At 69.8% G+C, this 229,389-nt stretch carries 198 protein-coding genes, 4 tRNA genes, 3 pseudogenes and 1 riboswitch (2 of these 206 only partly in view); of the genes and pseudogenes, 99 read left to right on the top strand and 106 right to left on the bottom strand.

Features of this window, described 5'->3' with window-relative positions; all coding sequences use genetic code 11:
* The 5 genes from dnaJ to ACP4E5_RS24120 all read right to left on the bottom strand — a co-directional run.
* A protein-coding gene (gene dnaJ, locus ACP4E5_RS24140; RefSeq protein ID WP_425831979.1) for a molecular chaperone DnaJ crosses the window boundary here: on the bottom strand, positions 1–158 show its 5' end (the start). The gene continues 1,030 nt to the left of window position 1, outside the view; 158 of the gene's 1,188 nt are visible here — the first part of the coding sequence; the start codon lies at positions 156–158; its stop codon lies beyond the left edge, outside the window.
* Positions 159–194: 36 nt separating this feature from the next.
* Positions 195–851, bottom strand: a complete 657-nt coding sequence (grpE, locus tag ACP4E5_RS24135; protein WP_425831977.1) for a nucleotide exchange factor GrpE — start codon at positions 849–851, stop codon at positions 195–197.
* Positions 848–2,704, bottom strand: coding sequence for a molecular chaperone DnaK (dnaK, locus tag ACP4E5_RS24130; protein WP_425831975.1), 1,857 nt, complete (start codon positions 2,702–2,704; stop codon positions 848–850). Before dnaK ends, grpE begins: the two co-directional genes overlap by 4 nt.
* Before the next feature lie 181 nt (positions 2,705–2,885).
* A complete protein-coding gene (locus ACP4E5_RS24125; RefSeq protein WP_425831973.1) occupies positions 2,886–3,881 on the bottom strand; it encodes a glycosyltransferase in 996 nt (331 codons plus the stop codon).
* A 2-nt stretch (positions 3,882–3,883) separates the two neighbouring features.
* On the bottom strand, positions 3,884–4,753 hold the full coding sequence (locus tag ACP4E5_RS24120) for an NAD-dependent epimerase/dehydratase family protein (protein WP_425831971.1): 870 nt from the start codon (positions 4,751–4,753) through the stop codon (positions 3,884–3,886).
* 197 nt (positions 4,754–4,950) lie between these two features.
* Here ACP4E5_RS24120 and ACP4E5_RS24115 point away from each other — a divergent pair, with 197 nt between their 5' ends.
* From ACP4E5_RS24115 to ACP4E5_RS24100, 4 genes are all read left to right on the top strand, one after another.
* The gene (locus ACP4E5_RS24115) at positions 4,951–7,242 is read left to right on the top strand and encodes a (Fe-S)-binding protein (protein WP_425831969.1); all 2,292 of its coding nucleotides are present in this window, start codon (positions 4,951–4,953) and stop codon (positions 7,240–7,242) included.
* Positions 7,243–7,447: 205 nt separating this feature from the next.
* On the top strand, positions 7,448–8,728 hold the full coding sequence (locus ACP4E5_RS24110; protein ID WP_425831967.1) for an FG-GAP repeat domain-containing protein: 1,281 nt from the start codon (positions 7,448–7,450) through the stop codon (positions 8,726–8,728).
* A 174-nt stretch (positions 8,729–8,902) separates the two neighbouring features.
* Positions 8,903–10,414, top strand: coding sequence for an FG-GAP-like repeat-containing protein (locus ACP4E5_RS24105; RefSeq protein ID WP_425831965.1), 1,512 nt, complete (start codon positions 8,903–8,905; stop codon positions 10,412–10,414).
* Positions 10,415–10,449: 35 nt separating this feature from the next.
* Positions 10,450–11,373 carry a Yip1 family protein gene (locus ACP4E5_RS24100; protein ID WP_425831963.1) on the top strand — a complete coding sequence of 308 codons (924 nt, stop codon included), beginning with the start codon at positions 10,450–10,452 and terminating at the stop codon, positions 11,371–11,373.
* 80 nt (positions 11,374–11,453) lie between these two features.
* On the opposite strand, the gene ACP4E5_RS24095 is transcribed toward ACP4E5_RS24100, so the two are convergent.
* Together ACP4E5_RS24095 and dcd are read right to left on the bottom strand one after the other, a co-directional pair.
* Positions 11,454–11,960 carry a phosphoribosyltransferase gene (locus tag ACP4E5_RS24095; protein WP_425831961.1) on the bottom strand — a complete coding sequence of 169 codons (507 nt, stop codon included), beginning with the start codon at positions 11,958–11,960 and terminating at the stop codon, positions 11,454–11,456.
* Between the two features lie 11 nt (positions 11,961–11,971).
* Positions 11,972–12,547, bottom strand: coding sequence for a dCTP deaminase (gene dcd, locus ACP4E5_RS24090; RefSeq protein WP_267069955.1), 576 nt, complete (start codon positions 12,545–12,547; stop codon positions 11,972–11,974).
* Positions 12,548–13,057: 510 nt separating this feature from the next.
* Here dcd and ACP4E5_RS24085 point away from each other — a divergent pair.
* Positions 13,058–13,131: transfer RNA gene (locus tag ACP4E5_RS24085), tRNA-Gly, on the top strand.
* A 146-nt stretch (positions 13,132–13,277) separates the two neighbouring features.
* On the opposite strand, the gene ACP4E5_RS24080 is transcribed toward ACP4E5_RS24085, so the two are convergent.
* Complete coding sequence (locus tag ACP4E5_RS24080; protein WP_425831959.1) at positions 13,278–18,386, bottom strand: DUF5979 domain-containing protein; 5,109 nt, start codon at positions 18,384–18,386, stop codon at positions 13,278–13,280.
* A gap of 98 nt (positions 18,387–18,484) precedes the next feature.
* The gene (locus ACP4E5_RS24075) at positions 18,485–18,736 is read right to left on the bottom strand and encodes a winged helix-turn-helix domain-containing protein (protein ID WP_425831957.1); all 252 of its coding nucleotides are present in this window, start codon (positions 18,734–18,736) and stop codon (positions 18,485–18,487) included.
* A 163-nt stretch (positions 18,737–18,899) separates the two neighbouring features.
* Here ACP4E5_RS24075 and ACP4E5_RS24070 point away from each other — a divergent pair, with 163 nt between their 5' ends.
* From ACP4E5_RS24070 to ACP4E5_RS24055, 4 genes are all read left to right on the top strand, one after another.
* Positions 18,900–19,091, top strand: coding sequence for a hypothetical protein (locus ACP4E5_RS24070; protein WP_425831955.1), 192 nt, complete (start codon positions 18,900–18,902; stop codon positions 19,089–19,091).
* The gene (locus ACP4E5_RS24065; RefSeq protein WP_425831953.1) at positions 19,088–19,357 is read left to right on the top strand and encodes a hypothetical protein; all 270 of its coding nucleotides are present in this window, start codon (positions 19,088–19,090) and stop codon (positions 19,355–19,357) included. Before ACP4E5_RS24070 ends, ACP4E5_RS24065 begins: the two co-directional genes overlap by 4 nt.
* Positions 19,358–19,422: 65 nt before the next feature.
* A complete protein-coding gene (locus ACP4E5_RS24060; RefSeq protein WP_425831951.1) occupies positions 19,423–20,085 on the top strand; it encodes a Uma2 family endonuclease in 663 nt (220 codons plus the stop codon).
* 106 nt (positions 20,086–20,191) lie between these two features.
* On the top strand, positions 20,192–22,684 hold the full coding sequence (locus ACP4E5_RS24055) for a polysaccharide lyase family 8 super-sandwich domain-containing protein (RefSeq protein WP_425831949.1): 2,493 nt from the start codon (positions 20,192–20,194) through the stop codon (positions 22,682–22,684).
* Between the two features lie 23 nt (positions 22,685–22,707).
* Here ACP4E5_RS24055 and cobN read toward each other — a convergent pair whose 3' ends face one another.
* On the bottom strand, positions 22,708–26,505 hold the full coding sequence (gene cobN, locus ACP4E5_RS24050; protein WP_425831947.1) for a cobaltochelatase subunit CobN: 3,798 nt from the start codon (positions 26,503–26,505) through the stop codon (positions 22,708–22,710).
* Positions 26,506–26,559: 54 nt separating this feature from the next.
* A riboswitch (cobalamin riboswitch) is annotated at positions 26,560–26,653 on the bottom strand.
* Positions 26,654–26,843: 190 nt separating this feature from the next.
* Here cobN and ACP4E5_RS24045 point away from each other — a divergent pair.
* The 3 genes from ACP4E5_RS24045 to ACP4E5_RS24035 are packed head-to-tail and all read left to right on the top strand — an operon-like array spanning position 26,844 to position 30,393.
* Positions 26,844–28,178 carry a cobalamin biosynthesis protein CobG gene (locus ACP4E5_RS24045; protein WP_425831945.1) on the top strand — a complete coding sequence of 445 codons (1,335 nt, stop codon included), beginning with the start codon at positions 26,844–26,846 and terminating at the stop codon, positions 28,176–28,178.
* Between the two features lie 8 nt (positions 28,179–28,186).
* A complete protein-coding gene (locus tag ACP4E5_RS24040; RefSeq protein ID WP_425831943.1) occupies positions 28,187–28,837 on the top strand; it encodes a precorrin-8X methylmutase in 651 nt (216 codons plus the stop codon).
* Positions 28,834–30,393, top strand: a complete 1,560-nt coding sequence (locus ACP4E5_RS24035; RefSeq protein WP_425831941.1) for a precorrin-2 C(20)-methyltransferase — start codon at positions 28,834–28,836, stop codon at positions 30,391–30,393. Before ACP4E5_RS24040 ends, ACP4E5_RS24035 begins: the two co-directional genes overlap by 4 nt.
* Positions 30,394–30,572: 179 nt before the next feature.
* Here ACP4E5_RS24035 and ACP4E5_RS24030 read toward each other — a convergent pair whose 3' ends face one another.
* The gene (locus tag ACP4E5_RS24030; protein WP_425831939.1) at positions 30,573–31,307 is read right to left on the bottom strand and encodes a cobalt-precorrin-6A reductase; all 735 of its coding nucleotides are present in this window, start codon (positions 31,305–31,307) and stop codon (positions 30,573–30,575) included.
* Between the two features lie 11 nt (positions 31,308–31,318).
* Between ACP4E5_RS24030 and ACP4E5_RS24025 the strand changes: the two genes are divergently transcribed.
* Positions 31,319–32,479, top strand: a complete 1,161-nt coding sequence (locus tag ACP4E5_RS24025; RefSeq protein ID WP_425831937.1) for a cobalt-precorrin-5B (C(1))-methyltransferase — start codon at positions 31,319–31,321, stop codon at positions 32,477–32,479.
* Here ACP4E5_RS24025 and ACP4E5_RS24020 read toward each other — a convergent pair.
* The 9 genes from ACP4E5_RS24020 to cbiE all read right to left on the bottom strand — a co-directional run bounded on the left by ACP4E5_RS24020 (position 32,464) and on the right by cbiE (position 41,545).
* Positions 32,464–33,498 carry a hypothetical protein gene (locus tag ACP4E5_RS24020; RefSeq protein ID WP_425831935.1) on the bottom strand — a complete coding sequence of 345 codons (1,035 nt, stop codon included), beginning with the start codon at positions 33,496–33,498 and terminating at the stop codon, positions 32,464–32,466. The genes ACP4E5_RS24025 and ACP4E5_RS24020 overlap by 16 nt on opposite strands.
* A 20-nt stretch (positions 33,499–33,518) precedes the next feature.
* A complete protein-coding gene (locus ACP4E5_RS24015) occupies positions 33,519–34,028 on the bottom strand; it encodes a SigE family RNA polymerase sigma factor (RefSeq protein WP_425831933.1) in 510 nt (169 codons plus the stop codon).
* A gap of 94 nt (positions 34,029–34,122) precedes the next feature.
* A complete protein-coding gene (locus tag ACP4E5_RS24010; protein WP_425841617.1) occupies positions 34,123–35,283 on the bottom strand; it encodes an ABC transporter permease in 1,161 nt (386 codons plus the stop codon).
* Positions 35,284–35,411: 128 nt separating this feature from the next.
* On the bottom strand, positions 35,412–36,116 hold the full coding sequence (locus ACP4E5_RS24005; RefSeq protein ID WP_425831931.1) for an ABC transporter ATP-binding protein: 705 nt from the start codon (positions 36,114–36,116) through the stop codon (positions 35,412–35,414).
* On the bottom strand, positions 36,113–37,591 hold the full coding sequence (locus tag ACP4E5_RS24000) for an efflux RND transporter periplasmic adaptor subunit (protein WP_425831926.1): 1,479 nt from the start codon (positions 37,589–37,591) through the stop codon (positions 36,113–36,115). The genes ACP4E5_RS24005 and ACP4E5_RS24000 overlap by 4 nt, the downstream gene beginning before the upstream one ends.
* 96 nt (positions 37,592–37,687) lie before the next feature.
* On the bottom strand, positions 37,688–38,644 hold the full coding sequence (locus ACP4E5_RS23995; RefSeq protein WP_425831924.1) for a hypothetical protein: 957 nt from the start codon (positions 38,642–38,644) through the stop codon (positions 37,688–37,690).
* A 151-nt stretch (positions 38,645–38,795) separates the two neighbouring features.
* Entirely contained in the window at positions 38,796–39,194 is a 399-nt protein-coding gene (locus ACP4E5_RS23990; protein WP_425831922.1) for a hypothetical protein, read from the bottom strand.
* A gap of 354 nt (positions 39,195–39,548) precedes the next feature.
* Positions 39,549–40,304: a precorrin-4 C(11)-methyltransferase gene (gene cobM / locus ACP4E5_RS23985; protein ID WP_425831920.1), complete on the bottom strand. Its 756-nt coding sequence runs from the start codon at positions 40,302–40,304 to the stop codon at positions 39,549–39,551.
* Positions 40,301–41,545, bottom strand: a complete 1,245-nt coding sequence (gene cbiE / locus ACP4E5_RS23980; RefSeq protein ID WP_425831918.1) for a precorrin-6y C5,15-methyltransferase (decarboxylating) subunit CbiE — start codon at positions 41,543–41,545, stop codon at positions 40,301–40,303. Before cbiE ends, cobM begins: the two co-directional genes overlap by 4 nt.
* Before the next feature lie 220 nt (positions 41,546–41,765).
* Between cbiE and ACP4E5_RS23975 the strand changes: the two genes are divergently transcribed.
* The gene (locus ACP4E5_RS23975) at positions 41,766–43,565 is read left to right on the top strand and encodes a DUF6049 family protein (protein WP_425831916.1); all 1,800 of its coding nucleotides are present in this window, start codon (positions 41,766–41,768) and stop codon (positions 43,563–43,565) included.
* Here ACP4E5_RS23975 and ACP4E5_RS23970 read toward each other — a convergent pair whose 3' ends face one another.
* Together ACP4E5_RS23970 and ACP4E5_RS23965 are read right to left on the bottom strand one after the other, a co-directional pair.
* Positions 43,566–44,528, bottom strand: coding sequence for a S8 family peptidase (locus ACP4E5_RS23970; RefSeq protein ID WP_425831914.1), 963 nt, complete (start codon positions 44,526–44,528; stop codon positions 43,566–43,568).
* A 77-nt stretch (positions 44,529–44,605) separates the two neighbouring features.
* Positions 44,606–45,553, bottom strand: a complete 948-nt coding sequence (locus tag ACP4E5_RS23965; protein ID WP_425831912.1) for a LysR family transcriptional regulator — start codon at positions 45,551–45,553, stop codon at positions 44,606–44,608.
* 100 nt (positions 45,554–45,653) lie between these two features.
* Between ACP4E5_RS23965 and ACP4E5_RS23960 the strand changes: the two genes are divergently transcribed.
* From ACP4E5_RS23960 to ACP4E5_RS23940, 5 genes are all read left to right on the top strand, one after another.
* Positions 45,654–46,892 carry an MFS transporter gene (locus tag ACP4E5_RS23960; protein WP_425831910.1) on the top strand — a complete coding sequence of 413 codons (1,239 nt, stop codon included), beginning with the start codon at positions 45,654–45,656 and terminating at the stop codon, positions 46,890–46,892.
* Positions 46,893–46,951: 59 nt separating this feature from the next.
* Positions 46,952–47,743 carry a nucleotide-binding protein gene (locus tag ACP4E5_RS23955; protein ID WP_425831908.1) on the top strand — a complete coding sequence of 264 codons (792 nt, stop codon included), beginning with the start codon at positions 46,952–46,954 and terminating at the stop codon, positions 47,741–47,743.
* Positions 47,743–48,567: a ParB/RepB/Spo0J family partition protein gene (locus ACP4E5_RS23950; RefSeq protein WP_425831906.1), complete on the top strand. Its 825-nt coding sequence runs from the start codon at positions 47,743–47,745 to the stop codon at positions 48,565–48,567. Before ACP4E5_RS23955 ends, ACP4E5_RS23950 begins: the two co-directional genes overlap by 1 nt.
* Before the next feature lie 39 nt (positions 48,568–48,606).
* The gene (locus ACP4E5_RS23945) at positions 48,607–50,004 is read left to right on the top strand and encodes an IclR family transcriptional regulator domain-containing protein (protein ID WP_425831904.1); all 1,398 of its coding nucleotides are present in this window, start codon (positions 48,607–48,609) and stop codon (positions 50,002–50,004) included.
* Between the two features lie 72 nt (positions 50,005–50,076).
* Positions 50,077–51,411: a PP2C family protein-serine/threonine phosphatase gene (locus tag ACP4E5_RS23940; protein ID WP_425831902.1), complete on the top strand. Its 1,335-nt coding sequence runs from the start codon at positions 50,077–50,079 to the stop codon at positions 51,409–51,411.
* On the opposite strand, the gene ACP4E5_RS23935 is transcribed toward ACP4E5_RS23940, so the two are convergent.
* Positions 51,339–51,974: an NAD(P)-dependent oxidoreductase gene (locus tag ACP4E5_RS23935; RefSeq protein WP_425831900.1), complete on the bottom strand. Its 636-nt coding sequence runs from the start codon at positions 51,972–51,974 to the stop codon at positions 51,339–51,341. The genes ACP4E5_RS23940 and ACP4E5_RS23935 overlap by 73 nt on opposite strands.
* A 125-nt stretch (positions 51,975–52,099) precedes the next feature.
* Between ACP4E5_RS23935 and ACP4E5_RS23930 the strand changes: the two genes are divergently transcribed.
* A complete protein-coding gene (locus tag ACP4E5_RS23930) occupies positions 52,100–52,522 on the top strand; it encodes a hypothetical protein (RefSeq protein WP_425831898.1) in 423 nt (140 codons plus the stop codon).
* 18 nt (positions 52,523–52,540) lie between these two features.
* Here ACP4E5_RS23930 and ACP4E5_RS23925 read toward each other — a convergent pair whose 3' ends face one another.
* Positions 52,541–52,966, bottom strand: a complete 426-nt coding sequence (locus ACP4E5_RS23925; RefSeq protein ID WP_425831896.1) for an SH3 domain-containing protein — start codon at positions 52,964–52,966, stop codon at positions 52,541–52,543.
* 129 nt (positions 52,967–53,095) lie between these two features.
* Between ACP4E5_RS23925 and ACP4E5_RS23920 the strand changes: the two genes are divergently transcribed.
* The 3 genes from ACP4E5_RS23920 to ACP4E5_RS23910 all read left to right on the top strand — a co-directional run bounded on the left by ACP4E5_RS23920 (position 53,096) and on the right by ACP4E5_RS23910 (position 55,605).
* Positions 53,096–54,076, top strand: a complete 981-nt coding sequence (locus ACP4E5_RS23920) for a hypothetical protein (protein WP_425831894.1) — start codon at positions 53,096–53,098, stop codon at positions 54,074–54,076.
* On the top strand, positions 54,009–54,509 hold the full coding sequence (locus tag ACP4E5_RS23915) for a DUF7144 family membrane protein (protein ID WP_425831892.1): 501 nt from the start codon (positions 54,009–54,011) through the stop codon (positions 54,507–54,509). Before ACP4E5_RS23920 ends, ACP4E5_RS23915 begins: the two co-directional genes overlap by 68 nt.
* A 91-nt stretch (positions 54,510–54,600) precedes the next feature.
* A complete protein-coding gene (locus ACP4E5_RS23910; protein WP_425841614.1) occupies positions 54,601–55,605 on the top strand; it encodes an endonuclease/exonuclease/phosphatase family protein in 1,005 nt (334 codons plus the stop codon).
* A gap of 124 nt (positions 55,606–55,729) precedes the next feature.
* Here the strand turns inward: ACP4E5_RS23910 and snpA are convergent, their stop codons facing one another.
* Entirely contained in the window at positions 55,730–56,407 is a 678-nt protein-coding gene (gene snpA / locus ACP4E5_RS23905) for a snapalysin (RefSeq protein WP_425841611.1), read from the bottom strand.
* A 125-nt stretch (positions 56,408–56,532) separates the two neighbouring features.
* Here snpA and ACP4E5_RS23900 point away from each other — a divergent pair, with 125 nt between their 5' ends.
* From ACP4E5_RS23900 to metG, 3 genes are all read left to right on the top strand, one after another.
* Entirely contained in the window at positions 56,533–57,465 is a 933-nt protein-coding gene (locus tag ACP4E5_RS23900; RefSeq protein WP_425831890.1) for a LysR family transcriptional regulator, read from the top strand.
* A gap of 151 nt (positions 57,466–57,616) precedes the next feature.
* The gene (locus ACP4E5_RS23895) at positions 57,617–59,113 is read left to right on the top strand and encodes a VWA domain-containing protein (protein WP_425831888.1); all 1,497 of its coding nucleotides are present in this window, start codon (positions 57,617–57,619) and stop codon (positions 59,111–59,113) included.
* A gap of 95 nt (positions 59,114–59,208) precedes the next feature.
* Positions 59,209–60,816 carry a methionine--tRNA ligase gene (gene metG, locus ACP4E5_RS23890; protein WP_425831886.1) on the top strand — a complete coding sequence of 536 codons (1,608 nt, stop codon included), beginning with the start codon at positions 59,209–59,211 and terminating at the stop codon, positions 60,814–60,816.
* Positions 60,817–60,873: 57 nt separating this feature from the next.
* Here the strand turns inward: metG and ACP4E5_RS23885 are convergent, their stop codons facing one another.
* From ACP4E5_RS23885 to ACP4E5_RS23870, 4 genes are all read right to left on the bottom strand, one after another.
* On the bottom strand, positions 60,874–61,464 hold the full coding sequence (locus ACP4E5_RS23885) for a Uma2 family endonuclease (RefSeq protein ID WP_425831884.1): 591 nt from the start codon (positions 61,462–61,464) through the stop codon (positions 60,874–60,876).
* A gap of 93 nt (positions 61,465–61,557) precedes the next feature.
* On the bottom strand, positions 61,558–62,238 hold the full coding sequence (locus ACP4E5_RS23880; protein WP_425831882.1) for a hypothetical protein: 681 nt from the start codon (positions 62,236–62,238) through the stop codon (positions 61,558–61,560).
* Positions 62,239–62,321: 83 nt separating this feature from the next.
* On the bottom strand, positions 62,322–63,755 hold the full coding sequence (locus tag ACP4E5_RS23875; protein ID WP_425831880.1) for an ABC transporter permease subunit: 1,434 nt from the start codon (positions 63,753–63,755) through the stop codon (positions 62,322–62,324).
* A complete protein-coding gene (locus ACP4E5_RS23870; RefSeq protein WP_425831878.1) occupies positions 63,752–64,693 on the bottom strand; it encodes an ABC transporter ATP-binding protein in 942 nt (313 codons plus the stop codon). The genes ACP4E5_RS23875 and ACP4E5_RS23870 overlap by 4 nt, the downstream gene beginning before the upstream one ends.
* A 121-nt stretch (positions 64,694–64,814) precedes the next feature.
* On the opposite strand from ACP4E5_RS23870, the gene ACP4E5_RS23865 reads away from it, so the two are divergent.
* The 3 genes from ACP4E5_RS23865 to ACP4E5_RS23855 all read left to right on the top strand — a co-directional run bounded on the left by ACP4E5_RS23865 (position 64,815) and on the right by ACP4E5_RS23855 (position 67,976).
* Entirely contained in the window at positions 64,815–65,975 is a 1,161-nt protein-coding gene (locus ACP4E5_RS23865) for a sensor histidine kinase (protein ID WP_425831876.1), read from the top strand.
* Positions 65,972–66,643 carry a response regulator gene (locus ACP4E5_RS23860; protein ID WP_425831874.1) on the top strand — a complete coding sequence of 224 codons (672 nt, stop codon included), beginning with the start codon at positions 65,972–65,974 and terminating at the stop codon, positions 66,641–66,643. The genes ACP4E5_RS23865 and ACP4E5_RS23860 overlap by 4 nt, the downstream gene beginning before the upstream one ends.
* 82 nt (positions 66,644–66,725) lie before the next feature.
* Positions 66,726–67,976, top strand: coding sequence for an IS30 family transposase (locus tag ACP4E5_RS23855; RefSeq protein WP_425831872.1), 1,251 nt, complete (start codon positions 66,726–66,728; stop codon positions 67,974–67,976).
* Between the two features lie 72 nt (positions 67,977–68,048).
* Here the strand turns inward: ACP4E5_RS23855 and aspS are convergent, their stop codons facing one another.
* Positions 68,049–69,815 carry an aspartate--tRNA ligase gene (gene aspS, locus ACP4E5_RS23850; protein WP_425831870.1) on the bottom strand — a complete coding sequence of 589 codons (1,767 nt, stop codon included), beginning with the start codon at positions 69,813–69,815 and terminating at the stop codon, positions 68,049–68,051.
* Positions 69,816–70,099: 284 nt separating this feature from the next.
* On the opposite strand from aspS, the pseudogene ACP4E5_RS23845 reads away from it, so the two are divergent.
* Positions 70,100–72,211, top strand: a pseudogene (locus ACP4E5_RS23845) (ATP-binding SpoIIE family protein phosphatase); the annotation flags it as partial.
* On the opposite strand, the gene ACP4E5_RS23840 reads toward ACP4E5_RS23845, so the two are convergent.
* From ACP4E5_RS23840 to ACP4E5_RS23825, 4 genes are all read right to left on the bottom strand, one after another.
* Positions 72,190–73,341, bottom strand: coding sequence for an AI-2E family transporter (locus tag ACP4E5_RS23840; protein WP_425831868.1), 1,152 nt, complete (start codon positions 73,339–73,341; stop codon positions 72,190–72,192). The pseudogene ACP4E5_RS23845 and the gene ACP4E5_RS23840 sit on opposite strands and share 22 nt — an antisense overlap.
* Positions 73,342–73,423: 82 nt before the next feature.
* Entirely contained in the window at positions 73,424–74,392 is a 969-nt protein-coding gene (locus tag ACP4E5_RS23835) for a pirin family protein (RefSeq protein WP_425831866.1), read from the bottom strand.
* A 167-nt stretch (positions 74,393–74,559) separates the two neighbouring features.
* Positions 74,560–76,689 carry a lectin-like domain-containing protein gene (locus tag ACP4E5_RS23830; protein ID WP_425831864.1) on the bottom strand — a complete coding sequence of 710 codons (2,130 nt, stop codon included), beginning with the start codon at positions 76,687–76,689 and terminating at the stop codon, positions 74,560–74,562.
* Between the two features lie 157 nt (positions 76,690–76,846).
* Positions 76,847–77,305: an SseB family protein gene (locus ACP4E5_RS23825; RefSeq protein WP_266711827.1), complete on the bottom strand. Its 459-nt coding sequence runs from the start codon at positions 77,303–77,305 to the stop codon at positions 76,847–76,849.
* 195 nt (positions 77,306–77,500) lie between these two features.
* Between ACP4E5_RS23825 and ACP4E5_RS23820 the strand changes: the two genes are divergently transcribed.
* The 4 genes from ACP4E5_RS23820 to ACP4E5_RS23805 all read left to right on the top strand — a co-directional run bounded on the left by ACP4E5_RS23820 (position 77,501) and on the right by ACP4E5_RS23805 (position 82,211).
* Positions 77,501–79,339, top strand: a complete 1,839-nt coding sequence (locus ACP4E5_RS23820; protein ID WP_425831862.1) for an acyl-CoA dehydrogenase — start codon at positions 77,501–77,503, stop codon at positions 79,337–79,339.
* A gap of 299 nt (positions 79,340–79,638) precedes the next feature.
* Positions 79,639–80,946: a M18 family aminopeptidase gene (locus ACP4E5_RS23815; protein ID WP_425831860.1), complete on the top strand. Its 1,308-nt coding sequence runs from the start codon at positions 79,639–79,641 to the stop codon at positions 80,944–80,946.
* A 97-nt stretch (positions 80,947–81,043) separates the two neighbouring features.
* Positions 81,044–81,268, top strand: a complete 225-nt coding sequence (locus ACP4E5_RS23810) for a DUF6458 family protein (protein ID WP_425831858.1) — start codon at positions 81,044–81,046, stop codon at positions 81,266–81,268.
* 76 nt (positions 81,269–81,344) lie between these two features.
* On the top strand, positions 81,345–82,211 hold the full coding sequence (locus ACP4E5_RS23805; RefSeq protein ID WP_425831856.1) for a YhjD/YihY/BrkB family envelope integrity protein: 867 nt from the start codon (positions 81,345–81,347) through the stop codon (positions 82,209–82,211).
* A 67-nt stretch (positions 82,212–82,278) separates the two neighbouring features.
* On the opposite strand, the gene ACP4E5_RS23800 is transcribed toward ACP4E5_RS23805, so the two are convergent.
* Positions 82,279–83,820: an FG-GAP repeat domain-containing protein gene (locus ACP4E5_RS23800; RefSeq protein ID WP_425831854.1), complete on the bottom strand. Its 1,542-nt coding sequence runs from the start codon at positions 83,818–83,820 to the stop codon at positions 82,279–82,281.
* A 192-nt stretch (positions 83,821–84,012) separates the two neighbouring features.
* Between ACP4E5_RS23800 and ACP4E5_RS23795 the strand changes: the two genes are divergently transcribed.
* Entirely contained in the window at positions 84,013–84,513 is a 501-nt protein-coding gene (locus tag ACP4E5_RS23795) for an LURP-one-related/scramblase family protein (protein WP_425831852.1), read from the top strand.
* Positions 84,514–84,580: 67 nt separating this feature from the next.
* Here ACP4E5_RS23795 and ACP4E5_RS23790 read toward each other — a convergent pair whose 3' ends face one another.
* Complete coding sequence (locus tag ACP4E5_RS23790) at positions 84,581–85,387, bottom strand: carbon-nitrogen family hydrolase (RefSeq protein WP_425831850.1); 807 nt, start codon at positions 85,385–85,387, stop codon at positions 84,581–84,583.
* Between the two features lie 180 nt (positions 85,388–85,567).
* On the opposite strand from ACP4E5_RS23790, the gene ACP4E5_RS23785 reads away from it, so the two are divergent.
* The gene (locus ACP4E5_RS23785) at positions 85,568–86,392 is read left to right on the top strand and encodes a maleylpyruvate isomerase family mycothiol-dependent enzyme (protein WP_425831848.1); all 825 of its coding nucleotides are present in this window, start codon (positions 85,568–85,570) and stop codon (positions 86,390–86,392) included.
* A 79-nt stretch (positions 86,393–86,471) separates the two neighbouring features.
* Here ACP4E5_RS23785 and ACP4E5_RS23780 read toward each other — a convergent pair whose 3' ends face one another.
* Together ACP4E5_RS23780 and ACP4E5_RS23775 are read right to left on the bottom strand one after the other, a co-directional pair.
* The gene (locus tag ACP4E5_RS23780) at positions 86,472–87,794 is read right to left on the bottom strand and encodes an MFS transporter (protein ID WP_425831846.1); all 1,323 of its coding nucleotides are present in this window, start codon (positions 87,792–87,794) and stop codon (positions 86,472–86,474) included.
* Positions 87,791–88,477, bottom strand: a complete 687-nt coding sequence (locus ACP4E5_RS23775; protein ID WP_425831844.1) for a GntR family transcriptional regulator — start codon at positions 88,475–88,477, stop codon at positions 87,791–87,793. The genes ACP4E5_RS23780 and ACP4E5_RS23775 overlap by 4 nt, the downstream gene beginning before the upstream one ends.
* A 168-nt stretch (positions 88,478–88,645) precedes the next feature.
* On the opposite strand from ACP4E5_RS23775, the gene ACP4E5_RS23770 reads away from it, so the two are divergent.
* Entirely contained in the window at positions 88,646–89,524 is an 879-nt protein-coding gene (locus ACP4E5_RS23770; RefSeq protein WP_425831842.1) for a D-alanyl-D-alanine carboxypeptidase family protein, read from the top strand.
* A 99-nt stretch (positions 89,525–89,623) separates the two neighbouring features.
* Here ACP4E5_RS23770 and ACP4E5_RS23765 read toward each other — a convergent pair whose 3' ends face one another.
* The 3 genes from ACP4E5_RS23765 to pdhA (ACP4E5_RS23755) are packed head-to-tail and all read right to left on the bottom strand — an operon-like array spanning position 89,624 to position 93,230.
* On the bottom strand, positions 89,624–90,961 hold the full coding sequence (locus tag ACP4E5_RS23765; protein WP_425831840.1) for a dihydrolipoamide acetyltransferase family protein: 1,338 nt from the start codon (positions 90,959–90,961) through the stop codon (positions 89,624–89,626).
* Positions 90,962–90,975: 14 nt separating this feature from the next.
* Positions 90,976–91,956 carry an alpha-ketoacid dehydrogenase subunit beta gene (locus tag ACP4E5_RS23760; protein WP_425831838.1) on the bottom strand — a complete coding sequence of 327 codons (981 nt, stop codon included), beginning with the start codon at positions 91,954–91,956 and terminating at the stop codon, positions 90,976–90,978.
* A gap of 5 nt (positions 91,957–91,961) precedes the next feature.
* Positions 91,962–93,230, bottom strand: a complete 1,269-nt coding sequence (gene pdhA, locus ACP4E5_RS23755; protein WP_425841609.1) for a pyruvate dehydrogenase (acetyl-transferring) E1 component subunit alpha — start codon at positions 93,228–93,230, stop codon at positions 91,962–91,964.
* Positions 93,231–93,572: 342 nt separating this feature from the next.
* On the opposite strand from pdhA (ACP4E5_RS23755), the gene ACP4E5_RS23750 reads away from it, so the two are divergent.
* Both ACP4E5_RS23750 and ACP4E5_RS23745 read left to right on the top strand, forming a co-directional pair.
* Positions 93,573–94,229, top strand: a complete 657-nt coding sequence (locus ACP4E5_RS23750) for a response regulator (RefSeq protein ID WP_425831836.1) — start codon at positions 93,573–93,575, stop codon at positions 94,227–94,229.
* A gap of 111 nt (positions 94,230–94,340) precedes the next feature.
* Positions 94,341–94,778 (top strand): pyridoxamine 5'-phosphate oxidase family protein, encoded by a 438-nt coding sequence (locus tag ACP4E5_RS23745; RefSeq protein WP_425831834.1) that lies wholly within the window; start codon positions 94,341–94,343, stop codon positions 94,776–94,778.
* 32 nt (positions 94,779–94,810) lie between these two features.
* Here ACP4E5_RS23745 and ACP4E5_RS23740 read toward each other — a convergent pair whose 3' ends face one another.
* Positions 94,811–96,406, bottom strand: coding sequence for a protein kinase domain-containing protein (locus tag ACP4E5_RS23740; RefSeq protein WP_425831832.1), 1,596 nt, complete (start codon positions 96,404–96,406; stop codon positions 94,811–94,813).
* A 356-nt stretch (positions 96,407–96,762) separates the two neighbouring features.
* A complete protein-coding gene (locus ACP4E5_RS23735) occupies positions 96,763–97,308 on the bottom strand; it encodes a bacterial proteasome activator family protein (RefSeq protein WP_425831830.1) in 546 nt (181 codons plus the stop codon).
* 160 nt (positions 97,309–97,468) lie between these two features.
* Here ACP4E5_RS23735 and ACP4E5_RS23730 point away from each other — a divergent pair, with 160 nt between their 5' ends.
* Entirely contained in the window at positions 97,469–97,888 is a 420-nt protein-coding gene (locus ACP4E5_RS23730) for a hypothetical protein (protein WP_425831828.1), read from the top strand.
* A gap of 21 nt (positions 97,889–97,909) precedes the next feature.
* On the opposite strand, the gene ACP4E5_RS23725 is transcribed toward ACP4E5_RS23730, so the two are convergent.
* From ACP4E5_RS23725 to pdhA (ACP4E5_RS23695), 7 genes and pseudogenes are all read right to left on the bottom strand, one after another.
* Positions 97,910–98,890, bottom strand: coding sequence for an NAD(P)H-quinone oxidoreductase (locus ACP4E5_RS23725; RefSeq protein WP_425831826.1), 981 nt, complete (start codon positions 98,888–98,890; stop codon positions 97,910–97,912).
* 41 nt (positions 98,891–98,931) lie between these two features.
* Positions 98,932–100,029 (bottom strand): potassium channel family protein, encoded by a 1,098-nt coding sequence (locus ACP4E5_RS23720; protein ID WP_425831824.1) that lies wholly within the window; start codon positions 100,027–100,029, stop codon positions 98,932–98,934.
* Positions 100,026–101,612 (bottom strand): molybdopterin molybdotransferase MoeA, encoded by a 1,587-nt coding sequence (locus ACP4E5_RS23715; protein ID WP_425831822.1) that lies wholly within the window; start codon positions 101,610–101,612, stop codon positions 100,026–100,028. The genes ACP4E5_RS23720 and ACP4E5_RS23715 overlap by 4 nt, the downstream gene beginning before the upstream one ends.
* Positions 101,609–102,667 (bottom strand): DUF6457 domain-containing protein, encoded by a 1,059-nt coding sequence (locus ACP4E5_RS23710; protein ID WP_425831820.1) that lies wholly within the window; start codon positions 102,665–102,667, stop codon positions 101,609–101,611. Before ACP4E5_RS23710 ends, ACP4E5_RS23715 begins: the two co-directional genes overlap by 4 nt.
* Before the next feature lie 72 nt (positions 102,668–102,739).
* On the bottom strand, positions 102,740–104,164 hold the full coding sequence (locus tag ACP4E5_RS23705) for a dihydrolipoamide acetyltransferase family protein (protein ID WP_425831818.1): 1,425 nt from the start codon (positions 104,162–104,164) through the stop codon (positions 102,740–102,742).
* Positions 104,165–104,178: 14 nt separating this feature from the next.
* Positions 104,179–105,200, bottom strand: a pseudogene (locus tag ACP4E5_RS23700) (alpha-ketoacid dehydrogenase subunit beta).
* Positions 105,197–106,339 carry a pyruvate dehydrogenase (acetyl-transferring) E1 component subunit alpha gene (gene pdhA, locus ACP4E5_RS23695; RefSeq protein WP_425831816.1) on the bottom strand — a complete coding sequence of 381 codons (1,143 nt, stop codon included), beginning with the start codon at positions 106,337–106,339 and terminating at the stop codon, positions 105,197–105,199. The pseudogene ACP4E5_RS23700 and the gene pdhA (ACP4E5_RS23695) overlap by 4 nt, the downstream one beginning before the upstream one ends.
* Before the next feature lie 173 nt (positions 106,340–106,512).
* On the opposite strand from pdhA (ACP4E5_RS23695), the gene ACP4E5_RS23690 reads away from it, so the two are divergent.
* Positions 106,513–107,013, top strand: coding sequence for an Lrp/AsnC family transcriptional regulator (locus ACP4E5_RS23690; RefSeq protein WP_425831814.1), 501 nt, complete (start codon positions 106,513–106,515; stop codon positions 107,011–107,013).
* A 31-nt stretch (positions 107,014–107,044) separates the two neighbouring features.
* Here ACP4E5_RS23690 and ACP4E5_RS23685 read toward each other — a convergent pair whose 3' ends face one another.
* Positions 107,045–107,653, bottom strand: coding sequence for a TetR/AcrR family transcriptional regulator (locus ACP4E5_RS23685; RefSeq protein WP_425831812.1), 609 nt, complete (start codon positions 107,651–107,653; stop codon positions 107,045–107,047).
* A gap of 251 nt (positions 107,654–107,904) precedes the next feature.
* Here ACP4E5_RS23685 and paaN point away from each other — a divergent pair, with 251 nt between their 5' ends.
* Complete coding sequence (gene paaN / locus ACP4E5_RS23680; protein WP_425831810.1) at positions 107,905–109,614, top strand: phenylacetic acid degradation protein PaaN; 1,710 nt, start codon at positions 107,905–107,907, stop codon at positions 109,612–109,614.
* Between the two features lie 5 nt (positions 109,615–109,619).
* On the opposite strand, the gene ACP4E5_RS23675 is transcribed toward paaN, so the two are convergent.
* Genes ACP4E5_RS23675 through ACP4E5_RS23665 form a run of 3 tightly spaced genes read right to left on the bottom strand, consistent with a single transcriptional unit; the run spans position 109,620 to position 112,535 of the window.
* A complete protein-coding gene (locus tag ACP4E5_RS23675; RefSeq protein WP_425841606.1) occupies positions 109,620–110,411 on the bottom strand; it encodes a TrmH family RNA methyltransferase in 792 nt (263 codons plus the stop codon).
* A gap of 46 nt (positions 110,412–110,457) precedes the next feature.
* On the bottom strand, positions 110,458–111,645 hold the full coding sequence (locus ACP4E5_RS23670; protein ID WP_425831808.1) for an HTTM domain-containing protein: 1,188 nt from the start codon (positions 111,643–111,645) through the stop codon (positions 110,458–110,460).
* Between the two features lie 23 nt (positions 111,646–111,668).
* Positions 111,669–112,535 (bottom strand): DUF5819 family protein, encoded by an 867-nt coding sequence (locus ACP4E5_RS23665; protein WP_425831806.1) that lies wholly within the window; start codon positions 112,533–112,535, stop codon positions 111,669–111,671.
* Between the two features lie 291 nt (positions 112,536–112,826).
* Here ACP4E5_RS23665 and paaA point away from each other — a divergent pair, with 291 nt between their 5' ends.
* The 6 genes from paaA to ACP4E5_RS23635 all read left to right on the top strand — a co-directional run bounded on the left by paaA (position 112,827) and on the right by ACP4E5_RS23635 (position 118,253).
* The gene (gene paaA, locus ACP4E5_RS23660) at positions 112,827–113,879 is read left to right on the top strand and encodes a 1,2-phenylacetyl-CoA epoxidase subunit PaaA (protein WP_425831804.1); all 1,053 of its coding nucleotides are present in this window, start codon (positions 112,827–112,829) and stop codon (positions 113,877–113,879) included.
* The gene (paaB, locus tag ACP4E5_RS23655) at positions 113,876–114,184 is read left to right on the top strand and encodes a 1,2-phenylacetyl-CoA epoxidase subunit PaaB (RefSeq protein WP_425831802.1); all 309 of its coding nucleotides are present in this window, start codon (positions 113,876–113,878) and stop codon (positions 114,182–114,184) included. Before paaA ends, paaB begins: the two co-directional genes overlap by 4 nt.
* Positions 114,181–114,933: a 1,2-phenylacetyl-CoA epoxidase subunit PaaC gene (gene paaC, locus ACP4E5_RS23650; RefSeq protein ID WP_425831800.1), complete on the top strand. Its 753-nt coding sequence runs from the start codon at positions 114,181–114,183 to the stop codon at positions 114,931–114,933. The genes paaB and paaC overlap by 4 nt, the downstream gene beginning before the upstream one ends.
* Positions 114,927–115,526 carry a 1,2-phenylacetyl-CoA epoxidase subunit PaaD gene (paaD, locus tag ACP4E5_RS23645; RefSeq protein ID WP_425831798.1) on the top strand — a complete coding sequence of 200 codons (600 nt, stop codon included), beginning with the start codon at positions 114,927–114,929 and terminating at the stop codon, positions 115,524–115,526. The genes paaC and paaD overlap by 7 nt, the downstream gene beginning before the upstream one ends.
* Positions 115,526–116,617: a 1,2-phenylacetyl-CoA epoxidase subunit PaaE gene (gene paaE, locus ACP4E5_RS23640; protein ID WP_425831796.1), complete on the top strand. Its 1,092-nt coding sequence runs from the start codon at positions 115,526–115,528 to the stop codon at positions 116,615–116,617. Before paaD ends, paaE begins: the two co-directional genes overlap by 1 nt.
* A gap of 481 nt (positions 116,618–117,098) precedes the next feature.
* Positions 117,099–118,253, top strand: a complete 1,155-nt coding sequence (locus tag ACP4E5_RS23635) for an acyl-CoA dehydrogenase family protein (protein WP_425831794.1) — start codon at positions 117,099–117,101, stop codon at positions 118,251–118,253.
* 19 nt (positions 118,254–118,272) lie between these two features.
* Here ACP4E5_RS23635 and ACP4E5_RS23630 read toward each other — a convergent pair whose 3' ends face one another.
* The 4 genes from ACP4E5_RS23630 to ACP4E5_RS23615 all read right to left on the bottom strand — a co-directional run bounded on the left by ACP4E5_RS23630 (position 118,273) and on the right by ACP4E5_RS23615 (position 121,648).
* A complete protein-coding gene (locus ACP4E5_RS23630; protein ID WP_425841603.1) occupies positions 118,273–118,602 on the bottom strand; it encodes a rhodanese-like domain-containing protein in 330 nt (109 codons plus the stop codon).
* Between the two features lie 50 nt (positions 118,603–118,652).
* Positions 118,653–119,543 carry a hypothetical protein gene (locus tag ACP4E5_RS23625; protein ID WP_425831792.1) on the bottom strand — a complete coding sequence of 297 codons (891 nt, stop codon included), beginning with the start codon at positions 119,541–119,543 and terminating at the stop codon, positions 118,653–118,655.
* A gap of 57 nt (positions 119,544–119,600) precedes the next feature.
* Positions 119,601–121,076 carry a DUF2252 domain-containing protein gene (locus tag ACP4E5_RS23620; protein ID WP_425831790.1) on the bottom strand — a complete coding sequence of 492 codons (1,476 nt, stop codon included), beginning with the start codon at positions 121,074–121,076 and terminating at the stop codon, positions 119,601–119,603.
* 182 nt (positions 121,077–121,258) lie between these two features.
* The gene (locus tag ACP4E5_RS23615) at positions 121,259–121,648 is read right to left on the bottom strand and encodes a winged helix-turn-helix transcriptional regulator (protein WP_389283133.1); all 390 of its coding nucleotides are present in this window, start codon (positions 121,646–121,648) and stop codon (positions 121,259–121,261) included.
* Positions 121,649–121,803: 155 nt separating this feature from the next.
* On the opposite strand from ACP4E5_RS23615, the gene ACP4E5_RS23610 reads away from it, so the two are divergent.
* Positions 121,804–122,457, top strand: a complete 654-nt coding sequence (locus ACP4E5_RS23610) for an FMN-dependent NADH-azoreductase (RefSeq protein WP_425831788.1) — start codon at positions 121,804–121,806, stop codon at positions 122,455–122,457.
* 158 nt (positions 122,458–122,615) lie between these two features.
* On the opposite strand, the gene ACP4E5_RS23605 is transcribed toward ACP4E5_RS23610, so the two are convergent.
* A tRNA-Leu gene (locus ACP4E5_RS23605) sits at positions 122,616–122,698 on the bottom strand.
* 334 nt (positions 122,699–123,032) lie between these two features.
* Here ACP4E5_RS23605 and ACP4E5_RS23600 point away from each other — a divergent pair.
* From ACP4E5_RS23600 to ACP4E5_RS23570, 7 genes are all read left to right on the top strand, one after another.
* Entirely contained in the window at positions 123,033–123,887 is an 855-nt protein-coding gene (locus ACP4E5_RS23600; protein WP_425831786.1) for an FhaA domain-containing protein, read from the top strand.
* A 10-nt stretch (positions 123,888–123,897) separates the two neighbouring features.
* Positions 123,898–124,422, top strand: coding sequence for an FHA domain-containing protein FhaB/FipA (locus tag ACP4E5_RS23595; RefSeq protein ID WP_425831784.1), 525 nt, complete (start codon positions 123,898–123,900; stop codon positions 124,420–124,422).
* A 158-nt stretch (positions 124,423–124,580) separates the two neighbouring features.
* The gene (locus tag ACP4E5_RS23590; RefSeq protein WP_425831782.1) at positions 124,581–126,110 is read left to right on the top strand and encodes a Stp1/IreP family PP2C-type Ser/Thr phosphatase; all 1,530 of its coding nucleotides are present in this window, start codon (positions 124,581–124,583) and stop codon (positions 126,108–126,110) included.
* Positions 126,111–126,135: 25 nt separating this feature from the next.
* The gene (locus tag ACP4E5_RS23585; RefSeq protein WP_425831780.1) at positions 126,136–127,563 is read left to right on the top strand and encodes an FtsW/RodA/SpoVE family cell cycle protein; all 1,428 of its coding nucleotides are present in this window, start codon (positions 126,136–126,138) and stop codon (positions 127,561–127,563) included.
* Positions 127,560–129,026, top strand: a complete 1,467-nt coding sequence (locus tag ACP4E5_RS23580; protein WP_425831778.1) for a peptidoglycan D,D-transpeptidase FtsI family protein — start codon at positions 127,560–127,562, stop codon at positions 129,024–129,026. The genes ACP4E5_RS23585 and ACP4E5_RS23580 overlap by 4 nt, the downstream gene beginning before the upstream one ends.
* A gap of 199 nt (positions 129,027–129,225) precedes the next feature.
* Positions 129,226–131,223: a Stk1 family PASTA domain-containing Ser/Thr kinase gene (gene pknB / locus ACP4E5_RS23575; RefSeq protein ID WP_425831776.1), complete on the top strand. Its 1,998-nt coding sequence runs from the start codon at positions 129,226–129,228 to the stop codon at positions 131,221–131,223.
* 198 nt (positions 131,224–131,421) lie between these two features.
* Positions 131,422–132,471 (top strand): restriction endonuclease, encoded by a 1,050-nt coding sequence (locus ACP4E5_RS23570; RefSeq protein ID WP_425831774.1) that lies wholly within the window; start codon positions 131,422–131,424, stop codon positions 132,469–132,471.
* Positions 132,472–132,587: 116 nt separating this feature from the next.
* On the opposite strand, the gene ACP4E5_RS23565 is transcribed toward ACP4E5_RS23570, so the two are convergent.
* From ACP4E5_RS23565 to ACP4E5_RS23540, 6 genes are all read right to left on the bottom strand, one after another.
* Positions 132,588–133,328: a class E sortase gene (locus ACP4E5_RS23565; protein ID WP_425831772.1), complete on the bottom strand. Its 741-nt coding sequence runs from the start codon at positions 133,326–133,328 to the stop codon at positions 132,588–132,590.
* 61 nt (positions 133,329–133,389) lie between these two features.
* The gene (locus ACP4E5_RS23560) at positions 133,390–134,628 is read right to left on the bottom strand and encodes a class E sortase (RefSeq protein ID WP_425831770.1); all 1,239 of its coding nucleotides are present in this window, start codon (positions 134,626–134,628) and stop codon (positions 133,390–133,392) included.
* Positions 134,625–135,272, bottom strand: a complete 648-nt coding sequence (locus ACP4E5_RS23555) for an aminodeoxychorismate/anthranilate synthase component II (protein ID WP_425831768.1) — start codon at positions 135,270–135,272, stop codon at positions 134,625–134,627. The genes ACP4E5_RS23560 and ACP4E5_RS23555 overlap by 4 nt, the downstream gene beginning before the upstream one ends.
* Positions 135,269–135,430, bottom strand: coding sequence for a hypothetical protein (locus ACP4E5_RS23550; protein WP_425831766.1), 162 nt, complete (start codon positions 135,428–135,430; stop codon positions 135,269–135,271). The genes ACP4E5_RS23555 and ACP4E5_RS23550 overlap by 4 nt, the downstream gene beginning before the upstream one ends.
* Before the next feature lie 41 nt (positions 135,431–135,471).
* Positions 135,472–136,185 (bottom strand): class E sortase, encoded by a 714-nt coding sequence (locus tag ACP4E5_RS23545; RefSeq protein ID WP_425831764.1) that lies wholly within the window; start codon positions 136,183–136,185, stop codon positions 135,472–135,474.
* A gap of 30 nt (positions 136,186–136,215) precedes the next feature.
* Entirely contained in the window at positions 136,216–136,983 is a 768-nt protein-coding gene (locus ACP4E5_RS23540) for a DUF881 domain-containing protein (protein WP_425831762.1), read from the bottom strand.
* A gap of 153 nt (positions 136,984–137,136) precedes the next feature.
* Between ACP4E5_RS23540 and crgA the strand changes: the two genes are divergently transcribed.
* On the top strand, positions 137,137–137,394 hold the full coding sequence (crgA, locus tag ACP4E5_RS23535) for a cell division protein CrgA (protein ID WP_385759110.1): 258 nt from the start codon (positions 137,137–137,139) through the stop codon (positions 137,392–137,394).
* A 298-nt stretch (positions 137,395–137,692) separates the two neighbouring features.
* On the opposite strand, the gene ACP4E5_RS23530 is transcribed toward crgA, so the two are convergent.
* Positions 137,693–138,592: a rhomboid family intramembrane serine protease gene (locus ACP4E5_RS23530; protein WP_425831760.1), complete on the bottom strand. Its 900-nt coding sequence runs from the start codon at positions 138,590–138,592 to the stop codon at positions 137,693–137,695.
* Between the two features lie 145 nt (positions 138,593–138,737).
* Positions 138,738–139,265: a peptidylprolyl isomerase gene (locus tag ACP4E5_RS23525; protein ID WP_425831758.1), complete on the bottom strand. Its 528-nt coding sequence runs from the start codon at positions 139,263–139,265 to the stop codon at positions 138,738–138,740.
* 281 nt (positions 139,266–139,546) lie between these two features.
* Here ACP4E5_RS23525 and ACP4E5_RS23520 point away from each other — a divergent pair, with 281 nt between their 5' ends.
* The gene (locus tag ACP4E5_RS23520) at positions 139,547–140,245 is read left to right on the top strand and encodes a DUF5324 family protein (protein ID WP_425841601.1); all 699 of its coding nucleotides are present in this window, start codon (positions 139,547–139,549) and stop codon (positions 140,243–140,245) included.
* Between the two features lie 61 nt (positions 140,246–140,306).
* Here the strand turns inward: ACP4E5_RS23520 and ACP4E5_RS23515 are convergent.
* Positions 140,307–140,379 (bottom strand) — tRNA-Ala (locus ACP4E5_RS23515).
* Between the two features lie 184 nt (positions 140,380–140,563).
* Between ACP4E5_RS23515 and ACP4E5_RS23510 the strand changes: the two genes are divergently transcribed.
* Together ACP4E5_RS23510 and ACP4E5_RS23505 are read left to right on the top strand one after the other, a co-directional pair.
* Positions 140,564–141,112: a helix-turn-helix domain-containing protein gene (locus ACP4E5_RS23510; protein WP_425831756.1), complete on the top strand. Its 549-nt coding sequence runs from the start codon at positions 140,564–140,566 to the stop codon at positions 141,110–141,112.
* Between the two features lie 54 nt (positions 141,113–141,166).
* Positions 141,167–143,260, top strand: coding sequence for a serine/threonine-protein kinase (locus tag ACP4E5_RS23505; protein WP_425831754.1), 2,094 nt, complete (start codon positions 141,167–141,169; stop codon positions 143,258–143,260).
* 40 nt (positions 143,261–143,300) lie between these two features.
* On the opposite strand, the gene ACP4E5_RS23500 is transcribed toward ACP4E5_RS23505, so the two are convergent.
* On the bottom strand, positions 143,301–144,788 hold the full coding sequence (locus ACP4E5_RS23500; protein ID WP_425831752.1) for a hypothetical protein: 1,488 nt from the start codon (positions 144,786–144,788) through the stop codon (positions 143,301–143,303).
* Positions 144,789–144,936: 148 nt separating this feature from the next.
* Entirely contained in the window at positions 144,937–145,065 is a 129-nt protein-coding gene (locus ACP4E5_RS23495) for a DLW-39 family protein (RefSeq protein ID WP_003999697.1), read from the bottom strand.
* A 251-nt stretch (positions 145,066–145,316) separates the two neighbouring features.
* Between ACP4E5_RS23495 and ACP4E5_RS23490 the strand changes: the two genes are divergently transcribed.
* The gene (locus ACP4E5_RS23490) at positions 145,317–145,649 is read left to right on the top strand and encodes a DUF6344 domain-containing protein (protein ID WP_425831750.1); all 333 of its coding nucleotides are present in this window, start codon (positions 145,317–145,319) and stop codon (positions 145,647–145,649) included.
* A gap of 1,395 nt (positions 145,650–147,044) precedes the next feature.
* On the opposite strand, the gene ACP4E5_RS23485 is transcribed toward ACP4E5_RS23490, so the two are convergent.
* Together ACP4E5_RS23485 and ACP4E5_RS23480 are read right to left on the bottom strand one after the other, a co-directional pair.
* Positions 147,045–147,548: a nucleoside deaminase gene (locus ACP4E5_RS23485; RefSeq protein ID WP_425831748.1), complete on the bottom strand. Its 504-nt coding sequence runs from the start codon at positions 147,546–147,548 to the stop codon at positions 147,045–147,047.
* Between the two features lie 11 nt (positions 147,549–147,559).
* Positions 147,560–148,399: a GntR family transcriptional regulator gene (locus tag ACP4E5_RS23480; RefSeq protein ID WP_425831746.1), complete on the bottom strand. Its 840-nt coding sequence runs from the start codon at positions 148,397–148,399 to the stop codon at positions 147,560–147,562.
* A 272-nt stretch (positions 148,400–148,671) separates the two neighbouring features.
* Between ACP4E5_RS23480 and ACP4E5_RS23475 the strand changes: the two genes are divergently transcribed.
* From ACP4E5_RS23475 to ACP4E5_RS23455, 5 genes are read left to right on the top strand one after another with little or no spacing between them, the layout of a single operon-like run.
* On the top strand, positions 148,672–149,142 hold the full coding sequence (locus tag ACP4E5_RS23475) for a hypothetical protein (protein WP_425831744.1): 471 nt from the start codon (positions 148,672–148,674) through the stop codon (positions 149,140–149,142).
* A complete protein-coding gene (locus ACP4E5_RS23470) occupies positions 149,139–149,894 on the top strand; it encodes a hypothetical protein (RefSeq protein WP_425831742.1) in 756 nt (251 codons plus the stop codon). Before ACP4E5_RS23475 ends, ACP4E5_RS23470 begins: the two co-directional genes overlap by 4 nt.
* Positions 149,895–149,929: 35 nt before the next feature.
* Positions 149,930–151,324, top strand: coding sequence for a replication initiator protein RepSA (gene repSA, locus ACP4E5_RS23465; RefSeq protein WP_425841598.1), 1,395 nt, complete (start codon positions 149,930–149,932; stop codon positions 151,322–151,324).
* The gene (locus ACP4E5_RS23460; protein ID WP_425831740.1) at positions 151,321–151,506 is read left to right on the top strand and encodes a helix-turn-helix domain-containing protein; all 186 of its coding nucleotides are present in this window, start codon (positions 151,321–151,323) and stop codon (positions 151,504–151,506) included. The genes repSA and ACP4E5_RS23460 overlap by 4 nt, the downstream gene beginning before the upstream one ends.
* Positions 151,506–152,663 carry a tyrosine-type recombinase/integrase gene (locus ACP4E5_RS23455; RefSeq protein ID WP_483030247.1) on the top strand — a complete coding sequence of 386 codons (1,158 nt, stop codon included), beginning with the start codon at positions 151,506–151,508 and terminating at the stop codon, positions 152,661–152,663. The genes ACP4E5_RS23460 and ACP4E5_RS23455 overlap by 1 nt, the downstream gene beginning before the upstream one ends.
* A 55-nt stretch (positions 152,664–152,718) precedes the next feature.
* Here ACP4E5_RS23455 and ACP4E5_RS23450 read toward each other — a convergent pair.
* The 9 genes and pseudogenes from ACP4E5_RS23450 to dnaA all read right to left on the bottom strand — a co-directional run bounded on the left by ACP4E5_RS23450 (position 152,719) and on the right by dnaA (position 165,573).
* Positions 152,719–152,795, bottom strand: a tRNA-Ile gene (locus tag ACP4E5_RS23450).
* Between the two features lie 132 nt (positions 152,796–152,927).
* A pseudogene (locus tag ACP4E5_RS23445) lies at positions 152,928–153,616 on the bottom strand (DUF3566 domain-containing protein).
* A gap of 18 nt (positions 153,617–153,634) precedes the next feature.
* Positions 153,635–156,262 carry a DNA gyrase subunit A gene (gene gyrA / locus ACP4E5_RS23440; RefSeq protein WP_425831736.1) on the bottom strand — a complete coding sequence of 876 codons (2,628 nt, stop codon included), beginning with the start codon at positions 156,260–156,262 and terminating at the stop codon, positions 153,635–153,637.
* A gap of 41 nt (positions 156,263–156,303) precedes the next feature.
* Positions 156,304–158,352: a DNA topoisomerase (ATP-hydrolyzing) subunit B gene (gyrB, locus tag ACP4E5_RS23435; protein WP_425831734.1), complete on the bottom strand. Its 2,049-nt coding sequence runs from the start codon at positions 158,350–158,352 to the stop codon at positions 156,304–156,306.
* A gap of 299 nt (positions 158,353–158,651) precedes the next feature.
* A complete protein-coding gene (locus ACP4E5_RS23430) occupies positions 158,652–159,212 on the bottom strand; it encodes a DciA family protein (RefSeq protein WP_425831732.1) in 561 nt (186 codons plus the stop codon).
* Positions 159,209–160,333, bottom strand: a complete 1,125-nt coding sequence (gene recF, locus ACP4E5_RS23425) for a DNA replication/repair protein RecF (RefSeq protein ID WP_425831730.1) — start codon at positions 160,331–160,333, stop codon at positions 159,209–159,211. Before recF ends, ACP4E5_RS23430 begins: the two co-directional genes overlap by 4 nt.
* A gap of 76 nt (positions 160,334–160,409) precedes the next feature.
* Positions 160,410–161,285, bottom strand: coding sequence for a phosphogluconate dehydrogenase (NAD(+)-dependent, decarboxylating) (gene gnd / locus ACP4E5_RS23420; RefSeq protein WP_425831728.1), 876 nt, complete (start codon positions 161,283–161,285; stop codon positions 160,410–160,412).
* A gap of 165 nt (positions 161,286–161,450) precedes the next feature.
* The gene (gene dnaN / locus ACP4E5_RS23415) at positions 161,451–162,581 is read right to left on the bottom strand and encodes a DNA polymerase III subunit beta (RefSeq protein ID WP_425831726.1); all 1,131 of its coding nucleotides are present in this window, start codon (positions 162,579–162,581) and stop codon (positions 161,451–161,453) included.
* Between the two features lie 919 nt (positions 162,582–163,500).
* Positions 163,501–165,573, bottom strand: a complete 2,073-nt coding sequence (dnaA, locus tag ACP4E5_RS23410; protein WP_425831724.1) for a chromosomal replication initiator protein DnaA — start codon at positions 165,571–165,573, stop codon at positions 163,501–163,503.
* 412 nt (positions 165,574–165,985) lie between these two features.
* Here dnaA and rpmH point away from each other — a divergent pair, with 412 nt between their 5' ends.
* The 9 genes from rpmH (at position 165,986) to ACP4E5_RS23365 (ending at position 172,941) form a co-directional block, all read left to right on the top strand.
* Positions 165,986–166,123, top strand: coding sequence for a 50S ribosomal protein L34 (gene rpmH / locus ACP4E5_RS23405; protein ID WP_006381191.1), 138 nt, complete (start codon positions 165,986–165,988; stop codon positions 166,121–166,123).
* Positions 166,124–166,144: 21 nt separating this feature from the next.
* Positions 166,145–166,516 carry a ribonuclease P protein component gene (rnpA, locus tag ACP4E5_RS23400; RefSeq protein WP_385759066.1) on the top strand — a complete coding sequence of 124 codons (372 nt, stop codon included), beginning with the start codon at positions 166,145–166,147 and terminating at the stop codon, positions 166,514–166,516.
* Positions 166,513–166,863, top strand: a complete 351-nt coding sequence (gene yidD, locus ACP4E5_RS23395; RefSeq protein ID WP_425831719.1) for a membrane protein insertion efficiency factor YidD — start codon at positions 166,513–166,515, stop codon at positions 166,861–166,863. The genes rnpA and yidD overlap by 4 nt, the downstream gene beginning before the upstream one ends.
* Before the next feature lie 8 nt (positions 166,864–166,871).
* Positions 166,872–168,188 carry a membrane protein insertase YidC gene (gene yidC, locus ACP4E5_RS23390; protein WP_425831717.1) on the top strand — a complete coding sequence of 439 codons (1,317 nt, stop codon included), beginning with the start codon at positions 166,872–166,874 and terminating at the stop codon, positions 168,186–168,188.
* A gap of 62 nt (positions 168,189–168,250) precedes the next feature.
* Positions 168,251–168,760 carry a Jag family protein gene (locus ACP4E5_RS23385; RefSeq protein WP_425831715.1) on the top strand — a complete coding sequence of 170 codons (510 nt, stop codon included), beginning with the start codon at positions 168,251–168,253 and terminating at the stop codon, positions 168,758–168,760.
* Between the two features lie 110 nt (positions 168,761–168,870).
* Positions 168,871–169,587: a 16S rRNA (guanine(527)-N(7))-methyltransferase RsmG gene (gene rsmG / locus ACP4E5_RS23380; protein ID WP_425831713.1), complete on the top strand. Its 717-nt coding sequence runs from the start codon at positions 168,871–168,873 to the stop codon at positions 169,585–169,587.
* Positions 169,588–169,842: 255 nt separating this feature from the next.
* Complete coding sequence (locus tag ACP4E5_RS23375; RefSeq protein ID WP_425841595.1) at positions 169,843–170,919, top strand: ParA family protein; 1,077 nt, start codon at positions 169,843–169,845, stop codon at positions 170,917–170,919.
* Positions 170,916–172,019, top strand: coding sequence for a ParB/RepB/Spo0J family partition protein (locus ACP4E5_RS23370; protein WP_425831711.1), 1,104 nt, complete (start codon positions 170,916–170,918; stop codon positions 172,017–172,019). Before ACP4E5_RS23375 ends, ACP4E5_RS23370 begins: the two co-directional genes overlap by 4 nt.
* Before the next feature lie 304 nt (positions 172,020–172,323).
* Positions 172,324–172,941 carry a GNAT family N-acetyltransferase gene (locus tag ACP4E5_RS23365; RefSeq protein WP_425831709.1) on the top strand — a complete coding sequence of 206 codons (618 nt, stop codon included), beginning with the start codon at positions 172,324–172,326 and terminating at the stop codon, positions 172,939–172,941.
* Between the two features lie 104 nt (positions 172,942–173,045).
* Here ACP4E5_RS23365 and trxA read toward each other — a convergent pair whose 3' ends face one another.
* From trxA to ACP4E5_RS23330, 7 genes are all read right to left on the bottom strand, one after another.
* Positions 173,046–173,378: a thioredoxin gene (gene trxA, locus ACP4E5_RS23360; protein ID WP_389282929.1), complete on the bottom strand. Its 333-nt coding sequence runs from the start codon at positions 173,376–173,378 to the stop codon at positions 173,046–173,048.
* Positions 173,379–173,425: 47 nt separating this feature from the next.
* Positions 173,426–174,403, bottom strand: a complete 978-nt coding sequence (gene trxB, locus ACP4E5_RS23355) for a thioredoxin-disulfide reductase (protein WP_425831707.1) — start codon at positions 174,401–174,403, stop codon at positions 173,426–173,428.
* A gap of 118 nt (positions 174,404–174,521) precedes the next feature.
* A complete protein-coding gene (locus ACP4E5_RS23350; protein ID WP_425831705.1) occupies positions 174,522–175,364 on the bottom strand; it encodes an anti-sigma factor family protein in 843 nt (280 codons plus the stop codon).
* A complete protein-coding gene (gene sigM, locus ACP4E5_RS23345) occupies positions 175,361–176,074 on the bottom strand; it encodes an RNA polymerase sigma factor SigM (protein WP_425831703.1) in 714 nt (237 codons plus the stop codon). Before sigM ends, ACP4E5_RS23350 begins: the two co-directional genes overlap by 4 nt.
* A gap of 36 nt (positions 176,075–176,110) precedes the next feature.
* Complete coding sequence (locus ACP4E5_RS23340; protein WP_425831701.1) at positions 176,111–177,832, bottom strand: protein kinase family protein; 1,722 nt, start codon at positions 177,830–177,832, stop codon at positions 176,111–176,113.
* Between the two features lie 120 nt (positions 177,833–177,952).
* The gene (gene murJ / locus ACP4E5_RS23335; RefSeq protein ID WP_425831699.1) at positions 177,953–180,199 is read right to left on the bottom strand and encodes a murein biosynthesis integral membrane protein MurJ; all 2,247 of its coding nucleotides are present in this window, start codon (positions 180,197–180,199) and stop codon (positions 177,953–177,955) included.
* Between the two features lie 45 nt (positions 180,200–180,244).
* Entirely contained in the window at positions 180,245–182,596 is a 2,352-nt protein-coding gene (locus tag ACP4E5_RS23330) for a DUF6049 family protein (RefSeq protein WP_425831697.1), read from the bottom strand.
* Positions 182,597–182,791: 195 nt separating this feature from the next.
* Between ACP4E5_RS23330 and ACP4E5_RS23325 the strand changes: the two genes are divergently transcribed.
* A complete protein-coding gene (locus tag ACP4E5_RS23325) occupies positions 182,792–184,264 on the top strand; it encodes a CCA tRNA nucleotidyltransferase (protein ID WP_425831695.1) in 1,473 nt (490 codons plus the stop codon).
* Positions 184,265–184,335: 71 nt separating this feature from the next.
* Here ACP4E5_RS23325 and ACP4E5_RS23320 read toward each other — a convergent pair whose 3' ends face one another.
* The 3 genes from ACP4E5_RS23320 to ACP4E5_RS23310 form a co-directional block, all read right to left on the bottom strand.
* Positions 184,336–185,595 carry an MFS transporter gene (locus tag ACP4E5_RS23320; protein ID WP_425831693.1) on the bottom strand — a complete coding sequence of 420 codons (1,260 nt, stop codon included), beginning with the start codon at positions 185,593–185,595 and terminating at the stop codon, positions 184,336–184,338.
* 124 nt (positions 185,596–185,719) lie between these two features.
* Positions 185,720–186,802, bottom strand: a complete 1,083-nt coding sequence (locus ACP4E5_RS23315) for an inositol-3-phosphate synthase (RefSeq protein WP_425831690.1) — start codon at positions 186,800–186,802, stop codon at positions 185,720–185,722.
* Between the two features lie 44 nt (positions 186,803–186,846).
* Positions 186,847–187,527, bottom strand: coding sequence for a PadR family transcriptional regulator (locus ACP4E5_RS23310; RefSeq protein WP_425831688.1), 681 nt, complete (start codon positions 187,525–187,527; stop codon positions 186,847–186,849).
* Between the two features lie 374 nt (positions 187,528–187,901).
* Between ACP4E5_RS23310 and ACP4E5_RS23305 the strand changes: the two genes are divergently transcribed.
* On the top strand, positions 187,902–190,628 hold the full coding sequence (locus tag ACP4E5_RS23305; RefSeq protein WP_425831686.1) for a transglycosylase domain-containing protein: 2,727 nt from the start codon (positions 187,902–187,904) through the stop codon (positions 190,626–190,628).
* A gap of 129 nt (positions 190,629–190,757) precedes the next feature.
* The gene (locus ACP4E5_RS23300; RefSeq protein WP_425831684.1) at positions 190,758–192,287 is read left to right on the top strand and encodes a glycosyltransferase family 87 protein; all 1,530 of its coding nucleotides are present in this window, start codon (positions 190,758–190,760) and stop codon (positions 192,285–192,287) included.
* A gap of 116 nt (positions 192,288–192,403) precedes the next feature.
* On the opposite strand, the gene ACP4E5_RS23295 is transcribed toward ACP4E5_RS23300, so the two are convergent.
* From ACP4E5_RS23295 to ACP4E5_RS23285, 3 genes are all read right to left on the bottom strand, one after another.
* Positions 192,404–193,435: an alanine racemase gene (locus ACP4E5_RS23295; protein ID WP_385759010.1), complete on the bottom strand. Its 1,032-nt coding sequence runs from the start codon at positions 193,433–193,435 to the stop codon at positions 192,404–192,406.
* A 58-nt stretch (positions 193,436–193,493) separates the two neighbouring features.
* A complete protein-coding gene (gene femX, locus ACP4E5_RS23290; protein ID WP_422408373.1) occupies positions 193,494–194,615 on the bottom strand; it encodes a peptidoglycan bridge formation glycyltransferase FemX in 1,122 nt (373 codons plus the stop codon).
* Between the two features lie 150 nt (positions 194,616–194,765).
* Positions 194,766–195,086, bottom strand: a complete 321-nt coding sequence (locus tag ACP4E5_RS23285; RefSeq protein ID WP_425831681.1) for a hypothetical protein — start codon at positions 195,084–195,086, stop codon at positions 194,766–194,768.
* A 285-nt stretch (positions 195,087–195,371) separates the two neighbouring features.
* Here ACP4E5_RS23285 and rpsF point away from each other — a divergent pair, with 285 nt between their 5' ends.
* From rpsF to rplI, 4 genes are all read left to right on the top strand, one after another.
* Positions 195,372–195,662 carry a 30S ribosomal protein S6 gene (rpsF, locus tag ACP4E5_RS23280; protein ID WP_164559357.1) on the top strand — a complete coding sequence of 97 codons (291 nt, stop codon included), beginning with the start codon at positions 195,372–195,374 and terminating at the stop codon, positions 195,660–195,662.
* Between the two features lie 83 nt (positions 195,663–195,745).
* Complete coding sequence (locus ACP4E5_RS23275) at positions 195,746–196,357, top strand: single-stranded DNA-binding protein (protein WP_266712018.1); 612 nt, start codon at positions 195,746–195,748, stop codon at positions 196,355–196,357.
* Positions 196,358–196,420: 63 nt separating this feature from the next.
* Positions 196,421–196,657 (top strand): 30S ribosomal protein S18, encoded by a 237-nt coding sequence (rpsR, locus tag ACP4E5_RS23270; protein WP_003949403.1) that lies wholly within the window; start codon positions 196,421–196,423, stop codon positions 196,655–196,657.
* An 18-nt stretch (positions 196,658–196,675) separates the two neighbouring features.
* Complete coding sequence (rplI, locus tag ACP4E5_RS23265; protein WP_425831678.1) at positions 196,676–197,122, top strand: 50S ribosomal protein L9; 447 nt, start codon at positions 196,676–196,678, stop codon at positions 197,120–197,122.
* Positions 197,123–197,318: 196 nt separating this feature from the next.
* Here rplI and ACP4E5_RS23260 read toward each other — a convergent pair whose 3' ends face one another.
* Positions 197,319–198,656, bottom strand: coding sequence for an MATE family efflux transporter (locus ACP4E5_RS23260; RefSeq protein WP_425831676.1), 1,338 nt, complete (start codon positions 198,654–198,656; stop codon positions 197,319–197,321).
* A 459-nt stretch (positions 198,657–199,115) separates the two neighbouring features.
* Between ACP4E5_RS23260 and dnaB the strand changes: the two genes are divergently transcribed.
* The 7 genes from dnaB to ACP4E5_RS23225 all read left to right on the top strand — a co-directional run bounded on the left by dnaB (position 199,116) and on the right by ACP4E5_RS23225 (position 209,719).
* Positions 199,116–200,594 (top strand): replicative DNA helicase, encoded by a 1,479-nt coding sequence (gene dnaB, locus ACP4E5_RS23255; protein ID WP_425831674.1) that lies wholly within the window; start codon positions 199,116–199,118, stop codon positions 200,592–200,594.
* Positions 200,595–200,796: 202 nt separating this feature from the next.
* Positions 200,797–201,516 carry a TnsA-like heteromeric transposase endonuclease subunit gene (locus ACP4E5_RS23250; protein WP_425831672.1) on the top strand — a complete coding sequence of 240 codons (720 nt, stop codon included), beginning with the start codon at positions 200,797–200,799 and terminating at the stop codon, positions 201,514–201,516.
* Complete coding sequence (locus tag ACP4E5_RS23245; RefSeq protein ID WP_425831670.1) at positions 201,513–203,642, top strand: transposase; 2,130 nt, start codon at positions 201,513–201,515, stop codon at positions 203,640–203,642. Before ACP4E5_RS23250 ends, ACP4E5_RS23245 begins: the two co-directional genes overlap by 4 nt.
* Positions 203,639–204,757, top strand: a complete 1,119-nt coding sequence (locus ACP4E5_RS23240; protein ID WP_425831668.1) for an AAA family ATPase — start codon at positions 203,639–203,641, stop codon at positions 204,755–204,757. The genes ACP4E5_RS23245 and ACP4E5_RS23240 overlap by 4 nt, the downstream gene beginning before the upstream one ends.
* Positions 204,754–207,420, top strand: a complete 2,667-nt coding sequence (locus ACP4E5_RS23235) for a TniQ family protein (RefSeq protein WP_425831666.1) — start codon at positions 204,754–204,756, stop codon at positions 207,418–207,420. Before ACP4E5_RS23240 ends, ACP4E5_RS23235 begins: the two co-directional genes overlap by 4 nt.
* Positions 207,421–207,427: 7 nt before the next feature.
* Positions 207,428–208,114, top strand: coding sequence for a M15 family metallopeptidase (locus tag ACP4E5_RS23230; protein ID WP_425831664.1), 687 nt, complete (start codon positions 207,428–207,430; stop codon positions 208,112–208,114).
* Between the two features lie 222 nt (positions 208,115–208,336).
* Positions 208,337–209,719: a serine hydrolase domain-containing protein gene (locus ACP4E5_RS23225; RefSeq protein WP_425831662.1), complete on the top strand. Its 1,383-nt coding sequence runs from the start codon at positions 208,337–208,339 to the stop codon at positions 209,717–209,719.
* An 85-nt stretch (positions 209,720–209,804) separates the two neighbouring features.
* Here the strand turns inward: ACP4E5_RS23225 and ACP4E5_RS23220 are convergent, their stop codons facing one another.
* Positions 209,805–210,257 (bottom strand): GNAT family N-acetyltransferase, encoded by a 453-nt coding sequence (locus ACP4E5_RS23220; protein WP_425831660.1) that lies wholly within the window; start codon positions 210,255–210,257, stop codon positions 209,805–209,807.
* A gap of 45 nt (positions 210,258–210,302) precedes the next feature.
* Positions 210,303–210,758 (bottom strand): MarR family winged helix-turn-helix transcriptional regulator, encoded by a 456-nt coding sequence (locus ACP4E5_RS23215; protein ID WP_425831658.1) that lies wholly within the window; start codon positions 210,756–210,758, stop codon positions 210,303–210,305.
* A gap of 142 nt (positions 210,759–210,900) precedes the next feature.
* Here ACP4E5_RS23215 and ACP4E5_RS23210 point away from each other — a divergent pair, with 142 nt between their 5' ends.
* Both ACP4E5_RS23210 and ACP4E5_RS23205 read left to right on the top strand, forming a co-directional pair.
* Positions 210,901–212,106, top strand: coding sequence for an MFS transporter (locus ACP4E5_RS23210; RefSeq protein ID WP_425831656.1), 1,206 nt, complete (start codon positions 210,901–210,903; stop codon positions 212,104–212,106).
* Between the two features lie 80 nt (positions 212,107–212,186).
* Positions 212,187–212,606, top strand: coding sequence for a GlcG/HbpS family heme-binding protein (locus ACP4E5_RS23205; protein WP_425831654.1), 420 nt, complete (start codon positions 212,187–212,189; stop codon positions 212,604–212,606).
* Positions 212,607–212,674: 68 nt separating this feature from the next.
* On the opposite strand, the gene ACP4E5_RS23200 is transcribed toward ACP4E5_RS23205, so the two are convergent.
* The gene (locus ACP4E5_RS23200; protein ID WP_425831652.1) at positions 212,675–213,550 is read right to left on the bottom strand and encodes a GNAT family N-acetyltransferase; all 876 of its coding nucleotides are present in this window, start codon (positions 213,548–213,550) and stop codon (positions 212,675–212,677) included.
* Between the two features lie 561 nt (positions 213,551–214,111).
* Between ACP4E5_RS23200 and ACP4E5_RS23195 the strand changes: the two genes are divergently transcribed.
* Positions 214,112–215,500, top strand: coding sequence for a globin domain-containing protein (locus tag ACP4E5_RS23195; protein ID WP_425841593.1), 1,389 nt, complete (start codon positions 214,112–214,114; stop codon positions 215,498–215,500).
* Positions 215,501–215,545: 45 nt separating this feature from the next.
* Here ACP4E5_RS23195 and ACP4E5_RS23190 read toward each other — a convergent pair whose 3' ends face one another.
* From ACP4E5_RS23190 to ACP4E5_RS23175, 4 genes are all read right to left on the bottom strand, one after another.
* Positions 215,546–216,028 (bottom strand): NUDIX domain-containing protein, encoded by a 483-nt coding sequence (locus tag ACP4E5_RS23190; protein ID WP_425831650.1) that lies wholly within the window; start codon positions 216,026–216,028, stop codon positions 215,546–215,548.
* Between the two features lie 59 nt (positions 216,029–216,087).
* Positions 216,088–216,993: a LysR family transcriptional regulator gene (locus ACP4E5_RS23185; RefSeq protein ID WP_425831648.1), complete on the bottom strand. Its 906-nt coding sequence runs from the start codon at positions 216,991–216,993 to the stop codon at positions 216,088–216,090.
* Positions 216,994–217,283: 290 nt separating this feature from the next.
* Positions 217,284–217,778, bottom strand: a complete 495-nt coding sequence (locus ACP4E5_RS23180; RefSeq protein WP_425831646.1) for a low molecular weight protein-tyrosine-phosphatase — start codon at positions 217,776–217,778, stop codon at positions 217,284–217,286.
* A 12-nt stretch (positions 217,779–217,790) separates the two neighbouring features.
* On the bottom strand, positions 217,791–218,171 hold the full coding sequence (locus tag ACP4E5_RS23175) for a phage holin family protein (RefSeq protein WP_425831644.1): 381 nt from the start codon (positions 218,169–218,171) through the stop codon (positions 217,791–217,793).
* Positions 218,172–218,216: 45 nt separating this feature from the next.
* Here ACP4E5_RS23175 and ACP4E5_RS23170 point away from each other — a divergent pair, with 45 nt between their 5' ends.
* The 4 genes from ACP4E5_RS23170 to ACP4E5_RS23155 all read left to right on the top strand — a co-directional run bounded on the left by ACP4E5_RS23170 (position 218,217) and on the right by ACP4E5_RS23155 (position 220,478).
* Positions 218,217–218,534 carry a cupin domain-containing protein gene (locus ACP4E5_RS23170; RefSeq protein ID WP_326018612.1) on the top strand — a complete coding sequence of 106 codons (318 nt, stop codon included), beginning with the start codon at positions 218,217–218,219 and terminating at the stop codon, positions 218,532–218,534.
* Between the two features lie 199 nt (positions 218,535–218,733).
* The gene (locus ACP4E5_RS23165; RefSeq protein WP_425841591.1) at positions 218,734–218,949 is read left to right on the top strand and encodes a DUF5326 family protein; all 216 of its coding nucleotides are present in this window, start codon (positions 218,734–218,736) and stop codon (positions 218,947–218,949) included.
* A gap of 187 nt (positions 218,950–219,136) precedes the next feature.
* On the top strand, positions 219,137–219,913 hold the full coding sequence (locus ACP4E5_RS23160; RefSeq protein WP_425831641.1) for an IclR family transcriptional regulator: 777 nt from the start codon (positions 219,137–219,139) through the stop codon (positions 219,911–219,913).
* Between the two features lie 100 nt (positions 219,914–220,013).
* Positions 220,014–220,478 (top strand): SsgA family sporulation/cell division regulator, encoded by a 465-nt coding sequence (locus ACP4E5_RS23155; protein ID WP_425831639.1) that lies wholly within the window; start codon positions 220,014–220,016, stop codon positions 220,476–220,478.
* 58 nt (positions 220,479–220,536) lie between these two features.
* Here ACP4E5_RS23155 and ACP4E5_RS23150 read toward each other — a convergent pair whose 3' ends face one another.
* Positions 220,537–221,874: a YibE/F family protein gene (locus ACP4E5_RS23150; RefSeq protein ID WP_425831637.1), complete on the bottom strand. Its 1,338-nt coding sequence runs from the start codon at positions 221,872–221,874 to the stop codon at positions 220,537–220,539.
* 234 nt (positions 221,875–222,108) lie between these two features.
* On the opposite strand from ACP4E5_RS23150, the gene thiC reads away from it, so the two are divergent.
* Complete coding sequence (thiC, locus tag ACP4E5_RS23145) at positions 222,109–223,884, top strand: phosphomethylpyrimidine synthase ThiC (protein ID WP_425831635.1); 1,776 nt, start codon at positions 222,109–222,111, stop codon at positions 223,882–223,884.
* 113 nt (positions 223,885–223,997) lie between these two features.
* On the opposite strand, the gene ACP4E5_RS23140 is transcribed toward thiC, so the two are convergent.
* From ACP4E5_RS23140 to ACP4E5_RS23130, 3 genes are all read right to left on the bottom strand, one after another.
* Positions 223,998–224,828, bottom strand: coding sequence for a hypothetical protein (locus tag ACP4E5_RS23140; RefSeq protein WP_425831633.1), 831 nt, complete (start codon positions 224,826–224,828; stop codon positions 223,998–224,000).
* Between the two features lie 182 nt (positions 224,829–225,010).
* Positions 225,011–226,087, bottom strand: a complete 1,077-nt coding sequence (locus ACP4E5_RS23135; protein WP_425831631.1) for a metallophosphoesterase — start codon at positions 226,085–226,087, stop codon at positions 225,011–225,013.
* Between the two features lie 219 nt (positions 226,088–226,306).
* Positions 226,307–227,419, bottom strand: coding sequence for a LacI family DNA-binding transcriptional regulator (locus ACP4E5_RS23130; protein ID WP_425831629.1), 1,113 nt, complete (start codon positions 227,417–227,419; stop codon positions 226,307–226,309).
* A 367-nt stretch (positions 227,420–227,786) separates the two neighbouring features.
* Here ACP4E5_RS23130 and hisC point away from each other — a divergent pair, with 367 nt between their 5' ends.
* Both hisC and ACP4E5_RS23120 read left to right on the top strand, forming a co-directional pair.
* Positions 227,787–228,866: a histidinol-phosphate transaminase gene (gene hisC, locus ACP4E5_RS23125; RefSeq protein WP_425831627.1), complete on the top strand. Its 1,080-nt coding sequence runs from the start codon at positions 227,787–227,789 to the stop codon at positions 228,864–228,866.
* A 203-nt stretch (positions 228,867–229,069) separates the two neighbouring features.
* Positions 229,070–229,389, top strand: partial view of a cytochrome ubiquinol oxidase subunit I gene (locus ACP4E5_RS23120; RefSeq protein WP_425831625.1) — the start only. The gene runs 1,255 nt beyond the window's last position; 320 of the gene's 1,575 nt are visible here — the first part of the coding sequence; the start codon lies at positions 229,070–229,072; the stop codon falls past the right edge of the window.

The raw sequence follows: 229,389 nt of genomic DNA, 5'->3' as shown, positions 1-229,389 counted from the left end.
TTGAAGCGCTCCTCCGCCTTGTCGTTGCCCTTGTTGGCGTCGGGGTGGTTCTCGCGGGCGAGCTTGCGGTACGCCTTCTTGATCTCGGCGTCCGTGGCGTCCTTGGGGACGCCGAGGACCTTGTAGTAGTCCTTCTCGATGAAGTCCTTGGTGCTCATCGGCCTCGACGTCCCTCCTTACCCGTGTGTATGACGTCAGCCCTCTTCCGGGCCACCGTTCTCCTTCTCGGCATCCTTGTCGGCTGCCTCGTCCGCCTTCGCGCCCGGCTGCGGCTCGGCCACGGCCACCCGCGCGGGGCGGATGGTGCGCTCGCCGATCCGGTAACCCGGCTGCAGGATCGCCACGCAGGTCGTCTCCGTGACGTCCGGCGCGTAGGAGTGCATCAGGGCCTCGTGCACGGTCGGGTCGAAGGGCTCGCCCTCCTTGCCGAACTGCTGAAGGCCCATCTTCGCGGCGACCGTCTCCAGGGATTCGGCCACCGACTTGAAGCCGCCGACGAGCTCGCCGTGCTCGCGGGCACGGCCGATGTCGTCGAGAACGGGAAGCAGCTCGGTCAGGAGGCTCGCGACGGCGATCTCCTTGACCGTGACGCGGTCCCGCTCCACACGGCGCCGGTAGTTCTGGTACTCGGCCTGCAGGCGCTGGAGGTCCGCGGTCCGCTCGTTGAGCGCCGTGCGCACCTGGTCCAGCTGTGCCGTCAGAGCAACGTCCTGGACGGAAGCTGAGTCCCCGGCCGGGGCCGCCCCCTCCTTGTCGGAGGGAGCGGCCTGCGGCTCGGCGTCGTCGGGGGTGGCGCCGGAGGGGACGTCAGGCTTCTCGTTCTCCTCGAAGCCCGGGGTCTCCTCCGTCACGCGGCACCGTCCTTGCGGTCCTTGTCCTCGTCGACGATCTCGGCGTCGACGACATCGTCGTCGGCCTTGGCGTCACCCTGCGGGGCGTCGGCCCCCGGGGCCTCGGCGCCACCGGCGGCCTGGGCGTCGGCGTACATGGCCTGGCCCAGCTTCTGCGAGACGGCGGCGACCTTCTCGGTGGCGGTGCGGATCTCGGCCGAGTCCTCGCCCTTGAGCTTCTCCTTCAGCTCGGTGACGGCCTCCTCGACCTCGGTCTTCACCTCGGCGGGAACCTTCTCCTCGTTGTCCTTGAGGAACTTCTCCGTCTGGTAGACGAGCTGCTCGCCCTGGTTGCGGGACTCGGCGGCCTCGCGGCGGGCGTGGTCCTCGTCCGCGTACTTCTCGGCCTCTTCGCGCATCCGGTTGACCTCGTCCTTCGGCAGCGAGGAGCCACCGGTGACGGTCATCTTCTGCTCCTTGCCCGTGCCGAGGTCCTTGGCCGTGACGTGCATGATGCCGTTGGCGTCGATGTCGAAGGCGACCTCGACCTGCGGGACACCACGCGGGGCCGGCGGCAGACCGGTCAGCTCGAACATTCCGAGCTTCTTGTTGTACGCCGCGATCTCGCGCTCGCCCTGGTAGACCTGGATCTGCACCGACGGCTGGTTGTCCTCGGCCGTCGTGAAGATCTCCGAACGCTTCGTCGGGATCGTCGTGTTGCGCTCGATCAGCTTGGTCATGATGCCGCCCTTGGTCTCGATACCGAGGGACAGCGGGGTGACGTCGAGGAGCAGGACGTCCTTGACCTCGCCCTTGAGGACACCGGCCTGGAGGGCGGCGCCGATGGCGACGACCTCGTCCGGGTTGACGCCCTTGTTGGCCTCGTTGCCCGCGGTCAGTTCCTTGACCAGCTCGGCGACGGCCGGCATACGGGTCGAACCACCGACGAGAACGACGTGGTCGATCTCGGACAGGTTGATGCCCGCGTCCTTGATGACGTTGTGGAACGGCGTCTTGCAGCGCTCCAGAAGGTCGGACGTGAGCTGCTGGAACTGGGCGCGCGTGAGCTTCTCGTCCAGGTGCAGCGGGCCCTCGGCGGACGCCGTGATGTACGGCAGGTTGATCGTGGTCTCCGTGGAGGAGGACAGCTCGATCTTCGCCTTCTCGGCGGCCTCGCGCAGGCGCTGGAGCGCCATCTTGTCCTTGCCCAGGTCCACGCCGTGGCCGTTGTTGAACTGCTTGACCAGGTAGTCGACGACGCGCTGGTCCCAGTCGTCACCGCCGAGCTGGTTGTCGCCGTTCGTGGCCTTCACCTCGACGACGCCGTCGCCGATCTCCAGGAGCGAGACGTCGAAGGTGCCGCCACCGAGGTCGAAGACCAGGATGGTCTGGTCGTCCTTGTCCAGGCCGTAGGCCAGGGCCGCGGACGTCGGCTCGTTGACGATGCGCAGGACGTTCATGCCCGCGATCTCGCCGGCTTCCTTCGTCGCCTGCCGCTCGGAGTCGTTGAAGTAGGCCGGGACGGTGATGACCGCGTCCGTGACCTTCTCGCCGAGGTAGGACTCCGCGTCGCGCTTCAGCTTCTGCAGGATGAACGCGGAGATCTGCTGCGGGTTGAAGTCCTTCCCGTCCAGGTCGATCTTCCAGTCGGTGCCCATGTGGCGCTTCACCGAGCGGATGGTCCGGTCCACGTTCGTGACCGCCTGGCGCTTCGCAACCTCGCCGACCAGCACTTCGCCGTTCTTCGCGAAAGCGACGACGGACGGCGTGGTCCTGGCGCCCTCGGCGTTCGCGATGACGGTGGGCTCACCGCCCTCCAGAACGCTGACGACGGAGTTAGTCGTGCCCAGGTCGATGCCGACCGCACGTGCCATTTCGATTCCTCCAGCTACCTACTTGAGTGGAACTGACTCAAGACTGCAACACCCTCCCCCTCGGCGTCAACAGACCTGAGTCCCACCCACTCAAGTTTTATCCTGCCCTTATCGGCAGACCGCTGGAGACATGCGTCTGACCTGGGCTTTTATCGAGGACCGCACGATCGTACGGAGGTGATTACGCTACGAGCGAGGCGTAGAGGCACTCGGTGCGCTCGGTCCACACGGCTTCCCCGTACCGCTTCGCGTACACCGCGCGGCAGTGCTCCCGCAGCGTCGGGAAGATCTTGGCGGCCACGTCGAGCGCGTCGGGGAGGTGCGCGTCCAGGGTGGTGACCGTACCCGTGCCCTCGGACCGTACGGCACGCGGCACCGCGGACGCCCCGGCCCCCTCGAAGGCCAGCACCGGCAGCCCCGCCGCGAGCGCCTCCGCGTACACGAGCGGCACCGCCCCGCGCGCTCCCCGCCCCGGCAGCGCGATCCCCCGGTACCCCGGAAGCGCCCGCCTCAGCTCCCCCCGCCCCACGGCCCCGCACAACCGCACCGACGCGGGCGCCGTCGCCCGGCACCACCCCTCCAGCGGCCCGGCCCCGACCATGTCGAGGCGCTCACCGGCAGGCCAGCGACGCAGCAGGTCCAGCGCGCCCCGCCCGGGCGCGAGCGGCTCTACGCACACCCAGGCGTCACCGGCCCCGGCGGCCTCGGCGGCCCCCGCAGCATCGGGTTCCGCGACGGTGGGCACGAAGTCGGGCACCACGTCGAGGCGTTCGCGGGGCAGACCGGCGCGCGCGCACGCGTCCCGGCTCGCCTCCGAGAGGACCACGAGGCGGTCGGCCCGCCGCAGCAGCGGATCCTGCCGCGGGCCGCCGCGCGCCGCCCACGGGAATTGCAGCGCGGCGAACCGGGAGCCGCGGTGGGGGGCGTGCCGCAGGGTGGCGACCACCGGGCCCGTCCACTCGGTGACCCAGGCGCGGCCGAAGGCGGGGTACACGTTGTGGACGTGCACGACGTCCGGGCCGAACGCGCGCAGGGCGGCGAGGGGGCCGCGGCCACGCCCGTTCACCGAGACGAGGCGCACCTCGTGTCCGGCGCGGGTGAGCGCGGCGACCTGGTCGAGGACGGCCTCGTCCTCGCCGCCCGGGGCGCCGAAACCGTGGACGACGGCGATCCTCATGGTCAGACCCTGGCCGCGGGGGTGGCGACCACGCCGTACGCGCCGCCCGCGTCGACGAGGGCCGCGTCCACGATGTCGTCGAGCCCCAACACGGGCTCCCATCCGGTGAGTTCCCGCAGGGGCCCGGCATCCGGCTCGTACGCCTCCTCGCCCACCTCCTCGTACGCGTCCACCTCCTCATACGGGACGGACTCGTACGGGACGAAGCGGAGCGCGGAGGGGGAGCCGGAGCGTTCCAGGATGACGCCCGCCAGGTCGGCGACGGCCGTCTCCCGCGTGCCGCAGACGTCGAAGGCGCGGCCGGCCGCGGCGGGCTCGGCGAGCAGCCGCAGCAGCGCGTCGACGGTGTCGGCGACGTGTGTGAAGCGGAGCCGCCTGGTGCCGTCGCCGGGGACGGTGAGCGGCAGGCCCGCGACCGCGCGTTCGGCGAGGCGCGGGACGACGGCGCCGCGCGCGGGCGACTGGCGCGGCCCGACGGTGCCGTGCAGACGGACCACGGTCACGTCCCCGTCGTGGGCCTCCCCCGAGGCCGAGGAGGCGATGAGCAGGCGGCGGCCGTGCTGCCGGGCGGCCTCGACGACGGGGCGCTCGCCCGCCGCGGCCAGGTGGACCACCGCGTCGCAGCGGCCCGCGAGTTCCGTGACGAGCCGGGCGTCGAGGGCCGAGCCGCGCACGAAGCGGAGCCGGGGGCTGGGCCAGGCGGCGGCGAGGTTGGCGCGATCGCCGGTGGACAGGTCGTCGAGGACGACGACGGTGTGACCCTGAGCGAGCAGCGCGTCGGTGAGGTGCGAGCCGACGAAGCCCGCGCCACCGGTGACCAGGTATGTCAGAGGTGCGGTCAGGGAGGGTGCGGTCGTCAACGGTGCGCTCATCCCCATAAGTTATTCCGTTATGTCCAAATATGGGGTGAATAACACGATCCGCTTTGGGCCCCCGGAAGGGTCCACACAGGGGTACCTGCGCGACACAGATCACCAGCCTGGCGACTACATTGCGCACAGGTAAGTGGGTAGTCTCAGACGGACAACCTAAGTTACCGCTTAGTAACGCAGGCCCGAGGAGCCCCCAAATGCAACTCGCCGCGATCATCGTGTCGCTGGCCCTGATCGTCGTCGGCGTGGCTCTGTTCGTCCGAGCCATCGCGCAGATCTACCGCTACGTGCGGCTCGGCCAGAACGTCCCAGCGGGGACGCGTACCGACGAACCCGTGCAGCGCACCGTCACCGTGGCCAAGGAGTTCCTCGGCCACACCCGCATGAACAAGTGGGGGATCGTCGGCTTCGCGCACTGGTTCGTCGCCGTCGGCTTCTTCTCGCTCGTGCTGACGATCGTGAACGCCATCGGCCAGTTGTTCAAGGCCGACTGGCTGCTGCCGATCATCGGCGAGTGGGCGCCGTACAACATCTTCGTCGAGTTCATCGGCCTGATGACGACGCTCGGCATCCTCACGCTCATCGTGATCCGCCAGCTGTCGAAGCCGAACAAGGCGGGCCGCAAGTCCCGCTTCGCCGGCTCGAACTTCGGCCAGGCGTACTTCGTCGAGGCCGTCATCCTGATCATCGGCCTCTGCATCATGGCGCTGCACGCCCTTGAGGCCACGATGCACGGGCTCGACCACTACGAGGCCTCGTTCTTCGCCTCGTACCCGCTGGTCCTCGCCTTCAAGGGGCTGAGCCTCGGCGCCCTGCAGAACCTCGTGTACTTCATCGCGATGGTGAAGATCGCGACCTCGTTCATCTGGATGATCACGGTCGCCCTGAAGACCGACATGGGTGTCGCCTGGCACCGCTTCCTGGCCTTCCCCAACATCTGGTTCAAGCGCGAGGCCGACGGCGACGTCGCGCTCGGCGCGCTCCAGCCGATGACCTCCAAGGGCGAGCCGATCGACTTCGAGGACCCGGGCGAGGACGACGTCTACGGCGTCTCCCAGGTCGAGCACTTCTCCTGGAAGGGCCTGCTCGACTTCTCCACCTGCACGGAGTGCGGTCGCTGCCAGTCGCAGTGCCCCGCGTGGAACACCGGCAAGCCGCTCTCCCCGAAGCTGCTCATCATGTCGCTGCGCGACCACGCGCACGCCAAGGCCCCGTACCTGCTCGCCGGTGGCGGCAAGGACATGGAGGGCAACGAGAAGGCCACCGAGGAGCAGCTCGCCTCGGTTCCGGCGGCGGCTCTGGCCGAGGCCGAGCGCCCGCTGATCGGCACGCACGAAGAGAACGGCGTCATCGACCCGGACGTCCTGTGGTCCTGCACCACCTGCGGCGCCTGCGTCGAGCAGTGCCCGGTCGACATCGAGCACGTCGACCACATCGTCGACATGCGCCGCTACCAGGTGATGATCGAGTCCGCGTTCCCGTCCGAGGCGGGCACGATGCTCAAGAACCTGGAGAAGAAGGGCAACCCCTGGGGCCTGGCGAAGAAGCAGCGCCTGGAGTGGCTCAAGGAGCTCGACTTCGAGGTGCCGGTCGTCGGCAAGGACATCGAGGACCTCACCGAGGTCGAGTACCTCTACTGGGTCGGCTGCGCCGGCGCGCTGGAGGACCGGGCGAAGAAGACGACGAAGGCCTTCGCCGAGCTGCTCAACATCGCGGGCGTCAAGTTCGCGATCATGGGCGGCGACGAGAAGTGCACCGGCGACTCCGCCCGCCGCCTCGGCAACGAGCCGCTGTTCCAGCAGCTCGGCCAGGAGAACGTCATGTCGCTGAACATGGCCTTCGGCGAGGAGTACGACGAGGACGGCAAGGTCACCGAGGAGTCCAAGAAGCCCCGGACCGCCAAGAAGATCGTCGCGACCTGCCCGCACTGCCTCAACACGATCGGCAAGGAGTACCCGCAGATCGGTGGGGATTACGAGGTAATCCACCACACGCAGCTGCTCCAGCACCTGGTCGACGAGGGCAAGCTGACGCCGGTCACGCCGGTCGAGGGCATCATCACGTACCACGACCCGTGCTACCTGGGCCGCCACAACAAGATCTACTCCCCGCCGCGCGAGATCATCGCCAGCGTCCCGGGCGTCCGCAACGAGGAGATGCACCGCCACAAGGAGCGCGGCTTCTGCTGCGGCGCCGGTGGTGCGCGGATGTGGATGGAGGAGCGGATCGGCAAGCGCATCAACAACGAGCGCGTCGACGAGGCCCTGAGCCTGAACCCGGACATCGTGTCGACGGCCTGCCCGTTCTGCCTGGTCATGCTGACCGACTCGGTCAACGGCAAGAAGAACGACGGCAAGGCCAAGGAGTCCGTCACGGTCGTCGACGTCGCCCAGCTGCTGCTCGACTCCGTCAAGACGCCTTCCGACAACCCGCCGCCGGCGGGCGAGGCGGAGACCGAGGACGCGCCGGAGCCCGAGCCGGTGAAGTAGTCCGGCCGCAGTAGTACGTCCCGGTGGGCGCCCCGTTCCTGGAACGGGGCGCCCACTTCTTTGCGCCGCCGCTTCTCCGTGCCGCCGCCGTACGGTCGTCGGGCGGAGACGTCCGGTTGCTGCCCTGCCATCATGTGGGCGTGGTCAACTCATGGGACGGGCGGGGGCGTTGTTGATGCCGGGTCACATACGAAGAGGCGGCGGGGTGCTGTGCGCCGTACTGCTCGCCGCCGTGCTCACGGCATGCGGTGGCGACGACGGGAGCGGTGGCGGCGGCGCCCACCGCCCGGTGGCCGTGGCGGGCAAGCAGCAGCACCGGACCGCGCCGCTGCCGGTCCCGCGCGGCAAGGGCAGCAAGCTCCCCGGCGACTTCAACGGCGACGGCGCCCCCGACCTCGTCCTCGACGACCTCGCGCACGACGGCCTGGGCGACGACCCGGGCATCGGCATCGTGTACGGCAGGAAGAACCACGGACTCGTCGCCGGGACCCGGCAGTTGCTCACCCCGGCGAAGTACGCGGCGCGGACCGAGGGGCGGGCCCCGGCGACGTTCGCCTCGGAGGCGAGCTGCGACCTCGACCGGGACGGGTACGCCGACCTCGTGGTGTCGACGGACCCGCCGTACGACGGCAAGGGCATGCCGCCGGTCCCGCTCCAGATCCTCTTCGGCTCGCCCACCGGGATCTCCGGCAAGGGCGTCACGCTGAAGATCCCGGCGCGGGCCCGGTTCGGCAACGAGTGGCCCGACCAGCCGGTGTGCGGGGACTTCGACGGCGACGGCAGGAACGACCTGGTGGTGCACGCGAGCGGGGGACGGCTCAGCGTGCTGCCGGGCCCGTTCACCCGCGCCGGCGCACCGCGTGGCACCGCCCGTATCGCACCGGCCGCCGGGAACCTGCCGACCGGCCCCGCCGCCGACCTGAACGGCGACGGCGCCGACGACCTCCTCGTCCGCGCCCACGCGGGCACGGCCCGCTCCTCCGTCGCCCTCGGCGGCCCGAACGGCTTCACCAAGGGCGCCGCATACCCGGCGGGAACGGACGCGGCGTTCGGCCGCTCCGGGGTGGCGGTCCTCGGCACGGACGGCCTCAAGGTCTACGGGACCGGGGGCGCGGCCACCCGCACGGTCCGCGTCACCGGCGACCGCCTCGCCGCGGCGGACCTGAACGGCGACGGCCGCATGGACTTGGCCGTGTCGGACGCCACCTCGGACGGCGTCCAGCTCATCGGCCCCGGCAAGCCCCTCCGGGCCCCGGCGAAGGGCCACGTCATCGCGGTAGCGGACTACGACGGGGACGGCCGCGACGACCTCGTCCTGCAACACACCAAGGGCACGACGGACACGGTGACCGTCCTGACGGGAACAGGAACAGGAACAGGGACAGGAACCGGCACCGGCACCGGCACCGGCACCGAGAAGAGCGCGGCCTCGCTGGTCTCGAACACTCCCCAGCTGACGTTCACCACGGGCGAGTTCAGCAACTAGGTCTGCTGCCCAGCAAATTCCCCGCCGCCACGTACAACCCTCCCGCCCCACCAACGGTCTTCTGTTAGCCGACCACAGGGTCACGGACGAGGTAACTCCCGGCCAACACCCCGCGAACGGCACCCCGTTGACGGGACACCCGCCAGGCGTCCCCTTCCCGCAGGAGCCAACCGAATGGCCACACACAGACGTACCCCCGCCCCTTCCCGGGCCCGCCTCCGCCTCGCGACCGCGACCGCGACGGCCGTCGCGATCACCGGCGGCCTGTTCGCCGTGTCCGCGGGAACCGCTGGGGCGGCGGACTCCGTGCACCACCCGCAGGCCGACTTCAACGGCGACGGCTACGGCGACGTCGCGTTCTCCGCCGGCGACGCCACCGTCTCCGGAAAGAAGCAGGCCGGCGACATCGTCGCCCTGTACGGCTCGGCGAGCGGCGTCACCTCGGCCAAGCGCAGCACCATCAGCCAGAACACCAGCGGCGTCCCGGGCACCTCGGAGACGGGCGACGGCTTCGGCTGGGCCAGCGCGTACGGCGACTTCAACCACGACGGCTTCGACGACCTCGCCGTATCCGCCGCGCACGAGAAGGTCGACGCCGACACCGACGGCGGTACCGTGGCGATTCTTTGGGGCTCGGCGAGCGGTCTGTCGGGCGGCACCACCATCACCGACCCGGCCGTCTCCTCGCACGACGAGTGGGGCCGGTCCCTGGCCGCGGGCGACTTCGACGGCGACGGCAAGGACGACCTCGCCATCGGCTCGTCCGCCGCCACGATCTACGTCTACAAGGGCGGCACCGCCAAGTCGGCCTCCCTGGGCGGCCGTTACACCGTCCGCCCGGCCATCGTCAGCGGCGGCGACGCGGGCCCGCTCGACCTGTTCGCCGGCGACGTCAACGGCGACAAGAGGTCCGACCTCGTCGTCAACGGCTACGAGGCCGGCACCGACATGGGCTACAACACGAACTACTACGTGCCCGGCTCCGGATCCGGCCTGGCCACGAGCGGCGCGCAGCAGCTCAAGCGCGGCATGATCACCGGCATCGGTGACGTCAACGGCGACGGCTTCGGCGACATCGTCACCGGCCAGGAGTGGGACCCGGACATGAGCACCGGCTCCGGGACCGTCACGGTCCCCGGCTCCGTCACCGGCGGCCAGATCCACGTCACGTACGGCTCGCAGGCCGGTCCGGCCGGCTCTACGGACATCTCGCAGGACAGCGGTAACGTGCCCGGCGGCTCGGAGCGCGGCGACTGGTTCGGCAGCGAGCTCTCCGTCGGCGACATCAACGGCGACGGCTACGCGGACGTGGCCGCCAGTGCGCCCGGCGAGAACCTCAACGGGGTCGTCAACACCGGCTCCGTGACCGTCCTCTACGGCTCCGCCGACGGCCTGAACACCACGTCGGGCACCCAGTTCTTCGCGCAGTCCACGGCCGGCGTCCCCGGCGACGACGAGAAGAACGACTACTTCGGCGGCGAGGTGAAGCTCACCGACGCCAACAAGGACGGCAAGGCGGACCTGGTCGTCGGCGCCCTCGGCGAGAACGGCGGCAACGGCGCCCTGACCTACCTCCCGTCCAACGGCACCAAGATCACCACCACCGGCTCCCGCGGCATCTCCACGTCGGCGGCCGGGGTGAGCACGGACGGCTCCCCCCTGTTCGGCGCGAACGCCGCCAACTGACCCCTAGGGGCAGCGCACGCCCACCCCCGTAGGGGATGTCACAGCTCAGCCGCAATGCCGGGCCCGGACCCCCGGGCCCGGCATTGCGTTCCCGGAAACCAGGTACGTTCGAGTACGTGGCTGGATTCAGGAACGGACGCGGCCGGGACAACCGCGAAGCGCCCCAGGGACACCCTCCGTACGGGCCCCCTCAGCAGCAGCACGGGTACGGGCAGCAGCAGTGGCCGCAGCCGAACCGTGGGCACGGCGAGCCGGAGTACTTCGGCGATCCGAACGCGCCCCGGGCCCACGACCCGTACGCAGCGAACAACCCCGGTCACACCCAGGCGTTCTCGGTGAACCCCGGTGACGATCCGTACGCGTACGGCCAGGGCTCCACCTACCAGGCGGGCGCGGCCGCCCCGGCCGGACCGGTCGGCCCCCGACTGCACTGGAAGCCGCTGCTCTCCGGCGTCGTCTTCCGCCCCTCGGCGACGTATCTCCAGATGCGCGACTACGCGATGTGGGGCCCGGCCCTGATCGTCACGTTCCTCTACGGACTCCTGGCGATCTTCGGCTTCGACGGCGCCCGCGAGGACGTCATCAACGCCACGATGTCCTCGGCGATCCCCTACGTCCTGACGACCGGCATCGCGATCACGATCAGCTTCTTCGTGCTCGGCGTGGTCACCCACACCCTGGCCCGCCAGCTCGGCGGCGACGGCGCCTGGCAGCCCACGGTCGGCCTGTCCATGCTGATCGCCTCCCTCACCGACACCCCGCGCCTGGTCTTCGGCATGTTCCTCGGCGGCGACGAGATGTTCGTCCAGCTCCTCGGCTGGGCGACGTGGATCGCGGCGGGTGCCCTGCTGACCACGATGGTCTCCAAGTCCCACGACCTGCCCTGGCCGAAGGCGCTCGCGGCGTCGGCGATCCAGCTGATCGCCCTGCTCTCGATCATCAAGCTGGGCACGTTCTAGGACTTCCCGGCTCACGCCTTCCGGCACACGAAATGAGGGGCCCCGCGGGGCCCCTCATTTCATTCGTCTCCGCACACCACTCAGGCGTCGAGAACCTGCCCGTCCCGCTTCACGACCGGCGGTTCAACACTCCACGGGAAGTTGATCCACTCATCGGTCCGCTTCCACACGTACTCGCACTTCACGAGCGAGTGGGACTTCTCATAGACCACGGCCGAGCGGACCTCCGCCACCGTGTCGAGGCAGAAGTCGTGGACGAGCTTCAGCGTCTTGCCGGTGTCCGCGACGTCGTCCGTGATCAGGACCTTCTTGTCGCTGAAGTCGATCGCGTTCGGCACGGGCGCGAGCATGACCGGCATCTCGAGCGTGGTGCCCACACCCGTGTAGAACTCGACGTTCACGAGGTGGATGTTCTTCACGTCCAGCGCGTACCCGAGCCCGCCGGCGACGAAGACGCCGCCGCGCGCGATGCTCAGGATGATGTCGGGCCGGTACCCGTCGTCGGCGATGGTCTGCGCGAGCTCGCGCATGGCGACCCCGAACCGCTCGTACGTAAGGTTCTCGCGCTCGGGGCTGACGTCACTCATGTCGCTGCTGCTCACACCTGGGTCCGATGGAAGTTGAGGAAGGAACGGGAGGCCGTCGGCCCGCGCTGTCCCTGGTAACGCGAACCGTAGCGCTCGCTGCCGTACGGGAACTCGGCGGGTGAGGACAGCCGGAACATGCACAGCTGCCCGATCTTCATGCCCGGCCACAGCTTGATGGGGAGCGTCGCGAGGTTCGAGAGCTCCAGCGTCACGTGGCCGCTGAAGCCGGGGTCGATGAACCCGGCGGTGGAGTGCGTGACGAGGCCGAGGCGGCCCAGCGAGCTCTTCCCCTCAAGCCGCGAGGCGAGGTCCTCGGGCAGCGAGATGACCTCGTACGTCGAGGCCAGCACGAACTCACCGGGGTGCAGGATGAACGGCTCGTCGCCCTCCGGCACCACCATCCGCGTCAGCTCGGCCTGCTCGACGCTCGGGTCGATGTGCGGGTACTTGTGGTTCTCGAACACCCGGAAGTAGCGGTCGAGCCGCACATCGATGCTCGACGGCTGCACCATGGATTCGTCGTAAGGATCGATCCGGACCCGTCCGGCGTCGATCTCGGCCCGGATGTCCTTGTCTGAGAGAAGCACGTAGCGAGGATACGCAGTGGGCGCGGGCCCGCCACAATCGGCGGGGCCCGCGCCCACTGTCACTGGTGCCGCTTACCGCTCGTCCGGTCCCACAGGAACGGCGTGCCGAAGTCGCGCGCACCGCGGACACCGAATCAGCCGGCTCGGACCGAGACGGTCCGCCTGCTGCATCGGGAACGAAGCGGTGCTGAACACGTGCCCTTCGGCACATCGGACGACGGTGCGATCCATCGAGTCCATCAAGTCCCGGAGTCCCTTCCCCACGGAGCCATTGGGCCAGTTTCCTGACCGACGACGAAAAGCAACATTACGGGATGAAAGGGACGCCAATCCAGGCGGCACCCCGAGGTGAATCGTCCTCGGTCGGACTCCCCACCGTACGCCCCAACTCCCTTCACCCGCAGTCACTTCCACCCCCCACAACGCAGCCGGGCCCCGGGGGCTTCAGCGCCCGGGGCCCGGCATGAGGTACAGTGTCGCCAGTACGGATCGCTTCAACGGCCGTACCGCGCGGGTGTAGTTTAATGGTAGAACATAAGCTTCCCAAGCTTAGAGCGCGAGTTCGATTCTCGTCACCCGCTCCACGAAGAAGCTCCAGGCCAGCGGCCCGGGGCTTTTTGCTGTGCTGTTTCGCTCAGGCGTCGGAGCGCCGGAGCGCCGCAATAGGACGAGAGCCCCCGGCGATGTGAATCGCCGGGGGCTCTCGTCCTATTGCGGGTGACGCTGAGGGTCAGGCGCGGCCCCTGCGGGACATCGCGCGGACCGTGAAGCCGGTCGCGAGGGCGAGCACCGTGAGGAGGGCGCCCAGGAGCGTCCAGTCGCGGAAGCCGGTGTCGGCGAGGTGGCCGCCGCCGTCGTGGCCGCCGGTGCCGCCGCCGCCGGTGCCGCCGCCGTCGGTGCCGCCCGAGCCGCCGGACTCCGGGAAGGTGTTGGTGACGTCGACCGAGGCCGCGCCGTCCACCTGGACCTTGCCGTCCGTGCCGTCGTCGGAGGCCGCGTACGTCACCGTGTCACCGGTGGGCACGTTCGTCTCCTTGACGGTGCAGGTCGAGCCTTCCGGGACGCTGATCGTGCGGTCCTCGCCGTCCTTCAGCTCGAAGGAGCTGTCGTCGCCGGAGAGCGCCACGTCGCCCTGGTCGGTGGTGCAGGCGAGCGAGAAGTCGTACGGGCCCGCGTCGCCGTTCACCACGTGCTTGCTGACGGTCAGGTCGGCCGCCGGGAAGGTGTTGGTCACGTTGATCGCCGCCTGCTCGTCGGAGTCGGACGCCGTGACCACCGCCGGGTTGTCGGCGGACCCGTGGTCGACGGTCGCCTTCGCCGCGCCCCCGGTGTCCACCTCCTCCGCCCAGCAGCGGGAGTTCACCGGCAGCGGCTTGATGGTGACCGGTTCGCCGGCCTTCACCTCGTACGTCTTGTGCACGATGCGGTCGCTCGGGGCGCCGGAGGCGTCGGGGAGGGTGCAGGACACGTCGACGCCGTAGGTGCGGCCGTCGTCCGCGTAACCCGCCGCGTCACCGTCCAGCGACTTGGTGAGCTGCAGCGCGCCGAACTCGTAGGAGTTGGTGATCCGGGCGAACTGCGGGGTCTCCGTGCCGATGTTCGGCTTGATGGTGACCTCGACGGGGTTGTCCTTGGTGTGGTCGGTCTGGCCGCCTCTGGCGGAGGTCTCCCAGATCTCGCACTTGGCGCCCGCCGGGATGCCCTTGACGTTCACCGGTTTGTCCACGGACACCCGGTAGTCCTCGTCGAGGACCGTGCGGGGCAGTCTGCCCTGCGGGTGGATGGTGCAGGTGACGTGGTACGAGTACGGCACCTTGCGGAGCATGTCGGTCGCCGCTTCCGGGTGCTTGCCGAGCCGCTTCACGAGCCTCAACTCACCGTAGGCGAGGGCGACTCCGACGCGGATCGGCTCGTTGGCCTGGAGTACCCGCGGGGTGCCCGCGCGGTCGGTGGTCTCGTTGTGGGCGTAGGAGTTCCAGGCGATGGTCGGGTCACCGTTGTGGGTGACGTCGAGCGGGGCGTCCATCGCGTAGGTGATGTCGACGGTGCCGCCAGGGGCCAGCTGCGTCGGGAACGCGATGTCCATCTTGGCGCCGACGGCCTTGTCGCTGTACGCGTCGTCCCAGGTGCCGGATCCGCACTGGGCGGCGCTCGAACCGGCGCCACCCATGTCGAGGTCGTCGGTGCACAGCGGCTCGTCGTTCTCGTAGCTGACGTCCATCGTGCCGGGGGCGCCGCCGTCGAACTTGGGCGGGGAGGCGAGCGTGGGCCGCTTGTCCCAGGCCGTCTCGCGGTCCTGGTCGAGGATGACGCCCTTGTCGCCCTGGACCGGGAACCGGTCGACGATCCGCATGTTCGTGCCGGACTCGGTTCCGGCGTTCTGAATGTGCATCAAGTAGTGGTACTGGTCACCGGGGTTGACCAGGGCGATGCACGGGTTGGCGGTGTACTTGCGGCCGGTGGAGTCGGTCAGCACACGGCACGAGGAGTCGTTGAGGCCGACGGTCTTCTTGTCCTGCGTGTTGTACCAGCCGAGGTCCGGGTTGCCCGCCACCCACTTACGGGCGTTGAACGCGGCGCCGGTCTTGGCCTTCAGCGTCGCCGTGTCCGTGCAGTACAGGCCCGAACCGAACATCGTGCCGTTCTTGTCCGACTTGCCGTCACAGGCCATGTCGGGGTCGGACGAGGTGGCGCCCATGGTGTTGGTGACGACGTCGTCGGCGTTGATGCCGGCTTCGAGCGTCACGTGGATCTCGATGGTGAAGCTGGCGCCCGGCGCGAAGTTCCAGGCCTTGCCGTCGTCGGCCTTGGAGAAGTCCCAGGTGAGTCCGGAGACCCGGTCACCGTCGGCGGTCTCCGAGAACTTCGGGGTGGGGATGGCGACGGTGCCGTCCGGTTCCTTCTTGTCGATGATCTTGTACGGCTCGCCGTTGTCGCCCTCGAAGGTGTCGAGGAACGCGATGCCCTTGGGCAGATCGTCCTTGACGACGAGGTTCGGGACATTGGCGGTGCCGGTGTTGGTGACCTGCAGATAGAAGGGGGCGTCCTCGCCGGGAGAGAGGTCGGTGTCCTTGGTCTTGTCGACGCCGATCACCGGGTCACCCTTGACCAGGTCGAGGGTGGCGTTGACGGGGTCGATGGCCCTGGGCTTGTCCGGGTCCTCGACCTTGGTGAGGAACTGGCCGCTGGCCGTGTCCTCCAGGTGGTCCGGGATCGGCTCGCCGGTGCTGCGCGAGGCGGGCCGGGGGCTGACGTCGAGAACGAGGAGCCCGGAGCAGCTGTTGTTGGTGCACTCCGGCTTGATCACGTAGCCGTTGTTGTCGGTGCTCGTCGACGTGTAGGTGGCGCGGATGCCGGTGACGTCCGCGGCGTTCACGCCGGACGGCAGGGCGGCCGAGGAGGCCGGGGTTCCGTTGACCCACTTCCCGTCCACGTACGCGTCGATCTGCACCTGGTTCGCGCCGGCCGGCATCTGGTTCGACTTGATGGACACGAGGTCCACGGCGTCGAAGAAGTCGTCGTCCTGGTCGGTGATCTTCAGGTACTTGGCCGACATGTTGCCGGTGTTGCGCACCGTGAGCGTCATGTCCGCGTGCTGCCGGGGCAGACCCGGCACGTACTCGGGCAGCTGGCCGGGGGCGATCGTCTTGTCCAGCGAGGCGCCATCGTTCGCGGGCCCGGTCTCCATGGACCTGCAGTCACCGCCCTTGAAGTCACCGCCCTGGCTGTCCTTCGCCGTGACCGAGAAGCAGTTCTGGAACGTCTCGCCGTTCTCGACGCCGTCGCGGCGTTCGGCGGTGACGTTGATGGTGACGGTGTCGTCCGGCGCCATCGTGCCGTTGTGGACCCCGCGCACGCCGGTGGCCCGCGCGAGCACGTCGGCGTCCACGCCCTCGTAGTCGACCCAGGCATCCGTGTCCGGGTCATACACCTGGAGGGTCACCGGCGCATTGGACGGCGACACGGAGACGGACGTGATCTCCAGCTTGTCGAAGGGGCTGGCCGTGCTGGGCTTCCCGTCCGCGTCGGCGGCCGGGTCGGTGATGACCACGTCGCTCAGCGGCAGGTTGCCGGTGTTCGTGAACTTCAGCTGCATGTCGATGGGCTGGCCCGGCGGCACGTCGGTCTGGCTGACGGTCTTGACGCCGCTGCCGTCGCCCTTCGGGTCCTCGACGATGAGGTCCTGGCAGGCGACGCCGGAAGCGGTGCCGCTGCCGTCGGAGCGACCCGCGTCGCCCTTCGTGCCGGCGCAGTTGCGCACGCCGTCGGCCACGTCCGCCTCGTCGACGGCATCGGTGAGGGTGCCGTGCAGGTCGAGACCCGCGGTGGCGCCCTCGGCGATGCTCGGGTTTCCGTCGGCGTCAGTGCCGGTGTACACCACCTCGACCTTGGTGACCTGCTTGCAGGCCGCGGGAACGTCGTAGGTCGCGTTCTCCGTGTAGGTCTTCTCCTCGGTGGATCCGTCCTCGCAGGTGACGGTCAGCTTCGCCTCCGTCGCGCCCTCGGGGAAGCGCAGTCGCACCTTGTCGACGTCGAGCTTGTCGAACTCGTTGCCCGCCGCGTTCTCGTCCGGCTCGGTGATCGTCAGCGACTTCACCTTGAACGGCGACTTGTTCGTGAGGTCGACCCCGGTGCTGACCGGCGAGTTCTCGCCGATCACCGCGTGCTCGTTGCCTGCGTGCGAGAAGTCGCCGTTGGTGTCGGCGTAGTACTTCTTCGTCGAGTCCAGCACCAGGATGTCCGGCAGGATGTCGTACGTGTCGCAGGCCTGGGCCCCGTCGACGCTCCCGTCGGTCTTCTCCTCCACCGACGGGGTCGCGCAGTTGTCGACCGTGATCTTGTCGGTGGGCTCCAGCTTCGAGCCGTCCGAGCGCTTGGTGTCGCGCAGCTTCAGGCCGATGTCGACGGTGCCGCCGTTCTCGTCGTACGGCAGCGGATCGCCGGCGCTGTTGGTGAAGACGACCTCGACGCCGGTCACGTCACCCGGGTCCACGCCAGTGGGCAGCGGGAGTTCGCCGGGCGAGGTGATGGTGTCGCCGGTGTGCTTCTGGCCGTCCGACGTGGTGACCACCATGTGCGCCTCGTCGGCGCCCTTGGGGAAGGCGGTCACCGTGGCCTTGGTGAAGTCGAAGTACTCGAACGTATCGGCCGTGTTGTCCGACACCGACAGCTCGGTGACCTCGGTCGACGAGGAGGAGCTGTTGCGGACGTTCAGCTTGACCGTGGACTCCTCACCGGAGAGCGCGACCGCCGAACCGTCCTCCCAGTCCTTGGTCGCCACCGGCTTCACCACGCGCGGGATGGAGATGGTGATGTCCGAGTCGGAGGTCTTCGGGTCCGCGTTGTCAGCCTCGACCTTCGCCGTATTGGTGACGGTGTCGCCGTCCTCGTACGTCGTGTCGGTCGGGACCCGCATCCCGATCTCGACCGCGCCCGACTGCCCGGCCCGCAGACCGGTCTTGCCGACCGGGTTCTGCAGCGGCACCTTGTAGACCACCGTGAGCTGGCGGGTCGCCTCGTCGTACGTCACGTCACGCGTGGTGTCCGACTTCGGCAGGCTGGTCACCTCCAGGCCCGCCGGCAGGGTGTCGGTGACCGTGAAGTTCACGCAGTCCACGGTCAGGCCCGAGCACTGGCCGTTCAGGGTGTAGACGAACTCGTCGCCCGGCTTCTGCGGTGTACCCCCGGTGTCATTGGTCTTGGTGATGCCGACTTCACTCATGGGGTCGTCGGCAGCGGCGAACGATGCCGCGAGGGCCTGGGAACCGAACAGCAGGCTGAGCACGGCCGCCATCACGACCCACAGGCGCAAGCGCGAGAGTCTTCCAACCTTGGACATGAGCGCGACGGTAGGGCTTTGCGCCTTATACGTCCGTCATGGCACACCGGTCGGTTGACGGTCTATCAGACATTTCGCCCGATTGGCCTGATAGGGCGTCAGGCGTCAGGCAGCTCTCGGACGACGAAGGTGCCGCGGGCGGGAACGGTCACCGCGAGGCCGCGGTCGCGCAGTATGGCCATCGCGCGGCGCACGGTCTGCGTCCCCGCGGTGTACTCCTCGGAGAGCGCCATGACACCGGGGAGCCGCCTGCCCGGCTCGAACTCGCCGCTCCTGATGCGGCGTTCAAGGATGTCGGCCAGCTGCTCGTAGTGGTACTCGGCGGCCAGCGGGTCGATCTTTTCTGCCATACCCGTGAACATATCGAGCCCGACAGCGTTCGCGCATTATCGATTTCGGTCGGTAACGGTCGACCGAGGTCCACCGTGACTGACCGTGGTTAGTCTCACGGAAAAGCCCCCGCGACGCGGGAACGTCCGGGGGCACGGCCAACGCCCTACCGGAGCGCTGACAATGACCGACCTTATCCGCCGTGCCCTGACCTGGGTGCTGCTTCTCGTACTTCCCGGCACGGGCCGCCACCGCGCCGGTGACCCCATCCCCGCGCAACGCCGTAGGCACAGGCGCAGGCGGCTCGCGCTCGTCCTCGCCGCCGATTACGGGATCGATCTCGACCAGCACGTACGAGGAGCAGCAGCCGCATGAACGACGAGCCCACCACTGTTCACCGCCCCGTCCGCATGTGCGTGTGGTGCGAAGTGATCACGAACGAACCCGTGCTCGTGGCCGAGGTGCACCAGGGCACCGGACCGGGCTTCAACGTGTACGCCTGCCCAGAGTGTGCCTCTGCTGCGGAGATGCGCCATGTCGGTGACACAGCCGCGCGGACAAGCCGCCACTTCGATCGTGCGCACGACTGGACCGCACCCGACGACGCGGAACGGCGTCACCGCGAGGAGAAGGCCCGGTGATCTACGTCCACGACGTCACCTGAGACGACTACTGTGAACGGCGGAACGCGATCCGTGGAGGCGGCATGTCAGCGAGCGCACACGAGGCATCCGGATTCAACCTGCCCGAGACCATGACCTGGGACGAGTTGGACGAACTCCCCGGCGACATCGCCAAGGACATCGAGCTGTGGCAGGGCAGGGTCGTGTGGAACAAGCGCCCCCCGATGGAGCACCAGCGGGCCGCCAGGCGTCTGTGCAACGCGATCGAGGCCAACGCACGCCGCGCCATGCGGGACGAGACCGGCGGCAAGGAGGAGCGCTGTTGGCAGGCCGAAACAGAAACCAACGTCTTCTTCACACCCGGCAAGTCCACCTTCCTCACCCCCGACTTCCTGGTCCGCCGCTGCCTGCCCCGCGGAGCCGACACCTTCGTCGGTGACACCGTGCTGGTGGGTGAGGTGCTCTCCGGCTCCGACACCCCCAAGCGCAGGCAGTGGAAGATGAACCGGTACGCGGAGGGCGGTATCCCCTGGTACTGGGAGATCGAGCTCGACTCCGGCGGGACCTGGGACGTCACAGCGGTGCGGGCGTACGGGCTCGCGGCCCTCGACCACGCCGGGCTCGCCGTCAAGCCGCTGCGCCCCGCGCTGTACGTGCCCGTCGGCGAATGGGAACCGGCCGGCCTCGGTATCGAGTTCCCCGAGCCCTTCGCCATGGGCATCGGCTGGGAGGACCTGGCGTTCTGAGCCCGACACCGTGCCCCGCCGGTAACCCTTGTCGCGGATCATCCCGTCTGCTTGACTCCGCCCGCGCGTGCCGATCGTGGGCGAACGACGGAGGGACGGACGACCGATGGACATCACCCGTAGACGTCTGTTGAGTGTTCTCGCCGCGAGCGGGGTGCTCGCCGCGATACCCACCGAGTGGGCGAGTGCGGCTCAACTCGCGGACGGGGCAGCGAAGTTGCTCGCCAACGCGGCCGACATGTTCGCGGGCACCGCCGAGTCCAACGCCCGTAAGGAGACCGCCGACAAGCTCGCCGCGATCGAGAAGACGGCGCGGGCGAACCTCTCGGCGATGGACGCGGCCTCGGGTGACGGGGAGCTGTTCAAGGGCGTGCCGCTCGGCAGCAGCGACCCGAACCTCAACACCACGTATCAGCGGGTGTACGAGATCGCGCTCGCCACCCGTACACCCGGTATCTCCGGTGATCTGTACGGGAGTTCGGCGGTGCGCGGGCGGGTCGTCGACGCGTTGACGTGGCTGCACAAGAACTACTACGGCGACCAGTCCACGGGCTATTACGGCAACTGGTTCACCTGGGAGATAGGCGTCTCGCAGCACGTCAGCCGGACGCTCGTGCTGCTCGGGGACGCGGCGTCCGCCGAGCTGACCGCCACGTACATCGCCTCCATGGACGCCTATCTGCGCAACGGCAAGGACGGCGACGTCGACCTCGACTCACGGTTCCACACGGGCGCCAACCTCGCCGACATCACCACCAACCGCATCCTCCAGGGCGCCCTCACCGGCGACGAGGCCCGCATCCGCAAGGCGCTCACCGACCAGCTGACCGTCTTCGCGACCATCGACCCGTACCAGCTCCAGCACGGGGTGACCGACGGCCACTACGCCGACGGCTCCTTCATCCAGCACTCCTCCGTCGCGTACACCGGTTCGTACGGAAAGGGCCTGCTCACGCGGGTCGTCCAGACGCTGAAGCTGCTCGACGGGACCGGGTTCGCGTACGGCGACGAGCTGATCCCGACGGTCCAGCGGTGGGTGCGCGACGGGTTCGCGCCGCTGATCTTCGAGGGCTGGATGATGGAGGCGGTGAAGGGGCGCGCCGTGTCCCGGACGGGCAGCGGCTACGCCGATTCCGCGACGGTCGTCGAGGCCGTCGTCGACCTCGCGTCGCTGTCGAGCGGGGACGAGGCTCTCGCGCTGAAGAAGTACGTGAAGCACATCCGCGCCACGTCGAAGGCGGGCCTCGACCCGACGGCCTTCGTCTCGCCGCTGAGCATCGTCCGGTACGCCGACATCCTCGCCGACGACTCCGTGTCCCCCGCCGATCTCAACCCTCCGGCCCGCTCCGTCGCCTTCAACGCCATGGACCGCACGGTGCACCGCCGCCCCGGCTACGCCTTCGCCCTGTCCCGCAGTTCGCGGCGCATCAGCAAGTACGAGTACATGAGCGGCGAGAACCTGATGCCGTGGTTCCAGGGGGACGGGGCCCACTACCTGCACCTGGCGGGTCAGGACCAGACCCGGTCGTTCGGCGTCGACTACTTCACCACCGTCTCCCCGTACGGCCTCGCGGGCGTGACGGCGCCGGTCGAACACCGGGGAACCGTACCGGAGTTGTACGACGGCAAGCTCTTCTACGACAACCCGGACCACCCGCTGAACTTCACCGCGTCGTCCGAGTCGCAGAACAAGTACGTGTACTTCCCGACGGCCACGCAGGCGTACTCGGGCGGCGCGGTCCTCGACGGTGCGTACGGGGCGGTGGGGTGGGTCGCCTCCGACGACGTGCCCTGGCGGGACAAGCGGGCGGGGCTCCTGCCGGACGACTTCGTGGCGTATCGCGGGGCGCGGTGCACGAAGTCGTGGTTCCTGCTCGACGAGGAGATCGTCGCCCTCGCGGCCGGCGTCGGCGACGCCCCGGGCGGCGGGCGCGCGGTGACGACGACCGTCGACGCGCGGGTGGCGGCCGCCGGTGACGCGGTGACCGTGGCCGAGGGCGACGGCTGGGTGCGGTGGGCGGACGGGACGCAGGGCGCGGCGGTCGGCTACGTACGGCTCGCCGGGCCGGAGGCGAAGGCGCGGCTCGACACGGTGACGCGCAGCCGACGCGTCGTACGCACCTCGAACCCGGACACGGCGGTGACCCGGCAGGTGTTCTCCCTGACGGTGGAGCAGCCGGCCGGGGCCCAACTCGCCTCATTCGCCTACGCGTTGCTGCCGAACGCGTCGGAGGCAGCGGTGCGGGCGTACGACGCGGTGCGGGTGCTGTCGAACACGACGCGGTTGCAGGCGGTGCGCCACGAGGGGCTCGGGCTCACGGCCGCGAACACCTTCGCCGCCGGTGAGCACCACGTCGCGGGCCTGAGCGTCGAAGGACCGGCCTCCGTCCTCGTACGGCGGGGCGCGAAGGACGTGACGGTGGCGGTGTCCGATCCGACGACCGAGCGCGACACCGTGACGGTCGTGCTGCGCGGCCGTGCGCTGCGCAGGGCCGGGGGCGACGACGCGGTGCGCGTCACCGCCGTGCCGGGCGGAACCCGGCTCGACGTCGACACGCACCACGCGTACGGGCGGAGCTTCGGCGTGACGCTGAAGTAGCCCGCAGGGCCGGACGGTGCGGCCTACTCGTCCGCCTCCAGGTCGCCCTCCGTCTCCAGGTACACCTGGCGGAGGGCCTCCAGCGTCTGCGGGTCGGGCTTCTCCCACATGCCGCGCGACTCGGCCTCCAGGAGCCGTTCGGCGATTCCGTGCAGGGCCCACGGGTTGTTCTCCGTGAGGAACTGGCGGTTCGTCTCGTCGAGGACGTACGTCTCGGTCAACTTGTCGTACATCCAGTCGGCGATGACGCCGGTCGTGGCGTCGTAGCCGAACAAGTAGTCCACCGTGGCGGCGAGTTCGAAGGCGCCCTTGTAGCCGTGGCGGCGCATCGCCTCGATCCACTTGGGGTTGACGACGCGGGCCCGGAAGACGCGGGACGTCTCCTCGACGAGCGTGCGGGTCTTGACCGTCTCCGGGCGGGTGGAGTCGCCGATGTACGCCTCCGGGGCCGAGCTCCGCAGCGCGCGCACGGTCGCGACCATGCCTCCGTGGTACTGGAAGTAGTCGTCGGAGTCGGCGATGTCGTGCTCGCGGGTGTCGGTGTTCTTGGCGGCGACCGCGATGCGCTTGTAGGCCGTCTCCATCTCCGCTCGGGCCGCCTTGCCCTCCAGGCCGCGGCCGTACGCGTAGCCGCCCCACACCGTGTAGACCTCGGCGAGGTCGGCGTCCGTGCGCCAGTCCTTGGAGTCGATCAGCTGGAGCAGGCCGGCGCCGTACGTGCCCGGGCGCGAACCGAAGATGCGGGTCGTCGCGCGGCGCTCGTCGCCGTGCTCGGCCAGGTCGGCCTGGGTGTGCGCCCGCACGTGGTTGATCTCGGCCGGTTCGTCGAGCGACGCGGCGAGGCGGACCGCGTCGTCGAGGAGGCCGATGGTGTGCGGGAACGCGTCGCGGAAGAACCCGGAGATCCGCAGGGTGACGTCGACGCGGGGGCGGTTCAGCTCCTCGTACGGGATCGGCTCCAGGCCGGTGACGCGGCGCGAGGCGTCGTCCCAGACCGGGCGGATGCCGAGGAGGGCGAGGGCCTCCGCGATGTCGTCGCCGGCGGTGCGCATGGCGCTCGTGCCCCACAGGGACAGGCCCACGGAGGTGGGGTATTCGCCGTTGTCGTCCTTGTAGCGGGTGAGGAGGCTCTCCGCGAGGGCCTGGCCGGTCTCCCACGCGAGGCGGCTCGGGACGGCCTTCGGGTCGACGGAGTAGAAGTTCCGCCCGGTCGGGAGGACGTTCACGAGTCCGCGCAGCGGTGAGCCGGACGGGCCGGCGGGCACGAATCGGCCCTCCAGCGCGCGGACGGCGTTGGTGAGTTCGTCGGTCGTCGCGCTCAGCCGGGGGACGACTTCGCGCGCGGCGAAGTCGAGGATCGCGGCGACGGGGTCGAGGCCGTCGTCATCGGTGCCCGGCACCGTGCGCCGCCTTGCCCACCCTGCCGCCCCAGGCGGCAGATTGCCCAAGGCGGGAGCGGCACCATCACGCCCTTCCATGGGCAAATCCAGCCCCGCCGGCGTTTGAGGCGCGGGGTCCGGGGCGGAGCCCCGTGGCGTGAGGGCGGACAGGGCGGAACCGACCGCGGCCGGGTCCCAGTCCGCCGCTTCCATCGCCTCGACGAGGGCCCGCGCCACGGACTCCGCCTCATCCGCCGCGACGCGGGTCGCAGCCGATTCGTCGAGGCCGAGCGCCTCCCGCAACCCCGGCAGGGCCTGGTTGCCACCCCAGATCTGACGCGCACGCAGAATCGCCAGGACCAGGTTGACCCGATCCGCCCCGGCGGGCGCCGAGCCGAGAACATGCAGACCGTCACGGATCTGGACGTCCTTGATCTCGCAGAGCCAGCCGTCGAGATGCATGATGAAGTCGTCGAAGCCCTCGTCCTCGGGCCGGTCCTCGATCCCCAGGTCGTGGTCGAGCTTCGCGGCCTGGATGAGGGTCCAGATCTGGGCCCGGATCGCCGGCAGCTTCGCCGGGTCCATGGACGCGATCTGGGCGTGCTCATCGAGGAGTTGCTCCAGGCGCGCGATGTCACCGTAGGAGTCCGCGCGGGCCATCGGCGGCACCAGATGGTCGATGAGCGTCGCGTGTACGCGCCGCTTCGCCTGCGTGCCCTCGCCCGGGTCGTTGACCAGGAACGGGTAGATCAGGGGCAGGTCGCCGAGCGCCGCGTCCGGCCCGCACGCGGCGGACAGGCCCGCGTTCTTGCCGGGCAGCCACTCCAGGTTGCCGTGCTTGCCGAGGTGGATCATCGCGTCCGCGCCGAAACCACCGTCGGACGCGGAGGCCGCGATCCAGCGGTACGCCGCCAAGTAGTGGTGCGACGGCGGGAGATCGGGGTCGTGGTAGATCGCGATCGGGTTCTCGCCGAAGCCGCGCGGCGGCTGGATGAGGATGAGCAGGTTCCCGCGCCGCAGCGCCGCGAGGACGATGTCGCCCTCGGGATTGCGGGAGCGGTCCACGAACATCTCGCCGGGCGGCGGGCCCCAGTGCCGCTCGACCGACTCCCGGAGCTCGGCCGGGAGCGTCGCGTACCAGCGCTTGTAGTCGGCGGCCGGGATGCGGACGGGGTTCTTGGCGAGCTGCTCCTCGGTGAGCCACTCCTGGTCGTGGCCGCCCGCGTCGATGAGCGCGCGGATCAGCTCGTCGCCGTCGCCGGAGGCCAGGCCGGGGATCTCGGCGCGGTCACCGAAGTCGTAGCCCTCGTCGAGGAGCCGGCGCAGCAGCGACACCGCGGACGCCGGGGTGTCGAGGCCCACCGCGTTGCCGATGCGGGAGTGCTTCGTCGGGTACGCGGACAGGACGAGCGCGAGCTTCTTGTCCTGGGCCGGGATGTGCTTCAGGCGGGCGTGCCGCACCGCGATCCCGGCGACGCGTGCCGCCCGCTCGGGGTCGGCGACGTACGCCGGGAGCCCGTCCTCGTCGATCTCCTTGAAGGAGAACGGGACGGTGATGAGGCGGCCGTCGAACTCCGGCACCGCGATCTGGCTCGCGGCGTCGAGCGGCGAGACGCCCTCGTCGTTCGCCTCCCAGTCGGCGCGCGACGAGGTCAGGCACAGCGCCTGGAGGATCGGCACGTCGAGCTGCGTGAGCGCGCCCGCGTCCCACGACTCGTCGTCGCCACCGGCGCTCGCCTCGGCGGGGCGGGTGCCGCCCGCCGCGAGGACCGTCGTGACGATCGCGTCGACGGGGCGCAGCGCGTCGATCAGCTCCGGTTCGGGGGCGCGCAGCGAGGCGACGTACAGCGGGAGCGGGCGGGCGCCGGCGCGCTCGATCTCGTCGCAGAGGCCGTGCACGAACGCCGTGTTGCCGCTCATGTGGTGGGCGCGGTAGTAGAGCACGGCGACCGTGGGGGCGTCGCCGTGCCGCGTGGATGCCGCGCGCTCCAGGGGGCCCCAGGTCGGGGCGGCCGCCGGCGGCTCGAAGCCGTGGCCGGTCAGGAGCACGGTGTCGGAGAGGAAGCGGGCCAGGTGGTCCAGGTTCGCGGGGCCGCCGTGCGCCAGGTACTTGTGGGCCTCGGCCGCGATGCCGATCGGCACCGTGGACGTCGCCATCAGCTGGGCGTCGGGGGCCTGTTCACCGGTGAGGACGACCAGCGGGACGCCGGCGGCGAGCAGCCGGTCGATGCCGTCCTGCCAGGCGCGGACGCCACCGAGGAGGCGTACGACGACCAGGGCCACGCCGTCGAGGAGGCCCGGCAGGTCCGTCTCCACGTCGATGCGGGAGGGGTTCTCGAAGCGGTAGGCGACCGGGGCGTCGGCGGCGTTGGCCGCACGGGCGCTGAGCAGGTCGGTGTCCGACGTCGACAGGAGCAGGAGCTGCGAAGGCTGCTGGGGCATGCGTCGTCTGGCCTTCCTCGGGGTGTCCGCGCCCCGGGTGGTCGTGTGTACAGGGAGTTCCTGGCTCGCTCTCCGTGTGGAGAGTTCACAGTGGCGGGACCGCGCCGGAATCGCACCGGGCTTCCTCCCCTGTCGCCGTCGCCGGCGATGGCCGACCGGGTCCGGGCAGCCACCGAGCATCGTACGGTGCCGGGCGACGACCTGGTACGGGGTGGTGGAAAGAGCCCATAGGTATGCTCCCCGGCATGTCCCCCTCCCCCATATCCGTCCCGCCCCCTGAGCCGGGTGCAGCCGCCACGGGCTCCGGTGACGCCTGCCCCGGTGCTTTGCGCCTGCACATGGCGGACGACGGGTTTCTCGCGCGAGTCCGGATCCCCGGCGGACTGCTGAGCGTGGAGCAGGCGCGGGCGCTCGCCGGGGTGGCGGGGCGGCTCGGGGACGGGATGCTGCATCTCACCTCGCGGGGGAATGTGCAACTGCGAGGGCTTCGGGACGGGTGCGGGGGTGAGCTGGCGGAGGTGCTCGGGGCGGCCGGGCTGCTGCCGTCGGCGGCGCACGAGCGGGTCCGCAACGTGGTGGCTTCGCCGATGTCCGGGCTCGATGGGCGCGGGTTCGTGGACGTGCGGGAGTGGTTGACCGGGCTCGATGCGGCGTTGTGTGCGAGTTCCGTCACGCCGGAGTTGTCCGGGCGGTTTCTGTTCGCCTTGGATGACGGGCGGGGGGATGTCGCGGGGCTCGGGGCGGATGTGTTGGTGCGGGGGTTGCCGTCGGGGGACGCGGAGGTGTCTGTCGGCGAGGTTCGGTTCCGGGTTCCTTTTGGTGGTGCGGCGGTTGCGGCGGTCGCGGTGGCGGAGGTGTTCGTGGCGGCGGCGCGGGGGGTTGCGGGGCGGGTGTGGCGGGTTGCGGAACTTGGGCTGTCCAGCGGGGAGTTGGAGCGGCTTCTTGCCGGCCACCCGTGGTTGACGTCACGGGGCGCTGCCCCGGACCCCGCGCCTCAATCGCCGGCGGGGCTTGATTTTGGCCACCCGCCGCAGGGGCCTGATGACGCTCACCCGGCGCAGGGGCTTGATGACACCCACCCGGCGTTGCGGTCTCGGGGCGCTGCCCCGGACCCCGCTGCTCAATCGCCGCAGGGGCTTGAATTTGCCCACCCGCCCGCGGGGCTTGATGGTGCCCGCCCGGCAGCGGGGCTTGATTTTGCCCGCCCGGCGGCGGGGCTTGAATTTGCGCGGCCGGTGGCGGGGCTTGAAGTTGCGCGGTCGGTGGTTGGTGTGCCGTTTGGGGCGATTGGGGGCGGGCAGTGGCGTGCGCTGGTCGACCTTGCCGATCGGCTTCCCGCCCGGGAGCTGCGGCTGACGCCCTGGCGCGGCGTCGTCGTGCCCGGTGCCACCCCGGAGCAGATCGACCGGCTCGCCGACACCGGACTCGTGAGCGATCCCACCTCACCCTGGAACCGCGTAGCGGCCTGTATCGGGCGCCCCGGATGTGCCAAGTCGCACGCCGACGTGCGGGGCGAGGCCGCCGCCCGCATCGATGAGGCGCACCCGGACCTGCCCACCTACTGGTCCGGCTGCGAACGCCGCTGCGGCCACCCCGTGGGCCCATACGTAGACGTCGTGGCGCAGCCCGGCGGCGGATACACCACCACCGTCCCCCACCACACCGAGAGCTGAGAGCAACCGTGTTCGACTACGAGAAGGACGGCGCGGCGATCTACCGCGAGTCCTTTGCCACGATCCGCGCGGAAGCCGCGGACGGACTCGCGGCGCTGCCCGCCGACGTCGCCCAGGTGGCGGTCCGCATGATCCACGCCTGCGGCCAGGTGGATCTCGTACGGGACATCGGCCACTCGACCGGCGTCGTGGCCGACGCGCGGGCCGCGCTGCGCGCCGGGGCGCCCATCCTGTGCGACGCCCACATGGTCGCCAGCGGCGTCACCCGCAAGCGGCTGCCCGCCGACAACGAGGTCATCTGTACGCTTCGTGATCCTCAAGTACCGGACCTCGCCGCCGAGTTGGGGACTACGCGCAGTGCCGCCGCGCTCGAACTGTGGCGGGACCGGCTCGACGGCGCGGTCGTCGCGATCGGCAACGCGCCCACCGCCCTGTTCCACCTCCTGGAGATGATCGCGAAGGGCGCGCCGAGGCCCGCCGCGATCCTCGGCATACCCGTCGGCTTCGTGGGCGCGGCCGAGTCGAAGGACGCGCTCGCCGCGAACGAACTCGGCCTGGAACACCTCGTCGTACGAGGGCGGCGCGGCGGCAGCGCCATCACCGCCGCCGCACTGAACGCGATCGCGACCGAGGCGGAGATCATGGAGGACCGGGCATGAGCAACTCACCTTCCCAGCACGGCAGTTCCCAGCAAGACAGTTCCCAGAAGGGCAAGCTGTACGGCGTCGGGCTCGGGCCCGGCGACCCGGAGCTGATGACCGTCGCGGCCGTGAAGGCGATCGCCTCCGCCGACGTCATCGCGTACCACTGCGCGCGCCACGGCCGTTCCATCGCCCGCTCGATCGCCGCGGAGCACATCCGTAAGGAGCAGATCGAGGAGCGGCTGATGTACCCGCTCACCGTCGAGACGACGGATCACCCCGGCGGCTACCGGGGCGCCCTCGACGACTTCTACGAGGAGGCGGCCGCCACGCTCGCCGCGCACCTCGACGCCGGGCGCACGGTGGCCGTGCTCGCCGAGGGCGACCCGATGTTCTACGGCTCGTACCAGCACATGCACAAGCGGCTCGCCGACCGGTACGAGGCGACCGTCATCCCGGGTGTCACGTCCATCAGCGCCGCCGCCGCGCGGCTCGGGCAGCCGCTGTGCGAGGACAAGGAGACGCTGACCGTCATCCCCGGCACGCTCCCGGAGGACGAGTTGACCGCGCGGATCGCCGCCGCGGACTCCGCCGTCGTCATGAAGCTGGGGCGTACGTTCACCAAGGTGCGGGCCGCGCTGGAGAGTTCGGGGCGGCTCGACGACGCGCGGTATGTCGAGCGGGCGTTCATGGAGGGGGAGCGGACGGGAGCGCTGGCCGACATCGATCCGGCGTCCGTGCCGTACTTCTCCGTCGCCGTGCTGCCGTCCCGGGTCGACGCGGAGCCGGTGGCGGACCTGGATTCGGACCCGGACCCGGCTCGCGGCGAGGTCGTGGTCGTCGGGACCGGGCCCGCGGGTGCGCCCTGGCTGACGCCGGAGTCGCGCGGTGCGCTGGTCAACGCGGACCACCTGGTCGGCTACACGACGTACCTCGCGCGCGTGCCCGGGCGTCCAGGGCAGGTGCGGCACGGGTCGGACAACAAGGTCGAGTCCGAGCGCGCCGAGTTCGCCCTCGACCTGGCCCGGCGCGGACATCGCGTCGCGGTCGTCTCCGGCGGCGACCCCGGCGTCTTCGCGATGGCGACGGCGGTGCTCGAAGTCTCCTCGGAGGACCGGTACTCGGGGATTCCGGTCCGCGTCCTGCCGGGGGTGACCGCGGCCAACGCCGCCGCGGCGAAGGCGGGGGCGCCGCTCGGCCACGACTACGCGACGATCTCGCTGTCCGACCGGCTCAAGCCGTGGGAGGTCATCGCGGAGCGCCTGCGGACCGCTGCCGCGGCGGATCTGGTCCTCGCGCTCTACAACCCCGGGTCGCGCAGCCGTACCTGGCAGGTGGGCAAGGCGCGGGAGCTGCTGCTCGAACTGCGGCTGCCGGACACGCCCGTGGTGCTTGCGCGGGATGTGGGCGGGCCGGAGGAGTCGGTCCGGGTCGTCCGGCTCGCCGACCTCGACCCGGAGGTCGTCGACATGCGTACGTTGCTGATCGTCGGGTCGTCGCAGACCCAGGCGGATGTCCGGCCGGACGGGACCACGATCGCCTGGACACCCCGCCGCTACCCCGACCCCGTCTGACACCCACCCGGCGTTGCGGTCTCGGGGCGCTGCCCCGGACCCCGCTGCTCAATCGCCGCAGGGGCTTGATTTGGGGCTCAATTTTGCTCACCTTCGCGCCTCGGCGGCGAGTGGGTATTTCAAGCCCCTGCGGCGATTGAGCAGCGGGGTATGGGGCAGAGCCCCGGCCTTTAAGTCCTTTAAGTCACCGTGGCTTGGAGCCACTGTGTTGCCGACTCCACCGTGGTGGCCACCGGGACCCCGTCCGGGACCGGCGGTCGGCGGACGACGACCACCGGGACCCCCACCTCACGCGCGGCGATCAGTTTCGGGGAGGTCGCGGTGCCGCCGCTGTCCTTGGTCACGAGGACGTCGATGGCGTGGTCCGCGAGGACCGCGCGCTCGCCGTCGAGCGTGAACGGCCCCCGGTCGAGCAGCACCTCCATCCGCGGCGGGAACGGCGGCTCGGGCGCGTCCACGGACCGTACGAGGAAGTGCGCGTCGTCGACGCCGGCGAACGCGGCGAGGCCCATCCGGCCGGTGGTGAGGAAGACCCGGCCCGCCCCGGAGACCACTCGCGCCGCCTCCTCCAGCGAAGCGACCTCACGCCAGTCGTCACCCGGACCCGGCACCCAGCCGGGCCTGCGCAGCGCGAGCAGGGGAACATGGGCGGTGGCGGCGGCCCGCGCCGCGTTGAAACTGATCGTCTCGGCGAAGGGATGGGTGGCATCGATGACCGCGTCGACCGCGTGCTCGCGCACCCACCGCGCCAGCCCATCGGCGCCGCCGAACCCGCCGATCCGCACCTCGCCGACCGGCAGCCGTGGCGCCGCGACGCGGCCCGCGAGCGAGCTGGTCACGCGGACGTACGGGTGCAGGGCCTCGGCCAGGCGCCGGGCCTCGGTCGTCCCGCCGAGAATCAGCACGTGCGGCATCGAGGAACTCCATGAACGAATCGACTGAGGCGAAGGGCGGTCGCGGGGCCCAACTCAAGCACACCGGTCTGCGGCCCGGCTGGACGACCGGCGCCTGCGCGACCGCCGCGACCACGGCCGCGTACACGGCGCTGCTGACCGGCGACTTCCCCGACCCGGTGACGATCACGCTGCCGAAGGGGCAGACGCCGTCCTTCGCCCTGGCCGTCGAGTCCCACGACGGGGAGTCCGCGACGGCTGGGGTGGTCAAGGACGCCGGCGACGACCCGGACGTCACGCACGGCGCGCTCGTACGGTCCACGGTGCGGCGCCTCCCGCCCGGCTCCGGAGTGGTGTTCAAGGCGGGCCCCGGCGTCGGCACGATCACCCGGCCCGGGCTTCCGCTGCCCGTGGGCGAGCCCGCCATCAACCCGGTGCCGCGCGAGATGATCCGTACGCACATCGACCGGGTGGCGGCGGCGGAGGGCGTCCCCGGCGACGTAGAGGTCACGGTCTCCATCGATCACGGCGAGGAGATCGCCCGCTCGACGTGGAACCCGCGGCTCGGGATCCTCGGCGGTCTGTCGGTGCTCGGCACGACGGGGATCGTCGTGCCCTACTCGTGCTCCGCGTGGATCGACTCGATCCGGCGGGGCGTCGACGTGGCGCGCGCCGCGGGCCGTACGCACGTCGCGGGCTGCACCGGCTCGACGTCGGAGAAGACGGTCGTACGTGAACACGCCCTGCCCGAGGACGCGTTGCTCGACATGGGCGATTTCGCGGGCGCGGTCCTGAAGTACATCCGCCGCCACCCGGTGGACCGGCTGACCATCTGCGGCGGCTTCGCCAAGCTGTCCAAGCTGGCGGCCGGACACCTGGATCTGCACTCGGGACGGTCACAGGTCGACAAGGGGTTCCTCGCGGACCTGGCGCGCGGGGGCGGGGCCTCGGAGGCGCTCGCCCAGGAGATCGCCGAGGCCAACACGGGCCTCGCCGCGCTCCAGTTGTGCACGGCGGCGGGCGTGCCGCTGGGCGATCTGGTGGCGGAGACGGCCCGCGACGAGGCCCTCGCCGTGCTGCGCGGCGCCCCTGTCGCGGTGGACGTCATCTGCATCGACCGGGCGGGGAACGTGGTGGGGCGCAGCGAACCCGCTGACCCCGCCCGGGCCGCCGCCGGTCACGACAGTCCCTGAGCGTCCTCGATCACGGACGGGTCCACCCACGGCTGCCACTTCGTGCTCGCGGCGACGGCCGCCACCTGCGCCGTGCTCAACGGCGGGGCGGCCACGACTGCCGGGCCGTGCTTGCCGTCCGTGCTGTTGGAGACGGTGACGACGACCCTTGTGCCGTCCTTGCGCAGTACGTCGCTGGTACGCCGCACCAGCTTCCCGATCTGCTCCTCGTAGCTGATCCGTATCGAACCGTCCGCGAGGTTGTGGGCGTCGCAGGAGGTCTGCCGCACCCCGCTCTCCTTGCGGGCCGCGCAGGAGTAGAAGTCCTGGAGCTGCGCCCTGGTGACCGGCCGGAGCGACTTGCCCTTCCCCGCGGCGCCCTCTTTCGCCCCTGCCCCGGACGCCTCTTTCGCCGCGTCCTTCGCCGTCGACCTGTCCGGGGCGGTGGCGCCGCCGCTCTTGTCCTGCTTCCCGCCTTCCGCGGTCTTCCGCGCGGCGTCCTTGCTCAGTGCGTCGACCGTGGCGAGCTGGAAGTTCCCCTCCACGCTCACCGTGGCCTCGGTCCGGGCTCCGTCAGCGGTGACGAGCAGCCGCCCGCCCGCGTTCGCGGCCCGCTCCTTGCCCGCCGGGCCGTCCCACCACTGGTAGCCGCCGGTGGCCGGTGCGCCGGGAAGCAGCGACTTGAGAACGGCCACGGACGCCTTCCCGGTGAGGGCCTTCTTTCCCGCGGGCGGGGAGATCCGCGCGGCGGCCGGCGAGAAGTCGGGGAGGGTGACGGCCGTGCCGGGGCCCCGGGCCACGGACGCCCCGCCGCCGGGCAGAATCCCGCCCGCCAGTGCCCCCGCGGTGAGTCCCGCCGCGAGGGTGAACCCCGCGGAGCCCCACAGAACCCTCCTGCGGCGCCTCATCCGTCGCCCCCTGGCCAGGCCGCCGGCCACCAAGTCGACGGTGGGGGCGGGGAGTTCACGGCCGTATGCCTCCAGGAGCTGCCCCACGCGAGGCGCGAACTCCTGCTCTTCGCCCTTCATCGGCGAGTTCATGACTGATCGGTCCCTTCCTCTCAGTGACTGACGAGAGCGCCGTACTCGCCGCCCAGCGACGTGCGGAGCTGCGCCAGTGCGCGCATGCTGCGGATCCGTACGCTGCCCGCGCTCATGCCCAGGTCCGCGGCCGCCTGCGCGACGCTGCGGTCCTCCCAGTAGCGGAGTACGACCACGGCCCGGTCCTTCGGCGACAGCTGCGCCAGGGCCCCGGCCAGAGCGACCCGCAGGGCCGGATCGTGGGACACCGACGGGTTGTCCGGCAGACGGTCCACGGGCTTCTCGTACGTCCGATGCAGCCGGACATGCGAGAGGTAGGTGCGCATCAGCATGGTGCGCACGTACGCCTGTGGACTGTCCGCCTTGCGGACTCTCCCCCAGGACACGAAGACCTTGCCCAGAGTGGTCTGCACCAGATCCTCGGCCAGATGCCAGTCGCCGCAGACCAGCAAGGCGGCGCGGAAGAGGCGCGGGCTGACGGCTTGCATGAAGGACTCGATCTCCGCCTGCCTGCGAGCTGATCCACCCATGGGTCTCCCTCTCCCGACAGCGCGTCACATCGCGTCCGCCCTCACATCAGTCATGACGCCGCGGGACCGCCGTCGCGTTACACGCCGACCCGAACTAACGGCGCAGTGCCTCCGCCGGCTGGATGCGGGATGCCCGCCACGCCGGATAGAGCCCGGCCACGAGGCCGGTGACCAGGCCGATGACGGGGGCCGCCGCGACCGTCGTCGGATGGACCACGGGCGTCCAGTCGCGCGCGACGGCGACGCCCACCACCGTCAGGGTGCCGAGGCTGGTGCCGATCAGTCCGCCGAGCGCTCCCAACGCCCCCGATTCTGCGAGGAATTGGAGCGTGATGTGGCCGCCCCGCGCGCCGAGCGCACGCCGCAGCCCGATCTCGCCGGTCCGTTCGAGGACGGCGACCAGGGTGGTGTTGGCGATGCCGACCGCCCCGATGACCAGACAGATCGCGGCGAGGAGAAGGAACAGCTGCTGAAGGTCCGAGGTCACGTGGGAGCGCAGCGTCCTGGGGTCGGGCGGCGGCTCGGCCTTGAAGTACTCGGGATGGTCGGGGCGCAGCGCCGTCGGCACCACCTTCGCCACCTGCCGCGCCGCACCGATCTTCGTGGCGATGAGCATCTTCGCGCCGCCCGCGCCGGGTTCGCCCCACAGTTTCACCGCGGTGGAGCGGGGGACCACGACCGACAGCAGCAGATCGGCCTTGCGCTTCACGTCGTCGATGATCCCCACGACGGTGAACGGCTGGTCCCCGATGAAGATCGCGGGGTGCGTCTCCAGCGTCGTGATGCCGAGCCGCGAGGCCATCCCGGCGCCGATCATCACGACGGGCTGCGCCGTGCGCTCCGCGTAGGCGTCGTACACCCGGCCCTGCGCCACGTGCGGGACCGCCGCCTCGATGACGCCGGGCGACGCGGCGACGATGTCCGCGCGTTCCCCCGACGAGGCGTCGCCGACCGGCGAGGCGCGGACCGTCGCGTCGGAGCCGCGGGTGTCGACCGTCCAGTAGACACCGGCGTGTTCGACGCCGGGCAGCCGCTCGACGCGGGCGTCGGAATCGTGCGGGAACGCGAGGTGGACGAACTCGTTCTGCTCGATGCCGATGTCCTCGACGTCGACCTCGGTGGCGGTGAGGATGTTGAAACGCGCGTCGATCTGCGAGGACGTGGTGGCGGTCAGCCCGAGGATCGCCACGAAGGTGCCGACGCCGAGGACCGTGCCGAGCGCGGTGAGTGCCGAGCGCGCGGGCCGCTGGAGCATGCCGGCCACGGACTCGCCCAGCAGGTCGCGCGGGGCGAGGACGGAGGGGGCGACGGGGCCCGCGCCGCGGCGCCCGCCGGAGCGGCGCCACGGCCATCGGGCTGGGAGCCCGCGTGGTCTGCGGTGGTTCACGTGGCGGCCACCTGCTCGTGGAGGACCCCGTCGCGGATGGCGACCGTGCGCGCGCCCCGGGCGGCGACGGTGGGGTCATGGGTGATGACCAGGACGGTCATGCCCGCTCCGTGCAGCTCTTCGAGGAGGCCGAGGACCGAGTCCGCGTTCTTGCTGTCCAGGTTGCCGGTCGGCTCGTCGCAAAGGAGCAGCGAGGGGCGGGAGACCAGCGCGCGGGCGATCGCGACGCGCTGGCGTTCCCCGCCGGACAGCCGGGTGGGCAGGGAGTCGACGCGGTGCCCGAGGCCGACCCGCCCCAGTGCCTCGCGGGCGCGGTCCGCGCGCTCGGCGCGCGGTGTGCCGTTGTAGACCATGGCGAGCAGGACGTTCTCGGCCGCGCTGCGGTGCGGCAGCAGATGGAAGGACTGGAAGACGAACCCGATGCGGCGGCCGCGCAGCGCGGTGCGGTCGCCGTCCCTGAGCGTGCCGATGTCGATGCCGTCCAGCAGGTACGTCCCCTCGGTGGGGGCGTCGAGCAGTCCCACGATGTTCAGGAACGTCGACTTCCCGGAGCCGGACGGGCCGATCACGGTGACGAACTCGCCCTGCCCGATGCGGATGTCGCAGGGCCGGAAGGCCGGTACCGGCGGCGGGCCCGGGTAGGTGAGACCCACCTGGCGGAACTCGATGACGGGGGCGTCCGCCCGCCCGGCGGGCGTCATCGCCCGGCCCCGGTGGCGGCCGACTTCACTCCCGTGACCACCTCGTCGCCCTTGGCGAGCCGTTCACCGGCGGCCGGGGTCACGGCCACGAATCCGTCGCCCGACGTGCCGGTTCGTACCTCCACCCGGCGCTGTGCGCCACCTTTTGAACGGACCGTCACCACCGTGCTGCCGTCGCCGGCCGAGGAGATCGCCGTCACCGGCACCACCAGCGCCTCGCCCTTCGTGGACGCCGCCTCGACGGTGAGCCTGACGTCCTGCCCCACCGTGTCGCCGGGCAGCGCCTTGTCCGGGGTGACCACCATCAGATAGCCCTGCGCCGCGCCGTCCCCGCCGGAACCAGAACCGGATCCTGAGCCGCCGCCATCGCCGGAACCGGCATCGCCACCTGAGGCCCCCTGCGCCGCCGCACCGTCCTGCGCGGCGGCCATGGTGTCCGCCACCGAGCGGACCGAGGCGGTGGTCGTGAACCCCGTCGCCTCCGAGCGGATCTCCACCTTCTGACCGGCCCTGACCAGCCCCTTCTGGGACTCCTGAAGGTAGCCGTCGACGGCGAGCCGGCCCGCGGAGACCGTCATCACCTTGCCGGTGGCCGTCGAGCCGAGCACCGCGTTCACGCTGTCGACCCGCGCGGGGAAGCCGGACAAATACACGACCTCCGACGCGGGCAGCATCGGCCCCGCCGCCACCTGCGCGCGCTCCAGCCTGCCGCGCGCCCGCTCGAGATCCTCCGCGGCGCGGTCCACGGCCTTGCGCGTCTCGTCATCGGCATGCTTGTCGCGGGCGTCCTTGGCGTCCTCCCAGGCGCGGTCGGCCGCGGTGACGGCGTCCTGGGCGGACTGCACCGTCGCGGCGCCGTCGCTCTGCGCGGACACCGGGCTGTAGCCGATCGAGGCGTAGAACGCGGCGAGGGCGCTCTTGGTCCCCGAGCCGAACGTCCCCGAGGCGTCCCGGCCGGTCGCGTGCCCCAACCCTGAGAGTGCCGACTGGAGTTGGGCCACGTCCGCGCCCGTGGAGCCCGGCTTCAGATCGCGGTAGACCGGCACCTTGCCCTTGAGCGCGAACACCGGACGGCCCGAGATCTCGGTCAGCACCTGCCCGGCTTGGACCCGGGTACCCACCGGCTTGGGCGCCTTGGTGACCACGGAGCCGGTCGTGCCCTCGGTGCCGCCGCCCGCCGGCGCCACGTCGACGGTCTGCCCTGCCACCACCGTGCCCCGCAGGATCACGGAGTCCTTGAGCACCCGCTTCTCCACCGGGGCGGTCAGTACGGCCTCGGCCGGCGCCTTCGCGTCCGCCGCGGCCTGCGCGGGGGACTTCACGACGAACGAGGCCGCGATCCCGGCCCCGGTCAGCAGCACCGCCGCCGCGGCCACGACCGCCACCCACTTCCGCTTCCGCGACAGGCCCCTGTCGGCGGCGGCGAGGGGTTCATCGGACACCAACTGGCGTGCGTGTTGTGCTGGTTGGGACACGGCACCTCTCCAGGCCGAGCGAGCTCTTCGACTGCTTGACGCTTCGGGAGCGCCCCGGCGTTACGAGACCGACGGGGCCGACGAGACCTACGAGGCCTACGAGACCTCGGCCATCAGCTTGAGCTGCTTCTCCTTGGCCTTCTTCGCCTCGGCGAGGGCCTGCGCGTCCTGCTCGATCATCTGGTTCTGGTAGGCGACCTCGACGGTGTACCAGGTCCCGACGACGTTGTTCTTGACCTTGCACGCGACGTCCGCGGACGCGACCCGGCGCTCCTTGGCGGTGGCGACGGCGGCCTTCTGCCACTGGGGGTCGTCCCCGGCCTTCATCGGGTCGGCGTAGCTGTAGCCCTGCTTCTTCATGCAGGCCGACCACTTCGCGAAGGCGGCACGGACGCGTGCGTCGTCGTAGGACTTCGCCCAGCTGTCCGTGTTGACCTTGGTGGCGGTCGCGTCGCCGCCGTAGGACTGCGCCCCGGAGGCACCGAGCTTCGCCCGCGCCTCCCCGATGCAGCCACCGGCCGGGACCTTCTGTCCCTGGTAGTCCTGACCGCCCTTCGCGGCGGCGGACCCGGGCTTCACGTTCGGGTCGTCGGTGCCGGTCAGCACCATGGTGGCCGCCCGGCTCAGCTCCTGCGGCTTGGTCCTGCGGGCCGTCTTCTCCGAACCGGCCGGCTTGTACCCGTGGGTGGCGACGGCGTCGGCGTCCGTCACGCCGTACCGGAACTGCGTACGGCTCTTCGGGTGGAACGCCTGCTCCGCCGCGGGCACCCGGTACGCGATGTCGAAACGCTCCATGCACCTCTCGCGCAGCGTGAACTCGGCCTGCTGCATCTTCTCCAGCTGGTCGTCGCTCATCAGGTACGCGTCGATGGGCAGCGACTTGTCCGTGACCGACGTCAGTTTCGGCACGGAGGCGACCTTCGGGGTGCCCGTGCCGCCCCCGGACGACGCGTTCGCGGCCCCGTCCGCGTCGGCACTGCATCCGGCCAGCACCGCGACGGCGGCCGTCGCTCCGAGTAAGGCCAGGGGGAGGCGGAAGTTGCTGGTGCGCATGATGGTGAACGTCCTTGACCTGATTGGTGTTCGGCGAAGAGGGGACTCGCTAGAATTCCGGCCGCGGAGGTGCGCTGCCCAGCTGCATTGGGCAGCGCACCTCTTGCTCATTGCGGTCGGCCGAGGTCAGGGACCCGGCCGTCGGGTCGGCCTAGTAGAACTTGCCCGACGCGTTCTCGTTCTTCAGCGAACTGTTCAGGTTCGCCGCACCACCAGCCGCTATCGACTGCGACGTGCCCGCGTAGTTGCTGTTGTAGTACATGCGGAACCCGTTGTAGAAGTCCCAGTTGTCGACGGAGGCGGTGTTGTTCTTGACCGCGAGTCCGGCGCCGGCGCTGCCCGAGGAACTCGCGCTGAAGTAGTAGCCCGAGTAGTTGGGGATGTTGAAGTACTGCCGGTAGAAGGCGCCGGAGTAGTTGCTGTTGTAGTACAGGCAGGCGTAGCCGCTGGTGCAGGACTCCGCCGCCATGGCCGTGCCGGACGTACTGAGGGCCGTACCGACGCCGGCCAGGGCGACCGCCGAGGCGACGGCCAGATTTCTGAGGCGCATGGACTTCCTTTCAGGGTGTCTGGAAAGCAGGAAACAAGCAGCCGTCAGCGGTCGCCCGCCGCGGCTCGGCCCGAAACCTAACTCCCCCGACACCCCCGTGGTAGATCCACTTCCCGCGTGGCCAGAAACCGGCTGTCCGCCTCTCGGCGATCACCCCCGCGGGGCCGCGGCGCACACGAAAGGGCACGTCAACGGCCTCGGTCCAGACCAATTTCGGGAGAGCGCCGCATTCACGCCCTCTTCACGAAACGGACCAATGATCATGTTTCCCACAGCGGAGGGAATTCCTCCACCAAACGGCCCCTTGGCAATCTTGACCGGTTTTGAACGGCAGCCGGGGACCTACTGAGAGCCCTAGACCTGCGAACAGTCGCGGTCCCGCTCCGTGGAGTACAGGTGGCTGTCCCGGAATTGGGAGGCGCCCAGGGTGCGGCCCACGATGATCACGGCCGTCCGCAGCACGCCCGACGCCTTCACCTGGTCCGCGATGTCGGCGAGGGTGCCGCGCAGGACCAGTTCATTCTCGCGGCTGGCGTACGCGACGACCGCGGCGGGGCAGTCCGCGCCGTAGTGCGGGAGCAGGTCGGAGACGATCCGGTCCACGTAGCGCGCGCCCAGGTGCAGGACGAGAAGCGCTCCGCTCGCGCCGAGCGTCGCCAGGTCCTCGCCGGCGGGCATCGGCGTTGCCTGCTGGGCGATACGGGTGAGGATCACCGTCTGGCCGACCGTGGGAACCGTCAGCTCGCGCTTCAGCGCCGCTGCCGCCGCCGCGAACGCCGGGACCCCGGGGACCATCTCGTACGGGATGCCGCGCGCGTCCAGGCGGCGCATCTGCTCGGCCACCGCGGAGAACACCGACGGGTCGCCCGAGTGCAGTCGGGCCACGTCGTGCCCGGCCTCGTGCGCCGCGGCGAACTCCCGCTCGATGGCGTCGAGGTCGAGGTTCGCCGTGTCGATCAGCTTCGCGTCCGGCGGGCACTCGGCGAGGAGTTCGGCCGGGACCAGCGACCCCGCGTACAGGCACACCTGGCAGCCCGCGAGCGTGCGCGCGCCGCGGACCGTGATCAGGTCGGCGGCGCCGGGGCCCGCCCCGATGAAATAGACCGTCATGCCTGTCCAACCCCTGCCTTCGTTACGGACCATTGCGTGACCGGCATCGCCTGCCGCCACCCCGTGAAGCCACCGACCGGCACGGCGTGCGCGACGGACAGCTTCACCAGTTCGCCGCCGTGGCGCCGGTACCAGGTGGCGAGCAGCGCCTCGGATTCGAGGGTGACCGTGTTGGCCACCAGGCGGCCGCCCGGCGCGAGCGCGCCCCAGCAGGCGTCGAGCAGGCCGGGGGCCGTGAGACCGCCGCCGATGAACACGGCGTCGGGCGGCGGGAGTTCGGCCAGCGCCCGAGGTGCCGGGCCTGTGACGACGGCCAGGCCCGGTACCCCGAGCCGCGCCGCGTTCCGTTCGATGCGGGCCGCGCGCTCCGCGTCCCGCTCCACGGCGTACGCGCGGCAGGACGGGTGCGTGCGCATCCACTCGACGCCGATCGAGCCCGAGCCGCCGCCGATGTCCCAGAGCAACTCCCCGGGAGCGGGCGCGAGCGCGGCGAGGGTCGCGGCGCGCACATGGCGCTTGGTGAGCTGCCCGTCGTTCTCGTACGCGGCGTCGGGCAGGCCGGGCGCCGCGCCGAGGCGGAGGGCGTCGGGGGCGCGGCGGCAGTCGACCGCGATCACGTTCAACGGGTCGCCGGGCGCGTGCGTCCAGTCCTCGGCCACCCCCTCGTACGACGTCTCGTCCTCGGCGCCGAGGCACTCCAGGACCGTCAGCCGGCTCGGCCCGAAGCCCCGTTCGACCAGCAGCTTCGCGACCTGGGCCGGGGTGTCGGCGCCCGCCGAGAGGACGAGTACGCGGCGGCCGTCGTGCAGCGCTGCGGCGAGCCGGTCGGCCGGGCGGCCCACCAGCGTGACCACCTCGGTCTCCTCGACGGGCAGGCCGAGCCGCGCGCAGGCGTAGGACACGGAGGACGGGTGCGGCAGGACGTGCAGCGCGCCGGCGCCGACGGTTTCGACGAGCGTGCGGCCGATCCCGTAGAACATCGGGTCGCCGCTCGCCAGCACGGCGACGCGGCGCCCTTCGTGGCGGGCGAGGAGACTGGGCACGGCGGGCCTGAGCGGCGACGGCCAGGGGACGCGCTCGCCCGCGCACTGGGCCGGGAGCAGGTCGAGTTGGCGGGGGCCGCCGATGACGACGTCCGCGGCGCGAAGGGCTTCACGGGACGCTTCCGGCAGCCCCGGCCAACCGTCCGCGCCGATTCCGACGACGGTGACGACGGGTGTGGCGGGGTCGGTGGGGGTCACTGCCGGTTACCTCGTAGGCCGTCAAGAACGTCAACGTCGAACCGGCACTCTATCGGGGGACACCGGCGGGCCATTTCAAGCCCCTGCGGCAATTGAGCAGCGGGGGCCGGGGCAGAGCCCCGAGGCCTCGGCGACGCGCCGCACACACGCTCGGTCCCCCGTACCACCTCAGCCACCGTGTTACCTCAGAGCGATCGGCATCTCCGGGAGGCAGGACGACATGGCGGGACACGGAGCGGCACGGGCCTGGGCCGTGACCGCCATGGTGCTCGGGGCCACAGCCCTGCCCGGCACAACGCCGGAGGCCTCCGCGAAGGACGACCCCGCACCGACCGCCGTCGTCTGGCCGGTCACCGCGACCCCGCACATGACGGCCGCCGCCCTCGGCTCCGGGGCGAACGCGAAGCCCGTCTTCGACGACGACTCGCTCGCCGGACTGTTCGCGCCCGGCGGCCGGCTGCGCGAGGTCGTCGACGCGGGCAAGGGGCGCGACGTCAGCTGGGTGCTCGACCCGGACGTGGTGATCGCCGCGCAGGCGATGTCCAACGGCTACCGCGTCGCGAAGAACGCCGACTCCGCCAGCCCGCAGGACACCACCGAGGGCACCGGCCAGAGCGCGGCCCGCGCCTGGCTCGGCGCGCTGCGGGAGGCCGTCGACGGCCGCGAGGTCTGGCTCCTCCCGTACGCCGACACGGACCTCGCCTCGCTGGCGCACCACCCCGGCACCGACACCGACGACCTCACGGAGGTCGTGTCCGGGCTCGCGGCCGACACGAAGAAGCGGGTCGACCGGGTCCTCGGCACCAGCACCCGCTCCGGGCTCGGCTGGCCCGCCGACGGCACGCTCGACTCCGACGTGACCGCGCTCGGCGCCAAGCTGGGCGTGACACGGGTCCTCGCCTCGGGCTCGGGACTCACGCCCGCGGGCGCCGACCCGGTGACCGTGGGCAGCGGCGACGACGCGATGACGGCGCTGCCCTACGAGGCCGACCTCACGACCGCGCTCGGCCGCGTCAAGGATCAGACGACGCCCACTCCGTCGGCGTCACCCTCGCCCGACGACTCCGCGTCGTCCCCGAGTCCGAACGTCTCCGCGAGCCCCGACACCGCCGACAAGACCACCGTCGACCACATCACCGCCCTCCTGAAGGCGAACGCCCGGCCGGTCCTCGTGCCGCCCCGCAATCTGTCGGGCACGGCCGCGGACGCGCTCGGCGCCGCCATCGACTCCGGAAAGGACGACGGCTGGCTGGACCTCCAGGACCTCCGCGCGGCCGACGACGCCCCGGTGAAGGGCAGGGCCGGGTCCCCGTCCGCGTACCCGGCACGGCTGCGCGACAGCGAGCTCGGCAGGCAGGCGCTGACCGACGCCGCGGGCGACCTGGACCGGCTCGCGACCCTCAGCAAGGTGCTCGCCGACCCGAAGGACACCACGGCGTCCGTGCACGCGGCGATGGCCCGCGCCCTGGCGACCGCCTGGCGGGTCGAGGAGGATTCGGCGCAGCGGACGTTCCAGGACCGCACGACGGGCTTCCTGGCGACGTCGATGACGTCGCTGCGCCTCGTGCCGAAGACCTCCGTCACCCTCACGTCGGGCGACGCCTCGATCCCGGTCACGGTCGACAACGCGTTGCAGCAGGAGGTCTCCGGGCTCGAACTGCGCGTCACGTCCAGCGACTCCGAGCGCCTCAAGGTCAACGACGACAAGATCTCCGTGTCGGCCGAGGGCTCGGCGAGCCACACCTCGCAGATCGACGTCACCGCGAAGGCCAACGGCAAGGCGCATCTGACGGCCCAGCTCTACACGACGAGCGACGGCAAGCCGTGGGGCGACGAGATGACCTTCGAGGTCGACGTGACGTCGGTGTCGTCCGGGGCGATCGCCGTGGTGGCGACGGGCGTCGGACTCATCGTCCTGGCCGCCGTCTTCCGCATGCGCCGGGTCCGCAGACGCAACGCGAACGGAGACGGGAACGGGAACGGCCAGGACGAGAACACCCCACCGACTGACAGCGACTGATTACGAGTCCTTGTCCGCCTTCTTCACCGCCGCCTCCGCGTCCACGATGCCGAGGCCGAGCTTGGCGTCCTTCTTCGGGTTGACGGCCGTCTCCCGGATCGTGGACATGATCTCGTCGGGGTCGAGCCCCTGGTGGTGCAGGAGCGCCGCGAGCGCGGAGACGTAGGGCGCCGCCATCGACGTACCGGAGAGCTTCCCGTAGCCGGACGTGTCCTTCAGGGTCTCCTTCGTCGTGTACGTCGGGAGGGTGGAGAGGATGTCCTCCCCGGGGGCCGAAACGGCCTGCTCCGCACCGAAGTTGGAGAAGTCGGCCGCCGTGCCCTTCTCGGTGCTGGCGCCGACGACGAGGACCGGCGTCCGCACCTTGTACGGCTGGGTGTCGGCGCCGTCGTTGCCCGCCGCCGCGACGACGACCGCGCCCTTGTCGTGGGCGTGCTGGATGGCCTGGTTGAGGATGCCGCCCTGGAGCAGCTTCGTCATCAGGACGCCCTCGCCGAGCGAGAGGTTGATGACGTCGGCGCCGTGATCGGCGGCCCAGACGATGCCCCGGGTGATGTTGCCGTTGGACCCGCTGCCGTTGGCGCCGAGCACCCGCACCGGCATGATCTTGGCGCCGGGCGCGCCGCCCGCGACGCCGACGCCGTTGTCGGTGTGGGCGGCGGCGATGCCGGACACGTGCGTGCCGTGGCCGTTGAGGTCCTTGGGCTCGTCGTCGCCGTCGACGAAGTCGTGCCCGTCGACGAGCCGGCCCTTGAGGTCGGGGTGGTCGAGGTCGGCGCCGGAGTCGACGACGGCGATCACCGTGTCGTCGCCCTTCGACGTGTCCCAGGCGTCCGGCAGCTTCATGGCGTCGAGCGCCCACTGGTCCTTCCGCATGGGGTCCGGCTTGCTGTCGTCCCCGCACGCGGTGGCGAGGAGGAGGGTGGCGACGGTCGCGGCGACGAGCGGAGTACGGATGCGCATGGTCCGAGCCTGCGGGCCCCCGCCGCCTCACGCATGTGGTGGCCAGCCGTGTGGGCTACCGGCGTCTTCAAGAACCTTCAAGAGGCCCAGTGCGGCGTCCAGAAGTCCCCGGAGCCGTCCTCCTGACGCTCGTAGCGGTCCGTCAGATACGTCCGGAGCGCCGCGAGTCCGGGGTGCGCGTTGTCGGCCCGCCACAGCAGCGACAGCGGGTAGAGCGGCGTCGGACGGCGTACGGGGATGAACCGGAGCTCGATGTCCGCGGGGCGGGTGAGGGGGGTGCGGGTGCCCATGATGGTGGCCACGTCGTCCGCCGCCGCGACCGTCCGCAGCAGGTGGCCGCCGCCGAAGGTGGTGCCGCCGACGTCGATGGTGAGGCCGAAGGCGCGCTCCAACTCCTCGTAATACGTGGCCCATTCGCTGCCCTTGGCCATGCCGGGCATCCAGATCCGGTGCCCGGCCAGCTCGGTGGGCGTGACCTCGGCCCGGTCGGCGAGGGGGTGCGCCGCGCCGGTGACGAGGATGGCCGGCTCGTCGATGACGCGGGCGCTGCGCACCTCGCGCGGCAGCCGGTCCTCGGGCACGGCGCGCGTCCAGAACGCGGCGTCGACGCGCCCTTCCCGTACGGAGGCGAGCGCGGCGGGCCCGCCGTGGCCGAGGGCGACGACGTCGAGCGGGAGGTCCGGGTGGGCCTGGTGGAAGTCCTGCACGAACCCGTTGGTGATGACGTTGGCGCCGAGCACGTCGACGCGCAGCGGGCGCCGGCCGCCCCGCACGGAGTCGGCGGCCCGCTCGGCGACCGCGAGCAGCTCCCGCGCGTGCGGCAGGAAGGTCTCGCCGTCGAGGGTGAGCCGCGCCCCGCGCGGGGTGCGCGTGAACAGGCGCACCCCGAGCGCCCGCTCCAGGGCGGCGACGCGCTTGGAGGCGGCCTGCTGGGTGATGCCGAGCTCGGCGGCTGCGATCTGGATCTGCCCCTCGTCGGCGACGGCGACGAAGGTGCGTACGGTTTCCGGGTCCACGCCCTCCATACAACCATTGGTTGTGCAGATATGGGTGCCGGTTGTTTGCCGCGGCGCGCCGCCGACCGCTTGGATCGCCTGGTCAGAACGGGAAACGGGAGGGCGGGGCATGCGGCTCGGGCGGGATTTCGGGTGGCTGTGGGCCGCCTTCGCGGTGAGCACCGCCGGTTCGATGCTCGCGCTCGACGCGTTCCAGCTGGTCGCCGTCCTCGCGCTGCACAGCGACGCCGCCCAGGTGTCGTTCCTGGCGGCGGCCGGGCTCGCGGTCGGCGCGCTGCTCGCGGTGCCGCTCGGGCCGTGGATCGAGTTCCGGCACAAGCGGCCGGTGATGGTCCTCGCGGACCTGGTGCGCTGCGCGGCCCTGCTGACGCTGCCCCTCGCGTACGCCCTCGACGCGCTCACCTTCACCCAGCTCGTCCTGGTCTCCGTGGCCGTGACCGCCGCCGACATCGTGTTCCGCGCGGCGAGCGGCGCCCACCTCAAGGCGCTCGTCCCGGGCGAGGGGCTGCTGGCGGCCAATGCCCGGTTCGAGTCGACGCAGTGGACCGCCACGGCCGTCGGACCGCCGCTCGGCGGCGCGCTCATCGGCGCCTTCGGGCCGCTGACGACGGTGCTGCTCGACGCGGTGAGCTACGTCCTGTCGGCGGTGGGCGTGCGCGCCATCCGCGCACCCGAGCCGAAGCCCGCGAGCAGCACGCACGGCGGCCGGTTCAACACCGCCGACATCGCCGAGGGCTGGCGCCACTTGTGGCGGGAGCCGCGGCTGCGCGCCCTGTTCCTCAACAACGGCCTGGTGAACGCCCTCATCATGGTGGGCGCCCCGCTCATGGCGGTGCTGCTCCTCGACGACCTGGGCCTCGCCCCCTGGCAGTACGGCCTGGTCTTCGGGATCCCGTGCCTGGGCGGGCTCGCCGGCTCCCGGCTCACCGGGCCGCTGGTGAGGCGATACGGGGAGCGGCGGGTGCTCCTGGTGAGCGGGGCGGCCCGGGCGTGCTGGCCGATCGGGCTCGCGTTCGTGGGACCCGGTGTCGCGGGGATGCTCGTGGTGGTGTTCGTGGAGTTCGGCCTCATCACGTGCTGCGCCGTCTTCAGCCCCGTCATGGCGGCCGAGCGGCTGCGGCTCACGGACGACGACCGGGTGGCCCGCGTGCTGTCCGCCTGGACCGTCACCCAGCGGGCCCTCACCGCCACGCTGACGCTGCTGTGGGGCGCGCTCGCCGCACTGATCGGCACGCGCGAGGCGATCGCGCTCGCCGGAGTGCTGCTGCTCGCGACGCCCCTGCTGCTGCGCGGCCTGCGCTCACCGGCGTGTACACCCCGCCCCGCGGCGCCCACGCTGCCAGAGTGACCACGAACAATCGCCCCAAATGCGCCGGATGTTCCGGTTCATGGAGTTAGGGAGCTTTCGTGGCACACGTACACGTGATCCTCAATCAGAAAGGCGGCGTGGGTAAGTCCACGCTCGCCGTGAACCTCGCGGCCGTCACCGCCGACGTGCTCGGCGCGGGCGCCCCCGACGCCGAGCGGCCGCCCGTCGTCGCCGTCTCCATCGACCCGCAGGGCTCGGCGGTGTGGTGGTCGGAGCGGGTCGGCGAGGGCCTCCCCTTCGACTTCGTGCAGGCCCACGACGACCTCTCGGGGCTCGCCGCGCTCTCCCGGATCCCGTCCGCCGAGCACGTCTTCGTCGACACCCCGGGCTGGCTCGACCTCGCCGACACCGAGGGCGCCGACCCCCTCGGCAAGGGCGCGGCGGCGGACGCCCTGCGCGCGGTGCTCTCCAACGCCACCGACGTCATCGTCCCCATCGAGCCGGAGCCGCTCGGCTTCCAGCCCACGCAGCGCACGGTGGAGCGGGTCGTGAAGCCGCGCGGGCTTCCCTTCCGCGTGGTCATCAACAACTGGGACCCGCGCGACGGCAAGGCCGACCTGGCGCAGACCCGCGCGTTCGTCGAGGCGCAGGACTGGCCGCTCGCGCGCACCGTCGTGCGCCACTACAAGCTGCACACGCGGGCCAGCGCGGACGGCCTGGTCGTCACGCAGTACGGCGCCAACCGGGTCGCGCTCCAGGCCCGCGAGGACTTCTTCCGGCTCGCCCTGGAGGTCGGCCTCGCGGCGATCCCGGCCCCGACCCGCGCCGCCAAGAAGTCCTCCCGTACGAAGAAGTCCGCCGGCAAGTCCAGCAAGAAGGTGACCGTCTGATGGGGCGCCGTACCGACCTGTCCTCGCTCCTGTCCTCCGAGAAGGAGGCCGCCGAGGAGCAGGCCGCGGCGCCCGCCCAGCGCAGCCGCCCCGACACCAAGCCGCTCACCGTCCCGATCGGCGACCTCACCGAGAACCCGGACAACCCGCGGCACGAGCTGCGCGACCTCGACGGGCTCGCCGAGACCGTCCGCGAGCGCGGCGTCCTCCAGGCCCTCGGCGTCGTCTCCGCCGCCGTCTTCCTCGCCGCGCGCCCGCACCACAAGGAGGCCGTCGGCGACGCCCCGTACGTCGTCCTGCACGGCCACCGAAGGCTCGCGGCGGCCAGGATGGCGGGCCTGGACGAGGTTCCGGTGCTGGTCAGGGACGATGCGACGCGTTCCGACGAGGACGCGCTGATCGAGAACGTACAGCGCGACGACCTCACGGAACTGGAGCAGGCGCAGGCCATCCAGGGCCTGATCACCTCCTACGGATACTCGCAGCGCCAGGTCGCCGCCCGGATCGGCAAGACGCAGGGCTTCATCTCGCAGCGCCTGTCGCTGATGAAGCTGCGCGAGGACATCCAGGAGGCGCTCGCCGACGGCCGCGTCTCCATCGAGGACGCCCGCCGCATCGCCCGCCTCCCGAAGGACGAACAGGTGCTCCCCGGCGAGCCGGACGCCGCCGCGACCGTCCCGGCCGCCCGCAAGGAGAAGCGCGGCCGCGATTACGGCGTAATCAAGATCGACAGCCGGGGCACCCCCGACGATGTGGTCGAGGCACTGCGCCGGCATCTGGCCCCGGCCACCCTCGACAGGATCATCGAACTGCTGGGTCGCTGAGAGCCTGTGTCCGAGCGCCGGGTCGCTTACCGTGGCCCCGTGCTCGAAGTGCCGACCGTGCCGACCGTGGAGTCGCCGAACCCGCCCCCGCAGCCGCCCGCCGAGGCCGTGGCCCCGCTGATGCGCGGCCTCGACGTGCTGCGGCACCTCACGGAGGCGGACGGCACACTGGCCCTCGCCGAACTCGCCCGGGCCACCGGCCTCGCCCGCTCCACGGTCGACCGGATCTGCGCGACCCTCGCCCACCTGGGCTTCGTACGCCTCGACGGGCGTGACGCGTCGCTCGCCCCGCCGCTGATGGCCGTCGCCAACGCCTGCCTGGACGCGCTGCGGGTGCCGGGGTTGTTGGGCCCGCTCGCCGACCGGCTCGCGGAGGAGCTCGACGAATCCGTGTCGATCGCGGTCCCCGACGGCCCCGACATCCGCTTCGTCCACCAGGTGCTGCGCAGGCGGGCCCTGTCCATCAGCTTCCGGGTGGGCGATCGCCTGCCGGGCGACGGGTGCGCGCCGGGCCTGGTGTTCCGGGAGAACCTCCCCGTCGCGATCGACGACCAACTGGTCGAGCCGGGCCTGGTCGCGGTGGCGGTCCCCGTGCGGGGCCCGGACGGTTCGGTGGTGTGCGCGGTCAGCGTCGTGAGCCACACGAGCCGGCATACGGCGGGTTCCCTGCCGGGGGCGGTGCGGGGGGCTTTGGAGGCGTGTGTGCGGTCGATGGAAGCTGTGCTGGCCGGGAATCCGCCGCCCTCGGGGCTCCGCCCCGGACCCCGCGCCTCAAACGCCGTCGAGGCTGAATCGGGACGCGCCCCCATCGTGTCCCTCGCCCGAGGCCTGGACCTCCTCACGGCGACCCACTCCCACACGCTCACCGAAATCGCCGAGGCCACCGGCCTGCCCCGCGCCACGGCCCGCCGCGCCCTCATCACGTACGACCACCTCGGCTACGTCACCCGCGACGACCACACGTACCGCCTCACCCCCCGCGTCCTCGCCCTCGGCTGCGCGCCCCTCTCCCGCACCACGCTCCCCCGCATCGCCGCACCGCACCTGAACGCCCTGTCGAAGCGGCTCGGCGAATCCGTCGGCCTGTCCGTGCCGGACGGCGACCGCGTGCGGTGCACCGCGCGGGTGACGCCGCGCCGGGTCATGAGCGTCGACATCGGCGTCGGCTCCCGGCTGCCCGCGACGGACACGGCCGCCGGGCGGCTGCTGCGCGACGGCGGCGAGCGGGCCGTCGCCGACGGGCCCGAGGACGGGCTGCGGTCGCTCGCCGTGCCGGTGCGGGACCGGGCGGGCCGGGTGGTCTCCGCGCTCGACGTCACCGCCCACCAGGGGCGCGGGGACGACGACGCGTGGGCAGAGGCGCTGCGGGAGACCGCGGCGCTCATCGCGGCCGACCTGCACGTGACCTCACGCTTCGTGAGCGTCCCGCTGCACTGAGACCCGGATCTCACCGGCGTACGGACCTTCGTCCCTACTCCTCGCGACGAATGCCTCGCATTCTTTTATGTGATGACATCTCGTGGCTCGAGCGGCTTCTACTCCTCGATCCGTGGCGCGGTACCTTCCGACTCCCGCCCCACGGGCGGCTGGCGTGCCGTGGTGCTGCTCGTCGCGGTGATGGCGCTCATCATCGTCACCCTCGACGTGGCGACCCCCGCCGACTTCCGGGCGCGCGCCCTGCTCGGACTGGTGCCGATCGCCGTGGCGCTGCTCGCCCCCGTGTCCGTCACCGCCGTCGTCACCGGGCTGCTCGTCTGCGTCTACATCGGCCTCCAGGCCGTGGCGCCGCTGCCGACCGGCGGCTGGTCCGTGCTCGGGCCGCTGATGATCGGCACCGGCGGCCTGCTCGGGGTGCTCATCGCGCGCCGCAGGGAGGAACAGCGCAGCCGCGTCCAGGCCCTCACGGACATCGCCGAGGCCACGCAGCGCGCGGTGATGCGCGGACTGCCCGAGCGCTTCGAGGATCTGAACATCGCCGACTTCTACCAGCCCGCCGCCCGCGCGGCCCGGGTCGGCGGCGACTGGTACGACTTCCAGCCCTCGCCGCACGGGGTGCGCGCCGTGCTCGGCGACGTCAGCGGCAAGGGCCTGCCCGCGGTGTCCGCCTCTGCGTGGCTGCTCGGCGCGTTCCGGGAGGCGGCGTACCACGAGGAGCGGATCGAGGAGGTGGCCCGGCGCCTGGAGATCGCCATGCAGCGCTACAGCGCCTGGACCCGGATCACCCACGACGAGGGCCTCACGGACGCGTTCTCCACCGGGCTGCTGCTGCACTTCCCGCCCACGTCGAGCGAGTACGTCGACGTCGTCAACTTCGGGCACGAGCCGCCGCTGGTCGTCACCGCGGACGGCCGCGTGCACACCCCCGAGCTCCCGGCCGGGCTCCCCCTCGGCATGGGGACGCTGGGCGCCGCTGCTCCGGGCGTGGCCCGGCTGCCCTTCGGGGTCGGGGACACGCTGATCCTGTTCACCGACGGCGTGACCGAGTGCCGCGACGAGAACGGCACCTTCTACCCCGTACGCGAGCGGCTGCCGCACCTGGTGTCCCCGCGCGGCGCGCAGGAGCCGCCCGAGGCCCTGCTGAGCCGCCTCGCGGAGGACCTGCGCGCGCACCGGTACGGGCCGCCGAGCGACGACGCCGCGATCACCGTGGTCCGCAGGACCGCGGAGCGCGCGCCGTATCTGGACGAGGCGGACGCCGAACTGTACGAGTACCGGCCGAAGCCGAAGGAGACCGCGGAGACCGCCGACTCGGCCGTTCGGGCGGCGCAGGCTCAGTACGCGACCGACATGCGCTTCCTGGAGTGCGCGTCGCGCTCGATCTCGTCGACGAAGGCCAACGCGTAGTCCTCCGCGCTGATCCGGCTCTCGCCGTCCGCGTCCTTCATCAGCCGGTCGCCGCCGATCCGGAACTCCTCGGTGCGCTCCCCCGGGGCGATCTCCGCGGCAGGCGAGATGTACGTCCAGTCCACGTCGTCGACCGTGCGCAGGAACGCGAGCACGTCCCGGTGCGCTAGCGCCTCGCCGCGGTACGCGTCGGGGAAGCCCGGCTGGTCCACGAGCGCCTCGCCGGGCGCGACCTCCAGGCTGCCCGCCCCGCCGACCACCACGAGCCGCGCGACCCCGGCCCCGCGCACCCCGGCGACCAGCGCCTGGTTGAGCGCGAGGAACGGCTTGACCGGGTCGGAACCGTCGCGGGGCGGCGCGAGGGCGGAGGCCACGGCGTCGTGCCCGCCCGCGAGTTCCGACAGCCTCTGCACGTCACAGACGTCCGCCGCGGCGGGCGTGACACCGGCGACGGGCGCGTCGCCGGAGCGGCTGACGGCGGTCACGCTGTGGCCGCGGCCCACGGCCTCGGCGGCGATGCGGCTGCCGACCATGCCGGTGGCGCCCAGGAGCAGGATGTTCATGCGCTCAGCGAAGCACGGTGCGCCACCGCGCGCATGTTGCGAAGGGCGTGCCACGAGAGGTCAATGGAAGACGAAGGAAGCGAATCTCGGGGCATCCGAGGGGGCCTGGCAGAAAGGAGCCCGTCATGGCTCAGCACGCGGCACCCGCACCCGGACGGCAGCCCGGAGGCGCCGTGCTCTCCCCGACGAGCGCGGCCGTCGTCATCCCCGTCGTGACCGGCATCGCGTACGGCTTCTGGGCGGCGAGCGTCGACCGCTTCGGCGGCGAGGTCACCGGAGGCAACATCGCGCTCGGCTTCGTCACCGGCATCATCGTGGCGGCGCTCTGCTTCGGCATCCACCACTGGTCGAAGCAGCAGGCGGGCCGGCACTTCCTCGCGCGGGCCTCGGCCTGGGGCGCGTTCGCCGGCATCGCGGTCGGCTTCCTGCACAGCCTCTCGGACCCCGCGATCCTGTGGTCGGTCATGCTCGGCCTGATCGTCGGGGCGTCCACGTTCGTGGGCACGTACTACCGGTACTACTCGGCGAGCGAGTACGCGCCCGTATAGTCGAATAGAACGTACGTTCTAGTACCAGACGCCGAACTCCCGGGTCTCGGTCTCCCGGTACCACCAGCCGCTCGGGCCGTGGTCATGCCGCGGCCCGTCGGACGGTGGCCCGGAGGACGTGCAGCTCGGCACGCCGCGGCCACCGGTGTCCACGTACGCGGCGCTGGCCCAGCCGCGGGCGCCCGTGAACCAGTACCAGGTCGAGGTGCCGTGCACGGAGGAGCCGTCGGTGGCGCACTCGATACGGTCCTGGCTGCCCGGCGAGAGCCGGTACACGACGGACGCGGAGGTGCTCGGCCCCGAGCGCAGATTGAGATCGGACTGCGAGACGACCGTCCCCCAGACGACGTCGCCGTTCGCACTGGCCGGTGCCGCGGCGGTCACGGCGAGCAGACCGCCCGCCAGGAGCCCGGCGGCGGCCAGGGCGGGAGTGGTTCGGCGCATGATCGGCCTCCTAGGTGAACCCCAGGGTCCTTGTAGATCTTCACGCCCCCACGTCCAGGAAACACCCGTTCGGCCCAGTGCTCCACCGGAGCGCTCGCGCCCCGCGCGGCCTGGGCCTTGCCTGGCAAGGTGACCCGAAAAGCCCCCGTCCCCGGCTCCTTCACCGCCGTGCTCTCCTCGGTGCTGCTCGTCGTCGCCTGCCTGCTCGTCCCGCTCGGCACGCTCTCCACGTGGGCGAAGTACGAGATCGGCGACAGCGACCGGTACGTGTCCGCGATGGCGCCACTGGCCGGCGACCCGGACGTGCGGAACGCGGTCGCCGACGCGGTGACCACCGGAGTCATGAAGAACCTCGACGTGGGCGCGCTCGAGTCGGCCATCGAGCGGTATCTGCACGACGCGGTCGTCTCGTTCACGGACACCGACGCCTTCCACGACGCCTGGAACACCGCGAACCGCGCCGCCCACGACGCCGTGCAGCAGGCCCTCGACGAGGGCGCCACGGGACCCGTCACGCTCGACCTGGCCCCCGTGACCCGGCAGGTCAAGCAGCAACTGGAGGCGAACGGCGTGCCGTTCGCCGAGCGCATCCCGGTCACCCACACCGAGGTCACCCTGCTGTCCGCCGGCGACCTGGCCACCCTGCGCAAGGGCTTCCACACGCTCCAACTCGCGGGCTTGTGGCTGCCGTTGGCCGCCGTGGTGTGCGCCGCCGCGGGCCTGGCGCTCGCCGCGCGCCGCCGCCGCGCGCTCGCCGCGACGGCCCTCGGTGTCGCCCTGGGCGCCGCCGCGCTGCTCATCGCGCTGCCGCTCGCCCGCGCGCTGACGCTCTCCGACATCTCCGACGCCGCGAACAAGGCGGCGACCGCCTCGGTCTACGACGCCCTGACGTCGCCCCTGCGCTCCGCGTCGTGGGCGCTGGTTGCGGCGGGCGCGGTGGTGGCGCTCGCGGTGTGGCTCGGCAGACACCCGTTCAGCCGCGCACGGAATGCCGCCGCCCTCCTCCGGCGCGAGCATTCCGGTGACACGAGGAGGCGCCCGCATGACCCAGACACCACCGGAAACCGAGACGACAGCCTGGTCCCAGGACCACCGCACGCCCGCCCCTGACCTCCCCCGCGACCCGAGCACGCGCGGCAACTGGGCAGCCGGCGGCACCCTGTTCGCCGGCGTCCTGATGCTGGTCAGCGGGTGCCTCGGCGCCCTCAACGGGATCGCCGCCATCGCCAAGGACGACGTCTACAGCCGGATCGGCGACTACGTCTACGCGTTCGACCTCACCACATGGGGCTGGATCCACCTGGTCATCGGCGCGCTCGTCGCGGTCACCGGCTGGGGCGTGCTCAAGGACAAGGACTGGGCACGCGGCGCGGGCATCGGCCTCGCCGCGCTGTACGTCGTCGAGTACTTCCTGTTCCTGCCGTACGCGCCCGTGTGGTCGGTCATCTCCATCGGCGTCGGCGTCTTCGTCATCTGGGCGCTCGCCACGGAACCCGGCAGGGCCACCCCCACCCCCAACTCGCCCACCACCGAACCGGCCTGACTGTCGGCACCCCCGGCTAACCTGGACAACTCCGAACAGACGGTACGGGGGACGGGGACGGGGGCGGGCCTTGAGCCAGCGGCAGCAGCACATCGAAGAAGCGGACGAGGCGCCCGGTGCCCCGCGGTACGAGCCGCGGGGCACCGGGCGCCGCCGTGTGAACAGGGCGGGAGCGTGGGCGGCGGCGCTGCTGCTCGCGGTGGTCAGCGCGGTCGTCGCCTGCCGGGCCACGGACCGCGACGCGGTGACACCCGTGCCCCAACTCCTCGCGTTCCTCCCCTGGCTGATCGCGCCCACGGCCGCCGCCCTGCTCCTCGCGCTGCTGTCGCGCTGGCGTACGGGGCTCGTCTGGGGCGTCGCCGCCCTCGGCGCGCTCGCCTGGTACATGGAGCCGTACGGGAAGGACGTCGAGCCGGACGGCGCCCTCGTCTCCGGCGTCCGGGTCCTCGCGTCCAACGTCCAGTTCAGCCGCGGCACCAACGCACTGATCGACACGGTCACGCGGCACCACCCCGACATCGTGTTCGTCGAGGAGTGCGGGCGGCCCTGCCGGGACGCGCTGGACCGCGAGTCGCTGCGCACCCGCTACCCGCACCGGCGGGCCGTGGCCGCGGACGGCTCGGAGGGCTCGGTGATCCTGAGTACGTTCCCGCTGAAGGCGGCACCGAAGGTGACCGCAACGATGGGCATGCCGGCCGCCACCGCGGACGTACGGGGGCACGCGGTGCGCCTCCAACTCGCGCATCCCATGCCGCCGTTGCCCGACCAGGTGGGCGTGTGGAAGACGGAACTCGGCCGCCTCGCGGACGTCGCCCGGGCGAGCGGGGGACCCACGATCATGGCGGGGGACTTCAACGCGACGCAGGACCACGCGGCGTTCCGCCGGATCCTCGACGCGGGGGCGCTGCACGACGCGGCCCGCCTCACCGGCCACGCCCGCAGACCGAGCTGGCCGTCGACGGCGCCGGGCCCGCTGGGCACACAGATCGACCACGTCCTGGTGACCGACGACTTCTCGGCGGACAAGTCCCGCTTCATCCACCTCGCGGACACGGACCACCGGGCGCTCCTGGTGGACCTGACGCTGCACGGCTGAGCCGGGCGCGCCGCCCGTGGGGAGACGGGCGGCGGCCCGGTGCGGGGGACCGGATCGGTCAGGTGGGGGGAGACCGGTCCGATCCGGTGGGGGAGACCGGTCCGATCCGATCCGGTCGGTCCGGCTAGCGCAGCCGGAGCTCCGCCTTGTGCAGGGCCTTGGCGAACCCGTTGGCCCAGAGGGATTCCACCTGCGCCTTCTCGTTCGCGTCCGGGTTCGGGTTGGTGCACGAGGGGCCGGGGCCGCCGCCCGACATCAGCTCGCTGCACGGCCCCTCGTAGTGATCGGGGAGGCCGAGCACGTGACCGGTCTCGTGCGTGGTCACGCGCGTGGAGTCGTACTCCTGGTTCTGCGCGTAGTCCAGGAAGACGTAGCCGCTGCCGTGCCCGTCCGTCGACGCGTACGAACCGCGCGAGTCGTTCCCCTCGCGGTACGAGAAGTCGCCGCCGCCGGAGGAGGCCTGGAGCTTCACGTTCGACACCGACGAGTTCCAGATCGACGCGCTGTTCGCTATCTGCTGCTGGAAGGTCGGCGCGCCCGAGGCGTCGTACAAGACGGTGACGGACTCGGCGCCGGGGTTGGCGGCCCGCTTCTCGGCGACGGACTTCAGGACGGCCTCGAAGAAGGCCTTGTTGCCTGCGGCCTCCTCGGCGGACCCGGCGTAGCGCGCGTACGACGGCGTGGCCGCCTGCCGGTCGGTCGTCTGATGGGCGGCCGCCGGGCTCGCGGCGAGGGCGGTGACGGTGAGGCCGGCGCCGAAGGCACAGGCGAGAAGACGGATGACTGTGGGGGGTGGTGTCATGTCCATGCGTGAGAGTGTGGGGCGGGCGGGACGCACGGGAAAGATGCCACTGTGCGATAACTCCGCGCTATCACCACACAGTTGACTCTGGTGCGACGTACGGGAGCGGCCTACGCTCAACGCCCATGGAGCTGGAAGTGCGGCACCTGCGCGTCCTGTGCGCGATCGAGGACACCGGCAGCCTGCACAAGGCGGCCCGCCACCTGGGCATGACCCAGCCCGCCCTCAGCACCCAGCTGCGCCGCATCGAGGACCACCTCGGCGGCCGCCTGTTCACCCGCGAACGCACCGGCTGCCGCCCGACCCCGCTCGGCCGCACGCTCCTCACGCGCGCCCGCCCGCTCGTGGACGACCTGCGCGCGCTGGTCGACGAGACGCGGGCGATGGCGCGGGACGCGGCCGGCGACCGCCTGCGCATCGGCTCCACCGCCAGCCGCGCGATACCGGGCTGGCTGCGCCGCCTGCGCGCGCGTTCACCGCACGAGCCGTCGCTGCGCATGGACGTCTCGGCGCACGCGCTGCTCCGCCTGGTCGCCGAGGGCGGCCTCGACGTGGCGTTCGTCCACGAGGTGGAGGGCAGTCCGCTGCGCATCCCGCAGGACCTGACGTGCAAGGTGCTGCTCGCGCGCGAACCCCAGTACGTCTCCCTGTCGGCGGACCACCCGGCGGCGGGCAGTCCCGTCGTACGCCTGACGGACCTGGCGGAGGACCGCTGGATGATCGACCCGACGGTGGACGGCGAATGGGACGGCCTGCTCAGGGCGTTCCGCTCGGCGGGCCTCAACCCCCGCGTGCTGCACGGCGATTACCTGACCGCGTCCAACCTCGTCGCGACCGGCGAAGTGGTGACGCTCTGCCAGCCGACGTCCCTCGCCCGCCCCGACATGGCGATCCGCCCCTTGGAGGGCGACCCGGTGGCCGTACGCCTCCTCCTCGCGGCCCGCACCGCGACCGTCCTGGACGCGGTGCTTCCGGCCCTGCGAGAGGCCTATTGGGAGGCAGCACACCAGTCACCGGCGTATCGGACACGTCTCACGGAGTCGGGCGTGATCGACTGAACCCACACAGAAAGGGCGGCAGTTGTCCGCCCGGGCGAAGGGGCCCGACCCTGCCCAAGATCACGGCCAGTGGCGGCTAACCTTACGTGTCCGCCCTGGCCAGGGGTTCCAGGGCCGACGTCGGGGACAACTCATGCGGAAGGTTGCGCACATGGGCATTCTGGATCTGCTGCGGAACGCGTTCGGGCGATCGCGCAAAAAAGACGGGACCGCTGCCGCTCCGGACCCGGCGCCCGCCACCACGGACCGGCCAACGGTCCCCGCCCCCTCCAAGGGCGAGGCCGACGATCTGGTCTCGGCCGCCTTCGACAACATCACCGTCCCAAAGCCGTCACCTCCGGTGGGCGGGGAACGGGTGAGCGGGGAGACGCCGGAGTCCTCGGAGGAGCCGGCTTCGGCTGAGCTCAAGGCGGAGGCTGCGGCCGAAGAGGCGACCGATTCCGAGGCTGAGGGTTCGGCTCCGGCCGAGGAGACGCCCGAGGAGGAGGCTCCGGCTCCGGTCCCGGCCGAGGTGACCAAGGACGAGGCAGAGGCTGCGCCCCCGGCCGAGGCCGCGGAAAAGCCGGAGCCCAAGCCCACCGCTCCGGCCGCCGAGCCGATCACGGCCGACACCGAGAGCCCGGCCCCGGCTGAGGCCAAGGACGACGCCGAACGTCAGGTCGCCGCCGAGGCCGAGGCCACCGCTGTGGGCACGGCGAAGGACGACGCCGAGCGTCCGGCCCCCGCCCCCGCTGTGGGCAAGCGTCCCGCAGGGCGGGACGGGTGGGCACAGCCCCCGGTGCAGGCCGAAGAGGACAAGGGGGCCGACCCCGTCGCAGCGGAAGAGCCCGCTCCGGCGCAGGCCGACAAGACCGAGGACGTCGACCCCGTCGCGGCGAGCACCCCGGACCAGGCCGAAGAGACCGAGAAGGCCGACCCCGTCGCGGCAAAGACCCCGGCGCAGGCCGACAAGACCGAGGACGTCGAGCCCGGTCCGGTGAAGAAGCCCGCCCACACCTCCGCCAAGGTAAAGACCCGCGCCCCCGGCCTCGCGGCGGCGCACACCGCCGCCGGCGCCGCGCTCAAGAAGCGCGGCCTCACCGGCACCCGCGCCACGGTCTACCTCGTCCTGGACCGCTCCGGCTCCATGCGCTCGTACTACAAGAACGGCTCGACCGCCGCCCTCGCGGAGCAGACCGTCGCGCTCGCCGCCCACCTCGACCCCCGCGAGACCCCCACCGTCCACACGGTGATCTTCTCGACGGACATCGACGCCGCCGGCGACCTCACCCTGGACGCGTACGAGGGCAAGGTCGACGCGTGGCACGCGGAGGCGGGCCGGATGGGCCGCACCAGCTACCACCGCGCGATCGAGGAGATCGTGGCGCACCACGAGAAGTCGGACGATCCGAGCGCCCCCGCCCTGGTGATCTTCCAGACGGACGGCCCCCCGGACGTCCAGCGGCCGGCGAACGAGGCCCTCGCGGCAGCGTCCAAGCACCCGCTCTTCTTCCAGTTCGTGACGTTCGGCGACCCGGAGAGCAAGGGCTTCGACTACCTCCGCAAGCTGAAGGCGGACAACACCGCCGTCTTCCACGCGGGCGAGACCCCGCTGGAGCTCACGGACGCGGAGCTCTACAAGGGCCTCCTGGAGTCCTGGCGCCCGTAACCCCGCAGAACAAACCCCGCAGGTGGCGGACGGCTTCCGTCCGCCACCCGAAACACGTGTGAACCAGCCCCGATCGGGCCAGTAGGATTTCGACCATGGCGGCCACTGGAACCGAGAAGCAGGGTGCGAAGACGTACTACGTCTCCACCCCGATCTATTACGTAAACGACGCTCCTCACCTGGGCCACGCCTACACGACCGTTGCAGGGGACGTGCTCACGCGCTGGCACCGTCAGCGCGGCGAGAAGGTGTGGTACCTCACCGGCACGGACGAGCACGGTCAGAAGATCATGCGCACTGCCGAGGCGAACAACGTCACGCCCCAGGAGTGGTGCGACAAGCTCGTCGAGGAGGCCTGGAAGCCCCTCTGGGAGCACCTGAACATCGCGAACGACGACTTCATCCGTACGACGGAGAAGCGTCACACGGACCGCGTGCAGGAGTTCGTCCAGGATCTCTACGACAAGGGCGAGATCTACAAGGGCGGCTATGAGGGCCCGTACTGCGTCGGATGCGAAGAGTACAAGCTCCCCGGCGACCTCATCGAGGACGAGGACGGCACGAAGCTGTGCCCGATCCACAAGAAGCCGGTGGAGATCCTCAAGGAGGAGAACTACTTCTTCAAGCTGAGCGAGTACACCGACAAGCTCCTCGCGCACTACGAGGCGAACCCTGGCTTCATCCAGCCGGAGTCGGCGCGCAACGAGGTCGTGAACTTCGTCAAGCAGGGGCTTCAGGACCTCTCCATCTCCCGCTCGACCTTCGACTGGGGTGTCCCGGTCCCCTGGGACGACAAGCACGTGATCTACGTGTGGGTCGACGCGCTGCTCAACTACGCGACGGCGGTCGGCTACGGCGCGAACCAGGAGAAGTTCGAGGAGACGTTCCCCGCGAACGTGCACCTCGTCGGCAAGGACATTCTCCGCTTCCACGCGGTGATCTGGCCCGCGATGCTGCTCGCGCAGGGCCTGCCGGTGCCGGGCAAGGTCGCGGCCAACGGCTGGCTGATGGTCGGCGGCGAGAAGATGTCGAAGTCGAACCTGACCGGCATCAAGCCGCAGGACCTGACCTCGCACTTCGGCGTCGACGCCTACCGCTGGTACTTCCTGCGCGCGATCTCCTTCGGCAGCGACGGCTCGTTCTCGTGGGAGGACTTCTCCGCCCGCTACACCAGTGAACTGGCCAACGACTACGGCAACCTCGCCTCGCGCGTGGCCGCCATGGTCGGCAAGTACTTCGGCGGCGCACTGCCCGAGGCCACGGCCGCGGGCGAGGCCGAGCGGGCCATCCAGGAGGGCCTGGCCAAGGCGGTCGCCGAGGCCGACCAGAAGATCGGCGACGAGCTGGACTTCCAGAGCGGCATCCTGTCGATCTTCGACTTCGTGAAGCAGGTCAACGGCTACATCACGGAACAGGAGCCCTGGAAGGTCGCCAAGGACGACTCTCCCGAGGGCAAGGCCCGCCTCGCGACCATCCTCTACACGGCGGCCGAATCGCTGCGCGCGGTCGCGGTGCTGCTCAACGCGGTGATGCCGGAGACGTCCGCCAAGCTGTGGGACTCCCTGGGCGCCGAGCCCTCCCTGGGCGCGCTTGCGGACCAGAAGGTCCAGGACGCCGGCACCTGGGGCCAGCTGCCTGCTGGTGCCACGGTGACCAAGGGCGCGGTGCTCTTCCCGCGCCTGGAGGAGAAGTCGGCGGCGTAACGAGACGCTGTACGAAGGGCCCGGAACCGACCCCCGGTTCCGGGCCCTTCGCGCTGCTCAGCCCGCCCACTCCTTGAGCGGCTCGGTGTCCAGCTCGATGCCGACGGGGTCGGGAAGCGTCACGGTCTTACCGAACGGCACGGTCGCAAGCTGCTCGTACCGCACCCCGTCCGGCTGCGAGTGCACCTTGACCTCGCAGCTGTCCCGGTCGATCAGCAGATACACGGGGATCTCGGACTCGGCGTAGGCGCGGGGCTTCTCGACCCGGTCCCGCTGGTTGGTGTCACGGTCGGCGGAGGTCACCTCGACAACCATCAGGACGCCGTCGGTGGAGGCCCACTCGCCCTGGCCGACGAACCCGTCGATCGGGACGAGCGCCCCGTCCGGGCGGGCATTGCCGTTGCGATACGTCTCCACGCGCAGGCCCTGCTCCGGATAGAGCCACCAGCCGCTGTCGGACTGGATGCACAGCCGCGTCAACCACGCGATGATCCGCCCGTGATCCCCGTCCGGCATGCCCTTGACCCCCAGTTTTCCGCCAATGAACTCCAGCCTCAGCGCCTCGTTCGTCCGTATGGCGTGGCGGGCCATCTCCTCGAAGTCCTCCTGGCTCAGCACCACAGCGGACCGCTCCTCTACGAGACTCATGACGGCCTCCCCAACCTCGTCAGCGTGGATCAGGTACGCGTTCCACAGTACGGGCCGCCACTGACAGTGACACTCGGATCACGCGTCCCGCGATCACGCATCCCGCCATCTCAGCGCTCCCCACCCCACCACCAGCGCCCCGCCCGCGTACGCGGCGAGGACGGCGATGCCGGTCCACGGCGCGAGCGGCGCCGTGCCCTGGCCGCCCGCCGTCGTCTGCACCGCCAGGCCCGCCGTCATCGGGGAGAACTTCTGGACCCGGTGCAGCACGTGCTCCGGCATCGTGATGATCAGCGTGGCCAGGTAGGGCCCGTACAGCAGCGCCATCACCGCCCCAACGGCCGCCGCCGCGTGCCGCATCACCAGCGCCACCCCGACGCTCAGCAGCGCGACGAGCAGCAGGTAGACGACCGTGCCGAGCGTCGCCCGCCACAACTGGCCGGACGAGAACGGGAGTTGAGGGACGTCCGCGAGCACCGCGCGGCCCGCCACCACCGAGCCGAGGACCGCGGGGAGCGACGCAGCCAGGACCGCCCCCGCGACCACCGCCGTCTTCGCCCCGAACACCGTCGTGCGCCGCGGGTTCGCCGCCAGGGTCGTACGGATCATGCGCGGGTACTCGGACGAGACCACGGCGACCGCGACGAGCGCGGCCGCCGTCTGCGCCAGGTACACCCCGGACAGGGACAGCGCGGTCGGCGCGAGCACCCCCGACTGGCCCCTGCCCGCGCTCGCCGCCATCAGCGCGGTGAACGCGACCATCACCCCGGTCACGGACACCACCGTCCACAACTGCCCGGGAACGGTACGGAGTTTGGTCCATTCCCCGTGCACAGCGCGCGCCGCCCCCGCCGCCGTCATACGTCCCGCCCGGTCAGCCGCCACCGCGCCGCGCCGAGCACCACGGCCACGTACAGGCAGAGCACCCCGAAGCCCGCCCACGGTGTGATGACGGTGTCGAGGAGCCGGCGGGTCTGCTGGATCGCGAGGCCGGCCGTCGGGGTGGCGCGGCCGACGAAGTCGCTGAAGCCGATGGACGTGCTCTGCGCGACGATCGGCAGCACGAGGAACGTCACGATCATCAGGACGACGGCCGGCACCGCGCGCCGCAGCACCGCCCCGACGCCCAGGCTCAGCACGGCGGCCAGCGCGAGGAACGCCGCGCTGCCGACGATCGCCCGCATCGTCGCCGGGTCGGTGAGGGAGAGCTCGGGGAAGAGCGGCGGGGCGAAGCCGTTGTCGCGCAGGGCGGGGCGGGCGACGAGGAACTCCGCCACGCTCGCGACCAGGCCCACGACGAACACCGTCGCGCCGAGGACCAGCGCCTTCGCGGCGAGCACCCGTCCGCGCCGCGGGCTCGCGGTGAACGTGGTGCGTACGGTCCCCGTCTTGTACTCGGACGTGATGAACAGGACGCCGAGCGCGATCACCGCGATGGTCGCGATCTGGATGCCGTCGTCGAGCGCCATCTTGACCAGGTCGGGCTGTCCGCCGAGCTGTCCGACGCCACCCATGCCGAGGCCGCCCAGATCACCGCTGCCGGTGAGCGTGAAGGTGCCGGCGTGCTCGCGGTAGGGCTTCGGGGCGGCGACGGGGTCGGCCATCTCGCCCTTCTTCACGGCCTGTTGGATGTCCGTCTGCCGCCAGCCCGCGTCGGCCCGCGCGGGGAAGGCGACGTGGTCGAAGACGGCCCTGCCGAGCGTGGCCACGGGGTGCATGCGCACATCGCCGGGGCCGGTGCGCTCCTCCTTGCCGTCGATCGGCGACGTGACGAAGAGGCCCGCCTCGGCGGTAGCGGGCAGGTGGGCGACGGTGAGCGTGCCGACCTTGTGCCAGGCCCGGCCGTCGGCAGACTCGTAGCCGGTGACCCGGTCCCCGGCCCGGACGAGCCGCAGCCAGCGCGGGGCGTCCGCGCTCCCGGAGCCGGTCAGTTCGTGCGTGCCGTCGGCCATCATCCGCACGCCGTGCTCCGGCGTCACCATCAGGGCGGTGTACGAGGATCCGCTCGCGGTGCCTTCCTTCAGGAGCAGGCCCGCCTTCGCCCAGTCCGCGCTGTTCTTCTGCGCGGCGACACGCACGGTGAAGGTGCCGTCGCCCGCGGCGGGCCGGTGCACGAAGGTCGAGCTGTCGGACTTCTTCGGGCCGCCGTAGCCGAACTGGCTGCCGTTCGCCGACGCGACGGTCAGCAGCACGCTCAGCACGAGGAGGGCCAGCAGGGCGAGAGGCGTGCTGCGGACGCTGCGCAGCTTGGTCCACTCGGCGCGCACGGCACGGACCATCGGCGACCTCATGACGACGCCTCCTGCGCGCTCGGTCCGGTAGCGGTGAACTCCGAGGCCCCGCCGGTGAGTTCCATGTACGCCTCTTCCAACGTGGCCCGGTGCCGGGACAGTTCGGAGAACGGGATGCCGTGCGCGCCGAGCCGGGCGACGACCTCCTCGGCGGTCAGACCGGTGACGGTGAGCGCGTCGGGCCCGGTCACGGCGACGGTGGCGTCGGCGCCCGCGAGCACCGCCATGGCTTCGGCGCGGTGGCCGGTGTGCAGGGCGACGCGTTCGCCGGACGCCTCGTCGAGCAGCGCGGCGACGTCGGTGTCGGCGAGCAGCCGCCCCCGGCCGATCACGATGACGTGGTCCGCGGTGTCCTGCAACTCGCTCATCAGGTGCGACGAGACGAGGACCGTACGTCCTTCTGCCGCAAGGGACTTGAGGAAGCGCCTGATCCACTGGATGCCCTCGGGGTCGAGTCCGTTGACCGGCTCGTCGAGGATCAGCACGGGCGGATCGCCCAGCAGCGCGGCCGCGATGCCGAGCCGCTGGCGCATCCCGAGGGAGAAGCCGCCCGCGCGCTTCTTCGCGGCGGAGGCGAGGCCGACCTGGTCGAGGACGAGGTCGACGCGGCGGCTCGACAGCCCGTTGTAGTGGGCGAGCCACAGCAGATGGTCGCGGGCCCGGCGGCCCGGGTGCAGCGCCTCGCAGTCGAGCAGGGCGCCGACCGTGGACAGCGGGTCGGCGAGCCGGGTGTAGTCCTGCCCGCCGATGAGCGCGGCGCCGCTGTCGGGCCGGTCGAGCCCGAGCATCATGCGCAGCGTCGTCGACTTCCCGGCCCCGTTGGGTCCGACGAAGCCGGTCACCCGCCCCGCCTCGACGGTGAAGCTGAGGTCGTCCACGGCCATGGTGGCCCCGTACCGCTTGCACAGCCCGCGGGCCTCGATCGTCATATCCGTCATGCCCGTTGACGTTAGGGACCGGGCGGCGCGGCGGCGTCCCGCCCGGGCGTGGTCTCCCGGCCGGGACGCTCCCCCCGCAGGGGGACGCCGCCCGCGCGGGCAGGCGCCGATAATGACCGCCATGACCTGGACCTGGACCGCGGCGCGGGCGGGGGTGCGGCGCGCGGCGACCGCACGCGACCTGCCGCTGCTCGCCGCCACGGCCCTGGCGCTCGTCGCGCTCGGCGAGGTCACCGGGCAGGGCCGCGACCCGGTCCCCGAACTCCCCGGCCTGCTCGCACTGGCGCTAGGCGCGACCGTCCCCCTCGCCTTCGTCCGCCCCCAACTCCTCCTCACCGCCACGGCCCTCACCGCGGCCGCGCTGCTCGCCCCCCTCACGTACGGCCAGACGCTGTACGCGGGCCTGCCCGCGCTCGCCGCCGCCCTGTACCTGGTGGGGCTGCGGCAGCCGGGCCGCACCGCCGTCCTGTTCGCCGTGCCCTTCACCGCGTACGCGCTCACGGACGACGCCGGGCCCTACGGCGTCGTCCTCCTCGCGGGCGCGGCGGCCGCGCTCACCGCGGGCGGCGCCCGGCGCGCGCAGGCCGAGGCGGCCCGCCGTTCCGCCGCCGACTGGGCGTACGCGGACACGGCCCTCGCCCATGCCGCGCTCGGCGAACGGGCGCGTATCGCAAGGGAGTTGCACGACATCGTGGCCCACCACATCTCGACCATCTCGGTGCAGGCGGAGACGGCCCGCTACACGACGCCCGGACTGTCGGACGAGGGCGCCGAGAAGTTCCTGGCGATCGGCGACACCGCCCGGCTCGCCCTCACCGAGATGCGCCGGCTGCTGGGCGTGCTGCGTGAGGACGCCCCCGCCGAGGCCGCGCGGGCCGCGCCCCGCTCGCCCCAGCCGGGCCTCGACCAGCTCGTCGCCCTCGTCGACGAGGCCCGCGCCGCGAGTAGCACCGCCGTCCGTCTCATCGTCCGCGGCCACGTCACCGCCCTCGCCCCGGGTCTGGAACTCACCGCGTACCGCATCGTCCAGGAAGCCCTGACCAACGCCCGCAGGCACGCGCCTGGCGTCGCCGTGGACGTCGAACTGCACTACAGGGAGAGCGAGTTGGCGATACGCGTACGGGACTGCGGCCCCGGCACGGGACCCGGCGAGCCGGGCCACGGGCTGCTCGGCATGCGCGAACGCATCGCGATGGCGGGCGGCACCCTGCACGCGGGCCCGGCCCCGGCCGGCGGCTTCCTGGTCGACGCGGTCCTGCCCGTACGGGCCCCCGCCTCATGAGCGACGCCATCCGCATCGTCGTCGCCGACGACCAGGACGTCGTACGGGCGGGATTCGGCGCGCTCCTCGACAGCCAGCAGGACTTCACGGTGGTCGGCAGCGCGCCCGGCGGCGCCGAAGCGGTCCGCGTCTGCCGCGAGGTCCGCCCCGACCTCGTCCTGATGGACGTCCGCATGCCCGGCGTGGACGGCATCGAGGCCACCCGCCGCATCGGCCGCGAGCTGCCGGACACCCGCATCGTGATGCTGACGACCTTCGACCTCGACGAGTACGTGTACGACGCCCTCGCCGCCGGGGCCAGCGGCTTCCTGCTCAAGGACATGCAGGCCGAGCGGCTCTTCGAGGCGGTGCGGGTGGTGGCCGCGGGCGAGGCGCTGCTCGCGCCGACGGTCACCCGGCGGCTGATCGCGGAGTTCGCCCGCCTGCGCCCGCGGGCCGTGCCCCAACAGGCCTGCGCCGTCGACGCGTTGACCCCGCGCGAGCGCGAGGTGCTGCGGCTGATCGCGGAGGGCCTGTCCAATCAGGAGATCGCCGGGCGGCTGGTCGTCGGCGGGGAGACCGTGAAGACGCATGTCAGCCGGGTGCTCGCCAAGCTGGGCGTGCGCGACCGGGCGCAGGCCGTGGTGGCGGCGTACGAGTCGGGGCTCGTGGTGCCGCGGTCCGGCTGAGCACTCGGCGCGGGAACGCGTGAGGGCCCGGGGTCGACCTTGAGTTCTAGTGGTCGTCGCAACATCCCACTTCAGGGGTGCGATGGACTTCAAGATCCGGAAGGACCGGAAACCGCAAGGCCCGAGGAAGTTGGCTCGGGAGCGGGAGCAATACCTTCTGCTTGTGGATCAAGGAATTCCCTACGAGGACGCCTGCCGGATCGTCGGCATCAACTCGAAGACCGGCAGGCGATGGCGTAACGGCCGCAGCGCCGACCGCCACCACAAAGCGGCACCACCCATCAGTGGGGTGGTGCCGCCTCACCTCGTTCCCCTAGCCGAGGGGCCGGCCGGTCCCTCGCGCTACCTGCGCGAGGCAGACCGCATCCACATAGCCGACCGGCTGCGCGAGAAGGCGGCCGTCCGGACGATCGCGGCCGAGCTGGGCCGCAGCCCGTCAACCATCAGCCGGGAGATCCGCCGAAACCGGACCGTCCTGGCCGACGGCCGCTGGTACTACCGGCCGCACGCTGCCCAGCGCCGGGCGGATAAGCGCCGGTCAAGGCCCAAGGCCACCAGGATCGCGATGAACCCCGAGCTGCGGGACTTCATCCAGGAACACCTGGCCCTGCGCTGGAGCCCGGAGCAGATCTGCCACGCTCTGCGCAGACGGTTCCCCGACCGGCCGGAGATGCACGTGGTCCACGAAACGGTCTACCAAGCCCTCTACGTCCAAGGCCGCGGCGAACTCCGCCGCGAGCTGACCCGCGCACTGCGGACCGGACGCGCCGTCCGTAAGCCCCATCGCCACTCCGCCCGCCGCAGACAGCGATTCCCGCACCCCATGGTGATGATCAGCGAACGGCCCGCCGAAGTGACCGACCGAGCCGTCCCTGGCCACTGGGAGGGTGATCTCATCGTCGGCAGCAACTCCCGCTCCGCCATCGCCACGCTCGTCGAACGCAGCACCCGCTACCTCATGCTCGTCCACCTGCCGAACGGCTACGCGGCATCGGCCGTCCGCCAGGCGCTGGCCGATACCGTCCAAACTCTGCCGCCCCACCTGAAGCGATCCCTGACCTGGGACCAAGGCACCGAGATGGCCGCCCACCACGCCTTCAGCCTCGCCACCGACATCCCGGTCTACTTCTGTGATCCGGGCAGCCCCTGGCAACGCGGATCGAACGAAAACACCAACGGCCTGCTGCGGCAGTACTTCCCCAAAGGAACCGACCTGTCCCGGCACAGCCGGGACGACCTCGCCGCCGTGGCCGCCGAACTCAACAGCCGACCACGCAAAACGCTCGACTGGGAAACCCCAGCCGAGCGCCTGCATAACCTACTCACAACCTGATCAACACGACCGAGTGTTGCAACGACCCCTGGAAACCGCCGACGACCCCGGGCCCTCACGTCGTGCGGTGAGCTACTTCTTCTCGACCGGCTTGCGCAGCTGGATGTTGAGCTCGCGCAGGCGCGACTCGTCCAGCTCGGTGGGCGCGCCCATCATCAGGTCCTGCGCGTTGCCGTTCAGCGGGAACGCGATGGTCTCCCGGATGTTCGGCTCGTCGGCGAGGAGCATGACGATGCGGTCGACGCCCGGGGCGATCCCGCCGTGCGGCGGGGCGCCGAAGCGGAACGCGCGGAGCATGCCCGCGAACTCGTGCTCGACGGTGTCACGGTCGTAGCCCGCGATCTCGAAGGCCTTGAGCATGATCTCGGGCTCGTGGTTCCGGATCGCGCCGGAGGACAGCTCCGTGCCGTTGCAGACGATGTCGTACTGCCACGCCAGGATGTCCAGCGGGTCCTTCTCCTCCAGGTCCTTCATGCCGCCCTGCGGCATGGAGAACGGGTTGTGGGAGAAGTCGATCTTGCCGGTCTCCTCGTCCTTCTCGTACATCGGGAAGTCGACGATCCAGCAGAAGCGGAAGACGCCCTCCTCGAAGTGGCCCGCGCGCTTGGCGGCCTCGACGCGGACCGCGCCCATGATCTTCGAGACCTCGTCGAACTCGCCCGCGCCGAAGAACACGGCGTGGCCGGCCTTGAGGCCGAGGCGCTCGGTGAGGACCTTGACGTTCTCCTCGGTGAGGAACTTCGCGATCGGGCCCGCGAACGTGCCGTCCTCGCCCACGCGGATCCAGGCCAGGCCCTTCGCGCCCTGCTCGACCGCGTAGTCACCGAGGCCGTCGAAGAACTTGCGGGACTGCGAGGCGGTGTCCGGGACGGGCAGCGCGCGCACGTGCCTGCCGGCGAACGCCTTGAACTCGGAGCCCTCGAACACGTCGGTGATGTCGACGAGTTCGAGCTTGGCGCGCAGGTCCGGCTTGTCGTTGCCGTACTTCAGCATCGACTCGCGGAACGGGATCCGCGGGAACGGGGACGTGACCTCGCGGCCGCCGCCGAACTCGGTGAAGATCTCCGTCATGAGCTTCTCGATCGGGCGGAAGACGTCTTCCTGCTCGACGAAGCTCATCTCGATGTCGAGCTGGTAGAACTCGCCGGGCGAGCGGTCCGCGCGCGCGTCCTCGTCGCGGAAGCACGGCGCGATCTGGAAGTAGCGGTCGAAGCCCGAGATCATCAGCAGCTGCTTGAACTGCTGCGGCGCCTGGGGGAGGGCGTAGAACTTGCCCGGGTTCAGGCGGGACGGGACGACGAAGTCACGCGCGCCCTCGGGGGAGGTGGCGGTGAGGATCGGCGTCGCCATCTCGTTGAAGCCGAGGTTGACCATCTTCGAGCGGATCGAGGCGATGACCTCGCTGCGCAGCATGATGTTGCGGTGCATGCGCTCGCGGCGCAGGTCCAGGAAGCGGTACTCCAGGCGGCGCTCCTCGCCCACGCCGTCGTCCTGGTTGATCTGGAACGGCAGCTGCTGGGCGCCGCCGAGCACCTCTACGGTGGCGGCCTCGATCTCGACGTCGCCGGTGGGCAGCTCCGGGTTGACGTTGTCGGCGCCGCGGGAGACGACCTTGCCGTCGACGCGGACGACCGTTTCCTTCGTCAGCTTGTCGAGGACCTCGGCGGCCTCGGTGCCGGGGCGGGCGACGAGCTGCGTGATGCCGTAGTGGTCGCGCAGATCGATGAAGAGGATGCCGCCCAGGTCTCGGCGATTGTGCAGCCAGCCGCTCAGCCGGACGTCGGAGCCGACGTCAGAGGCGCGGAGCTCGCCGCAGGTGTGGGACCTGTACCGATGCATCGTCGTTCATCCAGCCTTTGCGCTTGGGGTTCCCCGGGAGACAACCGGGATCCCCCCAAGCCTACCGGCCCCGCCTTGAGCACCCTGCCGCCCGCCGCCGCCTTGGGCAATCTGCCGCCAAGGGCGGCAGGGTGGGCAAGGCGGCACCCCGGCGCGGGCAGCGCCTTCGGACGGCCCCCACCCCGTCGCGGCCCGCCGTCAGCCCCGCCCCACCGCAACACCCCCACCCGCCCCGGCGAAGCCTCTGGTGGCCGCAATCGATCACCTCTTCCTAGAGTGGGGCAATGCGCACCGGTGACCTCCCTCCCGTGGGGGACGTCCTCGCCGCACTCGCGACCGGGCTGTGGCGATGGGACAACCGGGCGGGGCTCGTCACCTTCGACGCCGAGGCCGCCCGGCTGATCGGGCTGCCCACCGCCACCCCGGGCGAGCCGGTCACCATGACGGAGTCCGCCGTCCGCGCACGTTTCCACCCGGTCGACTGGAACGAGATAGACGGCATCGTGCAGCTCGCCGTCGCCGAGGGCACCCTCGCCGAGGCCCGGCTGCGCGTCATGGACGGGCAGGGCCATGTGCTGCGCACCGTACGCAGCCGCTCGAAGCCGATCGCGCACGGCGACGCACCGGACTCGTTCGAGCTGATCGGGACGCTCCAGGAGGTCACCGAGCCGCCGCCGGAGGCCGCCTCCCGCACCCCGGTGACCGGCGACTGGCGGCGCTCGCGCGAGGCGTTCCTGCTGGACGCGGGGCGGGCGCTCGCGGAGGCCGGGTCCACGGAGGAGGTGCTGCGGGTCGCCGCGGGGCTCTCCATGCCGGGGTTCTCTCCGGACGGCCTCGCGGTGTTCGGCCTGGCGGGCGACCGGCTCAACGTCATCGGGCACCACGGCCAGGAGGACGGCGACGAGGCCCCCTTCACCGATATGGACCTCGCCACGGACTATCCGGCCGCCGAGGTCGTCCGCACCGGGCGCGCGGTCTATCTGTCGTCGCCGGAGGAGTACCGCGCCCGCTACCCCGCGGCCTGGCCGCTGGCCGCCCGCTTCCAGCGCAAGTCGTGGGCGTTCCTGCCGCTGGTCGTCGCGGGCCGCACCATCGGCGCGTGGATGGCGGGCTTCACCTATCCGGTGTCGTTCACGCCCGACGAGCGCTCGGTGCTCACCACGGTCGCGCGGATGCTGGCGCAGGCCCTCTCCAGGGCCGGTGTCGCCGAGTCGGAGCGGGAGCTCACCGACGGCCTGCAGAAGACGATGCTGCCCTCGCTCGGCCCGGAGATCCCCGGCATGAGCATCGCTGCCCGCTACGTGCCGACCGGCGGCGGCCTCCAGGTCGGCGGCGACTGGTACGACATGATCCCGCTGCCGGGTGGGGGTATCGCGCTCGTCATCGGCGACGTCCAGGGGCATGACGTGCGCGCGGCAGGGCTGATGGGGCAGCTCCGGGTCGCCCTGCGCGCGTACGCCTCGGAGGGGCACCGGCCGGACGCCGTGCTCTCCCGCGCCTCCCGCTTCCTGCACGGCATCGGCGACACCGACGAATCGGGCGCCGACCCGCGCTTCGCGACCTGTCTGTACGTCCAGGTCGACCCCGCCACCGGCGTCCTGGAGATCGCCCGCGCCGGGCACCCGGACCCCGCGATCCGGATGGCCGACGGCACCGTCCTCGTCCGCCCCACCGCGGGCGGGCTGCCGCTCGGGGTCGACCCGGACGCGGACTATCCGACGACCCGGCTCGCCCTCGAACCCGGCGAGACGCTGCTCATCTGCACGGACGGCCTGATCGAGACGGGCGGGCACGACCTGGACACCGGCTGGTCGCGGATCCGCGCGGCCCTGGAGGCCGGCCCGGACGACCGCCTGGAGGAGCTGGCCGACGCCCTGGTGCGGGCGGTGCACGGCCCCTCCTCGCACCACACGACGGGGCCGCTGGCGGACCGCCGCGAGGACGACATCGCGCTGTTGCTGCTGCGCCGCAGCATCCAGTCCGCCGCCGCCACCGTGACCCGGCGCACCGCGATGACCATCGCCCAGGCCGAGCCCGAGCGGATCGCGACGGCCCGCCAGCAGTTGCGCGAGCTGCTGCACGACTGGGCCGACACCGATCAGGTCGACTCGGCGGTGCTGCTCGTCTCCGAGATGGTCACCAACGTCCTGGTGCACACCGACGGGGACGCGCTCCTGGTCGCCGAGATGACCCGGCACGGCGCCGAACCGCGCCGGCTGCGCGTGGAGGTCGCGGACGCCTCCGACGACCTGCCCCACAGGCGGCGCCCCGGCGAACTGGCGTCATCGGGGCGGGGGTTGGTGCTCATGGAGCTGCTCGCCGACCGCTGGGGCGTGGACCCGCGGGGCGAGGGCAAGAGCATCTGGTTCGAGCTCTACGAACCTTCGGCGGCCGGGGAGGACCCGGTGGACCCGTCGGGCCCGGAGGACCCATTGGAACCGTCACCCGTTTCACGTGAAACGGGCGGGTCGTCGCCGCCGATGTCCACGGGCGCGTAACGCCTCCTCAGCTCCCCGAGGATGCCGAACGCGGCGGCCACCAGCGGCACCGCGAGCAGCATTCCGAGGATGCCGGCGACCGCCGCGCCCGCCGTGATCGCCAGCATCACCATCGCGGGGTGCATCTGGACGGTGCGCGACTGGATCATCGGCTGCAGGATGTGCCCCTCCAACTGCTGCACGGCGAGGATCACCCCGAGCGTCCACAGGGCGATGACCAGCCCCCGGTCGGCGAGCGCGACCAGCACGGCGACGGCCCCGGACAGCGTCGCGCCGAGGTAGGGGATGTACGCGCCGACGAAGACCAGCGCGCCGAGCCCGACCGCCCCCGGCACCTGAAGGATCAGCAGCCCGATGGTGATGCAGATGCCGTCGATGAGCGCGATGAACGTCGTGCCGCGCATGAAGCCGGAGATCGCCTCGAAGGCCCGCCGCCCCATGGCCTCGACGACCTCGGCGTGCTGCGGGGCGATCGCGCGCGCGAGCCCCGTGGCCCGGTCGGAGTCCTTGAGGAAGAAGAAGGTGAGCAGCAGCGCGAGCACGCTGGTGGCGAGCAGCGAGCCGAGTACGGAGAGCCCGGCGAGCACCCCGTTGGCCAGGTTGGAGCCCCACTTGCCGACCTGGTCCTTGGCCTTGTCGGCGACGTCTCCGATGTCGTCGGCGCCGACGATGCCGACGTGGTCCCTGAGCCAGTCCCCGGCCTGACGCAGCGAGTCGACGATCTGCTCGCCGGTGTCGATCAGCGCGGTGACGACGATGTACCCGGCGCCGCCGACCACGGCGACGAGCGCGACGCAGGTGAGGATCGCGGCCAGCGCCCGCGGCAGCTTCAGCTTGGTGAGCCACTCGAAGACCGGTCCGAGCAGCGCGGTGCCGAGCAGCGCGAGCAGCACGGGCGTGACGGCCGACTGGAAGATGATGACCAGCGCGACCCCGACGGCGGCGACCCCCACGACGAGCAGGACGACGACGCACCAGGCGGCGAGGCGGCGGGCGGGATCGGGGAGGAGTGGCTTACCGGTCTGCACCCCGCCAGTTGATCATGCACGCGAACGCCCCGCCTCCCGGCCGGGTCCGGCCGAGTGACGGGGCGTCACTTCTGCTGGTGCATCAGCCGGTGTGCGGCAGACGCTCCTTGCTGGGGATGACGCCCAGGCGACCGGCCTGGAAGTCGTCGAAGGCCTGCTGGAGTTCGGCCTTGTTGTTCATCACGAACGGGCCGTAGTGCGCCATGGGCTCACGGATCGGCTGCCCGCCGAGGATGACCACTTCGAGGTCGGGGGTGTTCCCGTCCTGGGTCTCGTCGGCGCGCACGGTCAGGGACGAGCCCGCGCCGAAGACGGCGGTCTGTCCCGTGTGCACGGGGCGCCGGTCGGGGCCGACCGTGCCCTGGCCCGCGAGCACGTACACGAGGCCGTTGTAGTCCTCGCGCCAGGGCAGCGTCGCCTCTGCGCCCGGACGGACGGTGGCGTGCACCATCGTGATCGGGGTGTGCGTGATGCCGGGGCCCTCGTTGCCGTCCAGCTCACCGGCGATGACGCGGAGCAGCGCGCCGCCGTCGGCGGTCGTGAGCAGCTTGACCTGGCCACCACGGATGTCCTGGTAGCGCGGGTTCTTCATCTTGTCCTTGGCGGGCAGGTTGACCCACAGCTGGAGGCCGTGGAACAGCCCGCCGCTCATGACGAGCGACTCGGGCGGCGTCTCGATGTGCAGGAGGCCGCTGCCCGCCGTCATCCACTGGGTGTCGCCGTTGGTGATGGTGCCGCCACCGCCGTGCGAGTCCTGGTGGATGAAGGTGCCGTCGATGATGTACGTGACGGTCTCGAAGCCGCGGTGCGGGTGCCAAGGGGTGCCCTTGGGCTCGCCGGCCTCGTACTCCACCTCACCCATCTGGTCCATCATGATGAACGGGTCGAGGTGCTTGTAGTTGATCCCGGCGAACGCGCGGCGCACCGGGAAGCCCTCCCCTTCGAAACCGCTCGGCGCGGTCGTCACGGCGAGCACGGGGCGCGCCACGGCGTCCGCCGGCGCGGCCACACGGGGCAGGGTCAGCGGGTTCTCGACGGTCACAGCGGGCATGGCGGCCTCCTCGGGGTCTGCCATCAATTTAGTTGAACGGTGAACATCCTGCAAGTCGACGGATATTCCCGGTGGGGTTCCGGACATGCCACGGGCCCGGACGCTGGTGTCTTCGCGTCCGGGCCCGTGTGGGGTGCGGCGCCGTCAGAGCGCCACTGCGGCTCCGATCACGGCAGGTCCGCCGTGTCCTTCACCGAACAGCTCTTCTGGCAGTTGGCGTCGACGCCGTCGAGCGGCGGGTCGACGGTCACCTCGCTGACCAGCTCGTCCCGCTTCAGCGGACCCGACATCGTGTAGACGACCTCGCCGCCCGCGACGATGTCGGCGGTCGTCGACACCGGCACCTTCCCCTTCAGATCGCCGCACACGCTGGGCTTCCGGGCCTTGCAGGTCCAGGGCGTGCCCTTGACCAGCTCGGGTGCGGCCTGCTGGATCCGCACCCCCTTCGCGTCCGACGGGCCCTCGTTGCGCACGACGATCTCGTACGTCACGTCCTCGCCGGACTGGAGCACCTTCGGCGTGTGCCGGTGCTCCACGCTCAGGGCCGTGCGCCGCGAACCGGACACCTCCGCGCGGTCGGTGCAGCCGTTGCCGCACTTGTCGTCCGGGACGCCCGGCGCCGGCATCAGCCTGGCGTTCCCGGGGAGCGGCCCCGTCTCGTCGGAGGGCACGTCACCGGTGGCCTTGAACACCAGCTTCGCGTCGGCCGGCAGGGTGACCGGGGTGTCGAGCCCGGGCCCCTCCGGAGTGGCGGGGCACTCGGCGCCGCCGCTCGCCTCGCAGGTCCACTTGGGATCCTCCAGCACGTCCGGAACCTTCGCGGTCAGCGGGGCGTCCGTCGCCTTGCTGGGGCCGTGGTTGCCGACGGCGACGGTGTACGTGAGCGGCTTGCCCGCCACGTACGGGTCGGGGTTCGCCGACTCCTTCAGCCACAGGCCGCTCTTACGGCCGACGACGAGCTCGGGCTTCTCCACGTTGTTCGCCCGCAGCTCCTCGCCCGGCGTGTCCACGCGGACCTCCGCCGGGGCCGACGGCCCGGCGTCCTCGCCCGCGTCGACCGGCACCACGACGGGCGGGAACGCGTCTCCGGGCGGCAGCGCGTCGTCCTGCGAACCCGGCCGCGTACAGGTCAGTTCACGGTCCTCGACCTGGCAGTCCCAGCCGTCGCCTTTCGCCGACTTCGGGGTCAGGCCCGGCGGCAGCTTGGTCTTCAGGGTGACCGGCTGCTCGCTGCGGCCCGCGCCCGGCCTGTTCGCCACCGTCAGTTCGAGCTTGCCGGTGCCGCCCGCGACGAACTTCCCGGTGACCTTCGGGGTGACGTACAGGTCCGGCGGCAGCTTCTGGAAGCGGATGTCGCTGACCTCGTGGACGGCGGTGTGCGCTCCGGTGGCCGCGGCGAAGCCGAACTTCAGCGTCTTCGGCACATCGGGCTGCCCCGGGATCCGGTGCAGGTCGACCGGGCCGACCAGGCGCTGGTAGCCGGTGCCGTCATGGAAGTCCATCGTGACGGTGAGGACTCCGTCGGGGGTCAGCTCGACCCGCGCGCTGCGGCGCGCGGCGTCGCGCTTCTTGACCTTCTGCGTCGCCAGCTGCCTGACCCGCTTCGAGCCGGAGATGTACGGCGAGCCGATGTCCGTCGCGCCGCGCAGCGCAACGGTGTTGGGCCGGTTGCCCGGGCCGCCGACACCCCCGTACTTCGGGTTCGAGAAGTTGCCGTACTGGTCGAGGCCGAGGCCCAGGTAGCCGCCGGGGAGGTCCTTGTAGCCGAGGGCGCCGCCGAAGACGCCCCGCTTGCCCACCTTGGCCGCACCGTCGAGCAGGAAGAAGCTGATGCCGTCGGCGCCGAGCGCCGTGGCGGTGTCGTACTGGTACGAGTCGAAGGTGGCCGTGATGCCCGCGTCGGACGGGACCGCCTCGTCGTAGATCAGGTATCCGGCCTGGTACTTCTTCTTGTCGGTCAGCCGCAGCACCCCCTGCCCCTCCGCGTCACGGGTGCCCGAGGGGCAGGCGGCCAGCGGGCCCGGCCGGCCGCGCGCCGCGGTCAGACAGGAGTAGCCGTCGGCACCGTCGTGGACACCGGGCACGGCGGTCCAGGGGCCGGCGCCGAGGCTGTCGCGGCCGAAGTCCTCCGCCACGAGCGTGTTGACGGCCTCGCCGGCGGCCGGTGCCGGACGGTTCGCCGCGCCCGCGGGGGCCGGGGTCAGGAGCGGGGACGCGAGCGCCGTGGCGCCCGCCGCGAGCACGCAGACGCCCATCGCGACGCGCGCTCTCAGGCGGGCTGGAAGTGCGGGGACCATGAGTTCCTCTCGGAGGCAGAGCGGTGCACACTTTCTTGATCACTGGACGTAATCAAAAACTCACTAAATGTGACGCTATGCAACCAGAGAGCATCCAAGCGGGAAGATATTGCGCCGGTAGGAGTCAGAAGCCCCGGGCAACCAGCTGGTCAGCTGGTCAGCCGTACATGCGGCGCATCGCGAAGTCGACCATCTCCTCGACCGCCTTCGCGTCGAAGACCATCCGGTGCTCGCCCTCCATGTCGAGGACGAAGCCGTACCCGGTGGGCAGCAGGTCGATGACCTCGGCGCCGGTGATGACGAAGTACTTGGACTCCTTGCCCGCGTACCTGCGCAGCTCCTTGAGTGTGCTGAACATCGGGATCACCGGCTGCTGCGTGTTGTGCAGCGCGAGGAAGCCCGGGTTGTCCCCGCGCGGGCAGTAGACCTTCGACGAGGCGAAGATCTGCTGGAAGTCCTCGGCGGACATCGAGCCCGTGGTGAACGCGCGGACCGCGTCCGTGAGCGAGGGCGGCGACGGCTCCGGGTACAGCGGCGGAGCCTGCTGCCCGTACCCGCCCTGCGGCGGCGCGTACTGCTGCTGCCCGGCACCCGGGCTCTGGTCGTAGCCGTACATGAGGGAAAGACTACCGACGCCCGAGGGGGTGGCGGGACGAGAGCGCCGAGGCGCCTTGTTCGTCACAGATGCCCACTGGGGGTTGATTCTTATTACCCACGGGTAGCATTGTGGTGGTTACTAGTTGGTATGCGTACGAGGACGGTCCGGGTGACCCGGACGACCCGCCTCCCCGATCTTTACGGAGCCGTCGCCATGGGGCATTACAAGTCGAATCTCCGCGACATCGAGTTCAACCTCTTCGAGGTACTCGACCGCGACAAGCTGTACGGCACCGGACCGTTCGCGGAGATGGACGTCGACACCGCCAGGAGCATCCTCGAAGAGGTCACCCGCCTCTCCGAGAACGACCTGGCGGAGTCCTTCGCGGACGCCGACCGCAACCCGCCGGTCTTCGACCCGGAGACCAACACGGCGCCGGTCCCCGACTCCTTCAAGAAGTCCTACAAGGCCTTCATGGACGCCGAGTACTGGCGTCTCGGCCTCCCCGAGGAGATCGGCGGCACCACCGCCCCGCGCTCGCTCATCTGGGCCCACGCGGAGCTGATCCTGGGCGCCAACCCGGCGGTCTGGATGTACTCCTCCGGTCCCGCGTTCGCCGGCATCCTCTTCGAGGAGGGCAACGAGGCGCAGAAGAAGGTCGCCGAGATCGCCGTCGAGAAGCAGTGGGGCTCGACGATGGTGCTGACCGAGCCGGACGCCGGTTCGGACGTCGGCGCCGGCCGCACCAAGGCCGTCGAGCAGGCGGACGGCTCCTGGCACATCGAGGGCGTGAAGCGGTTCATCACGTCCGGTGAGCACGACATGTCGGAGAACATCCTCCACTACGTCCTCGCCCGCCCCGAGGGCCACGGCCCCGGCACCAAGGGTCTTTCGCTCTTCCTCGTCCCGAAGTTCGAGTTCGACTGGGAGACCGGCGAGCTGGGCGAGCGCAACGGCGTCTACGCCACCAACGTCGAGCACAAGATGGGCCTCAAGGCCTCCAACACGTGCGAGATGACCTTCGGCGACCAGCACCCCGCCAAGGGCTGGCTGATCGGCGACAAGCACGACGGCATCCGCCAGATGTTCCGCATCATCGAGTTCGCCCGCATGATGGTCGGCACGAAGGCGATCTCCACGCTGTCGACGGGCTACCTCAACGCCCTCGAGTACGCCAAGGAGCGCGTCCAGGGCTCCGACCTGGCCCGCAGCACGGACAAGACGGCGCCGAAGGTCACCATCACGCACCACCCCGACGTCCGCCGCTCCCTGATGACGCAGAAGGCGTACGCGGAGGGCATGCGCACGCTCGTCCTCTACACGGCCTCCGTGCAGGACGCGATCCAGGTCAAGGAGGCCGCGGGCGAGGACGCGACCGCCGAACACGCGCTCAACGACCTGCTCCTCCCGATCGTCAAGGGCTACGGCTCCGAGAAGGGCTACGAGCAGCTGGCCCAGTCGCTCCAGACGTTCGGCGGCTCCGGCTTCCTGCAGGAGTACCCGATCGAGCAGTACATCCGTGACTCGAAGATCGACACGCTCTACGAGGGCACGACCGCGATCCAGGGCCAGGACTTCTTCTTCCGGAAGATCGTCCGCAACCAGGGCGCCGCGCTGAACGCGCTCTCCGAGGAGATCAAGAAGTTCCTCGCCGTGGAGACCGGCGGCGAGGAGCTGACCGCGGCGCGCGAGACGCTCGCCAAGGCGGCCGGTGAGCTGGAGGCCATCGTCGGCCTCATGATCAACGACCTGGTCGCCACCGAGCAGGACGTGAAGTCGATCTACAAGGTCGGCCTCAACACGACCCGCCTCCTGATGGCCTCCGGCGACGTGGTCGTCGGCTACCTGCTCCTCAAGGGCGCGGCCGTCGCCGCGGAGAAGCTCGCGGCGGGCGCGGCCGGCAAGGACGTGCCGTTCTACCAGGGCAAGATCGCCGCGGCGAAGTTCTTCGCGGCGAACGTCCTGCCGGGCGTGACGGGTGCGCGCAAGCTCGCCCAGACCACGAGCGAGTCCGGCGTCGACCTCATGGACCTCGACGAGGCGTCCTTCTAGACCCTGTCGTGGTGAGGCCCGTCGTCCCTGTTGCGGGGCGGCGGGCCTTCGCCTGTGGCCACAGTGCACGACCTCGTCCGCGGACACGCCCACTCACGGTTGCGCGCGCGGTTCCCCGCGCCCCTTCAGGGGCGCGGGGCTGTGTCGATATGCGGCTCCGCCGCGTGGGCGCAAACCGGACCACGCGGAAACCGCAGGACGCCGAACGCGACGCACCCCGCAGGGGAAGGCGCGGGGGCCGCCGAAGGCAGGCCCACAGGGCCACGCCCCACCCGGAGGGACTGGCTACCCTTGGCCGCATGAACACCTCCTCCCGCCCCTTCGATCGCGGGCACACCGACGACCTGATGTCCTTCCTCGCGGCGAGCCCCACGCCGTACCACGCCGTGGCCAACGTGGCCGCACGCCTGGAGAAGGCGGGCTTCCAGCAGGTCGCGGAGACCGACGCCTGGGACGGGACAAGCGGAGGAAAGTTCGTGACCCGCGGCGGCGCCGTGATCGCCTGGTACGTCCCGGAGGGGGCGTCGGCCCACACGCCGTTCCGGATCGTCGGCGCCCACACCGACTCCCCGAACCTGCGCGTGAAGCCGCAGCCCGACATGGCGAGCAACGGCTGGCGGCAGATCGCCGTGGAGATCTACGGCGGACCCCTGCTCAACTCGTGGCTCGACCGCGACCTCGGCCTCGCCGGTCGCGTATCCCTGCGCGACGGCAGCGAGCGCCTGGTGAACGTCGACCGGGCCCTGCTGCGCGTCCCGCAGCTCGCCATCCACCTGGACCGATCGGTCACGTCGGACGGCCTGAAGCTGGACAAGCAGCGCCACATGCAGCCCATCTGGGGCCTCGGCGGCGACGGCGGCGATGTCTGCGAAGCCGACCTGCTGTCCTTCCTGGAGGACGAGAACGGGCTCGGCCGCGGCGACATCACCGGCTGGGACCTCATGACGTACGCGATCGAGGCCCCGTCCTACCTGGGTCGCGACAAGGAACTCCTCGCGGGACCCCGCATGGACAACCTGCTGTCCGTGCACGCCTGCACGGCCGCGCTCGCCGAGGTCAGCAAGCAGGACGACCTCCCGTACATCCCCGTGCTCGCCGCCTTCGACCACGAGGAGAACGGCTCGCAGTCCGACACCGGCGCCGACGGCCCGCTGCTGGGCACCGTCCTGGAGCGTTCGGTGTTCGCGCGCGGAGGCTCGTACGAGGACAGGGCGCGCGCCTTCGCGGGCACGATCTGCCTCTCCTCCGACACCGGCCACGCCGTGCACCCCAACTACGGCGAGCGCCACGACCCCACGCACCACCCGCGCGCCAACGGCGGCCCGATCCTCAAGGTGAACGTCAACAACCGCTATGCGACCGACGGTTCGGGCCGCGCCGTGTTCGCGGCGGCGTGCGACAAGGCGGGCGTCCCGTTCCAGTCGTTCGTGTCCAACAACGCGATGCCGTGCGGCACGACGATCGGCCCGATCACCGCGGCCCGGCACGGCATCAAGACCGTCGACATCGGCGCGGCGATCCTCTCCATGCACAGCGTGCGCGAACTGTGCGGCGCCGACGACCCGTACCTGCTGGCGAACGCGCTCACCGCGTTCCTGGAGGGCTGAGCGGGTCCGCCCGCGCCAACAGCGGTGTGAGGACGAGGGGTTCGGGGGTACTCGGGCCCCTCACGCATTTCCGTACACACCACAGGAGGCGGACCTGATGAGCCTTGGGGGTTCCATCATCCTGATCGCCGTCGGCGCGATCCTCGCGTTCGCGACCGACTGGCACATGCAGAGCGTCAACCTCGACCTGGTCGGCTGGATCCTGATGATCGTGGGCCTGATCGGTGTCTTCGCGTTCCGCAGCATCGGCAAACGCCGGGGCCTGGTCCCGCCGGCCAACCACACGACCGTGATCGAGGAAGAGCGGAACCGCCACATCTAGAGGCGTAGCCCAAGGCGCCCCGGCCCCGGCGCGGCAGCCGTGCGCCCGGTGGGTGTGTGGTTGACGCTGGGCAGTTATGAGTGAGAGCAGCGGGCGTGTCACCCGTACCGTCCAGTGGGCCACCGGGCAGGTCGAGACCGTGCGGGAGCGGGTTCCGTTCGTCACGCGCACGGTGCGGCAGGTGGGTGCCGTGCGGCTGCTGGACTCGTCGACGCGGCTTGCCGCGCAGGCGTTCCTCACGGCGATCCCGGTGCTGTTCGTCGTGGCCGCGTTCGCGCCGTCGGCCGTGCGCCAGCAGCTTCTCGACTCGTCGCGTACCGCGATGGGGCTCAACGGCGACTCGCTCGACCAGGTCAAGCAGGTCTACGGGGCGGGGGACTCCGGTACGCGTGACACCTCGGGGGCCGTCGGCGTGCTCGTCACGCTGCTGTCGGCGACCGCGTGCAGCCGGGCGCTGCAGCGGTTGTGCGAGCGGTCCTGGGAGTTGCCGCCGGCCGGGCTGCGGCTCGTCGCCTGGCGGTGGCTCGCGTGGCTCGGCGTGTGGCTGACGGCGATCCTCGCGCAGGGCCTGCTGCGCGACGGGTTCGGGGCGGGCGCGTGGCTGGGGATTCCGCTGTCGTACGCGACGAGTGTGCTGCTGTGGTGGTGGACGCAGCATCTGCTGCTCGGGAGCCGGGTGGCGTGGCTGCCGCTGCTGCCGGGAGCGCTGCTCACCGGGGCGGGCGTGGTCACACTGTCGTGGGCCTCGCATCTGTACATGCCGCGTGTGCTGAACCGGTCGCTCGCCCAATTCGGCCCGTTCGGGCTCGTGTTCACGCTGTTGTCGTGGCTGATCGTGCTGTTCACGGTGGTGTGCGTGGGGATCTCGGTGGGTCAGGTCGTCGCCCGGGAGCGGCCGGTGGCGCGGCTGCTGCGGACGCCTTCGGCGGAGCCGGCGGGGTAGGTCCGCGCAGGGCTGCCTAGGGACGCGTAAGGCCGCACCCCTGTGTGAGGGGTGCGGCCCGTACGGGTCAGCGCAGCGGGTTGCCGAACAGCGCCTTGGTGTCCGGGGCCGCGAGGTCCTTCGGGTTGAAGGCCTTCGAGCCGGTCGCGGTGATGCCGGTGGCGGTTCCGGGGAACGACCAGACGGCGCCTGCCGACGCGTTCTCCGCGGTCGAGGAGACCGCGAGGTCACGGTGGCCGTCACCGTTGGTGTCGAGGAGCTGGCAGCCCGCGCCGAACGCGTCGCCCGACTCGGCGACACCGGGCACGCCCGCCGTGTTCTGGTTGAACACCTGGGAGCCCTCGCCGGTCACGCCGTCCGCGCTGCCGTGCAGCAGGGCGAAGGAGCCGGCGTCGGTGAGGCCGCTGAAGTCCTCGCCCGCGATGCCGAGGGCGACCTCGGCCTTGCCGTCGCCGTCCACGTCGGCCACGGAGACGCAGGAGCCGAGCTTGTCGCCGTCCTCCTGGGCGCCGTAGAAGCCGGGCAGGGACTGGTCGAAGGTCTGCGTGGCGTTGCCCGTGAGGCCGTCCTTCGAGCCGAACGCGACGGTGACCTTCTGGTTCGTCTCGCCGATGTCGGACTCCTCGGGGTCGGAGCCGACGACCAGGTCGTCGATCCCGTCGCCGTTGACGTCACCGGAGGCCAGTTCCCCCTGGGTCTCCGGTGCCCAACCGCGCTTGAAGCCCGAACCGCTGCCGTACAGCACGGTGTTGTTCCACATGCCGTCGCCGTTGTACGAGCGCAGGGCCAGGTCGTCGCGGCCGTCGCCGTTGATGTCGCCGACCGCCTTGAAGATCACGGGTCCTGTGGTCGAATCGGGCCCGTCCACGCAGCCGTACTGGTCGTCGACGCAGGTGGCGTCGTCCTTGCCGTAGCCCCACCACTCGGACTTGTCCATGAAGTTCAGTTTCTGGGCGGGGGCGCCGGCGCGGGAGACCGGGCCCTTCCACAGGGCGGCGGGCTGGTGATCGGGGTCGTCGCCGTAGCTGCCCATGTCGCCGAGCAGGGCCAGGTCGGCCTTGCCGTCGCCGTCGAAGTCGCCGATCTGCGGCGACCTTCCGTACGTGGCGATCTTCGTGCCGCCCGTCAGCCCGGAGGCCGAGCCCCAGACGATGACGCTGCCGGCGTCCTTGCTCCTGGAGCCGATCACGAGGTCGCTGTAGCCGTCACCGTCCAGGTCGCCCTTGGTGACGTACTGGCCGAACGCTTCCTTGGCGGTCGCGGAGCCCGGGATCCCGCTGGTGGAACGGGAGATCAGCTTCTTGTTCGCGGGGTCGAGCCCGTTCGCCGAGCCGTACGTCACCGCGACGTAGCCGGCCTGCGCGTGGCCGGAGATCGTGCCTCCGGTCGCGGCGGTGACGAGGTCGGCGTACCCGTCGCCGTTGAAGTCCTCCGCGGGGTCGGCCTTCCCGGCGGCCGCCTTGCCCGCGGTGGTGGTTCCGGTGGAGATCGCCCCCGGGGCCGCCTGGGCCGGGGTCAGTGACACGGCGGTCAGGCCGCCCGCGACGAGGGCCGCGGACAGCAGGCCGATCCGTGCTCTGCGGACACTGTGGGGTCGTGCGCGCAACATGCGGTTCCTTTGGTCGTAAGGTCACGTCCACCTCATACGACCCAAAAATCCCTCGAATGGTTGCACCCACCACTGAACTCGCTTTCTACGTGCACCTTCTCGAGCCCCGTGCGATGCGCCCGTTCCCTCATCCGGCCCGAAAGGACACCGGGGCGGGGATCCTCCTCCCGACTTCCGGGCACTCATGGACGTATGCGCTACGAAGTGAGAGAGCGGATCCTCGGGATCGGCGAGGACTACTGGATCGAGGACGAGCAGGGCCGCAAGGCGTTCCTCGTCGACGGCAAGGCGATGCGTCTGCGGGACACGTTCGAGCTGAAGGGTCCCGACGGGCGGGTCCTCATCGACATCCACAAGAAGGTGTTCGCGCTGCGCGACACGATGGTCATCGAGCGCGGCGACGAGGAGCTGGCCAGAATCAAGCGCAAGCGGCTCTCCCTGCTGCGCAATCACTACCGTGTCCAGCTCGCCGACGGCAGCACCGAACTCGACGTCAGCGGCAAGATCCTTGACCGGGAGTTCGCCGTCGAGTACGAGGGTGAGCTCCTCGCCGAGATCTCGCGGCGCTGGCTGCGGGTGCGGGACACCTATGGGGTCAACGTGGTGCGTGAGGACGCGGATCCGGCGCTGCTGATCGCCGTGGCGGTGTGCGTGATCCACTTGGCGGAGAAGGAGCGGGGGGTGGTGGATTGACCTCGGGGCCGCGGCCTCTGGGCTCTGGGCTCCGCCCCGGAGCGCGCGCCTCACGCGGCGGCGGGGCTCAGTTTGCCGGTGCCGCCAGGCCCAGTTGGCGGTCCTTCAGCGCCGGGAACTGCGCGCGCGTGACGTCGACCTTCGCGGGGTCGAACTCCACGCGCAGCACCTCTTCCCCGGCCCCCGCCTCCGCGAGCACCGCGCCCCACGGGTCGACGACGATGCTGTGCCCCGCCTGCGCGACCCCCGCGTGCGTACCGGCACTTCCACACGCGAGCACGAACGCCTGGTTCTCCACGGCCCGCGCCTGCGCGAGGAGCGTCCAGTGCGAGCGCCGCCGCTCCGGCCAGCCCGCCGACACGATCATCGTCTGCGCGCCCCGGTCGACGAGGCCCCGGTACAGCTCGGGGAACCGCAGGTCGTAGCAGGTCGTGACCCCGGCCACGGTTTCCGGAAGCCGCACGGTCACCAGTTCCTCGCCGGCCCCCATCAGCACGGCCTCGCCCTTGTCGAAGCCGAAGCGGTGGATCTTCCGGTAGGCGGCGGCGAGTTCACCGTCGGGGGAGAAGACAAGGGACGTGTTGTAGAGCGGGCCTTCCGGGTCCCGCTCGGGGATCGAACCCGCGTGCAACCACACGCCGGCGTCCCGCGCGGCCTTGGACATCGCCTGGAAGGTCGGACCCTCCAGCGGCTCGGCCTCCTCGGAGAACTGCTCGTAGGCGAAGGCCCCGGTCGTCCACAGCTCGGGGAGCACCACGAGGTCGGCGGCCCCCGCCTCGGCCCGGACCAGTGAACTGACGCGCTCACGGCGGTCGTTGACCGACTCGGCCGCTTTGTCGTCATTTACCGCGATCTGGATGAGCGAGGCGCGCACACTACCACCGTCCTGGCATTCGAGCCGTCGGCTCTACGTCAACAACAGCCCTGCGTTCGTCACACCAAAGCACTGCCGGGGTGCCTACGGGCAGCGTAACTTAGCCTCTCAAGACACCCACCGCCCGTGCCCGACGACTGTCTAAACGCCCGTGTACCACCGCTCGAGGGGTCCCCTTCCGTGAGTCTCCACCCCAGCCTTCAGACCTACGCCGACGCCTGGACCCACTCCGCCGAAGCGATATCCGAGCTGGTCACCCCGCTCGCCGAGGGTGAATGGAACCGGGCCACACCGTGTCCGGGCTGGTCGGTGCGCGACATCGTCTCGCACGTGATCGGCAGCGACTGTGAGATGCTCGGCGACCCGCGCCCCATCCACACGCTGCCCCGCGACCTCTACCACGTGCGGACCGAGTCGCAGCGGTACCAGGAGATCCAGGTCGACATCCGCCGGCACCACACGGCACCCGAAATGGTCTCCGAGCTGGAGTACACGATCATCCGCCGCTCCCGGCACCTGCGGAACGAGTCCCGCGAACCCTCCACGATCGTGCGCGGTCCGCGCGGCATCGAGGAGACCCTCGAATTCGCCATGCGCAGGCGGGCGTTCGACATCTGGGCGCACGAGCAGGACCTGCGCTGGTCCCTCGGCAAGCCCGGCAACCTCGACTCCCCGGGCGCGTACGTCACCCGTGACCTGCTGCTGTCGATCCTCCCGAAGATCGTCACGAAGGACGCGGGTGCCCCGGCGGACTCGGCCGTCGTGTTCGACGTGCACGGCCCCGTGGAGTTCCTGCGCACGGTACGCGTGGACGCCGACGGCAGGGGCACGATCGACGGTTCCCCGTCGCTCGGCCCTGCGGTGACGATCGCCATGGACTGGGAGACGTATGTGCGGCTGTCCTGTGGCCGCGTGGCGCTGGACGCTGTGTCGGACCGGGTGAAGGTGGAGGGCGACGCGGATCTCGCCTCCGCGATCCTGGCGTCCCTGACGGTCACGCCCTGACGCAGGGTTCCGGCCCCCGTGGTTGAGCCCACGGGGCTCCGCCCCGGACCCCGCGCCTCAATCGCCTGCGGGGCTTGATTCATACCGGGACGTGGACCGACGCCACCCGGGAAGCGACCAGGTGTTCGCGTTCGGCGCGGGCCGCGCGGCCCCGCAACCGGAGGATCTGGCTCACGCCGAGCGCCTCGAGGACGAACACCGCCGAGAACGCCACCCGGTAGTTGTCCCCGGTCGCGTCCAGCAGCACCCCCACCGCGAGCAACGTCGTCATCGAAGCGATGAACCCGCCCATGTTGACGATCCCGGACGCCGTCCCCTGCCGCTCCGGCGGATTCGCCGGCCGCGCGAAGTCGAACCCGATCATCGACGCGGGCCCGCACGCCCCGAGCACCACACACATGACCACGAGCAACGCCATCGGCGCCCGCCCCGGCCACACCACGGGCAACGCCCACATCACCGCGGTCGTCGCCACGGTCCCGAGCGCGAGCGGCAGCCGCGCCGCGTGGTGCCGCGCCACGATCTGCCCGTAGACGAGCCCGACCATCATGTTGGAGAGGACGACGAGCGTCAGCAGTTCACCGGCCGTACCCCGCGAGAGGCCCTGCGCCTCCACCAGGAACGGCAGGCCCCACAGGAGCAGGAACACCATCGCGGGGAACTGCGTCGAGAAGTGCACCCACAGCCCGAGCCGCGTCCCCGGCTCCCGCCAGGTCGCCGCGATCTGCCCGCGTACGTACGCGGCGCCCTTGTGCGTGCCGGACGGCGGAGCGGGCTCGTACCCCTCGGGGTGGTCCTTGAGGAACAGCAGCATCAGTACGAGCACCACGACACCCGCGAGCGCGCTGCCCGCGAACGCCGCCGTCCACCCGATGCCGTGCAGCAGCCGCGCGATGACCAGCGTGGAGACCAGATTCCCCGCCATGCCGACAAGCCCCGCCAGCTGCGCGACCAGCGGACCGCGCCGCGCCGGGAACCACCGCGTGCCGAGCCGCAGCACGCTGATGAAGGTCATGGCGTCGCCGCAGCCGAGCAGCGCGCGCGACACGAGCGCCATCGAGTACGACGAGGAGAACGCGAAGCCCAACTGCCCGACGGTGAACAGGATCACGCCGAGCGTCAGCACCTTCTTGGTGCCGAGCCGGTCCACCATCAGGCCGACGGGTATCTGCATGCCCGCGTACACGAGCAGCTGGAGGATCGAGAACGTCGAGAGCGCGGAGGCGTTGATGTGGAAGCGCTCGACGGCGTCGAGGCCCGCGACACCCAGTGACGTACGGAAGATGACGGCGACGAAGTAGACGGCGACGCCGATCGACCAGACGGCGACGGCCCGCCGCCCGCCGGGCGGATCGCCGGGCAGGGACATCGAGGGGGACGACGGGGAGGTGGCTGAACTCATCGCTCGTCACCCCGCGCCAGGCCCCGCACCCAGCTCACGTGCCGGCGCACGACGTCGACGGCGGCCTCCTCGTCCCCGGCCCGCAGGGCGTCGAGGATCTCGCTGTGCTCGGCGAGCGTCTTCGCGATGCGGTCGGGGTGCGAGCGCATCACGGCGACGCCCATCCTCAGCTGCCGGTCGCGCAGCTGGTCGTAGAGGCGGGAGAGGATCTCGTTGCCCCCGCTGCGGACGATTTCCGCGTGGAAGCAGCGGTCGGTGGTGGCGGCCTCCGTGAACTGTCCGGCGGCGGCCTGCGCCCGCTGCTCCTCCAGAAGCTCCTCCAGGCGCGCGATGAGCTGCGGTTGCGCGGGCACCGCCTTGCGCACCGCGTGCTCCTCGACGAGCAGCCGGGTCTCCACGACGTCCGCGATCTCCTGCGCGGAGACCGGCAGGACCAGGGCGCCCTTCTTCGGGTAGAGCTTGAGCAGCCCCTCGACCTCCAGCTTGAGCAGCGCCTCGCGCACGGGCGTGCGGGAGACCCCCACGGCCTCGGCGAGCTCGCCCTCGGTGAGCAGCGTCCCGCCCTCGTAGCGGCGCTCGAGAACGCCTCGTTTCACGTGGTCGTAGACGCGCTCCGCGGCGGGTGGCCGCTTCTCGGACACGGGCTTGTGGGCAGCGGCCTCTGCTGTGACGGTCGACGGCATGCGCACATCATAGATACAACACGTACGCAAGACGGAAGGCGTCCATGATGCGGGATGCCCGCTCCCGCGCACCCCTTTCCGCGCAACCACCCGGGCGCTTCACGTGTCTCACACAGCGCGCCCCCACTCTCAAGGGGCGCAATTTCAGGCACATTTGGAGCACTCGACTTGAAAACTGGCATAGCGGGCATAGCCGTTCTCGTCGCGGGAACCGTGATCACCAGCGGTGCGCTGACCACCACCGCCCAGGCCGCCACGGCCCCGGTCAAGCCGACCATCGCCGCGTCCGGCGGCTACGTGATGAACAACGGGACGGGGTCGAGCCTGTTCACGAAGGCCGCGGACACCCGTCGGTCCACCGGCTCCACCACCAAGATCATGACCGCGAAGGTGGTGCTGGCCCAGAGCAATCTGAACCTGGACTCCAAGGTCACGGTCCAGAAGGCGTACAGCGACTACATCGTCAGGAACAGCGCGTCGTCGGCCCGTCTGATCGTCGGCGACAAGGTCACCGTCCGCCAGCTGCTGTACGGCCTGATGCTGCCGTCCGGCTGCGACGCGGCGTACGCGCTCGCCGACAAGTTCGGCTCGGGTTCGACCCGTGCGGCGCGCGTGAAGTCCTTCATCGGCAAGATGAACAAGTCCGCCACCGACATGGGCCTGAAGAACACCCACTTCGACTCGTTCGACGGCATCGGCAACGGCGCCAACTACTCGACGCCGCGCGACCTCACGAAGATCGCGTCCTCGGCGATGAAGAACTCGACGTTCCGTTCGGTCGTGAAGACGACGTCGACGAAGCAGAAGGTGACGACGAAGTCCGGCGGCTACCGGTACATGTCGTGGTCCAACACGAACACCCTGCTCGGTACGTACTCCGGGACCATAGGCGTCAAGACCGGGTCGGGGCCGCAGGCCGGGTACTGCCTGGTGTTCGCGGCGACGCGGAGCGGTAAGACCGTGATCGGGACGGTGCTGAAGTCGACGTCCGTGAGCGCGCGGACGTCCGACGCGAAGAAGCTCATGGATTACGGGTTCAAGAAGTAGACCAAGTAGGTCCAGGTATATGAAGCCCCTCCGGCGATTGAGGAGCGGGGTCTGGGGCAGCGCCGCAGGCCGCAACCCCGTCGCCGGAGGGACATGCGATCAGGCCCAGGTAATGAGCCGCTTCGGGCGCTCCAGGATCGCCGCCACGTCGGCCAGCACCTTGGACCCCAGCTCGCCGTCCACCAGGCGGTGGTCGAAGGACAGCGCCAGCGTCGTCACCTGACGCGGCTTGACCTTGCCCTTGTGGACCCACGGCTGGAGCTTGATCGCTCCGACGGCGAGGATCGCCGACTCACCGGGGTTCAGGATCGGCGTACCGGTGTCGACGCCGAACACGCCCACATTGGTGATCGTGACGGTCCCGCCCTGCATGTCGGCCGGCGTCGTCTTGCCCTCGCGCGCGGTGGACACCAACTCACTGAGGGCGGACGCCAGTTCGGGCAGGGTCTTGGCGTGCGCGTCCTTGATCTTCGGCACGATCAGGCCGCGCGGCGTGGCCGCGGCGATGCCCAAATTCACGTAGTGCTTCTGGACGATCTCCTGGTTGGCCTCGTCCCAGGCCGCGTTGACCTCGGGGTTGCGCTTGATCGCGACGAGCAGCGCCTTGGAGATGAGCAGCAGCGGGTTGACCCGCAGACCCGCCATGTCCTTGTCGCCCTTGAGCTCCTCGACGAGCTTCATCGTGCGCGTCACGTCGACGGTCACGAACTCCGTGACGTGCGGGGCCGTGAACTTCGAGGTCACCATCGCCTGCGCGGTCGCCTTCCGCACACCCTTGATCGGGATCCGCGTCTCGCGGACGGAGTCGTACGAGGCGGGGGCGGGGGCAGAGGCGGGCGCGGGGGCCGCCACCGGCGCGGGGGCCTGTGCGGGTGCCTCGGGCGCCGCGGGTGCGACGGCTGCGTGCACGTCCTCACGCGTGATGATCCCGTCGGAACCGGACGGAATCACGGCGCCCAGGTCCACGCCGAGGTCCTTGGCGAGCTTGCGCACGGGCGGCTTGGCGAGCGGCCGGGTGAGGGTGGCCGTGCCATTGGTGGCGGGCACCGACTCGGCCTCGGCTCCCTTGCGGGCCCGCCGCTTCGTGGAGGACTCGGCGACCCCGTACCCGACGAGCACGGGTTGCCGCCCCTGAGGCTCGGCGGCCTCGGCCTCGGCCTCGGCTTCCGGCTCCGCGGCGGCAGGCGCGGGCGCGTCCCCCTCCACGTCGACCGAAATGATCACCTGGCCGACATCGACCGTCGTCCCCTCCGGGAAGAGCAGCTCCTTGACCACCCCGTCGTACGGGATGGGCAGCTCGACGGCCGCCTTCGCGGTCTCGACCTCGCACACGACCTGTCCGTCCTCGACGGAGTCGCCCGGCTGGACGTACCACTTGAGGATCTCGGCCTCGGTCAGGCCTTCGCCCACGTCGGGCATCTTGAACTCACGAGCCATGATTCAGCCCCCTCTCAGTACGCCAGCGAACGGTCGACGGCATCGAGCACCCGGTCGAGCCCCGGCAGGTACTCCTCCTCCAGGCGCGCCGGCGGATACGGCGCGTGGTACCCGCCGACCCGCAGCACGGGCGCCTCCAGGTGGTAGAAGGACCGCTCGGTGATCCTGGCCGCCAACTCGGCGCCGGAGCCGAGGAAGACGGGCGCCTCGTGCACGATGACGAGGTGGCGCGTCTTCTCCACCGACTTCTGCACGGCGTCGAAGTCCATCGGCGAGATGGAGCGCAGGTCGAGGACCTCCAGGGACTTGCCCTCCTCCTCGGCGGCCGCGGCAGCCTCCAGGCAGACCTTCACCATCGGCCCGTACGCGACGAGCGTCAGGTCGCTGCCCTCGCGCGCGACGGCGGCCTTGTGCAGATCGCCGGGCACGGCCTCCGTGTCGACCTCGCCCTTGTCCCAGTAGCGGCGCTTGGGCTCGAAGAAGATCACCGGGTCGTCGCTCTGGATCGCCTGCTGGAGCATCCAGTAGGCGTCGCTCGCGTTCGACGGCGAGACGACCTTCAGGCCCGACACGTGCGCGAACAGCACCTCGGGCGACTCGCTGTGGTGCTCGACCGCGCCGATGCCGCCGCCGTACGGGATGCGGATGACGACCGGCGTCTTGATCTTGCCGAGCGCCCGCGCGTGCATCTTCGCGAGCTGCGTGACGATCTGGTCGTACGCGGGGAAGACGAAACCGTCGAACTGGATCTCCACCACCGGCCGGTAGCCGCGCAGCGCGAGGCCGATCGCGGTGCCGACGATGCCGGACTCGGCGAGCGGGGTGTCGATGACCCGGTCCTCGCCGAAGTCCTTCTGCAGGCCGTCGGTGACGCGGAAGACGCCGCCGAGCTTGCCGACGTCCTCGCCCATGACGAGGACCTTCGGGTCGTTGTCGAGCGCCGTGCGCAGCGACTCGTTGATCGCCTTCGCGATCGGAAGCTTCTGTACCGCCATGGTCCTCAGACCTCCCCGTCGGCGAACGACGCCTGGTAGGCGGCGAATTGCGCGCGCTCCTCGTCGACGAGCGCGTGCCCGTCCGCGTACACGTTCTCGAAGATCGCCATGAGGTCCGGGTCCGGCATGGCCCGTACGACATCGCGTACTCGCTTGCCCAACGTCTCGCTCTCGGCGTCGAGTTCCGCGAAAAATCCCTCATCCGTGTCGGTTTGGGACTCCAGGTATGCGCGCAGGCGCAAGATCGGGTCCTTCGCCTCCCACGACACGCGCTCGTCGTCGGACCGGTACTTCGACGGGTCGTCGGACGTGGTGTGCGCGCCCATGCGGTACGTGAACGCCTCGATCAGCGCGGGCCCCTCGCCCTGCCGGGCCCGGTCGAGCGCCCAGCGCGTCACGGCGAGGCAGGCCAGCACGTCGTTGCCGTCCACGCGCACGCCCGGGAAGCCGAAGCCCTGCGCGCGCTGGTACAGCGGCACGCGCATCTGGCGCTCGGTCGGCTCGGAGATCGCCCACTGGTTGTTCTGGCAGAAGAACACCACGGGGGCGTTGTAGACGGCCCCGAAGTTGAAGGCCTCCAGGACGTCGCCCTGGCTGCTCGCGCCGTCACCGAAGTACGCGATCACCGCGCTGTCCGCGCCGTCCTTGGCGACGCCCATCGCGTAGCCGGTGGCGTGCAGGGTCTGCGAGCCGATGACGATCGTGTACAGGTGGAAGTTGTTGCTGTTCGGGTCCCAGCCGCCGTGGTTGACGCCGCGGAACATGCCGAGCAGGTTCGTCGGGTCGACGCCGCGGCACCAGGCGACGCCGTGCTCGCGGTACGTCGGGAAGACGTAGTCGTCCTCGCGGGTGGCCCGGCCGGAGCCGATCTGCGCCGCCTCCTGCCCGAGCAGCGACGCCCACAGACCCAGCTCGCCCTGGCGCTGGAGCGCCGTGGCCTCGGCGTCGAATCGACGCGTGAGGACCATGTCGCGGTACAGGGCGCGCAGCTCGTCGTCGGTGATGTCGGCGACGTAGCGGTCGTACACCGCGGTCTCCGCGTTCTTGACCCGCTTGCCCTCGGGGGTCAGCAGCTGCACCAGGTCGCTCTGCGGCGCTTCGGCCTTGGCGGCAGTGGTCTTGGCAGCGGCGGTCTTGCCGGGGGCTTTCTTCGCAGACTTCTTCGCAGCGGCCCGCCCCCGCGCCGGCTTCGCCTTCTGCGCGGCGGCAGTGCTGTCGGCACTGTCTACGGTCACGTGTGCTCCTCCGTCGGTCCGGCCCCGGGATTGCCGGATGGCCAGTCGGCTCGGCTCGCCTGATCCGTCCACGCACGGGGTGGGTGCGTGGTGCCGGCAACAGGCGTGACAAGTGCTCCGGCAAGCACCCTTCACCCAGCACGTTACCCAGTGGGTCACACATCTGCGAAACCCCATCTGACCTGCGATTTTGCTTGGATTTCCAAGTAAGTCGTTGGTTGGATTTCCTAGTATCGCGAGGGAAGACGAAGCGTCGCAGGTCACAGCTGTGCGACGGGTCCTGGATCTCAGCCTGGCAGGGGGCCGGAACACCGGCACGTTATCCCGGTCACCCCGCCATCATCTAGGGCGCGGCCAAGGTTCGTGTGTGAGACTGATGCCGTGCGCGAAGACGGAAAAATTACGGTATTTCTCCTCGACGACCACGAAGTGGTGCGGCGCGGGGTCCACGAGCTGCTCTCGATGGAGAACGACATCGAGGTGGTCGGAGAGGCCGGAACGGCCGCCGACGCCCTGGTGCGCATCCCCGCGACCCGGCCCGACGTGGCGGTGCTCGACGTGCGACTGCCGGACGGCAGCGGCGTCGAGGTGTGCCGCGAGATCCGCTCCCAGGACGAGTCGATCAAGTGCCTGATGCTGACGTCGTTCGCGGACGACGAGGCGCTCTTCGACGCGATCATGGCCGGCGCCTCCGGATACGTACTGAAGGCGATCCGCGGCAATGAGCTGCTCACCGCCGTACGGGACGTCGCCTCCGGCAAGTCGCTGCTCGACCCGGTCGCCACCGCCCGCGTCCTGGAGCGGCTGCGGGACGGCGGCCGCAAGGGCGACGACAAGCTCTCCGGCCTCACCGAGCAGGAGCGCAAGATCCTCGACCTGATCGGTGAGGGCCTGACGAACCGGGTCATCGGCGAGCGCCTGCACCTCGCCGAGAAGACGATCAAGAACTATGTGTCCAGCCTGCTGTCGAAGCTCGGCATGGAGCGCCGCTCCCAGGCGGCCGCGTACGTGGCCCGTATGCAGGCCGAGAAGCACTGACGCCTCCCCCGACCCCCTCCCGGGATGCCCGCCCGTCCAGGACCTATGTCACGCGTCCCTGGGGGCGGGCTCCTCTGTTCTGCCGGGGCGCACGCGGCGCAGAGTGGTGACATGCCCTCCGCCCCTCAGACCATGCCCCCGCAGGACCGGGACCGCGCCTTCGAACTGCTCACCCGCGTGCCCTACGGCCGCGTCGCGACCAGCATGCGCGCCCTGCCCTTCCTCGCCTCCGCCCGCCACATCGTGGCCGACGGACGGCTCCTGCTGCGCATGCACCGCGGCTTCGGCTACCACGAGGCGTGCATCGGCAGCGTCGTCGCCTACGGGGCGGACAACCTGGGCCGGGAGCGCCCCGGGGACGAGGGCCAGTGGTCGGTGCAGTGCGTCGGCACCTGCGAGCAGGTCGAGCCGACGAAGGCCGAGCTTGAGCTCTTCGGGGCCGCCCCGCACCACGCGGACGGCGAGCCCTTCGACCCGGTCTACCTGCGCGTCGCCCCGCAGTTCGTGACGGTGCACGAGCTGCGGGGCGGGTCGGCTCAGGTGGATTAGGGCGCAGGTGGGGCGCGCCCGGGTGGGTGGTTCTACTGGGTGCCGTCGCCGCCGGTGTCGCCGCCCGTGTCGCCGCCGATGACACCACCGTTGTCGCCGCCGGTGTCGCCACCCGTGCTGCCACCGTTGCCGTCGTCGGGCGCCGACGTGGTCGGCGTCGGAGTCGGGTTGGTCGACTTCGTGGGCGTCGGATTCTCGCTGGTCGGCTCGTCCGTGGGCTCATCGGACTGCGTCGGCGACGGGTTGGTGGTCGTCGGCTCCTGCGTCGGCGTGTAACCGGTGTCGCCGCCCGTGCTCGTGCCCGGCTCCTCCGTCGCGCCCTGCGACGAATCGTCCGAGGCCGACTTGCTGGGCTCCGAGGACTTCTCGGACTTGGTGGCGCTCGGCGACTTCTTGTTGCCGGGGTCCTTGTCGCCGTCACCACCGCTGCTGAGCGCCCAGGCGACGCCCACCGCGATCGCGATCACCGCGAGCACGGCGACGATCCACAGCTTGCCGCGGCCGCCTCCCTTGCCCCCGTTCCCGTTCCCGTCGAAGCCGCCGTCGTCGCCGCCCGGCGGGCGCAGCATCGGCTGCTGGGCCGTGCCGGAGTCGCCGGGGTGCTGCATCGCCGTGGTCGCGGCGACGCCCATCGCGGGCGTCGAACCGCCCTCGTGCGCGTCGACGGGGCCGGTGTTCCAGGTGCCGGTGTGGCCACCCTGCTCGTACAGCATCTGAAGGCTGTACTGGACGAGCCCGCGCATCTCCTCTGCCGTCTGGAACCGGTCGTCCGGGTCCTTGGCGAGGGAGCGCATGACGAGGCCGTTCAGCTCCGGCGGCACCTCGTCCAGAACCTCGGACGGCAGCACGGGGGTGTCCTGGACGTGCTGGTAGACCACGGACAGCGGGGTCTCACCGGTGAACGGCGGGCGCAGCGCGAGGAGTTCGTAGAGCAGGCAGCCGACGGCGTACAGGTCGGAGCGGTGGTCGACGGCCTTGCCGAGGGCCTGCTCGGGCGAGAGGTACTGCGGGGTGCCCATGACCATGCCGGTCTGCGTCATGGTCGACTGCGCGCCGTGCAGGGCGCGCGCGATGCCGAAGTCCATCACCTTCACCGCGCCGGTGTTGGTGATGATCACGTTCGCGGGCTTGATGTCGCGGTGCACGATGCCGTGCTGGTGCGAGTAGGCGAGCGCCTCCAGGACACCCGAGACGATGATCAGGGCCTGTTCGGCACCCGGCGCCTCCGCGCTGAGCAGGAGGTCGCGGATGGTGCGGCCCTCGACCAGCTCCATGACGATGTACGGGACGGTGCTCCCGGCGACGACGTCCTCACCGGAGTCGTAGACCGCGACGACGGCGTGGTGGTTGAGGCCCGCGACCGACTGTGCCTCGCGGGTGAAGCGGGCCTTGGAGACCGGGTCCTCGGCGAGATCGGAGCGGAGCAGCTTGACGGCGACCGTGCGCCCGAGGCGTACGTCCTCGGCCGCGAAGACCTCTGCCATGCCACCCCGGCCGAGTCTGCCGGTCAGTCGATACCGACCGTCCCCGACGAGCCCGCCGTTACCCCACATCTCCGGCGTCTCTGACATACCGCCGCCAGTCGCCTCGGGGTCGGACGGGCCCTGAGCGCGCTGCTGCTGTGCCATCAGTCCTCGCCGTCGTTTCTGTCCGTGCTGCCGGATCCATACATCGGAGTACGCGCGGTTGCGAAATACCGACTCCGTCGGGCCACGCTACAGGCATCGGCCACGTCGCCGTTCCGAGATGGACCGGACATCCAACCCGTTGTCGTGCATGCCCTGCAAATCGTGAGCAGGATATTTGTAGGCTGCCGATGACGATTCCGTGGTCACCCGAGGCGATCGGCACGCACCGCCCCGTGGCCAAGTTCACGCATACGTAGGGGCCCGTCCTGTGACGGGCCCCTACATGTGTGTCTGTTGACCTGTGCGCCGGCCTGGTGCGGGCCTGGCGGTGTCCTGGCGCCGGCCTGTCCGTCGGCCTAGAGGTACGGGCCGCCCGAGCGGCCGCCCGCGCGGGGGTCCTCGCCCTCTTCGTCGCCGCCGCCGACGCCGGGCGGCAGGGCCCGGCGCATCTGCTCGAGCTGGGCGCGAGCCGCCATCTGCTGGGCGAACAACGTCGTCTGGATCCCGTGGAAGAGCCCCTCGAGCCAGCCCACCAGCTGGGCCTGCGCGATGCGCAGCTCGGCGTCGCTCGGGGTCGCCTCCTCCGTGAAGGGCAGGGAGAGCCGCTCCAGCTCCTCGACGAGTTCGGGCGCGAGGCCGTCCTCGAGCTCCTTGACCGAGCTGGCGTGGATCTCCTTGAGGCGCTGCCGGCTCGCCTCGTCCAGGGGAGCCGCGCGCACCTCTTCGAGCAGCTGCTTGATCATGCTGCCGATGCGCATCACCTTGGCGGGCTGTTCCACCATGTCGGTCACCGGGATCTCGCGGGACTCGTCGCCGCCACCGCCGCCAAGCGCCATGCCGTCCTGCCCCACGACCAGGACCTGCGGGTTGTCCGGCGACTGTTCGTTCCTCGGCATCTCCATGCCGCCATTCTCTCGTACGTGTCTGTCACATCTCGGTGGTGCCCCCGTTAGGAGCTGATCCACCGTGTCGGGCGGGACGAAATCCGGCGTGCCTGTTTTATCCCGTCATGTGAGGCTTAGCACAAGCGTCTGGACGAACCGGGGACGGAAGGGGCTGGGGATGCGGCGGCGTCGGTGGGTGGCCGGGCTTCTCTCCTCCGTACCGCTGTTCCTGGCGGTTCCCGTGTCCCTGTCGTACGCCGCCGGGCCCTCTTCGTACGTCGCCGGTCCCCACGCCTACGTCGCCGAGCCCTCACCGCACGGGTCCCTCGCGGGGAGCCGGGCGGGCGTGGGCCGGACCCCGCCGGGGCGCGAACTGCCCACGCCGGCCGCCACCGGGGTCGTACTGCCCCCGGCCGCCACCGAACCGCCACCGGCCGTGTCGCGGGAACCGCGCCCCGAGCGCTCCGCCGCCCCGGAAGAACGGCAGGCCGTCGGCGAGCCCGGGGCCGGGCCCCTGGTGAACGTGCTGCCGCTGGGGGCAGGGCTGCTGCTCACGGGGCTCGGCCTCGGGTTCCTGGCACTGCGGCTGCGCCGGTGACCCCGGCGCCCGCCGGGGTCACTACGCGTTGGTGAGCAGGACCTTGCCGATGTGCCCCGACTCCTCCAGGACCCGGTGGCCCTGCGCGGCGTCGCTCATCGGCAGCGTGCGGTCCACGATCGGCCGCACATGGCCGCCCTCGATCAGCGGCCACACGTGCTCGCGCACGGCCGCGACGACCGACGCCTTCTCGGCCAGCGGGCGGGCCCGCAGCGTGGTCGCGGTGATGGCGCCGCGCTTGCCGAGCAGGGTGGCGATGTTCAACTCGCCCTTCACCCCGCCCTGCATGCCGATGATGGCGAGGCGGCCGCTGGTGGCGAGGGCGTCGACGTTGCGGTTCAGGTACTTGGCGCCCATGTTGTCGAGGATGACGTCGGCGCCCGCCCCGTCCGTGGCGTTCTTGATCTCTTCCACGAAGTCCTGCTCGCGGTAGTTGATCAGGATGTCCGCGCCGAGCTCCGCGCAGAAGTCGAGCTTCTCCTTGGTGCCGGCCGTGACCGCCACCTTGGCGCCGACGGCCTTCGCGAGCTGGATCGCCATGGTGCCGATGCCGCTGGAGCCGCCGTGCACGAGGAAGGTCTCGCCGGGCCGCAGGTGGGCGATCATGAAGACGTTGGACCAGACGGTGCAGGTCACCTCGGGCAGCGCGGCGGCCGTGACGAGGTCGAGGCCCTGCGGCACGGGGAGGAGCTGCCCCGCGGGGACGGCGACCTTCTCGGCGTAGCCGCCGCCCACGAGCAGCCCGCACACCTCGTCGCCGACCGACCAGCCGGAGACGCCGGTGCCGAGCTCGACGATCCGGCCTGCGCACTCCAGGCCGGGGTAGGGGGAGGTGCCGGGCGGCGGGTTGTAGAAGCCCTGCCGCTGGAGCAGATCGGCGCGGTTGACGGCGCTGGAGACCACCTCGACCAGGACCTCGCCCTCGCCGGGTACGGGGTCGGGGACCTCCGTCCAGACGAGTGCCTCGGGTCCGCCGGGTTCCGGGATCGTGATCGCATGCATGGCCGCGAGGCTACTCCCGTGGATCACTCGCGGGGAGAGGCTCAGCCGCGTGGAGAGGGCTTCATGTCCGGTGCCAGCTGGGTCATGGGCGTCACACGAGTGATCGTGATGAGGCGGTCCGTCAGCTTGAGCGAGCCGACGGCCGCGTCGTCGTACCCGAGCACCCGGTGCCCCCGGATGACGCTGACGACCAGGTCCTCTGTCTCCTTCGGCCGCAGACCGACCTCCGCCTTGGTGACCGGGCGTTCGACCAGGTCGAGACCGGAACCCTTCTGGATGAGGTCCTCCATGACCACGCCGGCGTGCGGGCTGAGCACCGACAGACCGAGCAGCCGGCCCGCCGCACTGGCGCTGGTGATGACGGCGTCGGCCCCGGACTGGCGCAACAGCGGCGCGTTCTCCTCCTCGCGGACCGCGGCGACGATCTTCGCCCCGCGGTTCAACTGCCGCGCGGTGAGCGTCACCAGGACCGCCGTGTCGTCGCGCTGCGTCGCGATGATGATCTTCCGCGCCCGCTGCACCTCGGCCTGCAACAGGACCGAGCTGCGCGTGGCATCGCCCGTCACGCCCGCGTATCCATGGGCGTTGGCGCTCTCGACGACCTTGGGGCTGGGGTCGACCACGACGACCTGCTCGGGCTTCAGTCCGCTCGCGCAGACGGTCTCCACGGCGCTGCGCCCCTTGGTGCCGAAGCCGACGACGACAGTGTGGTCACGCAAGGTGGACCTCCAGCGTTTCAGGCGCCATTCCTCCCGCGTCCGTTCGGTGAGGACTTCGAGCGTGGTGCCGACCAGGATGATCAGGAAGAGCACACGCAGCGGCGTGATGGCGAAGATATTGGTGAGCCGCGCCGCGTCACTGACCGGCGTGATGTCGCCGTATCCCGTGGTGGAGAGCGTGACGGTCGCGTAGTAGAACGCGTCGAGCAGGTCGACTTGGCCATCGGAGTTGTCGTTGTAGCCGTCGCTGTCGAACCACACGATCAGTGCGGTGACGACGAGCACGGTGAGCGCTATCAGCACGCGCCGGGCCACTTGGAGGAGCGGGCGCTCGACGACCTGCCGGGGGAGTTTCACCCGGTAGGTCGCGGTCCGCTCTTCCTCTTGGCGTGCGATGGCATCATCGCCGGCCAGTTTCACGTGAAACACCCTTCGTTTCCCGCCGGGTTGAGACCGGGCAGCCCAGGGTTCCACGACCACGGCAGGTCGAGGATCTCCACCTCCTGGCCCTCCGTGGCGCCGCCGGGCGGGATGACGGCGAGCCCATCGGCGGCCGCGATGCCGCGCAGCATGGCCGGACCGTTGTAGTGCAGGGGAACCGCCCACTCGTGCCCACTGCCGTCGTCCTGCCGCAGCACGATGGGGATGAGGCGGGTGTCGTGGGGGTGGCCGGGGGCGGGGGTGTGCAGGGGGGCGGTGTACGCGTCCGCGTTCCGGTCCCCGTCCAACCCCGCTCGCCCGTCGTGGCCTTGGCGCTGTGCGGAGCTGTGCGTCTGGTCCTGTGCCCGGCCCGAGAGCACCCGCAGCAACGGCTCGGCGAGCGTGAGCAGGCCGGAGACGGCGGCCAGGGGGTTGCCGGGGAGGCCGACCAGGTGCTGCCCCTCCTTGAGCCGGGCGAGCAGCATCGGGTGGCCGGGGCGGACGGCGACCCCGTCGACGAGGAGTTCGGCGTCGAGGGCGCGCAGGGTGGGGTGCACATGATCGACGGGCCCGGACGCGGTGCCGCCGGTGGTCACGACCAGATCGGTCCTGGCCTCCCGTACCGCCTTGAGCAGCGCCTTCGCGTCGTCACCGAGCCTGCGTACGGAGGTCACCTCGACGCCGAGCGCGCGCAGCCAGTGCGGGAGCATCGGGCCGAGCGCGTCCCGGATGAGGCCCTCGCGGGGGAGGCCCGCGGTGAGCAACTCGTCGCCGAGGATCAGGACTTCGACCGTCGGGCGCGGGACGACGGCGAGGGTGTCGTACCCCGCGGCGGCGGCGAGACCGAGGACGGCCGGGGTGACGAGGGCGCCTGTCGGCAGCAGCAGCTCGCCGCTGCGGCACTCCTGGCCGCGCGGGCGGATGTCCTGTCCGTGGGCGACCTCGCGCAGCGGGTGCAGCTGGCCGCCCGTGTCGATGTGGCCGTGCTCGCTGCGGATGACGGCCGTGGCGTCCGAGGGCACGCGGGCGCCGGTCGCGATCGCCGCGGCCTCACCGTCGGCCAGCGGGGCGGGCTGCTCATGCCCCGCGAGGAGCCCTTCGCCGCCCACGGCCCAGGGCCCCGGGCCCGCGACGACCCAGCCGTCCATCGCCGAGGTGTCGAAGGGAGGCAGGTCCGTCAGGGCGGTCAGCGGGGCGGCGAGGACCAGACCGAGCGCTTGGTCGAGGGGGACGCCGGTCGCTGCGCGGGGGCCGCGTTCGGCCCGGGCGGCGGTGCGGCGGGCCGCGGCCCAGGAGGTGGCGGCGTGACGGGAGGTGGGGCGGGACGGCGAGCCGGGGGTGCCGGGGGCCGGGGAGGTAGTGGAGGCCGTGGGGTCCGGGGAGGGCTCTGAGGTGGCCGGGGCGGGGCGTCGGCCGTCGGGCCGGGTGTCGTCGGCCCGGGGGGCGCCGGCCTGTGGGGTGTCGGGCCGGTTGTGGTGGGGCCGGTTGTCGTTCGCCAGGGCGAGCGCCTCGTCCACGTCGATGTCCATCGGGTCGACGTCGACCGGGGCGGTCCGCGCGGACCGCCCGCTGTGGGCGCTCATCCCGCGTCCGGCTTGGCGTCGGTCTCCGACGACCCGGGATCGGCCTCCTGCGCCCAGCGATTGGCGAGCTCGGCCGCCTTCGCCGCGGCCGATGCCACGGCTTCGGGGCCGCCTCCTGCCTGCGCCGCGGCGTATCCCACGAGGAACGTCGTCAGCGGCGCCGCGGGGCGCGCGACGCCGTGCGCGGCGTCACGGGCGAGGTCGAGCAGGACGCCCGTGTCGACGTCCAGGTCGATGCCCAGTTCGTTCTTGGCTGCGGTGATCCATTCGTCAAGCACTCGTCCATGCTCCCTGATACGTGACCGGGCGGCGGCGATGTCGTCCCAGGTGTCGCAGTCGAACGACGCGACGGGGTCGGTGATGCGGGTGAGGCTGAGGTTACGGGTGAGCAGACGCAGCGGCAGTCCGTTGAGGTCACCGTGTTCTGCCGCGAGTTCACCGAGTACCCGGCGCAGCGCCGCGTACCGGTAGACGGCGACGAGCGGCTGGTCACGACCGCCACCGTCGACCAGCAGAGCGCCGTCGGGCACGGCGGCGGGCGCGGCGGCGGCGTCGGGCGCGGCGTCGGCTGCGCGGTTGATTGAGCCGCTGGTTGCGCCGTCGACTTCGCTTTCGGCTTCGAGCGCGTCGGCTTCGGGCGCGTCGGTTTCGAGCGCGTCGGTTTCGAGCGCGCGGGCTTCGAGCGCGCGGGCTTCGAGCGCGCGGGCTTCGAGCGCGTCGAGGAGTCCTCGTACGGTGCGGTCCCCCAGGAACGGCAGATCGGCGGAGAGCACGACGACGCTCTCCGCCACAGGGCCCTGCCCGGACTCGAGCCCCCGGATCCCCGCCTCAAGCGCGGCGAGCGGCCCCCCACCCGGCGGATCCTCGCGGGCCCAGACGACGGGGCGCGCGGTGCGGCGTGGCTCGGCGACCACCACGGTGGCGCGGGCTCCGGCGCACGCCTGAAGGACCCGGTCGAGCAGCGCGCGACCGCCGACCCGCACACCGGGCTTGTCCGCGCCGCCGAGCCGCCGCGCGGCACCTCCGGCGAGGACGATGGCGTCGTACGCGTTCATCCCCCGAGTATGGGCTCACGGGCGATCATTGCCACCAGGCGGGAGGACGATCCTTGCCACCGGTCCTGCCGGTCACAGCGTGCGCAGCAGCACCGCCGGTTGTTCCACGCAGTCCGCGACGTACCGCAGGAAGCCGCCCGCCGTGCCTCCGTCGCACACCCGGTGGTCGAAGGTGAGCGAGAGCTGGACGACCTGGCGGACCGCCAACTCCCCTTCGTGGACCCACGGCTTGGCGGCTATTCGGCCGACGCCGAGCATGGCGGCCTCTGGGTGGTTGATGATCGGCGTGGAACCGTCGACGCCGAACACTCCGTAGTTGTTCAACGTGAAGGTGCCGCCGGTGAGTTCCGCGGGCGACAGCTTCCCGGCCCGTGCCGCCTCGGTGAGCCGGGCGAACTCGGCGCTCAGTGATTCGGCTCCGCGCGCGTGGGCGTCCCGTACGACGGGCACGACCAGGCCGCGGTCGGTCTGTGCGGCGAACCCGAGGTGCACCTCGTCGAGCCGGACGAGCTCGCGCCGCTCGGTGTCGACCGTGGAGTTCAGCTCCGGGTAGCGCGCCAGGGCCGCGGTGCAGATGCGGGCGAGGAGCGCGAGCACGGAGATCTTCGGGCCCCCTGCGGAATTCATCGCCACGCGCGCGTTCATGAGTTCCGTGGCGTCGGCGTCCACCCAGCAGGTCGCGTCGGGTATCTCGCGCCGGCTGCGGGACATCTTGTCGGCCACGGCTCCGCGAATGCCGCGCAAGGGTGTGCGGTGCTCCTGCGGGGCGGCGGCCGGAGCGGGGGCGGAGGCGAGGGTGCCCTCAGGGGCGGCGGGCGCCGCGTTGGCCGTGCTTGCCGCGTTCGCCGCCTTCGCCGCGTTTTCTACGTCGCTCCTGAGGATGAGCCCGTCGGGCCCGGACCCGGTCAGCTCTCTGAGGTCCACGCCACGGTCACGGGCCAGCTTGCGGACGAGCGGGGAGATCACGGGAACCGGGCCCTGGGCGCGCGGGGCGCTCTCCGGGGCGGCGGGCACGCTGTCCAGCGGCGCGGGCCGCACCCGCCTGCGCCGGGTCGGCGCGGTGGAGGTTCCGTACCCCACCAGCACGTTCCCCGACCCCTCGGCCTTCCCCGCCCTCTCGGTCTTCTCCGCCTTCTCAGGAGCCTCCTGACGCGTCCCCTGGCGCACCTCCTGGCGCGCCTTCGCGGGCCCCTCGGCGGCGGCCGAAGACCGCGCGGGAACGTCCGACAGCGGCACGTCGGACGGCGACTGCGCGCCCACGGCCACCATCAACAGCGGCGCCCCGACCGGCAGTTCGCTGCCCTCGTCGCCGAAGCGGGCCGTGACCACACCGCCGTACGGGCACGGCACCTCGACCATCGCCTTCGCGGTCTCCACCTCGACGACGGGCTGGTCGACGGCGACGACGTCCCCGACTCCCACCAGCCACTGCACGATCTCCGCCTCGGTGAGACCCTCCCCGAGGTCGGGCAGCTTGAACTCGAGCACCTGCGCCATTACCCCACCGTCCCTCACTGATCCCATTGCAGCCGGGCCACCGCGTCCAGCACCCGGTCCACTCCGGGCAGATGGTGCCGCTCCAGCATGGGCGGCGGATACGGAACGTCGAAACCGGCCACCCGCAGCACCGGCGCCTCCAAGTGGTGGAAGCACCGCTCGGTCACGCGCGCGGCGATCTCTCCGCCCGGCCCGCCGAAACCACCCGACTCGTGCACGACGACGGCGCGTCCCGTGCGCCGGACGGACTCGGCGACCGTCGCGTCGTCGAACGGCACCAGCGAGCGCAGGTCGACCACTTCAAGATCCCACCCCTCCCCCGGGCCGCCTCGGCCGCCTCCAAGCAGACGGGGACGGACGGTCCGTACGTGAGCAGCGTGGCACTGGTGCCGGGGCGGCGAACCACTGCCCTGCCTATCGGAAGAACGTCTTCCGGTGCCTCGGGGTTCCACGAATCCTTCGTCCAGTAAAGGCGTTTGGGCTCCAGGAAGACGACGGGGTCGTCGGAGGCGATCGACTGCCGCAGCAGCCCGTAGGCGTCCGCGACGGTGGCCGGCGTGACGACGGTCAGGCCCGGCGTCGCCATGTAGTAGGCCTCGGAGGAATCGCTGTGGTGCTCCACACCGCCGATCCCGCCGCCGTACGGCACCCGCACGGTGATGGGCAGCGGCATGGCGCCACGCGTGCGGTTGCGCATCCGCGCGACGTGCGAGATCAACTGCTCGAAGGCGGGGTACGCGAACGCGTCGAACTGCATCTCCACGACGGGACGGAGGCCGTACATCGCCATGCCCACGGCGGCGCCGAGGATGCCCGCCTCGGCGAGCGGGGTGTCCGTGCAGCGGTCCTCGCCGAACTCCTTCGCGAGCCCGTCGGTGATCCGGAAGACGCCGCCCAGGGTGCCCACGTCCTCGCCCATGACGTGCACGGCCGGGTCCTCGGCCATGGAGTCGCGCAGCGCGCGTCCGAGGGCTTGCGCCATGGTGGCGGGCTTGGTCGCGGGCTTGGCCTTCGGCGGCCGGGCCACGGTGGTCATGCCTGCTCCCCTTCAGCCTCGGCGTCCAGCTCGGCACGCAACAGTGCCGCCTGCTCTCTCAGCTGGGGCGTCTGCTCGGCGTACACGTCGCCGAACAGGTCCATGGGGTCGAGGGCGGGGTCCTGGTTCATGCGCGCGCGCAGCTCGGCCGCCTGCTGCTCGGCGCCGTCGCGCACGGCCTGGATGCCGTCCTCGTCGATGAGCCCGCGTGCGGTCAACTCCCGCTCCAGGAGCAGGATCGGGTCGTGCGCGCGCCACATCGCGACCTCGGCGTCGCTGCGGTAGCGGGTCGCGTCGTCGGCGTTCGTGTGCGCGTCCATCCGGTACGTGACGGCCTCGACCAGCGTCGGACCGCCGCCTTCACGCGCGCGTGCGACGGCGTCGCCGAGCACCTCGTGCAGCGCCGCCGCGTCGTTCCCGTCGACCAGGCGGCCCGGCATCCCGTACCCGACGGCCTTGTGGGCCAGGGACGGCGCCGCGGTCTGCTTGGCCAGCGGCACGGAGATGGCGAACCCGTTGTTCTGCACGAGGAAGACGACCGGCGCCTGCCACACGGCGGCGAAGTTCAGCGCCTCGTGGAAGTCGCCCTCACTGGTGCCGCCGTCGCCGACCATGGCGAGCGCCACCACATCGTCGCCCTTGAGTCGCGCGGCATGTGCGAGGCCCACAGCGTGCGGGAGCTGCGTCGCGAGCGGGGTGCACAACGGCGCGATGTGGTGCTCGCGCGGGTCGTATCCGGTGTGCCAGTCGCCGCGCAGCAGGGTCAGGGCCTGGACGGGGTCGAGGCCGCGGGCGACGGCGGCGAGGGTGTCGCGGTAGCTGGGAAAGAGCCAGTCCCGCTCCTCAAGAACCAGCGCCGCGGCGACCTCCGCGGCCTCCTGGCCGGTCGTCGACGGGTACACGGCGAGGCGGCCCTGCTTGGTCAGCGCGGTCGCCTGCACGTTGTACCTACGGCCGCGCACCACCTCCGCGTACAGGCGGCGCAACAGCTCGGGGTCGACGCGGGCGGCGGCGTCGGTACCGAGGACCCGGTGGGGCTCGGCGTCGGGCAGCAGCGGCGCGGGATCCGTGCGGGGCTGCCAGGCGGGCGGCGGGACGGGCCTGCCCTCGCGCGCGGCCCGCTGGTCCATGACCGTCATGACGACACCTCCTCGTGGGAGCGGCTCGGACGGCGCGTCGGTGTGATGCGCCTCACCTACCGATTGTTCGGTCGACGGCACATTTTGGCTACAGGCACCTCCAGGCTGTGGACAATCGGTTCTCCACAGCCTGAGATGAATGCAGTACGTCCATGGTAGGGAGGCGGGGGCACATGGCATCTGAACAAATGGCCGAAGGCTCCGGAAGCCCGGCGCCCGAGCCCGCGGCCCGCCCGCTGGACGCCATCGACCGGGACATCCTGCAGCTGCTGCTGAAGGACGGTCGCGCGTCGATACGCTCCGTCGCCGAGCAGGTCCATGTGTCCCGGGCGAACGCCTACGCGCGGATCAACCGTCTCATCGAGGACCGCGTGATCCGCGGTTTCGGCGCTCGCGTCAACCACGAGCGGGCAGGCCAGGGCGCCTCCGCCTACATCACGCTCAAGATCGTCCAGAACACCTGGCGGACCGTGCGCGAGCAGCTGCGCCGACTGCCGGAGGCCTCGCACATCGCGCTGGTCAGCGGCGATTTCGACGTCCTGATCCTGGTCCACACGGAGGACAACCGGGCCCTGCGCGAACTGGTCCTCACCAAGCTCCAGTCCATCCCCGAGGTGCTGAGCACGCGCACGCTGCTGGTCTTCGAGGAGGAGGACCTGGAGCCCGACTCCTGAGGACCCATGCGGGCCCACGCGGGCCCACAGGTCAGCCGGCCTTGCGCAGCCCCTGGAAGACCAGCTCGACCACGGCATCCGCCACCTCACGGTCGCCGAGCCCGCCACCGTCCGGCCGGTACCACTCCACCAGCGAGTTGATCATTCCGAAGACGAGCCGCGTGGCGAGCCGCACCTCGATGTCACCGCGCACGTCCCCGTCGGCCGCGGCCGCCCTGAGCAGCTGGGCGACCTGGTGGTCGAACTCCCTGCGCCGCTCCATGGCCCACCGCTCGGTGTCGGTGTTTCCGCGCACCCTCAACAGAAGTGTCACGTAGGGAAGTTCACCGGTGAGCACCTCGACCATGCGCCGCGTGACGTACTCCAGGCGCTCGATCGCGCGTCCCGCGCACGCGGGTTGCTCTTCGAGGATCCCGAACAGGCCGTCGAGCGCGCGGCTCACAGCGCGGCGCAGCAGCTCCTCCTTGCCCGCCACATGGTGGTAGATCGACGACTTGGAGATGCCGGCCGCCTTGGAGAGGTGCTCCATGGACGTGCCGTCGTAGCCACGCTCGTTGAAGACGGTGACCGCGACGGCGAGCAGGCTGTCGGGCGTGTAGGTGTCGCGGCGCGCACCCGTGTCCCGTCGTGCGGTGGTCATGCGGAGCCCTCCCACTTCCTGGGGGTGTACGAGTGCCGGCAGAGGGCGCCCACCACACCGACGAGGCGGTCATGTGCTGTCATGCACGTGATCCTCCCGTACCCCGTCGGACCCTGGGGCCGCGGGGCTCATCGGTCCGGTTTCCCGCGGCTTTTCCACAGCTTCGCCGCACCCCCTTGTCCCGACCGATCGTTCGGTTACTCTAACTCTGTTGGTCCGTTCCTGCCCAGCCCAGGAGGAGTTGGTCCCCCATGGCCGCCGCCGCACTCACCGAGCACGACCTGATCGCCAAGCACCGGCCGACCCTCGACCAGGCGCTGGAAGCGATCCGCACGCGCGCGTACTGGTCCCCGCACCCGGAGCACCCCAAGGCGTACGGGGAGAGCGGAAGCCTGAGCATGCCCGAGGGCAAGGCCGCCTTCGACGCCCTGCTCGGCACCCGGCTCGACCTCGGCCAGCCCGGTACGGACGAGTTCGTGGGCGGAGAAGTCTCGCCGTACGGCATCGAGTTGGGCGTCACGTATCCGCACGCCGACATCGACGTGCTGCTTCCGGCCATGCGCGCCGGTATGCGCGCGTGGCGCGAAGCTGGCGCCGAGGCGCGCGCGGTGACGTGCCTGGAGATCCTGTCCCGGATCAGCGCACGGACGCACGAGTTCGCGCACGCGGTCATGCACACCAGCGGCCAGGCCTTCATGATGGCGTTCCAGGCCGGCGGCCCGCACGCGCAGGACCGCGGCCTGGAGGCGGTGGCGTACGCGTACGTGGAGCAGGTGCGGACCCCGGACGCCGCGGAGTGGTCGAAGCCCCAGGGCAAGCGCGATCCCCTGGTCCTGGCCAAGGAGTTCACGCCGGTGGCGCGCGGCATCTCCCTCCTGGTCGGCTGCAACACGTTCCCTACGTGGAACGGGTATCCGGGACTGTTCGCCTCCCTGGCCACCGGCAACCCGGTCCTGGTGAAGCCGCACCCGCGCGCGGTGCTGCCCCTCGCGCTCACCGTGCAGGTGGCCCGCGAGGTCCTCGCCGAGGCCGGCTTCGATCCGAACCTGGTGGCGCTGGCGGCCGAGCGGCCCGGGGAGGGCATCGCCAAGACCCTGGCCGTACGCCCCGAGATCAAGATCATCGACTACACGGGATCCACCGCCTTCGGCGACTGGCTGGAGACGAACGCCCGGCAGGCGCAGGTCTACACGGAGAAGGCCGGCGTCAACACGGTGGTGATCGACTCGACCGGCGACTACAAGGGCATGCTGGCGAACCTCGCGTTCTCCCTGTCCCTCTACAGCGGCCAGATGTGCACCACGCCGCAGAACCTCCTGGTGCCGCGCAAGGGCATCACCACGGACGAGGGCCCCAAGGCGTACGACGAGGTGGTGGCCGACCTCGCGAAGTCGGTCGGAGGCCTGCTCGGCGACGACGCCCGGGCGAACGGACTGCTGGGCGCTCTGGTCAACCCGGACGTGAAGGCCCGGCTCGACGCGGCCCCCGGGATCGGCGAAGTCGCCCTGCCCTCACGGAAGATCAGCAACCCGGACTTCCCGGACGCCGTGGTCCGTACGCCGGTGATCGTGAAGCTGGACGGAGCGCGGAAGTACTGGGAGGGGCCGGACGCGGAGGCCGCCTTCATGAGCGAGTGCTTCGGCCCGGTGTCCTTCGCGGTCTCCGTCGACTCGACCGGTGACGCGGTGGACCTCCTGCGCCGCACGGTGCGCGAGAAGGGCGCCATGACGGTCGGGGCGTACACCACCTCCGAAGAGGTGGCGCAGGCCGTCGAGGACGTCTGCCTGGAGGAGTGCGCGCAGCTCTCGCTCAACCTGACGGGCGGGGTGTACGTGAACCAGACGGCGGCGTTCTCCGACTTCCACGGCTCGGGCGGCAACCCGGCGGCGAACGCGGCCCTGTGCGACGGCGCCTTCGTGGCGAACCGCTTCCGGGTGGTGGAGGTTCGGCGGGAGTCCTAGGCGCCCTAGGGAGCCTGGGTGCTGTGCGCGCTCCAGTGGAAGAGCGTCATGCCGACACTGGTGGCCAGGTTGTAGCTGGAGACCTGGGGCCGCATCGGCAGGGACACCAACTGGTCGGCACGCGCGCGTAGTTCGGCAGAGAGGCCACTGCGCTCGGACCCGAAGGCGAGCAGGGCGTCGTCGGGCAGCTTCAGGCCGCGGATGTCCGCGCCTTCGGGGTCGAGCGCGTACAGCGGCCCGCTCGGCAGCTCGTCGACCGCGAGCCGCTCCACGGCGGTCGCGAAGTGCAGCCCGGCCCCGCCGCGTACGACGGTGGGGTGCCAGGGGTCGAGGTCTCCCGTGGTGACGACCCCGGTGGCGCCGTAGCCGGCGGCGAGGCGGATCACGGCGCCCGCGTTGCCGAGGTTGCGCGGGTTGTCGAGCACGACGACGGGGGTGGTGCGTGCGCCGCGCCCGAGAGCGGCCAGATTGTCGGCCCGCGCGGGACGCCCGGCGAGCGCGGCGACCCCGGTGGGGTGCAGCCGCGGCACGAGCCGCCGCAGCACCTCGCCGGGAACCTCCACGAGGAGCCCCGCCAGGTCCCGTACGACATCGGGGGCGAGCTCGTCGGCCAGGGCGAGCGCGGACGCGCGGTCGACGGCGAGCGCGAGGGGGACGTCGGCGCCGAAGCGTACGGCGTGCTTGAGGGCGTGGAACCCGTCGAGCAGCACCGCGGAGTCCGCGAGCCGCCTCCAGGCCCGCACGGCGTCCTCGGCGGCCCCCGCGCTCTGCGGGTCCTCGGACCGCTCGTCCCGCATGCCGTCCGCGCCGTCCGCCGTATTCGTCCCGTTCACGGCAGGAAGCCTACGTGCGCACGGCCGACTGCTCCGCCGCCACCGGTTCGTCGTCGTCCTCAGCGGGCCGGTCGGGCGCGGCCACCGCCTTCGTAGAGGAGAAAACGCGACCACGCGCGCGTGCCACCCAGCCGCCGACGCGCACCAGGAAGGACGTCGGCAGGAACACCGCGTCCGCGGCGATCATCGCGAGCGAGAAGAAGGGCAGCCCGAGCACGACGGCGATGACCGCGTGCTCCAGCATCATGAACACCAACAGGACGTTCTTGAGGCGCCGGTTGAAGACGGTGAACGGGAAGGCGACCTGGACGGCCACGGTCCCGTACGTCACGAGCAGCACCATCGGGCCGAACGTGGTCAGCAGATCGCCCAGGGCGGGCCAGGGCGAGAAGTAGTCCAGGTGGAGCGGGTAGTAGACCGCGGTGCCGTCCTGCCATCGGCTGCCCTGGATCTTGTACCAGCCGGCCGTCGCGTAGATCAGGCACGCCTCGACCATCACCACGAGCAGTCCGGCGTTGTGCAGCAGGTTGGTGATCACGTCGCACAGGAGGCGGGAGTCGCCCTGCGGATCGCGGCGGTTCACGGACCACCACACCGCTTGGGCCGCCCACATTCCCCAGAAGAACAGCAGCCAACCGCCACCGACCTTCCCCGTGAACGTGACCGCGGCGAGGACGAGCCCCATGACCCACCACAGCACGATACCGAACCGGTCCTCGGCCCCCCGGCGCGCCCGGCGGGCGTCCAGCGACCAGACCTGCCCGCACCGCGTGAAGACGAGGTAGATCGACATGAGGTGGATGACGTTGTCGCCGCCGTCCCCCATGAAGACGCTGCGGTTCTGCAGGGACAGCACACCGATCATGAAGATGACCGACATGGTGCGGGTGCGCCAGCCCACCATCAGCAGCGCGGACGACACCACCGCCACTATGTAGACCAGCTCGAACCAGCCCTGCCCGTCGGACCACATGAGCGCGCTGAACGCGTGGTTGTCCTCGATGAGCTGCTGCGCCATGCCCCAGCTCCACGGCCCGTCCGGGCCGTACATCTCCTGGCGGTGCGGGAACTCGCGCAGCAGGAAGAGCAGCCAGGTCGCGGAGAACCCTATGCGGATCACGGCGCTCTGATAGGGGGCGAGCGCGGACGCGGTGATCCACTGGAGGCCGTCGCCCAGCCTCCGCTGCGTGCGTTCCACGAATCCCACGGAAGGTGCGCCGTTCACCGGACACCGCCCGCCGGGTTGTCCGCAGAAGACTGCGTCCGCACACGCGCGGCGCTGTCGAGCGGTGCGTCGCTGGAGGTGACCGTCCACCACGGCACCTGCCGGTAGACCGGCTTCTGGTTCACCTTCTCGTCACTCCACTTCGGGGGCGCGACACTGGTCGTCTTCGAGCGGATCTGGACGCGCTCGAGGCTCTCGCCCTTGCCCGCGGCTCCGAGCCGGTCGAGGCGCAGCACGAGGATGCGGCGCAGGTACTGCTCGGACAGGGTGCCGCGCAGACCGTTCGGCCGGTCCTGCGCGTCGTGGGTGCCCGTGTAGACGTCCCAGGCGCGGCGCAGTTCGTTCTGCTGCGTGTGGCTGGGCAGCAGGTTCCCGTCGATGGCGGCGCCGTCCTGCGCCGACAGTCCGTACCAGCGGGTCGCGCGCAGCTCGCCGTCAGGCGTGCGCACCTCGGCGCGCGCCTCCACCGCGATGTTCTGCTGCAGCGGATTGGGCGCGAACAGCTTCCAGTTCTGCTCGAACTCCGGGTAGACCCACGCCCCGACGAGCTCACCGTGCTGCTTGCTGATCGTGTTCGACGGCGCGACGTGCAGGAACACCATCAGGATGTGCACGCAGGTGACGAGCGCGACGCCGATGAGCGCGAGGACGGCGGTCAGCTGATGCCCGGGGGAGAGCGCCGCGATCCCGCGTCGCCCGGGCGCCTCGGACAGCTCCCCGGCCGGAGTCGGACCCGACTCCGGGCCCGAGGGACCCGTCGGGGTCGTCGGGCCCGACGGCTCGGGCAGGCGGGGTCGCGGCGGAGCCGATGGCTCCGTCGTGAGCCGGGCGCCCTCGTCCGCGGCGCCTGCTTCTGTCTCCATCGGTGCTCCCCGATCCCGATCCCGATCCGGTTCTGCCGGCCCCCGGTCCATCCGCCGCTCGGCGCCCCGCGACGAACCGGTTCCGAGCCGTCGCCGACGGGGCGGCGCACCGGCACCGTACTGGGGAGCGCCCGCACGGCACAGACATCCGAGGTTATCCACAGGCCGCCCGCACAGGGTTGACACCTTACGGCGCCGAGACCCACCATTGAATCCGACGAACCGAACGATCGGTCGGGAGCTGTGGGGCCCCGACCGAGGTCGGGCACCCAAGGTCGAGGGGGACCGGGCATGGCGACAGCAACGCCGCAGCACCGCGCAGCCGAAGCGCGGGCGGACGGCACCACCGAGCCGGGCGACGCCGCGTTCCAGGCCGGGTTCGACGCGGCGGTGGCGGCGGACGAGCGCATCGAGCCCCGCGACTGGATGCCCGACGCCTACCGCGCGACGCTCGTGCGCCAGATCGCCCAGCACGCCCACTCCGAGATCATCGGCATGCAGCCGGAGGCGAACTGGATCACGCGCGCTCCCTCGCTGCGCCGCAAGGCGATCCTGATGGCGAAGGTCCAGGACGAGGCGGGACACGGCCTGTACCTCTACAGCGCGGCGGAAACCCTCGGCACCGGCCGCGACGAACTGCTCGACAAGCTGCACAGCGGTCGCCAGAAGTACTCCTCGATCTTCAACTACCCGACGCTGACCTGGGCCGACGTCGGAGCGATCGGCTGGCTCGTGGACGGCGCGGCGATCACCAACCAGGTGCCGCTGTGCCGCTGCTCCTACGGTCCGTACGCGCGGGCGATGGTGCGGATCTGCAAGGAGGAGTCCTTCCACCAGCGCCAGGGGTACGAGCTGCTGCTCGCGCTCAGCCGCGGCACCGAGGCCCAGCACGCGATGGCCCAGGACGCCGTGGACCGCTGGTGGTGGCCCTCCCTGATGATGTTCGGCCCGCCCGACGACGAGTCCGCGCACTCCGCCCAGTCCATGGAGTGGAAGATCAAGCGCCACTCGAACGACGAACTGCGCCAGCGCTTCGTGGACATCTGCGTCCCCCAGGCCGAGTCCCTCGGACTCACGCTCCCCGACCCGGAGCTGAGGTGGAACGAGGAGCGGGGGCAGCACGATTTCGGACCCATCGACTGGTCGGAGTTCAAGGCGGTCCTCAAGGGCAACGGGCCGTGCAACGAACAGCGCATCACCCAGCGCAGGCGTGCCCACGACGAGGGCGCGTGGGTGCGCGAGGCCGCCGCTGCGCACGCGGCCAAGCACTCCCCGGCAGCTTCCGGAGCCACGCGAGCCGATTCCGCGCGAGCCGGATCGACACGAGAAGGCAGGGCGGCATGAGCGACACCCCGAGCACCTCCGGCACCGCGGACTGGCCCCTGTGGGAGGTCTTCGTGCGCTCCCGCCGCGGCCTCTCCCACACACACGCCGGCAGCCTGCACGCCCCGGACGCGGAGCTGGCACTGCGCAACGCGCGCGACCTCTACACCCGCCGCGGCGAAGGCATCTCGCTGTGGGTCGTGCCGTCCGCGGCGATCACCGCCTCCTCGCCGGACGAGAAGGACCCGTTCTTCGAACCCGCCGCCGACAAGCCCTACCGGCACCCGACGTTCTACGAGATCCCGGAAGGGGTGAAGCACCTGTGACGCGGCCCGGTACGACGCAAGCTCGCGCCCACGGCACGACGGACACCGCGTCCGCCGCCCTGGCCCTCGGCGACGACGCCCTGGTGCTCTCGCACCGCCTGGGGGAGTGGGCGGGCCACGCGCCGGTCCTCGAAGAGGAAGTGGCCCTCGCGAACATCGCGCTCGACCTGCTCGGCCAGGCCCGCGTCCTGCTGAGCCTGGTGGGCGACGAGGACGAGTTGGCGTATCTCCGCGAGGAGCGCGCCTTCCGCAACCTGCAACTGGTCGAGCAGCCGAACGGGGACTTCGCCCACACCATCACCCGGCAGCTCTACTTCTCGACCTACCAGCAGCTCCTTTACTCCCAACTGGCCGAGAAGGAATCCGAGTTCGCTCCGCTGGCCGCCAAGGCGGTCAAGGAGGTCGCCTACCACCAGGACCACGCCCGGCAGTGGACGCTGCGCCTCGGCGACGGCACGGAGGAGAGCCGTACGCGGATGCAGCGCGCGGTCGACGCGCTGTGGCGGTACACCGGTGAGATGTTCCAGCCGGTCCCCGGCCTGGACATCGACCCGCAGGGTCTGCGGGCGAGTTGGTCCACGATCGTCGCCGGCACGCTGCAAGAGGCGACGCTGACCGTGCCCGAAGGCCCGCAGCTCGGCGCCTGGAGCGCCGGAGCCGGTCGGCAGGGCGTGCACACCGAGCCCTTCGGCCGGATGCTCGCCGAGATGCAGCATCTGCACCGCAGCCACCCGGGGGCGTCATGGTGACCACCGCGCGCACCCACCAGGATCCGCAAGCCGGCCCGGACCGGCAGGAGCGGGCCCGGCAGGAGACCCCGCTCGAAGCCGAACTGCGCAGGCTCGCCGGGTCCGTGCCCGACCCCGAGCTGCCCGTCCTGAACCTGGAGGAACTGGGTGTGCTGCGCGCCGTGCACACACGCGAGCCCGGCCGCGTGGAGGTCGAACTGAGCCCGACGTACACCGGGTGCCCCGCGATCGAGACGATGTCGGCCGACATCGAGCGAGTGCTGCACGAGCACGGCATCCCCGAGGTCACCGTCCGCCCAGTGCTCTCCCCGGCCTGGTCGACGGACGACATCACGCCTGAAGGCCGCCGCAAGCTGCGGGAGTTCGGCATAGCGCCGCCGCGCACCACCCGCGCATCGGAGGCAGGGCCGGTCACGATCCCCCTCGGCCCCACCCGGCACGCCGCCTCCCCGGCCACCGCGGAGCCGATCGCCTGCCCGCACTGCGGATCGACGGACACCGAACTGCTCAGCCGGTTCTCGTCCACCGCCTGCAAGGCACTGCGCCGCTGCCTGTCCTGCCGTGAACCCTTCGACCACTTCAAGGAGTTGTGATGGCGAACGAAGGGGGACGGTCCCGCTTCCACCGGCTCCGCGTCGCGGCGGTCGACCGGCTCACCGACGACTCCGTGGCGCTGACCCTCGCCGTACCGCCCCAGCTGCGCGAGGCGTACCGCTTCACTCCGGGACAGCACCTCGCCCTGCGGCGCACCGTGGACGGAGCGGAGATCCGGCGCACCTACTCGATCTGCTCGACCGCCCCGGCGCGCGAGGCGCCGAGCAGCCTCCGGGTCGGCGTGCGCCTGGTCGACGACGGCGCCTTCTCCACGTACGCGCACAAGGAGATCGCCGTCGGTGACGAGCTGGAGGTGATGACGCCGGCCGGCCGCTTCACCCTCGACCCCACCCCCGAGACCGCCTCCGCGCACTACGCCGCGGTGGTCGGCGGCAGCGGCATCACGCCCGTCCTGTCCATCGCCGGCACCCTCCTGGAGCGGGCGCCGCACGCGCGGTTCTGCCTGATACGCAGCGACCGCAGCACGGCGTCGACGATGTTCCTGGAGGAGGTCGCCGACCTGAAGGACCGGTACCCGGACCGGTTCCAGCTGGTCACCGTGCTCTCCCGGGAGGAACAGCAGGCGGGCCTGGCATCCGGCCGACTCGACCAGGAGCGGCTCACCGCGCTCCTGCCCGCGCTGCTGCCGGTGGAGCGGGTGGCGGGCTGGTACCTGTGCGGGCCGTACGGACTCGTGCAGGGCGTCGAGCGGGCGCTGCGCACACTCGGCGTACGGCGCGAGCGCGTCCACGAGGAGATATTCCACGTCGACGACGGCCCGGCCCGGGACCGGCAGGCCGCGCCGACGCCCGCGCACAGCACGGTGACGGCCCAGCTCGACGGCCGTTCCGGCAGCTGGCCCGTCCAGGACGGCGAGTCCGTTCTGGAGACGGTGCTGCGCAACCGGCCGGACGCGCCCTACGCCTGCAAGGGCGGCGTGTGCGGGACCTGCCGCGCTTTCCTGGTCTCCGGTTCGATCCGCATGGACCGGAACTTCGCCCTGGAATCCGAGGAGACCGAGGCCGGCTACGTACTCGCCTGCCAGTCACACCCAACCACGGAGAACGTCCACCTGGACTTCGACCGCTGACCCCTTCGCCACCTGGCTCCACCGGGTAACGCCATCAGGCTGTCTGCACCACCGGGCCGCATCCCCGGGCCGCACCGCCAAGCCGACCGGCCGCGTCGCACCACCGGGCCGACCCACGGGACCGCACCGCCAGCCCGATCCGCCGCGTCGCTCCACCAGCCGACCGACCGGGCCGCACCGCTAGCCGATCCGCCATGCCAACCCACCGCATCGCCCCACCAGGCCGCCCCGCCGACCCAACCCGCCGCGTCGCACCGCCAGATCGACCCACCAAGCCGCCGCCCAGGCCGACCCACCGGGGCACTCGACCGGGTTACTCCACCGGACCGCCCCCGCCAAGCCACGCCACCAGGCCGCCCCGCCAACCCACCCCACCGGGTCGCCCGCCCGCCTGGCGCTGTTCCCTTCTCGTAGAACCTGTTCTATCTTGACGCCCCGTCAGATCGCGAGCGCGGTACGGGAGGAACAGGAGGAAAGGCCAGTGGACTTCACCTTCTCCGAGGAGCAACAGGCGGCCGTCGAGGCGGCGCGAGCGGTGTTCGGGCCGGTCGCGCCGGACAGTGTGCCCAGCCCCTCACTCACCTCGGGCGCGATCGCCGAGGACTTCGACCGGGCGCTGTGGGCGAAGGCCGCCGACGCCGACCTGCTCAGCCTGCTGATCGGGCCGGAACACGGCGGCGCGGGGCTCGACGCCATCGCGCTCTGCCTGGTGCTGCGCGAATCGGCCAAGGTCCTCGCCCGGATCCCGCTGCTCGAGCACAGCGCGGCCGCGACGGTCGTCCAGGCCTGCGGCGGAGCGGAGCTGCGGCAGGAGATCCTCCCCCGCGCAGCCCGCGGCGAGCTCGTGCTGACCGTCGCCTCCGCGGGCCACACCGGGCACGACCCGGCCGAACTGGCCGTCACCGCACGCCAGGAGACAGGCGCGGGACCGGGCGCCTGGGTGCTCGACGGCGTGCAGACGGCCGTGCCCTGGGCCTTCGGCGCCGACCGGATCCTCGTCCCGGCGCACACCGGCGAGGGCGAAGCGGTGCTCGCGGTGCTCCCCGGACCGTTCACCGACGTACCGGGGCTCACGCTCGCCGAGCAGATATCGACGACCGGCGAGCGCCAGGCCGAGGTGCGCCTCGACGGGGTGCGCGTGGAGGCGCGGCACATCATCGAGGACGCCACGGCCTGGTCCCGACTGCGCGACCTGCTCGCCACCGGCACCTGCGCGCTCGCGCTGGGCCTCGGTGAAGGCGTGCTCAAGATGACCAGTGACTACGCGGGCAAGCGCGAGCAGTTCGGTTACCCCATCGCCACGTTCCAGGCCGTGGCGGTGCAGGCCGCCGACCGCTATATCGACCTGCGCGCCATGGAGGCCACGATGTGGCAGGCCGCCTGGCGCATCAGCAGCGGAGCGAGCGGCCCGCTGCCGGTCGCGGGGGACGTGGCGGTCGCCAAGACCTGGGCGTCCGACGGCGTACGACGTGTCGTGCAGACCGCGCAGCACCTGCACGGCGGCTTCGGCGCGGACACGGACTACCCGCTGCACCGCTATCACGCGTGGGCCAAGCACCTGGAGCTCTCGCTCGGCCCGGCCGCCGCCCACGAGGAGGCACTCGGCGACCTGCTGGCGGCGCACCCCCTGGGGTGACCGGCCCGGAAGACGGCTCTCAGGCCACGGCGCCCGGCTGCCCGTTGTCGTCCACGACGGCGCGGCCGGCCGCCTCCCATGCCTGCATGCCGCCGTCGACGTTCACCGCGTCGACCCCTTGCTGCGCCAGATACATCGTCACCTGGGCGGAGCGCCCGCCGGAGCGGCAGATCACGTTGACCCGGCCGTCCTGCGGCGCCGCCTCGGTCAACTCGCCGTAGCGGGCGACGAATTCGCTCATCGGAATGTGCAGCGCACCCGCCGCGTGACCCGCCTGCCACTCGTCGTCCTCACGGACATCGAGGAGGAAGTCCTCATCCTTGAGCTCGTCGACAGCGACCGTGGGCACACCAGAACCGAAAACCATGCCCCCGACGCTACCCTCTCGGGCCCCGGAGTTCAGGAGGCGGTCAGCCGCTCCAGCTCGGCCTCCTGCTCGGCGACCTGCGCCAGCAGTTTCTCCGCGATCTCGTCGAGCAAGGTGTCCGGATCGTCGGGAGCCATCCGCAGCATCGCGCCGATCGCGCTCTCCTCCAGCTCCTGCGCCACCGCCGTGAGCAGCTCCTTGCGCTGCGCCAGCCACTCGAGACGGGCGTACAGCTCCTCACTCTCGGTCGGCTGCTGCTCGGGCGGCACCGGACCCGCGTCCCACTCCTCGGCCAGCTCGCGCAGCAACGCCGCGTCACCCCGGCCGTACGCCGCGTTCACCCGGGAGATGAACTCGTCGCGCCGCTCCCGCTCCCGGTCGTCCTGCGCCAGGTCCGGATGCGCCTTGCGGGCCAGCTCGCGGTAGAGCTTGCGGGCCTCCTCGCTGGGCCGCACCCGCTGCGGCGGCCGCACCGGCTGATCGGTCAGCATCGCGCTGGCCTCGGGGAACAGTCCGTCCCCGTCCATCCACCCGTGGAACAGCTCCTCGACGCCGGGCATCGGCATCACCCGCGCCCGCGCCTCGTCGGCCTTGCGGTGGTCCTCCGGATCACCGGTACGGGCCGCCGTCGCCTCCGCGATCAGCGCCTCCAGCTCGTCGAGCCGCGTGTACATCGGCCCGAGCTTCTGGTGGTGCAGGCGCGAGAAGTTCTCCACCTCGACCCGGAAGGTCTCCACGGCGATCTCGAACTCGATCAACGCCTGCTCGGCGGCGCGCACGGCCCGCTCGAGGCGCGCCTCGGGACGCTCCGCGCTGCGCTCTTGGGCCCGCTCGTTGAGGCGTTCCTTCAAGCGGTCCTTGAGGCGCTCCCGAGGTTGCTCCTCCGGCTGCCCTGCCACATCGTCGGTCTCCGGGGTCGTCACACGACCAGCGTAGGGCACGGTGTTGACCGCGCCGGAACGGCCGCGGCGGCCCACTCCTCAGACCCCGGCCTCGGCCGCCACCCGCCCCTCGCGCACGGCCCGCACCAGCTCCCCGTGGTCGGCCTCGGTCCGGTCCGCGTAGGCGACGGCGAACGCGGCCACCGCCTCGTCCAGCTCCTCGTTCTTGCCGCAGTACCCGGCGACGAGCCGCGGGTCGACACTGTGCGCGTGGGCGCGGGCGAGCAGGGCGCCGGTCATCCGGGCGTAGTCGTCCATCTGGTCGGCGGCGAGGGCGGCCGGGTCGACGCTGCCCTTGCGGTTCCTGAACTGGCGCACCTGGAAAGGCCGTTCGTCGACCGTGGTCCAGCCGAGCAGGATGTCGCTGACGACCTGCATCCGCTTCTGCCCGAGCACCACCCGCCGGCCCTCGTGCCCGACGGGCTCCGCCGCGAACCCGGCCGTCGGCAGGTGCGGAAGCAGCGCGGAGGGCCGCGCCTCCTTCACCTGCAGCACGAGCGGCTCGCCCCGGTGGTCGAGGAGCAGCACCACGTAGGAACGGGTGCCGACGCTGCCGGTGCCGACGACGCGGAACGCCACGTCATGGATCGCGTACCGCCCGAGCAGCGGCAGCCGGTCCGCGGACAGGGTGTCCAGATAGGGGCCCAGCGCGCTCGCGACGGCCGCGGCCTCCCCGTCGGGCACCGAGCGCAGCACCGGCTGCGCGTCCACGAACCGGCGCCCGCCGCCTTCCACCTCGACCGTGGACTTGGCCGCGAACCGCCCGCTGGTGTTCCTGCTGGCCTTCTCGGAGACCCGCTCCAGGGTGCCGAGCAGGTCGTGGGCGTCGGTGTGGGAGACGAGCTCCTCATCCGCGATCGCGTTCCACGCCTCCAGGGCGGGCAGTTTCGCGAGGAGCCGCATGGTGCGCCGGTAGGCGCCGACGGCGTCGTGCGCCGCTTCCTCGCAGGTGTCCTCGTCGGCCCCCGCTTCCCGGCCCGCGAGCACGAGCGATGTGGCGAGCCGCTTCAGGTCCCATTCCCAGGGGCCGTGCACCGTCTCGTCGAAGTCGTTGAGGTCGATGACGAGGCCGCCGCGCGCGTCCGCGTACAGGCCGAAGTTGGCCGCGTGCGCGTCTCCGCATATCTGGGTGCCGATGCCGGTCACCGGGGTGCGCGCGAGGTCGTACGCCATCAGCCCGGCGGAGCCGCGCAGGAACGCGAAGGGGGTGGCGGCCATGCGTCCGACACGTATCGGCGTGAGCTCGGGGATCCGGCCCCGGTTGGACTCCTCGACGGCGGCCGGTCCGTCGGGCCGGTCCGGGTCCACCGCGAAGTCCCGGTGCGCGGACCGCGGCACGCTCCCGCGCAGCGCCTTGCCCGCCGCCTTGGGCGATCCGCCCGAGCCCTCGCCGGCCTCCGCGAACCCCGGCACCCGCGGCAGCCGCCGCGCCCCGGCCACCCCAGCCACCCCGGTCGCTACGGACTCCGGCACCCCGCCCTGCCGCGGCACCGCCACGTGATCCGATCCGCCCATGCCTGACCGCCTCCCCCGTCCCGTAGAACGTCCCGTACGAACGCCGTGCACGCACGTCACGCACGAGGCCGTCCCCGCACGTCTCGTGCAATCGGTCACGACCGTACCGCCGGGCCGGAAAACCCGTCAGGGCCTGTGGAAAACCCTCAGCACGTGCACAACTCACTCACTCCACGAGCCCGTTACTTCCGGAACTCCTCCGGACACGTCCCGCCCTCGGCCCCCAGATACGTCCCGGCCCAGTCCCCCAACTCCCGCAGCGCGGGCTGCAACGCCGCCCCCGCCGCCGAGAGCCGGTACGAGACACGCAGCGGCGGCCCCTCGTCGACCTGCCGCACCACGAGACCGGCCGCGCCGAGCTCGGTCAGCCGGTCGGAGAGCATGCGTTCACTGATACCGGGGATCGCCCTGCGCAGGTCCGCGAAGTGCCTGGGACCGCTCATCAGGACGGACACGATCAGCCCCGTCCAGCGCTTGCCCAAGAGCCCGAAGACGCGCGTCATGCCGATGTCGACCGTCGAACACCTCTGGGGTTCGTGCGTCACGGCACCTCCCGCGCACGCCTCGCTCATGTCTTCCCCGCTGCCCACCATGCCTCCAGGGTACTGCGTTCTCGTACGGGGGTGAAAAAAAGTAAGCCCCTGTGCTATTACTAGTACTAGTTACATACTCAATTACCGCGCCCTCAACCTTCGCAGGGCGCACTCAACCCTCACGGGAGAGAACCATGGCCACCCTGCTCCACATCGACTCCTCCGTCTTCGACGGCCAGGCCTCCGCGTCCCGTGCCGTCACGGACGCGTTCCGCAAGGCCTGGCAGGAGCAGCACCCCGAGGGCACCGTCGTCTACCGCGACCTGGCCGCGAACCCGGTGCCGCACATCACCGCCGACGCCCACCTGGCCGGCTTCACGCCCGCCGACGCCCACACGCCGGAGCAGGCCGCCGCCTTCGCCGAGCGCGTCAAGCTCATCGAGGAGCTGGAGCAGGCGGACGCCATCCTGATCGGCGCCCCGATGTACAACTTCTCGGTCCCCTCCACGCTGAAGGCGTGGCTGGACAACGTGATCCTCATGGGCCGCACCTCGGGCCCCGAGACCCAGTCCGCCAAGGGCACCCCGGTCACCGTCGTCGCCAGCCGCGGCGGCTCCTACGCGCCGGGCACCCCGCGCGAAGGCTTCGAGTACGTGCAGAACTACCTCGGCGCGGCCCTGCGCGACGGCCTCGGCCTCGACCTGGACTTCATCGTCCCGGAGCTGACCATGGCCCCGCAGAACCCGGCGATGGCCGAGCTCGTCCCGCTCTACGAGGCCTCCCGCGACAAGGCCCTCGCGGACGCCCAGGAGAAGGGCAAGACCCTCGCCTCCCGCTTCGCCGCCTGAGCAGTGCCGAACAGCACTGAGCTGCACTGAGCTGCACTGAGCTGCACTGACGTGACATAACCCACAGGGCCGCGAGCCCTGTGGGTTATGTGCGTTGCTCCCCGGCAGGGGCAACGCAAAAGCCCCGCAGATCCAAGGATCTGCGGGGCTTTTCGCTGTGCGCGAGGGGGGATTTGAACCCCCACGTCCCGAAGGACACTGGCACCTGAAGCCAGCGCGTCTGCCGTTCCGCCACTCGCGCAATCGAGTGTGTCTTCCGAACTCTGCGCCCTTGCGGGCCCTGTGCCTTCCGACGAACAAAACATTAGCACGCTGCGGAGGGTGGATTCACACCCGTTCCGACGGCCCCTCGGAGGGCACCCGGAGCCTGGATCGCCCACGCTCCACAGCCGCGTACGGGACACTGTGTGGAGGCCACCTCTACGATCCCCAGACAAGGGGCCCGGTTGAGGGGCTGTGAGCGTCGACACTCATCGAGCAGGCGGACAGGGGGAACCAGCCGATTTCCCGACGCGTGGATACGATCAGTAAGCAGTACCAAGCAGGCAGGACGGCAAAGAAGGAGGAGGTGCCCCATGGGAGTCCTGAAGAAGTTTGAACAGCGCCTCGAGGGGCTGGTCAACGGCACCTTCGCCAAGGTCTTCAAGTCCGAGGTGCAGCCCGTCGAGATCGCCGGCGCGCTGCAGCGCGAGTGCGACAACAACGCCACGATCTGGAACCGCGACCGGACCGTCGTCCCCAATGACTTCATCGTGGAACTCAGCGCGCCCGACTACGAGCGCCTGAGCCCCTACTCGGGCCAGCTCGGCGACGAGCTGTCCGGCATGGTGCGCGACTACGCGAAGCAGCAGCGCTACAGCTTCATGGGCCCCATCAAGGTGCACCTGGAGAAGGCGGACGACCTGGACACGGGTCTCTACCGGGTACGCAGCCGCACCCTCGCGTCCTCCACCAGCCAGGACAGACCCCAGCAGCGCCCCGCCCCGGCCGCCCGGCCGAACCAGGCACCCGGTGGCTACGGATACCCGCAGCCCACCGCGGCCCCGCCGATGCCCTCGGCCCCGCCGCCGGGCCGTCCGGCACACGCACCGCAGTCGGCACCCGCGGCGCAGACCCAGCAGCCCGACGCGGGCCCGCTGCCCGGCGCCCGCGTGCGCCACTGGATCGAGATCAATGGCACACGCCACCAGATCTCGCGCGCCACCCTCGTGCTCGGTCGGTCCACCGAGGCCGACGTGCGGATCGACGACCCCGGCGTATCGCGCCGGCACTGCGAGATCCGGACCGGAACGCCCTCGACGATCCAGGATCTCGGATCCACCAACGGCATCGTGGTGGACGGGCAGCACACCACCCGCGCTACGCTCCGCGACGGCTCGCGGATCGTCGTGGGCCAAACCACCATCGTTTACCGGCAAGCCGAAGGGTGAAGCGGGGGCAATGTCAGAGCTGACCCTGACGGTCATGCGGCTGGGTTTCCTGGCCGTTCTGTGGCTGTTCGTGATCGTGGCCGTCCAGGTCATCCGCAGCGACCTGTTCGGTACGCGCGTCACCGCACGCGGCTCACGCCGTGACAGCGGACGCTCGCAGCAGCAGGCCGCACGACAGGCCGCCGCGCCTCCGCAGCAGCGGCAGCAGCAACAAGGGGGCGGAGGCCGCCAGCGGCGCGGCGCCCCCACCAAGCTGGTCGTCTCCGAAGGCACGCTCACCGGAACCACGGTGGCGCTCCAGGGGCAGACGATCACGCTCGGTCGTGCGCACGACAGCACGATCGTGCTCGACGACGACTACGCGTCGAGCCGGCATGCCAGGATCTACCCGGACCGGGACGGCCAGTGGATCGTCGAGGATCTCGGGTCCACCAACGGCACATATCTCGACCGGACCCGCCTCACGACGCCCCAGCCGATTCCGCTGGGTGCGCCGATCCGCATCGGCAAGACCGTCATCGAGCTGCGGAAGTAGTGCTACGTCATGAATGAGCGCGAGCGGAGCGAGCGGGCCGACGCGGACGTCCGGGCCCTTGCCGGCCCGGACACCGGCGCGCTCCCGACCGGAGGGTGGGCAGTGTGGTTCGACACGACCGGCTGTACCCGGAGTCTGAGCCAGCTGGGCAGGTGCGCATGAGTCTGTCACTGCGCTTCGCCGCCGGATCACACAAAGGCATGATCCGCGAGGGCAACGAGGACTCCGGCTACGCCGGCCCCCGGCTGCTCGCGATCGCCGACGGCATGGGCGGCCAGGCCGCCGGTGAGGTCGCCTCGTCCGAGGTGATCTCCACCATCGTCGCGCTCGACGACGACGTGCCCGGTTCGGACATCCTGACCTCGCTCGGCACCGCCGTGCAGCGCGCCAACGACCAGCTCCGCATGATGGTCGAGGAGGACCCCCAGCTCGAGGGCATGGGGACCACCCTGACCGCACTGCTGTGGACGGGCCAGCGGCTCGGCCTCGTACACGTCGGCGACTCGCGCGCGTACCTGCTGCGCGACGGCGTGCTGACGCAGATCACCCAGGACCACACGTGGGTGCAGCGCCTCGTCGACGAGGGCCGCATCACGGAAGAGGAAGCCACCACGCACCCGCAGCGCTCGCTGCTCATGCGCGCGCTCGGCAGCGGCGACCACGTCGAGCCCGACCTCTCCATCCGCGAGGTCCGGGCCGGCGACCGCTACCTGATCTGCTCCGACGGCCTGTCAGGCGTCGTCTCCCACCAGACGATGGAGGAGACCCTCGCCAGCTACCAGGGCCCGCAGGAGACGGTCCAGGACCTGATCCAGCTGGCGCTGCGCGGCGGCGGACCCGACAACATCACCGTGATCGTCGCGGACGTCCTCGACATCGACAGCGGGGACACCCTCGCCGGTCACCTCTCGGACGCACCCGTCGTCGTCGGCGCGGTCGCCGAGAACCAGCAGGCGCTGCACGAAGGCAGCGCGATGGAGACGCCCGCGGGCCGCGCCGCCGGACTCGGCCGCCAGGCCCCCGGCGGATCCCTCGGCGGAGGCGGCGAGTTCGGCCCGCCCGACAGCGGCGCCGTGGAGGGCTTCTCCTACTCGGACGAGGACTTCGTGAAGCCGCGGCCCCGCCGGAGGTGGCTCAAGAGATCCCTCTACACGGTGCTCGCGCTGGCCGTCATCGGCGGCGGGCTCTACGGCGGCTACCGCTGGACGCAGACGCAGTACTACGTCGGCACCAACGAGGCGCACGTGGCGCTGTACCGCGGCATCAGCCAGGACCTCGCCTGGGTGAGCCTGTCCAAGGTGGACAAGGACCACCCGGAGATCCAGCTCAAGTACCTGCCGCCCTACCAGCGCAAGCAGGTCGACGCGACCATCGCCGAAGGTGACCTGGCCGCCGCCCAGGACAAGATCCAGGAACTGTCCGCGCAGGCCACCGCATGCGAGAAGCAGGCCGCACGGGACAAGGCCGAGAACGAGAAGAACGCGAAGACCGGCGAGGGCGAAGCAGGCGGAACCTCCACGGGAGGCACGGCGTCAAAGGCGTCGTACCGCACCGTCACACCCACGCCGAACCCGTCGGACCCGTCCTCGTCACCGTCCGGAAAGTCCAAGACCTCTCCCACGCCCACCCCTGGCCCCACTCTTTCCGAGGAAGAGCAGCAGCTGGCCAAGGCGTGCGCACAGCAGTAGAAGCCGTTGGGGGCCTCAGCACGCCATGAGTAGTAACTCCACGACCCATACGTCGACCATTGGAGCGATCGGAGCACCCAGCCGGCGCAACACCGAGCTGGCACTGCTCGTGTTCGCCGTGATCATCCCGGTGTTCGCGTACGCCAATGTCGGCCTCGCCCTCGACGGCGCGGTCCCCACCGGCCTGCTCGGCTACGGGCTCGGCCTCGGCCTGCTCGCGGGCGTCGCCCACCTCGTCGTACGGAAGTTCGCGGCGTACGCGGACCCGCTCATGCTGCCGCTGGCCACGCTGCTCAACGGGCTGGGCCTCGTGGTCATCTGGCGCCTCGACCAGTCGAAGCTGCTGCAGTCGATCGACCAGGCCGGCAGCGCCGCACCCAAGCAGCTGATGTACACGGCCATGGGCATCGCGCTGTTCATCGTGGTCCTGATCTTCCTCAAGGACCACCGCGTCCTTCAGCGCTACACCTACATCTCCATGCTCGGCGCCGTCGTCCTACTGCTGCTCCCGCTCGTTCCGGGCCTCGGCCAGAACATCTACGGCGCCAAGATCTGGATCCACGTCGGCGGCTTCTCCATCCAGCCCGGTGAGTTCGCGAAGATCGTGCTCGCGATCTTCTTCGCCGGCTACCTGATGGTGAAGCGCGACGCCCTGGCGCTCGCCTCGCGCCGCTTCATGGGCCTGTACCTGCCGCGCGGCCGCGACCTCGGACCGATCCTCGTCGTCTGGGGAATCTCGATCCTCATCCTCGTCTTCGAGACCGACCTCGGTACGTCGCTGCTGTTCTTCGGAATGTTCGTCATCATGCTGTACGTCGCCACCGAGCGGACCAGCTGGATCGTCTTCGGTCTGCTGATGTCCGCGGTCGGCGCCGTCGGTGTGGCCACGTTCGAACCGCACATCCAGCAGCGCGTCGACGCCTGGCTCGACCCGATGAAGGAGTACATGCTCAGCCGGCAGGGCGTGCCCGGCCACTCCGAGCAGGCGATGCAGGCACTGTGGGCCTTCGGCTCCGGCGGCACCCTCGGCACCGGCTGGGGCCAGGGCCACTCCGAGCTGATCCGCTTCGCCGCGAACTCCGACTTCATCCTCGCCACCTTCGGCGAGGAACTGGGCCTCGCCGGCCTGATGGCCCTGCTGCTGATCTACGCACTGATCGTGGAGCGCGGCGTACGCACCGCGCTCGCGGCCCGCGACCCCTTCGGCAAGCTGCTCGCCGTCGGCCTGTCCGGCGCCTTCGCGCTCCAGGTCTTCGTCGTCGCGGGCGGTGTCATGGGCCTCATCCCGCTGACCGGTATGACGATGCCCTTCCTCGCGTACGGCGGTTCCTCCGTCATCGCCAACTGGGCGCTCATCGGCATCCTGATCCGGATCAGCGACACCGCGCGGCGGCCCGCACCCAGCCCCACGCCAAGCCCCGACGCCGAGATGACCCAGGTGGTCCGACCGTGAACAAGCCCCTGCGCCGCATCGCGATCTTCTGCGGACTCCTGGTCCTGGGCCTCCTGATCCGCGACAACTGGCTCCAGTACGTGAAGGCCGACTCGCTCGCCTCCGACAAGGAGAACCGCCGCGTCGCCATCGAGCGGTACTCGACGCCGCGCGGCGACATCATCGTCGACGGCAAGTCCGTCACCGGCTCCAAGGCGACCACCGGCACCGACCTGAAGTACAAGCGGACCTGGAAGGACGGGCCCATGTGGTCGCCCGTCACCGGCTACGCCTCGCAGGTCGTCGGCGCCAGCCAGATCGAGAACCTCGAGGACGGCATCCTCAGCGGCAACGACGACCGCCTCTTCTTCCGCAACACCCTCGACATGATCACGGGCAAGCAGAAGGAGGGCGGCAACGTCGTCACCACCCTCAACGCCGACGCGCAGAAGGCCGCCTACGACGGCCTGAAGAACCGCGGCAAGGGCGCCGTCGCCGCCATCGAACCGTCCACCGGCAAGATCCTCGCGCTCGCGTCCACCCCGTCGTACGACCCGTCGTCCTTCGCCGGGAACTCCACCGACGACAGCAAGACGTTCTCGCGGCTCGACAAGGACAAGGACAAGCCGCTCCTGAACCGCGCGCTGCGCGAGACGTACCCGCCCGGCTCGACGTTCAAGCTGGTGACGGCCGCGGCCGCACTGGAGAGCGGCAAGTACGACCCGGACCAGAAGACGGACACCCCGCTGCCGTGGACCATGCCCGGCACCACGACGCCGCTGAAGAACGAGGGCAACATCCCGTGTGAGAACGCGACGCTGCGGGTCGCCCTGAAGGTCTCCTGCAACACCGTCTTCGGCAAGATCGGCTCGGACCTCGGCAACGACGCGATGCGCGAGGAAGCCGACAAGTTCGGCTTCAACAAGGAGCAGTTCATCCCGGTCCGCTCGAACGCGTCGAACTTCGACAAGGACATGAACAAGTCCCAGACCGCGCTCTCCTCCATCGGCCAGTTCAACACCGCCACGACCCCGCTCCAAATGGCCATGGTCGCCTCCGCGATCGCCAACGACGGCAAGCTCATGGAGCCGTACATGGTGGACGAGCTGAAGGCCCCGAACCTCGACACCATCGAGAAGACCGACCCGAAGGAGATGAGCCGGCCGCTCTCCGAGGTGAACGCGACGAAGCTCCAGTCGATGATGGAGACGGTCGTCAACGACCCGGGCGGCACCGGCTCCAACGCCAAGATCCCCGGCGTCACCGTCGGCGGCAAGACCGGTACCGCCCAGCACGGCGTCGACAACAGCGAGAAGCCGTACGCCTGGTTCGTCTCCTACGCCAAGACCAGCTCCGGTTCGCCGGTGGCCGTGGCCGTGGTCGTCGAGGACAGCGCGGCCAGCCGTCAGGACATCTCCGGTGGCGGCCTGGCCGCACCCATCGCGCGAGACGTGATGAAGGCGGTCGTGGACAGCAAGAAGTGACTCGGCGGAACCCGAGTTCACCACTCCTTGTGAGCCCGGTCACTCGTTGTCCACATAGACGCACGTGGCGATACCGGTCCTGTCACGGGTCACGGTGGTGGCCAGGTCACGCTGAGCAAGCCGGGTACGGTATGCCCGGACAGCACACCGGCAGAGCCCGCACGGGACGGTCGGGACCGACGGAGAGGGCTGGTAGGTAATGGAAGAGCCGCGTCGCCTCGGCGGCCGGTACGAGCTGGGCCAGGTGCTCGGCCGTGGTGGCATGGCTGAGGTCTATCTCGCCCATGACACCCGGCTCGGCCGCACCGTGGCGGTGAAGACGCTGCGGGTGGACCTCGCGCGCGACCCGTCGTTCCAGGCCCGCTTCCGCCGGGAGGCCCAGTCGGCCGCCTCGCTCAACCATCCCGCGATCGTGGCGGTGTACGACACGGGCGAGGACTACGTCGACCAGGTCTCCATCCCGTACATCGTGATGGAATACGTCGACGGATCGACGCTCAGAGAGCTGCTGCACTCCGGCCGCAAGCTGCTGCCGGAGCGCGCGATGGAGATGACCGTCGGCATCCTCCAGGCCCTCGAGTACTCGCACCGCGCGGGCATCGTGCACCGCGACATCAAGCCGGCCAACGTCATGCTGACGCGCAACGGCCAGGTCAAGGTCATGGACTTCGGCATCGCCCGCGCGATGGGCGACGCCGGCATGACGATGACTCAGACCGCGGCGGTCATCGGCACGGCCCAGTACCTCTCGCCCGAGCAGGCCAAGGGCGAGCAGGTCGACGCGCGCTCCGACCTGTACTCCACGGGCTGCCTGCTGTACGAACTCCTTACCGTGCGGCCGCCGTTCGTCGGTGACTCCCCGGTCGCCGTCGCGTACCAGCACGTGCGCGAGGAGGCCCAGGCCCCCTCGGTCTTCGACTCCGAGATCACGCCCGAGATGGACGCCATCGTCCTCAAGGCGCTGACCAAGGACCCCGACTACCGCTACCAGTCGGCCGACGAGATGCGCGCCGACATCGAGGCCTGCCTCGACGGCCAGCCCGTCGCCGCGACGGCCGCGATGGGCGCCGTCGGCTACGGCGCCGGCCACCCCGACGACCAGCAGACCGCGATGCTGCGCCCGCAGAACGGCGCGGGCCAGACATCGATGCTGCCCCCGACCAACCCGGACGACGGCGGCTACGGCTACGACGAGCGGGCCGACCGGCGCAGGCAGGGCAAGAACCGCACGTCGACGATCTTCCTCGTCCTCGCGGGCATCCTGGTACTCGTCGGCGCCATCCTGATCGGCCGGGAGATTTTCGGCGGCGGAGGCGTCGGCAACGAGTCGTTCAAGGCCCCGAACTTCGTCGGCAAGACGGTCTCCGAGGCCAAGCAGATGGCCGAGAACCGCGACCTCAAACTGGACGCCGGCAAGTCGGGCCCCTGCGAGGACTACCCCAAGGGCCAGATCTGCTCGCAGAATCCGAAGTCCGGCACCCAGGTCGAGAAGAACGACACGGTCACGGTGTCGGTCTCCACGGGCGCCCCCAAGGTCTCCATCCCGGACGTCAAGGGCCTCTCCTACGACGAGGCCGTCTCCGAGCTGAACGACAAGGGCTTCACGAACATCAGCAAGCAGACCGAGGAGTCCGAGCGGACGCCCGGCACGGTCACCAAGCAGGACCCCGCGAGCGGCAAGGTCGAAAAGGGCACCGAGATCACCCTGACCGTCGCCAAGAAGAAGGCGCTCGTCACCGTCCCGAACGTGTCCGGCGGCAACCTCTCCTGCGACGAGGCCACCCAGCAGCTCAAGGACAGCAAGCTGGACGCGACCTGCACCGAGGAGGAGAGCACCGCGGCAGAGCCCGGCAAGGTCTTCGCCCAGAGCCTCGCAGCGGACAGCCAGGCGGAGCCCGGCTCCACCGTCACGCTGAAGGTCGCCAAGGCCGGCGCGCAGACCCCGGTCCCGAACGTGGTCGGCCAGAAGGTGAAGGACGCCAAGAAGATCCTGGACGACGCCGGCTTCAAGAACGTCCAGTTCGCCGACGGCGCCGACCAGGACGACAACGCCCGGGTCATCACCCAGGACCCGGCGGCCAACACCGCGTCCGACCCCGCCAACACCACGGTCACCCTGACCACGGTCGGCGGCGGCGGAAACGGCAACGGCGGCAACGACAACGGCGGCATCTTCGGCGGCAACCTCGGCGGCTGACGCCCCGCCACCCGCTTACGGCCGGAGCCCTGGCCCCCTCACACAGAGGGGGCCAGGGCTCCGGCCGTCGGCATGTACGGCAATCCGTACAAGCAACCACACACAGTTGCGAACGTCGACCGTATCTTCATATGTCCTGATTCGTTGATCGAGGTGCGGTGGAGTATCCGAACTCCCCGGAACGAAAGGACACTTGAGATGATCAACGAGACGGCCCTGCTGGAATCCAAATCCCTGCGCCACAGCGTCCTCGGCCGCACGGATGTGCTCGACAAGGTCAAGGCCCTGTCGCTGCTGCCGGACGGCATGCACGTGACGACGGCGATGGTCGCGGCGTACTTCGAAGTAGCAGAGACCGTCATCAACAACCTGCTCAGCCGCCACCGGCAGGAACTCACCTCCAACGGACTACGTGTACTGCGAGGCGCTGAGCTGCGCGAATTTAAGGAACTCAACTTGAGTTCCTATCCCGAGACTTATCCACAACCCCGCTCCAGCCTGGCCCTCTACTCCCGCCGAGCCATCCTCAACGTCGCCATGCTCCTGCGCGACAGCACCATCGCCCGCCAGATCCGCACCTACCTCCTCGACATGGAATACCTGGCCCGCACCCAACCAGTCGGCACTCAGGACCCGGCAGGCATCGACGCGCTCGACGCCCGCATCGACCAGCGCATCGCCGACACCCTCGGCAAGACCGTCGTCCCCATGTTCAACGCCCTGATCGAGACCTCCGGTGAACACCGCCAGGAACTGCTCGCCCTACGTGCAGGCATCCAGCACGTAGAGCGCCGAATGCGCCGCCACCACGCACGGCTCCAGAGGCTGGACGTATCCGTGGCGAGCAGCACCCACGCCGTCACCATGGCGGCCATGGACACAATGAACGGCTCGGAGTTCGAGGACCACGTCGCCACCCTGCTCCGCCGCGACGGCTGCACCGACGTCGTCGTCCGAGGCGGCCGTGGAGACCGCGGCGTCGACATCACCGCCCTCACGCCCGATGGCCGACGTGTCGCAGTCCAGTGCAAGAGGTTCGCCCCCTACCTCTCGATCACCAGCGCAGACATGCAGAAGTTCATCGGCGGCTCCAAGGTCCTTCGCATCTCCGACGTCTCACTCTTCGTGGCCACATGCCGCTTCACCACAGAGGCGGTCGACATCGCCACAGAGACCGGTGTCACGGTCGTACCCCGAGGCCTGCTGGAGGAATGGAGCACAGGAGCGCCACTCACCATCCTGAAGTGACCTCATCCTGAAGTGACCTCACCGAACATCAGCACCGCAGAAGACAAAGGGCCCGAAGCCGCAAGAGCAAGTTGCGGCTTCGGGCCCCGCTCATCGTAGGCGGACAGCCACCCGCCCTACCTCAGCTCCCTCGGCGGCGTCCGATCCGCGTCCACCTTGTCGACCCGCTCCAGCTCGCCCCACACCACGTACCGGTACGTGGACGTGTAGACCGGCGTGCACGTCGTCAGCGTGATGTACTTCCCGGCCTTCTTCTTCCCCGACTCCTTGGGCACCTTGTCGAGGACGTCCACGTTGTACTTCGAGGTCTCCGGGAGAACGTTGAAGACCTTGTAGACGTACCAGTCGTCCTTCGTCTCGAAGACGATCGGGTCGCCCTTCTCGATCTTGTCGATGTTGTGGAACTTGGCGCCGTGCCCGTCCCGGTGCGCGGCCAGCGAGAAGTTGCCGTTCTTCCCGTTCGTCGGCAGCGCCGCCTTCACGGGGTCCGTGTAATAGCCGGCGACACCCTCATTGAGGATCTTGGTGTCGGTGCCCTTCTCGACCAGCACCTCGCCCTTGGTCATCGCGGGCACGTGCAGGAAGCCGATGCCGTTCTTCGTGTCCAGGGCGCCGGGACCGCTGTTGCCCTTCCACTGGTCGCGCACCTTGTCGCCCTGCTTGCCCGCCGCACGATCCGCGACGACATTCGTCCACCACAGTGAATAGGCGACGAAGAGACCGAGGATCACGCCCGCCGTGATGAGCAGTTCACCGAAGACGCTGACAGCGGTCGCGATCCGGCCGCGCCGGGGCGACGGCGAAGGCGAGGCGTCTTTTGGTGCGGCTTCTTCCCCATGGTCGGTCGTCGCTGCCACTGCGTCATGCCCCGTCTCTGTGCGCCGTACTGCCCGATGCCTGGTGCCCGGTGGTCCCCGGTTATTCGACGAGCGCGTCCGGCTTGCCCTTGCTCCGCGGACGCTCCTCGACCATCTTGCCCCAGACGATCATTCGATACGTACTGGTGAATTCCGGAGTGCACGTCGTCAGAGTGATGTAGCGCCCCGGCTTGGTGAAACCGGAGCCCGCCGGGATCGGGTTGAGCACAGACGTGTTCGACGGCATCGTCTGCGGCAGGATGCTCGCCATTTTGTACACGTAGTACTTGTCCTGCGTCTCGACCACGATCGGGTCACCCGGCTCGAGACGGTTGATGAAACGGAACGGCTCACCGTGGGTATTGCGGTGCCCGGCGACCGCGAAGTTCCCCTTCTTCGCATCCGGCATCGCGGTCGGAATACTGTCCTTGTCGTAGTGCCCGACCATGCCCTTGTCGAGAACCTGCGTCTTGCTGATGCCCTCGGCGATCGGCACGACGACGTCCAGCTTCGGGATGTAGAGAATCGCGAAGCCCTGCCCCGGTTCGAACGCACCGGGCTTGCGCTTGCCGTTGGCCCAGTCGTCCTCAAGGCTGTGCCGGGCGCTGCCGGCGATGTCATGGGCCCTTATGTTCGACCACCACAGCTGGTAGGTGACGAACAGCAGCATCAACACCCCGATGCTGATGAAGACTTCACCGATCGCCCGGCTCGCGATCACCCCGGCACCCGGCTTGGCCGCACGCGCCGCGGCACGCGCCTCCATCCGGGTCAGCGGTCTGCCGTCCGCTCCCGCCTCCGACTCCTGCTCGCCGGCAGGCGCCGCCGAATGCCGTCCGCCGCCCCGCCGGGCGGCCTTCCTGCGCGCGGCCCGGCCACCGGTGATCGGCGAGGTCTCGACTATTCGCCGCGTGTCCGCGGTACGCAGGGCGACGGTCTCGTCATCCAGCACCGGCTGCCGCTCGGGCCCGGGCTCTTCCTGTACGGGGCTGTAGACGGGCTCAGAGGCCTGCTGCGGGGTGTGCTGGGCCTCGGGGGGTACGGACGCCGCCGGCCGCCCCGTGTCCTGCCGCTGCGCGCTCCCGTACCAGTCCTGTGCGTACCCCTGCGGGTCGTACCACTCGGGCTCCGGCTCCAGCTGTGGCTCCGGCTGTGACTCCTGCTCCTGCGCTCCCGACGGCCGGAACCACGGCGACGGGTGCTGCCCCGGCAACGGATCGTTCAGCGGGTCGTCGAGGCGGGCCACCGCATCCTCGAACCCGCCGGTCTCACCGTCCTGCTCGGGGCGCAACGCGGTCACGCCGAGGCCCTGCCCACGACCGGCGCGAGCCCGGCCGATCTGGCCACAGCGCCCTCGTCCCCACACTCGACGAGCCAGTTCGCGAGCATCAGGTGCCCGTGCTCGGTGAGCACCGACTCGGGGTGGAACTGCACGCCCTCGACCGGCAGTTCACGGTGGCGAAGCCCCATGATGATGCCGTCCTCGGTGCGCGCCGTGACCTCCAGCTCCTCCGGTACGGTCCCCGGCTCCGCCGCCAGCGAGTGGTAGCGGGTGGCCGTGAACGGGTCGGGAAGGCCCGCGAAGACACCCTTGCCCTCGTGACCGACGAGCGAGGTCTTGCCGTGCAGCAGCTCGGGCGCGCGGTCCACGACACCGCCGTAGGCCACCTGCATCGACTGCATGCCGAGGCACACACCGAAGACGGGCACACCGGTCGCCGCGCAGTGCCGCACCATCTCGATGCAGACACCGGCCTGTTCGGGAGCGCCGGGACCCGGGCTGAGCAGCACGCCGTCGAATCCGTCCTGCGCGTGCGAGGTCGTCACCTCGTCGTTGCGCACCACCTCGCACTCGGCACCCAGCTGGTACAGGTACTGGACGAGGTTGAAGACAAAGCTGTCGTAGTTGTCGACGACGAGAATGCGGGTCTTTCGCGTGCTCACTGGCCGTTCACCGTCACATCGTTGAAGGGCAGCAGCGGCTCGGCCCAGGGGAAGACGTACTGGAAGAGGACGTACACGACCGCCAGGGCCAGCAGGACCGAGATCCCTGCCCTCACCCAGGTGTTCCCCGGCAGATGCCGCCAGATCCAGCCGTACATGCCGGGCTCCCCTTCCACCGTTCTGCGATTACGGCACCAGACTAACGGCGCAGCGCTTTCGGTTTGCCTGCCTCTACAGGCTGAGTGGCATCAAGATGCCCCCAGACGATCAGCCGGTGACTGTGGCCCCACTCCGGCTCACACGTCGTCAGCGTCAGATAGCGCCCCGGCTCGTTGTAACCGGACTTCCGCGGCACCGGATCGATCACTCCGACATCGCTGGGCAGCGTCTTGTACGGCTTGGTGTCGATGACGTACGTGAACCAGGTGTCCCCGTCGGTGAGCACCACCGGGTCACCCGGCCTGAGCTTCGGGAAGTCCTTGAACGGGTCGCCGTACGTGCGCCGGTGCCCGGCGACCGCGAAGTTCCCCTTCTCCCCGAGCTGAGCCGTGCCCGCGTAGTGCCCGAGCCCCTTCTTGAGGGTGTCGACCTTCGTGTTCTGCAGCACGGGCTTGTTCCACGTGAAACCAAGCCGCGGGATGTACATCACACCGAAGGGCTTGCCGTCCTTGTACGGCCCCTGCTTCGGCGGCGCCGCACTGGTCTGGCCCTGGCCCCCGCCCTGGCCGTCGGACGTCGCACTGGCCACCGGCCGCTTCGCCCATTGGTCCTGGAGGTCGTCGATCTGGCTGCCCATCGCACTGTCGGCCTTCACACCGGTCCAGAACAGCACGTACGCGACGAACAACACGATCAAGGCACCGACAGTGATGCAGACTTCGCTGAATGTCCTGATGGCGACACGTACCGACACAGGTCCCCCAGTACGGCGGCTACTCCATGGCTAGTTCACGGGCTTCGCGTAGTGGAGATCCACTGTGCCCGAGTAACCGGGAAGAGTCACCGCCCCGTCGTCCTCAACTTTCCAGCCGAGCCCGTACGCGTTGACGTACAGCATGTAGTTCTGGATCTCCGGCGAGGCCGCGACCGCCTGCTTCAGCTTCTCCGGGTCCCCGACCGCGGTGATCTTGTACGGCGGCGAGTAGACGCGGCCCTGGAGGATCAGGGTGTTGCCGACGCAGCGGACGGCGGACGTCGAGATGAGGCGCTGGTCCATGACCTTGATGCCCTTGGCGCCGCCGTGCCACAGGGCGTTCACCACGGCCTGCAGGTCCTGCTGGTGGATGACCAGGTCGTTGGGCTGGGGATCGGGGTAGCCGGGGAGCTTGGGGCCGGCGTTCGGCGGGGCGTCGTCGAGTGTGACGGAGATCGCCTCGCCCTTCAGCTTCTTCGTCCCGGACGCCTTCTCCAGGCCGGTCAGCTTCTCGTCGTCGGCCTTGGACGAGCCGTTGTCCCGCTCGGCGAGGCGCTCGACGTCGCCGCGGACCCCACCGTTGACCGCTTCCAGGTTCTGGTTCTTGCGGCTGCGCTCCTGGATGAGGTCGGAGAGCTTCAGCAGCGACCCGTCCGTCCGGATATTGGTGCCCTTGGCCGTATTGAAACTGGTGAAGAAGATGAGGCCGGCGAGCGCGAAAACGCCGACGGTGAGCAACCGCACGGGCCGCAGGCGCCCACGAGCGGAACTCTTGGCAGAGTCGACGGAATTGCTCAACGTACCCTTATCTCCTTCGACGCCACGGAAGCACTACGCTAACGGACGCCCGGAGGAGCACGGGGAATCCCCACAACTTCCCCTTGTACGCTGCTCCGGAGCCAGCCCACGTACTCTGCGCGGCCACGCAGCGCATCGACAGGAGAGACCCTCGTGCCGAAGTCACGTATCCGCAAGAAGGCCGACTACACGCCGCCGACGGCGTCGAAGCAGGCAGCCAATATCAAGCTGACCAACCGCGGCTGGGTGGCACCAGTAATGCTGGCGCTGTTCCTCATCGGTCTCGTCTGGATCGTCGTCTTCTACGTGGCCGACGGCACGCTGCCGATCAAGGCGCTCGGCAACTGGAACATCGTCGTGGGCTTCGGCTTCATCGCCGGCGGCTTCGGCGTCTCCACCCAGTGGAAGTAGCCGCGACGTAGCTGTGGAAGCAGCTCTGGAAGTAGCTCTGCCCTGAGCTATCCACTGAGTTATCCACAGACCCGGGTTGATTTTCCACAGCCGTGGAAAAGGTCGCATGATCTGTGGATAACCCACTCGGCGTTGACACCGGTGTGACTGGTCCAACTCCGCTCGACCACCTGTTCGCCCCTTGTCCCTCCTGGTCAAACCCGGGTTGATGACAAGGGGCACAGCTGTTCCCCACTGGATGCACAAGATCCACCACACGCTGTGGACAACCTCGGTCATCATCCGTGGACAACCGGGCTCAGGTGAGCTGCGCGGTCCTGACGACGACGGTGACCAGCACGGCGATCAGAACCAGCACACAGGTCCCGTACTGCACGAGCGCGCGACGCTCCCGCGGGGCGTGGACCATGGCGTAGCCGACGATCAGGCCGCCGGCGAGGCCCCCGATGTGTGCCTGCCAGGCGATGTTGAAGGCCGGGTTGAACGTGAAGATCAGGTTGATCACGAGCAGCGCGATGACCGGCCGCAGATCGTAGTTGAGTCGCCGCATCAGGATCGCGGTCGCGCCGAACAGGCCGAAGATGGCCCCGGAGGCGCCGAGTGACGGCTGGTTCTGGGCGGCGAGCAGGTAGGTCAGGGCGCTGCCTGCCAGGCCCGAGACCAGGTAGAGCGCGATGTAGCGGGCGCGGCCGAGGGCCGCTTCCAGCGGGCCGCCGATCCACCACAGGCTGAGCATGTTGAAGGCGATGTGGACGTAGGAGCCGTGCAGGAACATCGCGGTGAGCAGCCGGTACCACTGTCCCTCTGCCACGCCTTCGAGGCCGCCGAGGTCGGGTACCCAGGCGAGGCCGAGCATTTCGAAGCGCTCGGTGAACCGGTCGCCGACCGTCATCTGCACGATGAACACGGCCACGCAGATCCCGAGCAGCACCTTGGTGACCAGGCGCGGGTCGGAGGTGATCGTGCCGCCTGCCATGGTTCTCGGCTGGTTCGCGCTGGGGGCGTGTCCCGTTCCCGAGCCGCCGCGCACGCACTCGGGGCACTGGAATCCGACGGAGGCGCTGACCATGCACTCGGGGCAGATGGGCCGCTCGCAGCGGGTGCAGCTGATGCCGGTCGGGCGGTCCGGGTGCCGGTAGCAGCCGGGCAGGCCCTGGGCGTCCTTCGGTTCCTGCGGGCTGCCGGGCGCCTGGTCCATGGCGGTCGTCCCCTCGGGTCTCGGGTCGAGTGGTGGGGTGGTGGGGTGCGATGTCGTCGGCGCCGCGCGGCTGCGCAGCGCGCCGCCCCGCCCCCGGGCCTACGAACAGGCGACGGACGGCGGGGCGTATTGGTTCCCTGCGGAGCTAGCGGGTCTCTACGGAGACGCTCTCGATGATCACGTCGTTGACCGGCCGGTCGGTGCGCGGGTTGGTCTGCGTGCCGGCGATCGCGTCGACGATCTTCTGGCTGGCCTCGTCGACGACCTCACCGAAGATCGTGTGCTTGCGGGTCAGCCAGGCGGTGGGCGAGACGGTGATGAAGAACTGCGAACCGTTGGTACCGGGTCCCGCGTTGGCCATCGCGAGCAGATACGGCTTGGTGAAGGCCAGGTCGGGGTGGAACTCGTCCTCGAACTGGTAGCCGGGGCCGCCCGTGCCGTTTCCCAGCGGGTCGCCGCCCTGGATCATGAAGCCGCCGATGACGCGGTGGAAGATCGTGCCGTCGTAGAGGGGCGCCGTGGACTTCTCTCCGGTCTCCGGGTTGGTCCATTCACGCTCGCCCTTGGCGAGCTCCACGAAGTTCTTGACCGTCTTGGGGGTGTGGTTCGGCAGCAGCCGGACCTCGATGTCGCCCTGGTTGGTCTTGAGAGTGGCGTACAGCTGCTCGGCCACGATCTGCCTTCCGTTGACATTTGTGCCCCCCGATCCTCGCACGGCGCATCGCTGGTGGTCCCGGACGGACTTGTCAGGGTTGTGCGGGGGTTTCAGTCGCCGAAAACCGGTCTACTCGCAGTCGAAGAGGCGCGCCCTGCCACGATCCGTGGCATTGTCGTCGCCAAGTCCCTTTATCAAGCCGTACCAAGCCTTACCACCGCATTGACGCTCCTGGCAGGCAGGATCCGCGAAAGGGTGGAAAGGTGAAAAACCTGTACGCCACCGAGGAGGAGGATCCCGTGACCCGCATCGACAGCGTGCGTGCCGCGACCGGCTCGGCCAAGGACAGCGTGCTGCATGCCGCGGAAGTGGTGGCGCCCTACGCCGAGTCGGCCAGGGACCGGGCCACGACGTACGCGCAAGAGGCGCGCGTCGCGCTCGGGCCCAAGGTTTCGCAGGCCGCGCACCAGGCGCGTGCCCAGTACGACACGCACCTCGCTCCGCGCCTCGAGCAGGCGCGGACGCATGTCCCGCCGAAGCTCGACCAAGCCGCGCAGGACGCTGCGGCCCGCACCCGCGAGGCCGCCCGGCAGGCGGCGGCGTACTCGAAGCCGCGCATCGAGCAGGCGGTGGCCGCGTCCGAGCCGGCCCGCAAGGAGGCCGCGGCCCGCGGCAGTGCCGCCTACTCCGGGCTGCGCGGCGACGTCTCGCCGAAGGAGATCCGCAAGCTGGTGCGCAAGCACGAGCGGCGGGCCCGCTCCGGCCGTGTCGCCAAGCGTCTCGTCGTGCTCGGCATCCTCGCGGGCGGCGCGTTCGCCGCGTGGAAGTGGTGGGACAAGCAGGCCAACCCGGACTGGCTGGTGGAGCCGCCGGCCGCCACCGAGGTCCCCGACAGCGCTCCGCTGACATCCGTCGACGGCAGCGGGCGGGACATCCTCGACCCGGAGGTGGAGGCTAAGCAGGCCGAGGCGGACACGTCCGTGGAGGACGAGCGCTGACACCCGATACGGCGAAAGCCCCTCCGACCAGGGCGAACCTGGTTGGAGGGGCTTTTTGTTGTGGAGCCTAGGGGAGTCGAACCCCTGACATCTGCCATGCAAAGACAGCGCTCTACCAACTGAGCTAAGGCCCCGAAAACGATGCGTCCCACCGGAGGGTTCGACCTCCGGTTCGGCACCGCAGACCAGAGTACCGGGTCACCCCCTGAATCCTGCAAAAAGATTGGGGGTCCCGGCGGGCGACCACGCTCCGTAAGATGCCCCCACGTGCTTCGCGGCAGCGAAGCACCGTACTTGGGGAAGCGATGGGGAGACGCAATGGACGCCGCACAGCAGGAAGCCACAGCAAGAGCCAGGGAGCTCCAGCGGAACTGGTACGGGGAGCCGCTGGGGGCGCTCTTCCGTCGGCTGATCGAGGACCTGGGGCTCAATCAGGCCCGCCTCGCGGGGGTGCTCGGGCTTTCCGCTCCCATGCTGTCGCAGCTGATGAGCGGTCAGCGCGCGAAGATCGGCAACCCTGCCGTGGTGCAGCGCGTGCAGCTGCTTCAGTCGCTCGCGGGGCAGGTCGCCGACGGCAGTGTCAGTGCGGCCGAGGCCATCGAGCGGATGGACGAGATCAAGAAGTCGCAGGGCGGGTCGGTGCTCACCAACACCGGGCAGGCGTCGAACAGTTCGGGCGCGCCGACGGTGAAGCGCGTGGTGCGTGAGATTCAGTCGCTGCTGCGCTCCGTCTCGGCCGCGAGCGACATCATCGAGGCGGCGGACACTCTCGCCCCCAGCCACCCCGAACTGGCAGAGTTCCTCCGGGTGTACGGCGCGGGGCGCACCTCCGACGCGGTCGCTCACTACCAGTCGCACCAGAGCTGACCCCGGCCTGGCGCGGCGCCGTGTCCGGCTCCGGGAGGGGAGCGACGCACGACCATGGGTGAGGTCTTCGCCGGCCGGTACGAACTGGCCGATCCGATCGGCCGTGGGGGAGTGGGCGCGGTCTGGCGCGCCTGGGACCACCGGCGCCGCCGCTATGTGGCGGCGAAGGTGCTGCAGCAGTCGGACGCGCACACGCTGCTGCGCTTCGTGCGGGAGCAGGCGCTGCGCATCGATCACCCGCACGTCCTGGCCCCGGCCAGCTGGGCCGCGGACGACGACAAGGTCCTGTTCACCATGGATCTGGTCGCGGGTGGTTCGCTCGTCCATCTCGTCGCGGATTACGGGCCGCTGCCGCCCCAGTTCGCCTGTGTCCTCCTCGATCAACTCCTCTCCGGACTGGCGGCCGTGCATGCCGAAGGCGTGGTGCACCGCGACATCAAGCCCGCCAACCTCTTGCTCGAGGCCACCGGCACCGGGCTGCCGCATCTGCGTGTGTCCGACTTCGGCATCGCGATGCGCAAGGGCGAACCGCGTCTGACGGAGGCGGACTTTGTGGTGGGCACGCCGGGGTACTTCGCGCCCGAGCAGGAGATGGGTGCGGAGCCCGACTTTCCCGCGGACCTGTTCGCGGCGGGGCTCGTCGCGCTTTATCTCCTCGAAGGTGCCAGGCCCGACTCCAAGGCGCTGATCGAACACTTCGAGGAACACGGCACCCCGCGGGCGCCGCAGGGCGTGCCCGGTCCGCTGTGGGGTGTCCTCGCCGGGCTTCTGCAGCCGGACCCCGATACGCGGTTCCGCACCGCGACCGGCGCCCGCAAGGCCCTTCTCTCCGCCTTCGAACTCCTCCCGGAACCGGGCCCCGACGACGAGCTGATCGAAGTCTTCGACCAACTCGGCCCCCTCCCCCCGGGCTTCACCCCCACCGGCCCAGCGGCACGCGGCCGCCGTGCCCGGCCGGTGGGCGGGACGGGGTCGCCGGTGGGCGGAGGAGGAACGCCCGCGAGCGGGGCGGGGGCGCCGATGAGCGGGGCCGGTACATCGGCCGGCGAGGCAGGTGCACCGGTAGGCGGGGTCGACCGGGAAGGGCAGGGAGCCGGTCCATCGCCACACGGGGCGGGGGTCCCGGTGCACGGGGCGGGAATGCCATCGCACGGCGCAGGGACGCCGTCGAACGGATTCGGCACAGCGGCCGGCGAGGCTGGCACACCGGTAGGCAGGGCAGACGCGGCTGGGCAGGGAGCCGGGCCTTCGCCGCACGGGGCGGGAATGCCATCGCACGGCGCAGGGACGCCGTCGAACGGGCTCGGCACAGCGGCCGGCGAGGCTGGCACACCGGTAGGCAGGGTAGACGCGGCTGGGCAGGGAGCCGGGCCTTCGCCGCACGGATCCGGGCCTTCGCCGCACGGGGCCGGGGTCCCGGTGAGCGGGCCCGGTACATCGGCCGGCGAGGCAGCTGCACCGATAGGTGGGGCCGACCCGGCCGGGCACGGAGCCGTGCCTTCGCCGCACGGCGCGGGGGTCCCGGTGCACGAGCAGTTGACGGCGGGGCGAGGTGCCGACCTCCCCGGCTACCCGGCTCACGGAGCGGGCCCTGTTGACCAAGGGACCGGTACGGGCGCATCGGTGCCACAGGTTCCGCCACCTCCCCCCAACACCCCGCTCCCACCACGTCCTTCGGCGCCGCCCGAGGCCTTGGCGTCCCCCACGCCCGCGGTGCCACCGACTCCAGCAGTGCCCCCGGAGCCCCGGATTCCTCCCGTGCCCGAGATGCCACCGGCCCCACCGACCACCGGCTTCACCCCACCGATCAGCCGCAGCACGCCACCAGCCACGCACACCCCGCCGCCGGTCGACCCCACGCCGCCACCGCGCCCCCCGGAACCGACACCCAGCCCCGACCCCGTACCCGTACGCACCCCCGTGCCCGACCCCTCTCCGGAACCGGCCGTCGAACCACCGCTTCACGCCCCGCACCCGTCCGCCCCCTCCCCGCTCGACCCTCCCCAGGCCCATCACTCTCTGTACGCATCCGGTGACGGAGAAGTTCCCGGGCCCCGGCCAGGACCACCCGCGAGGGTGACGATCCCGGTATTGCTCCTGGCCCTGGCCTGTTTCGCGGTGGGCATCTGGGCACTGACCCGCCCCTGACCGGTTCCCGCCGGCCCCCGCACCCGGGAGCCCGCCCCGCTCAGCCCCGCGCCCGCCGCACCTTCCGCACGGCGACCACCCGCCACAACGCCAGCCACAGCACCAGCGCACTCCCGGTCCCGACCCCGGCCACCCCCACCAACGTCATCGGATCGCCCCCTGTTGACGTAGCGGACGAAGCCACCGCCCCACCGGAAGCCCCACCTCGCCCACCCGCAGAACCAGAACCCGGGTCGCCACCAGAGCCCGGATCAGTACCCGCCCCCGAGCCGGACCTGGAGCCGGCGCCCGAGTCGGCCCCGAAGTCCCACTCCGCCCCGCCTTCCCCCCGCTCGGCGGCCGCCACATCCTCGTCCGTCACCTGGAACTCCCCCGGGTCCCGCACATAGTCGGGCGCCCGCTTCGCCGCCCCGTCGACGGCCACCCGCAACGTCATCCCGAGGCCCCCGGCCTCCTCCGCCATCGCCGGGTCGAGCGTGACCTTGACCCAGTACCAGCCGGCGAGCCCCATCGCCGCCTCGTCTTCGCGCGACAGCAGACGGTTCCCGTACGCCACGGGCGGCAACGGGTCGAACGCGGCCGACGTCGCGTCACCCGAGTACGTGGCGCCCTTCGTTGCCACCGGCGCCCGCGCGGGGTTGTACAGCTCCATGTCGAGCGCCCCCGGCACCACTTCCCGCTCCCGCTCCCGCCGCGCACCGCCACCCGCCGAACCGTCCAACTCGGCGCCGAAGGAGAGCTGTTGCCCCCAGTCGACCGGCACCCGGTAGAAGTGGCTCTGCCCCGGCCCGATCCGGTCCCTCCAGGCGCCGGGCTTCAGCGCCCTCGCATCGTTGAACCCGGTACCCCCACTGCGCCGCGCGCCCACCCCCGAAGGCAGCTCAGCCGGCTCCGACGGCCAGGACCGCGCCCCCGCGCCAGGTGCCGCGGACACCAGCCCCGGCTCGGTGGCCACCCGCAGTTCGAGCCCCCAGTCCCGATCGCTCGACCCGGCCGCCGCCACCCGCTCCACGACCACGTAGTACGTCCCCGCCGCCTGACACCGCGCCTCTCCCGGACGTACGGGACGCTCGACCGCCGCCGCTATCGGCCGCGGGTAGGAGCCGGAGCGGAACGTCGCACGCTCGGCATCGCACTGATTTCCCTGTCCGTCCCGCAACGACACCGCGATGCCGTCCGCGGCCGCCGCCTTCACGCCCGATCCGAGCGGCGGGACGGCCACGACCGAGGCGTACGCGGTGGCGGCCCCGTCCAGTTCGACGCGGTAGTAGGAGGCGACACCGTCCCCGGCCGCGAGTGAACTCCTGTACGTCTCACCCGTCTTGAGCTGCGCCGCCGTCGCGCCACTGGTCGCTCCGTCGACGGCTCGGGCGCCCTGGGCGAAGACATACGGATCGCCGTTGCCCGCCGCCGTCGCCGCCCCCGGCAGCGCCAGCACCAGGGCCGCGCACAGCCCCGCCCCGGCAGCGCCCCTCGCCGGGCCCCGGCCGCGCCGCCCCTTCCTCAGTCGCCTCAGGAGTCTCCCCATGAACGGCCATCCTGCCGTTCCACTCCGCACGGTGTCCGGCGTGCGACGGTTTCCCGCCACGCGATCGCATACGTAAAGGCGCCCCGGACAGCACAAAGCCCCGGCCGCTGCTGCGACCGGGGCCCTATGAAGAGACTGTTGTCGATACTCACGAACCCGTGGGCACGGAGTCAGTCGCCTCCGTCCACAGATCCTGCTCGGCGCGATCCGCCTGGATCTGGCGGTACACGAGGAGCCCGCCGATGGCGGCCAGTGCGACCAGGAGAAGCTTCTTCACCGCGCGACCTCGTCTTTCCTTGACGTAGGGGACTTCTGGCGCCCGACTATACACACCGATCGATACCGATCGGTGACCTGGATCCACCTCAACTCGGCCCCTGAAGACCGCGGTAGAAACGGCCGTTTACGCCCATCCGAGTGGTGTTCATCTGAATATCGACGACCCGCGAGCGTCGGTCCCGCACTCCCCGGCCCCCATCCACATCATGAGGAAAGTAAGCAAATCGCCCAACCTGAAAGCGAGGGGCCATGACCAAGCACAAGGTCATGACGCTGTGGACCGTCATCATCTCCGCATTCATCGCGCTCTTCTCGGCGCTCGGACTCACCTCCCCGGCCACCGCGGCCACTCCGACTCAGCAGTCGGAGAAGACCCAGACCGCGGCGGTCAGCACCCCCGCCCCCGCGGCGGCCCGCCCGTACTGGTCGTTCAAGCGGTCCCTGCCACCGACGATGAAGCAGCGCATCCGCGCCGAGGCCCACGGTTCCTCCCCGAGCGCCCGCCACCGCCCGCCGGCCGACACCGAGCAGCGCAACGCCGACAGCAACCTGGCGTCCGAAGCCCTCACCACGCAGCTGTAGTCCGCACCACGCAGCAGACGTAGACGCAGACGTAACAGAAGTACCAGCAGCACAGACGGAACAGCCGGGCGAACAACAACGCCCGGACAAGGCAGGATCGCGCAACCACGCAGTAGCGACACAGCAGAAGAAGCAGTCGCAGAAGAAGAAGCAGTAGAAGAAGCAGTAGAAGAAGCAGCAGAAGAACCGGCAGCACAACACGGCGACACAACAGAAGAGCAGGACTGTCGAACGAGGCCCCAGCCATCCCCTACGGCTGCGAGGGCCCATCGGCATGTCCGCCCGCACCGCGCCCGCGCCGCCACAGCACCATCCCGCCCCGCGCCGCATACAGCAGAAGACCCCCAAGCGTTTCCGCTTGAGGGTCCTCGTGATGTGTGGGGCTAACAGGATTTGAACCTGTGGCCTCATCCTTATCAGGTCGATCACCGGGAGTCGGCGACGTCGGCCAACCGGCTCTGCGCCTCGGTCGATCGTCCCCGGAGGTCCAGCGTCGACCGCCGCTGTTCGCACTTGTTGGTGTCAACCGCTGGTGTCAACCGCTCCATGCGGTCTTGACAAGCGTTGCCGCGTCCGCTGGTGATCGCCCGGACAGGACCTAGCCCTAGCCTCCACCCCGTCGATCGCTGGGAGCGCTCCAGATGCCTAGACGTTGGAGACGGCGCTGCCTGTAGCGCTCTCCCAAGGCCGTCAGCCCGAAGACGGCCCCCAGGGCTGCGCCCAAGCCGCCCGCGATCAACGCCTCGCCCAACGATTCATGATCCCCGAGTGTGGCCGCCACACAGAGGAGCGCGATTGGTACACCGGTACATACGCCGATGCCGATTGGGTGGCGAGCGGCGAAGCGCTGGGATCGAGTCGGTGGCTGCTGTCCGCCGAGCATCCGATCTATGGACCAAAAGGCGCGCTTGAGTTTGTCTTGGAGGGCGGGCACAGCCCGGAGTCTACGATCTCCCTTCACCCACCACTTTCCTCAGCTCCCATCCCGTCCGCCGTCGACCCACACGAATGTGGAGCGGGCGTGGCCCCTGGTGTCCAGGTGGAGCGCGCCACTGTACGAACGACCTGGACACCAGGGGCCACGTCTGCTCGGCTTTGCCTGGGTCGACGGTGGACGGGATGGGAGCCTTTCACGCAACCACCCGCGGACCCGCCGGCCGACAGCGGCGCCCCCTGCCCCCGGTGCCGGAGCGCCCCCGCCGGAGGCATCGTCTTTGACCGTGGCCATGGCGGGTTCTCCCACCCTCGCCCGCTTGTACGCGAGCGCGCCGCGTGGCGCGGCCAGCCGGTGGCGGAGACATGGAGGCGGGCCGCGCCTGGAGCGGCGCGCGCCCGCGCAGTGCGCGGGCCTTGATGAGGTAGTGAAACCTGTAACAGCTCTGAGTACGCGGCAAGTCAGAGCTTGGGCACTACCGGCTCGGGGAGCTTGTCGGCCCACGCTTCGAGGGCACTGACGGCTTCTTCGTGTAGCTCACCTTCGGCCGTCTCCTCACGCAAGGTTCGTTGGGTCGTCGGCGTCGCCAACTCCCGGTAGAACCAGAGGTCTTCGAACCCCCATTTCGCTACGTCTTGGCTGGTGGCACCGAACACAAGCCTGGGGATACGGGCCCAGTAGCACGCTGCCAGGCACATCGGGCACGGCTCACTACTGGCGTACATCACGCCGTCCTCGAACAGGTGCCGTTGCAGCTTCTCGCCAGAGTGCCGTAGCGCCATGATCTCTGCGTGTGCTGTTGGGTCGCGGAGTTCTACGACACTGCTTGTCCCCTCACCGACGATCACTCCGTCCACCACGACGATCGCCCCGAAAGGCGTCTTGCCCTCGTCTTCCAGCGCATGGCGGGAGATTGAGATCGCTCGCTTCAGGAACTTCTGATCAACGTCGTTCAGGGTGGTCATGCTTGACCTTCCTACGCCTTGATTGGTGTCGGCTTCTGAGGCCACGGTTCCAGCGGGGTTACGAACCGAAGTTCCGTACGGTCGGCGGGGTAGGTGGCATCGGAAATCTCGACATTGTGGTCATCGGCATCCAGGGAGATGCGACGACAGATGATCAGCGGGACACCATCGGGCAGTCCCCATTGTTGGGCCTCCGCCGTTGTCGGCATGCGGGCTGTGACCTGATCAACCATGCACATGATCTCGATGCCCACAGTTGAGAGTTGATGTTGCGTGCCGCCGGGCCACGGTTCGTTGTTCTCGTCCAGTAGAGCTGGGTTCGACTCCACCAAGGTCTTGGGGATGTACGACGTGCTGTACGAGAGGAGATGCCCAGTCCTCTCGTTGGTCGCTACGAAGCGACGTTGTAGAACCTCGTCCGTGGGCGCGATTCCGAAGAGTTCGGCGATCTCGTCACCCGCCGGCACGACCTCGTACCGAGTCGAGAACTGCTGGTTCTCGATCGACATCCCCAAGTTCGTCTCGGCCTCACCGACCTTGGACCGCTCCCCCTCAGGGCGGTACGCCAAGTCCTTCTCCGCTTGATGCCGATCCGACGATCGGATGACCTTGCCGGGCGGGATACGTACGACGGGGGCCTTCCCGCGACCACCGGTGATCAGACCCTGCGACCTGAGAAGCGAGATGGCCCCACGCGCCGAATTCGTTGAGCACTGCCATCGCGCACAGATGTCGCTCAACGTCGGCAGCGAGTCGCCCGGGGCGAGTTCGCCACTCTCGATCATCAGACGGATGTCATCGGCGATCTTCAGGTGGATCGGCGGTTCAACCGTGGTGCGTCGCGGTTCCATGCCAACCATCCTCCCAGGTTTGCCAGTTTGTGGGCAAACCCTTGCGCCCCACTACCTGAGTCGCTACTTTCGACATCGTGGGTTTGTGGGCAAACTCACGAAGATCTGAAGCGGGGCGACGCTCCTACCGCCAAGCAAGCGCGTCGCCCCTGATTCCCACGAAGGGAAGTTCCATGATGCATGTGACGCTGAGCCCCTCGCGACCTCTGGCCTTGGCTCCGGCGCTCCTCGACCGCGCTGAGGTCTCTGGGAATGAGCGGTCGGGGGGCGCAATGATCGCCTTCGACCTGACGTGCCTGACTCGCGATCAACTGACGGCGGCTCTCTACGCCTCCGATCGGTACGCCCGTCCGGTCGTGCCTCTCGGTGAACTGCGGGTCTCCGCCGCACAGGGAGTAGAGCGGCTGGGCGTCGAGCTGGATGAGTCGGCGCGGCGCTTGGGCGGATTCATCTGGATGCGCACCCTGGGATTGGCAACGCCGGAGCTTGTGGCCGATCACGAGTCTCGTTTCCCCGCTGGGTGGCGTCTGTCATGGGCGATGGACGCAGCGCTGACCTTGTGGCGCAGCTTTGAGAGCATCCGCCCTCGTGCGGTCACACGCGAACAGCTCGTCACCCCGCCCCGCCCGATCATCGACCACTGCCCGTGTCAGGGCTCGGGGTGGGTGACCGCGACGGTGCCCGGCTTCCTCACGCGCCAAGCCTGTCCCGCGCACGGAACTGGGGTGGCGGTGGCGGCATGACGACGACCCTGGACCGTACGCAGACCTCCTCGGGTAACGAGCGGCTGCGGGGCGCGATGATCGCCGCGAACGTCACGACTGAGGCCCTGGCCGAACACGTCGGCATCGACGTGAAGAGCGCGGAACGCTGGCTGTCCCTGGGCCGCACTCCGCATGCCCGGCACGCGCACGCCGCTGCCTCCTTCCTGCACGCCGACCCGTACCACCTGTGGCCCGCCATGGGGCAGCGCCGTCGCTCGGCGGTCGCTCCTCAGGCTGAGGTCGTCGCCTCCTACTCCACCCGGTCCACGGTCCCCATGGACCTGTGGCGCGACGTGCTCGCCTCGGCGGCGATGACGCTGGATCTCGCCGTGGCGAACCTGGTCTTCCTCGCCCACGTGGTCACCGACCTGCCCGACCTGATCGGAGAGAAGGCGGCTGCCGGGGCGCGGGTCCGGATCGTGATACCCGAGACACTGACCGGCCGCGCTCCGCAGATCGCCGACGCGCTCGTCGCCCTGGCCGACCGGCCCGGCATCCAACTCGCCACCCACGCCGGACTCGTCGCCGACGTCCTGCGCGCCGACGACGACCTGTTGGTCTCCACACCTGTGGACGGCATGATCCCGTCCCTGGCCCCGGTGCTGCACCTGCGCCGGCTGGGCACGGCTCCACTGACCGGCTGCTACATGGCCAGCCTCGATCACCTCGTGATGAGCGCGGAACCGTACATGCCCGCGCCGATCGTCTCCCTGCGGGCGGTGGGCGAGTGACCCACTTCCCCGTGGCGCCGGCTGCCGTCACCGACATGGCGGCGGCTGTGGGCACCGACCCGATCACCCTGGCCGACTTCCTGCGCGTCGCAAACGATCCCGGCTTCGAGCGGTGGCGTGAACAGATCCGGCGTACCGGCGGCTGCTCGAACCCGATCCGCCTGCAAGGCTTCAAGGTTGTCCGCGACGCGCAGACCGGGGCTGTCCTGGACGACTACTCGTACTCGACCGAGAACGAACCGGGCGGCTGCCTCCGCGTCGCCTGCGGCAACCGCCGTGCCTCGCGCTGCCCGTCCTGCGCCTGGACCTATGCGGGGGACACCTACCACCTGATCCGTTCCGGGATCACTGGCGGCAAGTCCGTGCCTGCCACAGTGCGCGATCACCCTCGGGTCTTCGCGACGCTGACGGCCCCTTCGTTCGGCCCGGTTCACAACCGGCCCGACTCCGGTCGCTGCCGCTGCGGGAGCTCCCACGCCGAGCATGACCCCGCGCTCGGCACGGCGCTCGATCCCGCCTCCTACGACTACGCGGGCGCGGTGCTGTGGAACAACCATGTCGGGGAGCTGTGGCGCCGGTTCACGATCTACCTGCGCCGTGAGATCGCCACCCGCGCGGGCCTGACCCAATCCGCCCTGAAAGAGGCGTGCCGGGTCTCCTTCGGCAAGGTCGCAGAGTTCCAGAAGCGTGGCGCCATCCACTTCCACGCTGTGGTCCGCTTCGACGGGCCTGAAGGTCCCGACTCGCCCCCGCCCGCGTGGGCCACGCTCGCGCTCCTGGACGAGGCAATCCGCGCGGCGGCTGCTCGCGTCACGGTCCCGATACCGCCCGCCGGCGGCGTCTTCCCGGCTCGCTCGCTGCGGTGGGGGCGGCAGATCGACGTGCAGCCGATCGGCGCCCTCGGACACGAGGAACTGACCGAACAGGCGGTGGCCTCCTACGTCGCCAAGTACGCCACCAAGGCCGCCGAGACCACCGGCACCGTGGACCGCCGGATCGGGGAACTGTCCGAGCTGGATGGGCTGCCGGGCCTGCCCGCGCACACCCGACGCCTGATTGAAGCCTGCTGGGACCTCGACGACGCGTACCCGGAGCGGATGCTGACGCGCTGGGCTCACATGCTCGGCTTCCGTGGTCACTTCTCCACCAAGTCCCGCCGCTACTCGACCACCCTCGGCGAACTCCGCCAGACCCGCGCCGACTACCGCGCCCGCGAAGAACGCCGCGAACGGGGCTGCTCTGAGGACCTCGACGACGCGGACGGCTCCACGCTCGTACTCGCGCACTGGACGTACGCCGGACACGGGCACACCCCCGGCGAATCCTGGCTCGCCCAGTCCATCGCTCGCGACCTCCAACTGAACCGCGAGACAGCACGCGAAGCGCGCGCCGACCTGCCCGACCTCGACGACATGGAGGTGTGGTCATGAGTGACGAACTGCTGACCGTCCCTGAGGTCATGGCCTGGCTCAAGGTCGGTCGAACGACCGTCTACGACCTGATCCGTACGCACCGCCTGTCCTCACTCACGATCGGCCGGAACCGTCGCATCCCGGCTGACAGCGTGCGCGCGTACCTGGCTTCGCGACTCGAATACGAGAGGGCTGCCTGATGGCCAAGCGTCGCCCCAATGGTGGGGGAACGATCACTAAGCGGAAGGATGGCCGCTACCAGGGGGCCGCCTACGTGACCGACACCGACGGCAACCGCGTCCGGAAGTACGTCTACGGCGTCACATATGACGAGACGTCAGAGAAGCTGGCCAAGCTTCAAGAGCAGGAGCGCAACGGCGTACCCGTCCCGGCCAAAACCTGGAACCTCGGGGAGTGGCTGGCCTACTGGCTTGAGTACATCGTGAAGCCAGAGCGCGAGTACAACACGTACGACAAGTACGAATCCAAGGTCAGGCTGTACCTCGTGCCGCACCTCGGCAAGAAGCCGTTGACCAAGCTCACCCCGGCACAGATCCGGGCGTTCATGGCCACGCTGACCCGCGAGAAGGTTGGCGCAGCGACCCGCTTCGAGGTCCTGCGAACGCTCCGGAACGCCCTGAACCGCGCTGTCCGCGAGGAACTGCTGATCCGGAACGTCGCCCTGCTCGTCGACATGCCCAAGGTCAGCAAAGACAAGGGCAGGGCATGGAGCGCGCAGGAGGCGATCACGTTCCTGCGGACGGCTCGGGCTCATCGACTGTATGCGGCCTGTGTCCTCGTGCTCGTTCTCGGACTGCGCCGAAGTGAACTGCTGGGCCTGCGCTGGCAGGACATCGACTTCGAGGCTCGGCAGTTCGAGCCGATCAAGCAAGTGCAGCGCGAGAAGGGCAAAGGGCTGATCCTTAAGGACCTCAAGACCGAGTCCTCACAAGCGGTGCTTCCCCTGCCGGAGTTTTGCGCCCGCGCGCTCGAAGAACGTCGGGAGCTTCAAGAGCTGGAACGGAAGATCGCTGGTGACCACTGGAAGCAGGCGCCGGGCCAAGACCTGATCTTCTCGTCCGAGCACGGCGGCATGATCGATCCCAATGGGTTCTCGCGAAGCTTCGGGCGCCTCGTGAAGCGGGCTGGTGTCCGCCGGCTCACGGTCCGACTTGCCCGGCACACCTGCGGGACCCTGCTCGCCTTCCTGAAGATCCACCCCAAGGTGGCGCAAGCGATCCTGCGGCACAGCCAGATCAGCATGACCATGGACGTCTATACCCACGTGGTCGCCTCTGACGAGCGGGAAGCGGTCGCGATGCTCGCGGAGCTGCTGGAAGATCCACTCATCGGCTGATGTCAGTCGTAGATGTCAAAGACCCCCAACCATGATCGGTTGGGGGTCTTTAAGCTGGTGGGGCTAACAGGATTTGAACCTGTGGCCTCATCCTTATCAGGGATGCGCTCTAACCAACTGAGCTATAGCCCCGCCGCGCTCTGCGGTGTGTGTCCCGCGCGCTGACTCCTGAAGATTAGCGCACTGGGGGGCCAGTCCCAAAATCGATAGTCCTGGCCCGCCCACCAGCGGGTCTTTACGGCCTCAGGAGGCCGGGGGGAACGGTCACTCGTCCTCGGCGAGCGTGAGCTCGATGCCGCCGACGAAGCCCGCGGAGAGGTTGTAGATGAACGCGCCGAGCGTCGCCAGGGCCGTGGCCAGTACGACGTCGATGACGGCGATGACCGTCGTGAACATCAGAACGCGCGGCAGCGACAGGAACGACTGCAGGTCGAAGCCGTTGGACTCGTTCGAGCCCGTGGCCTCGGAGATCGTGCCGCCGACCGTGGAGAAGACACCCATGGCGTCCATGACCATCCACAGCACGGCGGCCGCGATGATCGTGCAGATGCCGAGCGCGATGGAGAGCAGGAAGCTGACCTTCATCACCGACCACGGATCCGCCTTGGCGACCCGCAGACGAGCCTTGCGCGTACGCGGGGTGGTGCGCGCCCCGGTGCGCGGCCTGCGGACCGCGTCCGGCGCGTTCTGGTACGCCTGCGGCGGGTGATACGGCTGGGCCGGCTGCTGCGGCCTCTCGCCCGGCAGGGCGCCGCCGCCATCGGCCGCGTACTGCTGGGTCTGCGGACCTCGGGTGTCCGTCACAGTTCCCCCCGGGATCCATGAGACTCGTTCGAGTCAGTCGAGTCGGTAGAGCCTTTGACGTCGTCGACGTCGTGAGCGGAGCCACGGCCGCTCTCAGTATCCGTACCGGTGGATGTGCCGGTAGAGCCTGCGCCCGTGGCTCCGCTCACGATGACTCACTCCTCGCGCTACTCGGCCGAGGACGCTCCGCCCTCGTCCGTTTCGACGGCCGTCTCGCCCGCGGTGGAATCGTCGATCTCGGTACCGTCCGCGTCCTGCGGGACGTCACCGTCGACTTCCTCCGCCTCACGGCCGGCCTCGGCGTTACGAGCGATGCCGACGACGGCATCGCGCTTGCCCAGGTTGATCAGTTGGACGCCCATGGTGTCACGGCCTGTCTCCCTGACCTCGTTGACTCGCGTACGAATCACACCGCCGGACAGCGTGATGGCGAGGATCTCATCGGTCTCCTCGACCACCAGGGCGCCGACGAGCTCTCCGCGGTCCTCCACGATCCTGGCGGCCTTGATACCGAGGCCACCGCGACCCTGGACGCGGTACTCGTCCACGTTGGTCCGCTTTGCGTACCCACCATCGGTGGCGGTGAACACGAACGTACCGGCACGCACGACATTCATCGAGAGCAGTTCGTCTCCCTCGCGGAAGCTCATGCCCTTGACGCCCGACGTGGCACGCCCCATGGGACGCAGTGCGTCGTCCGTGGCGGTGAAGCGGATGGACTGCGCCTTCTTACTGATGAGCAGCAGGTCGTCCTCGGCGGAGACCAGCTCGGCGCCGATCAGCTCGTCGTCCGAACCGTCCGCCGCCTCGCGGAGGTTGATGGCGATGACACCGCCGGAACGCGGCGAGTCGTAGTCCTTCAGAGGCGTCTTCTTGACGAGGCCCGCCTTCGTGGCGAGCACCAGGTAGGGCACCGCCTCGTAGTCGCGGATCGCGAGGATCTCGGCGATCGCCTCGTCGGGCTGGAAGGCGAGCAGGTTCGCGACGTGCTGGCCGCGCGCGTCCCGCCCGGCGTCCGGGAGTTCGTACGCCTTCGCGCGGTAGACGCGTCCCTTGTTGGTGAAGAAGAGCAGCCAGTGGTGCGTCGTCGACACGAAGAAGTGGTCGACGATGTCGTCTTCCTTGAGCTTCGTGCCGCGCACGCCCTTGCCGCCCCGCTTCTGGGAGCGGTAGTCGTCGGTCTTGGTGCGCTTGACGTAACCACCGCGCGAGATGGTGACGACGATGTCCTCTTCGGCGATGAGGTCCTCGACGGACATGTCGCCTTCGAAGGGCACCAGCTTGGTGCGGCGGTCGTCGCCGAACTTGTCGACGATCTGCTGCAGCTCCGAGCTGACGATCTGCCGCTGCCGCTCGGGCGAGGCCAGGATCGCGTTGTACTCGTCGATCTTCTGCTGGAGTTCGTCGTGCTCCTGGACGATCTTCTGGCGCTCCAGGGCGGCCAGTCGGCGCAGCTGCATCTCGAGGATGGCGTTCGCCTGGATCTCGTCGATCTCCAGGAGCTCCATGAGGCCCCCGCGCGCGACGTCGACGGTGTCACTGCGCCGGATGAGCGCGATGACCTCGTCGATGGCGTCCAGGGCCTTCAGGAGGCCGCGCAGGATGTGGGCGCGCTCCTCGGCCTTGCGCAGGCGGAACTTCGTCCGGCGGACGATGACCTCGATCTGGTGCGCCACCCAGTGCCGGATGAACGCGTCGAGCGACAGCGTGCGCGGGACGCCGTCGACCAGCGCCAGCATGTTGGCGCCGAAGTTCGTCTGCAGGTCGGTGTGCTTGTACAGGTTGTTCAGCACGACCTTGGCGACCGCGTCCCGCTTCAGGACGATGACCAGGCGCTGGCCCGTACGGGACGACGTCTCGTCACGGACGTCCGCGATGCCGCCGACCTTGCCGTCCTTCACGAGGTCGGCGATCTTCTGGGCGAGGTTGTCCGGGTTGACCTGGTAGGGCAGTTCCGTGACGACCAGGCACTGGCGGTTCTGGATCTCCTCGACCGCGACGACCGCGCGCATCGTGATGGAGCCGCGGCCGGTGCGGTACGCCTCCTCGATGCCCTTGCGGCCCACGACGAGGGCGCCGGTCGGGAAGTCGGGGCCCTTGATGCGCTCGATGAGGGCGTCCAGGAGCTCCTCGTGCGAGGCCTCCGGGTTCTCCAGGCACCACTGGGCGCCGGCGGCGACCTCGCGCAGGTTGTGCGGCGGGATGTTGGTCGCCATGCCGACCGCGATACCGGCCGAGCCGTTGATCAGCAGGTTCGGGAAGCGGGCCGGCAGGACGGTCGGCTCCTGGGAGCGGCCGTCGTAGTTGTCCGTGAAGTCGACGGTCTCCTCGTCGATGTCACGGACCATCTCCATGGACAGCGGCGCCATCTTGCACTCGGTGTAGCGCATGGCGGCGGCGGGGTCGTTGCCCGGGGAGCCGAAGTTTCCGTTGGAGTCCACCAGCGGCATGCGCATCGACCACGACTGGGCCAGGCGGACCAGGGCGTCGTAGATCGAGGAGTCGCCGTGCGGGTGGTAGTTGCCCATGACGTCGCCGACGACGCGGGCGCACTTGTAGAAGCCCTTCTCGGGCCGGTAGCCGCCGTCGTACATGGCGTACAGGACACGGCGGTGTACGGGCTTGAGGCCGTCGCGTACGTCGGGCAGCGCGCGGGACACGATGACGGACATCGCGTAGTCCAGGTAGGAGCGCTGCATCTCCGTCTCGAGCCCGACGGGCTCGATGCGCATCGCGATGGCGCTGCCGTCCTCGTTCTCCGAAGGAGGCGGCGTGGGGGTGTTCTCGTCGGCCATTGCTGGTCAAGATCCTTTCTGCGCGGTCAGCTGAGACCGACTCAGATGTCGAGGAAGCGGACGTCCTTGGCGTTGCGCTGGATGAACGAGCGGCGTGCCTCGACGTCCTCGCCCATGAGGACCGAGAACAGGTCGTCGGCCTGGGCGGCGTCGTCCAGGGTGACCTGGCCGAGCACGCGGTGCTCCTGGTCCATGGTCGTGATGCGCAGCTCCTCGGCGTTCATCTCGCCGAGACCCTTGAAGCGCTGGACCGAGTCGTCGCGGATCCGCTTGCCCGCCTGCCTGCCCATCTCGATCAGGGCGTCGCGCTCACGGTCCGAGTACGCGTACTCGAAGTCGTCACGACCCCACTTGATCTTGTAGAGCGGCGGGCGCGACAGGAACACGTGGCCGGCTTCGACGAGCGGCCGCATGAAGCGGAACAGGAACGTCAGCAGCAGGGTGTTGATGTGCTGGCCGTCGACGTCGGCGTCCGCCATCAGGATGATCTTGTGATAGCGAAGCTTCTCGATGTCGAAGTCCTCGTGGACTCCGGTGCCGAAGGCCGAGATCAGCGCCTGGATCTCCTGGTTCTGCAGGATCTTGTCGATCCGCGCCTTCTCGACGTTGAGGATCTTTCCTCGGATCGGGAGGATCGCCTGGTACTGCGGGTTTCGGCCGGACTTGGCCGAACCGCCGGCGGAGTCACCCTCGACGATGAAGATCTCGCACTTGGTGGGGTCGTTCGACTGGCAGTCGGACAGCTTGCCCGGCAGCGACGCCGACTCCAGCAGGCCCTTGCGGCGCGTCAGATCGCGCGCCTTGCGGGCCGCCACGCGCGCGGTGGCCGCCTGGATGGACTTGCGGATGATGTCCGTGGCCTCGACGGGGTTCCGGTCGAGCCAGTCCTGGAGGTGCTCGTAGACGACCTTCTGGACGAACGTCTTCGCCTCGGTGTTGCCCAGCTTGGTCTTGGTCTGGCCCTCGAACTGCGGCTCGCTCAGCTTGATCGAGATGATCGCGGTGAGACCCTCGCGAATGTCGTCGCCCGTGAGGTTGTCGTCCTTCTCGCGCAGCAGCTTCTTGTCGCGCGCGTACCGGTTGATGAGGCCGGTCAGCGCGGCACGGAAGCCCTCTTCGTGGGTGCCGCCCTCATGCGTGTGGATGACGTTGGCGAAGGAGTAGACGCCCTCGCTGTAGCTCGAGTTCCACTGCATCGCGACCTCGATGGAAAGGAGCTTCTCCTTGTCCTCGGCCTCGATGTCGATCACGGAGGGGTGAACGACCTCGCCCTTGCGGGAGTTGAGGTACTTCACGAAGTCGACGATGCCGCCTTCGTAGTGGTACGACACCGAACGCGGCTCGAAGGCGGTGTCGTCGCCCGCCTCGTTCGTGTCCGCGCCCGCCGTGGCCTTCGCGATGTCGCGCTCGTCCGTGAGGTTGATCTTCAGGCCCTTGTTGAGGAAGGCCATTTCCTGGAAGCGCCGCGACAGCGTCTCGAAGGAGTACTCGGTGGTCTCGAAGATGTCGCCGTCGGCCCAGAAGGTGACCGCGGTACCGGTCTCCTCGGTGGCCTCGTGCTTCGCCAGCGGCGCCGTCGGAACGCCGGCCTTGTACTCCTGCGTCCAGCGGTGGCCCTCGGTCCTGATCTCCACGGAGACCTTCGTGGACAGCGCGTTCACGACGGAGACGCCCACGCCGTGCAGACCACCGGAGACGGCGTAACCGCCGCCTCCGAACTTGCCGCCCGCGTGCAGGACGGTGAGGACGACCTCGACGGCGGGCTTGCCCTCGGAGGGGATGATGCCCACGGGGATGCCGCGGCCGTTGTCGACGACGCGGACGCCGCCGTCGGACAGGATCGTGACGTCGATCGTGTCCGCGTGGCCGGCCAGCGCCTCGTCGACGGAGTTGTCCACGACCTCCTGCACCATGTGGTGAAGGCCACGCTCACCGGTCGAGCCGATGTACATGCCGGGTCGCTTGCGGACCGCGTCCAGCCCTTCGAGGACGGTGATCGCACTGGCGTCGTACGAGGCCTCTGTGGCCCCGACGTGCTCTTCGGCGTCGGTGGACGGGATGTTCTCGTTGGGGTTGCCGGAATCGGCCACGAAGCGCCCTTTCTGGCACAGCACAAGCCAAGCTCCCGGTTGGTGGCCGGAGCGGCTGCGGCGTGTTTGTTCGGTAAGCCCTGATCAGCGTTGCTCGGTGCGTCCCACAAGTGGGGCGGGATTGTCTCCCAGTGTACCGGTAGCCCGGACATAGATGGGGGTTTGGCGGTGCCTGAGTCCGCATGTGCCGCCCTCAACCGGTCTCGGCCGACTCCCCCTATGCGGTCCGGGGCTCCGAGTGGCTCACAGTGGCACTCAGCGCTTCGGGGTGTGAACCACCAGCTACGGCGGCCGATCGCTCACCCGTAGGTGTCGCCGGGACCCGTGCTTCCGGGGGCTCGCAAGGGGCCGTAGCGGCGCGGGCCGCCGCCGGGATTCTTGATGTCGATGCGCCGCACGGCTCCGTGCCCGAGGTCCTCGTTCAACCGCCTGACCAGCTGCGGAGCCAGCATCCGCACCTGCGTCGCCCAAGCCGTCGAGTCGCACTGCACCACCAGGACGCGCTCGTCCTCGTCGTACGTCTGCGGCACACAGTGCTTGGCGAGGTCCTCGCCGACGATCTGCGGCCAGCGCCCCATGACGCCGCCGACCGCCGCCGGGGTCTCCCAGCCGCGCTCGGTGATCAACCGGTTGATGGCGGAGCCGAGCCCCATCGGGTCCCGGCCGTCGGAGCGCGCCCCGGACCGCAGACCGCCGCCGCGCCGCGCCTGCTTCTTCTGCTGCGCGGAGTCACCACGCGCGCGTGCCGCCTCTTTCGCCGCACGCAGGGCGACGCGGGCCAGGTCGACACCAGAAGGCTCGGGATCGCCTTTTGGTTCCCGCGGGCCCTTCGCACCTTCGGGGGATTCTCCGGCGCTCACAGTCGCTCCACCGTTCCGTCCGACACCGCGTAGCGGGTGCCTGCCAGCACGCCCGGTACGTCGTCGTCGACGGCGGCCGTGACGAGAACCTGCTCACCGGGCGCCACGAGCTCCGCCAGGCGCTCCCTGCGGCGCGCGTCCAGCTCGGCGAATACGTCGTCGAGGACGAGCACCGGCTCGTTCCCCTCGGCGCTCAGCAGGTCGTACGAGGCCAGCCGCAGCGCCAGCGCGTACGACCAGGACTCTCCGTGGCTCGCGTAGCCCTTGGCGGGCAACTGGCCGAGCTTGAGGACCAGTTCGTCGCGGTGCGGGCCGACCAGCGTGACGCCCCGCTCGATCTCCTGCTTGCGCGCCCCTTCGAGGGCGGCGAGGAGCTGCTCGTAGAGCTCCTCGCGCGCGTGCCCGACGATTTCGGGGGACGAGGGCTTGTACTCCAGGGCGATCGGCCCGCCGCCGGGCGCCAGCTGTTCGTACGCCTTGTCGGCCAGCGGCTGCAGCGTCGCGATCAGGTCGAGCCGCTGCGCGAGGAGTTCCGCGCCCGCGCGCGCGAGGTGCTGGTCCCACACGTCGAGCGTGGACAGGTCCATCGAGCGCCCGCCGTGCCGCCGCGCGAGCGCCGCGGACTTCAGGAGCGTGTTGCGCTGCTTCAGGACACGGTCGTAATCGGAGCGCACGCCCGCCATCCGGGGCGAGCGGGCGGTGATCAGCTCGTCGAGGAACCGCCGGCGCTCACCGGGGTCGCCCTTCACCAGGGCCAGGTCCTCGGGCGCGAACAGCACCGTCCGTACGATCCCCAGCACGTCACGCGGCTTGACCTGCGAGGACCTGTTGATCCTGGCGCGGTTCGCCTTGCCCGGGTTCAGCTCCAGCTCGACGAGCTGCTGACGCTCGCCCTGCCGTACCTGCGCCCGGATCACGGCGCGCTCGGCGCCCATGCGCACCAGCGGAGCGTCCGAGGAGACGCGGTGGCTGCCGAGCGTGGCGAGGTAGCCGACGGCCTCGACGATGTTCGTCTTGCCCTGCCCGTTCGGACCCACGAACGCGGTGACGCCCGGGTCGAGAGGGACCTCGGCCCGGGCGTACGAGCGGAAGTCGGCCAGCGACAGATGCGTGACGTGCATGGTCGTGGGCCGACCTCCCCCAGAGTTCTGAACAGCGGTTTTCTAGCGGTCTTCGAGCAGTTTCTACAGGTGTCGCTTACTTGGACTCGACGGCGTGGCCGCCGAACTGGTTGCGCAGCGCCGCGATCATCTTCATCTGCGGCGAGTCCTCCTGGCGGGAGGAGAAGCGGGCGAAGAGCGACGCGGTGATCGCCGGCAGCGGCACGGAGTTGTCGATGGCGGCTTCCACGGTCCAGCGGCCCTCGCCGGAGTCGGCGGCGTAACCGCGCAGCTTGTCGAGGTGCTGGTCGTCGTCGAGGGCGTTGACGGCGAGGTCGAGCAGCCAGGAGCGGATGACTGTGCCCTCCTGCCAGGAGCGGAAGACCTCGCGGACGTTGTCGACGGAGTCGACCTTCTCCAGGAGTTCCCAGCCCTCGGCGTAGGCCTGCATCATGGCGTACTCGATGCCGTTGTGGACCATCTTCGCGAAGTGGCCCGCGCCGACCTTGCCCGCGTGGACGGAGCCGAAGTCGCCCTCGGGCTTCAGGGCGTCGAAGATCGGCTGAACCTTCGCCACGTCGTCGGGAGCGCCGCCGTACATCAGCGCGTAGCCGTTCTCGAGGCCCCAGACGCCGCCTGAGACGCCGCAGTCGACGAAACCGATGTCCTTGATGCCCAGCTCGGTGGCGTGCTTCTCGTCGTCCGTCCAGCGCGAATTGCCGCCGTCCACGACGACGTCACCGGGCTCGAGCAGCTCGGCGAGCTCGTCGACGGTGGACTGGGTCGCGGCGCCGGCCGGGACCATCACCCAGACCACGCGCGGGCCCTTGAGCTTGCCCACAAGCTCCTCGAGGCTGTGGACGTCCGCGAGGTCCGGGTTGCGGTCGTAGCCGTAGACGGTGTGGCCCGCGCGGCGGATGCGCTCGCGCATGTTGCCGCCCATCTTGCCGAGACCGACGAGACCGAGCTCCATCAGTGGTTCCTTACGTTGCGACGAGGCGTGAGGTGGTGCGGGGGCGGTACGAGACCACGCGCGCGTGGCGTCCCGTACCTGCGCCCGAGCCTAAACCCGGACGCTCCCGCACACCTGTGGACATAGCCGCTCAGGCGAACCCGCGCGGCCTGCCCCTCAAGGTCCTCAGCCGGAGAGCCGCACCGGCATGATCAGGTACTTGTACGCGTCGTCCGCCTCGGCGTCCACGGCCGGCTTGCCGGAGAGCAGCGCGGGCTTGGTGGACGTCGTGAACGACAGCTGGGCGACCGGGGAGTCGATCGCGCTCAGGCCGTCGAGCAGGAAGGTCGGGTTGAAGGCGATCGAGATGTCGTCGCCCTCCAGGTTGGCGTCCACCCTTTCCACAGCCTGTGCGTCGTCGCTGGAGCCGGCCTCCAGGATGAGCACGCCCTGCTCGAAGCTGAGCCGCACCGGGGTGTTGCGCTCGGCGACGAGGGCCACGCGCTTGACGGCCTCCACGAAGGGGGCGGTCTCGATGACGGCCACGGAGTTGAACTCCGTCGGGAACAGCGTGCGGTACTTCGGCAGGTCGCCCTCGAGAAGGCGGGTGGTGGTGCGGCGGCCCGCGCCCTCGAAGCCGATGAGGCCCTCGCCCGCGCCGGAACCGGCGAGCGCCAGCGTGACCGTGTCACCGCTCGTGAGCGCCTTGGCGGTGTCCAGGAGCGTCTTGGCGGGCACCAGGGCGACCGCGGACGCCTCCGGGTCCTCCGGCTTCCACAGGAACTCGCGGACGGCGAAGCGGTAGCGGTCGGTGGACGCCAGCGTCACCGTGTCGCCCTCGATCTCGATGCGCACACCGGTGAGGACGGGCAGCGTGTCGTCACGCCCCGCGGCAATGGCCACCTGCTGAGCGGCGGAGGCGAAGACCTCGCCGGGAACGGTGCCCGTCGCGGTCGGCATCTGCGGCAGCGCCGGGTACTCCTCCACAGGAAGCGTGTGGAGTGTGAACCGCGAGGAGCCGCAGACCACGGTCGCCCGTACACCGTCTGTGGAGATCTCCACCGGCCGGTTGGGCAGGGCGCGGCAGATGTCGGCAAGGAGGCGGCCCGATACGAGCACCGTGCCTTCTTCGTCGACCTCCGCGTCCACGGAGACGCGTGCCGAGACCTCGTAGTCGAAGCTCGACAGGCTGAGCGCGCCCTCCTCGGCCTTCAGCAGAAGGCCCGCCAGGACGGGCGCCGGCGGTCGAGCCGGGAGGCTGCGTGCCGCCCAGGCCACTGCCTCCGCGAGTACGTCGCGTTCAACCCGGATCTTCACCCTAAGCCGCCTCCTGCTGTTGCTGGCTGCTCGCCCTGCATCGGTCTTCGGTCTTCGGTCTGCATCAGCAGACGTGGTGTCTCTCGGCCCACTGCTGGGGAGAACACCGGGGACCAGTCTGACGCACAGCACTGACAGTCGTTGCCCGCCTCGGTCAAGTCGCGCCGAACCGAGGTCGAGGTGCCAGGAGCGAGTTGTGCACAGCCCCGTCTTCGAAACGAATTCCCAGCTCTTACTAGTTGGACGTAGTAGTAGGGGCTGTGGAAAGCGTGGATAACCTCTAAATCGCAGGTCAGAGGCGGTTTTTTGTCCACCGGGCCTGTGGGCCGAGGCGGTGGACAACCGGCCTTCGCTGTGGACAGCGAAAAGTTCTGCACACTCGATGCACAGGCTGGGGTCACTTCTCCCCAGCGCCGTCCCCAGCTTTACCCCGGTTCTCCCCAGCCCAACCGACCACCTTGGTGTGACGCCTTTCACTCGCGGAGGTGAGATGGCGCGTTGCGTTGCCGAACAGTGGACAGCCGTGTGGAGAAGCTACTGATCGCTGTGCACAACGGGCGCGATCCTGTGGGTTGCCGGTGGACAACATGATGCACAGCCTGTGGAGAAAAAATCTCTCCACAGGCTGTGGAGATCACTTATCCACGAATCCACAGCCCTCTGACCTGGGTTGATGCCCTGTCACCCCGGGGCGCTGTGGACGCTATCTGGACAACTTTCCAGTCCCCAGGGTGTGGACCGCAAAAACTAGGCAGATCTGTGGAGAACACCCGTAACGCGGCCGGGAATCGAACACCGGCTGAGCGTGAGGTGTCCTCGGACCGGTGGCCGGCATGACGCCGGGGACGTCCGCAGGCACCAAAAAGGGCGCTCCGGGAGTCGTTCCCGAAGCGCCCTGCGGCTCGTAACCGGCCTGCTGTCAGCCGTTCTTGATGCGGTTGGTGAGCTCGGTGACCTGGTTGTAGATGGAGCGCCGCTCGGCCATCAGCGCGCGAATCTTGCGGTCCGCGTGCATCACGGTCGTGTGGTCGCGGCCGCCGAACTGAGCGCCGATCTTCGGTAGGGAGAGGTCGGTCAGCTCACGGCACAGGTACATCGCGATCTGGCGGGCCGTCACGAGGACGCGGCTGCGCGAGGATCCGCAGAGGTCCTCCACGGTGAGCCCGAAGTAGTCCGCGGTCGCCGCCATGATGGCCGAGGCCGTGATCTCGGGAGCCGCGTCCTCGCCACCGGGGATCAGATCCTTGAGGACGATCTCCGTCAGACCCAGGTCCACGGGCTGACGATTGAGCGACGCGAACGCCGTGACGCGGATCAACGCCCCTTCCAGCTCGCGGATGTTGCGCGAGATGCGGGACGCGATGAACTCGAGCACCTCCGGAGGCGCGTTGAGCTGCTCCTGCACCGCCTTCTTACGAAGGATGGCGATACGGGTCTCCAGCTCCGGCGGCTGGACGTCCGTGATCAGGCCCCACTCGAACCGGTTGCGCAGCCGGTCCTCCAGGGTCACCAGCTGCTTGGGCGGCCGGTCACTGGACAGCACGATCTGCTTGTTCGCGTTGTGGAGCGTGTTGAAGGTGTGGAAGAACTCCTCCTGCGTCGACTCCTTGTCCGCGAGGAACTGGATGTCGTCGACCAGGAGGATGTCCATCTCGCGGTACCGCTTGCGGAAGGAGTCGCCCTTGCCGTCACGGATCGAGTTGATGAACTCGTTGGTGAACTCCTCGGAGCTCACGTACCGCACGCGCGTGCCCGGATAGAGGCTGCGCGCGTAGTGCCCGATGGCGTGCAGCAGGTGCGTCTTGCCGAGGCCCGACTCCCCATAGATGAACAGGGGGTTGTACGCCTTGGCCGGTGCTTCGGCGACGGCGACCGCGGCCGCGTGCGCGAAGCGGTTCGACGCGCCGATGACGAATGTGTCGAAGAGGTACTTGGGGTTCAGGCGTGCCGTCGGCTCACCGGGGCCGGTCGCCGGCGCGGGCTGGGCGGCCAGGGGGCCGGGCGCGCCACTGGGCACGCCACGATTGCCGTGTCCGCCGGGGCCGCCGGGTCCGTGCCCTGCGTCCTGGATCGGGCGACCGCCCATCGTGGGCTTGCCGCCGGGCTCACGCCGCTGCGGTCGCTCGCGCGAAGGGTCGTAGGAACCGCGCTCCTCATAGGACGACCGCTCTTCATAAGAAGAGCGGTCCTCGTAGGAACGGTCTTCATAAGGTCGCTCTTCATAGGCGGAGCGGTCCTCGTAGGAGGGACGGTCCTCGTACGCGTGGCGCCCGTCGCCCTTCTGCTCGTACGGGGGGCGGTCCTGCTGCTGGTCGTAGCGACCGCGCTCCTGCTCGTACGGCTGCTGTTCGTAGGGCGAACGCTCCTGCTGCCGGTAGTCGTGCTGCGGCTGCTGGGTGGGCGTCGCGTACGGGTCCCGCTCCGGGAAACCGAGCCGGGGCTGCTGCCAGTTGTACTCGTCCTGCTGCGGACGCGGCCAGGCGCCGGGCTCGGGGCGCTGGTAGTCCGGGTAGGCGGGGCGGGCGGTCGGGAGCTGGTCGGGCCGGGGCGCCGGGGGCTGTTCGGCTCGCGGGCCCTGGCCGTGCTCGTCGGCGCCGCGTCGCTCGTAGCCCTCGTAGGTCTCCCGGTTCTCGTACGACTCCCGGCTGTCGAATGCGTCGCGCGGCTGGCCGGGAGACGGTTGGGGCTCGGGGGCCTCGTAGCGGTGCTGGGGGGCCGGCGGAGGTGTGGGGGCGGGCGGCTCGCCCACGGAGTCGTCGACGGTGATCGCGATCCGGATGGGGCGGCCGCACTCGCGGCTGAGGGTCTCACTGACGACCGGGGCCAGCCGGCCCTCGAGTACGCCCTTGGCGAATTCGTTCGGAACGGCGAGCAGCGCGGTGTCGGCGACGAGCGCCAATGGCTGACAGCGCCGGATCCAGTGCTCGTCCTTCGTCTCGACGCCCTGCCCGCGGCCTTCCCCAAGGAGTTGCTCCAGAACTCGTGGCCACACTGCGGCAAGATCGGCAGGTACGTCAGCCACAGGGCACGCTCTCTCGCTGGTCCCACGAACGTGTGATTCCTGGGACGGATCGGGAAGAAAATCGGGTGGTGCGGTGAGAAGGGAACGAATCGGAGTTCAGCCACGGTAGTCAGCGCGACCGCTGCGGTTCAAGTTGTTGTCCCCAGCCTGTGGACAGTGTCCCTCGCATGACGCCGGTTTGACCGGATGGCGTAGCCGCGCGTACCGTGACCAGGTCGAGTTGTCGATGGCTGCTGCCGCCTGCCTCCGATGGGCAAGGTCACGATCCACAGTTCTTGCGGACCGTGTAGCGGTGCACTCGGGCGTATTCGCGAGCTACTCGTGGGCGCACGGTGACAGCCAGGCGATGTCCCGCCACCACACGTTTTTCAGGAGCCCCCGAGTGAGCAAGCGCACCTTCCAGCCGAACAACCGTCGTCGTGCCAAGACCCACGGCTTCCGCCTTCGCATGCGGACCCGCGCCGGTCGTGCGATTCTCGCCAACCGTCGTGGCAAGGGTCGCGCCAGCCTGTCCGCCTGATCACGTAATCAAGGTCATGACGTGCTGCCTACCGAGTATCGGCTGAGGCGGCGCGAAGATTTCGCGACCGCGGTACGCCGGGGACGTCGGGCCGGACGCCCGCTTCTCGTCGTTCACCTACGTAGCGGTTCAACGGACCCGCACGCGCCCAGGGAGACTCTCTCCCCGCCGCGTGCGGGTTTCGTCGTGAGCAAGGCCGTGGGTGGCGCCGTCGTCCGGAACGCGGTGAAGCGCAGGCTTCGCCACCTCATGCGCGACCGGGTGGCTTCGTTGCCCCCAGGTAGCCTGGTAGTCGTACGCGCGTTGCCCGGAGCGGGCGACGCTACCCACGCACAGCTGGCCCGAGACCTGGATGCCGCTCTGCAGCGGCTGCTGGGAGGGGGCGCGCGATGAAGTACCCACTGCTCGCCTTGATCAAGATCTATCAGTGGACCATCAGTCCATTGCTGGGTCCGGTGTGCAAGTACTACCCGTCGTGCTCCCACTATGGTTTCACCGCCATCGACCGGCACGGGGCAGTCAAGGGAACAGCACTCACCGCCTGGCGGATCCTTCGGTGCAATCCGTGGTCGCTGGGCGGCGTCGACTATGTTCCGCCACGCAAGCGTCCGCGCTGGCACGAGATGCTGCGCGAGGCATGGCGCGGGGACAAAAAAGCGGCCCCCGCCGTTGAGGGCGACAGCCCCTCTGCACAGGACAATAAGTCCGGAGCGACTTCGCCCAACGCCCAAGGAGCCTGATCAGGGACATGATTTCCGATATCGTCAACGCCGTATCAGGCGTTTTCGCGTTCCTCACGACCCCGGTGTCGTGGGTCATCGTCCAGTTCCACACGGTCTACGGGACGATCTTCGGCCCTGATACCGGCTGGGCCTGGGGCCTGTCGATCGTGTCCCTGGTGATCCTGATCCGGATCTGCCTGATCCCGCTCTTCGTGAAGCAGATCAAGTCGACCCGGAACATGCAGCTGCTCCAGCCTCAGATGAAGGCGATCCAGGAGCGCTACAAGAACGACAAGCAGCGTCAGTCCGAAGAGATGATGAAGCTGTACAAGGAGACGGGTACCAACCCGCTCTCCTCGTGCCTTCCGATTCTCGTGCAGTCGCCGTTCTTCTTCGCCCTGTACCACGTGCTCGCGGCCATCGCCGAGGGCAACACCATCGGCGTCATCAACCAGTCGCTCCTGGACAGCGCCCAGAAGGCGCACATCTTCGGTGCCCCGCTGGCCGCCAAGTTCACGGACAGCGCCGCCGAGGTCCAGGCCATGGGCGCCTCGCTGACCGACGTCCGCGTGGTCACCGCGATCATGATCATCATGATGTCGGCGTCGCAGTTCTACACGCAGCGCCAGCTGATGACGAAGAACGTCGACCTGACGGTGAAGACGCCGTTCATGCAGCAGCAGAAGATGCTGATGTACGTCTTCCCGTTGATCTTCCTCTTCATGGGCATCAACTTCCCCGTCGGTGTTCTCGTCTACTGGCTGACCACCAACGTGTGGACCATGTGCCAGCAGATGTACGTGATCAACCGGAACCCCACTCCGGGTTCCAAGGCCCAGGCCAAGATGCTCGAGGGTCTTCAGAAGCACGTCGTCGAGCACAGCGCCACGAGGAACAAGCGCGAGCGGAACATCGTCAAGGCGATCGTTGCCAAGGGCCGCGACCGTAATGAGTACGAGCGCAAGTTCATCAACGGGCTGAGCAAGGCCGGCCTCGCCGCTCAGGCCGACGGCACCGTGGCCAAGGGGTCCGCGGCCGCGGAGGAGCTGGACGAGGACGGAATGCCGAAGGGCGGCCCGAAGCGCCAGCAGCCCAAGCGCCAGTCCAAGTCGCAGCGCCAGTCCGGCGGCTCGACAGCTCAGGGCTCGACGCAGGACGACTCCCCCTCCTCCGAGAAGACCTCGCTGGAGAAGGGGGACGGGCCGCAGGACGCGAAGCCGCAGTCCAAGGCCAAGCAGTCCGGTGGCGCCAAGCCCGCGGGCGGCTCACAGCAGCGCAGCAAGGCCAAGTCCGGGCAGCGCAAGGGCGGCCCGCAGCGGCCGAAGTCCCCGTCCAAGAAATAATCCCTCGACCTACGCGTCGTAAGACGTTGGCGCAAGCCTTGACGCAAGAAGGAGCCCATCCCGTGACGGAAGGCACCACCGCCGCTGCTGAGGCTGGCGACACCCTGACCCGCCTCGAGCAGGAGGGTGAGATCGCCGCGGATTACCTCGAGGGTCTGCTGGACATCGCCGACCTCGATGGCGACATCGACATGGACGTCGAGGCCGACCGGGCCGCCGTGTCCATCGTCAGCGATGTCAGCAGCCGCGATCTGCAGAAGCTGGTCGGTCGCGACGGAGAGGTCCTCGAGGCGCTCCAGGAGCTGACCCGTCTCGCGGTGCACCGGGAGACCGGGGACCGCAGCCGCCTGATGCTGGACATCGCCGGCTACCGCGCCAAGAAGCGCGCCGAGCTCACCGAGCAGGGCGCCAAGGCCGCGGCCGAGGTGAAGAGCACGGGTGAGCCGGTCAAGATGGATCCGATGACGCCCTTCGAGCGCAAGGTCGTGCACGACGCGATCAAGGCGGCCGGCCTGCGCAGCGAGTCCGAGGGCGAGGAGCCGCAACGCTTCGTCGTCGTGCTTCCTGCCTGAACGGCAGCACGTCGCCTTCCGGCCCCGTCTGTTTCGCAGGCGGGGCCGATCTTTGTCAGCCTGTTAGTCAGCCACTTACTGCGGTAGAGCGGTACGGAAGGACGGTCCCCGTGACGGAGGCAGCAGAACTCCCCCCGGCTCCGGAGCAGGCCCGGGCGGTATTCGGCGAGCGCTTCCCGGACGCGGTCCGGTACGCGGAGCTTCTCGCTGATGCGGGAGTGCAGCGCGGCCTCATCGGCCCTCGCGAGGTGCCGCGTCTGTGGGAGCGGCACATCCTGAACTGCGCTGTGCTCTCCGAGGTGGTCCCCGAAGGCGTCACCGTGTGCGACGTCGGTTCGGGTGCGGGCCTGCCGGGTATTCCGCTCGCCCTGGTCCGCCCGGACCTCAAGATCACGCTGCTGGAGCCGCTGCTCCGTCGTACGACCTTTCTGACCGAGGTCGTCGAGCTGCTCGGGCTCGACCATGTGACCGTGGTGCGTGGGCGGGCCGAGGAGGTCCTCGGCAAGCTGACGCCCGTGCACGTCGTCACTGCTCGCGCCGTGGCCCCGCTGGACCGGCTGGCCGCCTGGGGCGTCCCGCTGCTCCGGCCGTACGGGGAGATGCTGCTCCTCAAGGGCGACACGGCAGAGGAAGAGCTCAAGAGTGCCGCCACCGCCCTGAGTAAGCTCGGCGCGGTCGAGACGTCCGTCCTGCATGTCGGAGATGGCATCGTGGACCCGCTGTCCACCGTGGTGCGTGTCGAGGTTGGGGAGAGCCCCGGCGGCGTGCGTTTCGCGGCCAAGCGCGCCAAGGCGGCCCGCACGGGCCGTGCCCGACGTAGGCGCTGACGACCAGCAGTACTCCACAAAAGCTGTCAAACGTACGCATCTCGGGGTGTCGCGCGAGAGTGCATCGCGCTGCGGTGCATCGTGTTTCACGTGAAACGTCGCTCACTGCTGCAGGGCATCATCAGTCGCGGCCGCGCGGCGGCCGCTCCCCGCGACCGAAAACCCCTCGGATCCCTCGATACGGACACGGAGTTGTCCACAGAGGGGGATTCGTCCACAGAAGCACGGGCCTCGCTGGTTCTTGACCCCGAAGGCATGGGAGGCTCTGTTCATTGCGAGCCTGAAGTCGAGGAGAGTGAATCCTTGCGGTCCGACGCCAACATCGCGGGACCGATGACCGATCCGGTCCCCGGTCCCCGTACCGAGTCGGCGGGGGAGGATGTTTCACGTGAAACACCGCCCCCGATGGACGACACACCCATCGGTCGCGCTGCCCAATTGGCAGTAGAAGCTCTCGGTCGTGCGGGCGAGGGCCTGCCACGACCCGAGCAGACCCGCGTCATGGTGGTGGCCAACCAGAAGGGCGGGGTCGGTAAAACCACGACAACGGTCAATCTTGCCGCCTCACTTGCGCTGCACGGCGCACGTGTCCTGGTGGTGGACCTGGATCCACAGGGCAACGCCTCCACGGCTCTGGGTGTCGACCATCATTCCGAAGTTCCCTCCGTCTACGACGTGTTGGTCGACAGCAAACCGCTCTCCGAAGTGGTCCAGCCCGTCCCCGACGTGGAAGGCCTCTTCTGCGCCCCGGCCACCATCGATCTCGCCGGTGCGGAGATCGAGTTGGTCTCTCTGGTCGCGAGAGAGAGCCGACTGCAGCGCGCCATCCAGGCGTATGAGCAGCCGCTGGACTACATCCTCATCGACTGTCCGCCGTCGCTCGGGCTTCTGACGATCAACGCCATGGTCGCCGGGGCGGAGGTGCTGATCCCGATCCAGTGCGAGTACTACGCACTGGAGGGTCTCGGGCAGCTTCTGCGGAATGTGGATCTCGTGCGTGGGCACCTCAACCCCGCGCTGCACGTCTCCACGATCCTGCTCACCATGTACGACGGCCGGACCCGACTGGCGTCCCAGGTCGCAGACGAGGTCCGTAACCACTTCGCAGGCGAGGTCCTTCGGACGAGCATTCCACGCTCGGTGCGTATCTCGGAGGCCCCGAGTTATGGGCAGACCGTGTTGACCTACGATCCAGGGTCGAGTGGGGCGCTCTCCTACCTCGAAGCGGCACGAGAGATGGCGCTGCGCGGGGTCGGGATTCACTACGACGCCCAGAACGCCCACACGGGCACTCAACTTGACCAGCACGGTACGTCGGAGGGGATTCAGTGAGCGAGCGACGGAGGGGACTTGGCCGAGGACTCGGCGCGCTGATCCCGGCTGCCCCCACACCCGAGAGGACAGGCCCGGCCACGCAGGCGGGAGGAGCGTCGACGTCTCCTGCCTCGGTGCCGCTGATGACAACCGAGCGTGGGGTGGCGGCCGCGAAGGTGGCCGCGCTGTCCCAGCCGCCTGTTTCACGGGAAACCGAGGAGCCGGCGACCACGACAGCTGAGGCCTTCGAGCGTCCGGCGGGGGCGCATTTCGCCGAGCTGCCGATCGACACCATCACGCCCAACCCGCGCCAGCCGCGTGAGGTGTTCGACGAGGACGCCCTTGCCGAACTCGTCACGTCCATCAAGGAAGTCGGCCTGCTGCAGCCTGTCGTCGTACGACAGGTAGGGGCCGGCGACTACGAGCTCATCATGGGTGAGCGGCGCTGGAGGGCCTGCCGAGAGGCGGGGCTCGAGCGCATCCCGGCGATCGTGCGTGCCACGGACGACGAGAAGCTCCTCCTCGACGCGCTCCTGGAGAACCTGCACCGTGCGCAGCTGAACCCGCTGGAAGAGGCCGCCGCCTACGACCAGTTGCTCAAGGACTTCAACTGCACGCACGATCAGCTGGCCGACCGGATCGGCCGGTCCCGCCCGCAGGTGTCCAACACGCTGCGACTGCTGAAGCTGTCGCCGGCCGTCCAGCGCCGGGTGGCCGCAGGCGTGCTGTCGGCGGGGCATGCGCGTGCGCTGCTGTCCGTCGAGGACTCCGAGGAGCAGGACCGGCTGGCCCACCGCATCGTCGCCGAAGGGCTCTCGGTGCGGGCCGTCGAGGAGATCGTGACCCTCATGGGGTCGGGGCCCAAGAACAACGCACGGGCCAAGGGGCCGCGCGCCGGCGCCCGGGTCTCCCCGGCGCTGACCGAGCTCGCCACGCGGCTCTCGGACCGTTTCGAGACGCGGGTGAAGGTCGACCTGGGGCAGAAGAAAGGCAAGATCGTCGTCGAGTTCGCCTCGATGGACGACCTGTCGCGCATCCTCGGCTCCCTCGCTCCGGGCGAGGGGCCGGTGCTCCAGAACGGTCTCCCGGAGGAGACCGACGACGAAGAACAGGACTGACCACCGCCCTGTTGCTCTCAGAGAGCGGGCCGTGTTCCGGCATGTACCGGAACACGGCCCGCTCTTTGCTTATCTACGGTATCGAGCGAATCCCATCGTGGTTACGATGCGACGGGAAGAGCGCATCCACCCGGCGGCACCTCAACAGGAGGCGGGTCATGCGATCGGTGAGTCGCACCGGACTGATGACCGCAGGTCTCGGCCTGGGAGCGGTCGGCGGATTCGTCGGCAGTCTGCTCAGGGAACGGAGCGCTCTGACGGCCGCCCGCGCAGCGGCGGGCGAAGGAAGCGAGGAACTGCCTTCATGGGGCGTCGGCTCGTACCGCTCACGCTGGACAACCTCCCGGACCTCCCCAAGCGTTGCCGTTCGTGTGTCTTCTGGGAGCTGGACCCGGTCAGTGGCCAAGCCGCGGTAAAGGCGGGAACGCCCGAAGTGGAGAAGGAAGCGTGGATCTCCGCTGTCCTGCTGGAGTGGGGCTCCTGCGGACGCGTCGTCTATGTGGATGACGTTCCGGTCGGCTTCGTGCTCTACGCGCCCCCCGCCTACGTCCCTCGGTCCACCGCCTTCCCGACAAGTCCTGTGTCCCCCGATGCCGTTCAGCTCATGACGGCCTGGATCTCGCCCGACTATCAGGGGCAGGGCCTGGGCCGGGTCATCGTGCAGACCGTCGCGAAGGATCTGCTGCGTCGGGGCTTCAAGGCGATCGAGGTCTTCGGGGATGCCCGGTGGAAGGGGCCCGCCTGTCTGCTCCCTGCTGACCATCTCTTGGCGGTCGGGTTCAAGACCGTGCGGCCCCATCCTTCGTATCCCCGGTTGCGGCTGGAGCTGCGGACCACGCTCTCCTGGAAGGAAGACGTCGAGATGGCCCTGGACAGGCTTCTGGGAGCCGTGCAGAAGGAACCCGCACTCCGGCCGCTGTGACCGTCGATGAGCCCTCACAACGGAAACGGGCCGACCCCGGAAGGGTCGGCCCGTTCGTGTTTCACGTGAAACAGCGACCGCGTTTGTGAAGCGGCGTCGCCTGACTACTCGGCGATGAAGTCCTCGAGGTCGCGCACGATGGCGGCCTTGGGCTTGGCACCGACGATGGTCTTGGCGACCTCGCCACCCTGGTACACGTTCAGGGTCGGGATCGACATGACGCCGTACTTGGCGGCCGTGCCCGGGTTCTCGTCGATGTTGAGCTTGACGACCTCGATCTTGTCACCGTGCTCGGCGGCGATGGCCTCGAGCGACGGAGCGATCTGGCGGCACGGGCCGCACCAAGCGGCCCAGAAGTCGACCAGGACGGGCTTGTCGCTCTTCAGGACGTCCTCGTCGAAGGTGGCGTCCGTGACGTTCTTCAGGTTGCCGGCCACAGCAGGCTCCTCATTTCTTGGGGGGGATACGTGAGTGGGAGTTCGGGTCAGACGCTGGCGGTCTGGGTCTTCTCGGGCTCGGCGGCCTCACCGTCAGCGAGAGAGGCCAGGAAACGCTCGGCGTCGAGAGCGGCGGAGCAGCCGGTGCCGGCCGCCGTGATCGCCTGTCGGTAGGTGTGGTCCACGACGTCGCCGGCGCCGAAGACACCAGTGAGGTTCGTGCGCGTCGAGGGTGCCTCGACCTTCAGGTAGCCCTCGTCGTCGAGCTCGAGCTGCCCCTTGAACAGCTCCGTGCGAGGGTCGTGGCCGATCGCGATGAACAGGCCGGTGACCGGCAGCGCGGAGGTCTCGCCCGTCTTCAGGTTGCGCAGCGTCAGGCCCTCGAGCTTCGGGTCACCCTTGACCTCGGCGACCTCGCTGTCCCAGACGAACTTGATCTTCGGGTCGGCGAAGGCACGCTCCTGCATCGCCTTCGAGGCGCGCAGGGTGTCGCGGCGGTGGACGATCGTCACGGACTTGGCGAAGCGCGAAAGGAAGGTGGCCTCCTCCATCGCGGTGTCGCCGCCGCCGATCACGGCGATGTCCTGGTCCTTGAAGAAGAAGCCGTCACAGGTCGCGCACCAGGAGACGCCGCGGCCGGAGAGCGCGTCCTCGTTCGGGAGGCCGAGCTTGCGGTGCTGGGAGCCGGTGGTGACGATGACGGCCTTCGCGCGGTGCACGGTGCCCGCAGTGTCCGTCACGGTCTTGATCTCGCCGGTCAGGTCGACGGCCACGACATCGTCGGGGACGAGCTCGGCGCCGAAGCGCTCGGCCTGGCCGCGCATGTTGTCCATGAGCTCGGGGCCCATGATGCCGTCCTGGAAACCGGGGAAGTTCTCCACCTCGGTCGTGTTCATCAGCGCGCCACCAGCGGTGACGGCGCCCTCGAACACGAGCGGCTTCAGCGACGCGCGCGCGGTGTAGAGCGCCGCCGTGTAGCCGGCGGGCCCGGAGCCGATGATGATCACGTTACGGACGTCGCTCACGGCTTGATTCCTCGTCTCTGCGGGACTGCTGCGTACTGCCAGGGGAGGCCATTCGGAGGACTCTCACCCCACCCAACGGATCCTACGGGGCATGCATTCCCGACGTGCCCGGGCACACCTAGCGAGTGTTCTTGGGCGCCCCGGAGCCGTGGTCGTAATCGTGCTTGTACAGCAGCGTGCCGGCTGAGGAGGAGGACGAGCCGACACAGGAGGAATCGATGACGAAGGCCGTGACCCGGTGGGCCGGGTCGGTCTTGTGGGGCAGCACGACGAGGTAGGCCTTCTTCCCGTCGTACGTGCCTGTCTCCGCGGCGAGGGGGTCCTCGTTCCGGTGGGTCCCGAGCTGGATGCACGAGGGAACCGAGACGACCCGCTTCTGCATCGGCGCCTTGGTGTCCTGCGTGGTGGGGCCCTCTTGTTCCGTGCTGAGCGTCGAGGGGCTGCCGAGTAGCGTCGTGACCTTCGTCTCCAGCGTGTCCTTGGCGAAGGTCGACGCGCTGTGGCCCTTTCGCGCGACCGGTGAGCCGCCCTCGTCGTTCTGGATGAGCAGCGCCCCCACACCGATCGCGGTGACCGTCAGGACGGCCCCGAGTACTGCACCGGTGCGACGACGGCTGCCGCGTGCCTTGCGCCCCGGGCCGGTGGCTCCGTGCGGGTGCCCGGCAGGACGGTCCGTCGCGGTCGATGTTTCACGTGAAACGGAACCCGTCTCACGGTCCCCTTCGAAGGACAGGGCGGCATCGATGCGGCTCGCGATCTCCTCCGGCATCCGTGGCGGGGCCGATACGGCACCGAGCGTGCCCCGGATCTCTTCCAAGGACGCGAGGACGTCGGTACAGAGCGCACAGCCGTCGAGGTGCTGCTGGACATCGGTCGTACGGGTGGGAGGCAACAGGCCCTCGGCGAGTTCGGAGAGTTCAGTGACCTCCGGGTGCTCTGCCGTGTCGGTCGTGGATGTCACGCTCGCCCACCTCCGCCCTTCACCGCAGTCGAATCGCCAGGTCCTGTCTCGTCACGAGGTCCCGCTGCGGGTGGGACGGATGCCCCCTGCGCCCGGTTCCTTCCAGGGGGCGGGTTCTCGCCAGCTTCCCGGCTCCCGCCCTCCGTGCGGAGGTGTGTCAGGAGCGGAAGCAGTTTGGCGCGGCCGCGTGCGCATCGGCTCTTGACCGTGCCGGTGGGCACGTCGAGGATCCGGGCGGCCTCGGCGACCGGATATCCCTGCATGTCGACGAGGACGAGGGCCGCGCGCTGATCGCTGGGCAGGACCGAGAGCGCCTCCAGGAGCTGACGGTGCAGATCGCCCCGCTCGACGGGGGCGTCAGCGGACTCGTGCGGTTCCAGGAGCTGGTCCAGGCGGTCGGCGTCGTCCACGGGCGAGGTCTTGCGCGAGGCCATCTTGCGGGCCCGGTCCAGGCACGCGTTGACGGTGATGCGGTGCAGCCAGGTCGTCACCGCGGACTGGCCGCGGAAGGTGTGAGCGGCGCGATAGGCCGAGACCAGCGCGTCCTGCACCGCGTCCGCGGCTTCCTCCCGGTCCCCCAGGGTCCGCAGGGCCACGGCCCAGAGCCGGTCGCGATGGCGCCGGACGAGTTCACCGAAGGCGTCCTTGTCGCCGGCGACGTGACGGGCGAGGAGGTCCTGATCGTTCGCTTCGCCGTAGGCGTCGTCCACTGTCGAACCCCCTCCCCGTAGTGCGCGCCATGTCCGTCAGCCGGTGAACTCCACATCGGTGATGCCCTGCTTGAAGCCCGCGCCGCTGTAGCCATCCTGGCCTGCGTGGGGCAGAGCGGTCAGCCAGACGAGCAGATAGCGCGTCTTGACCGGGTCATTGGACGTGATCTTGGCGGAGGTGGTCCTCGAATCCGTCTTGGGCCCGATCTGCTTCAGGCCGGACACCGAGCCCGGATCGAGGGACGGCGAGGCGTACAGGGAGACCGTGGTGTGGTCGCCGCCGTATCGGAGCCCTATCGAGGCGGCCGACACCTTCTTGGCGGAGCCGAGGTCGTAGACGATGCCGACGCCGGGCTTGATGACCATCTTCGGGCCGTCGACGAAGGACTTGGTCCGCCAGTACGTCGACGGGCTGTTGTCGTACGTCTTGCCGACGTCGCCCGGAGCCTGGGCGTCACCTTCGGCGACGAACTCCTTGGCGCTCTCGATGGAGATCGGCTTTGCGTCCTGCTTGCCGCCCTTGCCGCTGTCGTCCGAGGTGTCCGTGGATCCGGAGCTGCCCGAGTTGCCACGGTCCATGAGGGCGTCCGCGAGCTGCCAGCTGCCCAGGCCGAGGGCGGCGATGAGCAGCGCGGAGACGGCCCACTTGAGGGCCTTGCCGGTACGGCTCTGCAACGGGGGCGGCGGCGTGGGGACGGGCTGGGTGGCGAGTGGGGCGGTGCGGCCGTAGCTCCCCTGCTGGTACGTGGTCCGCTGGTACTCCGGGGGCGCCGTGAAGGCGGGCTCCGGCGGCCGGATCCTGGGCATCTCGCCGATGGCCTTCACCAGGTCCTCCGGCGTGGTGCACGGCGGCTCCTGGCGGGACGCGGTCGCCCCGTCGTTGGCCAGTGCGCGCATGGAGAGCTCCGCCAGACCTCGGTGGACGCCCGCGCGCACCTGGTCGGGGGCGATGAGGCCGACGCCCTTGGGTAGCCCCGAGAGGCCGTAGGCGTCGTCCTCGTACGGCCAGCGCTGGGTCAGGGAGGCGTACAGGAGGGCGCCGATCGCCTCGGTGTCTGCGCGCTGCGGGGTGTCGCAGGTGATGCCGCGCAGCGCCGCGTTCACGGCGAGGCCGCGGATGCGCCACTGCCCGGTGGAGGTGCGCAGCACGGCGCTCGGCGTCAGGCGCAGGTGGGCGAGGCCCTCCCGGTGGGCGGCCGCCATGGCGTGGGAGACCTGGTTGACCATCTGGTACGCGTCGTGCGCCTCAAGGGGGCTGAGGGCGAGCAGGGCGGTCAGTTCCGTGGCGTCGGGCAGCCACTCGTGGACGACGTAGACGAGATCGTTCTCCTCGACCGCGTCCAGCACCTGCACGAAGCGGGGGTCGCCCAGGAGGGCCGAGGAGCGGGCGGCGGCGAGCACCGACCGGCCCCTGGGGTGGTCGGCGGGCAGGATGTGCACACCGACGGCGCGGCGGAGCTTCTCGTCCACCGCACGCCAGCTGCTGAAACCGTCCAGACGGGTGACGCACTCCTCGAGCCGGTAGCGTCTGGCGAGCTTGTGACCGCTGTGCAGTTCGGGCGGCGACGCGGCGCCGGGGCTCATATGAGTCCCCGTCTCCGCGGTGTCCACGGCCTCCTCGCGCTCCGGCGCGTCCTGCTCCCCGATATCGGCCACCCCGTCGGCCGTGGCCTGCTCCGCCTTGTCCGCCTTGGCGGTCAGCGGCTCATCACCGCTGTTGTCGGCCACGCCGACGGCAGCCGTGCTCCGTTCCGCCACCGTCGTTCCTGCCTCCCCATCCGTTGCACTCACTCCGACGCCAAACCCAATTGTGCCCACAGTCCGGCGCTATGCACGACACGCGATGGCCGCCGATGGTTGCACGCGCTTGCGGCCGAGTCAGCGGCCGAGACGACCGCGGACCATGCCGACCAGCGAATTCAGTTCTTCGATCCTCATCTTGCGGGCTGCCACGTAGAAGACTCCGAGCAGCGCCGCACTGCCCACGACCAGTGCCGCGATCGAGCCGAGCACACCGTGGCCCAGCGCCTGCGTGACCGCGTACCCGATTCCGCCGCCGACGACCGTCGCCGGCAGCGAGGCGAGGCAGAGCCGGGCGTAGGTACGGACGACGTGCGGGCCGTCCAGGTCGCCGCCGAGCCGATTGCGCAGCCGCCGCCAGGCCACACCGACGCCGATCGCGTAGGCGATGCCGTACGAGAGTGCCATGCCGACGACGGCCCACTGCGCGGGAAGGATCAGGTAGCAGATGCCTGCTGCGGCGGCGTTGACCGCGGCGACGATGACCGTGTTGTAGAAGGGCGTGCGTGTGTCTTCGTACGCGTAGAAACCGCGCAGCACGACGTACTGCACGGAGTACGGAATGAGGCCGATACCGAACGCCATGAGGATGTAGCCCATGGACTGGGCGGACTCGACTCCGCTGGACCCGAAGAGCAGGGTGCAGATCGGGACGCCGAGCGCCACGAACATGAACGAGATCGGGACGATCGCCACGGCCGAGGTGCGCAGACCGGAGGAGATGTCGTCACGGACCGCGCCGGGGTCGCCGTCGTGGGCGGAGCGCGAGATGCGCGGCAGCAGGGCGGCCATGACGGAGACGGTGATGATCGCCTGCGGCATGCCCCAGATCAGCTGCGCGTTCGAGTAGCCCATGATGCCCGCGCCGGCCTGGCCGGATGCCTTGCCGGCCGCCGTGGCGAGCTGGGTGACGACCAGGACGCCCGCCTGGTTGGCGAGGACGAACAGGACGGTCCACTTGGCGAGCTTCACGGCCTTGCCCAGGCCGTGGCCTCTCCAGTCGAAGCGCAGGCGGAACCGGAAGCCGGTCTCGCGCAGGTACGGGATCATCGCGAGGGACTGCACGACGAGGCCGAGCAGGGTGCCGATGCCGAGGAGGCGGATGCCCTCGTCCGGGATGGTCGTGACGCCCATCTGTGAATCGGCCGCGGTCCCGTAGACCCAGATGAACAGGCCGAAGGTGAAGATCATGACGATGTTGTTGAGGACCGGGGTCCACATCATCGCGCCGAACTTCCCGCGTGCGTTCAGGATCTGGCCCATCACCACGTGGATGCCCATGAAGAAGATCGTGGGCAGGCAGTAACGGGCGAAGGCGACGCCCACGCTGTTGGCGTTCGCGTCGCCGGCGACCGTGTTCGACATCAGCTGGATCAGCAGGGGTGCCGCGAAGACGACGACCGCCGTGATGGCGGCGAGCGCCAGCATGACCAGCGTGAGCAGGCGGTTGGCGAAGGCCTCGCCGCCGTCCTCGTCCTCCTTCATCGCGCGCACCAGCTGCGGCACGAACACCGAGTTCAGACCGCCGCCGACGGTGAGGATGTAGATCATCGTCGGAAGCGTGTACGCGACGGTCCAGGTGTCACCGAGCAGTCCGGCGCCCAGCGCCGCGGTGATCACCATGGTGCGGACGAAGCCGGTGAGGCGGGACACCAGCGTGCCCGCCGCCATCACCGCGCTCGACTTCATGAGGCTGGAGGCGCGGCCGCCCTTCTTCGCCGCGGGCGCCGGGGCCGGGGTGGCGGCCGGCGGTGGCGGGGGCTGTGGAGGACCGAGCTGCGTGGTCGGGTTGTCGACGGGCTCGGCCGGCGGGCGGGCCCCGCTGTGGCCGGGCTGCTGGTCGCGGTACAGGTGCGCGAAGGCGTCCGGTTCGTGGCTCTCCTCCGCGGAGTGCGTCACCAGGTCGTCGACGCCCACGAACTGTGTCGTACGGGCGTCGTCGCCGTACGGCAGGTGCTGTGTGGGGCCCGCCGGCTCCGGCGCGGGCGTCTGCGCCCACACGCGGGGGTCGGGCTGGTACTGCTGCGCGGGCGGCGGCGCGTACAACGGCTGCTGCGCCGGCTGCGCGCCCGGAGGCGGCGGGGGGTGCGCGGCGCGGTCGTACAGCGCCTCGGTCACCGGGTCCTGGGCGGTCAGGTCGTGCGCCCGGTACGGATCCTGCTCGTACGCGTCCTGAAGGTACGCGTCCTGCGGATACGCGTCGGGAGCAGGCTGCGGCGGCGGCACCTGTCCCTCGGGCTGTGGTGAACCGGCGTACGGCCGGCCATCGCCCGAGGCAGAGCCGCCCGAGCCGTGGCCACGCTCACCGTCGTACGGCGCGTTCATGGTTACCCCACCTCATCGTCCCCGGCCCAGCGGCCCCGACATCGCTCAACGGTCCACTCTCTCACCCGTTCCCGACGGGTCCGTGCTTTCGGGAGCGGTGTCAGCCGTCGGGTCACTCGGCTGCTGCGGAACGTCTGCCCGTGCGGTGTCGGCCGGATCGCCGTCCGGCTCGTCGCCCTTGTCGTCGTCCGCGGCCACGGAGTCGCCCTCAGGGGCGTCCTCGGCGGGCTGCGCGGCGGCGGCACGCTTGCGCTGCTGGTACATCCGGTACCCGGCCAGGACGAGCAGCAGGACACCGCCGGCGATGACGAGCATCACGGTCGGGGTGACCTCGGTGACGTCGACCTTGAAGGCGAGCGGTTGGCCATAGGGCGCACCGTCCTGGGTGTACAGCTGGGCGTGCACCGTGATCGGGCCCGTCGCCTTGGCCGTCGTCGTGAACTTCACGGACTGGCTGTGCCCGCTGGCGATCTTCACTTCCTGGTCCTGGAAGGTGTCGCCGCCGATCTTGAGGCGGGTGCCGTTGCCCGACGTGAGGCGCAGCGTCAGGTGGTCGACGTCCTGCCACAGGTTGTTCTGCACCGACACCGGGATCGTCGCGCTGCGCCCGGAGAGCTTCACCTCGGACTTGTCGATCAGCGCCACCTGTTCGGTGAGGCCCGACAGATAAGAGGAGACGCCGTCGCGGAAGTTCCCCGAAGTGCCCGACTCCGTGCGCCACGACGTCGACATCTCCCGGTCCATCGCGCGCCCGAACGGCGTCACCACGCGGGACTGGTCGGTGAGGACGACCTTGAAGTTCTCGAGGTCGCGCTGGGTCGCCTGGATCTGCTCGAAGGCCGACTGCGGCAGCTCCTGCCTGCGCAGCGACGCGGGGTACGCGTTCGGGACACGCGTGGTGGCCCGGGGGTCGGGCTTCGCCTTCGCGGCGGCCGACAAGGTCTGGGACTGCGACCAGGTCCCGTCCTGCAGCGCGTGCAGCGCCTTGGCCATGGTCTGGGCCTGGCTCGCGGTGGGCATGCGCTGAGGGGCCACGACGACGCTGCGCTGCTTCTGGGTCTGCTTGTTCAGCATCAGGGACTGCGCGAGGAACTTCTGCACGGCGAGCGTGGAGTTCTCGGCGCCTGTCATGTCGCCCTGGAACGCGGTCGACAGGCGGCCGTCGGCGACCACGGCAGAGGCGCCACCGCCGATCGGACGGGCGGCGGACGGCGTGTACGTCAGCCCGCCGGTCTCCGGGAAGTGGTCGCTGCGCGCGATGATCTTGTCGGCGCCCGCGGACGTGGCGACCTTGACGATGTCCCGGTCGACGGCGCCTTCCGCGGGCCACGCGTACGACGTGTCCGGCTTGGTGTGCAGGATCGTCTGCACGGTCAGCGTGGCGGCGTCCGTGGCGTCCTTGAGGTGGCCGAGGGAGCCGGTGACCTTCGTGCCCGTGTGCGCGAGCGACGCGAGGTCCGGGTCGGCGAACGGAAGCGTGACCACCTTCTGGCCCTGCACGGCGGTCTCCAGGTCGCTCAGCCACTGCTTGGCGTCCGCCTGGTTCCTGCCCGACCTGAGCTTCCCGCCGGGGCCCTTGACCTTGTACGGCTCCGTCATGGCGTCGACCGACGCCAGCAGGTCGGGGTCGATCACCCAGGTCACGTCGAGATCGCTGCCGAGGGCCAGCATCTGCTGGAGGCGGCCGCCCGGGCCGATCTGCTTCGCCAGGTCGTTGTCGTCGAAGACCGGCGTCTGCTGTTCGTTCGCGCCCGTCTCGGCGGTGAGGTGGGAATCGGAGATCAGCGGCCACAGGGCCGTCGTCTTCGTGGTGGTGTCGGCTTCGCTCGGCTGCCAGGGCAGGAAGGTCCGCTGGATGCCGAGTGTCTGCTGGTACGGCTGCGCGGCCGTCTGTCCCATCAGGGCGACGCTGAGCTGGTAGACGCCGTCGGCGCCGAGGTGCAGGGCCTTGACGGGGACGGACAGCTTGAAGTCCTGCGCGACGCCGGGCGCCAGCTTGGCGAACTTCTTGCTGTACTTACCGGAGACCTCGCTGCCGTCCGCGGCGCCGCCCGTACCGTTCTTCGCGGCCTGGTCGACGGCTGTGCGGCCGCTGTAGGACGTGCCGACCCGCAGGCCCGCGTGGGCGCCGGTGACCGTCTGTTTGCCCTTGTTCGTCACCGTGCCGCTGACCGTCACCGTGTCGCCGTCCGTCGGCGCGCTGGGCGAGAGGGAATTCACGGCCACGTCGACCGTGCTGGTCCCTGTCGCGCCCGGGGCGGCGGCGGCCGGGGCTGCGGCAGGCAGCAGCGGCAGCGACGCCAGGAGCGGCGCAGCCGCGAGCAGGGCCCCGGTGCGCCGCAGCAGTCGCCGGGCAGGTGAGGGACTCACCGTTGGGAAGTCTGCCGCCTCGGCCACGTGGTCGTCCGTCCCTCGTCGTCGTCGGTGGTCGCAGATGTGTCCACGCATGGTAACGAGGAGCACTGTGGCTGAGTGCCACGGTCTGCCCGGCATGATCGTGGGGGCAACAGTAGGGGGCCGCCGATGGACTCCTGTCGCGGGCCCGGCAAACGGTTCGGCCCGGGCCGCCCGGGCCACGTACCCTGTCCTGTTGTGCCGAACGCCAATGAAGACAACCCCAGCACCCTGAGCCAGGTGCAGCACCGCGCGGTCAGCGAGCTGCTGCGGGTCTCGCCTGTCGCAGACGACCTCGCCCGTCGATTCCAGGAGGCCGGGTTCTCTCTTGCCCTGGTCGGTGGTTCGGTGCGGGACGCACTGCTCGGCAGGCTCGGCAACGACCTGGACTTCACCACGGACGCCCGTCCCGAGGACGTGCTGAAGATCGTTCGGCCGTGGGCCGACGCGGTGTGGGAGGTCGGGATCGCGTTCGGCACCGTCGGCTGCCAGAAGGACGCCCGCGTCGGAGAAGCTGATCATCGCTTTCAGATCGAGGTCACGACCTACCGCTCCGAGGCGTACGACCGCACCTCGCGCAAGCCCGAGGTGTCGTACGGCGACTCCATCGAAGAGGACCTCGTCCGCCGGGACTTCACCGTCAACGCGATGGCCGTGGCGCTCCCCGAGAAGGAATTCATCGACCCGCACGGCGGCATCAGGGACCTCTCCGAGCGGGTGCTGCGCACGCCCGGCACACCGGAGGACTCCTTCTCCGACGACCCGCTGCGGATGATGCGGGCCGCCCGCTTCGCCGCTCAGCTCGACTTCGAGGTCGCTCCTGAGGTCGTCGCCGCCATGAAGGCCATGGCGGGGCGCATCGAGATCGTCTCCGCGGAGCGTGTACGTGACGAGCTCAACAAGCTGATCCTCTCCGCGCACCCGCGCAAGGGCCTGACGCTGCTCGTTGAGACCGGTCTGGCCGATTCCGTGCTGCCCGAACTGCCCGCTCTGCGCCTGGAGCGTGACGAGCACCACAGGCACAAGGACGTCTACGACCACACGCTGATCGTGCTCGAGCAGGCGATGGCGTTGGAGACCGAGGGCCCCGATCTGACGCTGCGCCTCGCCGCGCTGCTCCACGACATCGGGAAGCCGCGCACCCGCCGCTTCGAGAAGGACGGCCGCGTCTCCTTCCACCACCACGAGGTGGTCGGCGCCAAGATGACGAAGAAGCGCATGACCGCGCTCAAGTACCCCAATGACCTGGTGAAGGACGTCTCGCGCCTCGTCGAGCTGCACCTGCGCTTCCACGGCTATGGCACCGGCGAGTGGACGGATTCCGCGGTACGTCGGTACGTGCGGGATGCGGGGCCGCTCCTCGGCCGGCTGCACAAGCTGACCCGTTCCGACTGCACGACGCGCAACAAGCGGAAGGCCAACGCTCTTTCGCGTGCGTACGACGGTCTTGAGGAGCGCATCGAGCGGCTTCAGGAGCAGGAGGAGCTGGACTCGATCCGGCCCGACCTCGATGGAAACCAGATCATGGAGATCCTCGACGTCAGCCCGGGCCCGGTGATCGGGCAGGCGTACAAGTTCCTGCTGGAGCTGCGCCTCGAGAACGGACCGATGGAGTACGACGCGGCAGTGTCGGCGCTCAAGGAATGGTGGGCCGACCGCTCTCAGGACTGAGACGTGCGGAACGCGTAGGGCTCTGTTTCACGTGAAACAGAGCCCTACGCGTATCTGGGGAGGGCGATGTTTCACGTGAAACGCCGCCGCCCGCGCAGCGTCAGAGTGGTCGCTGCGTAGAGGACCGCCACCAGGACCACCAGGGGGACCGAGCGGCCGTCCGGCGGAAGCATCAGGGCCGCCACTCCGGCCGCGCCGACGAAGGAGACGTTGACCAGTACGTCGTAGACGGAGAAGATCCGGCCGCGGAATCCGTCGTCGATGGAGGACTGGACGACCGTGTCGGTGGCGATCTTCGCGGCCTGTGTGGTCAGGCCCAGGACGAACGCGGCCACGACGATCGGCGCGGGTTCAAAGGTGAGCCCCAGGGCGAGTTCCAGTACGGATGCGGTGCCGGCGCAGAGGGCGATCCACCCGGCCGCGCCGAACCGCCGCGCGGCTGCCGGGGTGATGACCGCCGCAACGAAGAAGCCGACCCCCGAGACGCCCATGGCGAGGCCGAGCAGGGCCAGCCCTTCGGACTCCGTCGATGACCATGCGTACCGGCACAGCATGAGCACCATGACGAGCAGGGCGCCGTAGCAGAACCGCATCACCGTCATCGCGGCAAGTGCGCGTGCTGCGGGTGGACGCGAGACGAGGTGCCGGACGCCGGCGGCGAGATCCCGCGCGGTGCCGGCCAGTGCGACCCCCAGGCGCGGCTGGATCAACTCCGAATCAGGGCCGAGCAGTTGAGCGTCCATGCGTAGGGAGGCGAGCGCGGCACACAGGTACAGCAAGGCCCCGATGAGTACCACCGCGGCGTCCGAGTCGGCCGCGATCAGGCGGACGGCGAAGGCGAGGCCTCCGCCCAGCGTGGCCGCGAGTGTCCCCGCGGTCGGTGAGATGGAGTTGGCCATGACGAGGCGCTCCGCGTCCACGACACGAGGCAGTGCGGCCGAGAGCCCGGACAGAACAAAGCGGTTGACCGCGGTGACGCACAAGGCGGACGCGTAGAAGAGCCAGTCCGGGGCGTGGCTCAGCATGAGAGCGGCCGTCACGGAGGCGAGCAGCACCCGCAGCAGGTTGCCGTAGAGGAAAACCTGACGGCGTCGCCAGCGGTCGAGGAGGACGCCCGCGAACGGGCCCACAAGGGAGTACGGGAGCAGCAGCACGGCCATGGCCGACGCGATCGCGGCGGGCGAGGTCTGCTTCTCCGGCGAGAACACCACGTAGGTGGCGAGCGCCACCTGATACACGCCGTCCGCGCCCTGGGAGAGCAGCCGCAACGTCAACAGACGCCGAAAATCGTGCAGGCGCAGAAGTACGCGCAGGTCACGGACGACAGACATGGGGCACAGCCTCACACATGAGGCGGGCCCCCGGCTCGCACAAGGTGTGCGAGCCGGGGGCCCCAACAGCCTTCAGGAGGTGGGTGTTTCACGTGGAACACCCGGACCGTCCTTCAGGACAAGGTCAGCGCTCGACCTCGCCCTTGATGAACTTCTCGACGTTGTCGTAGGCCTCGTCGTCGAAGTACTGCACCGGCGGGGACTTCATGAAGTACGAGGACGCGGAGAGGATCGGGCCGCCGATGCCGCGGTCCTTGGCGATCTTCGCGGCGCGCAGGGCGTCGATGATGACACCCGCGGAGTTCGGGGAGTCCCAGACCTCGAGCTTGTACTCCAGGTTCAGCGGGACCTCGCCGAAGGCACGGCCCTCAAGGCGGACGTACGCCCACTTGCGGTCGTCGAGCCACGCGACGTAGTCGGACGGGCCGATGTGGACGTTGTTCTCGCCCAGCTCGCGGTCGCGGATCTGCGAGGTGACGGCCTGCGTCTTCGAGATCTTCTTCGACTCGAGGCGGTCGCGCTCCAGCATGTTCTTGAAGTCCATGTTGCCGCCGACGTTGAGCTGCATCGTGCGCTCAAGGCGGACACCGCGGTCTTCGAAGAGCTTCGCCATCACGCGGTGCGTGATGGTCGCGCCGACCTGCGACTTGATGTCGTCACCGACGATCGGGACGCCGGCCTCGGTGAACTTGTCCGCCCACTCCTTGGTGCCGGCGATGAAGACCGGGAGGGCGTTGACGAACGCGACCTTGGCGTCGATGGCGCACTGGGCGTAGAACTTCGCCGCGTCGTCGGAGCCGACGGGCAGGTAGCAGACGAGAACGTCGACCTGCTTGTCCTTGAGGATCTGGACGACGTCGACCGGGGCCTCGGGGGACTCCTCGATCGTCTCGCGGTAGTAGCGGCCCAGGCCGTCGAGCGTGTGGCCACGCTGGACCTCGACGCCCTTGTTCGGCACGTCGGCGATCTTGATGGTGTTGTTCTCGGAGGCGCCGATGGCGTCCGAGAGGTCCAGGCCTACCTTCTTCGCGTCGACGTCGAACGCGGCGACGAACTCGACGTCACCGACGTGGTAGTCGCCGAACTGTACGTGCATCAGGCCCGGGACCTTCGTCTCCGGGTCGGCGTCCTTGTAGAACTCGACGCCCTGCACCAGCGAGGCGGCGCAGTTGCCCACGCCGACGATGGCTACGCGAACCGAACCCATTCCGGTTGCTCCCTGTGTGTACTCGGTGAAGCCCTGACCGGGCTTCACGTGGCGGTGTCGTCGGACGGATCCGGCCGGGTGCTGTCCCGGTGCCGGGGCAGGCCGCCCGTCTCTCCAGATGTGTCCTGCTGAGCCGCGTCCCCCGGGCCGGAGCCTCGTTGGTCGCGGCCCGCGCGCTCGCTCTCGATGAGCTCGTTCAGCCAGCGCACTTCGCGCTCCACGGACTCCATGCCATGCCGCTGCAGCTCGAGCGTGTAGTCGTCCAAGCGCTCGCGGGTGCGGGCGAAGGAGATGCGCATCTTCTCGAGGCGCTCCTCCAGACGGCTGCGTCGGCCCTCGAGGACGCGCATGCGCACGTCCCGCGACGTCTGTCCGAAGAAGGCGAAGCGCGCGGCGAAGTGCTCGTCCTCATATGCATCGGGGCCGGTCTGCGAGAGCAGGTCCTCGAAGTGCTCCTTACCTTCCGCCGTCAACCGATAGACGATCTTGGCGCGACGCCCTGCGAGTGGAGCCGCGGGGGTGTCGTCGGGTCCTGAGCCCGATTCCTCGATCAGCCAGCCGTTGGCGACCAGCGTCTTGAGGCAGGGGTACAGCGTCCCGTAGCTGAAGGCGCGGAAGATTCCGAGTGAAGTGTTGAGTCGCTTGCGCAGCTCGTAGCCGTGCATCGGGGACTCGCGGAGCAGGCCGAGTACGGCGAACTCGAGGATGCCGGAGCGTCGGCTCATCGTCGCCTCCTCTTCTGCCGCGGTCCCTGTGTCGACTCTTTATGTCGAGCTGATGTATCGACTCGATACATCCCGACGATAGAACTGCTCTTCGGCTGCGGCAAGTGCGATCACGGTGAACGGCGTCACATCACTGATTCGTAGGAATCGAGTTGCCTGATTTGGGGTGAAGTTCGGCCCTAGGAGGGTTTTGACGGTGCGTAGTCTGTCCGCCATGCAGACCACCGGGAACCGAGTGACGCCTGTGAGCGTCGTCGTCCCCGGTGTAGTGCGGGTGAGTGCCGAGAGGGGCGCATCCGTACTCCGGGGGGACCGGAAACCAGACGCCGTTTCCAGGCGCGCGACCTCGCGCCTGCCCGAGGAGTAGTCGTTCGATGAGCGAGCACCGTCGCAAGCCGCCGCAGCCGCAAGGCGGTGGGCGCGCCGCGGCCCGTCGCGGAGCATCCGGAGCACCATCGGGCCGCCGCGCGGCACCGCGTGGAGGTTCGGCCTCGCCCTCCGCTTCCTATGACCCCCCGAGTTCAACGAGCCCGCACGGGAGTCCGGAGGAGGACCGCCCGTGGGGCGGTCGCGCCGAAGCACGTAGAGCGGCTCAGCGCGGTAGCCGGCGCAAGTCGTCAGGTGGCGCCGGAGGCGGCGGAGGTCGCCGCGGTGGTGGCGGCCCCGGCGGCCCCGGGGGCCCGTACGGCGCGGGGCACGGCGGCCCGGAGAAGAAGAGGTTCGTCGACTATCCGCGTGCGTACAAGCACGGCTGGCGGCGTTGGGTACCGTCCTGGCGCCTGGTGACCGGCATGTGCGTCGGTCTGTTCGGCAGCATGATGGTCGCGGCCGGTATCGCGTACGCGTTGGTGGGCGTGCCCGACCCGGCCAAGACGGCGACCGCGCAGAACAACGTCTACTACTGGTCCGACGGATCACAGATGGTCGCCACCGGTGGCGAGACCAACCGGCAGATCATCAAGTACGAGGACATCCCGAAGTCCATGCGCTACGCCGTCATGTCGGCGGAGAACAAGACGTTCGAGACGGACAAGGGCGTCGACCCGATGGGTATCGCCCGTGCCGTGTTCAACATGGCCAAGGGCGGCGAGACGCAGGGCGGCTCGACCATCACCCAGCAGTACGTGAAGAACGCGATGCTGGACGACCAGTCCCAGACGGTCACCCGAAAGCTCAAGGAGCTGTTCGTCTCCATAAAGGTCGGCCGGACCGTCGACAAGGACGACGTCATGGCCGGCTATCTGAACTCGGCGTACTACGGGCGCGGTGCTTACGGCATCCAGGCTGCGGCCCGCACCTACTTCGGCGAGGACGCGACGAAGCTGGACGCGAGCCAAACCGCGTTCCTCGCGTCCGTCCTGAAGGGCTCGACGTACTACGACCCGGCGGGCGCGCCCGGCATCGACCCGGTCAACGCGACGCCGCAGAAGAACCGTGAGCGCGCCACGAGGCGTTGGTCGTGGATCCTCGGCGAAGAGGTCAAGGACGGGCGGCTGAGCCAGGCCCGGCGAGCCCAGTTCAAGAGCTTCCCCAAGCTGAAGAGCCCGCGCGCCAACGCGCAGCTCGGCGGCCAGACCGGCTATCTCGTCGACCTGGCCAAGTCGAATGCCGTCAAGAACAGCAACGGCAAGATCACCGAGGACGACCTGCAGAAGGGCGGTTACGAGATTCACACCACGTTCAACAAGAACAAGGTGAAGAAGCTCGAGGACGCCGTGAAGAAGGTCCGCAAGGCGAACCTCGACAAGAACCGCAAGGTCAACGGGAAGTACGTGGACCGGCACGTCCAGTTCGGTGGTGCCTCCGTCAGCCCCAAGACCGGCGCGATCGAGGCCATCTACGGCGGTGAGGACGCCACCAAGCACTTCACCAATAACGCCGATGTCACCGGCGTCCAGGTCGGTTCGACCTTTAAGCCCTTCGTTCTTGCCGCCGCCTTCAAGTACGGCGTCAGGGACCCGAAGGGCCCCGAGGTCCAGGACGAGTCCCAGCGCACGATCGTCTCCCCCAAGAGCCTGTACAGCGGCAAGAACGGGCTCAAGATCAAGGACTGGAACGGGGACATCTGGACGAACGAGAAGGGCAAGCAGTGGAACCAGACCAACGACGGTAAGCAGTCGTACAACAAGCCCAGCTACCAGATCGATCTGCGTGAGGCCATGCGCGAGTCCGTGAACTCGGCCTACGTGCAGCTGGGCATGGATGTGGGTCTGAACAAGGTGCGGGCGGCCGCGAAGAGCGCCGGCATCCTGGACAACAGCTTCGCCGACTCCAACTACCCCTCGTTCTCTCTCGGTACTTCCGACCCCAGTGCGATCCGTATGGCGGGCGCCTACGGAACGTTCGCGACCAGTGGCCAGCAGAACGACCCGTACTCGGTCACGTCCGTCGACCACGAGGGCGAGAACGTCTTCCGGCACGAGACCAGGCCGAAGCGCGCCTTCGACACGAAGGTCGCCGACAACGTGACCGACGTCCTCAAGACCGTCGTCGACAAGGGAACGGGTACGGCGGCGCGGCTGCCGGGCCGTGATGTGGCCGGCAAGACCGGTACCACCGACGGCAACAAGTCGGCCTGGTTCGTGGGCTACACCAAGCAGTTGTCCACCGCGATCACGATGTACCGGATGGACGACAACGAGAAGTCCAAGAACCGCAAGTTCCTGGAGATGTACGGAACCGGTGGTCAGGAGAAGATCCACGGTGCGTCGTTCCCGGCCGAGATCTGGCACGACTACATGGCGCAGGCTCTGAGGGGCCAGCCGAACGAGCCGTTCCCGACGCCGGAGCCCATCGGAAAGGTCGTGGGCGCGACCCCGAGCCCCACGCCCACCCCGTCGGCCACGGAGACTCCGTCGGAGACCGCCTCGCCGACGCCGTCGACCAGCGAGAGCTCGTCGCCGTCCCCGTCACCCACGGAGACGTGCAGCAACTGGGACTGGGCCTGCAAGAACAACAACGGTGGGAACACCGGGGGTACGGATACCGGAGGCGGGACCGACGGCGGTGCGTCGTCGACGCCGAGCGACGGAAGTACCGACGACACCGGAGGCCCGGGCAACGGCAACGGCGGCGGCCTCTTCGGAGGCCCCGACAAGTAGCCGACCTGGCCACAACGCACCGTGTTTCACGTGAAACGCTGCGTGTTCCACGGCGATCGAGGGCCGTCACACCCATCGGGTGTGGCGGCCCTCGCCCCGTTCTCAGCCTCGTACGGCAGGATGTGCCGCATGCCCAGTGCAGAGACGACGAGCGCGAATCCGCAGCAGCCGGAGCAGGAGCCGGATCCGGCTCCTGAGCAGGTACGGCCGACCAGAGAGGACGAGGTCGCGGCCGTCGGGGCTGAGTTCATCGGTGGGCCCATCGGGCGACGAGCCCTGCTCGGGGTCTCCCGGTGGACGCCCGCGCGGGTGATCGCCCTCGTCATGCTCGGCATGTTCGCGCTCGGCATGGTGCAGAAGTTCCCTTGCTACGACGGCGCCTGGTTCTACGGCGCCAGCTCCCAGTACACGCACGCCTGTTACTCGGACATCCCGCACCTCTACCAGGGACGCGGCTTCGCCGATGGCCTCGTGCCGTACTTCGACAAGCTCTCCGGCGACATGGACTACCTCGAGTACCCGGTGCTCACGGGCTTGTTCATGGAGGTCGCCGCGTGGCTGACGCCGGGCAGCGGCTCCATCCAGCACCAGGAGCAGGTGTACTGGATGGTCAACGCCGGGATACTGATGATCTGCGCGGCGGTGATCGCCGTGTGCGTCACCCGCACCCACCGCAGGCGGCCCTGGGACGCCCTGCTGGTCGCTCTGGCGCCCGCCTTCGCGCTGACCGCCACCATCAACTGGGACCTCTTCGCGGTGGCGCTCACGGCGGCCGCGATGTTGATGTGGTCGCGGGGCAGGGCCTTCGCCTTCGGCGTGCTGCTCGGGCTCGCGACGGCCGCCAAGCTGTACCCGGTGCTGCTGCTCGGACCGCTCTTCGTGCTGTGCTGGCGGGCCGGCAGGTGGCGGGAGTTCGGCAGGGCGACCCTGGGCGCCGCCGTCGCGTGGCTGGCCGTGAACCTGCCGGTGATGATGCTGGCGCCCGAGGGCTGGTCGAAGTTCTACACGTTCAGCCAGGAACGCGGAGTCGACTTCGGCTCCTTCTGGCTGATCATCTCCCAGCACCGGGACACGCCCCTCGACACCAACGTCGTCAATACCTTGGCCACGACGCTGATGGTGCTGGCCTGCCTGGGCGTCGCGGCGCTGACGCTCACCGCACCCCGTCGGCCGCGCTTCTCCCAGCTCGCGTTCCTGGTGGTCGCGGCCTTCATCCTCACCAACAAGGTCTACTCGCCGCAGTACGTCCTGTGGCTGATCCCGCTCGCCGCGCTCGCGCGCCCCAAGTGGCGGGACTTCCTGATCTGGCAGGCGTGCGAGGTCGCGTACTTCCTGGGGATTTGGCTGTACCTCGCGTACACGACGAGCGGGGACAAGCATCAGGGGTTGCCCGAGGACGGATATCAACTGGTCGTCGCGGCGCACCTGTTGGGCACGCTCTATCTCTGTGCGGTCATCGTGCGGGACATCTGGCTGCCCGAGCGGGACGTGGTGCGCCGATCCGGCGAGGACGATCCCACGGGTGGCGTGCTGGACGGCGCCAAGGATGTCTTCGTACTGGGGCAGGCGGCTCGTCCGAGGCGACATCGGCATGCCGCCCATGTCTCGGAAGGGCCGGCCGCGGTGGACTGGGGCCGGTCGCCGGGGAGTTCACTCTGAGCGAACCCACTCGTTGAGGGCAACGAAAAGCGGGTCGGGCACCTCATGGGCGCCCGACCCGCTTTCGTGTGTCCTACGTGGACCCGGCACGCTCTACGTAGAGGCGTGCTCAGTGGTCAGCGATCCACGATCCGGTCGAACTGCGTGGTGGTGTGCCGGAGATGGGCCACCAGTTCCTCGCCCACCTGGGGCTCCGGGGCATCGGAGGGCACGAACAGGATCGACACCTGCATGTGCGGCGGCTCGGCGAACCAGCGCTGCTTGCCCGCCCAGACGAACGGCGCCAGGTTCCGGTTCACCGTCGCCAGACCGGCCCGTGCGACGCCCTTGGCGCGCGGCATGACGCCGTGCACGGCCTTCGGGGCCTCCAGGCCCACACCGTGCGACGTACCACCCGCCACGACCACCAGCCAGCCGTCGGAGGGGGCCTTCTGCTGGCGGTAGCCGAACCGGTCGCCCTTCGCCACGCGCGTGACGTCCAGGACGGCGCCGCGGTACTCGGTCGCCTCGTGATCACCCAGCCACAGACGCGTACCGATACGCGCGCGGAAGCGGGTCTGCGGGAACTGCTGCTGCAGGCGCGCCAGTTCGTCGGCCTTCAGGTGACTCACGAACATGGTGTGCAGCGGCAGCCGGGCCGCGCGCAGGCGGTCCATCCAGCCGATGACCTCCTCGACGGCGTCCGTGCCGTCGGTGCGGTCGAGCGGCAGGTGGATCGCGAAGCCCTCGAGACGCACGTCCTGTATGGCGTGCGCGAGCTGCGGCAGGTCCTGCTCGGTGACGCCGTGCCGCTTCATCGAGGACATGACCTCGATGACGACGCGGGCGCCCACCAGGCCGTGCACGCCGTCGACGGAGGAGACGGAGCGGATGACGCGGTCGGGCAGCGGAACCGGCTCCTCGCCGCGCCGGAACGGCGTCAGGACCAGCAGGTCACCGCTGAACCAGTCCTTGATCCGGGCGGCCTCGTACGTGGTTCCGACGGCAAGGACGTCGGTGCCGAAACGAGTCGCCTCTTCCGCCAGCCGTTCGTGGCCGAACCCGTAGCCGTTGCCCTTGCAGACGGGGACGAGCCCCGGAAACTGCTCGAGCACCTGCTTGTGGTGTGCCCGCCAGCGCGCGGTGTCGACGTAGAGCGTGAGCGCCATGGCCGGTCCCGGAACCTTTCGTGGAGAGTACGGAGCTAGGTGAGATTGTGCCGGGCGCTCAGCGCCGCGACATGTAGATGTCGAGCGCCTTGTGCAGCAGCTTGTTGAGCGGGAAGTCCCACTCGCCCAGGTACTCGGCTGCCTGGCCGCCCGTACCGACCTTGAACTGGATCAGGCCGAAGAGGTGATCGGTCTCGTCCAGCGAGTCGGAGATGCCGCGCAGGTCGTAGACGGTTGCGCCGAGCGCGTAGGCGTCGCGCAGCATCCGCCACTGCATGGCGTTGGACGGGCGCACCTCGCGGCCGATGTTGTCCGAGGCGCCGTAGGAGTACCAGACGTGCCCGCCCACGACGAGCATCGTCGCCGCAGCGAGGTTCACGCCGTTGTGCCGCGCGAAGTAGAGCCGCATCCGGTTGGGGTCCTCGGTGTTGAGGGCCGTCCACATGCGCTGGAAGTACGACAGCGGGCGCGGCCGGAAGTGGTCGCGCACGGCCGTGATCTCGTACAGGCGCTGCCACTCGGCGAGGTCCTGGTAGCCGCCCTGGACGACCTCGACACCGGCCTTCTCGGCCTTCTTGATGTTGCGCCGCCACAGCTGGTTGAACTGCTTGTGCACCTCTTCCAGGGAGCGGTTCGCGAGCGGCACCTGGAAGACATAGCGCGGCTGTACGTCGCCGAAGCCCGCGCCGCCGTCCTCGCCCTGCTGCCAGCCCATGCGGCGGAGCTTGTCGGCGACCTCGAAGGCGCGCGGCTCGATGTGGTCCGCCTCGATGTCGCGCAGGCGCTTCACGTCCGCGTCTTGGATGCCCTTCTTGATGGAGGGCGCGTCCCAGCGGCGAATGATGACGGGCGGGCCCATCTTCACGGAGAAGGCGCCTTGCTGCTTCAGATGCGCGAGCATCGGGCGCAGCCACTCTTCGAGGTTCGGGGCGTACCAGTTGATGACCGGGCCCTCGGGCAGGTACGCCAGATAGCGCTTGATCTTGGGGAGCTGGCGGTACAGCACGAGGCCCGCCCCGACCATTTCGCCGGTGCGCTCGTCGAACCAGCCCAGGTGCTCGGAGCGCCACTCCGCCTTTACGTCTGCCCATGCGGGGACCTGCATGTGGCTGGCCGACGGCAGGCTCTGGATGTACGCCAGATGCTGCTCTCGGCTGATGGTCCTCAGGGTCAGGCTCATTCGGGGCGCTCCTCGGGCTGGTGTGTCCCCATGGGTACAGGGGCTCCGGCTCTCGCGCCGAAGCCTACTGCGCCCTGTGAGCGCCCCGACCGGCCGTATGGGAGGTCGGCGGTGAAGGCGACCCCGCGGCGGCTCGTGAGACGGGCCGCCTCAGCCGATGACCCCGCCGAAGAGGCCCCCGTGGGCCATGCCGATGAAGAAGCCGATGGCCGACGCCCCCAGGCCGAGGATCAGGCCGAATCGTTCACGGGTCGTCTCGGAGACGAACTGGCCGTAGGCCCCGGTCAGGACGCCGACGATTCCGGCCCACGAGCTCAGCAGATGGAGGCCGGGCCAGAGCGAGGAGATGATCGCGATCGCTCCGAGCACCACGGTCACCCCGAGCAGGGTGTCCGGCAGCGGGTGGGGCTTGCCGTCCGTGGCGAAAAGGGACGAGGAAGCGGTGCTGTTGGGACGCATTACTTGTGCCATGGGGCACCTCCTGCGGAAGCGGCGCACGGTAGCGCCGTACACACCCGATGTGTACAGATTGCGGTCGGAGGCTGCCGGATTTCAACCGGAAGCAGAGGTGCGGGTAGTCTGTACGGTCTGCACCGGTGTCTGTTCACGCCCCGACCAGGGGCTCACTCCACTGATCAGGGCGGATCCGCTCGGCGGGACCCGATTGTCAGTGGTGGCCGATACCGTTGCTACGCATAACAACCCTCCTGCCACGGAACGACCGTGGCCGCTGAGTCCAAAGGAGGTGGGTTCCACATGCGTCACTACGAGGTGATGGTCATCCTCGACCCCGATCTGGAGGAGCGCGCTGTCGCCCCCCTGATCGAGAACTTCATGTCCGTTGTCCGTGAGGGCAACGGCAAGGTGGAGAAGGTCGACACCTGGGGCCGTCGTCGGCTCTCGTACGAGATCAAGAAGAAGCCCGAGGGCATCTACTCGGTCATCGACCTGCAGGCCGAGCCTGCGGTCGTCAAGGAGCTCGACCGCCAGATGAACCTGAACGAGTCGGTCCTCCGGACCAAGGTCCTCCGTCCCGAGACCCACTGAACTTCCTAGTTCAGTGAGTACGTCGGGTCGGGCATTCGAGTAGCAGCAAGCAGCCAGCAGCAAACCCGCCGAGAGGTTCCCCCATGGCAGGCGAGACCGTTATCACCGTCGTCGGAAACCTGACCGACGACCCCGAGCTGCGCTTCACCCCGTCCGGCGCGGCCGTCGCGAACTTCACGATCGCGTCGACGCCTCGGACGTTCGACCGTCAGACCAATGAGTGGAAGGACGGCGATGCGCTGTTCCTCCGCGCGTCGATCTGGCGTCAGGCCGCGGAGAATGTCGCCGAGTCGCTGACGCGCGGTATGCGTGTCGTCGCTCAGGGACGACTGCGGCAGCGTTCGTACGAGACCCAGCAGGGCGAGAAGCGGACGGTCGTGGAGCTCGAGGTCGACGAGATCGGCCCCTCGCTGCGCTACGCCACCGCCAAGGTCACCAAGACCCCCGGTCGTGGTGGCCAGGGTGGCGGCGGCGGATTCGGCGGCGGCCAGCAGGGCGGCGGCGGTGGCGGCTGGGGCGGCGGCCCCGGCGGCCAGCAGGGCGGTCAGGGAGGTGGCCAGGGCGGAGCCCCGGCCAACGACCCCTGGGCGACCGGTGCGCCGGCCGGCGGCGGCCAGCAGGGCGGCGGCGGTGGCGGCTGGGGCGGAAGCTCCGGCGGCTCCGGCGGCGGCTACTCGGACGAGCCCCCCTTCTAGGGATCACTCCCTGAGGGGACGGGGCTCGCACCCCACACTTCTTGATCACACAGGAGAAACACCATGGCGAAGCCGCCTGTGCGCAAGCCTAAGAAGAAGGTCTGCGCTTTCTGCAAGGACAAGGTCACGTACGTGGACTACAAGGACACGAACATGCTGCGGAAGTTCATTTCCGACCGCGGCAAGATCCGTGCCCGCCGCGTGACCGGCAACTGCACGCAGCACCAGCGTGACGTCGCCACGGCCGTCAAGAACAGCCGTGAGATGGCGCTGCTGCCCTACACGTCCACCGCGCGATAAGGAAAGGGTGACCGAAACATGAAGATCATCCTGACCCACGAGGTCTCTGGCCTCGGCACCGCCGGCGAGGTCGTCGACGTCAAGGACGGGTACGCCCGTAACTACCTGATCCCGCGGAAGTTCGCGATCCGCTGGACCAAGGGTGGCGAGCAGGACGTGGCGCAGATCCGTCGCGCCCGCAAGATCCACGAGATCGCCACCATCGAGCAGGCCAACGAGATCAAGGCCAAGCTCGAGGGCACCGCGGTCCGTCTGGCCGTCCGCTCCGGCGACGCCGGTCGTCTCTTCGGTTCCGTCACCCCGGCTGACGTCGCTTCGGCGATCGAGGCCGCCGGTGGCCCGAAGGTCGACAAGCGCCGTGTCGAGCTGGGCTCGCCCATCAAGACGCTGGGTGGCCACGAGGCCTCCGTGCGTCTGCACCCCGAGGTTGCCGCCAAGGTCAACATCGAGGTCGTCTCTGCCTGAGCACTGCTCTGAGCAGCGCTGAAGCGAATGTGGGGCCGCACCCTTCGGGGTGCGGCCCCACATGCTTGCTGGCTGCGTTTCACGTGAAACGGTGGAACGTCCTGCTTCGACGTACGTCCGGCTTTGGCTGCCTCGCGGTTTCACGTGAAACAGCTCGCTTCGCGTCAGCGAGTGAGCGAGTCAGCGCGTCAGTGAGTCAGCGCGTCGCGCCTGTCACGGCCCAGCGCCCCGAGCGGTAGCGGATCCAGAGCGTGATCATGCGCACCGTCATCATCAGCGCCATCGCACCCCACACCGCGGTGAGACCGCCGCCGAGGACGGGGACCAGCAGCGCCACAGGGGCGAAGACGGCGAACGTGACCAGCATGGCCCAGGCCAGATAAGGCCCGTCGCCCGCGCCCATGAGGACTCCGTCCAGGACGTAGACGATCCCGCAAATGGGCTGGGACAGGGCCACGACGATGAGGGCGGGCAGGGCGGCGTCCTGGACGAGCTGATCGCTCGTGAACAGCGGGACGAACAGTGGTCTGGCGACGACGATGAGTACGCCGAGGACGACTCCCGCGACGATCCCCCACTCCACCATCCGGCGACAGACCGCCCGTGCGCCCGGAGCGTCGTCGGCTCCGAGGTAGCGGCCGATGATCGCTTGACCGGCGATGGCGATGGCGTCGAGGGCGAAGGCCGTCAGGCTCCACAGAGACAGGATGATCTGGTGCGCGGCCACATCGGCGTCACCGAGCCGGGCCGCGACGGCTGTCGCGATCATCAGGATCGCCCGGAGCGAGATCGTCCGCACGAGAAGCGGCGCGCCTGCCTGGGCGCAAGCCCTGATGCCGGCCACGTCCGGACGCAGCGAAGCCCCGTGGCGGCGGGCGCCGCGGATCACGACGACGAGGTAGACGACGGCCATGCCGACCTGGGCGATGACGGTGCCCCAGGCGGAACCCGCGATGCCCAGGCCCGCACCGTAGACGAGCGCGACGTTCAGCCCGGCGTTGGCGACGAAGCCGGCGACCGCCACATAAAGAGGGGTCTTGGTGTTCTGCAGTCCGCGCAGCACACCGGTGGCCGCGAGGACGATGAGCATCGGGGGAATGCCGAGCGAGGAAATGCGCAGGTAGGTGATCGCGTAGGGCGTCGCCGTGTCGGAAGCGCCGAAGAGGTCGACCAGTGCCGGGGTTGTCGGCAGGGCGACGGCGACGACCAAGACACCGAGAAACAGGGCGAGCCAGATGCCGTCCATGCCCTGTTGGATGGCGGACTTCAGATCGCCGGAACCGACGCGCCGGGCAACCGCCGCGGTGGTCGCGTAGGCGAGGAAGACGAAGACGCTGACCGCGGTCTGCAGCAGGGCCGAGGCGACGGCAAGTCCGGCGAGCTGTGAGGTGCCGAGATGGCCGACGATGGCGCTGTCGGCCATGAGGAAAAGGGGCTCGGCGACGAGTGCGCCAAAGGCCGGAACGGCGAGGGCGACGATCTCTCGGTCGTGCCGGCGTCGGGCGGCCTTGGGTGTCGCGGGAGCCTGTGTCATGGGCACCAATCTAATCTTCCACAGGTAAGAGATGCAACGTTAGAGTGACCCTTACCTGCGGCGGTCTTCCGCGTGTCGCGCGGCGGGGCGGACGGAGATCTTGGGCCGACTGGGAAAGTTTTTCTTCTGCACAGCCGGTGGATGGGAAAACGGCAGGTCAGATGCTGTGTATGGAATCGCGTGAGGGCTTGTTCACAGGCCTGTCCACCGTGTCGTGCACAGGTTTTCCCGGGTTCTCCACAGCGAGGGGCCCGTCATCCACAGCGCCTGTGGATAACCAGATTGGCTGACGGTGCAGACACGCCTACCGTGGTGCGGCGCCCACCGTGTCCCGCGACCTCGGAAACCTCACAAATCCGACGCGTCAGAAGCGGAGTTGGGTCTCTTATTTGTCAGTGTCGTGCCGTAGGAATGAGGGGTACGGCGAGGTCCGCTCGGCGGACGGGAGGAGGCGGCCCGGTGAGTATCTCCGAGCCATTGGACGACCCCTGGGCCGAAGACGGTCCCAGCGATCGCCTCCCCCCTTCCCGGCCGTTCCGGGGCGGTGGCCGAGGTCAGGGAGACCAGCACGAGCGGGGCAGTGAGGGCGGCGGCTGGGACGAAGGCCCTGCCACCTTCGAGCGCGTTCCACCGCAGGATCTGGACGCCGAGCAGTCCGTGCTCGGTGGCATGCTCCTGTCGAAGGACGCGATCGCCGACGTCGTGGAGGTCATCAAGGGTCCCGACTTCTACAAGCCGGCCCACGAAACGATCTTTCAGGCGATCCTCGACGTCTACGCCAAGGGCGAGCCCGCCGACCCGATCACCATCGCCGCGGAGCTGACCAAGCGCGGCGAGATCAACAAGGTCGGTGGCGCATCGTATCTGCACACCCTCGTGCAGACGGTCCCGACGGCGGCGAACGCCGAGTACTACGCGGAGATCGTCCACGAGCGCGCCGTACTGCGCCGCCTTGTCGAGGCGGGCACGCGGATCACGCAGATGGGATACGCGGGCGACGACGATGTCGACGAGATCGTCAACAGGGCGCAGGCCGAGGTCTACGCCGTCACCGAGCAGCGCACCAGCGAGGACTACCTCCCGCTCGGCGACATCATGGAGGGCGCGCTCGACGAGATCGAGGCGATCGGTTCGCGCAGCGGCGAGATGACCGGTGTGCCGACCGGCTTCACCGACTTCGACTCGCTCACCAACGGTCTGCACCCGGGCCAGATGATCGTCATCGCGGCCCGTCCCGCCATGGGTAAGTCCACGCTGGCGCTGGACTTCGCTCGCGCCGCGTCGATCAAGAACAACCTGCCCAGCGTCATCTTCTCCCTCGAAATGGGGCGCAACGAGATCGCGATGCGTCTGCTGTCGGCCGAGGCGCGCGTGGCCCTGCACCACATGCGCTCCGGCACGATGACGGACGAGGACTGGACGCGGCTCGCGCGCCGGATGCCCGAGGTCTCGGCCGCGCCGCTGTACATCGACGACTCCCCGAACCTGTCGATGATGGAGATCCGCGCGAAGTGCCGTCGGCTCAAGCAGCGCAACGACATCAAGCTCGTGATCATCGACTATCTGCAGCTGATGCAGGCCGGTGGCTCGAAGCGCTCCGAGAGCCGTCAGCAGGAGGTCTCGGACATGTCCCGAAACCTGAAGCTGCTGGCCAAGGAGCTGGAGCTGCCGGTGATCGCGCTCTCCCAGCTGAACCGTGGCCCCGAGCAGCGCACGGACAAGAAGCCGATGGTCTCCGACCTGCGTGAGTCCGGCTCCATTGAGCAGGACGCCGACATGGTCATCCTGCTGCACCGTGAGGACGCGTACGAGAAGGAGTCTCCTCGCGCGGGCGAGGCGGACATCATCGTCGGCAAGCACCGTAACGGCCCGACGGCCACGATCACCGTCGCCTTCCAGGGCCACTACTCGCGCTTCGTGGACATGGCGCAGACCTGATCGGGGGACGTGTAGGGTCTCAGATTTCGTGGCACAGTCTCACGTCCGATGGCACATCGGCGGCACTTATGCCGTCTTCGTGAGACTCGCTGGTGGAGGCTCTCACCTTTTCGGGTGATGGAGTTCCGGCCCGCTCTGTCCGTCGTTGCTCTGCTGACACCCTTGGCTGTACGGGTCGTTGCTCGTGGGGTGGGGGTGCGCGATGGACAGCGTCATTGCGACGGTGAGTATCCGTCAGCAGCGTGGTGCCGTGGTGGAGGACCGGGACTGGCGTACGGCCCCTGTTGACCTCCTGCAGTCGGCTTGTCCGTGGCGAACGTTCCGTTGGTACAAGGGCCAGAAGCACTACTCGGGTATCTACTGGTCGGCGACGATGCGCGACCACGTGATCTACGAGTCGCGCCTGGAACTGTCGCGGTTGCTCTTCGCCGACTTCGATCCGTTCGTACGCGGCATCGTGGCCCAGCCCTTCCTGCTGAAGACGGTGCTGGAGGGGAAGGTGCGGCGGCACATCCCGGACTATCTCCTGTTCACAGGGCAGACGCCGGTGGTTGTCGACGTCAAACCGTTGCATCGGTTGTCCAAGCCGGAGGTGGAGTTCGCCTTCGGCTGGACGCGGCGGGTGGTGGAGTCGCGCGGCTGGAAGTACGAGGTCTGGAGCGAGCCCCCGGCTGTTGAACTGGGGAACATCCGGTTCCTGGCGGGTTATCGCAGGGACTGGCTGTTCAGCACTGAGGTATTGGAAGAGCTCCTGGATGCGGATCTCGACGGGCTTCGTCTGGGGCAGGTCGCGGAGTGTCTGCCGAATCGTCCGGAGTCTCAAGTCCGAGCCGCCGTCCACCACCTGCTCTGGATACAGGCTGTCGTCACCGAACTCGGTCGACCGCTGGGACCTTCGCACATTCTGAGGAGGGCAGCATGAGCAGGGCTGGGGCTCGCGTCGGAGTCGGTACGCGTTTCCGCTACGACGGGGAGACCGTCGAGGTGGTGGAGATGGCTGCGACCACAGCGGGCAACGAAGTGGTCTTGAAGGGTGGCCATGGGCGGCTTTTACGGCTGTCGCTCAAGGAGTTGCTGTTCTCCGACCGTGCTGTCATCAGTCCTGACGGACCTGGGCCGTCAGCGGACGACGAGGGCGAGATCGCCTCCGTGGTTCTTGGGCAGCTTGCTGAGCCGGAGAAGCAGAGGGTCCTGGAACGAGCTGAGCACGTTCGTGAGGTGTTGACGGGGTATCGGTCCGGCAGCCGCGAACTCGCACGAGACGGGGAACCGCGTCCCGAGTACTCGCCGGAGAGGCCGTTGGAGGCCAGATACGCGGCGAAGATCTCCGAACTCGGCGTGGGCCTGCGGACCTTGAAGCGGTGGATCGCCGAGTTCCGGAGCCACGGGGAAGCTGGGCTCGCTCCCCGAAGGGGACCGACGCGGAAGACGAAGATCGAGGTCGATGACCGGTGGGTGGAGACCGCGGTGGAGGTGATGGTCGAGCACTCCGACCAGTCGCGGCCGTCGCGGACGATGGTGATCGAGCGGGCCCGGGCCCGGGTGATTGCGCGGTTCGGTGAGGGGGTGGTGCCGCAGCCGAGTCGGGCGACGGCGTTTCGGCTGTTGGAGGAGTTGGAGCGTCGGCATCCGCTGTTCCGGCTGAGTACGAAGCGGAACCGGGACATCGCGGATCGGCCGAAGGGTCCGTACGGGAAGCTGCGGCCGACGCGGCCGGGTGAGTACCTGCTGATGGACTCCACGCGGCTGGACGTGTTCGCGTTCGACCCGCTGACGCTCAAGTGGGTGCAGGCCGAGCTGACGGTTGCGATGGACTGGTACACGCGCTGCATCACGGGGATCCGGCTCACGCCGGTCTCCACGAAGGCGGTAGATGTCAGCGCGGTGCTCTTCCAGTCGTTCCGGCCGAGGCCGGCGGGCCGGGACTGGCCGCGGCACGCGGTCTGGCCCGAGCACGGCATCCCCCGCACCGTCCTGGTCGACGTCGAGGGCGCCACCGGACCGGGCCTGGCCTCACCACCCCTGGTCCCGGAGACGCTGGTCGTCGACCACGGCAAGGTCTACGTCTCGGAGCATCTGACCAGTGTCTGCCGCCGGATGGGCATCTCCATCCAGCCGGCCCGGCTGCGGACCGGCCGTGACAAGGGCCCGGTTGAACGCTATTTCCGGACCGTGCGCGAGGGGCTGCTGCAACTGTTGCCCGGCTACAAGGGACCCGACATCCACTCGCGGGGCGAGAGCCCGGAGGACGACGCGTTCTTCTTCCTCGACGAGCTTGAGGCGATCATCCGGGAGTGGACCGCGACGGTCTATCACTGCAGGCCGCACTCCAGTCTGGTCGATCCGGGCCTGCCGGGGCTGCGGATGTCCCCGGCGAAGATGTTCGAGCACGGGATGACCAGGGCCGGTTACATCGAGGTTCCCCGGGATCCGGATCTCGCCTACGAGTTCCTAAAGACCGAGTGGCGCACGATCCAGCACTACGGGGTCGAGATCGGCCGCCGCCGCTACAGCGGCTCTGGCCTTCCGGAGCCGGGGACTCGAAGCCCCTATGACGGGCCGGTGAAGAACGGCTGGCCGTTCCAGACGGACCCGGACGACATCACTAAAATCTACTTCCGTAATCCTGTGACCCGGGCCTGGCACACGCTGGTGTGGGAACACGCGCCGTCGGCCGAGATGCCGCTGAGCGAGGACGCGTTGAGGTTCGCCCGGCAGCTGGCCGCCTCGAAGTATCGCTTTCCCGACGACCGGCTCGCCGTCGCCGAGCTGCTGGAGCGGTGGAACCTCGGACTGGGCACCACGATCGCCGAGCGGCGCATCGCCCTGCGGCTCTCGCGCGAGCAGGCCGCCATCGAACTTCCGCAGAGCGAAGAGGAGACGATCGTCTCCCTTCCATCCGTACGCAAGGCCCTCGGCGAGGCCGAGGAGGCTGCGGAACCGCACGAGTCCAACACGGCGGCGGAGACGGGGGACGACGACGAGGCCGATCTGGAGGATCTTGCCGAAGAGGGCGACTTCTATGCCGATGCGCTGGAGGACGTGTGAGCGACGGCGCTGTTCCGGAGGCGGACAATCTCGCCCTGTCGCGGAAGGAGGACTTCAAGGCGTTCGCCGAGAGTCCTCGCCGCGGTCGGCCCGATCTGCTGACCTGCGGGCAGCTGGAATCCCTGAGCGTGCGGGCGAGAGCGGACTACAACCGGCGGCGCCGGAAGTGGCATGCGAACATCGGCCCGGTCAAGACGCCGCAACTGGCCGAGCTTCACGAGGACTTGTGGGACATCGTCGACAGCAACGAGCAGGACGGCGACAAGGCCAAGGGAGCGGTGGCCGTCGACGCGTTCCCGGGGCTGGGCAAGACGACCTCGGTGCTGGCCTTCGCCCGCGACTTCCACCGCCGGGAGGTCGACGAGTCCGGTCCCTCCACGAGCCAGGGACACGAGCGGATTCCCGTCTGCCGGGTCGGGCTGACCGGGAACACAGGGATGAAGGACCTCAACCGGGCCATGCTGGAGTTCTTCGGCCACCCCGGAACTGGACGGGGCACCACCGCCCAGTTCGGACGACGGGTGCTGGACTGCGTGCTGTCCTGCGAGGTCCGCCTGGTGATCCTGGACGACCTGCACTTCTTGAAATGGGGAGAGAAGAGCGGCATTGAGGTGAGCAATCACCTGAAGTGGATCGCCAACGAGTTCCCGGTGACCCTGCTGATGGTGGGCGTCGAACTCGCCAGGAAGGGCCTGTTCGGCGAGGGCACGAACGGGCGCGACACCGCTCTGGCCCAGACCGGCCGCCGCACCACCCGCCTCGGACTCCGCCCGTTCACCATCGACACGGAGGCCGGACGCCGTGAGTGGCGCCAGATGCTGCTGGCCCTCGAACAACGCGTCGTGCTCACGAAAAAACACCCCGGCATGCTCGCGGACGAACTGTCGGACTATCTCTTCGCCCGCAGCACCGGACACATCGGCTCGCTGATGACGCTCATCAACCGCGGCTGCCAGCGGGCGGTCCGCACCGGGGCCGAACGGCTCGACCAGGAACTGATGGACCGGGTCAAGAACGACGAGGCATCCGAGGCCGCCCGCCTCGAACTCCAGGCCGCCCTGGACAAGAAGCGGCTGACCAGCCGCCCACGTTCCCGCAGCCGACGAGTGGCATGACACCGGTGGCCCGCACCCTGCCGATCCGGCTGCCACCCCTTCCCGGCGAGGCCCTGGACTCCTGGCTGGAGGCGACGGCCCGACGACTGGACACCACACTCGGCGATGTCCGGCTGCACTTCGGCTTCCCGGCCGGGCACCGGGCCGGGAATCAGTTTCGCGGCATTCCCGCGGACTGGACGATCGTCCTCGACGAGCAACTCACCGCCGCGGTCGCGCACGCCACCGGCACGGCCCCGGAGACGGTCACTGCCCTGACTCTGGCGCACTATGACGGGCGGGCACTGCACCTTGGTTCCGGAGGCCGGGCCGTCGCACGGCACACCCTCTGGGGCCGCGGACGCGGTTCCCGGTTCTGCCCGGACTGCCTCCAAGCCACCGACGGGCGCTGGCAGTTGTCCTGGAGGCTCGGCTTCTCCTTCGCCTGCACCCGGCATCGCCGCCTGCTGGCGGACCGCTGCCCGCAGTGCGGGCGGATTCCGCGGCTGCGGCCCCGCTCAGGACGATCCGTTCCCCGGCCCGAGCTCTGCGGCAATCCACCGACCCGCCCCGGCGGTCCGATATCAGCGGGCTGCGGCAGTGATCTGACCCGTGTCTCGACGCTCCGCATGCCTGCGGGCCATCCGGTCCTTGCGGCACAGGACCGGGTGATGGAGATCATCGACGGGGCAACGGTGGCCTTCGGCCCCTACCGGGCACTTCCCCAGCTGGCGCCCGCGGTGCTGGCCGACATCCGGGCCCTGGGCATCCGCACCCTCAGTGATCTTCCCGCTGCAGTCCTGCGGGAACAGATCCCGGCGGACATCGCAGAGGCGCAGCTTGCCACCGAGCCGGTCTTGCCGCACCTTCAACAGGCGGCGAACCGACCGGGGTTCATGGCGCCGCCCCGAGCCGCGGACGCCGCCGTCGCGGTCACCACGGCCCTGGACATCCTGCAGCGGCCAGGAATCCATCCGGCCGGCGAGGCTCTGCGCGGCCTGTTGAACGAAGTACGCGAGGAACTCGCGCAGATCTCGCCGACCAGCATCGACGACTGGGGCCGGGGCATCAGCCCCGTGCTTCAGTCCGTGCACCTGGCCGCACTTGCACCGTCCTTCCGCCCCAGCGATCACCTCCGCTACCGCACCACGACCGAAACCCCCCGCCGGCCGACACGGACCAGGCGGGACATCGAACAGCGAGCCTCGAAGATTCCCACGATGTTCTGGCCGTCCTGGACGGTCCGGCTCACACCGCCCGAGGGAATCTATGCGCGATCCCTGGCTCCCGTCCTCGCCGCCCTGCTGCTGATTCCCGGCGGCCGCATCTCCTTGGACCAGGCCGCCGGGCTGGTCGGCGACGCCACATACGGGATCGGGATCTCACGACTCCTCCAGGAACTCGACGGCCTTCCGCACTGGCCAGACATCCTCACGGCCCTGGACCGGCTCACCGACCATCTCGACGCCGCCGACGTCCCCATCGACTACGGCCGGCGCCGGACCCTCGACTACACCGGCCTGCTTCCCCATGACCGCTGGCTGGCGATCTGCCGCCGGACCGGAACCCCGCCGGGAACCGGCAGGCGCGAACGCATCGCCCGCAGCCAGCTCTTCCGCCGACTCAGCGGCATGCCCGCCGAAGCGGCCCCCGATCGCCAAGGCGGGCTCGACACCGCGGAATTCCGCGCGACGTCCCTGCACTTCACCGCACTCCAGACACCCGAACTCGCACAGGCCCTCCACCGGGAAGCCCTCAACTTCCTTGCCTCGCACCACATCCACGACGAGCCCGTGACCTGGCAACCATCCACCGCCCTGCTGGTCGGACTTGCCCTGCCCGGCCCCGATCCGGAAGGCATCGACCTTTCCCGCCTGCACCAGCTCGTTCGAGAACGCCGCAGCCCCGTTCAGCACGCGGCCCAGGTCCTGGGCACGACCGTTGAGGCCGTCCGACACGTCCTCGATGAACACCCAGCCCCCGCTCCCCCGCTGACACGGAGCGTCGCCAGGGCCACAGGCCGCATCCGCCAGGAAGCCCGGCAAACCATCCCGGTTGAGCACCTCGCCCATCTCTACCTCCGCGAGCACCTGTCCCTCCGGCAGATCGCCACCCTCACCGGCTTCTCCCGCCAGATGGTGGCCAGTCTCGCCAAGGAGTACGGCATCCCGCTCCGCGACGGTCCTCAGGACTACAAGCCCCGCGGCACGATCGAACGGGACTGGCTCATCGAGCAGTACGTCCACCGCCGCCGCACCCTGCCCGACCTCGCCCGCGAAACCGGAATGAGCCCCGCGAACATGGCCCGCTGGGCCCACACCCACAACATCCCACTGCGCCCACGCGGTGGAGCCAGCCACCACACGGCCCTCCGCGCCGCTGACGAAGCTGACGCTCTCCCTGCCATCCTCCGCAAGGCCCTCACCGGAGCATTCGCACGGCAAAGGCTCTCGCGATTCCTGGCTGCCCGGACCTACCCCACGCTTGGCGAAGCAGCCCGAGACCTCGGCATCCACCAGTCCGCTCTGGTGACCCAGATCAAGCGCCTCGAAGCGGACCTCGGACAGCCTCTCTTCGAACGAGCCGAGCGCGGCAGAGCCATGAAACTGACCCGGTTCGGGAAACGCATCGCCTCAGCAGCCCAGATGATCCCAGCTGAAGGCGAGTGCAGGGCCGGGAGATGATCACTTCATGACTGAGATCGTTCTGATGTCCGACCCGAAGGTCGCAGCCGTGCCTGTTCAGGAGTGTCGTGAACGGCTCGTGGATCTGCGACAAGACAGCCACCTGCTGGTCGACCAGCGGAAGTGGCAGGACTCTGCTGGGGCCTTCGCCTACCTACGGGAAGGCGTGCTCGAACGCCTCCTCAAGGCACAGGAACAGCTACCACAAGGGATGCGGCTACTGTTCGTCGAGGGGTACCGCCCACCGTCCCTGCAGCGGCACTACTTTGACAAGTACGCGTCCCAACTACGTGCTGAACATCCGGAATGGGCCGCTGAGAAGATCCGATCGGCAACCAGCCGCTACGTGTCCCCACCCGAGATCGCACCGCACAGTGCCGGGGCAGCTGTTGACCTGACGCTTGCTGATGACGACGGGGTCGAACTCGACATGGGTACGCGTGTGAATGCGACTCCGGAGGAGAGTGCGGGTGCTTGTTACACGCAGGCCGACAACATAAGCGATGAGGCTCGCTCCCATCGGGACATCCTGAGCGCCGCGCTCACAGCGGTCGGCCTGGTCAACTACCCTACAGAGTGGTGGCACTGGTCATACGGAGACCGTTACTGGGCCTTGGAAACGGGAGCGGCAGCCGCCCATTACGGGCCCAAGGAACTCGATCAATCGCAGATTCCTCAGCCGCACCAGAAGTAGTTCGCCCTCGGGTGCCGGCCGACGGCCTCGGCCGACACCCGAGGAAATGACAGGCTTCCTGAGACGAACTCGGCATGACACGGCGTGAGACAGCTTCAAGAGCCGCAGGTCAGAGGGATGCGCTATGTCATGGGCCACGAGATCCTACAGGACGGTCGGCTGAAGATCAGCCTGCGGTGAAAACCTCTCGACGCCGGTCGTCGGCCGGGATGGACTGGGCCCATGACGACATCCGCGGAAGAGTTGTTGCCCACCACCCGTCGCGCCCTCCTGCACCGCATCGCCGTGGCCCAGCGCGAAGGGCGGGCGCCCTCACTCGTGGCCGCGGTCGCGCGAGACGGTGAGCTGGTGTGGACCGGGTCGCGCACCTCTGTGGACGGGCACGGGCCGGACGAGCACGTGCAGTACCGGATCGGCTCGATCACCAAAACGTTCACGGCCGTGCTGGTGCTGCGGCTGCGCGACGAAGGGCTGCTCGACCTGACGGACCCGCTGGGGAAGCATCTGCCCGGCACCGGTGCGGACAGCGTCACGATTGCCGAACTGCTCGCCCACACCGGTGGGTTGGCGGCCGAGACGCCGGGGGAATGGTGGGAGCGGAGTCCGGCGAGCCTGCGCCCCACCCTCGCCGACGTCCTCGGTGAGCAGCCCTTCCGGCACCCCACCGGCCGGCGTCACCATTACTCCAATCCCGGCTATACGCTCCTCGGCGCCCTGGTCGAGGCAGTGCGCGGGGTGTCCTGGGAGGAAGCCCTGCGCGGCGAGATCCTCGAACCGTTGGGGCTGACCCGCACCAGCGCCCAACCACAGCATCCGCACGCCGGGGGCTGGGCCGTGCACCCGTACGCAGATGTGCTGCTTCCGGAGCCGAGTGAGGACCTGGGCCTGATGGCCCCTGCGGGTCAACTGTGGTCCACCACACGGGACTTGGCGGTCTTCGCGTCCTTCCTCGCGGTCGGGGACGACCGGGTGCTGAGTGCGGAGTCCGTCCGGGAGCTGCGTACCCCTGCCGCGCCGACGCTTCCGGGCGACTGGGGGTCCTCGTACGGGCTCGGCATGCAGGTGGTGCGGCGCGGCGGCCGCACCCTGGCCGGACACGGCGGCTCGCTGCCGGGGTTCGTGGCAGGGCTGTGGCTGTGCGAGGAGGAGGGTCTCGTGGCGGTGGCTCTCGCCAACTGCACGACGGGATTGCCCGCGGCGACGCTGGCCGCCGAGTTGCTGGGGATCGTCGCCGAAGCCGAGCCGAGGCTGCCCGCGCCATGGCGGCCGCTGCCCGAAGTGAAGGCGTCCGACCTGGGGTTGGTGGGGCCCTGGTACTGGGGGACGCAGGCGGTGGTGCTGCGCCTGGCGGCCGACGGTGCGGTGGAGGTGGGGCCGGCGGCCGAAGGTGGACGACGTTCCCGGTTCCGATCGAACGGTGACGGCACATGGACCGGGCTCGACGGCTACTACGCGGGGGAGCTGCTCCGGGCCGTCCGGCAGGAGGATGGGGCGGTGAACCACCTCGACCTCGGGTCCTTCGTCTTCACGCGGGAGCCGTATCCGGCCGGTGGGCCGGTTCCTGGTGGCGTGGATCCGGAGGGGTGGCGGGGCGTTCCCCGCTGAGGCGTAGCTCTGGCGGTCGGCTGTTTCACGTGAAACAGCCGACCGAACGGCTCCCGTGATCCGCCCCCGTGATCGACTTCCCGGGTCACAGTTGCAGCTTGAAGCCCATGTGTGAGCCCACGAAGCCGAGCCGCTCGTAGAAGCGGTGGGCGTCGGTGCGCGTGACATCGGAGGTCAGCTGTACCAACTGGCAGTCCTGGCGCCGGGATTCGTCGACGGCCCACTCGATGAGCTGCGTGCCGAGGCCGCTGCCACGTTCGTCTGTGTGGATGCGGACGGCTTCGATGATCGAGCGAGTGGAGCCCTTCCGGGAGAGCCCGGGGATGATGCTGAGTTGCAGTGTGCCGACGACGCGGCCTGCGCGTACGGCGACGACGAGGTGCTGATTCGCGTCGGCCGTCAGGCGTGCGTGCGCTGCGAGATACGGCGTGAGGTCCTCCGGTGACTCCCGCTTGGCGCCCAGCGGATCGTCCGCCAGCATGGCGACAATCTCCGGAATGTCCTCGGCCGCGGCCGGCCTGATCTCAAGATCTCCCATGGGCCGCAGCCTATGCGGGGCCCCCGACGACCGCGCCGGGCCCGGTCAGGCGACGGCGTGCAGCCCCTCGACCGCCTTGACGAGTGGGGCGAGCTCGGGATCCTCGGCCGCGGCGTCGAGGGCTTCCCGCAGCGCCGCGGAGTTCGTGGGGCGGGCCTCCTCGAGCAGCTTGGACCCGGCTTCGGAGACGTTCGTGTAGATGCCCCGACGGTCGGTCGGGCACAGGTAGCGGGCGAGCAGGCCGCGCTCCTCGAGCCGCGTGACCAGGCGCGTGGTCGCGCTCTGGCTCAGGACGACGGCGTCGGCCACCTGCTTCATCTGGAGGTGGCCGCCCTCCCCGTCGTGCTGACGGCTGAGGACGTCGAGCAGCGAGTACTCGCGCACGCTCAGCCCGTGTCGGGACAGCGCGCGCTCGATGTGGGACTCGATCTTCCCGTGCAGCAGCGAAAGCGCGCACCAGCCCTGTGAGAGGGCGGTCAGTGCGGGGTCTGTGGCGGTCATGGTCCGTGGTTCCTCCGTCCCGGAGCGACTCAGCCCAGGGTAGTCGATGACCGGGGTTGCCCGCGTTTGCAATTAACCAGCGTCTGCAATTATTGTCAGGTCCCGTAAAGCGCACCCGCAACAGTCTGGAAGGGGTCCCCCCATGCCTCTCGCGCTTCTCGCCCTCGCGATCGGGGCCTTCGGCATCGGAACCACGGAATTCGTGATCATGGGATTGCTCCCAGAGGTCGCGGGTGACTTCGGCGTCTCCATCCCCACGGCCGGCTATCTGGTGACCGGCTACGCGCTCGGTGTGATGTTCGGCGCCCCGCTGATGACCGCCCTGGGCACGCGCATCCCGCGCAAGCGGATGCTGATGCTGCTGCTCGGCTTCTTCATCGTCGGCAACCTGCTCTCCGCCGTCGCGCCCGTCTTCGCCGTCATGCTGATCGGCCGCGTGGTCGCCTCGCTCGCCCACGGCGCGTTCTTCGGCATCGGCTCGGTCGTCGCGGCCGAGCTGGTGGCACCGGAGAAGAAGGCCGGAGCGATCGCCATGATGTTCACGGGTCTGACCGTCGCCAATGTCGTCGGCGTCCCGCTCGGCACGTTCATCGGCCAGTCGGTCGGCTGGCGGGTGACGTTCACGGTCGTCGCCGGGCTCGGCGTCATCGGCCTCGCCGGTATCGCCAAGCTCGTACCGGACCTGCCCAAGCCGGAAGGCGTGCGGCTGCGTCACGAGCTGGCCGCGTTCAAGAACGTGCAGGTCGTTCTGGCCATGGCGATGACCGTGCTCGGCTTCGGCGGCGTCTTCGCGGCCGTCACCTACATCGCGCCGATGATGACGCACGTCGCCGGCTACGCGGACGGCTCCGTCACGTGGCTCATGGTCCTCTTCGGCCTCGGCATGGTCGCCGGCAACCTCACCGGCGGAAAGTTCGCCGACCGTGCCCTGATGCCCATGCTGTACGTGTCGCTGGGCGCGCTCGCTCTCGTGCTCGCCCTGTTCACGGTCACCGCGCACAACAAGGTCCTGGCCGCGATCAGCATCGTGCTGATCGGAGCGTTCGGCTTCGCGACGGTGCCGCCGCTGCAAAAGCGCGTCCTCGACCAGGCCTCCGGCGCCCCGACGCTCGCCTCGGCCGTCAACATCGGCGCCTTCAACCTCGGCAATGCCCTGTCCGCCTGGCTCGGCGGCATGGTGATCGCCGCGGGCCTCGGCTACACCTCCCCGAACTGGGTCGGCGCCGTTCTCGCCGCGGCCGCCCTCGTCCTGGCTGTGCTGTCCGCGGCCCTCGAGCGCCGCTCGCCCGCTCCGAGCGTGATCGTCGCGGCCGCCGAACAGCCGCGCGCCGAGCCGGCGCACCACTGACCCGCACCCCGGCCGACGGGGCCGATGACGCCCCCGCCCCGCAGCACCTCTCCGCACCATCCCGCAAGGAGCACCACCTCATGAGCACCACCGCCGTCGCCCCGCTCAGCACGCAGGACGCCGAGACCCTGGTCTCCGCCGCGCGCCTCGCCGCCGAGGCGGCCGGAGTCACCGTCAGCGTCACCGTCCTCGACGCGGGCGGGCACCTCCTGGCCTTCCGCCGTGACGACCGCGCCGTCCTCATCTCTGGCGAGACCAGCACGCGCAAGGCGTACACCGCGCTCCAGCTGAATGCCGCGACCGCCGACCTCGTCGACCTGGTCAAGCCCGAGGGCGCCTTCCACACCCTGCCCACCGCGCTGGACCGGCCGCTGCTGTTCATCGCCGGCGGCCTGCCGGTCCACCGCGACGGCCGACTCATCGGGGCCATCGGTGTCGGCGGCGGCGCCCCCGAGCAGGACCACGGCTTCGCCACCGCGGCCGTGGAGGCCCTCGCGTAGCAGCAGAAGCGCGTCCCGCGTCCGCCCCAAGTCGCCGCAGCACAGCGGTCCTTGGGGCGGACGCGTACTCAGCCCGCGGCCACGGTCAGCGGTGCGAAGCGGCGGGTCCAGTCGCCGGGCAGGTCCGAAGTTCCGTAGTTCATCACCGAGTTGAGGCCAGCGGCCTCGAGTCCGTGCTCCTTGAGCCACGACAGCAGCTCCTCGTGACGCACGTCGATGTCGGTGCGCAGCGGCTGGTCCGTGCTCGCCGCGAGCGAGGCCACAAGAGCTTGTGCCGTCGCGGTGTCGCGGGCGATGAGAGGTCCGACGACGTGGGTTTCCCCGTTGGGCCAGGCAGCCGCGAAACCGATGAGCCTGCCCTCGGGCCCACTGTCCACGGCCACCCGCAACTGGTCCGCGAAAGCCGGAAGTCGCGTGATGACATGCGTACGGTCCGGGCCGAAGACCTCCGAATCCAGGCGGAGGATCGCCGGGAGGTCCTCCGCCGTGGCAGCGCGGGTGGTGATATCGGGCAGGGGCCCGTCGGCGACGAAGCGGCCGCGGACCATCTCGGCCCGTCCCGTGACCTTGAAGCCCAACTCCTCGTAGAGCGGCCTCCCGTACGGCGTCGCGTGGAGGGTGAGCGGGGTGGTGCCCGCCCGCTCGACGATGTGGCGCATCAGACGCCTGCCGATGCCCTGCCGTGCGTGCTGTTCGGCGACCAGGACCATGCCGATCGCGCCGAGTTCGGGCCGGTCACGGGGGCCGTACTCGGTCAGTACGCACGCGCTGACGAGACCGCCGTCGGGGTCGTCGATGCCGTAGCCGGTACCGGCGGAGAGCAGCAGGCGCCATTTGTGTTCCTCACGGGGCCAGCCCCGGTTCTCGGACAGGTCGGCGCACGCGAGGACATCGCGCGGGGTGAGACGGCGGATGGGCAGGCCGGAGAGGGAAGGTGTCGACACGCAGGTCAGGCTGTCGGACTTCGCCCCATGGCGTCCACCGCTTTGTGGAGAGTGCCCCCGTGCTTTCGGTCGCGCCGGGAGTTTCACGTGAAACGTGGCGCCGAGGGGCGGCTCTCACCCGCGCTCGACGGCCCCGGACGGCGCGAATTGGCGCGCCGGGACCGGTAATTGACGAATTTACGAAGTGGCCGAGGTTCCCTTAATGCGCAGTTATGCCGGTAGGGGGTTGTCGACTTCGCGGCGGCCGGTATCGTCGGGTCCGGATCGCGCCGGGTGGCCGAAGAAGGCCCGAGGGGAAGCCCGTGGCGCGCGCAGGCCTACGCAGCCTAACGGGACGGAGAGATCGAAGACCTGCACTTTCCTCTTTGGGCTCTGGGCAATGACACCGGGTGGCATGGTGCCGTGAGAGGACTGCGGACAATGTCACACTCTTGCCTTACTTGTCAGTAGCCGTCCGGAATGCAGTGTTCAATGTGGACTGCATTGTTGTCGAGGCACGCGGGGGAAAGCCCACAGTTTCCGGGCGGGGAACAGCTCGGGAGTACGTTGACCGACCGAAATATGTTCGAGGCGAGGCACAGCATGGACGCTCCGACCACTACGCCGTCGGCCGATTCCGGTTCGGACGGTGGGGGCTGGTTCACGCCGCGCACGGCCCCGGCCCCGCAACCGACCACGACCGGTTCCGGCCAGGAGGCGACGCAGGAGGAGCACCGAATACCGGAGCCGCGTCAGGCGCCGGCCGAGCAGCAGACGCAGCAGCCCGCCCCGCCGCGGGCCGCCGAGACGCCGGGCCCGGACACCGCCTCCGCGAGCCCCGCTGCTCCCACCCATGCCTCCCCCGACGCGATCCTCGTCCGCCGCACGATGGAGGAGATCGGTCCCGTCGCGGACAGGGTCACCTCGTACTTCTACGCGCTGCTCTTCGTGCGTCACCCCGAACTGCGCCCGCTCTTCCCCGCGGCGATGGACACCCAGCGCGACCGGCTCCTCAAGGCGCTGCTGACCGCCGCCGAGCACATCGACAACAAGGACGTCCTCGTGGCGTACCTGAAGAATCTGGGCCGAGGTCACCGCAAGTACGGCACGCAGGCCGACCACTACCCGGCCGTCGGCGAGTGCCTGATCGCCGCGCTCACCCAGTACGCCACGACCACGTGGAACGCGGAGACCGAGGCCGCCTGGGTCCGCACGTACACGACGATCTCCCAGGTCATGATCGACGCGGCGGCCGAGGACGAGCTGAAGGCGCCGGCCTGGTGGATGGCCGAGGTCGTCTCGCACGATCTGCGCACCCCTGACGTCGCCGTCGTGACCGTGCGGCCCGATCAGCCCTACCCGTTCCTGGCCGGGCAGTACACGACGCTGGAGACGCCCTGGTGGCCTCGGATCTGGCGGCACTACTCCTTCGCGTCCGCGCCCCGCTCCGACGGGCTGCTCTCGTTCCACGTGAAGGCGGTGCCGGCGGGCTGGGTCTCCAACGCCCTGGTGCACCGCGCCCGCCCCGGCGATGTGCTGCGCCTCGGCCCGCCCGCCGGGTCCATGACCGTCGACCACACCACCGACAGCGGGCTGCTCTGCCTCGGCGGCGGCACCGGCATCGCGCCCATCAAGGCGCTCGTCGAGGACGTGGCCGAGCACGGGCACCAGCGCTCGGTCGAGGTGTTCTACGGAGCCCGCACCAACCACGATCTGTACGACATCGACACGATGCTGCGCCTCTCGCAGAGCCACGCATGGCTCTCGGTGCGGCCCATCGTCGACCAGCAGGCCCACCTCCAGCTGCCGGACGCGGTGCGGGAGTACGGCCCCTGGAACGAGTACGACGCGTATCTCTCCGGGCCGCCCGGCATGATCCGCAGCAGCATCGACACCCTGCGGCGCATCGGTATCCCCGGCAGCCGCATCCGGCACGACTCGGTCGAGGACCTGGTCGCGGCGGCGGACTGAGCCCTCGAAGCGCGGCGCCGTCACCACATCTCGTACAGCGGGACGTCAGCCCAGATCGGGTGCGTGCATCGCCCGCACGCCCTCGATGTTGCCGTCCAGGTAGTGACGCAGCGAGAGCGGCACCAGATGGACCGAGGCGATGCCGACGCGGGTGAACGGCACCCGGACGATCTCGTAGCTGCCGCACGGGTCCTCGACCTCGGGCCCGTGCCGCTCGTCGGTGTCCATCGACTCCAGCCGGCAGACGAAGAAGTGCTGGACCTTCACGCCGGTCGCGCCGCCGTCCTCGCCGATGTGCTCGACGGTGTCCACGAAGCAGGGCACCACGTCGACGATCTTGGCGCCGAGTTCCTCGTGCACCTCGCGATGGAGGGCGTCCACGACGGTCGAGTCCTCCGGCTCGACCCCGCCACCGGGTGTCACCCAGTACGGATCGACGCCGGGCTTGGTCCGCTTGATCAGGATCAGGTCGTCGCCATCCAGCAGGACGGCGCGTGCGGTGCGCTTGACCACGGGTCGGACGGTCATGGGAGAAATGTGGCCCGGCTGGTTCCACGTGAAACATCCCGCATCGCTCGGCGCCCCCCTCACGACCAGTCGACGGCAGCGCGCAGCAGCCACTCATGCGCCCGCGCGATGTGCGGCATGGCGAGTGTGCCGGTGCGCACCACCAGGAAATACGTACGCAGCGGCGGCACAGGCGGGTCGAGCAGGGCGACGATCTCCCCGCGCTCCAGGTTCTCCTGGCACAGATAGCGCGGCAGGACGGCGAGGCCGGCGCCCGCGATCACGCACGCGAGCACCGCGCGCAGATCGGGCACGACGACCGTGGCGGAGACAGCGGGCCGGGAGTCGAAGACGGCGGCCCAGTAGCGGCTGACCAGGGGCAACGACTCGTGCACCTCGACCACGGGGAACTTCTCCAGGGACGGCGCCGCGTCGCGGTGCAGCATGCCGCGGCCGATCCGGGCGGCCAGGCGCGGGGCGGCGGCCAGCACGTGCTCCTCGTCGCAGAGCGGAGTCGCCGTGAGCAGCGCGCCGCGCGGACGGGCCGTCACGATGGCCAGATCGTGATGCCCCGCCGCGAGCCCCTCCAGGGTTTCCTCGGCCGTACCGAAGCTCGCCCGTAACGCGATGCTCTGGCCGTCGTCCCGGGTCAGGGCCGTCAGAGTGGGCAGGGCGCGCTCCGCGGTGAACTCCGGAGGCCCCGCCAGGTGCAGGGTGCGTATGGGGGACTCCTCGTCGAGCCCGGCCTCGGCGATCTCCACGAGGGCGTCGAGATGCGGAGCCGCCTTGTGGGCCAGCTCGTCGCCGATCGTCGTCGCCGTCACCCCGCGCGCCTGGCGCAGGAAGAGCGGGCGCCCCAGCTGCCGCTCCAGCGTGCGGATCTGGGAGGTGACCGCCGGCTGGGACAGCCCGAGCAGCGCGGCGGCGCGGGTGAACGAACCGGCGCGATGCACCGTCACAAAGGTGCGCAGCAACGCGAGATCCATCGCGGCACGCCTCCCTCCCCAACCCCCGGCCGCGCCCAACTATAAATAAGTCGATAGGTCTCTGTCGCTACCGTGATTGGACACTGACACAGAGTCAACTAGCCTTGTTCGCGCGGTTCTTCGCGCGCGAGAACCGGGACGGTCCGAGCCACGAGGGGGAGGCTCGGACCGTCCGTTGTACGTAGCGCGGTACTAGTGCCCCGGCAGGGTCGGTTCGTTCTTGACCGGTTCGGGAAGACCGGCCCGGACCGCCCGCGTGCCGTCTCCCGGTTCCTGTGCCGAGGGCTCCGTCATGCGACCCGCCCCGCCACCGCTTCGCGCACGGATTCGAGAAGGCCCTCGCACGCCGCCTCGACCAGCCTCAGGCACTCCTCGAAGCCGCTGGTATCGCCGTAGTACGGATCGGGGACATCCAGGTCGGAGGCGTCGGCCGCGGGGTCGTAGGAACGCAGCAGGTGGACCTTCTCGGCGTCCTCGGGTGTCGGGGCCAGGCGGCGCAGGGCGCGCAGGTGGCCGTGGTCGAGGGCGACGACCAGGTCGAGGCGGGCGAACCAGTCGCGGTGGAACCGGCGGGCCGTGTGCTCGGAGGCGTAACCGCTCCCGGTGAGGACATGGACGGTGCGCGGGTCGGCGCCGTCGCCCTCGTGCCAGCCGTCCGTGCCCGCGCTGTCGACCTCGACGAGGCGATCGAGCCCCGCCTCCTCGACACGGGCGCGGAAGACGTGCTCGGCCATCGGCGAGCGGCAGATGTTGCCGGTGCAGACGAAACAGACGCGATAGGTCATCCTCGGACGCTCTCAGTCCTTGCCGTCGGGCAGCACGACGTTCAGCGCCCAGGAGACGATCGACACGATCAGGCCACCGAGGATCGCGGTCCAGAGGCCGGCGACGTGGAAGCTCAGGTCCACCTGGTCGGCCAGCCACGAGGTCAGCAGCAGCATCAGGGCGTTCACGATCAGCGTGATCAGGCCGAGCGTGAGGATGAACAGCGGGAAGGTCAGGAGCTTTACGATCGGCTTCACGATCACATTGACCAGGCCGAAGATGAGGGCGACGAGGACCAGCGTGCCGATCTTCTTGCCCGTGCTGTCGCCGGTGAGGGTGATCTTGTCGAGCACCCAGACCGCGACGGCCAGGGCCCCCGCGTTGGCGAGCGTCTTGACGAGGAAATTCTTCATGTGTCTGATCGTTGCAGACATGAGTGGTGACAGGGGTGGAGGGCGATGAAGGCGTTCCGGTTGGACGAGCTCGAGGCGGAGAGGGCCGCCAACGACGGGGCGTATCTGCAGTTCCTGCGGGAGCGCAATATGTCGGTCGGGCTGTACGCGCTCGACGCGGGCACGCAGGACCCGCAGCAGCCGCATCACCAGGACGAGGTCTACCTGGTGGTCAGCGGCCGCGGTTCGATCACGGTCGGCATGGAGACCACGCAGGTCGCCCGCGGCAGTGTGGTGTACGTGCCGGCCGGTGTCGCGCACAAGTTCCACCACATCAGTGAGGATCTGCGCGTCCTCGTCGTCTTCTCGCCTCCGGAGGGGTGACGTCGGCCCTGCGGACGGGCCCCACCTCGGGGTTCCCTAGGGGGCGGGTCAGGGGAGGACAAGGGATCGGAAGCGCCCGCACGGGCCTTCGACGTGCCAGCATCGACTCAGAAGCTCGAAGTGGAGGCTCCGGAGCAGAGGCTTCGGAGCACAGGCTTCGAATCGGAAGCATCGAAGAGACAACGAAGGAGCGATGGCAGTGCGAGAGATATTCGCGGACATGCCGTGGTGGGTGAAGTGGGTCGCGGTGCCGGTCATCGCCATCGTCGTGTTCGGCGGTCTGATCGCGAGCGTCGTCGGCTTTGTGATCGGCCTGCTGTTCAAGGTGCTCGTGTTCGCCGCTCTGGTGGGCGGACTCATCTACGTAGTGCGGAAGTTCATGGTCGGTTCGACGTCGCGGAGCCGCGACTGGTGACGTCGCGCACGCACTTGTGTGCGGATCCCGGTCGTTGCGGCGCGCGACCTTTCGCACGACCGGGGGAAGTTTCCTTGCGCGGCGGGCGCCAATCGGTGGCCAAGGGTTAGAGTCCGGAATTCGATGGCTTTAGCCCCCTGCGAGCCTCGAATACGCGGGGGTCCCCCACGCGCATCGGGAGTGAACCTTGGCCACGGTCGATACCGCACCCGCCGCCCAGCAGACACTCATCGGCTCCGTACAGCGGGCCATGCGACTGCTCGAGGCGGTTGCTTCGCATGACGACGGGGCGCCGGCCAAGCAGCTCGCGCGGGAAGCCGGCCTCGCCCTTCCCACGGCGTACCACCTGCTGCGCACGCTCGCTCACGAGGGATACCTCCGCCGGGAGAACGGCGTCTTCGTCTTCGGTGACGCCACCGAGCGTTTGAGCAGCAGTGGAGCACAGCAGAATCGTCGCAGCATGATCACCGACGCGCTGCGGCACTGGCGCGACACCATCGGCGTCCCGGTCTATTTCGCGGTCTACCGGGACGGCGAGATCGAGCTCGTCGCCGTCGCCGACACTCCGGCCAATCCGGCCGTCGAGGAGTGGGCCGACTTCCGGGAGACCGGCCATGCCCACGCCATCGGCCAGTGTCTGCTCTCCCAGCTCGACGAGGAGGCCCGCAGGGACCACCTCGACCGCTACCCCGCGCAGTCCATCACCCCGTACTCGGTCCGGGACGACCGCGCGCTGCTGCGGAAGCTGAGCCGGGTGGGCCGCATGGAACCGGTCGTCGAGCGCCAGGAGTACGCGCTGGGCACGGCCTGTGCCGCGTTTCCGCTGACGATCGGGTCGGCCGCGGCGACTTTGGCCGTTTCTCTCCCTTCCCATCAGGCGGAGAAACTGCTGCCCACAGCCCGTCAGTTGCAGCACGAGATCGGCAAGCTGGTAGGAACACTCGCCTTCTCTATCAGCATTTGAAAACTCACTCCTTGTGATCCTGTGTGTACGTTGAGCAAGATGCCAGCAGTGTCAGGGAGGTGATTCCTGGCCAATCGACGGCAAGTTGACGGGGTAGGCGATGCGCGAGTCGGTACAAGCAGTTCAGGCAGAGGTCATGATGAGCTTCCTCGTTTCCGAGGAGCTCTCGTTCCGCATTCCGGTGGAGCTCCGGTACGAGTCCACCGATCCGTACGCCGTGCGGCTGACCTTCCATCTGCCCGGGGACGCGCCCGTGACCTGGGCGTTCGGCCGGGAGCTCCTCGTTGACGGGGTCAACGGGGCAAGTGGCGAAGGGGATGTCCAGGTCACACCGGTGGAGCGGGTGGGCGGCACCGTCGGCGAGATGCCGGGAGAAGTGCACATCAGGCTCCAGGTCGGTGCGGACCAGGCCCTGTTCCGGGCCGGGGTCGCACCGCTCGTCGCGTTCCTCGACCGGACGGACAAGCTCGTCCCGCTGGGCCAGGAGGAGACGGGCGCCGACTTCGAGTCCGATCTCGACGAGGCCCTCGACCGGATCCTCGCCGAGGAACAGAGCGCGGGCTGACTCCCCATCGGCTCGTACGGCTTCAGCAGCGCGGTGCACCCGAGCAGTTCCGCGCCCTTCAGCGTTTACGCCGCCGGCCTCCGCCACCGCGTCCAGGAGCGGGAGCGGCCTCAGCGGGCCCCCGCCCCTCCGGGCGGTCGGCGGAGACCACGAGCGCGGCCAGTGCGGTGGTCACCGGTACCGAGGCGACGAGGCCGATCGAGCCGACCAGCGTACGCACGATCTCCTCGGCCACCAGCTCACTGTTGGCCACATCGGCGATGCTGCTCTGCGCGATCGAGAAGAGCAGCAGCAGCGGCAGCGCGGCGCCCGCGTACGCGAGGACGAGCGTGTTGACGACGGACGCGATGTGGTCGCGGCCGATGCGGATGGCCGCCCGGTACAGGGCGCGTCGGCCCAGCGTCGGGTTCGCCTCGTGCAGCTCCCACACGGCAGAGGTCTGCGTGACCGTCACGTCGTCGAGCACACCGAGGGAGCCGATGATGACGCCGGCGAGCAGCAGACCGCTCATGTCGATGTCCGGGTACAGGCCGTGGATCAGCCCCGTGTTGTCGTCGGTGTTGCCCGTCAGGGCCGCCCAGCCGATGAACAGCGAGCCCAACAGGCCGATCAGCAGCAGGGAGACGAGGGTGCCGAGCACGGCGACGGAGGTTCTGGCCGTGAGGCCGTGACACATGTAGAGCGCGATCAGCATGATCGCGCTGGCCCCGACCACCGCGACGACCAGGGGGTTCGACCCCTGCAGAATCGCGGGCAGGATGAAGAACGTCAGGACCATGAAGCTGATCGCGAGCGCGACGAGTGCCATGACGCCGCGCATCCGCCCCACCACGACCACGGCGACGGCGAAGATCCCGGCCAGCAGCACCATCGGAACCTTGCGGTTCACGTCGGTGACCGAGTACTGCAGGTCCTTCGGAGCGTCCGGCGCGTAGGCGGCGATCACCTTCTGGCCCTCGTGCAACTGCCGTGGTGAATCAGGCTGGACGACCTCGGTGAACGTGCGGCCCTTGTCCTTGCCGCTGTCGATCCGGATCGTCGCGTTCTCGCAGGTGCCACTGGTCTTCTGCCCGCCCGTGGTGCCCTGCTGCGCCGTGGGATCCCCGGTCGGGCTCTGCCCCTGGGCGTGCACGGACGAGCAGTCGACCTGCTGGACCCGGGTCACCGTCGCCTGCTGCGTCTGCCGGTCGAAGCCGACACCGCTGCGCTCGTGCGCCGGTGCGCCGCCCGGCCAGAGCACCGCGAGGCCCACGACGACCGCGACCGAGAACGGGATCAGAACGGCCGCGATGACTTTGCGCAGATGCCGCGAGACAGGCGCCGCCGGACCGTGGCTGTGGGAGTGCCCGTGCGGCGGGTGGGACGGCGGAGCTGGGGGCTGCTTGCTGGTGGTCACCGCCAGATCATCGCAAGAACGGAGGGGGCCCTCTGGCCAACGCGGCGTTCATGACGTTAGCGTGGAGCCGCTTTTGCCACCGCGGGAGCTCGGAGCACCGGGCTGAGAGGGCGCTGACCTTCGTCCCAGCGCGTTTCACGTGAAACAGCGTGGAGTTGCGTGATCAGGGACGGATATCGCTGCGTCGACCGCCGAACCTGTTACCGGGTAATGCCGGCGTAGGGAGTAGGTCTCATGACCACAACGGACGCGCACACGCCTGCCTCCAGCTCGACCGAGGAGACAGGCCGGTCCATCGGCTGGCACAAGGGGTACATCAGGGGCTCGCGCCCCGACCTCCAGGTGCCGGTCCGTCAAGTGCACCTCACCAATGGGCAGTCGGTGACGCTGTACGACACCTCAGGCCCGTACACCGACCCGACCGTCGACACCGATGTCCGCCGCGGCCTCGCGCCGCTGCGGGAGAACTGGATCATCGCCCGCGGCGACACCGCGGAATACGCGGGCCGCCCCGTCCGCCCCGAGGACGATGGGGTCAAGCACACGTCGCCGCGCGGCGGTCTGCGCAACCTGGACGCGGTCTTCCCCGGTCGGCCGCGCCAGCCGCGCCGCGGCCGGGACGGCCAGGCCGTGACCCAACTCGCGTACGCGCGCCGGGGGGAGATCACCCCGGAGATGGAGTACGTGGCCATCCGGGAGAACGTCGCGCCGGAGGTCGTACGCGAGGAGATCGCGGCGGGCCGCGCCGTGCTGCCCGCGAACGTCAACCACCCGGAGATCGAGCCGATGATCATCGGCAAGCGTTTCCTGGTGAAGGTCAACGCCAATATCGGCAACTCGGCCGTGACGAGCTCCATCGAGGAGGAGGTGGACAAGATGACCTGGGCGACCAAGTGGGGCGCCGACACGGTCATGGACCTCTCCACCGGCCGCAACATCCACACCACGCGCGAGTGGGTCCTGCGCAACTCCCCCGTCCCCATCGGCACCGTGCCGCTCTACCAGGCCCTCGAAAAGGTCGACGGCAAGGCCGAGGAACTGACCTGGGACATCTACAAGGACACGGTCATCGAGCAGGCCGAGCAGGGCGTGGACTACATGACGGTCCACGCCGGCGTCCGCCTCCCGTACGTGCCGCTGACCGCCGACCGCAAGACCGGCATCGTCTCGCGCGGCGGCTCGATCATGGCCGCGTGGTGCCTCGCGCACCACAAGGAGAGCTTCCTCTACGAGCACTTCGAGGAGCTGTGCGAGATCCTCGCGGCGTACGACGTCACGTACTCGCTCGGCGACGGACTGCGCCCCGGCTCGATCGCGGACGCCAACGACGAGGCGCAGTTCGCGGAGCTGCGCACGCTCGGCGAGCTGAACTCCATCGCCAAGCGCCACAACGTGCAGACGATGATCGAGGGCCCGGGCCACGTCCCGATGCACAAGATCAAGGAGAACATCGACCTCCAGCAGGAGATCTGCGAGGAGGCGCCGTTCTACACGCTCGGCCCGCTGACCACCGACGTCGCCCCGGCGTACGACCACATCACGTCCGGGATCGGCGCCGCGATGATCGCCTGGTGGGGCACGGCGATGCTCTGCTACGTCACGCCGAAGGAGCACCTGGGCCTGCCGAACCGCGACGACGTGAAGACCGGTGTCATCACGTACAAGATCGCGGCGCATGCGGCAGACCTCGCCAAGGGGCACCCGGACGCGCAGGCGTGGGACGACGCGCTCTCCGACGCCCGCTTCGAGTTCCGGTGGGAGGACCAGTTCAACCTGGCCCTCGACCCGGACACGGCACGGGAGTTCCACGACGAGACGCTGCCGGCGGAGCCCGCGAAGACGGCGCACTTCTGCTCGATGTGCGGGCCGAAGTTCTGCTCGATGAAGATCTCTCAGGACATCCGGCGCGAACACGGCAGCACATCCTCGGAGATCGAGGAGGGCATGGAGCAGAAGTCCAAGGAGTTCGCGCAGGCCGGCAATCGCGTGTATCTGCCGATCGCGGACTGACGGCGTGAAGGCATGACGGCGTGAAGGCATGGCCAGGTGACGGTGGGGCCCCTCGTGCACGAGGGGCCTCGTCGGCGGTCACGGCCCGGCGGTTTGGCCCGGTCGCCGGAGGGTCAGTCCGGCTGGTGGTCCGGGCCGCCGAAGTCCGGGCTGGAGAAGTCCGGGCTCGAATAGCCGGCGCGCTGGCCCGTGGCCGTGCCGCCGCCGTCGGGGCTGCTGAACCCCGGCCTGTTGTAGCCGAGTTGCGGCATGCGCCCGCCGGAGCCGCCGCGGCCCCCGAGGGGCGAGCCGCCGCCCGCCGAGGGATCCGCCAGAGCGTCCCGCAGGAACGGCAGGATGCCCCGGTCCAGGAGCGCGACGCGCCAGGCCTCCCTGGCCTGCTTCACTTCCTCACTCGCCTCGCCGTGCGCGCTCGCCTGGAGCGACGTCGACCCATTGCGCAGCGCCGCGATCAGCAGGCAGACGGCCGCGACGAGAATGCTCGCCGCGGTGATCGCGCCGAAGACCCAGCCGAAGGTGCGCAGGGTCCTGGCGAAGCCCGGCACCGGGGTGAGCATGCTCAGGACGTAGCCGACGATCAGGAAGATCAGGGCCGCGGTCCCGGCCAGGACCGGGACGAGCACGACGGCGACCGCGGCGACGCCCGGTCCCGTGCTCTCCCCGCTGGAGTTGGAGTTGCCTCCTTCGCGTAGCGGACGCAGGAGCCGCGGCGTGGAGCGCAGTTCCTCGCGGACATTGATGTAGCGCTGATACTCGTCGGCAGCCGCCGTGTTGATCAGTGCGGCGGCGCCGAGCGCCATGGTGCGCAGCTGTTCGGGGTTGAGCCGCTGGCCCATTGCGGCGAGTTCAGGCCTATTGGGTGCGGTACGCAGCGCGTCATCGAGGAGCCGCTCGAACTCGGGACGGTCCTCGTTCAGCAAATGCGGAGCGCTGTTCATGTGCATCCCCCGATGCTCCGTAGGGCTTGGTGGCCCGCATGGGTGCGAGCCGTCGGGCAGAAACGGAGGGGAGCCTGCTACGGATAAGCCGATGGTAGAGCTGTCACGGCACGCGGTGACAGGGGGTTTCCGGAAATTGGCCCGGAGGCCGGTCGGATCCTCCGTTTTCGCGTCTGCCCCGTGAAGTCTCAGACATCCATGGGGAGTTGCTGGACGAGCAGCTTTCCGGCCATGGTCACGCCGCCGTCCATGGCGATGGCCAGGCCGTTCGCGTACACGTGCGGGCCCTCGACGGGGGGCCTGCTGTCCTCGCTGTCCCCGTCCTCGCCACCGACCTCGCCGAGCAGGTACGGGATCGGGCTGTGGCCGTGCACGATGCGCGAGCCGCCATAGGCGTCGAGGAGCTGACGCGCGGCGCCGGGCCCCGATTCCTCGTCCTTGAACGCGAACCGCTTGGTGAACTTGCGGAACAGGTCCCAGCACTCGTCCGCGTCATTGCGCGTGAGGGTCTCGCGCACCGTGTCGTTGACGGCCTCGATGGAGTCGCCGTAGTCGAGATACGCGGTGGTGTCCGAGTGCGTGAGCAGATGGTCGTCCTCGATCTCGATCGCGTCGAGCCGGGACATCCACTGCAGATGCACGTCCTGGAGGCGGTCCATGTCGGCCTTCTGCCCGCCGTTGAGCAACCAGGCCGCCTGGAACGTGGCGGTGCCCGCTCCGGAGTTCACCGGCGTGTCGCCGAACCGCTTCGCGCCGAGCAGCAGCAGCTCGTGGTTGCCCATGAGCGCCTTGCAGTAGCCGCCGGCGGCCGCCGCCTCCGCGGACAGCCGCATCACGAGGTCGATGACGCCGATCCCGTCGGGCCCGCGATCGGTGAAGTCGCCGAGGAACCACAGGCGCGCGGTGCCCGCCGCCCAGTTGCCTTCCGCGTCGATCAGGCCCTTCTCGCGGAGGGCGGCGAGCAGCTCGTCGAGGTAGCCGTGCACATCGCCGACGACGTACAGCGGGCCGAGGCCCTCGTCCCCCGTGGGCGCGGGCCGCACGACCTCGATCGGGGCGGTGTCGCCCTGGTCGATGACCGGCAGATCGCGCTCGGTCGGCGTGTACCCGTCGGGATACGCCTCGGGATTGTCCGCGCCGGGCGCGGGCGCGGCGGGGTCCGTCGGCTGCACGTTCGCCGGTACGTCATGGACGTACGCGGGAACACGGAAGTCGCGCAGCGTCTCCGTGCCCGCTGCGGGTCCCAGACCGGCCCCCTGAGTCATCGACCCCTCCACCACCATTGCGCCGCCTGTGCACCGTATCGGACTGCCTGGTCGCAGCGGCCCGCGGTGTCGTGCGCCCATCATAGGAATGCGGCTCGCGCTGTGTGATGCACCAGGGGTGGTGAATCGGTGACGGGCGGCTGATCGCCGTGCATTTCTCCCGAATTGGTGTGGACTTTTCTCTTCGGATGAGTCGGTGGAGGGGGTCGGGTGGGGCGGTCAGCTCTGTCCCGGAGAGCGGGGAGGGCTGACCGTGGTGCGGTGCGGGCGCCGCTGGGACGAGGTCCGCACGATGAGTTCCGTCGGCATCACCTGTTCGACCGGCTGGTCGGAGTCGACCCCTTCGATGGCGTCGATGAGGAGCTGCACGACGGACGTCCCGATCCGCCGCGGTTTGAGCGAGAGGGTGGTGATGGGCGGTTCCGTGTTGGCGTAGACGTTCGACTCGCTACAGCACACGAGCAGCAGGTCCTCCGGGACGCGCAGCCCGTAGCGGCGCGCGGCGGCGAGCAGATCGGTGCCGTTGGGATCGAAGAGGCCGTAGACCGCGTCGGGGCGGTCGGGCCGGGCGAGCAGCCGGTCGGCTGCGACGGCGCCCGCACACGGGTCGTGCGCGGGGTACGACTCGTAGACCGGTTCCTGTCCGATCCGCTCGCACCAGCGCAGATACGCCGAGGTGGAGAGGTGTGTGTACGTGTCGGTGGTGGTGCCGGTGAGCAGGCCGATACGGCGGGCGCCGGACTCGGCGAGGTGGTCGAGGATGCCGAGCACGGCGGCCTCGTGGTCGTTGTCGACCCAGGCGGTCACGGGCAGGGTGCCCGCGGGACGTCCGTCGGAGACGACGGGCAGGCCCTGGCGGACCAGCTCGGCGACGACCGGATCATGGTCGGAGGGGTCGATGACGACGGTGCCGTCGAGGGCGACGTTCGACCAGACGTCGTGGCGTGAGGTGGCGGGCAGGATGACGAGGGCGTACCCGCGGGCGAGCGCGGCGGAGGTGGCGGCGCGCGCCATCTCGGCGAAGTACGCGAATTCTGTGAAGGTGAAAGGTTCATCCCCGTACGTCGTCACGGTCAGGCCGATGAGGCCCGATTTCCCGGTACGGAGCGTGCGAGCGGCGGCGGAGGGGCGATAGCCCAACCGGTCGGCGACCTCGCGAACGTGGCGTCGGGTGGCGTCCGGGAGCCGGCCCTTACCGTTGAGCGCATCGGACACAGTCGTGATCGAGACCCCGGCGGCTGCGGCAACGTCTCTGATGCCTGCCCGGCTCGGCCGGGTGCCCCTGCGGGTCGTCTCTGCCCGGCTCACCTGGTGCTTCCCTGCTGCTGTCATGGCGAGCCGATAGTAGGGCTCATTCGCCTGCATGGTGGGGGCGCATATGCAGGCGTTGACAGGCACGTTTCTGCAAGGTGATGACCCATCATCAACCTTGAAATAAAAGGGAGTTGAACGGCTGGGCTATGGCACTTCGCTTGTCGTCACGCATGGGCCTGCCAAGTCGGCGATGTTGCGAGTAGGTCTCAACTCACCTTCACGGGTGATGCGCGCCACGGCGTGAGCCACCGGCGCGCGCCAGGAAGAGGGGCGCTCCCCCCTCTCCGTACGCCTTGGGGAGGGCCCGGGACCCTCGCCATTGGGGAGTGCGGCGAATCCTCTTAAGGTGAGCAGTATTGGAACGGTGCCCACAAGGAGGACTGCGGTGAGCGAGATCAACCCCAAGCTGCGTGCGGAGCTGGCGGGGATCCCTGCCTACAAGCCCGGCAAGCCGGCCGCGGCCGGGGGGCCGGTGGCGTACAAGCTGTCCTCCAACGAGAATCCGTATCCTCCGCTGCCCGGAGTGATGGAGCAGGCGATCGCGGCCGCCGGGTCCTTCAACCGCTACCCGGACATGGCGTGCACCGGCCTGATGAACGAGCTGTCCGACCGTTTCGGTGTGCCCGTCACGCATCTGGCCACGGGAACCGGCTCGGTCGGCGTCGCGCAGCAGCTGCTCCAGGCGACCTCGGGGCCGGGTGACGAGGTCATCTACGCGTGGCGGTCCTTCGAGGCGTACCCGATCATCACGCAGATCAGCGGCGCGAAGTCGGTGCAGGTGCCGCTCACGCCGAGCGAGGACCACGACCTCGACGCCATGATCGACGCGATCACCGACCGCACGCGCCTCATCTTCGTCTGCAACCCCAACAACCCCACGGGCAACGCCATCCGGCGGGCCGAGCTGGAACGGTTCCTCGACCGGGTGCCCTCCGATGTCCTGGTGGTGCTCGACGAGGCGTACCGCGAGTTCATCCGCGACACCAAGGTGCCGGACGGCGTCGAGATCTACCGGGACCGGCCGAACGTGGCGGTGCTGCGGACCTTCTCGAAGGCGTACGGGCTCGCGGGCCTGCGCGTCGGCTTCGCCATCGCGCACGAGCCGGTCGCGGCGGCGCTGCGCAAGACCGCGGTCCCCTTCGGCGTGAGCCAGCTCGCGCAGGACGCGGCGGTCGCCTCGCTGCGCGCGGAGGACGAGCTGCTCGGCCGGGTCGGCTCGTTGGTGGCCGAGCGCACGCGGGTCGTCGAGGGGCTGCGGGCGCAGGGCTGGACGGTGCCCGAGACGCAGGCCAACTTCGTATGGCTGCGCCTGGGGGAGAAGACGATGGACTTCGCGGCGGCCTGTGAGCGTGCGGGTGTGGTCGTGCGGCCGTTCGGGGGCGAGGGTGTGCGCACCACGATCGCGGAGACCGAGGCCAACGACATCTTCCTGCGGACGGCCGAGGAGTTCCGCAAGGAGCTGTAGGGCGCCGCGCGTTGGGGCGCGGATCGTAGTGACAGGGGTCTCCCGTATTAACGGGGGCCCCCCCTTCGTATGCCGACCACCAGTACGACATAATGCTTGTGAATGTGAACGCGTTCACAAGCGTGTCCTGGTTCCTCCCAGGATTTGTGGGATTAAAGGGGCAAACTGCCGCTGTGACCACGGCGATGTAAGGAGAAGACGCAGTGGACCCGACAACGATCGCCCTCGCGCCGGAGACCCTGGCGCGATGGCAGTTCGGCATCACCACCGTCTACCACTTCCTGTTCGTCCCACTGACGATCTCTCTGGCCGCGCTCACGGCGGGCCTGGAGACGGCATGGGTGCGTACAGGCAAGGAGAAGTACTTCCACGCCACGAAGTTCTGGGGGAAGCTTTTCCTGATCAATATCGCGATCGGTGTGGCGACCGGTCTCGTGCAGGAGTTCCAGTTCGGCATGAACTGGTCGGACTACTCGAAGTTCGTCGGTGACGTCTTCGGTGCTCCGCTCGCGATGGAGGCGCT

The organism is Streptomyces fractus (assembly GCF_049844455.1).
Classification (GTDB): Bacteria; Actinomycetota; Actinomycetes; order Streptomycetales; family Streptomycetaceae; genus Streptomyces; species Streptomyces fractus.
The sequence above is the reverse complement of the archived record's forward strand: the minus strand, read 5'-3'. Positions and strand labels throughout refer to the sequence as shown.

Bases quoted from the DNA above. Each gene is read 5' to 3' on its own strand.
- ACP4E5_RS23500 (WP_425831752.1), bottom strand. From the start codon at position 144,788: ATGGGGAGACTCCTGAGGCGACTGAGGAAGGGGCGGCGCGGCCGGGGC.
- ACP4E5_RS24045 (WP_425831945.1), top strand. From the start codon at position 26,844: ATGGCGGACGACGGGTTTCTCGCGCGAGTCCGGATCCCCGGCGGACTG.
- ACP4E5_RS23940 (WP_425831902.1), top strand. From the start codon at position 50,077: ATGACATCTCGTGGCTCGAGCGGCTTCTACTCCTCGATCCGTGGCGCG.
- ACP4E5_RS23610 (WP_425831788.1), top strand. From the start codon at position 121,804: ATGGCCACCCTGCTCCACATCGACTCCTCCGTCTTCGACGGCCAGGCC.
- ACP4E5_RS23730 (WP_425831828.1), top strand. From the start codon at position 97,469: ATGCGGCGGCGTCGGTGGGTGGCCGGGCTTCTCTCCTCCGTACCGCTG.
- ACP4E5_RS23375 (WP_425841595.1), top strand. From the start codon at position 169,843: ATGGGAGGCTCTGTTCATTGCGAGCCTGAAGTCGAGGAGAGTGAATCC.
- paaN (WP_425831810.1), top strand. From the start codon at position 107,905: ATGGCCGCCGCCGCACTCACCGAGCACGACCTGATCGCCAAGCACCGG.
- ACP4E5_RS23960 (WP_425831910.1), top strand. From the start codon at position 45,654: ATGCGGCTCGGGCGGGATTTCGGGTGGCTGTGGGCCGCCTTCGCGGTG.
- ACP4E5_RS23970 (WP_425831914.1), bottom strand. From the start codon at position 44,528: ATGCGCATCCGTACTCCGCTCGTCGCCGCGACCGTCGCCACCCTCCTC.
- ACP4E5_RS23155 (WP_425831639.1), top strand. From the start codon at position 220,014: ATGCGCGAGTCGGTACAAGCAGTTCAGGCAGAGGTCATGATGAGCTTC.
- ACP4E5_RS23870 (WP_425831878.1), bottom strand. From the start codon at position 64,693: ATGACGGATATGACGATCGAGGCCCGCGGGCTGTGCAAGCGGTACGGG.
- ACP4E5_RS23530 (WP_425831760.1), bottom strand. From the start codon at position 138,592: ATGGACCAGGCGCCCGGCAGCCCGCAGGAACCGAAGGACGCCCAGGGC.
- cobM (WP_425831920.1), bottom strand. From the start codon at position 40,304: ATGACGGTCTATTTCATCGGGGCGGGCCCCGGCGCCGCCGACCTGATC.
- pknB (WP_425831776.1), top strand. From the start codon at position 129,226: ATGGAAGAGCCGCGTCGCCTCGGCGGCCGGTACGAGCTGGGCCAGGTG.
- ACP4E5_RS23480 (WP_425831746.1), bottom strand. From the start codon at position 148,399: ATGGAACCGCGACGCACCACGGTTGAACCGCCGATCCACCTGAAGATC.
- ACP4E5_RS23570 (WP_425831774.1), top strand. From the start codon at position 131,422: ATGATCAACGAGACGGCCCTGCTGGAATCCAAATCCCTGCGCCACAGC.
- paaA (WP_425831804.1), top strand. From the start codon at position 112,827: ATGGCGACAGCAACGCCGCAGCACCGCGCAGCCGAAGCGCGGGCGGAC.
- ACP4E5_RS23195 (WP_425841593.1), top strand. From the start codon at position 214,112: ATGTTCGAGGCGAGGCACAGCATGGACGCTCCGACCACTACGCCGTCG.
- ACP4E5_RS23285 (WP_425831681.1), bottom strand. From the start codon at position 195,086: ATGGCACAAGTAATGCGTCCCAACAGCACCGCTTCCTCGTCCCTTTTC.
- ACP4E5_RS23710 (WP_425831820.1), bottom strand. From the start codon at position 102,667: ATGAACGCGTACGACGCCATCGTCCTCGCCGGAGGTGCCGCGCGGCGG.
- ACP4E5_RS23205 (WP_425831654.1), top strand. From the start codon at position 212,187: ATGAGCACCACCGCCGTCGCCCCGCTCAGCACGCAGGACGCCGAGACC.
- aspS (WP_425831870.1), bottom strand. From the start codon at position 69,815: ATGCATCGGTACAGGTCCCACACCTGCGGCGAGCTCCGCGCCTCTGAC.
- ACP4E5_RS23725 (WP_425831826.1), bottom strand. From the start codon at position 98,890: ATGCATGCGATCACGATCCCGGAACCCGGCGGACCCGAGGCACTCGTC.
- ACP4E5_RS23460 (WP_425831740.1), top strand. From the start codon at position 151,321: ATGAGTGACGAACTGCTGACCGTCCCTGAGGTCATGGCCTGGCTCAAG.
- ACP4E5_RS23550 (WP_425831766.1), bottom strand. From the start codon at position 135,430: ATGTACGGCTGGATCTGGCGGCATCTGCCGGGGAACACCTGGGTGAGG.
- ACP4E5_RS23760 (WP_425831838.1), bottom strand. From the start codon at position 91,956: ATGGCGGTACAGAAGCTTCCGATCGCGAAGGCGATCAACGAGTCGCTG.
- ACP4E5_RS23815 (WP_425831860.1), top strand. From the start codon at position 79,639: ATGAACACCTCCTCCCGCCCCTTCGATCGCGGGCACACCGACGACCTG.
- ACP4E5_RS24075 (WP_425831957.1), bottom strand. From the start codon at position 18,736: ATGGCAGAAAAGATCGACCCGCTGGCCGCCGAGTACCACTACGAGCAG.
- ACP4E5_RS23925 (WP_425831896.1), bottom strand. From the start codon at position 52,966: ATGCGCCGAACCACTCCCGCCCTGGCCGCCGCCGGGCTCCTGGCGGGC.
- ACP4E5_RS23140 (WP_425831633.1), bottom strand. From the start codon at position 224,828: ATGCACATGAACAGCGCTCCGCATTTGCTGAACGAGGACCGTCCCGAG.
- paaB (WP_425831802.1), top strand. From the start codon at position 113,876: ATGAGCGACACCCCGAGCACCTCCGGCACCGCGGACTGGCCCCTGTGG.
- yidC (WP_425831717.1), top strand. From the start codon at position 166,872: ATGATTTCCGATATCGTCAACGCCGTATCAGGCGTTTTCGCGTTCCTC.
- rpsR (WP_003949403.1), top strand. From the start codon at position 196,421: ATGGCGAAGCCGCCTGTGCGCAAGCCTAAGAAGAAGGTCTGCGCTTTC.
- ACP4E5_RS23600 (WP_425831786.1), top strand. From the start codon at position 123,033: ATGGGAGTCCTGAAGAAGTTTGAACAGCGCCTCGAGGGGCTGGTCAAC.
- ACP4E5_RS24020 (WP_425831935.1), bottom strand. From the start codon at position 33,498: ATGAACTCGCCGATGAAGGGCGAAGAGCAGGAGTTCGCGCCTCGCGTG.
- ACP4E5_RS23875 (WP_425831880.1), bottom strand. From the start codon at position 63,755: ATGAGGTCGCCGATGGTCCGTGCCGTGCGCGCCGAGTGGACCAAGCTG.
- ACP4E5_RS24055 (WP_425831949.1), top strand. From the start codon at position 20,192: ATGGACATCACCCGTAGACGTCTGTTGAGTGTTCTCGCCGCGAGCGGG.
- ACP4E5_RS23825 (WP_266711827.1), bottom strand. From the start codon at position 77,305: ATGTACGGCTACGACCAGAGCCCGGGTGCCGGGCAGCAGCAGTACGCG.
- ACP4E5_RS23930 (WP_425831898.1), top strand. From the start codon at position 52,100: ATGGCTCAGCACGCGGCACCCGCACCCGGACGGCAGCCCGGAGGCGCC.
- ACP4E5_RS24115 (WP_425831969.1), top strand. From the start codon at position 4,951: ATGCAACTCGCCGCGATCATCGTGTCGCTGGCCCTGATCGTCGTCGGC.
- ACP4E5_RS23595 (WP_425831784.1), top strand. From the start codon at position 123,898: ATGTCAGAGCTGACCCTGACGGTCATGCGGCTGGGTTTCCTGGCCGTT.
- ACP4E5_RS23685 (WP_425831812.1), bottom strand. From the start codon at position 107,653: ATGACCACCGCACGACGGGACACGGGTGCGCGCCGCGACACCTACACG.
- ACP4E5_RS23190 (WP_425831650.1), bottom strand. From the start codon at position 216,028: ATGACCGTCCGACCCGTGGTCAAGCGCACCGCACGCGCCGTCCTGCTG.
- paaE (WP_425831796.1), top strand. From the start codon at position 115,526: ATGGCGAACGAAGGGGGACGGTCCCGCTTCCACCGGCTCCGCGTCGCG.
- ACP4E5_RS23510 (WP_425831756.1), top strand. From the start codon at position 140,564: ATGGACGCCGCACAGCAGGAAGCCACAGCAAGAGCCAGGGAGCTCCAG.
- ACP4E5_RS23780 (WP_425831846.1), bottom strand. From the start codon at position 87,794: ATGAGTTCAGCCACCTCCCCGTCGTCCCCCTCGATGTCCCTGCCCGGC.
- rplI (WP_425831678.1), top strand. From the start codon at position 196,676: ATGAAGATCATCCTGACCCACGAGGTCTCTGGCCTCGGCACCGCCGGC.
- ACP4E5_RS23795 (WP_425831852.1), top strand. From the start codon at position 84,013: ATGCGCTACGAAGTGAGAGAGCGGATCCTCGGGATCGGCGAGGACTAC.
- ACP4E5_RS23250 (WP_425831672.1), top strand. From the start codon at position 200,797: ATGGACAGCGTCATTGCGACGGTGAGTATCCGTCAGCAGCGTGGTGCC.
- ACP4E5_RS23855 (WP_425831872.1), top strand. From the start codon at position 66,726: ATGGACTTCAAGATCCGGAAGGACCGGAAACCGCAAGGCCCGAGGAAG.
- ACP4E5_RS23765 (WP_425831840.1), bottom strand. From the start codon at position 90,961: ATGGCTCGTGAGTTCAAGATGCCCGACGTGGGCGAAGGCCTGACCGAG.
- ACP4E5_RS23740 (WP_425831832.1), bottom strand. From the start codon at position 96,406: ATGGCACAGCAGCAGCGCGCTCAGGGCCCGTCCGACCCCGAGGCGACT.
- ACP4E5_RS23800 (WP_425831854.1), bottom strand. From the start codon at position 83,820: ATGTTGCGCGCACGACCCCACAGTGTCCGCAGAGCACGGATCGGCCTG.
- snpA (WP_425841611.1), bottom strand. From the start codon at position 56,407: ATGACACCACCCCCCACAGTCATCCGTCTTCTCGCCTGTGCCTTCGGC.
- ACP4E5_RS24015 (WP_425831933.1), bottom strand. From the start codon at position 34,028: ATGGGTGGATCAGCTCGCAGGCAGGCGGAGATCGAGTCCTTCATGCAA.
- ACP4E5_RS23745 (WP_425831834.1), top strand. From the start codon at position 94,341: ATGCCCTCCGCCCCTCAGACCATGCCCCCGCAGGACCGGGACCGCGCC.
- ACP4E5_RS24105 (WP_425831965.1), top strand. From the start codon at position 8,903: ATGGCCACACACAGACGTACCCCCGCCCCTTCCCGGGCCCGCCTCCGC.
- femX (WP_422408373.1), bottom strand. From the start codon at position 194,615: ATGAGCCTGACCCTGAGGACCATCAGCCGAGAGCAGCATCTGGCGTAC.
- ACP4E5_RS23455 (WP_483030247.1), top strand. From the start codon at position 151,506: ATGGCCAAGCGTCGCCCCAATGGTGGGGGAACGATCACTAAGCGGAAG.
- ACP4E5_RS23590 (WP_425831782.1), top strand. From the start codon at position 124,581: ATGAGTCTGTCACTGCGCTTCGCCGCCGGATCACACAAAGGCATGATC.
- ACP4E5_RS24005 (WP_425831931.1), bottom strand. From the start codon at position 36,116: ATGACGCCCGCCGGGCGGGCGGACGCCCCCGTCATCGAGTTCCGCCAG.
- thiC (WP_425831635.1), top strand. From the start codon at position 222,109: ATGACCACAACGGACGCGCACACGCCTGCCTCCAGCTCGACCGAGGAG.
- ACP4E5_RS23275 (WP_266712018.1), top strand. From the start codon at position 195,746: ATGGCAGGCGAGACCGTTATCACCGTCGTCGGAAACCTGACCGACGAC.
- ACP4E5_RS23230 (WP_425831664.1), top strand. From the start codon at position 207,428: ATGACTGAGATCGTTCTGATGTCCGACCCGAAGGTCGCAGCCGTGCCT.
- ACP4E5_RS23735 (WP_425831830.1), bottom strand. From the start codon at position 97,308: ATGGAGATGCCGAGGAACGAACAGTCGCCGGACAACCCGCAGGTCCTG.
- ACP4E5_RS23835 (WP_425831866.1), bottom strand. From the start codon at position 74,392: ATGCCCGCTGTGACCGTCGAGAACCCGCTGACCCTGCCCCGTGTGGCC.
- ACP4E5_RS23365 (WP_425831709.1), top strand. From the start codon at position 172,324: ATGGGGCGTCGGCTCGTACCGCTCACGCTGGACAACCTCCCGGACCTC.
- ACP4E5_RS24025 (WP_425831937.1), top strand. From the start codon at position 31,319: ATGAACGAATCGACTGAGGCGAAGGGCGGTCGCGGGGCCCAACTCAAG.
- gyrA (WP_425831736.1), bottom strand. From the start codon at position 156,262: ATGGCCGACGAGAACACCCCCACGCCGCCTCCTTCGGAGAACGAGGAC.
- ACP4E5_RS23715 (WP_425831822.1), bottom strand. From the start codon at position 101,612: ATGAGCGCCCACAGCGGGCGGTCCGCGCGGACCGCCCCGGTCGACGTC.
- ACP4E5_RS23860 (WP_425831874.1), top strand. From the start codon at position 65,972: ATGAGCGACGCCATCCGCATCGTCGTCGCCGACGACCAGGACGTCGTA.
- ACP4E5_RS23245 (WP_425831670.1), top strand. From the start codon at position 201,513: ATGAGCAGGGCTGGGGCTCGCGTCGGAGTCGGTACGCGTTTCCGCTAC.
- ACP4E5_RS23895 (WP_425831888.1), top strand. From the start codon at position 57,617: ATGGGCATTCTGGATCTGCTGCGGAACGCGTTCGGGCGATCGCGCAAA.
- ACP4E5_RS24125 (WP_425831973.1), bottom strand. From the start codon at position 3,881: ATGAGGATCGCCGTCGTCCACGGTTTCGGCGCCCCGGGCGGCGAGGAC.
- ACP4E5_RS23885 (WP_425831884.1), bottom strand. From the start codon at position 61,464: ATGAGTCTCGTAGAGGAGCGGTCCGCTGTGGTGCTGAGCCAGGAGGAC.
- ACP4E5_RS23130 (WP_425831629.1), bottom strand. From the start codon at position 227,419: ATGACAGCAGCAGGGAAGCACCAGGTGAGCCGGGCAGAGACGACCCGC.
- murJ (WP_425831699.1), bottom strand. From the start codon at position 180,199: ATGAACGCGCCGTACGACGGTGAGCGTGGCCACGGCTCGGGCGGCTCT.
- ACP4E5_RS23820 (WP_425831862.1), top strand. From the start codon at position 77,501: ATGGGGCATTACAAGTCGAATCTCCGCGACATCGAGTTCAACCTCTTC.
- ACP4E5_RS23830 (WP_425831864.1), bottom strand. From the start codon at position 76,689: ATGGTCCCCGCACTTCCAGCCCGCCTGAGAGCGCGCGTCGCGATGGGC.
- ACP4E5_RS23170 (WP_326018612.1), top strand. From the start codon at position 218,217: ATGAAGGCGTTCCGGTTGGACGAGCTCGAGGCGGAGAGGGCCGCCAAC.
- ACP4E5_RS24035 (WP_425831941.1), top strand. From the start codon at position 28,834: ATGAGCAACTCACCTTCCCAGCACGGCAGTTCCCAGCAAGACAGTTCC.
- ACP4E5_RS23220 (WP_425831660.1), bottom strand. From the start codon at position 210,257: ATGGGAGATCTTGAGATCAGGCCGGCCGCGGCCGAGGACATTCCGGAG.
- ACP4E5_RS23490 (WP_425831750.1), top strand. From the start codon at position 145,317: ATGACCAAGCACAAGGTCATGACGCTGTGGACCGTCATCATCTCCGCA.
- metG (WP_425831886.1), top strand. From the start codon at position 59,209: ATGGCGGCCACTGGAACCGAGAAGCAGGGTGCGAAGACGTACTACGTC.
- ACP4E5_RS23225 (WP_425831662.1), top strand. From the start codon at position 208,337: ATGACGACATCCGCGGAAGAGTTGTTGCCCACCACCCGTCGCGCCCTC.
- rpsF (WP_164559357.1), top strand. From the start codon at position 195,372: ATGCGTCACTACGAGGTGATGGTCATCCTCGACCCCGATCTGGAGGAG.
- ACP4E5_RS23180 (WP_425831646.1), bottom strand. From the start codon at position 217,778: ATGACCTATCGCGTCTGTTTCGTCTGCACCGGCAACATCTGCCGCTCG.
- ACP4E5_RS23135 (WP_425831631.1), bottom strand. From the start codon at position 226,087: ATGACTCAGGGGGCCGGTCTGGGACCCGCAGCGGGCACGGAGACGCTG.
- ACP4E5_RS24010 (WP_425841617.1), bottom strand. From the start codon at position 35,283: ATGCTCCAGCGGCCCGCGCGCTCGGCACTCACCGCGCTCGGCACGGTC.
- ACP4E5_RS23295 (WP_385759010.1), bottom strand. From the start codon at position 193,435: ATGGCGCTCACGCTCTACGTCGACACCGCGCGCTGGCGGGCACACCAC.
- cobN (WP_425831947.1), bottom strand. From the start codon at position 26,505: ATGCCCCAGCAGCCTTCGCAGCTCCTGCTCCTGTCGACGTCGGACACC.
- ACP4E5_RS23965 (WP_425831912.1), bottom strand. From the start codon at position 45,553: ATGGAGGGCGTGGACCCGGAAACCGTACGCACCTTCGTCGCCGTCGCC.
- ACP4E5_RS23215 (WP_425831658.1), bottom strand. From the start codon at position 210,758: ATGACCGCCACAGACCCCGCACTGACCGCCCTCTCACAGGGCTGGTGC.
- ACP4E5_RS23675 (WP_425841606.1), bottom strand. From the start codon at position 110,411: ATGCGGGACGAGCGGTCCGAGGACCCGCAGAGCGCGGGGGCCGCCGAG.
- ACP4E5_RS23810 (WP_425831858.1), top strand. From the start codon at position 81,044: ATGAGCCTTGGGGGTTCCATCATCCTGATCGCCGTCGGCGCGATCCTC.
- ACP4E5_RS23315 (WP_425831690.1), bottom strand. From the start codon at position 186,802: ATGGGTTCGGTTCGCGTAGCCATCGTCGGCGTGGGCAACTGCGCCGCC.
- ACP4E5_RS23185 (WP_425831648.1), bottom strand. From the start codon at position 216,993: ATGGATCTCGCGTTGCTGCGCACCTTTGTGACGGTGCATCGCGCCGGT.
- ACP4E5_RS23935 (WP_425831900.1), bottom strand. From the start codon at position 51,974: ATGAACATCCTGCTCCTGGGCGCCACCGGCATGGTCGGCAGCCGCATC.
- repSA (WP_425841598.1), top strand. From the start codon at position 149,930: ATGGCGGCGGCTGTGGGCACCGACCCGATCACCCTGGCCGACTTCCTG.
- paaD (WP_425831798.1), top strand. From the start codon at position 114,927: ATGGTGACCACCGCGCGCACCCACCAGGATCCGCAAGCCGGCCCGGAC.
- dnaK (WP_425831975.1), bottom strand. From the start codon at position 2,704: ATGGCACGTGCGGTCGGCATCGACCTGGGCACGACTAACTCCGTCGTC.
- ACP4E5_RS23235 (WP_425831666.1), top strand. From the start codon at position 204,754: ATGACACCGGTGGCCCGCACCCTGCCGATCCGGCTGCCACCCCTTCCC.
- ACP4E5_RS24060 (WP_425831951.1), top strand. From the start codon at position 19,423: ATGTCAGCGAGCGCACACGAGGCATCCGGATTCAACCTGCCCGAGACC.
- ACP4E5_RS24080 (WP_425831959.1), bottom strand. From the start codon at position 18,386: ATGTCCAAGGTTGGAAGACTCTCGCGCTTGCGCCTGTGGGTCGTGATG.
- ACP4E5_RS24095 (WP_425831961.1), bottom strand. From the start codon at position 11,960: ATGAGTGACGTCAGCCCCGAGCGCGAGAACCTTACGTACGAGCGGTTC.
- ACP4E5_RS24100 (WP_425831963.1), top strand. From the start codon at position 10,450: ATGTCACAGCTCAGCCGCAATGCCGGGCCCGGACCCCCGGGCCCGGCA.
- ACP4E5_RS23260 (WP_425831676.1), bottom strand. From the start codon at position 198,656: ATGACACAGGCTCCCGCGACACCCAAGGCCGCCCGACGCCGGCACGAC.
- ACP4E5_RS23300 (WP_425831684.1), top strand. From the start codon at position 190,758: ATGCCCAGTGCAGAGACGACGAGCGCGAATCCGCAGCAGCCGGAGCAG.
- ACP4E5_RS23615 (WP_389283133.1), bottom strand. From the start codon at position 121,648: ATGAGCGAGGCGTGCGCGGGAGGTGCCGTGACGCACGAACCCCAGAGG.
- pdhA (WP_425831816.1), bottom strand. From the start codon at position 106,339: ATGACGGTCATGGACCAGCGGGCCGCGCGCGAGGGCAGGCCCGTCCCG.
- ACP4E5_RS23900 (WP_425831890.1), top strand. From the start codon at position 56,533: ATGGAGCTGGAAGTGCGGCACCTGCGCGTCCTGTGCGCGATCGAGGAC.
- recF (WP_425831730.1), bottom strand. From the start codon at position 160,333: ATGCACGTCACGCATCTGTCGCTGGCCGACTTCCGCTCGTACGCCCGG.
- ACP4E5_RS23975 (WP_425831916.1), top strand. From the start codon at position 41,766: ATGGCGGGACACGGAGCGGCACGGGCCTGGGCCGTGACCGCCATGGTG.
- ACP4E5_RS23470 (WP_425831742.1), top strand. From the start codon at position 149,139: ATGACGACGACCCTGGACCGTACGCAGACCTCCTCGGGTAACGAGCGG.
- ACP4E5_RS23175 (WP_425831644.1), bottom strand. From the start codon at position 218,171: ATGAAGAATTTCCTCGTCAAGACGCTCGCCAACGCGGGGGCCCTGGCC.
- ACP4E5_RS23620 (WP_425831790.1), bottom strand. From the start codon at position 121,076: ATGGGCGGATCGGATCACGTGGCGGTGCCGCGGCAGGGCGGGGTGCCG.
- ACP4E5_RS23915 (WP_425831892.1), top strand. From the start codon at position 54,009: ATGACCCAGACACCACCGGAAACCGAGACGACAGCCTGGTCCCAGGAC.
- ACP4E5_RS23950 (WP_425831906.1), top strand. From the start codon at position 47,743: ATGGGGCGCCGTACCGACCTGTCCTCGCTCCTGTCCTCCGAGAAGGAG.
- ACP4E5_RS24120 (WP_425831971.1), bottom strand. From the start codon at position 4,753: ATGAGCGCACCGTTGACGACCGCACCCTCCCTGACCGCACCTCTGACA.
- ACP4E5_RS23705 (WP_425831818.1), bottom strand. From the start codon at position 104,164: ATGGCGCAGGTGCTCGAGTTCAAGCTGCCCGACCTCGGGGAGGGTCTC.
- ACP4E5_RS23690 (WP_425831814.1), top strand. From the start codon at position 106,513: ATGGCATCTGAACAAATGGCCGAAGGCTCCGGAAGCCCGGCGCCCGAG.
- ACP4E5_RS24030 (WP_425831939.1), bottom strand. From the start codon at position 31,307: ATGCCGCACGTGCTGATTCTCGGCGGGACGACCGAGGCCCGGCGCCTG.
- ACP4E5_RS23305 (WP_425831686.1), top strand. From the start codon at position 187,902: ATGAGCGAGCACCGTCGCAAGCCGCCGCAGCCGCAAGGCGGTGGGCGC.
- ACP4E5_RS23865 (WP_425831876.1), top strand. From the start codon at position 64,815: ATGACCTGGACCTGGACCGCGGCGCGGGCGGGGGTGCGGCGCGCGGCG.
- ACP4E5_RS23485 (WP_425831748.1), bottom strand. From the start codon at position 147,548: ATGACCACCCTGAACGACGTTGATCAGAAGTTCCTGAAGCGAGCGATC.
- ACP4E5_RS23990 (WP_425831922.1), bottom strand. From the start codon at position 39,194: ATGCGCCTCAGAAATCTGGCCGTCGCCTCGGCGGTCGCCCTGGCCGGC.
- ACP4E5_RS23665 (WP_425831806.1), bottom strand. From the start codon at position 112,535: ATGGAGACAGAAGCAGGCGCCGCGGACGAGGGCGCCCGGCTCACGACG.
- ACP4E5_RS23310 (WP_425831688.1), bottom strand. From the start codon at position 187,527: ATGAGCCGACGCTCCGGCATCCTCGAGTTCGCCGTACTCGGCCTGCTC.
- ACP4E5_RS23475 (WP_425831744.1), top strand. From the start codon at position 148,672: ATGATCGCCTTCGACCTGACGTGCCTGACTCGCGATCAACTGACGGCG.
- ACP4E5_RS23210 (WP_425831656.1), top strand. From the start codon at position 210,901: ATGCCTCTCGCGCTTCTCGCCCTCGCGATCGGGGCCTTCGGCATCGGA.
- ACP4E5_RS24065 (WP_425831953.1), top strand. From the start codon at position 19,088: ATGAACGACGAGCCCACCACTGTTCACCGCCCCGTCCGCATGTGCGTG.
- ACP4E5_RS23995 (WP_425831924.1), bottom strand. From the start codon at position 38,644: ATGCGCACCAGCAACTTCCGCCTCCCCCTGGCCTTACTCGGAGCGACG.
- ACP4E5_RS24070 (WP_425831955.1), top strand. From the start codon at position 18,900: ATGACCGACCTTATCCGCCGTGCCCTGACCTGGGTGCTGCTTCTCGTA.
- ACP4E5_RS23585 (WP_425831780.1), top strand. From the start codon at position 126,136: ATGAGTAGTAACTCCACGACCCATACGTCGACCATTGGAGCGATCGGA.
- ACP4E5_RS23805 (WP_425831856.1), top strand. From the start codon at position 81,345: ATGAGTGAGAGCAGCGGGCGTGTCACCCGTACCGTCCAGTGGGCCACC.
- ACP4E5_RS23775 (WP_425831844.1), bottom strand. From the start codon at position 88,477: ATGCCGTCGACCGTCACAGCAGAGGCCGCTGCCCACAAGCCCGTGTCC.
- ACP4E5_RS23505 (WP_425831754.1), top strand. From the start codon at position 141,167: ATGGGTGAGGTCTTCGCCGGCCGGTACGAACTGGCCGATCCGATCGGC.
- yidD (WP_425831719.1), top strand. From the start codon at position 166,513: ATGAAGTACCCACTGCTCGCCTTGATCAAGATCTATCAGTGGACCATC.
- ACP4E5_RS23320 (WP_425831693.1), bottom strand. From the start codon at position 185,595: ATGTCTGTCGTCCGTGACCTGCGCGTACTTCTGCGCCTGCACGATTTT.
- gnd (WP_425831728.1), bottom strand. From the start codon at position 161,285: ATGGAGCTCGGTCTCGTCGGTCTCGGCAAGATGGGCGGCAACATGCGC.